Source organism: Qipengyuania citrea (genome assembly GCF_009828015.1).
In the GTDB taxonomy this organism is placed as follows: domain Bacteria; phylum Pseudomonadota; class Alphaproteobacteria; order Sphingomonadales; family Sphingomonadaceae; genus Qipengyuania; species Qipengyuania citrea.
Genome location: NZ_WTYG01000001.1, coordinates 287,055 through 515,776 on the forward strand (window position 1 = coordinate 287,055; position 228,722 = coordinate 515,776).

General features: G+C 64.7%; 201 protein-coding genes, 3 tRNA genes, 1 pseudogene and 1 riboswitch (1 of these 206 only partly in view). Of the genes and pseudogenes, 104 read left to right on the forward strand and 101 right to left on the reverse strand.

The genetic code is table 11. The features are described 5' to 3' along the window. From GRI55_RS01315 to GRI55_RS01350, 8 genes are all read left to right on the forward strand, one after another. Positions 1-1,974, forward strand: the 3' portion of a protein-coding gene (locus GRI55_RS01315; protein ID WP_160765939.1) for a chemotaxis protein CheA. Its footprint begins 414 nt before the window's first position; 1,974 of the gene's 2,388 nt are visible here — the last part of the coding sequence; its start codon lies off the left edge, out of view; its stop codon occupies positions 1,972-1,974. Beyond that, entirely contained in the window at positions 1,971-2,405 is a 435-nt protein-coding gene (locus GRI55_RS01320) for a chemotaxis protein CheW (protein ID WP_050600898.1), read from the forward strand. Before GRI55_RS01315 ends, GRI55_RS01320 begins: the two co-directional genes overlap by 4 nt. A gap of 56 nt (positions 2,406-2,461) precedes the next feature. After that, positions 2,462-2,827, forward strand: coding sequence for a response regulator (locus GRI55_RS01325; protein WP_050600899.1), 366 nt, complete (start codon positions 2,462-2,464; stop codon positions 2,825-2,827). 10 nt (positions 2,828-2,837) lie between these two features. Beyond that, positions 2,838-3,944: a chemotaxis-specific protein-glutamate methyltransferase CheB gene (gene cheB, locus GRI55_RS01330; protein ID WP_228135280.1), complete on the forward strand. Its 1,107-nt coding sequence runs from the start codon at positions 2,838-2,840 to the stop codon at positions 3,942-3,944. Further along, positions 3,935-4,801 (forward strand): CheR family methyltransferase, encoded by an 867-nt coding sequence (locus tag GRI55_RS01335; protein ID WP_160765940.1) that lies wholly within the window; start codon positions 3,935-3,937, stop codon positions 4,799-4,801. The genes cheB and GRI55_RS01335 overlap by 10 nt, the downstream gene beginning before the upstream one ends. A gap of 103 nt (positions 4,802-4,904) precedes the next feature. Further along, on the forward strand, positions 4,905-6,443 hold the full coding sequence (locus tag GRI55_RS01340) for a putative bifunctional diguanylate cyclase/phosphodiesterase (protein ID WP_237452367.1): 1,539 nt from the start codon (positions 4,905-4,907) through the stop codon (positions 6,441-6,443). Continuing rightward, positions 6,440-8,245 (forward strand): methyl-accepting chemotaxis protein, encoded by a 1,806-nt coding sequence (locus GRI55_RS01345; RefSeq protein WP_237452368.1) that lies wholly within the window; start codon positions 6,440-6,442, stop codon positions 8,243-8,245. The genes GRI55_RS01340 and GRI55_RS01345 overlap by 4 nt, the downstream gene beginning before the upstream one ends. Before the next feature lie 59 nt (positions 8,246-8,304). After that, complete coding sequence (locus tag GRI55_RS01350) at positions 8,305-9,648, forward strand: methyl-accepting chemotaxis protein (RefSeq protein WP_160765941.1); 1,344 nt, start codon at positions 8,305-8,307, stop codon at positions 9,646-9,648. 67 nt (positions 9,649-9,715) lie between these two features. Here the strand turns inward: GRI55_RS01350 and GRI55_RS01355 are convergent, their stop codons facing one another. Next, complete coding sequence (locus tag GRI55_RS01355; protein WP_160765942.1) at positions 9,716-13,039, reverse strand: amidohydrolase family protein; 3,324 nt, start codon at positions 13,037-13,039, stop codon at positions 9,716-9,718. Positions 13,040-13,065: 26 nt separating this feature from the next. Then, entirely contained in the window at positions 13,066-14,094 is a 1,029-nt protein-coding gene (locus GRI55_RS01360; RefSeq protein ID WP_202392312.1) for a LacI family DNA-binding transcriptional regulator, read from the reverse strand. Positions 14,095-14,267: 173 nt separating this feature from the next. On the opposite strand from GRI55_RS01360, the gene GRI55_RS01365 reads away from it, so the two are divergent. The 4 genes from GRI55_RS01365 to GRI55_RS01380 are packed head-to-tail and all read left to right on the forward strand — an operon-like array spanning position 14,268 to position 18,506. Beyond that, positions 14,268-15,776: a flavin-containing monooxygenase gene (locus tag GRI55_RS01365; RefSeq protein WP_160765943.1), complete on the forward strand. Its 1,509-nt coding sequence runs from the start codon at positions 14,268-14,270 to the stop codon at positions 15,774-15,776. Between the two features lie 33 nt (positions 15,777-15,809). After that, positions 15,810-16,568 (forward strand): competence/damage-inducible protein A, encoded by a 759-nt coding sequence (locus GRI55_RS01370; protein WP_160765944.1) that lies wholly within the window; start codon positions 15,810-15,812, stop codon positions 16,566-16,568. A 52-nt stretch (positions 16,569-16,620) separates the two neighbouring features. After that, complete coding sequence (locus tag GRI55_RS01375) at positions 16,621-17,589, forward strand: polysaccharide deacetylase family protein (RefSeq protein WP_160765945.1); 969 nt, start codon at positions 16,621-16,623, stop codon at positions 17,587-17,589. Next, complete coding sequence (locus GRI55_RS01380; protein ID WP_307019739.1) at positions 17,586-18,506, forward strand: GNAT family N-acetyltransferase; 921 nt, start codon at positions 17,586-17,588, stop codon at positions 18,504-18,506. The genes GRI55_RS01375 and GRI55_RS01380 overlap by 4 nt, the downstream gene beginning before the upstream one ends. Here the strand turns inward: GRI55_RS01380 and GRI55_RS01385 are convergent. From GRI55_RS01385 to rplK, 3 genes are all read right to left on the reverse strand, one after another. Continuing rightward, positions 18,503-18,682 (reverse strand): hypothetical protein, encoded by a 180-nt coding sequence (locus GRI55_RS01385; RefSeq protein WP_063505296.1) that lies wholly within the window; start codon positions 18,680-18,682, stop codon positions 18,503-18,505. The genes GRI55_RS01380 and GRI55_RS01385 overlap by 4 nt on opposite strands. A gap of 164 nt (positions 18,683-18,846) precedes the next feature. Further along, positions 18,847-19,539 carry a 50S ribosomal protein L1 gene (gene rplA / locus GRI55_RS01390; protein WP_063505297.1) on the reverse strand — a complete coding sequence of 231 codons (693 nt, stop codon included), beginning with the start codon at positions 19,537-19,539 and terminating at the stop codon, positions 18,847-18,849. A gap of 4 nt (positions 19,540-19,543) precedes the next feature. Beyond that, positions 19,544-19,975, reverse strand: a complete 432-nt coding sequence (rplK, locus tag GRI55_RS01395; protein WP_050600910.1) for a 50S ribosomal protein L11 — start codon at positions 19,973-19,975, stop codon at positions 19,544-19,546. Between the two features lie 236 nt (positions 19,976-20,211). Here rplK and GRI55_RS01400 point away from each other — a divergent pair, with 236 nt between their 5' ends. From GRI55_RS01400 to GRI55_RS01410, 3 genes are all read left to right on the forward strand, one after another. Further along, entirely contained in the window at positions 20,212-21,261 is a 1,050-nt protein-coding gene (locus GRI55_RS01400; protein ID WP_160765946.1) for a retroviral-like aspartic protease family protein, read from the forward strand. 67 nt (positions 21,262-21,328) lie between these two features. Then, positions 21,329-21,703, forward strand: a complete 375-nt coding sequence (locus GRI55_RS01405) for a hypothetical protein (protein ID WP_063505299.1) — start codon at positions 21,329-21,331, stop codon at positions 21,701-21,703. Between the two features lie 69 nt (positions 21,704-21,772). Continuing rightward, complete coding sequence (locus GRI55_RS01410) at positions 21,773-22,894, forward strand: transporter (protein WP_160765947.1); 1,122 nt, start codon at positions 21,773-21,775, stop codon at positions 22,892-22,894. Positions 22,895-22,960: 66 nt separating this feature from the next. Here the strand turns inward: GRI55_RS01410 and nusG are convergent, their stop codons facing one another. Further along, positions 22,961-23,497, reverse strand: a complete 537-nt coding sequence (nusG, locus tag GRI55_RS01415; protein ID WP_050600914.1) for a transcription termination/antitermination protein NusG — start codon at positions 23,495-23,497, stop codon at positions 22,961-22,963. A gap of 43 nt (positions 23,498-23,540) precedes the next feature. Beyond that, a complete protein-coding gene (secE, locus tag GRI55_RS01420) occupies positions 23,541-23,744 on the reverse strand; it encodes a preprotein translocase subunit SecE (protein ID WP_050600915.1) in 204 nt (67 codons plus the stop codon). 254 nt (positions 23,745-23,998) lie between these two features. Between secE and GRI55_RS01425 the strand changes: the two genes are divergently transcribed. Continuing rightward, complete coding sequence (locus GRI55_RS01425) at positions 23,999-25,522, forward strand: alanine/glycine:cation symporter family protein (RefSeq protein ID WP_050600916.1); 1,524 nt, start codon at positions 23,999-24,001, stop codon at positions 25,520-25,522. Between the two features lie 71 nt (positions 25,523-25,593). On the opposite strand, the gene GRI55_RS14820 is transcribed toward GRI55_RS01425, so the two are convergent. The 5 genes from GRI55_RS14820 to GRI55_RS01445 all read right to left on the reverse strand — a co-directional run bounded on the left by GRI55_RS14820 (position 25,594) and on the right by GRI55_RS01445 (position 31,188). Then, on the reverse strand, positions 25,594-25,743 hold the full coding sequence (locus GRI55_RS14820) for a hypothetical protein (RefSeq protein WP_197458082.1): 150 nt from the start codon (positions 25,741-25,743) through the stop codon (positions 25,594-25,596). 39 nt (positions 25,744-25,782) lie between these two features. Beyond that, the gene (locus GRI55_RS01430; protein ID WP_160765948.1) at positions 25,783-26,937 is read right to left on the reverse strand and encodes a glycosyltransferase family 87 protein; all 1,155 of its coding nucleotides are present in this window, start codon (positions 26,935-26,937) and stop codon (positions 25,783-25,785) included. Positions 26,938-27,040: 103 nt separating this feature from the next. After that, positions 27,041-28,864 carry a DUF885 domain-containing protein gene (locus GRI55_RS01435; RefSeq protein ID WP_160765949.1) on the reverse strand — a complete coding sequence of 608 codons (1,824 nt, stop codon included), beginning with the start codon at positions 28,862-28,864 and terminating at the stop codon, positions 27,041-27,043. 141 nt (positions 28,865-29,005) lie between these two features. Continuing rightward, entirely contained in the window at positions 29,006-30,274 is a 1,269-nt protein-coding gene (locus GRI55_RS01440; protein ID WP_160765950.1) for a metal-dependent hydrolase family protein, read from the reverse strand. Between the two features lie 65 nt (positions 30,275-30,339). After that, on the reverse strand, positions 30,340-31,188 hold the full coding sequence (locus tag GRI55_RS01445; RefSeq protein WP_160765951.1) for a MipA/OmpV family protein: 849 nt from the start codon (positions 31,186-31,188) through the stop codon (positions 30,340-30,342). A 138-nt stretch (positions 31,189-31,326) separates the two neighbouring features. On the opposite strand from GRI55_RS01445, the gene crtY reads away from it, so the two are divergent. The 6 genes from crtY (at position 31,327) to GRI55_RS01475 (ending at position 39,264) form a co-directional block, all read left to right on the forward strand. After that, a complete protein-coding gene (gene crtY / locus GRI55_RS01450; RefSeq protein WP_237452369.1) occupies positions 31,327-32,502 on the forward strand; it encodes a lycopene beta-cyclase CrtY in 1,176 nt (391 codons plus the stop codon). Beyond that, entirely contained in the window at positions 32,499-34,049 is a 1,551-nt protein-coding gene (locus GRI55_RS01455; RefSeq protein WP_160765953.1) for a phytoene desaturase, read from the forward strand. The genes crtY and GRI55_RS01455 overlap by 4 nt, the downstream gene beginning before the upstream one ends. 8 nt (positions 34,050-34,057) lie before the next feature. Next, positions 34,058-34,639: an LOG family protein gene (locus tag GRI55_RS01460; protein ID WP_063512261.1), complete on the forward strand. Its 582-nt coding sequence runs from the start codon at positions 34,058-34,060 to the stop codon at positions 34,637-34,639. 104 nt (positions 34,640-34,743) lie between these two features. Then, positions 34,744-35,658 carry a phytoene/squalene synthase family protein gene (locus GRI55_RS01465; protein WP_307020081.1) on the forward strand — a complete coding sequence of 305 codons (915 nt, stop codon included), beginning with the start codon at positions 34,744-34,746 and terminating at the stop codon, positions 35,656-35,658. A 75-nt stretch (positions 35,659-35,733) separates the two neighbouring features. Beyond that, positions 35,734-37,605, forward strand: coding sequence for an acetyl/propionyl/methylcrotonyl-CoA carboxylase subunit alpha (locus GRI55_RS01470; protein WP_160765954.1), 1,872 nt, complete (start codon positions 35,734-35,736; stop codon positions 37,603-37,605). Positions 37,606-37,713: 108 nt separating this feature from the next. Further along, positions 37,714-39,264: an acyl-CoA carboxylase subunit beta gene (locus GRI55_RS01475; protein ID WP_160765955.1), complete on the forward strand. Its 1,551-nt coding sequence runs from the start codon at positions 37,714-37,716 to the stop codon at positions 39,262-39,264. On the opposite strand, the gene GRI55_RS01480 is transcribed toward GRI55_RS01475, so the two are convergent. Continuing rightward, positions 39,261-40,532 carry a multidrug effflux MFS transporter gene (locus tag GRI55_RS01480; RefSeq protein WP_160765956.1) on the reverse strand — a complete coding sequence of 424 codons (1,272 nt, stop codon included), beginning with the start codon at positions 40,530-40,532 and terminating at the stop codon, positions 39,261-39,263. The genes GRI55_RS01475 and GRI55_RS01480 overlap by 4 nt on opposite strands. 65 nt (positions 40,533-40,597) lie before the next feature. On the opposite strand from GRI55_RS01480, the gene dinB reads away from it, so the two are divergent. Next, the gene (dinB, locus tag GRI55_RS01485) at positions 40,598-41,725 is read left to right on the forward strand and encodes a DNA polymerase IV (RefSeq protein ID WP_160765957.1); all 1,128 of its coding nucleotides are present in this window, start codon (positions 40,598-40,600) and stop codon (positions 41,723-41,725) included. Here dinB and GRI55_RS01490 read toward each other — a convergent pair. The 4 genes from GRI55_RS01490 to GRI55_RS01505 all read right to left on the reverse strand — a co-directional run bounded on the left by GRI55_RS01490 (position 41,722) and on the right by GRI55_RS01505 (position 44,020). Beyond that, the gene (locus GRI55_RS01490) at positions 41,722-42,090 is read right to left on the reverse strand and encodes an NUDIX domain-containing protein (protein WP_307019750.1); all 369 of its coding nucleotides are present in this window, start codon (positions 42,088-42,090) and stop codon (positions 41,722-41,724) included. The two genes, dinB and GRI55_RS01490, sit on opposite strands and share 4 nt — an antisense overlap. 89 nt (positions 42,091-42,179) lie before the next feature. Continuing rightward, the gene (locus tag GRI55_RS01495) at positions 42,180-42,800 is read right to left on the reverse strand and encodes a 6-phosphogluconolactonase (RefSeq protein WP_160765959.1); all 621 of its coding nucleotides are present in this window, start codon (positions 42,798-42,800) and stop codon (positions 42,180-42,182) included. Between the two features lie 85 nt (positions 42,801-42,885). Further along, positions 42,886-43,347, reverse strand: coding sequence for a Dps family protein (locus tag GRI55_RS01500; RefSeq protein ID WP_050600927.1), 462 nt, complete (start codon positions 43,345-43,347; stop codon positions 42,886-42,888). 109 nt (positions 43,348-43,456) lie between these two features. After that, the gene (locus GRI55_RS01505; protein WP_228135285.1) at positions 43,457-44,020 is read right to left on the reverse strand and encodes a TMEM165/GDT1 family protein; all 564 of its coding nucleotides are present in this window, start codon (positions 44,018-44,020) and stop codon (positions 43,457-43,459) included. A gap of 79 nt (positions 44,021-44,099) precedes the next feature. Between GRI55_RS01505 and GRI55_RS01510 the strand changes: the two genes are divergently transcribed. Then, positions 44,100-44,894: an SDR family oxidoreductase gene (locus GRI55_RS01510; RefSeq protein ID WP_050600929.1), complete on the forward strand. Its 795-nt coding sequence runs from the start codon at positions 44,100-44,102 to the stop codon at positions 44,892-44,894. Between the two features lie 172 nt (positions 44,895-45,066). On the opposite strand, the gene GRI55_RS01515 is transcribed toward GRI55_RS01510, so the two are convergent. Beyond that, positions 45,067-47,244: a plasmid recombination protein gene (locus tag GRI55_RS01515; protein ID WP_160765960.1), complete on the reverse strand. Its 2,178-nt coding sequence runs from the start codon at positions 47,242-47,244 to the stop codon at positions 45,067-45,069. Positions 47,245-47,426: 182 nt separating this feature from the next. Next, positions 47,427-48,122 (reverse strand): hypothetical protein, encoded by a 696-nt coding sequence (locus GRI55_RS01520; protein WP_160765961.1) that lies wholly within the window; start codon positions 48,120-48,122, stop codon positions 47,427-47,429. Between the two features lie 463 nt (positions 48,123-48,585). On the opposite strand from GRI55_RS01520, the gene GRI55_RS01525 reads away from it, so the two are divergent. Then, positions 48,586-48,879 carry a putative quinol monooxygenase gene (locus GRI55_RS01525; protein WP_160683805.1) on the forward strand — a complete coding sequence of 98 codons (294 nt, stop codon included), beginning with the start codon at positions 48,586-48,588 and terminating at the stop codon, positions 48,877-48,879. A gap of 197 nt (positions 48,880-49,076) precedes the next feature. Here the strand turns inward: GRI55_RS01525 and GRI55_RS01530 are convergent, their stop codons facing one another. Genes GRI55_RS01530 through GRI55_RS01540 form a run of 3 tightly spaced genes read right to left on the reverse strand, consistent with a single transcriptional unit; the run spans position 49,077 to position 55,722 of the window. Beyond that, on the reverse strand, positions 49,077-49,265 hold the full coding sequence (locus GRI55_RS01530) for a hypothetical protein (RefSeq protein ID WP_160765962.1): 189 nt from the start codon (positions 49,263-49,265) through the stop codon (positions 49,077-49,079). After that, positions 49,265-53,473 carry a translocation/assembly module TamB domain-containing protein gene (locus tag GRI55_RS01535; protein WP_160765963.1) on the reverse strand — a complete coding sequence of 1,403 codons (4,209 nt, stop codon included), beginning with the start codon at positions 53,471-53,473 and terminating at the stop codon, positions 49,265-49,267. Before GRI55_RS01535 ends, GRI55_RS01530 begins: the two co-directional genes overlap by 1 nt. Then, positions 53,473-55,722: an autotransporter assembly complex protein TamA gene (locus tag GRI55_RS01540; RefSeq protein WP_237452370.1), complete on the reverse strand. Its 2,250-nt coding sequence runs from the start codon at positions 55,720-55,722 to the stop codon at positions 53,473-53,475. Before GRI55_RS01540 ends, GRI55_RS01535 begins: the two co-directional genes overlap by 1 nt. A 93-nt stretch (positions 55,723-55,815) precedes the next feature. Between GRI55_RS01540 and GRI55_RS01545 the strand changes: the two genes are divergently transcribed. Further along, entirely contained in the window at positions 55,816-56,946 is a 1,131-nt protein-coding gene (locus GRI55_RS01545) for a YihY/virulence factor BrkB family protein (protein ID WP_307019754.1), read from the forward strand. Positions 56,947-57,177: 231 nt separating this feature from the next. Next, entirely contained in the window at positions 57,178-57,633 is a 456-nt protein-coding gene (locus GRI55_RS01550) for a hypothetical protein (RefSeq protein WP_160765965.1), read from the forward strand. Between the two features lie 250 nt (positions 57,634-57,883). On the opposite strand, the gene GRI55_RS01555 is transcribed toward GRI55_RS01550, so the two are convergent. Continuing rightward, entirely contained in the window at positions 57,884-58,429 is a 546-nt protein-coding gene (locus tag GRI55_RS01555) for a hypothetical protein (RefSeq protein ID WP_160765966.1), read from the reverse strand. A 195-nt stretch (positions 58,430-58,624) separates the two neighbouring features. Here GRI55_RS01555 and GRI55_RS01560 point away from each other — a divergent pair, with 195 nt between their 5' ends. The 18 genes from GRI55_RS01560 to GRI55_RS15130 all read left to right on the forward strand — a co-directional run bounded on the left by GRI55_RS01560 (position 58,625) and on the right by GRI55_RS15130 (position 79,180). After that, positions 58,625-60,178, forward strand: a complete 1,554-nt coding sequence (locus GRI55_RS01560) for a hypothetical protein (RefSeq protein ID WP_160765967.1) — start codon at positions 58,625-58,627, stop codon at positions 60,176-60,178. 89 nt (positions 60,179-60,267) lie between these two features. After that, on the forward strand, positions 60,268-60,588 hold the full coding sequence (locus tag GRI55_RS01565; RefSeq protein ID WP_160765968.1) for a hypothetical protein: 321 nt from the start codon (positions 60,268-60,270) through the stop codon (positions 60,586-60,588). Next, positions 60,585-61,961, forward strand: coding sequence for a hypothetical protein (locus GRI55_RS01570; RefSeq protein WP_160765969.1), 1,377 nt, complete (start codon positions 60,585-60,587; stop codon positions 61,959-61,961). The genes GRI55_RS01565 and GRI55_RS01570 overlap by 4 nt, the downstream gene beginning before the upstream one ends. Then, positions 61,958-62,401: a hypothetical protein gene (locus GRI55_RS01575; RefSeq protein WP_160765970.1), complete on the forward strand. Its 444-nt coding sequence runs from the start codon at positions 61,958-61,960 to the stop codon at positions 62,399-62,401. Before GRI55_RS01570 ends, GRI55_RS01575 begins: the two co-directional genes overlap by 4 nt. After that, entirely contained in the window at positions 62,401-63,240 is an 840-nt protein-coding gene (locus tag GRI55_RS01580) for a serpin family protein (protein WP_269149417.1), read from the forward strand. The genes GRI55_RS01575 and GRI55_RS01580 overlap by 1 nt, the downstream gene beginning before the upstream one ends. Next, positions 63,131-63,664 (forward strand): serpin family protein, encoded by a 534-nt coding sequence (locus GRI55_RS15125; RefSeq protein WP_307019757.1) that lies wholly within the window; start codon positions 63,131-63,133, stop codon positions 63,662-63,664. Before GRI55_RS01580 ends, GRI55_RS15125 begins: the two co-directional genes overlap by 110 nt. Next, positions 63,661-66,027 carry a hypothetical protein gene (locus GRI55_RS01585; RefSeq protein WP_160765971.1) on the forward strand — a complete coding sequence of 789 codons (2,367 nt, stop codon included), beginning with the start codon at positions 63,661-63,663 and terminating at the stop codon, positions 66,025-66,027. Before GRI55_RS15125 ends, GRI55_RS01585 begins: the two co-directional genes overlap by 4 nt. Further along, entirely contained in the window at positions 66,024-67,235 is a 1,212-nt protein-coding gene (locus GRI55_RS01590) for a hypothetical protein (RefSeq protein ID WP_160765972.1), read from the forward strand. Before GRI55_RS01585 ends, GRI55_RS01590 begins: the two co-directional genes overlap by 4 nt. Continuing rightward, complete coding sequence (locus tag GRI55_RS01595; protein WP_160765973.1) at positions 67,232-67,957, forward strand: hypothetical protein; 726 nt, start codon at positions 67,232-67,234, stop codon at positions 67,955-67,957. Before GRI55_RS01590 ends, GRI55_RS01595 begins: the two co-directional genes overlap by 4 nt. A 130-nt stretch (positions 67,958-68,087) precedes the next feature. Further along, entirely contained in the window at positions 68,088-69,887 is a 1,800-nt protein-coding gene (locus tag GRI55_RS01600) for a hypothetical protein (RefSeq protein WP_160765974.1), read from the forward strand. Beyond that, positions 69,884-70,720 carry an META domain-containing protein gene (locus tag GRI55_RS01605; RefSeq protein ID WP_160765975.1) on the forward strand — a complete coding sequence of 279 codons (837 nt, stop codon included), beginning with the start codon at positions 69,884-69,886 and terminating at the stop codon, positions 70,718-70,720. The genes GRI55_RS01600 and GRI55_RS01605 overlap by 4 nt, the downstream gene beginning before the upstream one ends. Then, positions 70,717-71,550: a hypothetical protein gene (locus GRI55_RS01610; RefSeq protein ID WP_160765976.1), complete on the forward strand. Its 834-nt coding sequence runs from the start codon at positions 70,717-70,719 to the stop codon at positions 71,548-71,550. Before GRI55_RS01605 ends, GRI55_RS01610 begins: the two co-directional genes overlap by 4 nt. 129 nt (positions 71,551-71,679) lie before the next feature. Continuing rightward, positions 71,680-72,573 (forward strand): hypothetical protein, encoded by an 894-nt coding sequence (locus GRI55_RS01615; protein WP_160765977.1) that lies wholly within the window; start codon positions 71,680-71,682, stop codon positions 72,571-72,573. Between the two features lie 206 nt (positions 72,574-72,779). Continuing rightward, positions 72,780-73,745 (forward strand): exonuclease domain-containing protein, encoded by a 966-nt coding sequence (locus tag GRI55_RS01620; RefSeq protein WP_160765978.1) that lies wholly within the window; start codon positions 72,780-72,782, stop codon positions 73,743-73,745. A gap of 70 nt (positions 73,746-73,815) precedes the next feature. Further along, complete coding sequence (locus tag GRI55_RS01625; protein WP_160765979.1) at positions 73,816-74,367, forward strand: hypothetical protein; 552 nt, start codon at positions 73,816-73,818, stop codon at positions 74,365-74,367. 82 nt (positions 74,368-74,449) lie between these two features. Beyond that, a complete protein-coding gene (locus tag GRI55_RS01630; RefSeq protein WP_160765980.1) occupies positions 74,450-75,043 on the forward strand; it encodes a hypothetical protein in 594 nt (197 codons plus the stop codon). Positions 75,044-75,075: 32 nt separating this feature from the next. Next, complete coding sequence (locus GRI55_RS01635; protein WP_160765981.1) at positions 75,076-75,831, forward strand: 3'-5' exonuclease family protein; 756 nt, start codon at positions 75,076-75,078, stop codon at positions 75,829-75,831. Between the two features lie 331 nt (positions 75,832-76,162). Further along, the gene (locus GRI55_RS15130; RefSeq protein WP_160765982.1) at positions 76,163-79,180 is read left to right on the forward strand and encodes an Eco57I restriction-modification methylase domain-containing protein; all 3,018 of its coding nucleotides are present in this window, start codon (positions 76,163-76,165) and stop codon (positions 79,178-79,180) included. A 555-nt stretch (positions 79,181-79,735) separates the two neighbouring features. Here GRI55_RS15130 and GRI55_RS01645 read toward each other — a convergent pair. From GRI55_RS01645 to GRI55_RS01650, 3 genes and pseudogenes are all read right to left on the reverse strand, one after another. After that, on the reverse strand, positions 79,736-81,634 hold the full coding sequence (locus tag GRI55_RS01645) for a site-specific integrase (protein ID WP_153038119.1): 1,899 nt from the start codon (positions 81,632-81,634) through the stop codon (positions 79,736-79,738). Between the two features lie 3 nt (positions 81,635-81,637). After that, positions 81,638-81,805 (reverse strand): annotated as a pseudogene (locus GRI55_RS15290) (DUF6538 domain-containing protein); the annotation flags it as partial. A 144-nt stretch (positions 81,806-81,949) separates the two neighbouring features. Then, positions 81,950-82,023, reverse strand: a tRNA-Gly gene (locus GRI55_RS01650). Between the two features lie 116 nt (positions 82,024-82,139). On the opposite strand from GRI55_RS01650, the gene GRI55_RS01655 reads away from it, so the two are divergent. The 10 genes from GRI55_RS01655 to mmsB all read left to right on the forward strand — a co-directional run bounded on the left by GRI55_RS01655 (position 82,140) and on the right by mmsB (position 91,329). Then, on the forward strand, positions 82,140-83,210 hold the full coding sequence (locus GRI55_RS01655; protein WP_160765983.1) for a PLP-dependent cysteine synthase family protein: 1,071 nt from the start codon (positions 82,140-82,142) through the stop codon (positions 83,208-83,210). Between the two features lie 35 nt (positions 83,211-83,245). Further along, complete coding sequence (locus GRI55_RS01660) at positions 83,246-84,460, forward strand: DUF819 family protein (RefSeq protein WP_160765984.1); 1,215 nt, start codon at positions 83,246-83,248, stop codon at positions 84,458-84,460. 88 nt (positions 84,461-84,548) lie between these two features. Then, positions 84,549-86,045 carry a CoA-acylating methylmalonate-semialdehyde dehydrogenase gene (locus tag GRI55_RS01665; RefSeq protein WP_160765985.1) on the forward strand — a complete coding sequence of 499 codons (1,497 nt, stop codon included), beginning with the start codon at positions 84,549-84,551 and terminating at the stop codon, positions 86,043-86,045. A 32-nt stretch (positions 86,046-86,077) separates the two neighbouring features. After that, positions 86,078-86,548, forward strand: coding sequence for a hypothetical protein (locus tag GRI55_RS14825; RefSeq protein WP_202392313.1), 471 nt, complete (start codon positions 86,078-86,080; stop codon positions 86,546-86,548). Positions 86,549-86,559: 11 nt separating this feature from the next. Continuing rightward, positions 86,560-86,865 carry an I78 family peptidase inhibitor gene (locus GRI55_RS01670; protein WP_050600934.1) on the forward strand — a complete coding sequence of 102 codons (306 nt, stop codon included), beginning with the start codon at positions 86,560-86,562 and terminating at the stop codon, positions 86,863-86,865. After that, positions 86,862-87,248, forward strand: a complete 387-nt coding sequence (locus GRI55_RS01675) for a RidA family protein (protein ID WP_160765986.1) — start codon at positions 86,862-86,864, stop codon at positions 87,246-87,248. The genes GRI55_RS01670 and GRI55_RS01675 overlap by 4 nt, the downstream gene beginning before the upstream one ends. Before the next feature lie 48 nt (positions 87,249-87,296). After that, positions 87,297-88,442, forward strand: a complete 1,146-nt coding sequence (locus GRI55_RS01680; protein WP_160765987.1) for an acyl-CoA dehydrogenase family protein — start codon at positions 87,297-87,299, stop codon at positions 88,440-88,442. 30 nt (positions 88,443-88,472) lie between these two features. Further along, the gene (locus tag GRI55_RS01685) at positions 88,473-89,525 is read left to right on the forward strand and encodes an enoyl-CoA hydratase/isomerase family protein (RefSeq protein WP_160765988.1); all 1,053 of its coding nucleotides are present in this window, start codon (positions 88,473-88,475) and stop codon (positions 89,523-89,525) included. A gap of 105 nt (positions 89,526-89,630) precedes the next feature. Continuing rightward, positions 89,631-90,413 carry an enoyl-CoA hydratase-related protein gene (locus GRI55_RS01690; protein ID WP_160765989.1) on the forward strand — a complete coding sequence of 261 codons (783 nt, stop codon included), beginning with the start codon at positions 89,631-89,633 and terminating at the stop codon, positions 90,411-90,413. A gap of 49 nt (positions 90,414-90,462) precedes the next feature. Next, complete coding sequence (mmsB, locus tag GRI55_RS01695) at positions 90,463-91,329, forward strand: 3-hydroxyisobutyrate dehydrogenase (RefSeq protein WP_160765990.1); 867 nt, start codon at positions 90,463-90,465, stop codon at positions 91,327-91,329. Here mmsB and GRI55_RS01700 read toward each other — a convergent pair. Then, positions 91,316-92,038: an Nmad3 family putative nucleotide modification protein gene (locus tag GRI55_RS01700; protein ID WP_160765991.1), complete on the reverse strand. Its 723-nt coding sequence runs from the start codon at positions 92,036-92,038 to the stop codon at positions 91,316-91,318. The genes mmsB and GRI55_RS01700 overlap by 14 nt on opposite strands. Before the next feature lie 64 nt (positions 92,039-92,102). On the opposite strand from GRI55_RS01700, the gene GRI55_RS01705 reads away from it, so the two are divergent. Together GRI55_RS01705 and GRI55_RS01710 are read left to right on the forward strand one after the other, a co-directional pair. Further along, positions 92,103-92,912 (forward strand): NTP transferase domain-containing protein, encoded by an 810-nt coding sequence (locus GRI55_RS01705; RefSeq protein WP_063506349.1) that lies wholly within the window; start codon positions 92,103-92,105, stop codon positions 92,910-92,912. 13 nt (positions 92,913-92,925) lie between these two features. Next, complete coding sequence (locus GRI55_RS01710) at positions 92,926-94,194, forward strand: lipopolysaccharide biosynthesis protein (RefSeq protein ID WP_160765992.1); 1,269 nt, start codon at positions 92,926-92,928, stop codon at positions 94,192-94,194. Positions 94,195-94,270: 76 nt separating this feature from the next. Here the strand turns inward: GRI55_RS01710 and gcvPB are convergent, their stop codons facing one another. The 9 genes from gcvPB to GRI55_RS01755 all read right to left on the reverse strand — a co-directional run bounded on the left by gcvPB (position 94,271) and on the right by GRI55_RS01755 (position 105,163). Further along, positions 94,271-95,842 (reverse strand): aminomethyl-transferring glycine dehydrogenase subunit GcvPB, encoded by a 1,572-nt coding sequence (gene gcvPB, locus GRI55_RS01715; RefSeq protein WP_160765993.1) that lies wholly within the window; start codon positions 95,840-95,842, stop codon positions 94,271-94,273. After that, complete coding sequence (gcvPA, locus tag GRI55_RS01720) at positions 95,839-97,206, reverse strand: aminomethyl-transferring glycine dehydrogenase subunit GcvPA (RefSeq protein WP_063510833.1); 1,368 nt, start codon at positions 97,204-97,206, stop codon at positions 95,839-95,841. The genes gcvPB and gcvPA overlap by 4 nt, the downstream gene beginning before the upstream one ends. Positions 97,207-97,241: 35 nt before the next feature. After that, on the reverse strand, positions 97,242-97,613 hold the full coding sequence (gcvH, locus tag GRI55_RS01725; RefSeq protein ID WP_050601021.1) for a glycine cleavage system protein GcvH: 372 nt from the start codon (positions 97,611-97,613) through the stop codon (positions 97,242-97,244). A gap of 5 nt (positions 97,614-97,618) precedes the next feature. Then, positions 97,619-98,794 carry a glycine cleavage system aminomethyltransferase GcvT gene (gene gcvT / locus GRI55_RS01730; RefSeq protein ID WP_160765994.1) on the reverse strand — a complete coding sequence of 392 codons (1,176 nt, stop codon included), beginning with the start codon at positions 98,792-98,794 and terminating at the stop codon, positions 97,619-97,621. Between the two features lie 152 nt (positions 98,795-98,946). After that, positions 98,947-99,043, reverse strand: a riboswitch (glycine riboswitch). A 56-nt stretch (positions 99,044-99,099) separates the two neighbouring features. Then, complete coding sequence (gene metH / locus GRI55_RS01735) at positions 99,100-101,703, reverse strand: methionine synthase (protein WP_160765995.1); 2,604 nt, start codon at positions 101,701-101,703, stop codon at positions 99,100-99,102. Positions 101,704-101,707: 4 nt separating this feature from the next. Beyond that, the gene (locus GRI55_RS01740) at positions 101,708-102,235 is read right to left on the reverse strand and encodes a GNAT family N-acetyltransferase (RefSeq protein WP_160765996.1); all 528 of its coding nucleotides are present in this window, start codon (positions 102,233-102,235) and stop codon (positions 101,708-101,710) included. Further along, positions 102,232-103,272 carry a homocysteine S-methyltransferase family protein gene (locus tag GRI55_RS01745; RefSeq protein ID WP_160765997.1) on the reverse strand — a complete coding sequence of 347 codons (1,041 nt, stop codon included), beginning with the start codon at positions 103,270-103,272 and terminating at the stop codon, positions 102,232-102,234. The genes GRI55_RS01740 and GRI55_RS01745 overlap by 4 nt, the downstream gene beginning before the upstream one ends. Further along, positions 103,269-104,195, reverse strand: a complete 927-nt coding sequence (metF, locus tag GRI55_RS01750) for a methylenetetrahydrofolate reductase [NAD(P)H] (protein WP_160765998.1) — start codon at positions 104,193-104,195, stop codon at positions 103,269-103,271. Before metF ends, GRI55_RS01745 begins: the two co-directional genes overlap by 4 nt. Further along, entirely contained in the window at positions 104,192-105,163 is a 972-nt protein-coding gene (locus tag GRI55_RS01755; protein ID WP_160765999.1) for an ArsR/SmtB family transcription factor, read from the reverse strand. Before GRI55_RS01755 ends, metF begins: the two co-directional genes overlap by 4 nt. 127 nt (positions 105,164-105,290) lie before the next feature. Here GRI55_RS01755 and GRI55_RS01760 point away from each other — a divergent pair, with 127 nt between their 5' ends. The 3 genes from GRI55_RS01760 to GRI55_RS01770 all read left to right on the forward strand — a co-directional run bounded on the left by GRI55_RS01760 (position 105,291) and on the right by GRI55_RS01770 (position 109,262). Continuing rightward, positions 105,291-107,309 (forward strand): glycoside hydrolase family 3 C-terminal domain-containing protein, encoded by a 2,019-nt coding sequence (locus GRI55_RS01760; RefSeq protein ID WP_237452372.1) that lies wholly within the window; start codon positions 105,291-105,293, stop codon positions 107,307-107,309. Between the two features lie 64 nt (positions 107,310-107,373). Next, a complete protein-coding gene (moaA, locus tag GRI55_RS01765; RefSeq protein ID WP_160766001.1) occupies positions 107,374-108,351 on the forward strand; it encodes a GTP 3',8-cyclase MoaA in 978 nt (325 codons plus the stop codon). A 113-nt stretch (positions 108,352-108,464) separates the two neighbouring features. After that, the gene (locus GRI55_RS01770; protein WP_160766002.1) at positions 108,465-109,262 is read left to right on the forward strand and encodes a DUF1499 domain-containing protein; all 798 of its coding nucleotides are present in this window, start codon (positions 108,465-108,467) and stop codon (positions 109,260-109,262) included. Here GRI55_RS01770 and GRI55_RS01775 read toward each other — a convergent pair. From GRI55_RS01775 to GRI55_RS01790, 4 genes are all read right to left on the reverse strand, one after another. Next, complete coding sequence (locus GRI55_RS01775) at positions 109,252-109,857, reverse strand: CDP-alcohol phosphatidyltransferase family protein (protein WP_160766003.1); 606 nt, start codon at positions 109,855-109,857, stop codon at positions 109,252-109,254. The two genes, GRI55_RS01770 and GRI55_RS01775, sit on opposite strands and share 11 nt — an antisense overlap. Positions 109,858-109,874: 17 nt before the next feature. Then, positions 109,875-111,149: a NupC/NupG family nucleoside CNT transporter gene (locus tag GRI55_RS01780; RefSeq protein WP_160766004.1), complete on the reverse strand. Its 1,275-nt coding sequence runs from the start codon at positions 111,147-111,149 to the stop codon at positions 109,875-109,877. A gap of 122 nt (positions 111,150-111,271) precedes the next feature. Then, positions 111,272-113,410: an FAD-dependent oxidoreductase gene (locus GRI55_RS01785; RefSeq protein ID WP_160766005.1), complete on the reverse strand. Its 2,139-nt coding sequence runs from the start codon at positions 113,408-113,410 to the stop codon at positions 111,272-111,274. Positions 113,411-113,455: 45 nt separating this feature from the next. Next, positions 113,456-114,610 (reverse strand): FAD-dependent oxidoreductase, encoded by a 1,155-nt coding sequence (locus GRI55_RS01790; protein WP_237452373.1) that lies wholly within the window; start codon positions 114,608-114,610, stop codon positions 113,456-113,458. Between the two features lie 267 nt (positions 114,611-114,877). On the opposite strand from GRI55_RS01790, the gene GRI55_RS01795 reads away from it, so the two are divergent. Genes GRI55_RS01795 through GRI55_RS01810 form a run of 4 tightly spaced genes read left to right on the forward strand, consistent with a single transcriptional unit; the run spans position 114,878 to position 116,880 of the window. Next, positions 114,878-115,060 carry a hypothetical protein gene (locus GRI55_RS01795; RefSeq protein WP_050601024.1) on the forward strand — a complete coding sequence of 61 codons (183 nt, stop codon included), beginning with the start codon at positions 114,878-114,880 and terminating at the stop codon, positions 115,058-115,060. Next, positions 115,057-115,758: a guanitoxin biosynthesis heme-dependent pre-guanitoxin N-hydroxylase GntA gene (gene gntA / locus GRI55_RS01800; RefSeq protein ID WP_160766006.1), complete on the forward strand. Its 702-nt coding sequence runs from the start codon at positions 115,057-115,059 to the stop codon at positions 115,756-115,758. The genes GRI55_RS01795 and gntA overlap by 4 nt, the downstream gene beginning before the upstream one ends. Further along, positions 115,755-116,333, forward strand: a complete 579-nt coding sequence (locus GRI55_RS01805) for a DUF1989 domain-containing protein (protein WP_160766007.1) — start codon at positions 115,755-115,757, stop codon at positions 116,331-116,333. The genes gntA and GRI55_RS01805 overlap by 4 nt, the downstream gene beginning before the upstream one ends. Before the next feature lie 10 nt (positions 116,334-116,343). Then, on the forward strand, positions 116,344-116,880 hold the full coding sequence (locus tag GRI55_RS01810) for a DUF421 domain-containing protein (protein WP_234000997.1): 537 nt from the start codon (positions 116,344-116,346) through the stop codon (positions 116,878-116,880). Here GRI55_RS01810 and GRI55_RS01815 read toward each other — a convergent pair. Genes GRI55_RS01815 through GRI55_RS01825 form a run of 3 tightly spaced genes read right to left on the reverse strand, consistent with a single transcriptional unit; the run spans position 116,877 to position 119,269 of the window. Next, positions 116,877-117,647 carry a Crp/Fnr family transcriptional regulator gene (locus GRI55_RS01815; RefSeq protein WP_050600958.1) on the reverse strand — a complete coding sequence of 257 codons (771 nt, stop codon included), beginning with the start codon at positions 117,645-117,647 and terminating at the stop codon, positions 116,877-116,879. The genes GRI55_RS01810 and GRI55_RS01815 overlap by 4 nt on opposite strands. Positions 117,648-117,680: 33 nt before the next feature. Beyond that, entirely contained in the window at positions 117,681-118,511 is an 831-nt protein-coding gene (locus tag GRI55_RS01820) for a sulfotransferase family protein (protein ID WP_160766008.1), read from the reverse strand. Beyond that, the gene (locus tag GRI55_RS01825; protein ID WP_160766009.1) at positions 118,508-119,269 is read right to left on the reverse strand and encodes a Crp/Fnr family transcriptional regulator; all 762 of its coding nucleotides are present in this window, start codon (positions 119,267-119,269) and stop codon (positions 118,508-118,510) included. Before GRI55_RS01825 ends, GRI55_RS01820 begins: the two co-directional genes overlap by 4 nt. A gap of 131 nt (positions 119,270-119,400) precedes the next feature. On the opposite strand from GRI55_RS01825, the gene GRI55_RS01830 reads away from it, so the two are divergent. Beyond that, entirely contained in the window at positions 119,401-120,522 is a 1,122-nt protein-coding gene (locus GRI55_RS01830; RefSeq protein WP_160766010.1) for a glycosyltransferase family 4 protein, read from the forward strand. Here GRI55_RS01830 and GRI55_RS01835 read toward each other — a convergent pair. The 11 genes from GRI55_RS01835 to GRI55_RS01885 all read right to left on the reverse strand — a co-directional run bounded on the left by GRI55_RS01835 (position 120,429) and on the right by GRI55_RS01885 (position 133,843). Next, positions 120,429-121,370 (reverse strand): glycosyltransferase family 2 protein, encoded by a 942-nt coding sequence (locus GRI55_RS01835; protein WP_160766011.1) that lies wholly within the window; start codon positions 121,368-121,370, stop codon positions 120,429-120,431. The two genes, GRI55_RS01830 and GRI55_RS01835, sit on opposite strands and share 94 nt — an antisense overlap. Continuing rightward, the gene (locus GRI55_RS01840; RefSeq protein ID WP_063511020.1) at positions 121,367-122,506 is read right to left on the reverse strand and encodes a glycosyltransferase family protein; all 1,140 of its coding nucleotides are present in this window, start codon (positions 122,504-122,506) and stop codon (positions 121,367-121,369) included. The genes GRI55_RS01835 and GRI55_RS01840 overlap by 4 nt, the downstream gene beginning before the upstream one ends. Then, a complete protein-coding gene (locus GRI55_RS01845) occupies positions 122,503-124,566 on the reverse strand; it encodes an HAD-IIB family hydrolase (protein ID WP_160766012.1) in 2,064 nt (687 codons plus the stop codon). Before GRI55_RS01845 ends, GRI55_RS01840 begins: the two co-directional genes overlap by 4 nt. 127 nt (positions 124,567-124,693) lie before the next feature. After that, positions 124,694-125,257 carry a nucleotidyltransferase family protein gene (locus tag GRI55_RS01850; protein ID WP_160766013.1) on the reverse strand — a complete coding sequence of 188 codons (564 nt, stop codon included), beginning with the start codon at positions 125,255-125,257 and terminating at the stop codon, positions 124,694-124,696. Further along, positions 125,244-126,095 carry an XdhC family protein gene (locus tag GRI55_RS01855; RefSeq protein ID WP_082847619.1) on the reverse strand — a complete coding sequence of 284 codons (852 nt, stop codon included), beginning with the start codon at positions 126,093-126,095 and terminating at the stop codon, positions 125,244-125,246. Before GRI55_RS01855 ends, GRI55_RS01850 begins: the two co-directional genes overlap by 14 nt. Continuing rightward, positions 126,095-128,284 (reverse strand): xanthine dehydrogenase family protein molybdopterin-binding subunit, encoded by a 2,190-nt coding sequence (locus GRI55_RS01860; RefSeq protein ID WP_160766014.1) that lies wholly within the window; start codon positions 128,282-128,284, stop codon positions 126,095-126,097. Before GRI55_RS01860 ends, GRI55_RS01855 begins: the two co-directional genes overlap by 1 nt. Further along, complete coding sequence (locus GRI55_RS01865; RefSeq protein ID WP_160766015.1) at positions 128,281-129,267, reverse strand: FAD binding domain-containing protein; 987 nt, start codon at positions 129,265-129,267, stop codon at positions 128,281-128,283. Before GRI55_RS01865 ends, GRI55_RS01860 begins: the two co-directional genes overlap by 4 nt. Continuing rightward, positions 129,264-129,773, reverse strand: a complete 510-nt coding sequence (locus GRI55_RS01870) for a 2Fe-2S iron-sulfur cluster-binding protein (RefSeq protein ID WP_160766016.1) — start codon at positions 129,771-129,773, stop codon at positions 129,264-129,266. Before GRI55_RS01870 ends, GRI55_RS01865 begins: the two co-directional genes overlap by 4 nt. A 76-nt stretch (positions 129,774-129,849) precedes the next feature. After that, entirely contained in the window at positions 129,850-132,366 is a 2,517-nt protein-coding gene (ligD, locus tag GRI55_RS01875) for a DNA ligase D (protein WP_160766017.1), read from the reverse strand. 3 nt (positions 132,367-132,369) lie between these two features. Further along, positions 132,370-133,200, reverse strand: coding sequence for a non-homologous end joining protein Ku (gene ku / locus GRI55_RS01880; protein ID WP_160766018.1), 831 nt, complete (start codon positions 133,198-133,200; stop codon positions 132,370-132,372). A 70-nt stretch (positions 133,201-133,270) separates the two neighbouring features. Further along, positions 133,271-133,843, reverse strand: a complete 573-nt coding sequence (locus GRI55_RS01885) for a TetR/AcrR family transcriptional regulator (protein WP_082835548.1) — start codon at positions 133,841-133,843, stop codon at positions 133,271-133,273. Positions 133,844-133,957: 114 nt separating this feature from the next. Here GRI55_RS01885 and GRI55_RS01890 point away from each other — a divergent pair, with 114 nt between their 5' ends. Genes GRI55_RS01890 through GRI55_RS01900 form a run of 3 tightly spaced genes read left to right on the forward strand, consistent with a single transcriptional unit; the run spans position 133,958 to position 139,733 of the window. Further along, a complete protein-coding gene (locus tag GRI55_RS01890; RefSeq protein WP_160766019.1) occupies positions 133,958-135,121 on the forward strand; it encodes an efflux RND transporter periplasmic adaptor subunit in 1,164 nt (387 codons plus the stop codon). Positions 135,122-135,123: 2 nt separating this feature from the next. Then, the gene (locus GRI55_RS01895; RefSeq protein WP_160766020.1) at positions 135,124-138,333 is read left to right on the forward strand and encodes an efflux RND transporter permease subunit; all 3,210 of its coding nucleotides are present in this window, start codon (positions 135,124-135,126) and stop codon (positions 138,331-138,333) included. Further along, the gene (locus GRI55_RS01900; protein ID WP_370873281.1) at positions 138,333-139,733 is read left to right on the forward strand and encodes an efflux transporter outer membrane subunit; all 1,401 of its coding nucleotides are present in this window, start codon (positions 138,333-138,335) and stop codon (positions 139,731-139,733) included. Before GRI55_RS01895 ends, GRI55_RS01900 begins: the two co-directional genes overlap by 1 nt. Positions 139,734-139,919: 186 nt before the next feature. Here GRI55_RS01900 and GRI55_RS01905 read toward each other — a convergent pair whose 3' ends face one another. From GRI55_RS01905 to GRI55_RS01930, 6 genes are all read right to left on the reverse strand, one after another. Then, complete coding sequence (locus GRI55_RS01905; RefSeq protein WP_050600974.1) at positions 139,920-140,213, reverse strand: PRC-barrel domain-containing protein; 294 nt, start codon at positions 140,211-140,213, stop codon at positions 139,920-139,922. A gap of 18 nt (positions 140,214-140,231) precedes the next feature. Next, entirely contained in the window at positions 140,232-140,741 is a 510-nt protein-coding gene (locus tag GRI55_RS01910) for a hypothetical protein (protein WP_156488964.1), read from the reverse strand. A 171-nt stretch (positions 140,742-140,912) separates the two neighbouring features. Then, positions 140,913-142,259, reverse strand: coding sequence for an efflux transporter outer membrane subunit (locus GRI55_RS01915; RefSeq protein ID WP_160766022.1), 1,347 nt, complete (start codon positions 142,257-142,259; stop codon positions 140,913-140,915). Beyond that, complete coding sequence (locus GRI55_RS01920) at positions 142,256-145,357, reverse strand: efflux RND transporter permease subunit (RefSeq protein WP_160766023.1); 3,102 nt, start codon at positions 145,355-145,357, stop codon at positions 142,256-142,258. Before GRI55_RS01920 ends, GRI55_RS01915 begins: the two co-directional genes overlap by 4 nt. Next, on the reverse strand, positions 145,347-146,420 hold the full coding sequence (locus GRI55_RS01925; RefSeq protein WP_160766024.1) for an efflux RND transporter periplasmic adaptor subunit: 1,074 nt from the start codon (positions 146,418-146,420) through the stop codon (positions 145,347-145,349). The genes GRI55_RS01920 and GRI55_RS01925 overlap by 11 nt, the downstream gene beginning before the upstream one ends. Positions 146,421-146,490: 70 nt before the next feature. Beyond that, positions 146,491-148,365 (reverse strand): ABC-F family ATP-binding cassette domain-containing protein, encoded by a 1,875-nt coding sequence (locus tag GRI55_RS01930; protein ID WP_160766025.1) that lies wholly within the window; start codon positions 148,363-148,365, stop codon positions 146,491-146,493. A 104-nt stretch (positions 148,366-148,469) separates the two neighbouring features. Here GRI55_RS01930 and GRI55_RS01935 point away from each other — a divergent pair, with 104 nt between their 5' ends. Beyond that, a complete protein-coding gene (locus GRI55_RS01935; protein WP_050600979.1) occupies positions 148,470-148,730 on the forward strand; it encodes a hypothetical protein in 261 nt (86 codons plus the stop codon). Positions 148,731-148,810: 80 nt separating this feature from the next. On the opposite strand, the gene GRI55_RS01940 is transcribed toward GRI55_RS01935, so the two are convergent. Then, the gene (locus tag GRI55_RS01940) at positions 148,811-150,514 is read right to left on the reverse strand and encodes a sensor domain-containing diguanylate cyclase (RefSeq protein ID WP_160766026.1); all 1,704 of its coding nucleotides are present in this window, start codon (positions 150,512-150,514) and stop codon (positions 148,811-148,813) included. Between the two features lie 182 nt (positions 150,515-150,696). Next, positions 150,697-150,787: transfer RNA gene (locus tag GRI55_RS01945), tRNA-Ser, on the reverse strand. A gap of 306 nt (positions 150,788-151,093) precedes the next feature. Here GRI55_RS01945 and GRI55_RS01950 point away from each other — a divergent pair. Then, complete coding sequence (locus tag GRI55_RS01950; RefSeq protein ID WP_160766027.1) at positions 151,094-152,098, forward strand: peptidylprolyl isomerase; 1,005 nt, start codon at positions 151,094-151,096, stop codon at positions 152,096-152,098. Continuing rightward, a complete protein-coding gene (locus GRI55_RS01955; protein WP_050600982.1) occupies positions 152,095-152,412 on the forward strand; it encodes a DUF1905 domain-containing protein in 318 nt (105 codons plus the stop codon). The genes GRI55_RS01950 and GRI55_RS01955 overlap by 4 nt, the downstream gene beginning before the upstream one ends. On the opposite strand, the gene GRI55_RS01960 is transcribed toward GRI55_RS01955, so the two are convergent. After that, complete coding sequence (locus GRI55_RS01960) at positions 152,409-152,771, reverse strand: VOC family protein (RefSeq protein ID WP_307019783.1); 363 nt, start codon at positions 152,769-152,771, stop codon at positions 152,409-152,411. The genes GRI55_RS01955 and GRI55_RS01960 overlap by 4 nt on opposite strands. Next, positions 152,768-154,858 carry a RelA/SpoT family protein gene (locus tag GRI55_RS01965; protein ID WP_063512120.1) on the reverse strand — a complete coding sequence of 697 codons (2,091 nt, stop codon included), beginning with the start codon at positions 154,856-154,858 and terminating at the stop codon, positions 152,768-152,770. The genes GRI55_RS01960 and GRI55_RS01965 overlap by 4 nt, the downstream gene beginning before the upstream one ends. Positions 154,859-154,983: 125 nt before the next feature. Between GRI55_RS01965 and fumC the strand changes: the two genes are divergently transcribed. Further along, complete coding sequence (gene fumC / locus GRI55_RS01970; RefSeq protein WP_160766028.1) at positions 154,984-156,369, forward strand: class II fumarate hydratase; 1,386 nt, start codon at positions 154,984-154,986, stop codon at positions 156,367-156,369. A 1-nt stretch (position 156,370) separates the two neighbouring features. Here fumC and GRI55_RS01975 read toward each other — a convergent pair whose 3' ends face one another. Continuing rightward, positions 156,371-158,275 carry a M1 family metallopeptidase gene (locus GRI55_RS01975; RefSeq protein ID WP_160766029.1) on the reverse strand — a complete coding sequence of 635 codons (1,905 nt, stop codon included), beginning with the start codon at positions 158,273-158,275 and terminating at the stop codon, positions 156,371-156,373. Between the two features lie 77 nt (positions 158,276-158,352). Further along, entirely contained in the window at positions 158,353-159,225 is an 873-nt protein-coding gene (hemF, locus tag GRI55_RS01980; protein ID WP_063535018.1) for an oxygen-dependent coproporphyrinogen oxidase, read from the reverse strand. Positions 159,226-159,270: 45 nt separating this feature from the next. Here hemF and pdeM point away from each other — a divergent pair, with 45 nt between their 5' ends. The 5 genes from pdeM (at position 159,271) to GRI55_RS02005 (ending at position 164,697) form a co-directional block, all read left to right on the forward strand. Then, entirely contained in the window at positions 159,271-159,975 is a 705-nt protein-coding gene (gene pdeM, locus GRI55_RS01985) for a ligase-associated DNA damage response endonuclease PdeM (RefSeq protein WP_160766030.1), read from the forward strand. 155 nt (positions 159,976-160,130) lie between these two features. Next, the gene (gene infC, locus GRI55_RS01990; RefSeq protein WP_082835772.1) at positions 160,131-160,649 is read left to right on the forward strand and encodes a translation initiation factor IF-3; all 519 of its coding nucleotides are present in this window, start codon (positions 160,131-160,133) and stop codon (positions 160,647-160,649) included. 135 nt (positions 160,650-160,784) lie between these two features. Beyond that, a complete protein-coding gene (locus GRI55_RS01995; RefSeq protein ID WP_160766031.1) occupies positions 160,785-162,194 on the forward strand; it encodes an SLC13 family permease in 1,410 nt (469 codons plus the stop codon). 302 nt (positions 162,195-162,496) lie between these two features. Beyond that, positions 162,497-163,804, forward strand: coding sequence for a cystathionine gamma-synthase family protein (locus tag GRI55_RS02000; protein ID WP_160766032.1), 1,308 nt, complete (start codon positions 162,497-162,499; stop codon positions 163,802-163,804). A gap of 182 nt (positions 163,805-163,986) precedes the next feature. Next, the gene (locus GRI55_RS02005; RefSeq protein ID WP_160766446.1) at positions 163,987-164,697 is read left to right on the forward strand and encodes an ATP-grasp domain-containing protein; all 711 of its coding nucleotides are present in this window, start codon (positions 163,987-163,989) and stop codon (positions 164,695-164,697) included. Positions 164,698-164,744: 47 nt separating this feature from the next. Here the strand turns inward: GRI55_RS02005 and GRI55_RS02010 are convergent, their stop codons facing one another. Then, entirely contained in the window at positions 164,745-165,278 is a 534-nt protein-coding gene (locus GRI55_RS02010; protein ID WP_050600989.1) for a J domain-containing protein, read from the reverse strand. A gap of 153 nt (positions 165,279-165,431) precedes the next feature. Here GRI55_RS02010 and GRI55_RS02015 point away from each other — a divergent pair, with 153 nt between their 5' ends. Next, on the forward strand, positions 165,432-165,581 hold the full coding sequence (locus tag GRI55_RS02015) for a hypothetical protein (RefSeq protein ID WP_156488666.1): 150 nt from the start codon (positions 165,432-165,434) through the stop codon (positions 165,579-165,581). Between the two features lie 59 nt (positions 165,582-165,640). Here GRI55_RS02015 and pal read toward each other — a convergent pair whose 3' ends face one another. The 7 genes from pal to galE all read right to left on the reverse strand — a co-directional run bounded on the left by pal (position 165,641) and on the right by galE (position 171,171). Further along, positions 165,641-166,147 carry a peptidoglycan-associated lipoprotein Pal gene (pal, locus tag GRI55_RS02020; protein WP_063505004.1) on the reverse strand — a complete coding sequence of 169 codons (507 nt, stop codon included), beginning with the start codon at positions 166,145-166,147 and terminating at the stop codon, positions 165,641-165,643. Between the two features lie 76 nt (positions 166,148-166,223). Beyond that, on the reverse strand, positions 166,224-167,612 hold the full coding sequence (gene tolB / locus GRI55_RS02025) for a Tol-Pal system beta propeller repeat protein TolB (protein ID WP_160766033.1): 1,389 nt from the start codon (positions 167,610-167,612) through the stop codon (positions 166,224-166,226). Beyond that, the gene (locus GRI55_RS02030; protein ID WP_160766034.1) at positions 167,609-168,424 is read right to left on the reverse strand and encodes an energy transducer TonB; all 816 of its coding nucleotides are present in this window, start codon (positions 168,422-168,424) and stop codon (positions 167,609-167,611) included. Before GRI55_RS02030 ends, tolB begins: the two co-directional genes overlap by 4 nt. Positions 168,425-168,433: 9 nt before the next feature. After that, positions 168,434-168,913 carry an ExbD/TolR family protein gene (locus tag GRI55_RS02035; RefSeq protein WP_160766035.1) on the reverse strand — a complete coding sequence of 160 codons (480 nt, stop codon included), beginning with the start codon at positions 168,911-168,913 and terminating at the stop codon, positions 168,434-168,436. After that, positions 168,913-169,611: a protein TolQ gene (gene tolQ, locus GRI55_RS02040; RefSeq protein ID WP_160766036.1), complete on the reverse strand. Its 699-nt coding sequence runs from the start codon at positions 169,609-169,611 to the stop codon at positions 168,913-168,915. The genes GRI55_RS02035 and tolQ overlap by 1 nt, the downstream gene beginning before the upstream one ends. Continuing rightward, the gene (locus tag GRI55_RS02045) at positions 169,608-170,072 is read right to left on the reverse strand and encodes an acyl-CoA thioesterase (RefSeq protein ID WP_050599512.1); all 465 of its coding nucleotides are present in this window, start codon (positions 170,070-170,072) and stop codon (positions 169,608-169,610) included. The genes tolQ and GRI55_RS02045 overlap by 4 nt, the downstream gene beginning before the upstream one ends. Positions 170,073-170,160: 88 nt before the next feature. Next, positions 170,161-171,171 (reverse strand): UDP-glucose 4-epimerase GalE, encoded by a 1,011-nt coding sequence (gene galE, locus GRI55_RS02050; protein WP_160766037.1) that lies wholly within the window; start codon positions 171,169-171,171, stop codon positions 170,161-170,163. Between the two features lie 161 nt (positions 171,172-171,332). Between galE and GRI55_RS02055 the strand changes: the two genes are divergently transcribed. Together GRI55_RS02055 and GRI55_RS02060 are read left to right on the forward strand one after the other, a co-directional pair. Beyond that, complete coding sequence (locus tag GRI55_RS02055) at positions 171,333-171,938, forward strand: DUF4136 domain-containing protein (RefSeq protein WP_160766038.1); 606 nt, start codon at positions 171,333-171,335, stop codon at positions 171,936-171,938. Beyond that, entirely contained in the window at positions 171,935-173,074 is a 1,140-nt protein-coding gene (locus tag GRI55_RS02060) for a M14 family metallopeptidase (RefSeq protein ID WP_050599412.1), read from the forward strand. Before GRI55_RS02055 ends, GRI55_RS02060 begins: the two co-directional genes overlap by 4 nt. A 151-nt stretch (positions 173,075-173,225) precedes the next feature. Here GRI55_RS02060 and GRI55_RS02065 read toward each other — a convergent pair whose 3' ends face one another. The 4 genes from GRI55_RS02065 to GRI55_RS02080 are packed head-to-tail and all read right to left on the reverse strand — an operon-like array spanning position 173,226 to position 175,898. Further along, positions 173,226-174,245 (reverse strand): S66 peptidase family protein, encoded by a 1,020-nt coding sequence (locus tag GRI55_RS02065; protein WP_160766039.1) that lies wholly within the window; start codon positions 174,243-174,245, stop codon positions 173,226-173,228. Continuing rightward, complete coding sequence (locus GRI55_RS02070; RefSeq protein WP_160766040.1) at positions 174,242-174,646, reverse strand: cytidine deaminase; 405 nt, start codon at positions 174,644-174,646, stop codon at positions 174,242-174,244. Before GRI55_RS02070 ends, GRI55_RS02065 begins: the two co-directional genes overlap by 4 nt. 10 nt (positions 174,647-174,656) lie before the next feature. Continuing rightward, positions 174,657-175,391: a glycoside hydrolase family 25 protein gene (locus tag GRI55_RS02075; protein WP_050599415.1), complete on the reverse strand. Its 735-nt coding sequence runs from the start codon at positions 175,389-175,391 to the stop codon at positions 174,657-174,659. Positions 175,392-175,394: 3 nt separating this feature from the next. Beyond that, complete coding sequence (locus tag GRI55_RS02080; protein WP_050599416.1) at positions 175,395-175,898, reverse strand: UPF0262 family protein; 504 nt, start codon at positions 175,896-175,898, stop codon at positions 175,395-175,397. Positions 175,899-176,026: 128 nt separating this feature from the next. Here GRI55_RS02080 and GRI55_RS02085 point away from each other — a divergent pair, with 128 nt between their 5' ends. Further along, positions 176,027-177,547 (forward strand): replicative DNA helicase, encoded by a 1,521-nt coding sequence (locus GRI55_RS02085; RefSeq protein ID WP_160766447.1) that lies wholly within the window; start codon positions 176,027-176,029, stop codon positions 177,545-177,547. 1 nt (position 177,548) lies between these two features. Here GRI55_RS02085 and GRI55_RS02090 read toward each other — a convergent pair whose 3' ends face one another. Continuing rightward, positions 177,549-178,736 carry a phospholipase D-like domain-containing protein gene (locus tag GRI55_RS02090; protein ID WP_063505321.1) on the reverse strand — a complete coding sequence of 396 codons (1,188 nt, stop codon included), beginning with the start codon at positions 178,734-178,736 and terminating at the stop codon, positions 177,549-177,551. A 112-nt stretch (positions 178,737-178,848) separates the two neighbouring features. On the opposite strand from GRI55_RS02090, the gene rpoZ reads away from it, so the two are divergent. After that, positions 178,849-179,193, forward strand: a complete 345-nt coding sequence (gene rpoZ, locus GRI55_RS02095) for a DNA-directed RNA polymerase subunit omega (protein WP_050599418.1) — start codon at positions 178,849-178,851, stop codon at positions 179,191-179,193. 107 nt (positions 179,194-179,300) lie between these two features. Beyond that, positions 179,301-180,482 (forward strand): DUF3667 domain-containing protein, encoded by a 1,182-nt coding sequence (locus GRI55_RS02100; RefSeq protein WP_160766041.1) that lies wholly within the window; start codon positions 179,301-179,303, stop codon positions 180,480-180,482. A 64-nt stretch (positions 180,483-180,546) separates the two neighbouring features. On the opposite strand, the gene ftsH is transcribed toward GRI55_RS02100, so the two are convergent. The 10 genes from ftsH to GRI55_RS02150 form a co-directional block, all read right to left on the reverse strand. Beyond that, a complete protein-coding gene (gene ftsH / locus GRI55_RS02105) occupies positions 180,547-182,505 on the reverse strand; it encodes an ATP-dependent zinc metalloprotease FtsH (RefSeq protein ID WP_050599420.1) in 1,959 nt (652 codons plus the stop codon). A gap of 80 nt (positions 182,506-182,585) precedes the next feature. Beyond that, the gene (locus tag GRI55_RS02110) at positions 182,586-183,557 is read right to left on the reverse strand and encodes a HupE/UreJ family protein (RefSeq protein ID WP_160766042.1); all 972 of its coding nucleotides are present in this window, start codon (positions 183,555-183,557) and stop codon (positions 182,586-182,588) included. Then, positions 183,554-184,339, reverse strand: a complete 786-nt coding sequence (locus tag GRI55_RS02115; RefSeq protein WP_160766043.1) for a peptidyl-prolyl cis-trans isomerase — start codon at positions 184,337-184,339, stop codon at positions 183,554-183,556. Before GRI55_RS02115 ends, GRI55_RS02110 begins: the two co-directional genes overlap by 4 nt. Further along, positions 184,336-186,279, reverse strand: a complete 1,944-nt coding sequence (locus GRI55_RS02120) for a DUF3604 domain-containing protein (protein ID WP_237452375.1) — start codon at positions 186,277-186,279, stop codon at positions 184,336-184,338. Before GRI55_RS02120 ends, GRI55_RS02115 begins: the two co-directional genes overlap by 4 nt. An 85-nt stretch (positions 186,280-186,364) precedes the next feature. Continuing rightward, the gene (locus GRI55_RS02125; RefSeq protein ID WP_063505326.1) at positions 186,365-186,994 is read right to left on the reverse strand and encodes an exopolysaccharide biosynthesis protein; all 630 of its coding nucleotides are present in this window, start codon (positions 186,992-186,994) and stop codon (positions 186,365-186,367) included. 68 nt (positions 186,995-187,062) lie between these two features. Then, positions 187,063-187,515 (reverse strand): MaoC family dehydratase, encoded by a 453-nt coding sequence (locus GRI55_RS02130; RefSeq protein ID WP_160766044.1) that lies wholly within the window; start codon positions 187,513-187,515, stop codon positions 187,063-187,065. Next, entirely contained in the window at positions 187,515-188,933 is a 1,419-nt protein-coding gene (locus GRI55_RS02135) for an aldehyde dehydrogenase family protein (RefSeq protein ID WP_160766045.1), read from the reverse strand. The genes GRI55_RS02130 and GRI55_RS02135 overlap by 1 nt, the downstream gene beginning before the upstream one ends. A gap of 25 nt (positions 188,934-188,958) precedes the next feature. Further along, a complete protein-coding gene (locus tag GRI55_RS02140) occupies positions 188,959-190,035 on the reverse strand; it encodes a CaiB/BaiF CoA transferase family protein (RefSeq protein WP_063505329.1) in 1,077 nt (358 codons plus the stop codon). Between the two features lie 28 nt (positions 190,036-190,063). Then, complete coding sequence (locus GRI55_RS02145; RefSeq protein ID WP_160766046.1) at positions 190,064-191,230, reverse strand: acyl-CoA dehydrogenase family protein; 1,167 nt, start codon at positions 191,228-191,230, stop codon at positions 190,064-190,066. A 51-nt stretch (positions 191,231-191,281) separates the two neighbouring features. Continuing rightward, positions 191,282-191,355 (reverse strand) — tRNA-Gln (locus GRI55_RS02150). A 193-nt stretch (positions 191,356-191,548) separates the two neighbouring features. On the opposite strand from GRI55_RS02150, the gene GRI55_RS02155 reads away from it, so the two are divergent. Both GRI55_RS02155 and GRI55_RS02160 read left to right on the forward strand, forming a co-directional pair. Beyond that, on the forward strand, positions 191,549-192,763 hold the full coding sequence (locus tag GRI55_RS02155) for a Ppx/GppA phosphatase family protein (protein WP_160766047.1): 1,215 nt from the start codon (positions 191,549-191,551) through the stop codon (positions 192,761-192,763). Between the two features lie 69 nt (positions 192,764-192,832). Continuing rightward, entirely contained in the window at positions 192,833-193,492 is a 660-nt protein-coding gene (locus tag GRI55_RS02160) for an RlmE family RNA methyltransferase (protein WP_050599447.1), read from the forward strand. Positions 193,493-193,555: 63 nt separating this feature from the next. Here GRI55_RS02160 and GRI55_RS02165 read toward each other — a convergent pair whose 3' ends face one another. Then, positions 193,556-194,257 (reverse strand): c-type cytochrome, encoded by a 702-nt coding sequence (locus GRI55_RS02165; protein WP_050599448.1) that lies wholly within the window; start codon positions 194,255-194,257, stop codon positions 193,556-193,558. 135 nt (positions 194,258-194,392) lie between these two features. On the opposite strand from GRI55_RS02165, the gene GRI55_RS02170 reads away from it, so the two are divergent. Continuing rightward, positions 194,393-195,286 carry a prephenate dehydratase gene (locus GRI55_RS02170; RefSeq protein ID WP_050599449.1) on the forward strand — a complete coding sequence of 298 codons (894 nt, stop codon included), beginning with the start codon at positions 194,393-194,395 and terminating at the stop codon, positions 195,284-195,286. Positions 195,287-195,328: 42 nt separating this feature from the next. Here GRI55_RS02170 and GRI55_RS02175 read toward each other — a convergent pair whose 3' ends face one another. Next, complete coding sequence (locus GRI55_RS02175) at positions 195,329-196,426, reverse strand: isoaspartyl peptidase/L-asparaginase family protein (RefSeq protein WP_160766048.1); 1,098 nt, start codon at positions 196,424-196,426, stop codon at positions 195,329-195,331. Positions 196,427-196,535: 109 nt separating this feature from the next. Between GRI55_RS02175 and GRI55_RS02180 the strand changes: the two genes are divergently transcribed. From GRI55_RS02180 to GRI55_RS02195, 4 genes are all read left to right on the forward strand, one after another. Beyond that, positions 196,536-197,777 carry a mechanosensitive ion channel gene (locus GRI55_RS02180; RefSeq protein WP_307019800.1) on the forward strand — a complete coding sequence of 414 codons (1,242 nt, stop codon included), beginning with the start codon at positions 196,536-196,538 and terminating at the stop codon, positions 197,775-197,777. A 167-nt stretch (positions 197,778-197,944) separates the two neighbouring features. Next, positions 197,945-199,093: a flavodoxin-dependent (E)-4-hydroxy-3-methylbut-2-enyl-diphosphate synthase gene (gene ispG, locus GRI55_RS02185; RefSeq protein WP_050599451.1), complete on the forward strand. Its 1,149-nt coding sequence runs from the start codon at positions 197,945-197,947 to the stop codon at positions 199,091-199,093. A 43-nt stretch (positions 199,094-199,136) separates the two neighbouring features. Continuing rightward, the gene (locus GRI55_RS02190; protein WP_160766050.1) at positions 199,137-199,673 is read left to right on the forward strand and encodes a retropepsin-like aspartic protease family protein; all 537 of its coding nucleotides are present in this window, start codon (positions 199,137-199,139) and stop codon (positions 199,671-199,673) included. A 61-nt stretch (positions 199,674-199,734) separates the two neighbouring features. Next, positions 199,735-200,442, forward strand: a complete 708-nt coding sequence (locus GRI55_RS02195; RefSeq protein WP_160766051.1) for a murein L,D-transpeptidase catalytic domain-containing protein — start codon at positions 199,735-199,737, stop codon at positions 200,440-200,442. 21 nt (positions 200,443-200,463) lie between these two features. Here the strand turns inward: GRI55_RS02195 and GRI55_RS02200 are convergent, their stop codons facing one another. After that, a complete protein-coding gene (locus tag GRI55_RS02200; protein ID WP_160766052.1) occupies positions 200,464-201,891 on the reverse strand; it encodes a L,D-transpeptidase family protein in 1,428 nt (475 codons plus the stop codon). 142 nt (positions 201,892-202,033) lie between these two features. Here GRI55_RS02200 and GRI55_RS02205 point away from each other — a divergent pair, with 142 nt between their 5' ends. The 4 genes from GRI55_RS02205 to GRI55_RS14830 all read left to right on the forward strand — a co-directional run bounded on the left by GRI55_RS02205 (position 202,034) and on the right by GRI55_RS14830 (position 207,624). Next, positions 202,034-202,924 carry a DMT family transporter gene (locus GRI55_RS02205; protein ID WP_307019803.1) on the forward strand — a complete coding sequence of 297 codons (891 nt, stop codon included), beginning with the start codon at positions 202,034-202,036 and terminating at the stop codon, positions 202,922-202,924. A gap of 202 nt (positions 202,925-203,126) precedes the next feature. Further along, complete coding sequence (acnA, locus tag GRI55_RS02210) at positions 203,127-205,802, forward strand: aconitate hydratase AcnA (RefSeq protein WP_063512958.1); 2,676 nt, start codon at positions 203,127-203,129, stop codon at positions 205,800-205,802. Positions 205,803-205,831: 29 nt separating this feature from the next. Beyond that, positions 205,832-206,551: a 2OG-Fe(II) oxygenase gene (locus GRI55_RS02215; RefSeq protein WP_160766053.1), complete on the forward strand. Its 720-nt coding sequence runs from the start codon at positions 205,832-205,834 to the stop codon at positions 206,549-206,551. Between the two features lie 74 nt (positions 206,552-206,625). Continuing rightward, positions 206,626-207,624, forward strand: a complete 999-nt coding sequence (locus GRI55_RS14830; RefSeq protein WP_202392316.1) for a hypothetical protein — start codon at positions 206,626-206,628, stop codon at positions 207,622-207,624. Positions 207,625-207,766: 142 nt separating this feature from the next. On the opposite strand, the gene ruvB is transcribed toward GRI55_RS14830, so the two are convergent. Then, positions 207,767-208,792, reverse strand: coding sequence for a Holliday junction branch migration DNA helicase RuvB (ruvB, locus tag GRI55_RS02225; RefSeq protein WP_160766054.1), 1,026 nt, complete (start codon positions 208,790-208,792; stop codon positions 207,767-207,769). A 62-nt stretch (positions 208,793-208,854) separates the two neighbouring features. On the opposite strand from ruvB, the gene GRI55_RS02230 reads away from it, so the two are divergent. Continuing rightward, complete coding sequence (locus GRI55_RS02230) at positions 208,855-209,217, forward strand: GIY-YIG nuclease family protein (RefSeq protein WP_160766055.1); 363 nt, start codon at positions 208,855-208,857, stop codon at positions 209,215-209,217. Between the two features lie 14 nt (positions 209,218-209,231). Here GRI55_RS02230 and GRI55_RS02235 read toward each other — a convergent pair whose 3' ends face one another. Further along, entirely contained in the window at positions 209,232-209,756 is a 525-nt protein-coding gene (locus tag GRI55_RS02235) for a DsrE family protein (RefSeq protein WP_156488753.1), read from the reverse strand. Positions 209,757-209,758: 2 nt separating this feature from the next. Beyond that, positions 209,759-210,361, reverse strand: coding sequence for a Holliday junction branch migration protein RuvA (gene ruvA, locus GRI55_RS02240; protein ID WP_160766056.1), 603 nt, complete (start codon positions 210,359-210,361; stop codon positions 209,759-209,761). A 79-nt stretch (positions 210,362-210,440) separates the two neighbouring features. On the opposite strand from ruvA, the gene aroC reads away from it, so the two are divergent. The 5 genes from aroC to GRI55_RS02265 all read left to right on the forward strand — a co-directional run bounded on the left by aroC (position 210,441) and on the right by GRI55_RS02265 (position 218,865). Further along, positions 210,441-211,508, forward strand: coding sequence for a chorismate synthase (gene aroC, locus GRI55_RS02245; protein WP_160766057.1), 1,068 nt, complete (start codon positions 210,441-210,443; stop codon positions 211,506-211,508). A 336-nt stretch (positions 211,509-211,844) separates the two neighbouring features. Beyond that, complete coding sequence (gene ahpC / locus GRI55_RS02250) at positions 211,845-212,411, forward strand: alkyl hydroperoxide reductase subunit C (RefSeq protein ID WP_050599515.1); 567 nt, start codon at positions 211,845-211,847, stop codon at positions 212,409-212,411. A gap of 169 nt (positions 212,412-212,580) precedes the next feature. Then, the gene (gene ahpF, locus GRI55_RS02255; protein WP_160766058.1) at positions 212,581-214,170 is read left to right on the forward strand and encodes an alkyl hydroperoxide reductase subunit F; all 1,590 of its coding nucleotides are present in this window, start codon (positions 212,581-212,583) and stop codon (positions 214,168-214,170) included. A 196-nt stretch (positions 214,171-214,366) separates the two neighbouring features. Next, the gene (katG, locus tag GRI55_RS02260) at positions 214,367-216,583 is read left to right on the forward strand and encodes a catalase/peroxidase HPI (protein WP_160766059.1); all 2,217 of its coding nucleotides are present in this window, start codon (positions 214,367-214,369) and stop codon (positions 216,581-216,583) included. 173 nt (positions 216,584-216,756) lie between these two features. Then, entirely contained in the window at positions 216,757-218,865 is a 2,109-nt protein-coding gene (locus GRI55_RS02265) for a catalase (protein ID WP_414478896.1), read from the forward strand. A 92-nt stretch (positions 218,866-218,957) separates the two neighbouring features. Here GRI55_RS02265 and GRI55_RS02270 read toward each other — a convergent pair whose 3' ends face one another. Genes GRI55_RS02270 through GRI55_RS02285 form a run of 4 tightly spaced genes read right to left on the reverse strand, consistent with a single transcriptional unit; the run spans position 218,958 to position 222,048 of the window. Then, positions 218,958-219,620, reverse strand: a complete 663-nt coding sequence (locus tag GRI55_RS02270) for an HAD family hydrolase (RefSeq protein WP_160766060.1) — start codon at positions 219,618-219,620, stop codon at positions 218,958-218,960. A 2-nt stretch (positions 219,621-219,622) separates the two neighbouring features. Beyond that, positions 219,623-220,186 carry a Smr/MutS family protein gene (locus tag GRI55_RS02275; protein WP_160766061.1) on the reverse strand — a complete coding sequence of 188 codons (564 nt, stop codon included), beginning with the start codon at positions 220,184-220,186 and terminating at the stop codon, positions 219,623-219,625. Continuing rightward, positions 220,183-221,367 carry a murein transglycosylase A gene (mltA, locus tag GRI55_RS02280; RefSeq protein ID WP_370873282.1) on the reverse strand — a complete coding sequence of 395 codons (1,185 nt, stop codon included), beginning with the start codon at positions 221,365-221,367 and terminating at the stop codon, positions 220,183-220,185. The genes GRI55_RS02275 and mltA overlap by 4 nt, the downstream gene beginning before the upstream one ends. Positions 221,368-221,394: 27 nt before the next feature. Beyond that, positions 221,395-222,048 (reverse strand): Tim44/TimA family putative adaptor protein, encoded by a 654-nt coding sequence (locus tag GRI55_RS02285; protein WP_050599470.1) that lies wholly within the window; start codon positions 222,046-222,048, stop codon positions 221,395-221,397. Between the two features lie 256 nt (positions 222,049-222,304). Here GRI55_RS02285 and secB point away from each other — a divergent pair, with 256 nt between their 5' ends. The 4 genes from secB to GRI55_RS02305 all read left to right on the forward strand — a co-directional run bounded on the left by secB (position 222,305) and on the right by GRI55_RS02305 (position 226,357). Further along, positions 222,305-222,838 carry a protein-export chaperone SecB gene (gene secB / locus GRI55_RS02290; RefSeq protein ID WP_050599471.1) on the forward strand — a complete coding sequence of 178 codons (534 nt, stop codon included), beginning with the start codon at positions 222,305-222,307 and terminating at the stop codon, positions 222,836-222,838. Between the two features lie 30 nt (positions 222,839-222,868). Then, positions 222,869-224,434 (forward strand): murein biosynthesis integral membrane protein MurJ, encoded by a 1,566-nt coding sequence (gene murJ / locus GRI55_RS02295; protein WP_050599472.1) that lies wholly within the window; start codon positions 222,869-222,871, stop codon positions 224,432-224,434. Between the two features lie 59 nt (positions 224,435-224,493). After that, a complete protein-coding gene (trpS, locus tag GRI55_RS02300; RefSeq protein ID WP_160766063.1) occupies positions 224,494-225,507 on the forward strand; it encodes a tryptophan--tRNA ligase in 1,014 nt (337 codons plus the stop codon). Between the two features lie 163 nt (positions 225,508-225,670). Further along, positions 225,671-226,357, forward strand: coding sequence for a DUF4136 domain-containing protein (locus GRI55_RS02305; RefSeq protein ID WP_050599474.1), 687 nt, complete (start codon positions 225,671-225,673; stop codon positions 226,355-226,357). A 69-nt stretch (positions 226,358-226,426) separates the two neighbouring features. On the opposite strand, the gene dut is transcribed toward GRI55_RS02305, so the two are convergent. Both dut and GRI55_RS02315 read right to left on the reverse strand, forming a co-directional pair. Next, the gene (gene dut / locus GRI55_RS02310) at positions 226,427-226,888 is read right to left on the reverse strand and encodes a dUTP diphosphatase (protein ID WP_160766064.1); all 462 of its coding nucleotides are present in this window, start codon (positions 226,886-226,888) and stop codon (positions 226,427-226,429) included. Continuing rightward, a complete protein-coding gene (locus GRI55_RS02315) occupies positions 226,881-228,587 on the reverse strand; it encodes a bifunctional phosphopantothenoylcysteine decarboxylase/phosphopantothenate synthase (RefSeq protein ID WP_160766065.1) in 1,707 nt (568 codons plus the stop codon). Before GRI55_RS02315 ends, dut begins: the two co-directional genes overlap by 8 nt. Positions 228,588-228,722 lie beyond the last annotated feature (135 nt).

Below are 228,722 nucleotides of genomic sequence, written 5' to 3' on the forward strand. Positions count from 1 at the left end.
GCGGAACCCGCCGACGGCGAAGACGATGCCGCGCCCAAGGCCGCGCGCAGCAATGGCGTCCAGCGGTCGATCCGCCTGCCGACCGAATTGCTCGACGAGGTTATGAAGGGCGTGTCGGACATGGTCCTGGCGCGCAACGATCTGGCGCGGCGCCTGCGCGAGGCGGGCGAGCAACCGACGATCGACGGCCCCTTCGACCGGCTCAGCGCGATCCTCGCCGATGTTCGCAATGCAATCACCCGCATGCGCATGCAGCGGCTTGAACATCTGTTCGGCTCGCTCCCACGGCTGGTCCGCGATCTCTCGAACGAGCTGGGCAAGCAGGTCATGGTCGATTTCGAAGGCGGCGAAGTGGAGCTCGACCGCGAAATGGTCGAAATGGTCCGCGATCCGCTGACGCACATCATCCGCAACGCGATCGACCACGGGCTCGAAGGGCCGGGCGAACGCATCAAGGCCGACAAGCGCGAGATCGGCCTGCTGAAATTCGCCGCACGCCAGTCGGGCAACCGGATCACGCTGACGATCAGCGACGACGGGCGCGGCATCAATATCGAACGCCTGGCAGCCAAGGCTGTCGCGGCGGGCATCTACAGCCAGGCCGAAGTCGATGCCATGTCGCAGCGGCGCAAGCATTACCTGATCTTCGAACCCGGCCTGTCGACGGCCGACGAGGTCAGTTCGGTGTCGGGCCGGGGCGTGGGAATGGACGTCGTGCGCGCAAACATCGAACGCGTGGGCGGGTCGATCGACGTCGCCAGCAAACCCGGTGAGGGCACGAGCTTCTATCTCAAGCTTCCGCTCACGCTCAGCATCATCGCCGCGCTGACCGTAGGCAGCGACGGGCAACGCTACGCCATCCCGCGCAGCTATGTCGAAGAGATCGTGTTCGGGTCGAGCGACCATATCGACTTCGCCGAAGCGGGCGATCGTCGTCTCATCACCTTCCGCGGGAAACGCGTGCCCTGCCTTTCGCTGGCCGAGATCCTCGGCACCCAGGCCGGCGATGCAATGGACTGGGAAGCCAGCACGCTGGTGCTGGTGCGCCTTGCCAGCGACGATATCTTCGCGCTCGCCGTCGATCGGGTCTACGATCACGAAGACGTGGTGGTCAAACCGATCGCACCCGCGATCATGGACACCGGACTCTACGCTGGCACTACCCTGCTCGACGACGGCCGCCCGATGATGCTGCTCGACCTGCCCAGCATCGCGCAGAAGCACGAGCTCGTGAATGAGATGCGCAGCGCGACCCGCGTGCCCGAGGAAGAGACGGCCGAGCAGCGCAAGGCCCAGCCGATCATGCTCTTCACCGGGCTCGACGGTCGCCGGCGCGCCGTACGGCTCGAACTGGTCCGCCGCATCGACACCATCGCCCGCGAGGCGATCGATATCGAGGGCTCGCGTGTGCAGGCGGTCATCGACGGCGCGATCTACCCGCTTGCCGGCCTCGAACATGGTGAACTCACCGCGGACAGGTGCCGCCTGCTGCGCCTGTCCGATGGCGACAGCGAAATCGTCTACGCGGTCCGCGAGGTTCTCGATGCTGCCGAACTCGAGGGCGAGGTCATCCCATCGGATGCCGATGCCATGATCGAAGGCGTCGCGCTGATCGACGAGCGGCCCGTGCCGGTCATCGACGGCCATGCGCTGTTCGCGCGCCACAGCGGGGGCCAGCGCAAGGCCCCGCCCCTGTCGTGCCGCCTGCCCGCCGACAGCGACTGGGCGCGCACCATACTCGAGCCGCTGGTCGAAGCCGCTGGCTATCGCATTGCCGGTGACGGGGATGAAGAAAGCGACGTCGCGATCGAGCTGGCCGAAGCCCCGGCGGTGGCCGCGGGACCGGCGCGGCGCGTCATCCGCCTGCGCCACGAACCCGATGCACCCGGCGACGGGGCGGACAGTATCTACCGCTATGATCGCGAAGCGCTCTTGAACGCGCTCAAACGAGCCCGGATGGGAGAAACAGCATGAACGACCTGCTGCTCATGTGCATGGTCGCGGGGCGCCGGGCGGCGATCCCCGCGATACGCGTCCAGTCGGTCATCGAGATCGAGGACATCACGCCGATTCCCGGGGCCCCCGCTTTCATCCGCGGCCTGACCGCGCTGCGGAGCCAGGCGTTGACCGTGATCGATTGCTCTGTCGCGCTGGGTTTCGAAACAGCCCAGGCGCCGCCCGACCAGCGGGCCGCGGTCGTCGAGATCGACGGCCATCTCTATGCCCTGCTGGTCGATGCTGCCTACGATGTCGGCGAAGCGCTGAGCGATCCGATCGAGGTGCCCGGCGGGTTCGGCGCCGGGTGGCAGGCGGCAACGCGCGGCATGGTCGAAACCGATGGCGGTCCCACGCTGCTGATCGATGTCGAAGCGCTCGTGTCCGGCCCGGTTTCGCAGGCGGCTTAAGCGATTGGTTACCCTCGGCCGCTACGGATGGCTGGCAAACACCAGAGGTCATTGAAATGAAATCCTGCCTAATCGTCGATGATTCGCGCGTCATCCGCAAGGTTTCGAGGCATATCCTCGAGACGCTCGGCTTCCAGGTCGAGGAAGCCGAAAACGGTCAGGAGGGACTGGACAAGTGTGCCGAGAGCATGCCCGACGTCGTCCTGCTCGATTGGAACATGCCGGTCATGACGGGCATCGAATTCATCACCCAGCTGCGCCAGCGCGAGGGGGGCGACAAGCCCAAGGTCGTGTTCTGCACCACGGAAAACGATGTCGCGCACATTCGCGAGGCGATCAATGCCGGGGCCGACGAATATGTCATGAAACCGTTCGATCACGAGACGCTGCAGATCAAGCTCCAGCTTGTCGGCATGGCCTGAAGGATCTGACATGGGCGCGCCCCTCCGTTCCGAAATACTGAAACCAGCCGGCACCGGGGGATTCTGCCCCGATCCGGTTCGCGTGATGATCGTCGATGATTCGCTGACCGTGCGCACGGTGTTCTCGCGCATGATCAAGCAGGAACGCGACATGTCGATCCTGGCGACTGCGAACAGCGCCGAGAGCGGCCTCGCGGAACTCGCCAAGGCCGCACCCGACGTGATGCTGCTCGATCTGGAAATGCCCGGCATGGGCGGGCTCGAGGCGTTGCCCCGGATCATGCAGGCGGCTCCGCAAACCAAGGTGCTGGTGATCTCTTCGCTGACGGCCGATGGCGCCGAGGCAACCGTCAAGGCGCTGTCGCTGGGCGCGGCGGACACCATGCTCAAGCCCCGCCCGGGCGGGTTCAACGAGGACTACAAGTCGAGCCTGCTTGGCAAGATCCGCGCACTCAAGGGCCCTTCGGCCAGCGACGCAGCGGCTGCCGCGGACGGCGTCGCCGCGCCTGCCGAGGTGCAGCGCGTCGGCAAACCGCCGCAGATCGTCGCCATCGGCGCCTCGACCGGCGGCATCCATGCATTGAACCTGTTCCTGCGGCAGGTCCCGAAGAATTTCGACCTGCCGATCCTGGTTACGCAGCATCTCCCGCCCAGCTTCATTCCCGTATTCGCGCAGCAGCTGGAAATGGCCGCCGAACGCCCGGCGATCCTCGCCGACGAAGGGACGATGATCGAGCGCGGGAAGATCTACATCGCGCCCGGCCACGGACATCTGGTGGTCCGCAAGTCGGGCGGCCGCCGGGTTCTCGGCCTGGCCTATCATCCGGTGAAGAGCGGCTGCATGCCCTCGGTCGATCCGATGTTCGAAACACTGGCCGAAGTGTATGACGGCCATGTCGCCGGGGTCCTGCTTTCGGGGATGGGCCGCGACGGCACCGACGGCGCCCATTCGCTGCTGGCCGCCGGCGGCACCATGTATGCGCAGAACGCGGAAACCTGCGCGGTGTGGGGCATGCCGCGCGCGGTCACCGAAATGGGCCTGGCTGCTGCGGTCCTGCCGCCCGCCGAATTGGCCGACGCCTTGCTGGCCAATGCGGGAGCCGATGCATGGCGGTAGACGATGCTTCGCACCGCATCATCGGCGACCTGCTTGCACAGCGTACGGGACAGCAACTGACGGAAGGACGCCGCTGGCGGGTTTCCAGTGCATTGGCTGGCCTGTTCCGCGAATGCGGGATCGAGAATGTCGACCAGCTGGCGTGCATGCTCGAGCGACCCGGCGAACAGCAGCTGGCAACCCGCGTGGTCGAGGCCCTGCTGAACAACGAAACCTATTTCTTCCGCGACAACGCTTATTTTTCCGTCCTCGCCAACCAGGTCCTGCCCGATCTTGCGCAGAAACGGGCCGCCACCAAACGGCTGTCGATCTGGTCGGCCGGTTGCTCGACCGGCCAGGAAGCGCTGAGCCTGGCAATGATCTTCGCCGAACAGCCGGGGCGGTGGAAGGACTGGACGATCGAAATTCTCGGAACCGACGTTTCGAACAAGGCAATCGCGACGGCGCGCAGCGGGCAGTATACGCAGTTCGAGATCCAGCGCGGGATCAGCGTCGCGCAGATGCTGAACTTCTTCACCGACTGCGACGGCCACTGGCAGGCCGCCGACAGGATCCGTTCGATGACGCGCTTCCAGCAGCACAATATCCTCGATTATCCGCCGTCCCCCGGACGGTTCGATCTGGTGATGTGCCGCAATGTGCTGCTGTATTTCGATCCGGAAACGCGCGCCGCCGCGTTCGACCGGCTCGCGGGCGGGATTGCCCGCGATGGCTGGCTGATGCTCGGTGCGGGCGAGACCGTGGTGGGCCAGACCGAACGGTTCAAGCCCGCCGCTTTCGGCTCGTCGCTTTACAGTCCGGTCCATGAGGACCTGGCCGCGGCCAACCGGCCGCCGCTGCGCGCCGCGGTCTCCTGAGCCGCCGCCGACGCCGCCCCAAAGGGTAAACCGACCATTTACGCTTCCTTAGCGAATACCGCGTAAACCCTTAGGGTAAGGCGAGAAAAGGCGCGATTCAGGGATGATGAGCAGTTCGTACGGGTATCGCGAAAGCGAAAGCGCATGGGCGATCGTCTTTGGTCCCATGGCTGTGCTCGCTACGATTTTCGCGCTGACGTGGTCGACCACGATCGCCAATCGCTATCTCGGCTTTTCCTCGCCCTCCACCATTCTTTCGATGGGTGCGCTGGCCTTCGGCCTGGCCACCGTCGTGTGCGCCTATGTCGGACGGCGGCACCTGCGCCGGGTGGAGCATCTCTCGCGCAGCGACAGCCTGACCCGCCTGCCCAATCGCCGCGCGCTGCACTTCGATATCCAGCGCGAATACCGGCAGGGCCACGAAGTCGCGCTGGCGATGATCGACCTCGACGGCTTCAAGCTGATCAACGACCATTACGGCCATTTCGTCGGCGACGCGGCGATCCGCGAATGCGCCCGCATCTTCGGCGACATCTCGGATGGCGAAGCCGGCATCTACCGGCTGGGCGGTGACGAATACGCCATGATGATCGGCGGTCCGGTGGCCGGGACACTGCTCGAAGGCCTGTGCCGGCGCATCATCGAACGGCTGGCCAAGCCGATCCATGTCGAAGACCGGCGCCTGACCCTGGGCGCGTCCATCGGCTTGGCGCGCAGCACCACGCAGGACTTCGTCCCTTCCTCCGAATTGCTGCGCCGCGCGGATATTGCGATGTATGCGGCGAAGCGCGGCGGCAAGATGCGCTGCACCTGGTTCAGTTCGGCGCTCGACCGCAGCCGCGAAAAACTGCAGGAAATGGACGACGAGTTGCGGCGATCGCTTGCTGAAGGGCAGTTCCGGCTGCACTACCAGCCGCTGGTCGATTCCAGCACCCGGACGATCAATGCGGTCGAATGCCTGCTGCGCTGGGAACGGCCCGATGGCGCATGCATCGGGCCCAGCACCTTCATCCCGGTCGCCGAAGAAAGCGGGCTGATCAATGCGATCGGCCTGTGGGTCTTGCGCCAGGCCTGCCGCGACGCGTTGCAGTGGGGCGATATCGCGCTGTCGGTCAACATCTCGGCGGCGCAGCTGCGCAATCCCGAATTTCCCATCCAGCTTGGCCATATCCTCGAAGAAACCGGCTTCGATCCGGAGCGTCTCGAACTCGAGATTACCGAAACCTGTCTCGTGCTCGATCCGGTGGTGGCGGAGCGCAGCCTGTCGGTCGTGCGCAGCTTCGGGGTCAAGATCTCGCTCGACGATTTCGGTACCGGCTATGCATCGATCGGCTTCCTGCGCCAGTTCCGCTTCGAAAAGCTCAAGCTCGACCGCAGCCTGGTGGTCCAGGCCAGCGAAGACGACGGCAGCCGCGCAATGATGCTGTCGAGCATTACCGTCGCCCGCGCGATAAAAATGAGCGTCGCGGCCGAAGGCGTCGAAACCGAAGAACAAGCAGCCATGGTTCGCGCCGCCGGGTGCGATCAGATCCAGGGCTGGCTCTATTTCAAAGCCATGCCGCCCGAAGAAATCGGCCAGTATCTCGGCAAGCCCGTCGGGCTGCGCCGGTCGAAGGCCAACAGGAAAGAACAGATTGCATGAGTGCGTTGCAGGATATGGTTGGCGGCATGGTTGCCGAGGGCGAGGCTTCGCCCACCCAGCGGCCGCAGGAATATACCGGGGCCCCGCACTACCGCGGCGCCGCTCATGAACAGCCGGACCATACGGATTCGAGCGGTATGAACGGCTGGCTCGCCGACAAGTCGGTCGGGGAGAAACTGCGCGCCATCTCGGCGGCCAATATCGCCGTTGTCCTACTCTGCCTGTTTGCCACGTGCCTGGGCGGCTTCTTCGCTTTGCAGGCGCGCTCCGAACGCATGGCGATTTCCGCCGCTTCCGTAATGGCCGAACGGATGGTCGCCGATATCAACGAGGGCCGGCTGTTCGTCCAGCGTTACGCCATTTCGGGCGACGGCAACGACCTGGTCGCCGCCAAGGCGGCCTTCGACCAGACCGATCGCAATCTTGGCCGCGTCGAAGCCCGTGCAGCCGAAGTCGCGCCGCAGGTACTCCCGCAGATCGAACAGCTCGACACGAGGCTGGCGGCGCTGCGTACGCGCGTGGTTGCCGCACAGAATTCGCGCGGGACGCAGGGCCAGTGGCAAGAATTTTCGGACAGCGTTTATGGCGAAAGCCAGGAGGTCGTCGATCTCGCCATAGCGGCGCGCGAAAGCATTGAAGCCGCAGGCGAGACGTCGGATGCAGCGTCGCAGACGCTGATCGGGTGGCTGTTCGCGTCGTTCTTCGGCGTGGCGGTCATCGGTCTGGGGATTGCCTGGCTGAGCGCGCGTTACATCGGGCGCGACGTATCGGGCACGCTGCGCCGGATGACGCATGTCGCATCGCGGCTCGCCGATGGCGAAAAGGACATTCACATTCCCGCAACCGAGCGCCGCGACGAGATCGGCGACCTTGCCCGCGCCCTCGAAGTCTTCCTGCAGGCTGCTTGGGAAGTCGAGCGGATGGCGCAGGAACGCGAAGCGCTGCGCAACGAGCGCGGCGCGGAAATGGTCCGCTTCGCCGAGCGGTTCGAAACCACCGTGGGCGAAGTGGTCAACGGCGTCGCCACCGCTTCCGCGCAGCTCAAGCTGACCGCTGGTTCGATGGCGGCCGCCGCCGAACAGGCCACCACGCAGACCACGCATGTCACGGCATCGATGGAACAGGCCGCCAGCGGGGTTACCGCGGCTGCGGCCGCGTCGGACGAATTCGCCATGTCGATCGGCGAGATCAGCCGTCAGGCCTCGCATTCGGCCGAACTCGCCCGCAAGGCCACCGCCATGGCCGGCAATGCGGACGATACGATTTCCACGCTTGCCGTTTCGGCCGAACAGGTCGGACAGATCGTCGAGCTTATCCAGTCGATCGCGAAGCGGACAAATCTGCTTGCGCTCAACGCCTCGATCGAGGCGGCCCGCGGGGGCGAGGCCGGCCGCGGCTTCGCGGTCGTGGCAAGCGAAGTGAAGGAACTCGCCGCGCAGACCAGCCGTGCGACCGAGGAAGTCGCCGAACAGATCCGTACCATGCAGAATTCCACCGGCGCCAGCGTCGGCGCGCTGCGCTCGATCGCGGAACAGATCAAGGAACTGGAGGGCGCGGCCATTTCGATTGCCAGCGCGGTGGATCAGCAGTCGGTGGCCGGACAGGATCTCGCCCGCAGCATCGATCTGGCGGCGCGGTCGACCGACGACGTGTCGAGCAATGTCGGCCAGGTCCGCGAAACCAGTCTCGCGACCGGCGCGGCCGCCAGCCAGGTGCTCAATTCCTCGACCGAACTGGAGGCTCAGGCCACCACGCTGAAATCGCATGTCGCGCAGTTCGTGGAGCACGTTCGCGCGGCTTAACGTGATTTCAAGCATTCTCGCTCAGGGTTGATACGGCCTTAAGAGGGGGATGCTTGGGGATGAACGCACATAGCACGATCATCGCGGACGATCTGGCCCGCGAAATCGCGGAAATCGAAATCATCGATGCCGCGGAAGATCATCATCGCGGCGCGGTAGGCGCCTGGTTCATGGCGCGGCCGCTGGCTGCGAAAGCCAGGATCGCGTCGATTTTCTCGCTGGGCGGGCTGACGCTCGTGACTGCGATCGCGCAGGCGGGCTTTCTGTTCCCGTCCTTTGCCGGCACCGCACAGGTACTCACATTGATCGTCCTGGCAGTCGCCCTGCTCGGCGGCCTCGCCAGCCTGCGTTTCGTCCTGCGACACGTCATTGATCCCTATATCAAGCTCAAGGACGACATGGCCCGGCTTGCCCAGGGCGAACGCGACATCCAGGTGACCGATACGCACCGCGTCGATGAAATCGGCGATCTGGCGCGCTCATTTGCCGTTTTCCTGCGCTCGGGGCACAAGCTCGACGAACTGTTTGCCGGGCGCAAGAAAGCGGCCGAGGAACGCAAGGCCGAAATCATCCGCATGGCACGCGATTTCGAAACCGGCGTGGGTGATGTCGTCAGCGGTGTCGCCACTGCGGCCAGCCAGCTCAATTCGACCGCTTCGGGCATGGCTGCCACTGCCGAACAGGCTGCGCGCCAGTCACAAAGCGTTACCGAAACGATGGAGCAGGCCGCGGGCGGCGTGACTGCCGCAGCCGCGGCATCCGACGAATTCGCCATGTCGATCGGCGAGATCAGCCGACAGGCCGCCCACTCCGCCGAACTGGCACGCAAGGCCACCGATGCGGCGAATGGCGCCGACGAAACCATTTCCGCGCTGGCCAATTCGGCCGATCAGGTCGGGCAGATCGTCGAACTGATCCAGTCGATCGCCCAGCGCACCAACCTGCTGGCGCTCAACGCCTCGATCGAAGCCGCCCGCGGCGGCGAGGCAGGCCGCGGCTTCGCGGTCGTAGCGAGCGAGGTGAAGGAACTGGCCGCACAGACGAGCCGGGCGACCGAGGAAGTCGCGGACCAGATCAAGGCCATGCAGAATTCGACCGGGGCCAGCGTCGGCGCGCTGCGGTCGATCGCCGGCCAGATCAAGGAACTCGAATCCACTGCGACCTCGATCGCCAGCGCAGTGGACCAGCAATCGGTCGCCGGACAGGATCTCGCGCGCAGCATCGATCTGGCGGCGCGGTCGACCGACGAGGTTTCCGCCCATATCGACCAGTTCCGCGAAACCAGCATCGCCACCGGTTCGGCGGCCAGCCAGGTTCTCAATTCGGCCAGCGAGCTCGAAGGTCAGGCCGGTGCGCTGAAAAGCAGCGTGGAAGAATTCCTCAACCACATCCGCGGGACCTGAGAGGCCCGCACCGAGGACAATCGGGAGACGGCGGCAGCGGGGCAAATCCCCGCCGCCGCACTCTCCATCATTCCCACCAATAGGGCAGGCGCCGGGCAGAGCCGGTCTCGACCTCGTTCATCGTCCGCGCATCGTACAGCCGGCCGCCCAGCATGACGCGGTCGATCTTGTCCGAATTGCGGATGTTTTCGCTGGGATCGGCCGAAAGGACGAGCAGATCGGCCAGCTTGCCCACTTCGAGACTGCCGATGTCGCGCTCCATCCCCAGCGAACGGGCCGGTTCGATCGTCCCGGCTCGTAGCGCCTCGACCGGGCTCATTCCGCCGCGAGCGAAACTCCACAGTTCCCAGTGCGCGGCGACGCCTGCCTGCTGGCCATGCGCCCCGATACTGACCTTCACCCCGCGGTCGGCGAGTTTCTTCGCCTCGCGCGCGGCTTCGTCATCGACAAAAGCCCAGTCGGGAGCGGTAACGCGGCGTGCGGTTTGCGCGATCAACTGGCGCGGCGGCGTGTGGACCATCAGCGGATTGTCGAACACGTCGGTAGCCTGTCGCCAGTAGGGGTCGGCAGCAAGGCCGCCATAGGTCACGACGAGCGTCGGCGTATAATTCGATTGCGACCCTTCCCAGAACTGCAGCACGTCCTCGTAGAACACTTCGCCCGGGACATTGTGTTCGATGGTCGAATTGCCATCGGCAATCAGGTTCATGTCCATCCCGAACAGCGAACCGCCCTCGGCCACCACCAGCATATCCTCTTCACGGGCGGCCGCGACGACCTGCTGGCGCTGTTCGCGCCGCGGCTGGTTGTAGTTCTTTATCGAGATGCCGCCTTGCGCCTTGATCCGCCGAATGTGCGCCAGCGCATCATCATAGCTGTCGATCCGCGCATAGACGCTGGGCGCCTTGGCCCCGTAGACGATCTCGGCGGTGGAGAAGATCCGCGGCGCCAGCAGGGTGCCGGCGCGCTGACGCTCCGCAGCGGAAAAGATCATGCTCGCCCTCGACGAAGGATCGTGCAGCGTGGTGGTACCCATGGCGAGGTTCTGCACCAGCGACCAGTTCTGCTGCGGGACGAGATCGTCGACGCCCTGCGGCCCGTGGGCATGCGCGTCGACCAGCCCCGGCATGATCGTCTTGCCCGCAGCGTCGATCACCGATGCGCCCTGCGGCACGGCAATTTGATCGGCCGGGCCGATCGCCGCAATGCGATCGCCCGTGATCACGATCGTGCCATTGGGGATTGCGCCGGCACCATCCCCCGCCATCGTCAGGATCTTCGCCCCGGTAATCGCCACCGTACCGCTCGGCTTGGCAGCCGCGACGGTGCGTTCGAGCGAGGTACCGCTGGTCGGCGGCACGAAGGCCGGGGCGTCCTTTTCCTTCGGTGCATCGGCGAACATCGTATCGAGGCTGGCGCGGTACAGCACCGGCCCCATCGTCCAGGTCAGCATGTCGCCGCCCTGGGTCCAGCCGATGTAGTCCGCCCCGCCCTTGGACGCGCGCACCACCGGTAGCGAACTGGCCTTTTCGCCCACCGTCACCGCCTGCCCGCCGGGCATCAGCGGTGTGGCGAAGACCTCGTAATTCTCGCGGAAGGCAACGAAATCGCCGCGCGGGCTGACGTGGTATTCGGTGGCCAGCTCGCCCTCGGCATGGACCTGCCGCGCTTCACCGTCGAGATCGGCCGAGAGCAGCTGCAGCTTGCCGTCCTTGCGCCCGAGCATGAACACCCGGTCGCTATCCGCGCCGAACTGCGGGTTCGACGTGTCGCGTGCCACCAGTTCGGCGGTGCCGCCGGCCGCGCTTACTCGGTAGATGCCTTCGTTCTCCGAATAATCGGGAGAGGTCAGATAGCCGCCCGAACGCTTTTCGAAAACGATCGTATTGCCGTCGGGCGAGAACCGGGGCTGCGCATAATGACCGGGCATGCGGGTGACCGCGCGGGCACCGGAGCCGTTTGCATTGGCGCTCATTACCTGGCCAAGCCCTTCGTCGGTCCAGCGGATATAGGTGAGCCGCCGCCCGTCGCGCGACCACGAGGGCCACAGCTCGAGCGCTTCGTCATTGCCCGAAGTGAGCCGCTGGGCCGTGCCGCCCGCAACCGGCTTGGTGTAAAGCTTGCCGAGACTTTCGAAGACCACGGTGCGGCCATCGGGCGAAACGCTGGCGAAACGCGGTATTTTCGCGGTGAAACTGTCGGGCGAAACCGGGATGACCGGGTGCGGCGCATCGGCGACTCCGCGCGTGTCGTTGACGGTGAAGGGTATCACGCTGTCGCCGCTGCCATCGGCAACCACGCGCCGCAGCTTGCCACCAGCCCACAGCACCAGCGCATTCCCGTCGGGGGTCCAGTCGATCAGCGGGTAGAACCCGTGGACCGCCCAGGTTTCCTGCATGTCCATATCGAGATCGCCATAAATCATCCGCTGCTCGCCACTGGCGAGGTCCTTGATCCACAGCTCGGTCTGGTCCTTGTCGCGGCGGATGAAGGCCAGGCTCCTGCCATCGGGCGAAGGCTGCGGGCGGACCGCACCGCCATAGCCGCTGACCGCGGTGGTGACCTCGCCGGTCGCCAGATCGTAGCGTTCGATGGCAAAGGTGCCCTGCGTTGAATCCTGAGCATATTCGAAGATCGGCCCCGGGGTGACATTACGCGAATAATAGACCGCGCTGCCGTCAGGCGCGTAAACCGGTTCACCCAGCTCCTTCTGCAGTGCTTCGGTGGCGCGCGCGACCAGCTTGACGCCGCCGCCGCCCGAGACGTGATAAAGCCAGATCTCACCGGTACCGAGCGAACGCTGCGTGGTGAAATGCTTCTTGGCGACGATGTAATTGCCATCGGGCGACCAGCTTGCCTGGTTCAGCAGGCGGAACTCCTCCTTGGTGAGCTGGCGCTTGTCCGATCCGTCGGCGTTCATGATCCAGATGTTGTCGCCGCCGCCGCGGTCGCTAGTGAAAGCGATCCGGCGGCCATCGGGCGAGAAGCGCGGCTGCACTTCCCATGCCAGCCCTTCGGCGATCCGCGTCGGCGTGCCGCCGGCGATCGGCATGGTGTAGATGTCGCCCAGCAGCGCGAAAGCCAGCATGCGCCCGTCGGGCGAGACATCCACATCCATCCACGTGCCTTCGTCCGTCCGTATCGGCACCTGCCGGATCGTCGCGCCGCGCGGAGCGGTAACGTCCCATTTCTCCACGCTGTCGGCGGCAGCTGGGTTGGCACTGGCGGGAGCGGCATCGACCGCAATCCCGCTGCCTTCGGCAGGACCCGTTTCCGCCGATGCATCGACCTCCTGTTCCTCCACCGGATTGGGGCTGGGCGGGTTATCCTGCGCGTAAGCCGCCTGGCCGGCGAACAGGACGGCAAGGACGGAAGCGATGCTGGTTTTCATGATGTTCTCCGGTTGGGGAAATGTGGTCAGCGCACGCTGGCGCGTTCGATCAGATGGACGGGGACGCGCCGCGCAGGCCGTTCGCCTTCGGAAGCGAGCGCGGTCTCGACGAGCAATTGCCCGGCGCGCGCGAAATCGGGTTCGACCGTGGTGAGCGGCGGCGCACTGAATTCGCCCGAGCCCAGCCCGTCGAAACCGATCACGCCGACGTCGTCCGGCACGGCGATGCCGCGCGCGGCCAATTCTTCCAGCGCGCCCAGCGCCATGGCGTCGCAGGCGAAAAACAGGCCATCGAACCTGGCATCGGCGTCGGCCAGCTGGGCGATCGCATTGCGGCCTTGCGACACGCGGTCCGCGCCGCTGCTGACCACCGCCTCACCCGCTTTCAGGCCCACCGCTTCCATCGCGGCAAGATAGCCTTCGTAGCGTTCGCGGAACTGGCGCTGCGACGATGCGGGATCCCCGACGAAGACGATATGCTGCGCGCCGCCCTGCACCAGCCGTTCCACCGCCAGCCTGCCGCCATCGCGATTGTCCGAGCGCACCCAGACACTGTCGTCGAAAGGCGATCCCCAGAACGCCATCCTGCCAGCGGTCTTGGCGCAGGCGGTGAAATAGTCCCACGCCGCCTGGTTCGTCGCCGTACCGATCACCACGACGCCATCGGCCTGCCGCCGGGCAACATAGTGGCCGAAGAATTCCTCGGGCTGCGCCTGAAAGGATACCAGCGCCTCGTAGCCGCGCTCGGCCGCCGCTGCGCAGGTGCTGCCGAGCAGGCTGTAATAGAACGGGTTGATCGCCGCCGGCCCCTGCCCGTCGCGGCCGATCACGACAATGGCGATGGTCCCGGTTTCGCCGCGCCGCAGCCCGGCCGCACGCGCATTGACCTGGTAGCCCAGTTCCTCCGCCGCCAGTTCGACGCGGCGGCGGGTGGCTTCGGTGATCGTTTCGGAACCCGACAGGGCGCGGCTGACGGTCGACTGGCTGACGCCCGCGCGTTCGGCCACGTCGATCGAGGTGACCGGGCGCGGCCTGGTCTTGTCACTGCTGGACATGCGCGAAAGGCTCTCCCCTTTCCGCCTGCCCTAACCCAGCGAATTGGCGAAAGCGAGAGGCAAGCGGCGCAAGCGCACGATCTGTTTGAAACCAGCGATTAAGTTGCGCCCTGCAACTGAGACTGGCGCACGGGCCCGGCATCGGGTAGGCTCATACCACTTGGGAGAGACAGATGAAGAATACGGCGACCGATTTCGACGTTCTGATTGTGGGTGCGGGCATCTCCGGCATCGGCATGGCGGCGCATATGAAGGACAAGGCGCCCGGTCACAGTTTCGCGATCGTCGAACGCCGTGACAATCTGGGGGGAACCTGGGACCTCTTCCGCTATCCCGGCATCCGGTCGGACAGCGACATGCATACGCTGGGCTTCGATTTCGAACCCTGGACGCACGAGAAATCGATCGCCGACGGCCCCGCCATCCTCGACTATCTCGACCGCATCGTCGACGAACGCGATATCCGCAAGCACATCCGCTTCGGCCACAAGGTGCTGTCCGCGGACTGGCGCGACAGCGAAGCGCGGTGGCACGTCACGCTCGAAACCGCGCAGGGCGAACGCAAGCATCTGACCGCCAACTGGCTCTATCTCGGCGCGGGCTATTACGATTACGACGAAGCCTATGATCCCGGCTTCGATCTGGGCGAATTCGCAGGCGAAGTCGTGCATCCGCAATTCTGGCCGAAAGACCTGGATTACAGGGGCAAGAACGTGGTCGTCATCGGATCAGGCGCCACTGCGGTCACCATCGTCCCCTCGATGAGCGACAAGGCCGCCAAGGTGACCATGCTGCAGCGCACGCCGACCTGGATGTTCAGCCGGCCGGCCAAGGATGCACTGGCCAATTTCCTGCGCAAAATCCTGCCCGAGAAGACCGCTTACAGGATCACCCGCTGGAAGAACATCACGCTGCAGGATCTGGGTTTCAAGCGGGCCCGCGCCAAGCCGCAGAAGATGGGCGAAGCGCTGCACAAGCGTATCCGCAAGTCGCTGGGCGACGATTGCGATCTTGCGCCGTTCACGCCGCCATACAATCCGTGGGACCAGCGGCTGTGCCTGGTCCCCGACGACGACCTGTTCGAAGCGATGAAGAGCGGCAAGGCGGAAATCGTGACCGGTCATATCAAGGCTTTCGAAAAGGGCGGTGTGCGCTTGACGGACGACCAGTTCATCCCGGCCGATATCGTCGTCACCGCAACCGGGCTCAAACTGGCGATCGCCGGCAAGATCGCGTTGTCGCGCGAAGGCCGGAAGATCGACCTGGCGCAGCACTATTACTACAAGGGCTGCATGTTCTCGAACGTGCCCAATCTGGCGGCAGTGTTCGGCTATCTCAACGCCAGCTGGACGCTGCGCGCCGATATAAACTCGGACTTCATCTGCCGCGTGCTGCAGGAAAGCCGGCAGCGCGGCGCGGACATCGTCGAACCGGTGCTGACCCCCGAAGCGGAAGCGGCTATCGTCGAAGACGACATCTTCGATTTCTCGTCGGGTTATATCCAGCGCGGCAAGGCGATCATGCCCAAGAACGCGGTGGCCTACCCCTGGCGATTGAACCAGGAATATGTCGCCGATCGCAAGCGGATGAAAGAAGACCCGGTCGACGACGGTCTGCTCGACTTCCGACGGCACGGAGCCAATGCGCGCGGCGCTGGCGAACAGCTCGAAGCTGCGGAGTAGCTTTCGCGCGCGGACCGCGTTACGCCAGCACCCATGACCGAACGCATTTACACCGCGGGCCTCGTCGTGATCGGCGACGAAATTCTCTCGGGCCGCACGCATGACAAGAATATCGCGCAAATCGCCAGCTGGCTGCAGGTCCAGGGCATTCGCCTGTCCGAAGTCCGCGTGGTGCCCGATGTCGTCGAACGGATCGTCGAAGCGGTGAATGCGCTGCGCGAAGCGTACGATTACCTGTTCACCACCGGCGGGATCGGCCCGACCCACGACGACATCACCGTCGATGCCGTGGCGGAAGCGCTGGGCGTTCCGGTGATCATCCATCCCGAGGCGAGAGCGATCCTTGAGCGCTATTACGCCAGCATCGGCAAGGAGCTGACCGAGGCGCGGCTTCGCATGGCCCGCGCGCCGGAAGGCGCCGAACTGATCCCCAACCGCATGTCGGGCGCCCCGGGGATCAAGCTTGGCAATATCCACCTTATGGCCGGGGTGCCGCACATCACCGCGGGCATGCTCGATGCGCTGACGGGCACGCTCGAAGGCGGGGCTCCGCTGCAATCCGAAACCGTCGGCTGCTGGACCCCCGAGAGCGAAATCGCCGACATCCTGCGGCAGGTCGAACAAGCGCATGAAACCTGCCAGATAGGCAGCTATCCCTTCTTCCGCGAAGGCCGGGTCGGCGCGAATTTCGTGGTTCGTTCGACCAATAGCGAAGATCTCAGGAGCTGTGTCGACAGCCTGTGCGACGGGCTGGCCACCGCCGGCTTCGATTTCACCCCCGGGGGAATCTGACCGGCGGCCAGGGTAATCGCACTGTTAACCACCGCGTGATACAGTGCCCCCGATGACCGCGGTCTATATCACGATCGACACCGAATATTCGGCGGGTCTTGCCGTCGAGCTGGGCCGCCATGCCCGCGCAGAGGTCTATGCCCGTTCGATCGCCGGCCGCACTGCTGCGGGCGATGTGGGTATCGAATATCAGATGGACATGATGGACGCGCATGGGATTGCGGGCGTCTTCTTCGTGGATCCCATGCCCGCGCTGGTCTGGGGTGTCGAAGCCGTCGCCGCAGTGGTCGAACCGATCCTCGCGCGCGGGCACGAGGTTCAGTTGCACCTGCATCCCGAATGGCTCGAACTCGCAGGCGACTCCAATCCGCTCAAGGGGCGGACCGGGCGCAACCTCAACGCCTTCAGCGAAGACGAGCAGGTCGAACTGATCGAGCTGGCGCGCGCCTTTCTCGTCGAAGCGGGAGCGCCTGCACCCACCGCATTTCGCGCGGGCAATTACGGCGCGGACGACGCCACGCTCCGCGCGCTGCGACGTCTCGACATCCGTTATGACAGCAGCCATGTCCCGGGTATCGCCGGCTCGGACTGCCGGATCTCGCTCGGCGCCGCGGACCGTGCGGTTATTCTGCACGAAGGCACGATAGAGGTGCCGGTAAGCGCAATCCGCAGCTTCGGCGGGCTGCGCCATGCGCAGATCACTGCCCTGTCGCATTGGGAAATGGCCGCGGCGCTGCAGTTCTGCGTGCGCGCAGGCGTCGAGATGCTCAACATCGTCAGCCACAGTTTCGAACTGATGAGCCGCGACCGGTTGCAGATAAATGCAATCGTGCGCGACCGTTTCGCGCGGTTCTGCCAGACGATTGCCGAGACCCAAGGGGCGCGCAGTGCCACCTTCACCAGCCGGCCTCCCGCTATCGGCGATCAGACCGGCGCGGGGACCATGCCGCACAATCCGCTGCGCACCGGCGCACGGATGGCCGAACAGCTGTGGGCCAACCGGCTCTACGGCGGCGGGTGAGAGCCACGGTGGTCGCTACGCCCTATCCCCTGCCCTTCACCATCGGTTCGCGCCGCCTGCTTGCGGTCGAGCGCGAGGTGGCGCCGATAGCCTTTACGCTGGAGGATATTCTGAGCGGCCGTTTGCCAGGTGTCCCCGCCATCGGTCACGGTGAAGGCTACCGCGTGCTGTCGGCGCCCGCTCATGCGGAAAAGCGTCTCCGCGAAGCGATGCCCGGCTTCCTTATCGGCGCACGCGAGGATTACGAGCGCAGCTTTATCGCGATGTCGGGCAGCTACGAGGACTATCTCGCACGTTTCTCGGGAAAGACCCGGTCGACGCTGCGGCGCAAGCGGCGCAAGGTCGAACAGGCCGGGGGCGGCGATCTCGACATGCGGACCTATCTCACGCCGGCCGAGATGGACCAATTCCTGCAGCTGGCGATCCCGCTGTCACGGCGCACCTACCAGGCCCGATTGCTCGACGCGGGCCTGCCCGATGACAAAGACGCCAGGGCCGAGATGCGCGAGCTCGCCGCGGATGACCGGGTGCGGGCCTATATCCTGTTCCTCGACCAGCAACCGATCGCGTATCTCTACCTGCCCGTGGCCGGCCACACGCTGGTTTACGCGCATCTTGGATACGATCCAGATTATGCCGAGCTGTCACCCGGAACGGTGCTCCAGATGGCTGCGCTCGAACGATTGTTCGCCGAGGACCGGTTCCAGTTCTTCGATTTCACCGAAGGCGATGGCGCGCACAAGAAACTGTTCCGCACCGGCAGCGTGCCCTGTGCCAGCTTCCTGATGCTGCGGCCGAGCTGGGCGAACCGGGCGCTCCTGAACGCGCATGGGCTGTTCGAAGCGGGTGTGGCAGGTGCCAAGCAACTGGCCGAGCGGTCCGGGTTCGCCGCGACCCTGCGCAAGCGCCTGCGCTAGAGATCGACGTCCTTCTCTCGCCGTTCCGACAGCTCTTCGCGCAATTCGCGCGCACCGCGTTCGGCCCGCTGATCGGTTCTCTTGCTGGACCGGCGCGTATAGAGCCAGGCGCCGACCAGCAGCGCGAGAAGTACGAAAGGCCCGACGCTGCGGGCGAAAAATAGAATGGTATCCACGAAAGTCTCCTGACTGGGGGTCTCGTGAATGGAACGCGTGCCGGCGGTTATCTTTCCGGTCCTTCCCCGCGCTTCCAGCCAGACATGGCCCAGCCAAACGAAAAGGGCCGGCGGATCTGCATCCGCCGGCCCCTGCTGTTTCGTTGTCGCAATGCGAAAGAAGCTTAGGCTCCTTCCACCTCCGCCAGGTCGACCTTGAGGCCCGGCCCCATCGACGAAGTCAGCGTGATCTTCTGGACATACTTGCCCTTGGCACCCGAAGGCTTCGCCTTGACGATCGCATCGGTCAGCGCCGCGAAGTTCTTCTTCAGGTCGGCGTCGTCGAACGACAGCTTGCCGATGCCGCTGTGGATGATGCCCTGCTTCTCGACGCGGAATTCGACCTGGCCGCCCTTGGCGTCCTTCACGGCCTGTTCCACGTTCGGCGTCACAGTGCCGAGCTTCGGGTTCGGCATCAGGCCCTTGGGGCCCAGCACCTTGCCGAGACGGCCGACGACACCCATCATGTCGGGCGTGGCGATGACGCGGTCATAGTCGAGATTGCCGTTCTGCATGTCTTCCATGAGATCTTCGGCACCGACCACGTCCGCACCAGCGGCCTTGGCCTTCTCGGCGTTGTCGCCCTTGGCGAAGACGGCGACCTTGACTTCCTTGCCGGTTCCGCTGGGGAGCGACACCATGCCGCGGACCATCTGGTCTGCGTGGCGCGGATCGACGCCGAGGTTCATCGCGACTTCGACGGTTTCGTCGAACTTCGCCTTGTGTTCGCGCAGCGTGGCGAGAGCTTCGTCGACGCTGTAGGTCTTTTCGCTGTCGAGCTTGGCGACGAGCTGCTGCTTCTTGGTCTGCTTAGCCATGATCTTAGCCCTCCACCACGTCGAGGCCCATCGAACGCGCGCTGCCTTCGATGATCTTGGTGGCCTGTTCGATGTCGTTTGCGTTCAAATCGGCCATCTTCTGTTCGGCGATTTCGGCAAGTGCCGAACGCTTGATGGATCCGGCCGAAACCTTGCCCGGCTCCTTCGAGCCCGACTTGAGCTTGGCGGCCTTCTTGATCAGGAAGCTGGCCGGCGGGGTCTTGGTCACGAAGGTGAACGAACGGTCCGCATAGACGGTGATCGTCGTCGGAATCGGCATGCCCTTTTCCATGTCGCCGGTGGCGGCATTGAAGGCCTTGCAGAATTCCATGATGTTCACGCCGCGCTGACCCAGCGCAGGGCCGATGGGGGGCGAGGGATTGGCGGTGCCCGCAGGCACCTGCAGCTTGATATAGCCGTCGATCTTCTTGGCCATGAATGGCCTCCTTTCTCACTGTTGCCGCGGTACTTTCGAACCGGGGCTCATGGTAAGCGGTCAAGCGGTCCGCATAAGCGACCTCCCGCACGGGTTCCCCAGGATGTCTTGGGAAGGCGCGCACATAGCGGTTTGGCACCGGATTGCAAGCGATTCGCCCTGCCCCGATCGCGTCGGATGACACCTTCATCGAAGGCCGCTCGCGCGCCACAATTGAAGGGCATAGGCTGCGGACGATGCCCAATCCCCTGCCCCTGCCATTCCGCCACCCGCTTGTCGCGGCCGTGCTGCTATGCGCGGGCGCACCCGCATCGGCGCAGCAGCCCGAAGCCCCCGTCGACACTGTCCGCATGCCCGAATTGCCAGCCGCCGAAATCGACCAGTCGCTGGCAATCGGCGGCGAGGAAATCGCGGCGCACAAGCTGCGCAGCCGGATGACCGTGGGAGTATTGGTCAACGGCGCCGGCCCGTATGATTTCGTGGTCGACAGCGGCGCCGACACTTCGGCGGTCGGCTCGGCGCTGGCGGGAAAGCTGGCGCTGCCCGAAACAGAACCCGCCCTGCTCCACGGCATTACCGAGAGCAAGATCGTGGACCGCGTATGGGTGGACGAAATGCGTCTCGGCAACACCGTGACCATGGGTCTCGAGACCCCCGTGCTCGACGAACGCGACATGGGCGGCGACGGGATGATCGGGCTCGACGCGCTGGTCAACCAGCGATTGATGATGGATTTCGACGAGCGCATCATCACCGTGGACGATGCGCGGGAGAAGGACGAAGCGATGACCGATGGGGTGATCGTTGTGACCGGGCGCCTGCAGCGCGGACAGTTGATCCTGACCGAAGTCGCTGCCGGCCGCGAACGGGTCGAAGCCGTGGTCGACACAGGCTCCGAGATCACCATCGGCAACCTCGCGCTGCGTAACCGCCTGGTTCGCAAGCGTTCGCGCGGTTTCGACACGGTGACCGTCTACGGGGTCACCGGGGCGGCGCTGGAGCTCGAGTTCACGGTGGTCAAGAACCTCCGCCTCGGTTCCATCACGCTGCAGAACGTACCCATGGCCTTTGCCGACATTCCGCCCTTTGCAGTCTTCGGGCTCGATGAAAAGCCGTCTTTGCTGCTGGGCACCGACCTGATGGAAAACTTTCGCCGGGTGTCGCTGGATTTCGCGGATCGCAAGGTCCGCTTCCAGCTGCGCAAATGCCATCACGCAGCGATTACCATGCGAACTTCCACCCGGGCATCGCGTATCCGCACGAGTGACGAGCGGGCCTGTAGCTGACCCGCGCCAGTGGCGCGGCCAGTGCGCGCTTGCGCCTTACGGGGTCGTTTTCTAGACGCGCCGGACGATGGACCGCACGCGCCCCACCCATGCGATCTGGCTGCTGCTTGCGGCAACGCTGTTGCTGCGTGCACTGGTCCCTGCGGGCTGGATGCCCGATGTCGATCGCAGCGACGCGATCGTGGCCAAGATGTGCAATTCGGCGATGACCGTGACCATCCCGCTCGGTCGCGAGCGGGTGCCCGACGACAGCGCTGCCCAGCACAGCGCGCCCTGCCTGTTTGCCGGTTTCGCCAGTGACGCCCCGCTCGGCGGCAGCCCGCTGGTGGTCACCGCGGCGATCCTCGCAGAACAGCGCGGCGTGGCGGTTCTGGCCGCGCTGCAGCTCGCACGCACTGCCTACCTCCTCCCGCCCGGCCGCGCTCCACCTGTCGCTGCCTGACCGGCGTTTCCCGTCATTCCGGGAGACGCCGCAACCATGGCTTTTCCCAATTCATGACAGGAATACACAATGAAACACGGTTTCGTGCGCGCCGCTCTGGCGTTGCTTCCGCTGCTCACCGCCTACCCGGCCCAGGCGCAGGACAATCCCGCAATTTCCGATCCCGCTGGCGACGTTATTGTCGTTACGCCCGTGACGCTGCATCCCGCGGCGGGGCTGATGAACGAACACACGCATGACGGCGGCGAGTTCATGATCGGCCTGCGTTACACCCGCAGCAGCTATTCAGGCGGCAATCGCGCGCGCACCACGACACTAAGCGACGTGGAGGTGTTCGCTGCCGGCTACTCCGTACGCGGGTCCGACATGGTCATGGACATGGTCATGCTCGATGTGATGTATGCTCCCAATGACAAGCTGACGCTGATGGTCATGCCCCACTGGATGCGGCACACGATGACCATGGTCGGGATCGACCCCGGCAATACCGACATGGGCGATATGTCGATGGGCGGCATGCCCATGGGCGATATGGATCACGGCCATAGCGGGATGGCTTTCGGCCAAACCATGACCCATGCGTCCCAGGGGATTGGCGATACGCTGGTATCGGCCAGCTACCGGCTCGCGCACCAGCCGCGGTTCAAGGCGCATGCCACGCTCGGCCTATGGTCACCGACCGGCAAGGTCGACCGCAAGAACAGCGACGGCACCTTCGTCCACTACATGATGCAGTCGGGCAGCGGGACCTGGGACATCGAACCCTCGGTGACCGTGTCCGGCCAGGCGGGCATGTTCGGCTGGGGCGCACAGGCGAGCTACCGCTGGCGGACGGAAGACGCCAACAAGAGCGGCTTCGCCTTTGGCGACAAGGCGCAGGCGACCGGCTGGCTCAGCTATCTCGTGGATAACGGTTTCAGCCTTACAAGCCGTCTCACCTGGGAACACGAAGCGCGGATCGAAGGCCATTACGACGGTCCGCACAAGCATCACACGCCGGCCGACATCCAAGCCAACTATGGCGGTGACAAGGTGCTCGCCGGGCTCGGCGCCAACGTGGCGCTGCCGCTTGCCGGGCCCGATCGCCCGCAATTGGGGATCGAGGCCGGCATCCCCGTGTATCAGAATCTGAACGGCATCCAGCTGCCCGAGGACTGGCGTCTCTCGGTCTCGCTCGGCAAGACCTTCTAAAGCGGAAAGGCCCCGCCCGGATCGTCCGGGCGGGGCCTTTTCAAAAAGCCGGCACGAGGCTGCGGCTTACTTGGCCAGTTCGACCTGCTCGAAATCGAGTTCGACCGGCGTTGCGCGGCCGAAGATCGAGACCGAGACCTTGACCTTCTGCTTGTCGAAATCGAGTTCCTCGACCAGCCCGTTGAAGCTGGCGAAGGGACCGTCGAGCACCTTGACCTGGTCGCCGATCTCGTAATCGACGCTGATTTCGGTCTTGGGCGCCGAACGCGCTTCTTCCACGCCGCCGAAATACCGGGCCGCTTCCTTTTCGGAAATCGGCTGCGGCTTGTTGTTGTTGCCGAGGAAGCCGGTAACCTTGGGGGTGTTCTTGACCAGGTGGTAGACATCGTCGGTCATGTTCAGCTTCGCCAGCACGTAGCCCGGCATGAACTTGCGTTCGACCTGGACCTTCTTGCCGCGCTTGACCTCGGTGATCGTCTCGGTCGGAACCTCGACCTCCTCGACGCCTTCGGACAGGCCCAGACGCTCGGCCTCGGCGATGATTGCATCGCGGACCTTGTTCTCGAAACCCGAATAGGCGTGGATGATGTACCAGCGTGCCATGTGTACTCGTTACCCTGTCGAAATGCGGCTCAGGCCAGGAAAATCAGGCCAGCGTCAGCAGCCAGCGCACCACGGCGCTGAACAGCGAATCGATGCCGAGGAAGAAAAGCGAGAGGATCACCGTGAGGATGAACACGAAGATAGCGGTGCGCACCGTTTCCTCGCGCGTCGGCCATACGACCTTGCGCCCTTCGGTCTGCACCTGCCGGAGGAATTCCGCCGGGCTGGTTTTCTTCTGGTCTGCCATGTTCCACGTCTCTCGCGTAAAAATCGTGCCGCCTTCCGCCACGTCCCTTTCAGGTAGGGTCTTTCGCCGCCCCGGTTCAAGTCCGGGAGGGGCTTTTCTGCGATCCCAATGTCGGAAGACGGCGCTGCATCTACCGCCGCATCGGTCAAAAGGCAAGCGGTGGACGTGCGTCTCTTTCACCCTTTGCAAGTGGCGCCGGCGGCCCTAGCGTGCATGCTTTCAGTTTTCCGGGACGCATGAGGGGAATACTCGCGATGGCACTAGGCCAGACACCAAGTCTGGGCGATCGGCTGGTACAGCCGGTTACCAACATTTCCGATTTCATCTGGGCCGGCCTGTGGAACGGCGAAGCGGTCATCCCCTTCCCCCCGCTGGCCATCATCCTCCTGGGTGTCGGCCTGTGGTTCATGGCCGGCCTGCGGTTCTACCCGATCACCAAGCTCGGGGCCGCGGCCAAGGGACTGTTTGCCGGGCGCAAGGGCGAAGGCGCGGGCGAAATCAGCCCCTTCGCCGCGCTGTCGACCGCGCTTTCGGGTCAGGTCGGCACGGGCAACCTGGCCGGGGTCGCCACCGCGATCGCGCTGGGCGGTCCCGGGGCGATTTTCTGGATGTGGGTCACCGCGCTGTTCGGCATGGCACTGGCCTTTGCCGAAGGGTCGCTGGCGATTCGCTACCGCGAAACCACCAGCGATGGGGTCAAGCGCGGCGGCCCGATGACCTACATCATGATGGGCCTTGGGCCGAAATGGACCTGGCTGGCGGTCGTCTTCTGCCTCGGCACGTTGTTCAGCGCGCTGGTAACGGGCAACTCGATTCAGGCGAACGCCGTTGCCGATGGCCTGAACGAGCTGTTCGGGATCGAGGAATGGCTCGGCGGGCTGATCGTGGCCGTGCTGGTATTCGTGGTCATCATTGGCGGGATCAAGTCGATCGGTCGCGTTGCCGAAAGCGTGGTGCCGTTCATGGCAGCCGCTTACCTGGTGATGGCCGTAATCGCGCTGGCGCTCAATTTCGCCGATCTGGGTGAAACCTTCGCGCTGATTTTCGACGGCGCCTTCAACCCGCAAAGCGCGGTGGGCGGCTTCACCGGCGCGGCGATCATCATGGCGATCCGCGCCGGCGTGGCGCGCGGCCTGTTCTCGAACGAGGCGGGCCAGGGTTCGACCCCGATCGCCCATGCCGTGGCGCAGACCGACGATCCCGAACAGCAGGGCCGCATGGCGATGCTGGGGACGTTCATCGATACGGTCGTCATCTGCACCATGACCGCACTGGTCATCCTGACCGTGCGCGGTGATTTCACCGCGGGCGGCGAAGCGGTGGCGCATGCCTGGCAATCGGACCGCGTCGGTTTCGAAATGACCAGCGGCGCCTTCGCAGCTGCCTTCCCGGTCGAGATCGCCTCGATCCCGATCGGAACGCTGATCGCCAGCATCGCGCTGTTGCTGTTCGTCTTCACCACGCTGCTGACGTGGAGCTATTATGGCGAGCGCGCGATCACCTTCCTCTACGACCGGATGAAAGGCTCGACGCGCGAAGGCGAGCGGCGGCTGCACATGGTGTGGCGCGTGCTGTGGTGCGTGGTGATCTTCATCGGTGCGGCACAGCCGAGCGAGCTGGTCTGGCGGCTTGGCGATATCTCCAATGCCACCATGGTTCTGCCCAACCTCCTGGCGCTCGCGCTGCTCAGCGGCGTGGTGTTCAAGCTGGCCCGCGGCGATCGCACGGCCGGCAAAGAATACCGCGAGGCAACGCCGGAAGAGCCGGAAGAATACTGAGACTTCTGCGACTGAATGGCAAAGGGGCCGGAGAGCGAACGCTTTCCGGCCCCTTTCCTTTCAGCGGGAGATCAGCGGCGTCCGAACAGGCGCGCGAGGAACCCTGGCTCCTCCATCGGCTGGATCTTGCCATGCATACGATAGCGCAGCGAACTGTCGCTGTAGGGCCGGGGCTGTGCCCAACGATCTGGGCGGCTGCTGCGGAAAGACATGCTCGACATGGGGTACCTCCATGAATGCCATTGCTTGCCGATAAACCCTCAGCGGTGCTTTCGGGTTCCCGCAGGGGTGCGCGTCCAGACAAGCCCAAGCAGCGCGAGTGCGGCAAGCGGCATCAAATTGACGCCGAGGGGGAACGCCGCCGCGCGTGTGGCATAGGGAGCGAAATAGAGCAGCGTGAGGCCGAGCTTCTCGTAAGGACGAAACCCGCGCTCGAGCCCCTGAATGACCAGCCAGAGCGTCGGAAACACGAGGAACGGCAGATCGTAACTGAACAGATAGGGCGATGCGAGCGCAGTAGCCGCCAGGATTGCAGCAGAAGCTCCTGAGGCATCGTCGCCGAAACGCTGCGGTGCGAACAGGGCGACTGCAAGGGCCAACACGGCAGAACATGCAGCCCCTGCAAGCGCGACAAAATCGCCGAGGTGTGGCCGCAACTGGGAAAAGATCGTGCTCATCCGCAACATGAAGTCCGGATCAGGCCTCTCGATAAGCTGGCGGCTGGCGCTCCAGCTTCCGGTATAGGCCAGCATAGTATCGCTGCCGAAGATCAGCCATGCCGCCCCCAGCAGCGCCGCGACCACCAGCCCGGCCGCAACGAATGCCCGCCATTTGCCGCCTGCACTGAGCCAGAACGGGGCGAGGAGAGCCAGATGCGGCTTGATAACGAGAGCACCTACCGCCGCACCGGCCACCACCTGCCGCCGCGGCAATTCATGCGCCGCCAGAACCAGGAGCGCGCCAGTGAGCAAACCGGTCTGTGCATGTCCCGCCGCGATCAGCGCTCCCGGATAGGCAAGCACCAGTGGCCACAACCGCGGGAACGCCCGGACGCTGACCCAGGCCCACGCACCCCATGTCGAAGCCACCCAGACAATCCATGCAATCGGCAGCGGCAATAGCCCGAGTGGCACGAGCGCGAACAGGAACGGTGGCGGATTGACGAAAGCGAACCATCCCGGGCTTCCCGTCGAGGTCTGAACCTGCTGCTGCGCCGCCAGATCGTAGGCGGCTGCAGGTTCGCCAGCGGCGGTGACCTGCCCCGCGCCCCAGAAAGCCAGGAAGTCAGTCGTCCCCGGCGGCATAGCGCGCCAGAAAGATATGGCGACAAGCCCCAGGCTCGCCAGCGCCAGCAGCAAGGCGTAACCGCGCACGCGCTCATGGGTGAGCCAGTCGGCCCGGCGCAACCAGTCCATCGCCCTATTCCCCTCTCGCTTGTGTCATGCACGAACGGGATTAGCGTGCCGCGGCTGCGCTAACCAGCGCGAGCGGGGGCAAATCCCCGCCCGCGCCGATCGGTCAGCTTGCCTTGGAAGCGATCCAGCGGTCGATCTTATTCTCCAGCACCGGCATCGGCAGGCTGCCCGTGTCGAGCACCTCGGCGTGGAATTCGCGGATGTCGAAATCCTCGCCCAGCTGATCTTCGGCGCGCTTGCGCAGTTCCTGGATCTTGATGGCCCCGACCTTGTACGCCAGCGCCTGCGAGGGAATGGCGATATAGCGCTCGACCTCGGCGACCACTTCGGTGCGCGTCATGCCCGAATTCTCGAGCATGAAGTCGATCGCCTGCTCGCGCGTCCACCCCTTGGCATGCAGCCCGGTATCGACCACCAGCCGCATCGCGCGCAATTGCTCGTCCTGCAGCGTACCGTAACGGTTCCAGGGATCGTCGAAGAAGCCCATCTCATAGCCCAGCGTCTCCGAATAGAGCGCCCAGCCTTCGACATAGGCCGTGTTGCCGCCGAAGCGCATGAATGCCGGAAGATCGGTGTTTTCCTGCGCGAGGCTGATCTGGAAATGATGCCCCGGTGCGCCTTCGTGCAGGTAGAGCGTCACATTGCCCGTCGTCAGCCGGCTGGGCAGGTCATAGGCGTTGAAATAGAAGGTCCCCGGCCGCGAACCGTCCGGCGCGCCCGAATTGTACGAACCACCCGCTTCGAACTTCTCGCGATACTCCTCGTAGGGCTTGATCTCGAGCGGGGTCTTGGGGACCAGCGAGAAAAATTCGCCGATCTTCTCATCGACCTGTTCGCCGATATCGTAATAGCTCTGCGTCAATGCCTCGCGGCTCTCGGGCTTGAACTGCTCGTCGGTGCGCACGTAGTCGAAGAACTCGTTGAGCGTCCCCTCGAAGCCGACTTCCTGCTTGATCTGCTCGAGGCCATTCTTGATCCGCGCCACTTCGGACAGGCCCAGTTCGTGCAGGTAATCGGGCTCGAGCGGAAGCGTCGTCGTACCTTCCACCATATGCCTGTACAACTCCGCGCCGCCCTTCATCTGTGACAGTCCCACGCTGTCGCGTGCCACGGCCATGTATTCGTCGCGCAGGAAATCTCGCATCCGCTCGTGCGCCGCGTAGATTTCCTCGGTGGCCGCGGTGTATTCAGCCGTCAGCCGCGCCTTCTCTTCGGCGGAAAATTCCTCGGGGAAGTTCTTCACCGGCATGAAGAAGGGCGATTCCTCGACCGGCATCGCCAATTGCGTGTCGAGCTGGCTGACGACGTTGCCGATCGTCAGCTTGGTTTCGTACACGCCGGTTTCCATGCCTTCGCGGAACTTGCCGATCGCGCGGTCGGTGATGGCGATGTAATCCTCGTGCCGCTTGAGGTTGTTCTCGTAGTCCTCGACCGTCTTGAAGGGGGCGGCGCTCTGCCCGCTGGCGAAGTTGGGATAGAACGTGTGGAAGCCTGAGAAATGGTTCACCGGACGCACTTCGCTCGCCGCGAGGATCGCGGGGGCATAGCCCTCCAGCTCACGCTGCTGGTTATAGGCAAAGACATCGTAGGCGAGCTGGTCGGTGGGCGACAGCTTGCTGCGGTCGATTTCGGCCAGCTTCGCGAGGTTTTCGGCATTGTCCGCCTTGCTTGCGGCAAGATGCTCGTCGGTCAGGTAATCGCCCAGGCGGTCCGCGTAGCGCATGTCGCCGCGAAACAGCGCGCCGACCGGATTGAGCTTGAGGCTGCGTTCATCGGCATCCGCGAACAGCGCGAAGAGCTTGTCGTGTTCGCTGATTTCGCTCGCAGCATCGGTTGCTGCATGGTGATCGCGGGCGATGGCCGGGTTCGCTGCCAGAACAAGCGAGAGGGCGGCACCCGAAGCGAGGGCGTGACGGACGAGTTTCATGGAGGTTCCCCTGGTAATTGTAGTGCAGCGATAGGACAGGCATTTGCCCGAGCGCACAAGCACGCCATACGATCGAAGGCATATGTCGCTCGACCGGCGCCATGCAGTGCCCTGTTCCGCATGGCGCCGGCAATGCTGCAGTCAATCGATCACGCGGCCGCGCACCATCACCCAATCGACATTCTCCAGCGTCGACGTATCGTCGAGCGGGTTGGCTTCGACCGCAATCAAATCCGCCGAATAGCCGGGCGCGATCCGGCCGATCTCGTTTTCCAGTCCCAGCACGCGTGCGGCGTGGGTGGTCGCCGCCGCGAAAGCATCCCGGTGGCTCATGCCCTGTTCGACCATCAGCGCGAATTCGCCTGCATTGCGGCCGTGACCGAAGACGCCGGCATCGGTCCCGAAAGCGATCGGCACGCCCCAGCGCAGCGCCTTGCCCATGAAGACGCGCGCGGTTTCGGCTACATCGAGGATCTTGTCCTCGACGACCGGTGTGTAAACGCCCTGTCCAAGCCGTTCGGTAACGCCCTTGAACGCCATCAGCGTGGGCACCAGCACGGTACCGTTGTCCTTCATCGCACGGGCGGCCGCCTCGTCCAGATAGGTCCCGTGCTCGATCGAATCGATGCCGGCACGCGCCGCGGCCTCGATCCCGCGCGCGCCATGCGCATGCGCCATGACCTTCAGACCGAGCGAATGCGCAGTATCGGCAATGCTCTTCATCTCGGCGCTGGTGAAATGCGCTTCGAGCCCCCGCCCTTGCTGGCTGAGCACGCCGCCCGTGGCGGTAATCTTGATGATATCGGCGCCGTTCTGGCTCGCGAGCCGGACTTTTTCGGCGCATTCGACCGCCCCGGTGCAGGTGAACCCGCTGTCGAGCAGTTCGTTGACTTCGGGGCGGAAGCCGCTGACATCGCCGTGCCCGCCCACGATCGCGAGCGAGGGGCCGGCTGCCACGATGCGCGGGCCGTCGATAAAACCTTCCGCGGTTCCGCGGCGCAGCGAGAAGGCGCTGGCGGGGCCGCTGCCCGCTTCGCGCACGGTCGTGAACCCGGCAAGCGCCGTCAGGCGGGCATTCTTGGCGCCGACGACGACATCCCATTCATCGGGCTCGACTGCGCCCTTCCAGAAATCGCCGCCCGGATCGCCGGTCAGGTGGACATGCAGGTCGACCATTCCGGGTACCACGGTCTTGTCTTTCAGATCGACCGTGACCGCCTGTGCAGGGGCTGCAGTGAAGCCGTCGGCAACGCTGACGATCTTCCCGTCGGTGACCGTTATCGTGGATGGCCCACGCGGCTGGCTTTCGGCATCGATGACAAGCGCGCCCGCGTGGATGACAGTGGTATCGGCCAGCGCCGGCGCGGCGCACATCGCCCCCGCCAGCGCGATGAATGCGGCAATCTTCATTCTCTATCCCCTTAGTTGCCCAAGGGGATGCCCGTCAGCGGCCGGCGTATCAAGCAAAAGCGGCGCTAGAAGGTATAGCCGATCCCGAGTGCGCCCATCCACTGGTCTGCATCACCGCGAATGGAGGTGAACGGCGTACGCTTGCCATCGCCGAGCATCCGCGAATATCCGCCCATGGCGATGAGCGCGAGCCCGCCGTTGGCAAGATTGCCGTCGAGATCGACCCCGGTGAGCAGGTTGACACCCACCCGGTCCCAGCCGCCATCCGCCTGGTAGGCCGGCAGTGCGCCGCCGGCCGGTACCGAATAGTAATAATCGGCATAATCGTCGTCGACATACGAACCACTGACCGACAGCGAGATCGCCGCGCCGCGGCTGACGGGTGTGAAATAGGTCACGCCCGGGCTGACCAGCGTACCGTCATGCGCGCCGGCGACATCGAACAGCGTCTCGATGTTGAAGCTCAGGCTGTCATAGGGATTGAGCAGGCCGGGAAGACTGATCCCCACCGAGGGACCGACTTCGAAGGCGGTGTCGAGTTCGCCATAGGACAGCACCACGGGATCCTCGATCTGCGAGGCGCGGTTGCGGTTGAGCCGCGCAGCAACGCCGGCCGAAATCTTGGCGCCATCGCTGTCGTCATTGACGAAATCGAGCGCGGCACCACCCGCCCGGGGGCTGATGCGCACACCGCCGATCTTGCCCTGTACGATAGGGATCGGCGATACGACATAGTCGTCCGACCCATCGTAGCTGGCGGAATAGACCGCGCCCGCACCGATCGAGAACCAGTTGCCATCGAATACGGTCGCTTCGCCGTCAGGTCCGTCGGGCAATGCCTCGACATTCTGGGCCATTGCGGGTGCGGCGCAGGCAAGCGCCAGCGATCCGGTTGCGGCGAGCAGTAACTTCATGCGGATTCCCTCGATATATGTCTTTGCCGTTCAACTCGCACGGGAGTGTGACGTTCCCGTAACCCTGCCCGGCAGGAATTCCAAAGCGATTGCCGCTGGGCCGCTTCGCTTCTAAGCCCACGGGCGATGGACGGGCGCATGATCGATATGGCCGTGGTCGGCGGCGGCCTGGCGGGCGGATTGGCCGCGCTGGCAGTGCGCCGCGCCCATCCCGAGCTGAACGTAGCGATCTTCGAAGCGGGCGACAGCCTGGGCGGCAACCACCGCTGGAGCTGGTTCGCCAGCGATCTCGACGCTCCCGGGACGCAGCTCATGGCTGGCTTTGCCACGACCGAGTGGTCCGGCGGCTACGATGTCGCCTTTCCGGGCCATACGCGCCACTTGTCTTCGCCCTATCGTTCGCTCGCCAGCCGGGATTTCGATGCTGCGCTGCGCAGCGAACTGCCCGCAGCCGCCATCCGCACGCAGGCACGCGCGGCAAAACTGGCCGCCGGCGGCGTCACGCTCGCCAGCGGTGAGCACATCGCCGCGCGCTGCGTGATCGATTGCCGCGATTTCACCCCCTCGGCCCAGCTGCGCGGCGGGTGGCAGGTCTTCGTGGGACGGCATTTGCGGACACGGACCGCGCATGGCGTCGCCGATCCCATCGTCATGGATACGCGCGTGGCCCAGCACGGGGCCTACCGCTTCGTCTACACCCTGCCGCTAGGCCCGAACGAGCTGTTCGTCGAGGACACCTATTACGCCGACGAACCCGCGCTCGATCGCGCGGCGCTGGAGGCGCGCATCGACCGCTATTGTACGGCGATGGGCTGGCACGGCGATCGGCTCGGCGGCGAAACCGGCGTGTTGCCGGTTATTACCGGAGGCGATATCGCAGCCTACCGGGCGGCGCTCGGGGGTGCCGGCGTAGTTCGGTCGGGCGCGCGCGGCGGCTTCGTTCACCCGCTGACCAGCTACACCCTGCCCTTCGCCGTGGCCAATGCCCTCGCCCTGGCCCGCCACGCGCGGCTGCCGGGCGACCAGCTTGCCGCGCTGTTCGAAGACCGGGCGCAGCGGCACTGGCAGGCGACGCGGTTCTATCGCAGCCTCGGCAGGATGCTGTTCGACGCTGCCGAGCCGGAGGAACGCTACCGGGTGTTCGAACGGTTCTATCGCCTGCGCGAACCCCTGATCGAACGATTCTACGCTGGAAATTCGAGCACGGCCGACAAGCTGCGCATCCTCTCGGGCAAGCCGCCCGTATCTGTCCCTGCCGCCATTCGCGCCTTGCTTGGCAAGGGCAGCCCGCTGGTCCATGAGAGGTCGCAATGAACACCGAAACTGCCATTCCCGTTACCCCGAGCGACAGCACCGAGCCGTTCGTCCCCGCCCCTACCGGCCGCACGGCCTGCGTCGTCGGTGCAGGCTTCGGCGGCCTTGCGCTCGCCATTCGCCTGCAATCGGCAGGCATCACCACGACCGTCGTCGAAGCGCGCGACAAGCCCGGAGGGCGGGCCTATTACTGGGAGCGCGACGGTTTCACCTTCGATGCGGGCCCGACCGTCATCACCGATCCCGATTGCCTCAAGGAATTGTGGGCGCTGACCGGTCACGACATCGCTCGGGATGTCGAGCTGATGCCGGTCATGCCCTTCTACCGGCTCGCCTGGCCCGACGGCACGCAGTTCGATTATTCGAACGACGAGGAACAGCTGTTCCGCGAAATAGCCCAGCTCAATCCCGCCGATGTTGCCGGCTACCAGCGGTTCCTCGAATATTCCGAAGCGGTCTACGAGGAAGGCTACGTCAAGCTTGGCCATGTGCCGTTCCTCGATTTCAAGTCCATGCTCAAGGCGGCTCCCGCACTGGCCAAGCAGCAGGCATGGCGCAGCGTCTATTCGATGGTGTCGAGCTATGTCGAAAACGAAAAGCTGCGCGAGGCGCTGAGCTTCCATACGCTGCTGGTCGGCGGCAATCCGATGAAGACCAGCAGCATCTATGCGCTGATCCACAAGCTCGAAAAGGACGGCGGCGTATGGTGGGCCAAGGGCGGCACCAATCGCCTGATCGCCGGCATGGTCGCGCATTTCGAGCGCATCGGCGGCACCGTGCGGCTGGGCGATCCGGTGGCGCAGGTGCACACGCTGGGCAAGCAGGTGACCGAGATCGAGACGCAGTCCGGCTGGCGCCAGCGGTTCGACGCGATCGCGAGCAATGCCGACATCATGCACAGCTACAAGGACCTGCTGGCCGGATCGAAGCGCGGCAAGGATTACGCCAAGAGCCTGTCGCGCAAGAGCTTCAGCCCCAGCCTGTTCGTCGTCCACTTCGGCATCGAGGGAAGCTGGCCGGGTATTCCGCATCACATGATCCTGTTCGGTCCGCGCTACAAAGGCCTGCTCGAGGACATTTACGATCACGGCGTCCTGCCCGAGGATTTCTCGATCTATCTGCACCACCCCAGCGTCAGTGACGACAGCATGGCGCCCGAGGGGATGAGCACTTTCTATGCGCTGGTGCCGGTGGCCCATATGGGCAAGCTGGCCGTCGACTGGGGGGAAATGGGACCGGTACTCGAGAAGCGCATTCTCGACGAACTCGGCCGGCGCCTGATCCCCGACATCCATTCGCGCATCGTGACCAAGTTCCATTACGCCCCGCGCGATTTCGCCGCCGACCTTAACGCCCATATGGGCAGCGCCTTCAGCCTCGAGCCGGTGCTGACGCAAAGCGCGTGGTTCCGCGGGCACAATCGCGACGATGTGCTCGACAATTTCTACCTTGTCGGTGCGGGCACGCATCCCGGGGCGGGAATTCCGGGGGTGGTCGGCAGCGCCAAGGCAACTGCCGGATTGATGCTGGAAGATTTGGCAGTATGACGCGCGGGATGAACCGTCTCGCCATCTATTGCGGCTCCGCCTCGCCCGATGATCCGCGCTATATCCAGCTCGCCTACGATGTGGGCAAGCGCCTCGCCGAACGCGGTATCGGCGTGGTCTATGGCGGCGGCCGGCTCGGCCTGATGGGCGCCACCGCGCGCGGTGCGCTGGAGGCCGGCGGCGAAGTGATTGGCGTCATTCCCGAGGCACTGGCCAGTTCGGAAGTCGCCAATCACGATTGCACCGAACTTTACACCGTGGGCGGCATGCACGAGCGCAAGCAGCGGTTCACCGACCTGTCGGACGGCTTCATCACGATCCCCGGTGGCGTCGGGACGATGGACGAACTGTGGGAGGCGATGAGCTGGGCGCAGCTTGGCTATCACGACAACCCGGTCGGCTTGCTCAATGCCTTCGGCTTTTACGACGAGCTGATCGCCTTCAACCGCAAGATGGCGGAAGTCGGTTTCGTCCGCCCAGTGCACCAGAGCATCCTCGTGCACGACGATACACTGGACGGATTGCTTGGCAGAATGGCAGCCTACGAACCGCACACGCCGATCTTCCAGATGAAGGCCGACGACCTCTGAGCAAACCCCGCACCCTGGTCCAGTCGCGGTACCTGCGGCCCACCCCGACCCGCGCGGGTGGCGGCCGCGATCGCGCGATCCTGGTCGACAAATCGCTCGAATCGATCGAACAGGGTTCGCACAGCTTTGCCGCAGCTTCGAAACTGTTCGACAAGGCAACCCGCGAACGCAGCTGGCTGCTGTACGCCTGGTGCCGCCGGTGCGACGACATCGCGGACAATCAGGACAAGGGCGGGCCACTGGGCGACCAGGGCAACATGAAGGATGCGGAAGACCGCGTGCAGGCCCTGCGCGTGCTGACCAAACGCGCATTCGAGGAACAGCCCACCGCCGATGCCGCTTTCGACGCGTTCGGCCTGGTCGCCGACGAATGCGGCCTGACGCTGGCCGAAGCCAACGACGTGATCGCCGGCTTCGCGCTCGATGCGACACGCTGGACCCCGAACACCGAAGCGGACATGCTGCGATATTGCTACCATGTCGCGGGTGCGGTCGGCATCATGATGGCGCGGATCATGGGGGTGCATCCCGACGATGGCGAAACGCTGGACCGGGCCTGCGACCTCGGCCTCGCTTTCCAGATGGCCAATATCGCGCGCGACATCGTCGAAGATGCAGAAGCCGATCGCTGTTACCTGCCGCAAAAATGGCTTGAGGAAATGGGCTGGCAACAGGGCGAACACGCCCTGCCCGAAAACCGCTTTCGCCTCGCCAGCCTGATGCCGCGCCTGATCGCCCTGATGGAGAAGCACGAGGCGGCGGCCAAGCTCGGCGCGCGGAAATTGCGCTTCCGCCAGCGCTGGGCAGTGCTGTCCGCCGCGCGGATCTACGGCGCGATCGGCCGCAAGGTCCTGAACCGGGGCCAGCTGGCGTGGGATACTCGCACGCGCGTTTCGGCCCCCGAAAAGATGTGGCACATGGTCGCCGCGTTCTTCGAAGCGGTCCGTAACCGCCCGCCCCCGCCCGCGGAGCCGATCACCTGGAGCCGGCACGACTTCAAGCCGCTGGCCGGCTGGTAGAGGCCACCGCTCGTCCTTGCCAATCGGCAGCGACGGGAGTTTCCTTTTCCCCCGGCGGAAGCTAGTCCCCGCCGCATGATTGCAAAGCTCCTCATCGCCAATCGCGGCGAAATCGCCTGCCGCATCATCCGCACCGCGCGCGCAATGGGTATTGCCACGGTTGCGGTCTATTCGGACGCCGACGCCCGCGCACTGCATGTGCGGCAAGCCGATGAGGCGGTGCATATCGGCCCCTCACCTGCCGCCGAAAGCTATCTCGTGGGCGACAAGATCATCGCTGCGGCCAAGCAGACCGGCGCGGACGCGATCCACCCGGGCTACGGCTTCCTGTCCGAAAACGCCGGTTTTGCGCAGGCCGTGATCGACGCGGGGCTGATCTGGGTCGGCCCCAAGCCGGCGAGCATCGAGGCGATGGGGCTCAAGGATGCCGCCAAGACGCTGATGATGGAAGCGGGCGTCCCGGTCACGCCCGGCTATCTCGGCACCGACCAGTCGGCCGAACGGCTGAAGAAGGAAGCCGACGCCATCGGCTATCCCGTGCTGATCAAGGCGGTCGCGGGCGGCGGCGGCAAGGGTATGCGGAAGGTCGACAAGGCCGAAGACTTCGAAGCAGACCTGCAAAGTTGCCGCCGCGAAGCCAAGGCCAGCTTTTCCAACGATGAAGTGCTGCTGGAAAAATGGATCACCTCGCCCCGCCATATCGAGGTGCAGGTGTTCGGCGACAGCCACGGCAATGTCGTCCACCTGTTCGAACGCGACTGCAGCCTCCAACGCCGCCACCAGAAGGTGATCGAGGAAGCCCCGGCCCCGGGCATGGACGAGGCGACGCGCGAGGAAATCTGCGCCGCCGCCGTGCGCGCCGCCAAGGCGGTCGATTACGAAGGCGCGGGCACGATCGAATTCATCGCCGATGCCAGCGAAGGGCTGCGCGCCGACCGCATTTTCTTCATGGAAATGAACACCCGCCTGCAGGTCGAGCATCCGGTGACCGAGGAAATCACCGGGGTCGACCTGGTCGAATGGCAGCTGCGCGTGGCTGCCGGCGAACCGATCCCGCTCCAGCAGGAAGACCTTGCCATCACCGGCCATGCGATCGAGGCCCGGCTCTATGCCGAGGACCCGAGCAGCGGATTCCTGCCCTCGACCGGCCCGCTCGACCATTTCGACCTTGGTAGCGAAGGGCGCATTGAGACCGGGGTGGCCGAAGGCGACATGATCTCACCGCATTACGATCCCATGGTCGCCAAGCTCGTCGTGTGGGAAAAGACCCGGGCGGACGCGATCGAGGCCCTGGCCGATATCGCCGAAAGCGTCGAGGTCTGGCCGGTCAAGACCAACGCCGCCTTCCTCGCCAACGCCCTGCTGGAAGACGATTTCGTCGAAGCCCAGCTCGACACCGGATTCATCGAACGCAAGCTCGACCGGCTGGTCGGCGACGATGCGCCCGATGATGCGATCTGGCAGGCTGCCGCCGACTTTACGGTCCTCGACGCGATCGAGGAGAACGCCCCCCGCCCGATCGGTTTCCGGCTCAATGCGGATCCGCGGGTCGCCGCGACCCTGTTCCACAAGGGCGAAAGCCGCACGGTCGACGTCATCGGCGAACGCGGCGCCGCGCATGCCACAGGTTTCGTCGAAGATGCGCGCACGGTGGTCTTTGCCGATGGTCAGAGTTTCGAGTTCGCGCTGGAAAGCCGCGGCAGCGGCGCGGCGGCGGCCGGTAGCGGTGCTATCCTCGCCCCGATGCCAGGCAAGGTCATCGCGGTCGATGTGGCCGAGGGCGACCGGGTGACTGCGGGACAGCGGCTGATGGTGCTCGAGGCGATGAAGATGGAACACGCGCTGACCGCGCCGTTCGACGGCACCGTGACCGAGCTTTCGGCCGCAACCGGCGGACAGGTGCAGGTCGAGGCCGTGCTGTGCGTGGTGGAGCCTGCAGAGGAATAATCTCCTTCCGTCACCCTGAACTTGTTTCAGGGTCCATTTCGCCGCATGCATCTTCGCACGAAGCCGAAGAATGGATGCTGAAACAAGTTCAGCATGACGGGAGTGGTTTTGAGCTGGGAAGCTGAACTCGAGGAACTGCGCCGGCGCGAGGCGTTGGCCGAGCAGATGGGCGGACCCGACAAGGTCGCTCGCCAGCATGGCCGGGGCAAGATGGATGCCCGCGCCCGGCTCGCCGCGCTCTGTGATGATGGCACCTTCCGCGAAATCGGCAAGATCGCGGGCAAGGCCAGCTACGACGAAGACGGCAATCTCGAAACCGTCCTTCCTGCCCCCTTCCTGTTCGGCAAGGCCCGGATCAACGGCCGCCCGGTCGTTGCCACTGCCGACGATTTCACCATTCGCGGCGGCGCGGCGGATGCCGGGATCAGCCGCAAGATGGTCCAGGCCGAAAAGATGGCTCACGAGCTCAAGCTGCCGATCATCCGCATGATCGACGGCACGGGCGGCGGCGGCAGCATCAAGACGCTCGAACAGATCGGCGCGACCTATATCCCTGCGGTCCCCGGCTGGGGCGACGTGGTGACCAATCTCGACACCGTGCCGGTGGTCGCGCTTGCTCTCGGACCCACCGCGGGTCTGGGTGCGGCGCGCGTGGTGGCGAGCCATTATTCGGTCATGGTCAAGGGCCTCAGCCAGATCTTCGCGGCCGGCCCCGCGGTGGTCGATGGGCTCGGCGAAGGTTACAAGGGATCGGCCGACCACCAGCAGGCCAAGGAGGACCTCGGCGGCAGCGCCATCCATACACGCAACGGCGTGGTCGATGACGAAGTGGCCAGCGAGGCCGAGGCCTTCGCCCGCGCTCAGCATTTCCTCGCCTTCATGCCCGAACATGTCGGCCAGCTTGCCCGCCGGTCCAATTGCACCGATCCGGTCCACCGGCGCGAGGAGGCGCTGCTGGACCTCGTCCCGCGCGATCCGAAGGCGGTCTATTCGATGCGCCGCTGCATGGAGATGGTGTTCGACCAAGGCACCGTGTTCGAAATCGGCCGCATGTGGGGCCGCGCCTGCATCACCGCGCTCGCCCGGCTCGACGGCTGGCCGGTGGCGGTGCTTGCCAGCGACCCGTCCTATCTCGGCGGCTCATGGGATGCGAAATCGAGCGAGAAGGTTGAGCGCTTCGTCAAGCTGGCGGACCAGTTCCGCCTGCCGATCGTCCATCTGGTCGACAATCCCGGCTTCATGATCGGACGCGAAGCGGAAATGGCAGGGACGATCCGCTACGGGGTGCAGGCAATGAACGCGGTCTACAAGGCCAGCGTCCCGCTCGCCTCGGTCGTCCTGCGCCGCGCCTACGGGATTGCGGGCAGCGCCATGTCGAATGCCGAAACCTACCAATACCGGTTCTGTTGGCCGTCGGGTGACTGGGGCAGCCTGCCGATCGCGGGCGGTCTGGAAGTGGCCTACAAGTCCGAACTCGAAGCCGCCGCCGACCCGGAAGCCGAACTTGCAGCGATCCGCGCGCGGCTCGACCAGGTCACCTCGCCCTTCCGCAGCGCCGAACGCTTCAATGTCGAGGACATCATCGACCCGCGCGACACCCGTCCCTTGCTGTGTGAATATGCCGAGCTTGCGTGGCGCAGGCTGGCCAGCGAAGCCTAGGTTTCCTCGACATCCGGATCGGGCGGCCCGAACAGCGCACCGCGTTCGGAAAAGAGCACCAGCAGCAGGCTGACGGTGGCCGTGACCAGCAGCGCCAGCGCCAGCGGACGCGCGGTGCCGTCATAGGCATAGCCGATACCCGCGCCCAGCAGCGCCCCGGTGGTCATGCGCAGGAAGCTCTGTGCACTCGACGCGGCGCCCGCAATGTGCCGGAACGGCTGCATCGCGATCGAACCGAAATTGGCCCCGATGAAACCGAGCAGGCTCATGTTAGCCGCCATCAGCGGGATGAAGGTCCACAGGCTTTCGTTCGGCTGGTAGGCGAACCACAATTGCAGCCCGGCGACGAAGATGAATACGAACAGCGCGGTATGGCTGACGCGGCGCGCGCCAAGCCGTTCGACGATGCGGCTGTTCGACCAGTTCGCCAGCGCCATGCAGCCCGCACACAGCGCGAACAGCAGCGGGAACATGTCACCCGCCCCGAAAGCCTCGCCGATGAGCTGCTGCGAGGAATTGATGAAGCCGAACAACCCGCCGAACACCAGTGCACTTGCCAGCGTGTAGCCCATGGTCGAGCGCAGCGTGACAGCGCTGCGCATGTTGCGCGCGATGACCGCGATATCGATCCGCTGCCGGTCGCTTTCATGCAGCGTTTCGGGCAGGCGGATATAAACCCAGACCGACATCAGCGACCCGAACACCGCCATCGTCACAAAGATCCAGCGCCAGTCGCCCAGCAACAACAGCACGCCCTGCCCGATGCTCGGCGCGACGGCGGGGACCAGCAGGAAGATGACGAAGATCAGGCTCATCATCCGGGCCATCTTGTCGCCGCCCACCCGGTCGCGGATGATGGCCGGCGGCAGCGCGATGATGCCTGCTGCAAAGAAACCCTGCAGCGCACGCAGCACGATCATGGAGGTGAAATCGGTGACCAGCGCGCAGCCGAGCGACAGCACGATGTAGAAGCCCAGCGCGGTAAACAGCACCGGCCGGCGACCGAAGCGATCGGCGAAGGCCCCCGGAATCAGCGTCCCGATGCCGGCCGCGAGCAAATAGACCCCGACGATGAACTGGCGATCGTTGCCCACGGCGCCCAATGACAGGGCGAGATCGTCTAGCGCGGGGAGGATCGCATCGATGCCGAAGGCATTGCAGGCCATCAGTAAGGCCATCATCGCGATAAGTTCACGCTCGCCGATGCGTTTGACCGGGGTCGCCCCGGCTATCGGGCGTTCGCCGCCGGCAAGGGGATCGCTTCGCATCTGCACAAAATGTCAGGTGGCGGACAAGGTTCCGCTTTGCAACCCGCAGGGCTATCTAATCGCGCATGAGCGAAGGCGAAGCGGGTACGGATGACACAGCGGGCGAGGCCGACGGCCTGCGCAAGATCATCCATGTCGACATGGATGCGTTTTTCGCCAGCGTCGAACAGCGCGACAATCCCGAATTGCGCGGCAAGCCGGTAGCAGTGGGCGGTTCCAGCGGCCGCGGCGTGGTTGCTGCCGCCAGTTACGAAGCGCGCCGGTTCGGCGTGCGCAGCGCGATGCCCAGCGTCACCGCCAAACGGCTGTGCCCCGACCTGATCTTCTGCAAGAGCCGCTTCGACGTCTATCGCGAGGTCAGCCAGCAGATCCGCGCGATCTTCCGCCACCACACCGACCTGGTCGAACCGCTCAGCCTCGACGAAGCCTATCTCGACGTGACCGAGGACAAGCTCGGCATCGGCAGCGCGACGCGCATCGCCGACCTGATCCGGCAGGAAATCCGCGCCAAGACCCGGCTGACCGCGAGTGCCGGGGTGAGCTACAACAAGTTTCTCGCCAAGATCGCCAGCGATCAGAACAAGCCCGACGGGCTGTGCGTGATCCGGCCCGGCGAAGGCGCGCGCTTCGTGGCCGAGCTGCCGATCCGACGGTTCCACGGCGTGGGTCCGAAGGGCGCGGAAAAGATGGCCCGGCTGGGTATCGAGACCGGCGGCGATCTGGCCGCCAGGGATATCGCCTGGCTCCGCGCGCATTTCGGCAGCTTTGCCGAATATCTGTTCCGCGCGGCGCGGGGGATCGACCTGCGCCCGGTGCGCTCCAGCCGCATCCGCAAGTCGGTGGGCGGCGAACGGACCTTCAGCCGCGACCTGTCGTCGGGCGGCGAACTGCGCGAAACACTGGAGGACATCATCGACATCGTGTGGACCTCGATCGAACGCGCGGAGGCCCGCGGCCGGACGGTCACGCTCAAGCTGAAATACACCGATTTCCAGATCTTCAGCCGGGCGAAAACGGTCGATGTCGCAATTGCCGAGAAGGCCCAGTTCGCAACGCTTGCGCGCGCGCTGCTGGAAGAGGTTCTGCCGCTGCCCATGCCGATCCGGCTGATGGGGCTGACCTTGTCCAAGCTCGAACAGCGGGGCGGCGAGACGCAGCCCGCCCGTCCCGACGCGCAGCTATCGCTGCTTTAGCATCTGCGCGCCTGCCACAGCGCGAAGCGCGCCCGGGTCCGCTTGCTCAGCGGTTCGGGCAGTGAATGCGTCGGGAAGAAACGCGCCTCGACGATCTCGCGCCCGTCGGGCTGCGGCACGGCATCGACCACTCCGTCGAAAACATGCGCGCGATGAGGCGCACCGGCAAGCTCCTCGTCGATGATCCCGACCGCCATCAGGCCCGACACCGTGCAGCCGGTTTCCTCTTTTATCTCGCGCAAGGCCGCCTGTTCGGGCGTCTCGCTGCGCCGCTTGCCGCCGCCGGGGAAGTACCACCCCTCGGGCCCGTAACTGTGGCGCACCAGCAGCACCCGCCCGTTGAGATCGCGGGCAACGATGCTCACCCCCACTCCCGTCCGTCCGCTGACCCGGCGCCAGTGGTGGCGCAGACGGTGCCCAATTTTCAGCGCCTGCCGGTGTAACGGCTTCGGGATCAGGTAAAGCATGTGACCGGCTGTGTAGCCGCGCGCAGCAGCCGCGCAACCGGAAAATTATGTGTTCCTGCAATAGCTTGGTTAAGAATTTCGCGTTTGTCGTCGCCGCGTATGACGAACACCAGCGCATCGCTGGCAAGCAGTGCTGGCAGCGTCAGGCTGATCCGGTCGAACGGTGCTTCGGGCGGCAGCGGATCGGGGGTCAGCCGGACGACTTGCCGCGGATCGTCCACCTGTGGATCGGTGTTGGGGAACAGCGAGGCGATGTGCCCGTCGGTGCCCATCCCCAGCCATGCGAGCGCGAAATGCGGGACGGCTTCCATCTCGGTCAGCGTGACCACTTCGGCACCTGCCGGTTCGAACAGGTCGCGCAGCTTGCCGGTGTTGGACGCAGCGTGGTCTTCGGGAACCACGCGGTCATCACCCGGCCAGACGACCAGCCGCGTCCAGTCGAGATCGTGTTTCAGCAGCGCGGCCATGATCGGGAACGGGGTCGATCCGCCTGGCACGGTGATCGTCACGGGGCCACCTTGTGCTTCCATCGCCTCGCTCAGCCGCGCTGCAATCCAGTCGGCGATGGCGGCGTCGCTGCGCCCTTCGATGATCGTGGGAGTGTTCATGACCCCCTGATACACCAAGGCCGCCCTTCCCCAACAGGAAAGGCGGCCCGATCATGTGCCCGTTACCGGGTCAACGTTGGCGCGGTTACTTGCTCGTCTGGTTGAGGAACCAGACACGCTCCTCGCACTCGTCGATCCAGTCGTCGACGACACCACTGGTGGCGTTGTCGCCCGCTTCTTCGGCGGCTTCCTTCACTTCGAGCAGACGCCCGTGCAGCGTCTTGTTGTCGTCGCGCAGTTCCTTGACCATCGCATCGGCGGTCAGCGACACATCGTCCTGGTCCTTGATACGGGTCGCCTTGGCAACACTGCCGATCGACGTGAGCGTGTATTCATCGTTCTTGCGCACGCGCTCGCCCAGATCGTCGACCGTGCCGACCAGCTGCGCGGCCTGCTCGTCGAACAGCACGTGGAGATCGCGGAACCGCGGGCCCGCCACATGCCAGTGGAAGTTCTTGGTCTTGAAATAGAGTGCCACGGTGTCGGCAAGCGCCCCGTTGAGTGCGCTGACGAGACCGGCTTTCGAATTGTCGCCTGCTTCGGCCATAAGATTTACCCCTTTTGCTGAGATGATATCGACCCGATTGGGATGTTCACTACACCAACACGCGAGATGCTGTAGGGTTTCTCGATTATAGCCGACCAGACTAATCGCTTCATCCGATTATCCCGCGGGCGCTCAATCCCGTGATCGCCGCCAAGACGAACAGGATGATGGCCAGCGCGATCCGGATACCGCGCAGCGGCAGCCGCTCGTCCAGCTGCGCCCCCAGCATCCAGCCCAGCGCTACCGCAGCCCCGCCGCCCAGCGCGCCGCCCATCCCGGCGAGCGGCCAGGATGCGAAAACCACCGCAAAGGCCGCGACCAGGAACCGCGAGGCATCGGTCAATTGCCGGACGAACAGGACGATGGCGATCGCCCCCAGCGAACGGGTCGGTTCGCGGGGCGTTTTCTCACGATTGGGCCATCCGCATTCGAAACTGGCCAGCAACAGCGCGATGGCCACGAACATGGTCGCGGCGTTCACCGACATCGTCTGCGCCAGTTGCGCGCCGAACCACGCGGCAATGCCTGCGGTCAGCGCGGAACTGGCAAGCGCCACGGCGAGGAGCGCGGGCGAAGCGCCGAGACTGCCCGCCAGCCGTGCGACGAGGATCTGGTCGCGCGCGCCGGTCGCCGCCAGAAAGCTGGCGACCATGGCAAACAGTAGCGGTGTCACGGCGCGGTGCCCTCCCCCTTCCTAAGCTTCGCGGCTTGCGATAGCACGCGCCGCAACGAAACACAGGGGGAGAGCAGACATGGAACTCACGCAGGGTATGGCAGCCGTTGTCACGGGCGGCGCTTCGGGCCTGGGAAAGGCGAGCGCGCAGGCGCTGGCCGACCTCGGCCTCAAGGTCACTATCTTCGACGTCAACGAGGAAGCCGGTGAAGCGCATGCGCAGGCCATCGGCGGGACCTTTGCCCGTGTCGATATCACCGACGAGCAATCGGTCGTCGACGGGTTCGCCGCAGCGCGCGCCGCGCATGGGCAGGAACGCGTGACCGTCCACTGCGCGATGACCAGCCGGCGCGGCAAGACGCTCGGCTGGGACAAGCAGAACAATTGCTACAAGCGGCTGTCGACCGAGGACTACGCCTTCGGGGCCGAGGGCATTCTCGTCTCGTCCTACCGCGTGGCCAGCCTGTCCGCGCTGGGCATGGCCAATGCCCAGCCGGTCAACGAGGATGGCGAACGCGGCTGCATCACGCTGACCGCCAGCGTCGCGGCGCAGGACGGGCAGATCGGCCAGACCATCTACGGCAGTTGCAAGGCCGGGGTGAACGGGCTGGTGCTGCCGATGGCGCGCGACCTGATGGATCTCGGCATCCGGATCAATTCGGTGATGCCCGGTATTTTCGCCACCCCGCTGATGCTCGGGATGAAGGATCGCAACCCGCAGATGTGGGACCAGCTCAACGCCAGCGTGCCCTTCCCCAAGCGGCTCGGCCATCCGGAGGAATTCGCCTCGCTGATCTGCGAGATCGCCCGCAACAGCTATATCAACGCGCACCAGTTCCGGCTCGACGGCGCCATAAGGATGCCACCGCGATAGATGCCGAACATGAGGGTGGAGCGGGTGAAGGGATTCCAACCCTCATTCCCGGCCCCCTGAATAACGCAGAAAACCTAGGGTTTTCGATAACGTGAGAAGCTATGTATCCCACTGTGTGGGAAGGTCAAGAGTCTGCCTTCAAGCCGTCCGCCGAACGCGTTTAATACATCCTTTACATGCCCACTCCATCGACACCGGACGGCTGGCGGAACAGCCTTCTGTCGAGCTCTTTGGTCTCTTCCGCCTGATCCTTGCGCAACTCTTCGGCTCGCTCGGGATAGCGCGCCTCGAGCGAAGCGCGCGTTTTCTTCAACCACTCTTCGACCTCCTCCGTCCGCCCCAACGCGAGAAGGAGACTACGATGCTGGTCCGCGATGCTCATCACCCACGGCTCTAGATCGGTCCTTGCAATCCTTGCCGGGTCGCGCTGCGGCGCCGCGGGCCCCGGATCAATCCGGAGAGCATCGCCGTCGAGTTCGAGAGCCACCTTGTCCGCAAAAAGGTCCTCCACAAGCTGCCTCGACCGATCAGCGCGTGCGGTCGCCTCGGCATGGATATTCTGGTCGCGCTCCAACTGACGACGGCCTTCCTCAAGACGTTTTCCTTCCGATCGCTGATGCCTGATCTCGTTTTCCAGAGTTTCGCGTTCCTTTCGCAAGGTTTCCACACTCGCCGCGATATCCGATCTTTCGGTCCGAAGGGCGGGCAACTCATCGCGAAGCAAGGTCATCTCCCCTTCCACTTTCTCGCGGGAGCGCTTGGCTTCTGCTTCGTCACTCAGCGCGACGTCTCGTGCTCCTTCGGCTAGCTTCAATTCTTCGCGGGCGTTGCTAATGCGCGAAACCGCCGCGGTGGCGGCCTCAACCATGGCGGCTTCATTTTCTTGAGCCATGGCTATGAGCCTCGCGGCGCTGGCCTCTTTCGCCGCAGCCTGAGTGATCCGATTTTCTGCAGCGATCGAAGCGGAGCGCGCTTCCTTCCGCCTCCTCCGCAGTGAAGCGACAATCCTGCGAACCTTACCTGCAATCGCCGATCGCGCCGCTGCCATCTGCGCGGCACGGCGCACGGTCAACTTCAACCATTCCGGCCAGGGCTGCGACAACGCTTCCTTATCATCCTTGCTCAGTTCTCCGGTGATCACATGGGGCCTCTGGCTTCGAGGGTCCCACCGACCGGAGAGCCGCCCGGTGAAGAAGCCGCTGACGACCTGCAGCTGCATCGCGATGGTCATCTGCCGCGCACCCTCTTCCCTTAGCGCTTCATCTTTCACGTCGGCCGCTTTCTCGCGCGTCGCGAGCTCGCCTTCGCGCAGCTGCGCTTGCTGATCGCGTTTTTCCAACCGCTCGCGGTCTGCTTCAATCCGCCGCTGATCTGCGAGGGCGCGCGCTTCGGCTTCCACGAGAGCTTCTGCCCGCAATGCCAGCACACTTTCTTCGAGCTCCCTTTCGCGCTCCTCGAACAATTTTACCCGGGCTTCGAGCTTAGATTCCCGGATGTTGAGTTCATCTTGACGCGCGTCGAGCGCGTCGCGCTTGATCCGGAATTCCTCCTCCTGCCTGAACAGGTCGAGGCGGTCCTCGTGGAACCGGTTATATTTCTCCCGGAGCTCGGCATCGTAATGGTCGAGAACTTGGCGTTCTTCCTGCTGCTCGGCTGCCTCGCGGGCCAGATCTCGATCCATCTGGGTGAGCAGCTTTTTGTAATGCTTAAGCGTCGTGTGTTTGATGCCCACGCCCACTGTGTCCCGGCCACGCGCGAGACCCAGATGTTTTACGTAACCATGATAGGTGGTCTGGAGGTCGGCCAAGCGCTCGGCGCTTCCGCCGAATACCCTGTCATGCGACAGGCGCCAAATCTTCGCAGAACGGGCTTCTTCTTCCGCACGCCGCTGGATGGCCTCCGCAGTCTTGGGCTTCGGGCCAGGCTTGCGCTTTATATCGCGATAGAGTGGCAGACCGACGAACTGTGCATGCGGTGTGCTCTCGTCCACGTGCGGTGTGAACGCGATCAGGCCGGGGCCGAACAGGTCGTTGGCGAACCGTAGCTGCGCTTTCCACCATTCCTTCTTTTCATTGAGGGCAGCCTTTTCCCACCACTCGGGAGAGGCGGTGACAAGAACCTCAACCGCGAGAATCTTACCCTGCTCCCAAGTTGCTCCGGTTTCCGCCAAAACGCGAGCGAACCGCTCACGGTAGGTGCCGCTCATTTCGGCCAGGTCTTCGGGTGGCGGGAGGCCTTCTACCGTCCCTGCGGGTATCTGCCGCGTGTTGTGCCATTCCACTGCATCGAGCGTGGCCAAGCTCTTGATCTTGCCGATCCGCAGGATCGCGTATGAGGGTTTTTCAGTCATAGCGAACGCGTTCGCCAGAAAGGTCGGAACCAGGGGTTCGAATTAGCCCTACACTCACTCCGGGGTAATTCTGCGAATTACCCCCCGTTCGCCGATGCGACAGTGCGCATCGTGCTGGTGCCCCTCTCGCCTCACGGCCCGGGGCAGCGGCGACGGGATAGTCGCCGCATGGCGGCAGGGAGCTAGTCACGACTATTCTCCCGGCCGCCGGTGGTGTCACCCTCGCCCGATCCGGGCTTGTTCGTTCCAGTGGGATGAGTGGCCTGTCGGCCACCCCCGCTGGAACGAGAGGGTGACGCGTGTTCGTTCGACGGAAATGCCCGATCGATCGGATCGGCATTGTCCCGACCGAACGCGTTCGATCGGGGCGTTCCTGTTGACATCGCGCTTGCCGCATCGATGTCGTCATTGTCGGTGAACCGGGCCTCCGATTGCTGGGCAACGGTTCGCACACGTTCAGAAACCCGACGATGGTATTCGCTCGATTCATCCTTTGCGGTGATGTCGCGATCGATGCCTTCGTCGCGATCTTGCGAAGGACCGGCCTCTTCTTCGACATCATCGGCCTCATCATCTGAGATTCCCTTCGCTCCGGGAAACATCTGAAGAAGTCGAGCGAGCCTTCCGTGCAGGACGGTCATGACGCTGGCGTGTGCGTCCCGCTCCATCCTCATCGCCATCAGGACCGCCTCGACCCCCGATCCTGCAAGGCGATCCTCCACCCAGCGGTCCTTGTAGGCTTGGTAAGTGGAGAGGCTTCCGACATTTCCGCATTTCGCTTTCAGTTCGCGAACGCTGGGGAATGTGAGGGTCCTCACGAAAATCTCATCAAGGCGGCGCGCTGCCTCCTCGTAAGGTGGCGCTTTCTTGTCGTTCATGCTGCACCCCTCGCGGGCCCGACCGCGAATATCCTATGCCGTTTCCGCGGGTTACAGAAACGGACCGAACAAGATTTCATCCGGCGATACGCCTTGTAGGACGGCTACAATTGTAAACGACAAGGTTTTATTGCGCGGGTCCATTTTTTTCATACGATGCCCGAGGAGACTCACTGTGCGGGAGCGTGAATTAGAAAGCGTCCTTACCTGGGCCGATTTCGGACTGACCGGTTTTGGCAGCGGAGTGAACTTAGCGGACGTTCATTTGCGGCATCGCGCTGAATGTGATCGCCCTTATGTCCGTGATTGCAGTGACCTCCGCGCCGGTTCTAAGCGCAGTGCGGGTTGCCGACACTGAACGCCCGTTTTCAAAAATGCATGGTCGGCGCGCGGGCCCCTTTCGACCTACTTGTTCGTTATAGCGTTGGCCGACTTACCCGGCCGCACCATCTAGGAGGTGATCATGCCCAAACTAGCTCTTTACGTGCCTTTGAAGGCCAAACCCGGCAGGGAGAGTGACATCGCTGCTTTCCTCAAGTCGGCACTCCCGCTCGTGCAAGACGAGCCCGGCACGCTGACATGGTATGCGATCGAAGAAGGCCCCGGCGCTTACGCCATCTTCGATACCTTTGACACTGAGGAGGATCGACAGGCTCATCTCGACGGTAAAGTGGCTGCTGCACTAATGGAAAAGGCGGAAGATTTGTTCGCCGAGCCGCCTCAGATCCATAAGCTCACGCTTCTAGCCGCGAAATAGGGCGCGCCCGCCGGTCCTGTCATTTCGATTTGATGTCGAAGCAACGGCCGCTTGTGAGTTTAACCGCTTCTGCCGAGTGTAACTGCTGTAAAGGCACGTTGATGGCCAGCCATTTTTGGGCCGTAAGCGGTCGGTCCGCGAATGGCGCTTAGAACGGTAAGTCGGCCATCGGACTTCGCGCGTTAGCCTCCTGCAGATTAATTCTTGGACTTATTTTCCTTTGCTACCTCAGTTTCAGCCACGGAAGGGTTGTCCAAGTCGTGATCCAGTTCTTCTGCTTTGTCCGTGATCTGCTCTTGCGCAGCTTCGTAGCGCTCGTCAAAGGCCGGCTCGCTTTTGCATGCGCAGAGAGCGGAGAGTGCGAGCAGGCCTACTATATTACGCATCAATAGTTCTTCCGGTAGCGGATATTGACATTCGTGGCTCCCGAGCCGCCGGCCTGGCTAAGTATCGAAAGGAATGGCGTCAGGCTCACTTCGAGCTGCGTGGCGGTGAATCCGCGCGCATCGGTGATAAATTCGACATAGATGTCGTCGGTCAGATACTGGCCTGCGGCGAGGGCGGTTCCGCGGCCGCTGGTATCATCGGGACCGAGAATGCGCAGGCGGTCTACTCCCGTCGCGGAACGCAGCTTGCCGAGCGGATTGAGACCTCCGCCGCTGCCGCGCAGCGAGTTGAGCGACGCGGCGAGCTGCACTGCCTGGATCGTCGAGAGGTTGCCGATCGAGCTGCCGAACAGGATGCGCGACAGGATTTCGTCCTGCGGCAGGCCGGGTACGCTCGAAAACGCAATCTGCGGATCGTACGCCCGGCCGGTAATGTTCACGTTGACCGTGACTTCCTCGATATCCTCGGTGGCCGTCAGGCGGATGACCGGATCGATCGAGGCGCCGCCGGTGAAATCCACGCGCCCGTCGCTCAGTTCGAACGAACGACCGGCGAAACCAAGCGTCCCGCGAACCAGTTCGACGTCGCCCGAGATGCGCGGTGCGTTACTGGTGCCGCCAAGGCGCATATCGGCCCGCCATTCGGATTCGAGCCCCATACCCGAAACATAGAGCCTTTCTGGAGCATTGAGCGCGATATCGAGCCGCAGCTGGTCGAACAGGCCGGGTTGCGGTTCGGCTGGCTCGTCGCCCGTTATCCGCTTCGGTCCGCGCGGGGGCTTGAAGCGCACGCCGGTGAGTTCGGGCACCTGCGCCGAACCCTGGCGGATGATTTCGTAGCGCGTTTCGGGCAAGGTGATTTCGCCCGACAGCAGCGCAGTCTGTCCGGCCGCCTTGGCCAGCCGCAGATTACCGGTCGCCGTGGCGGACAGCGCGTCGCTCCGCGCTAGCCGCGCATCGTCCAGTGCGACCTCGACATTCATCGGATAGCCGCTCGCTTCCGCCAGGCTGACATAGCCCTGCGCACTGACGGTGCCGTCGCCTGCGCTCGCGGTCAGCCGTTCGATCTCGAACCGATCGCCGCTGAAGCGCCCGGCAATGGCCATGTTCGACAGCCGCGTGCCATAGGTCTGATTTTCGTAGGTGAGATTGCTGGCACGCACGATGCCGGCCAGTTGCGGACTCTGCACCCGTCCCGAGAAATCCGCCGCCACACCGATCGGACCCGACAGCCGTTGGTCGGGCTGGCCGGAAAAGGAGAACAGCGTATCCGCGGGCCCGTTGTAGCGGATCCCGCCGTCGAGCGGCGCCGCCAGTAGGCGCGTCGTCCAGCTGCCCGAGCCGGGCGGCAGCGGAGTGAGAGAGGCAGTCATTCGCCCGATCACGCTGCCGCGTCGGCGCATAACTGCGCGTGCCTCGCCGCCGTTGGGAAGCAGCTTGCCGACGAAGTTGATATCGACCGGCTGGCTGACCGACACCGCCGTGGTGCGACTGAAATTCGCGATCCGCAAGCGTGCGTCGGCGCGCGGGAAAGCGGAAGAACTGGCTTGGCTGAAATCGAGACTGCCGGTGGCGCGCCCGTTGATGCCGAGCCCAGGCACGAAGGCGTCGATCATCGTCAGATCAAGCGAATCGAGGCGGCTCTGGAGTTCGATGCCCGCGCCGTACGTGCCCGCCAGCCGAATATTGCCACGGCCGAAATCGATCCGCGTGGGCAGCAATTCGTATTCGCCCGAGCGCGGGATGATACGCGCCGGACTGGTGGTCGCAAAGTCGATCCCGCGCACCCGCCCCTTGAGCGCGGCGCGCCACAGGTCGGGCCGGAGTTCGGCATTCGCGGCGACGCGGAACGGCACTCCGCTGACACCTTCCGCGAGCACTTTCGCGGTGCCGCTGCCGTCGCGATAGTCGATCTTGGCGCGCGCGGCGTTGAGGTTGAGACTGCCGAAGACCGTCTGTGCAAGTTGCGCATCGGCCACGACGTAAGGCTGGTCGTAGAGTATTATCCTCGCATCCACGATTGCCGAACCGATCGCGAGGTTGGCGGGGCCGGGCAGCACCGTGTCGCGTGCGCGCAGATTGACCAGCGCTTGCTGATATTGCCCGACCGCGTCGAGACGCACTATCCCCGCCACGCCCCGCCCATTGGCATCGAGCCGGCCAGCGAATGGCCCCGCCGGAGTCTGCGACAGCGAGCCGGAGAAATCTATTCCGGCCAGGTTCGCGCTATTGATATCGAGCGTCAGCTGATTGCCCGTCCCGAGCACGACATCTGCGGTTAGCGGGCCATAATCGGTATCGGCGGTGGCATCGAGCCGGTAGCCGTTCCGTGTACCGGTGATGTCCGCGCGCAAATTGGCGAGGCCGATGCCGAAATCTGGCCGCTCGGCGGTGACCACGGCTTGGGGATCGGTGAGCGTCCCCGCCACCCGCACCCCGACCCGGCCATAGGCATCTGTGATGCCGTCGGCATTGAGCGCGAGCCGTCCGTCTGGCGCGTAGAAGCCATTGCCGCCAGTTATGCGCACGGCGGAAGCACGCAGCGAAAGGTTCGAGAAGCGAATGACCCCGTCCGGTCCATAGCGCACATCGCTTGCGGCAACGGCATTGCCGCCGAGGAAATTGCGCACGCTCTCATTGAACAGGCTGGTCGAGCGAGCGCGGACCCGGCCCGCCAGCGCGAAACCGCCGTCCTGCGATTCGAGATCGACGTTGGTCTCGATGTTGAAGATGCCGACGCTTTCCACCCTGTAATTGTCGATCCTGCCGTCAATCGCGCCCGTGTAGAGACCGGTGGAGATATCGGCGAGCAGGATCAGCCCGGCATCGATCCGGTCCGAACGGATCCGCATGTTGTCCGACAGGATGCGCGAGCCGTCGATTGCGAGGTCGCCCCCGAGGCGGACATCGCGCAAGGTTCCGCCAGCGACGGTGTCGAGACCCTCGATCCGGGAGACGCTGGCTTCGACCGGTATCATGATCCGGTCGGCGTCGACCGTCGCTTCGCCGCTCGCGCGAAGGTTTTCCAGCCCCATGTCGTTCATGACGAGGCGATTTGCGTTGATCGCATACTGCACTCGCGGAGTGGCGAATTCGCCGTTCAGAGTGAGCAGCGCGCGCAGCCCTCTGCCGCGCAGGTTTTCCGCCATTGCCGAGGGTTTCAGCAGCACGAACGCGAGTTTGAGATCTTCGAAGCTGTTGTCCGAAAGATCGACCAGCCCATTGGTGTTGAGGCGGAAGGCGTCGCTGTCGAGATTACCCGCGAGCGTTGCGCGGCGTTCGTCGAGCGTGGCGGTCACGTCAATATTCATCACCGGGCCGAGCAGGGCGGCGGTAGGCCCTTCGAACATCCGCGCAATCCGGGTCGGACCGCGTACGGCGAAAGTTCCCTCGCGCGCGGAGAGCTTCAGTCGGGCGAACTCGCTACCGGCGAGGTTGGCGTCGAGCCGCCCGTTCCACGCTTCCCAGCTGCCATTGCCATTGAGGCGGATGCGGACCGGCTCGGTCAGGCCTACCATTGCCGCGAGCACGCCGTCACCGGGTGCATTCAGGTCGAGGTCGAGATCGAGCTTGTTTTCCTCGGGCAGGGCGTCGAGCAGCAGCGCGATGCGGTCGCCTCCCGCACGGCCTCGGCCCGCTATGGTCGCGGCATCGAATTTGGCCTGCGCGCGACCATCGGCGATATGCGCCTCGCCCGCCAGCGACCCCACCCGGCGCTCGCCGCTGACCGGCGCTTCGGCGACGAAGCTGTCGATCCGGAGCGTGCCGATATCGATGTCGTAATCGGGCAGCAGCGGATCTTCGGATGGCGGCGTCTCGTTGAATTCGGGCAGGCGCTGCAGCGTGACCAGCCGCGATGTCAGTGAACGAATATCGATATGGCTATTGATGAATGCGAACGGGCGCCAGTCCATCCGCATCTCGGGCGAGGTCAGGAAGGTGCCTTTGGGATCGGATAGCGATACGTCGTGCAGGATCATTTCGCCGTAGAGCGAACCCTCGATCCGCCCGACATCGATTTCCATCCCGTTCTCGAACTCCAGCGCGCCGATTTGGTCCGCGACGAACCGTTTGCCCGGACCGGTGTTGAGGCCGATCAGAAGCGCCGCCACCAGGAGCACCAAGCCGCCGATCACGATCGCGCCCCATTTGGCTACGGTCGGCGCGCGGTTGCGGCGGGGCGGTTCGATCTGCGTGTCTTCGGCCATCAGAATGCCTGCCCGATCGAGACGTAGACTGCGAACTTGCTCTCGCCCTCGCGCCGGTCGAGCGGCATCGCGACATCGAGCCGTAGTGGACCGAAATTGGTATAGTAGCGCCCGCCAACGCCGGCACCGAAACGCAAATCGCTGAAATCGGGGACCGTGCTTTCGTAGACCTGCCCGACATCGACGAACCCGACGACGCCGAAATTGCCGAAGCGGTAACGGACTTCGGCAGCCGCTTCGTTGAGGCTGCGCCCGCCGAGAGGCCGGTAGATGAGTGGCGCTTCCTCATCCGGTTCGTCCGGATCGGGCTCGAAATCCGGATCGGGATAAACGACGCGCGGACCCAATTGCTGGTAGCCGAAGCCGCGCACCGATCCGCCACCCCCCGAATAGAAGCGGCGCGATGGCGCTAGGTCGAACCGGTCAATGCCCTGGATTGTGCCGAAGCGCACCCGGCCTGCCAGCGTGATCGCGTCGGTCGGCGAGAAATAGGCCGATCCGTCCACCCGCGCGCGCACATAGGGCGTGAAGCCGTCTTCCAGCGAGCCTTCCGGTTCGACCAGCGCGGTAATGCGGAATCCCTCGCGCGCATCGAGCAGGCTGTCGGTACGATCGATGCCAACCTGGCCGATCAGCCCGCCGATGAAGAAGGTGCGGCGATCAAGTTCTCCGAGAGCTAGGTCGTAATCCTGTTCGTTGGTGCCGATCAGCTGCGCGCCGTAAGCATAGGTGAAGGGCTTCTGCCAGATATTGGTCGAATCGTAGCTCACTAGCGCGGATAGGCGTCCGGTAAACGCCTCGTAGGCATCGTAGTTACTGTGAAGCGCCTCAGCGGACGCCTGAAAGGTGCGATCACGCCTGCCCGCATTGGAGCGACGGAATGTCAAGCCCGCCCCCTGTTCCTGCGTCCCCGCCACCGCGCGGGCGATCAAGGCGCCTTCGGGCGGAAAAAGATTGCGGTGAGTCCAGCTGCCTTCGATCCTGAAGCCTTGCCCGGTCCCAAAGCCAGCGCTTCCGGCCAGGGTGCGCGGCGGACCGGCATCCTGCTCGACGAGGATGGACGCGTATTCGGTGCCGTCGCCCGCCGCTTCTCCGCTCTGTTCGGGCAGGACGGAGACGGTATTGAACAGACCCGTTGCGACCAGCGCCTGCCGCAGATCGTCGACCATTCGGCTGTCGTAGAGCTCGCCGCGCTCAAAGCGCGCCAACACCTCGACATGCTCGGCGTCGAAGGCCAGATTCCCGGTCGTGCGGATTTCGCCAAACCGCGAACGCGGTCCGGTGGTGACCGGCAAGGTATAAACCCCGTCGCCGGTTTCCTGATCGAGCAGAATGTCGCGCTGGCCGATCTCTGCGAAGGGGTAGCCGTTTTGCGGGAGAGTGACCGCCACCTGGGCTTCGGCCCCCTGTACGCGCGTGGCGATAATCGGCTCGCCTATTTTCAGTGCCAGATTGTCACGGATCAGGTTAGCTGGCTCGGTAGGCGGCGCATCAATCAGAATGTCGGAGAAAACATAGCGTGGTCCCGGCAAGACATCGATCACTGCAGTCAATGGCTGTCCGCCCGGCTCATTCGATCGATCAACACGCGTCGTGGCGCGTGCCTCGTACCAACCCTCCGCAGCGAGGATGCGTTGCATCAAGGCGCTGTCTTCGGTCAGCCGGGCCGAAACCTGCGCGACATTTGCTGCCTCGCCGTCGCCGTCCTCGAGCGCAGACAAATCATCGAACTGCCCGCGCAGGCTTGTGTCGGTTTGTTCATCGGCCGCATCGAGTCCGTTCACCTGAACCGAGTAGGCGATCTCGACGACCTCCTCGTCGCTCTCGTCCTGAGCGAACTCGACAGGCTCCACTTCGAACTGTTCAAGCGGTGGAAGGGGAGCCACAAGTTCGGCATCACGGACCGGCGCATCGCCGATTTCTTCCACCGTGTCGCCGTCGGCCAGAGAAGGGTCGTTGAGTGGCGGCGCCTGGCCCGCGGCCGGATTGCCATCAGCCTGCTCTGCGGCGATCCGGCGTTCGAATTCCTCGATCGACTCGATCGGTGCGTCGAGTTCAGGATCGGAAGAGGGGTCCAGTTCCGGTATCGTGTCCTGGAATTCCTCATCGGTTATTACGGGGTCAAGTTCGGGCAGGTCCGCGTCGGCAGGAGGAACTGGGACAGGAAGCTCTGAAGGATCATCACCCGTCGGCTCGACATCCTGTGCCAGCGCCGGATTAGCAACGATAGCGAGCGCGGATGCAAGCATCGAGACAGCATAAGGCCGAACCGGGGCACGATTTTTTCGCGGAGGTGTTTGAACAAGAGGCAAATTATCGACGACCATAGAAAGCGACCCAAGGTGCATAACGAAGGACTAACCGGATCATCGCCAAGCGGTCGGCAAGCCTCAGATGAGGCCGATAATCCCACCCATGGTGCAAGTACATCACCCAAACACGCTCCCGGCGCAACTGCAAAAAGCCCTTGGCAGATGCCAAAAGCTGCTTGGAAACAGATTCTTAGGCGTGTGTGGACTATGTGGGGATTTCACAATCTGTCTCTTTTGGGCGCTGGTGTGGCTTTTTTCACCTTCCTTGCGCTCACGCCGCTCATTGCCGCGACCGTAATGGTCTATGGATTGGTTGGGGACGTCGAAACCGTCCAGAGACAGATGCGGTCCATCATCGAGCTGGTCCCGCGCGAAGCGGCGACGGTCATCGAAAATCAATTGCTCAGCGTCGTCACGGCGAATGCCGGAGTGACCGGGCTAGCACTCGCCATTGCATTGGGTTTCGCAGTATTCGGAGGGATGCGTGCCGCCAACGGGCTGATTGGCGCACTCAACATCATCAACGAAGAACACGAGACAAGAGGCATTATTTCGCTAAATTTTCGTGCGGCGGCGCTCACGTTGGCAGCGATTTTCGTAGCATTGACAGGATTGATCAGCAGCGGAATGTTTGCCTGGTTGCAAATGCAAGCCGGTGATCTGCTCGGCGAAGCAGCTGCATTTGCAATTAAGTGTCTGACCTGGATTGCATCGATCCTGTTCGGGAGCGCTGGTTTTGCTCTCATCATGCGCTTTGGACCGGACCGAGAGCCGGCCCGATGGCTATGGCTCGCTCCCGGCGCGCTCGTCGCAACAATACTCTGGATCGCAATCTCGTTCGGATTTTCGTTCTATGTAGCTTATGTCAGCGATTACAACGCCACGTATGGGTCGTTGTCCGCTATCGTCGTTTTCCTGATGTGGCTTTTTCTGTCCGCATATGGCGTTCTGGGTGGTGCGTTGCTGAACGCCGAGATCGAGCGCCAAACAACGGTCGACACGACGACCGGTCAGGAAATGCCGATTGGAGAACGGGGCGCGGTTCTCGCCGATTTGGCCGAAGGCGGGCTCTCCATTAGCCAGTGGATGGAAAAGGCAGAACGTCGTGCCGTCCGCCGTCACTTGCGATCTCATAAGATCAAGTCCTCGTTGAGGAATTGAGGCGATGGGTGTCTACGCTTTGCGACGTTTGAGTAGGAAGGTTCGCCCGATATGACAATTTAGGGGACGGTTCCTGCCCGTCCGGTTCTGGCATGGGGTTGGGCGGAGCGGACCTTCGGCTTGCGCGCCCAACTGCGGTCATGGGGGTGTCTCCTTCCGCATGCGCGAAAGCAGACGTTAATGCTCAGCATACGAGTTAGGCCTCTAACGCCGACACGGGGGCAGTCATTCGTGCGCCATATTGATCTTTTTATCGCAGCAGCATCGATGACCTTCGTGACCGCATGTGTTGAAGACCACCCTCTCGCCGCGTCGCGTCTTGCTGATTATAAACCATTCGATCTCAAGACGCGGCCGCACTTCTCCAGCTATCAGAACGTTGTTGGCTCATACCTGCGTCGAGAAGCGCTAGGGGAGGACTCACAAGCTTGTGTCGTCGGTCTGACGCGCGGAGGCCGAGACACTGATGTGGTATGGGTCATTTGGCGCGGAGGCGATCGGCTCATTCGATGGTTCCCCGGAGAAAATAACCTCGAATTGTCCTCCCGCAATCTCAGCTTGACCGAGGATGTCGTTCCTACCGATGCAGACATCGGCACAAGCACCTACCTTGAGAGCCGTCCATGGGTGAATGAGCTAGAGCGCTTGTGCGAAAAGCATGGCCGCCGCGTATCCGCAAATCAGTAATTCTGCGCTGACCGAAGGGACTGCTTCTGCAAACATGTGACCAGAAGCCGACGGTCGCAAAACCAACCGCTAACGGCCATTTCCGTGGGCCGGAATGTGATCCTTACGGGCGTCATATTTTCGGCAGAAACCGGGCCGGGAAGAGACAGTCCGGTTCCGGTGGTCAGACGGCAAAAAGCCGCCATTCGGCTTTCTATACTATTCTAGGCTCGGAGCCGTCGAACGGCTTGGGCGCGCCCTTCATGGTCTTTTATCGGATAGCCACGGTAAGCTCGATGGCAACGAGACGCCAACTGAGACCATCCCGCTCGAAGCGATAGCTGTTGCCGCTTGCTTCGTTGCGACCCGACGGCGTGGCGACGATTGTATTCAGTCCAGACCAATCGAACGACCAGCTATCGGCAGTTTCCATCATGCGGGGCATGGGGCCCGCGGATTCTCCATCAGGAAAATCTGCGGGCAGTCCGGCGGCGGCGGCGAACTGCCATTCGCCGTAAGGTTCGTTAACGAACATCCGAACTGCTCGCGGGTCTGACATCGCATCCAGAACGGCGTCCTTCGTGTAGGGCGGTTGGTAAGTATCGACCTGTAGCAACATTTGCCGCTCGAATGCGGCCCGCACACCTTGCCGGTTGTAGAGGGAGAGTAGCTCTTCGGGGTCAGCGTCCCAATTGCTGAGTGCTGCAATCGCCAGTCGCGGCGAGAAAGCATACCAGCTACCTGCAGCCACAATCACGAGTGCGACAAAGGCCGTGGCTAGCCAGAAGAAGCGAGAGTACCTCATTCCCAAACGCATAGCAGTGCAAGGCTTGTTACGCTCTATGGTTTATCATGAGTGCTCATTTCTGTTTTGAGACGGGTCGTCATTTGCTCGTCAGCTATTGAATGCCCGGCATGATCAACATGAGATTATAACGAAAAAAGCGCTTCGTTTCAGTGCCGTTCAGCGAGAATGCTCCATAATACATCGTCACATTTGGGAGGTGGTGTATTGATTAGACTTGCTGTTGCCCTGTGCGCCAGTCTGACTGCTTGCTCTGCTCAAGGCTCAAGCGATGATCGCGGATCCGCGTCTTCAGGCGACTATACCACCATTCTGGAAGCGCCGCCCTATCCACCGATAGAGCGGCTCGGCCCCGAACCCTATACGCCGACGTTGCAGGACCGACGCTCCATCTTCGCCGACCGGATCGAACAACAAAACTTGCCCATGTTGCGTCGCCTCAAGAAAGACGAAATGGGCAATTTTGGCGGGATTGAGTGGCGCTGGAGCGATGGACCTGCGAACGATGGCCTCGGCTCCCTTACCGGAATTGCCTACTTCCTGCGCGCACCCGAACGAAGCCTCAGTCGGTACACATCCGACCCTTTGTTGTCTGCAGCGCAAGGCGATTTCTCACGCGTGGAACAAGACGAGGTAGCACGTGGATGGGCAGACAAGATCGGTCGGGATATCGCCTCGGAAGGCTTTGGCAATATGAGTACGCCGTGGCTCAGCATCGCAATCCCGCGCGACCGGTTCGAGACGCTGCGCGAGGAGGAGGATTGGGACATTCCGGTCAACCTCACCTTGCGTTTCAGCACCTATCTCGAGACCGACCTGCCTCCGATCGTGGATGATGTGAAAGCGGACATCCGCCACTTTCCCGCAGCTGACCGGATGGCCAGGCCGACACCTGACCTTGCTACCTATGATACTATCGTACTTCGCGACGGCTGCTTCTTCATCGATGAGGAGGGTGACGCCGATCCGCTTGTGATGTTCCCTTTCGGCACCGGGGTCTATCGCGATGCCGAAGGCCACATGGCATTCCGATCACGTAATTCCCACTATCAGCCCCGGCTCTCGCGGGTCGGCACCCGGATGCAGCTGGGTCACCGCGCAGAGGTGACCGATCCGCCTGCTGAACTCATCGAGGCCTGCGGCAAGCACCCGGTCGTGCTGGTCAAATCGCTCGATCAGGCGGCAGGATATGGCAATGACTGGTTTGCCGTGCGCGAATATCGGGACCGCGAAGGGATCAGCAGCGCCGAGGCCATGCGCCGAGCAAACGAATGCCTGCTGGCGCAGGAGCAGACCATGGCGGAGAACCGCCTTCGGGGCGGGCGAGAGCATCCGACCCAGTGCGCCCGGAAGTTCGGCATCTGGGGCAACCCGGTCGTCCCGCCTCCGCCGCCGCCCCCGCCGCCCGGAATGCAGTCGCAATCCGCTACCGAACCGCTTTTCCCTCCATCGCCGCCCAAGAAGCTGCTGCCTACGCGCAATGGTGTGTGCCGGTTCGAGGAGCGAGATCCTTCCGAACGGCCAAAGGAGCTCATCGCGACCAATCGCGATTCCAACATGATCTTTTGGGCCGATGAAGGCGCGGCGCTGTGGGATCAGCCCAACCGCTTCATCGACGAAGGCATGGTGATCCCCGGCAAGCGCATCGTCGCGGCGCGCGAAGGGATGAAGGATCTGTGGATATTCCCCAATCGAGACGGCCCTATCTACCTCCATTCCGGCCCGGAGATATTTGCATGCAGCCAGCCCGAAGATTGGTGAGGATTGCGGCGTTCGCCCTGCTCATACCGCTCACCGCCTGCCAGAGTGCGCCTGCCTCGCCTCATCTGATTACCATCGCCAGACCTGCCATGGCTGGCGAAGCCCTGTTTCGCGGCGAAATGGCGGTGGTGCGCGGCTGTGTCGTGATCAAGGGTTCCCGCCGCAATTCGACCGTCCTGTTCGATCCGGGCGTAACCTTGCTGCCGTCTCGGAACGGGCTGCACGATCCACTTTCCGGCAAAGACATTCCCTTTGGCCAGCTCATCAGTGGCGGAGGGGGAGTTTTGCGTAACAACGGAAGAGGCTGGCCGATTTCCGATATCGAGCGTTTCTATGGGGTTACGATCTCTGCGGCTTGTCCGAAAGGCGACATTATACGGCTGCGAAATTTTGAGGTTCTGGAAGGATGACTGAGCGAAAGTTAACCTTCACTGCGCTCGCCGGATTGCTGACCGCCGGTCTTGCCGGTTGCGCTTCGCAAGACACAGCATCGCCGCCATTCTCCGATGGCTTACCGTTTCGCGCGGAAGTCGAGGCGAGTGGATTTGCGACGATCCTGTCCGCCCCGCCAGCCTCTTTCGACCCTGTGGAACCACCTCCGCCGGCGCCGCGCACGGCAGAGCAGGATGCCGCTGACGCGGAATTCATGCGCGTCGGCGACTATCAGAACAGCGTGATGTACGAAGTGCAGACGCTGGCCGAGCAGCTGCGCCGGGATGAACGCGGGAATTTCCAAACCTTGCACTATGACAATGAAGGTGAACTCGGGGTCGTCTTCGAATTTCTGCGTGATGGCCCTGCAACGCTGCGCAAGTACAGCAAGAATCCCACCTTCCGCGGGGAAACCGTGCGCTGGTCACAGGAGGAGCTGAGGGCCGCAGCAGATTTCATGTGGGAGACGTTCCGTGAAGATCGCGTGCTGCAGTCGACGGGCATTGCAACGCAGGTCGTCACCGCCCAGATCAGCGTTTCGGAAGAAGAATTCCGGGCGCTGGTGAAACGCAAGGGCGTGACCATTCCCGAACCGGTTGAGCTGGTCTTCCACGCAGCGCCGGTGGTGCCTCTAGTCAATCCGCCGCGCCCACCCGCACAGGATCGGGCGGTGCCGGAGAACGTTGCGCCCTTTCTGCGTATATTCCCGAGGCACGACCGCCCAGCAGGCGCGCTCAATGCAGTCAACAGCCGTGTGACCGTGGTTCTTAAAGATGGCTGTTTCCGTGCCGCTGATAGGGACGATGCGCTGGTGCTGTTCCCCTTCGGGGCAAACCTGTTTGTCGACAGCAACAATTACCTTGCTTTCGGCAGCGGCGAGCGGCCCGGCTATGCGCGCGTGGGAGAAGCGGTCGAGTTCATGGGATCGATCCAGGAAGTGACTACGCCAGAGCTGGTCGACCCGATCCACGCCGCGTGCGGGCCGGACAAGGTCATTAAGGTGGAAGGAATGCAAAGTGCGGCTGCGAGCGATTCACAAAGGAGGGTGACCGATCGCGCCAATGCCATGCGCAGGTTGCAATCTGCATACGGCCTCGATGCGCGGCAGGCGATGCGAGCGCTGGACTGGCTCGATGCGCGGGGCGAGGCCAATCGACGGACGACGTCGGACGGCATCCTGGAGCCGCCGATAACAGGCGCAATGGTGGCGGATTCTCCGCCACCTCCGGTGATGGATCCGTCCGAATGCCCGCCCGGCAGCAGCCTCGCGGGCGGCCTGTGCCGAACACCGGAAGGCTATCTGCGACCCTTGCCCGACTGGCTGGTCGAATTTCTGGAACAGGATCGATGAAACATGCCGACAAGTCGTCGGCGCGACCATGGCTTGCCCCGCTGGCAGCTGCCCTGTTGGCCGGGTGCAATCAAGAACCACAGGCAATCCAAGCCCGGTCGCTGCCCTTCGACACAAGATCTGCCGCACCGAACGAAGTGCCCTATGCGGAAGGCGTGGGCGGCACGCTCGGTTACAGGGGCGGTTGCCTGTTTGTTACGTCACCGGGGGGTGGAGAAACAGGTCTGGTGATGCCCGACAGGTTCGAACTGAACGCAGATACCCTGTCGAACGGGCATGTTTCCTACAAGCTGGGCGAGCACGTGAGCTTCAGCGCCGGGTTCCTGTCGCGCGAGCAGGCTGCCGCTTTGAACTGCAAGACACCCACCGTCGCGATGGTGGTCAACAGCTTCCCGACCGAACCGCCTCCCGCTCCCTATTCAGAAGAGGAACAGGATTGATGAAACGCATTTTCCTCACACTGGCACCGCTGGCGCTTGCAGCCGGCTGTACGACGGTGCCAGCGCAGACCGGGCCAACGGCATCTTCCGAGGCCATCCCGCACGACATCACGGCAGGACAGGGCCGGCTTGCCGCGCGGCTCTATCCGAAACTCGCCGAGGCCGCAGAGCCGAACGACAATCTGTTCATCTCGCCCCTCTCGCTGAGCGAGGGGCTGGGCCTCGCGCTTCCCGGTGCGCGCGGGCAGACCAAGGCGGAGATGCGCGATCTCCTGGGCTGGGATGCGGCAAGCCGGCCCGAACTGCTGGTGAAGAATTACGACCGTTTTCTGACGCGCACGGGCGATGACAAGGTGGCTCTGTCGGTCGCCAATGCGCTGTGGCTTTCGAACAAGCTGGACTTCACGCCGGACTATCTGCGCGCGGCGAAGGACAGCTTCGGTGCCACCGCCCGGCAGGTCGATTTCGGCGGCGATCCGGCTGCCTCTGCCGACACGGTCAATGGCTCGGTAAGCGAACAGACCCGCGAGCGGATCACGAAGATCGTCGAAGCCAGCGGGTTCAACGATCTGACCGCTGCCGTGCTGACCAATGCGGTGTGGTTCAAGGCCGACTGGTCGGTGCCGTTCGAGGATGGCTCTACGGGCGAATTCACGCGCGGCGATGGCACCAAAATGCCGATCTACATTCGCGCCGATGGCCTATCGCGAAACGCGCGACGGGCAGGCGGTGCAATTGCCCTATGGCAAGGACGGGCGCTTCACGATGGAGGTGTTCCTGCCGAAGGACGGGGCTACCCTGCGCCGGTGGGAACGGGATCTGAATGCCGGATCGTTTGATCTTTCGATGCAGGGCAGCGACGGCAAGTTCGATCTCGGCTCGATTGAAGAACGCAATATCCTGCTGCGCTTGCCGCGTTTCGAGGCGCGCTTCGATGGCAGCGTAAAGACCGCGCTGATTGCGGCGGGAATGACCTGCGCCTTTGACGGAAGCTGCGCCGATTTTAGCGCGATGGCCAATGCTCCGCTCGCGATCGACGATGTGGCCCACGCCACTTTCCTGCGGGTGGACGAGAAAGGTACCGAAGCGGCGGCGGTAACAACGGTAAAGATCGTCGTTACCGGCTCCCGCCGCCTGCCAGACGATCTGCCGCGCATGATCGTCGACCGGCCCTTCCTCCTGACCATCCGCGACCGTGCGAGCGGCGCACTGATCTTCTTCGGCCGCATATCCGACCCGACACCCGTGGAGAAATCCGAATGATCCGAAATCTCTTTGGCGCGAGCGCGATGGCGCTGGCCCTGTCATCGCCCGCCTTCGCGCAAGAGCAAAAACCGCTCACCGAAACCTGCCCTAACCTGACGGCGGAAGAGATCGAGGCCATCGAGAATTACAAAGGCGAGTTCTCCGAGAACGCCTGGTATGCGCGCGCTTATTGCGTCAGCGTGGAAGAGGCAGAGCGGCGGATGGAAATCCAGAACCGCGGCGCCATCGGCCCGCGCACCGAGCCGGGGCCACCGCCTCCGCCACCCGCGCCGGACGATTCCCTCGGTCTGCTGGCGCAAACGCTTCACGAAAAGGAAGGTGACACCTTTGCAGGGCTCTGGATCCAGCATCGCCCGACCTATGGCGTGATGGTCGCCTTCACCCGCGATGCGGCGTCGACACTGGCGAAATACACCAGCGATCCGCTTTATGTCCCGGTCGATCGCCCCGGACCGAGCCTCACCGAACTGCGCGCGGCACAGGACCAGCTGATGCGCGATCTTCAAGCGCTGAGCGTGAACTGGTTCGGCATGGGCGGGAACGAAGCCACCGGCAAGATCGAGGTCAGGCTGGGCCAGAGTGCCGAACCGATCCGGCAGGCGGCGGCACGCGGCGAGATTGAACTGCCCGACTTCGTGGTGTTCGAGGAACCCGATCCGTTTCCGATCGCTGCGCCGCCCGTTCCACCCGGCGATGCGCGGGTTAAGGGTTTCCCTCAGTTCGCCTACCGCACTGACGGGATGGCGCGCACATTGGTCGGCGTTCCAGACGTGCCTGCACGCCTCGAATTGCGCGATGGTTGCCTGTGGCTCTCGCCCGAAGGTGAGGAGCCGAGGATTGCGGTCTGGGAACAGAGCATGGCGCTCGACCTGACCGATTCCGGCAAGGTAGCAGTGATGAACCGTTTTTCCGGCGCAAAGGTCTATGCTGACAGCGATGTGGTGCTGATGGGCCTGCAACCTGGCGAAGTTGCGCCGCCGAATGATGTTGTGGGCGCGGATAGCTGTCCCGGCCCCTATCGCGTCGTGCGCGGCATCGTCCCGCGCGAAGTGTGGGACAAGCAGCGACGCGATGCCGCCATCGCTGGCCGCACGCAGGAACTCGGCAGCCGCGCGGCTGCCGAAGCAGACTATGCCGCCGATATGGCACGGGTGGCCGAACTGAAGGCGTGGCGGGCGCACGCGCTCGCCGAACATGGCGATGTGATCGCCAGCATCTACGTCAACGAGGATCAGGGCGCCGCGCATATGTTCCACACCGATGTGCTGACCAGAGACGAACTGGTGCCGGAGACACTGCGCCCCTTCGTCACCGGGCAGGTCGTGCAGCAAGGCGGAACAGCGCTGGAAGCCGCGCGAGCGGACATTGCCGCGCAGATCGCGGCGGCCGGGCTGGACGCGCGGGTAAGTATCGAGGAAATCGGCGGCTTTGTTGACCTCTATCCCGCAGACCTTGCCGCGCTCTCGCAAGCAGCGGTGGCGGGCAAGATCACCTTTCCGCCATTGGTGCGGATCATGGCGGACAATCAGGGCGTGATCTACCGGCAGGATATCCCGCTGCGCCGCGATCCAGAGGCGATCTGGTATCCGCTGGAAGCGCATCCCGATTTCGCCGCTATCCGCGCGCTGGTGGAAGACACCCCGATCATGCGGCCCGAGCCTTCGCCGACCGATCACAACTCCAGCATCTGGGTGGCACGCAAACCGTCCAGGGCCGGGTCGCTCCAGCAGACACACTGGCTGATCGCCAGCGGCTATACGTTGCGCGAGATACAGGCGCTGCGCGCCGCCGGTTTCGATCCCGTCGAAGCACTGGAAGACATGAACGGGCGCCAGACGATCGAGAAACGCGCGCTCACAGCCACCGATATCGTCGTGGCCGAACCGGTTGCCATCGACCTCGGCGATGCGGGCGGCGATGGTTTTTCCTCCACGGTTCGCTGGCGCGTTGTCGAGGTATTGAAAGGGAATGCCAGGCCGGGCCAAGAACTAGGCCAGCGTCTTGCGTCGGGCGAACGGACCGATGAGGCGGGCGTGACCCGCTATGGGCAAAGCAATGATGAACCGTCGTTGCTGCCCGGCTTGCCGACTTCGCTGGAACCGGGATCGCGCTGGATTCTGCATCTGAGCGACGCGCTTTATCGCCATGTGGCCTATGTTCAGGGCGGCGAAGGCGCGGCGCGCAGCGACAGGGACTGGTACGTTGCGGTCGGCTGGATGGCACCATCGCGGATCGATGCGGAGGGCATGGTGCATCCGATCACGAATTATCCGGAACCGATCCAGCTCGACGAATTGCGGAAAAGGATCGCACCTATCCAGCGTGCCTTGGGTCTGGAACAATCGGGAGAAGAGCAATGATGCGCTCCGTTCTGGTGGCGATCGCGCTTGCCGCTCTGGCGTTGCCGCAAAATGCGCTGGCATGCGTCTACTCGCAGCGCCCTGAAGAGGTCGGCCATGCAAGCGGCCAGTATTTCGCAAAAGAGATGCTGGCCGCCGCGACCTATGCCGATCTGGTTCTGGTCGAAGATGACGGAACCCGGGCAATGGATGCGCGGCCCACCGGCATCATTACCCTTCGCACCATCGCCCGCTTCAAGGGCAACAGCGCCGACCGCTTCACCGTATTCGGAAACCCGCTGACCTTCTCGCCTGACAAACAGCGGATATTCAACGCCCCCTTGCAGCATTTTACCAGCGAGACCGGGCAGGTCACGCCGTTCAGCTATCTGGAAGAGCGTCCGACCCTTCTGTTCCCGCGAGCCACGGGCGATCCGCCGCCGCCACCGATCGGGCTGACGAGTTGCAGCCCGCCTGCGCTTATGGCCGAAACCGGGCGCTTCTACGTTGTTCTGCGCGATGCGGAGGGCCGGGTGCTCAATCGTCTGACGATGAGCAACGGCAAGACAGCTTCGCCCAACCACGCCGCCTTCGGTTATGTGCCGGTGACCTTGTCGGACGATGATTTCTGGCTCTGGTCGGTGCGTATGGCCGCCGCTGCGCCGCAAGAGGCGCAGGAATTGCTCTACCTCACACCGGGGAGCGATCCGGTGCGTGTCGAGCGCGATCTGCGCGCCGCAGGGGCAACGATCCGCGCGGCCTATTATGCGCGCGGCGATTTCATCGAAGAGGTCCGCCCGTCACCGCATGAACAGACCTCGCCGTGGCTGGCCAGGGCAGCTGACTATCTCGCCCAGAGCCAGCGTGGCCGCATCGGCGATCCGCATCACGGCGCAGCGGAGTTCCTTCGGCAGAAGCTCTCGCCGATGCAAAACTACGGCACCGGGCTCGGCTATGAAGTCGCGCAAGCCTTCACCCGCTCGGTGCGCGATGTGCAGCAGGCGACAGGCACGCCGCGCCTCATTGCCCTCGAAGTGGCGGGCGATCCGCACGCCCTGGCCGGCCAGCCCTTCGTGTCGCGTATCGCCCCGCTCGACCGTGAGCTCGATCGGCTGCCACAAGTGAACGGCACAGACGAAGCAGACACATTCGCCACCATGCAGAGGATCGAGCGCGATATCTGGCTGCTCAACGGCGGCGCGGGCAACCGGCAAGGAACGCTGCCGTGAGACGAACAACGGGGGTCTCGATCGTGTTGTGTGCTGTCCTGACCGCATGCGGCGAGCCGAGCGACATTGTCGTTCCAGAGCCGGAAATCACACCGTCCTCAGGCATTTCCCTTGGCGCAATGAGCTTCTTTTTCCCGGTCGGTCTGGAGTTCGAGGGCGACACGGAAACCTGCCCCAACCGTGCCAGCGAATGCCCTTTGGGTGACGATAGCGTGCATGCGGTCTGGCGATCAGGCACCCTGCGTTTCGATTACGTCCTCGATCATTTTGGCAAGGCAATGTGGGACGACGAGTGGGGCGAGCCCATCACCATCAACGGCAGGCCCGCCTTTCGCAAGATGCTGGACGATGGCGGCAGGCGCTATCTCATCACTAACCATTATGGCGGAACGGAAAGTGCGGCAGTGGCGATCTGGCGGGAAGAGGAAGAGCCGATCTTCTGGGGCACTTGCTATTCCGACGATGATTGCGACGCGGTGTTGCAGACCCTCGCCAGTGTGACGATGCGCCAGGCAAGCCAAGAATGCGCGCTGATGTTTCCGCCGCCGCCGCCGGAATTCGTGCAACCGCCCGGCTATCGCCCCGACAGCTCGATCATTCCGCCACCGCCCGCTCCGCTGCCTGGTCCGGAACATTTGCGACCGGCGGCGCCACCCCCTCCACCGGCTCCCAGACCACCCGGGGCGGAGGAGCTCTGCAAGGAATATGCCGATGAGGTATAAAATTGCTTTGCTTGTGTTCTCAGCGCCACTGTTACTGATCGGTTGCGCGACTTCCGCCCCTTCGCGCGAACCGGCAAATATGCCTTTGCCTCCTGCGCCACCTCCATCCGGACAGGAGGCACTCGCACCCATGACCGATGCGGTGAAGGCGCTTTATGGCGAATGGCGGCCGGTGTCCGGCCCGGGTGTCTCGCCGAAAGACCGGCTCACCATCTGGAGCCCGATGTTCTCCTTTGGCAGCGGCTGCGAACTGACACAGGGCCAGCTGCGCGACCTGGGCGACGGGCGATACGCGCTGGACGATTACACACTCCTTGCGGAGCGTTGCCATCCGCAGGCGCGGCTCGCCCCTTTCGATGCAGGCGAAGTGCGCATCGTGGCGGTCGATGACGACACCATCCGGATCGAACGCGGCGGCGAGACATGGGTGTTCGCCAAGGTCGACGTGGCTGCGACTATGCCGCGCGACGATTTCGTGCGCGGGGAATGGTTGCTCGCGGACAGGCGCGGCAGGCCCTATCGCGGTGAGGAGCTAACCCGCGTCACCTTTGGGCCAGAATACAAAGTCGATGCGGAAAATTGCGATTTTGCGGCCAATGGCTGGTTCACCGACCGCGACGGGGAAGTGCGCACGGGTGGCTCATACGATCGGATAAGCGAGCCCTGTCGTGTCCGGACACTGGGCGACGAATTGGCGAAGCTCGGCGGCGAAGTCAGCTACCGCGCCGATCCGGTGGAAACCCGCATGACGGTGAGGATCGGCAGAGAGCGGGCGACGCTCGTGCCTGCCGCGCTTTACCCGGAACTTGCCGTTGATGCCGAGGCGATCGCGCCGCATCCCTGGGCGGCTGAGCTTGCCGGCAAGGCGGCAGCGATGCCTGCCGAACAGCGCGCAGGACTGGCGTTGAGGGCGATCGGGTTCGGCGGCGAGGGCCTGCCCGGCGTGGAGAAGCCCGTCGATCCACGCGCTCTCGCTTTCGCCGGAATGACCACGTGGCACTACGCACAGGCGCAGCAGGCGGGGCTGGTGCCCGAGCCCGGCACAGAGGCGCGCAGTCTTGCCGAGAACTTCGCCATCGCGCCCATCGTCGTGCGCGCGGTGCTCGAAGGCATCCGCCCCGTCGATCGCGGCGATGGCCTCTCGCTCGATTACCTGTACCGCGTGCGCGAAGGCTGGCGAGGCGGTAATCAGACCGGCGACCTGCTGATCGTGCGGATGCCGCCGCTGGAGGGCAAGAGCCGCTCCCCCGTCATCACGCCCGAACCGGGAGACGAGGTGTTGCTGCTGGCGAGCCGTACTGGCTATCTCGCCGGGCGTCTGGTGGAAGGCGATCCTCCTTCCCTCGACACGCGCGTGGTGCAGATGACGCTGCCACTGATGCGGATCGTCGATGGCAGGCTGGCTGAAGCGGTCGAAGGCGCGAATGTGCTGGGCGCGGCAAGCTATGGCGGGACGACAGTCGAAAGCGCGCGCGCTTTGGCAGTGCAGGTCGATCAGCGCATGGTGCAGATCGCGCCACCCCGGCCGACCGACAATTTCGGCAATCCGACAGTGCGTCGCTATTTCGTCACCCGCATCGGCGACCGCGTGCTGGCCGACCCGACACGCCTCTGGATCGACTATGACGGCAGCACCAATTTCGGCTATCCCCAAGGGTATGGCGGTGTAACCGCGTTCTACGATGGCTGTACCCCGGTCGGTCTGATCAGGGAAGGCGGCAGGACCATGGCTTTCGCAAACGCGATTGCCTGCCCCGGCAACTTGCCCGACGGAAATCCGATCACGGAGCGCGCGGTGGACAAAGCAGCCCAGTGGATCAACGCCAACCACTTCCCCGATGTAATTTGTGTGAGCACCTGCCCGACCGACCCGGAGTATACCGTGCCGCTTCCGGAAGGCGACGTGATACTGAAAGCGATGTTGCGATGAGAACGCTGGCCTGTCTGCTGCTGATGGGGCTCGCCGCCTGCAACTCGCAGGCTGACCAACAGACCGGCAATGCCGCTGCAGAAGCTGACAGGGAGACAGTTCCTGCGCTGGAGGATATCACCGGCAGGTGGCGCATCACCAGCATCGATGGCGAAACCATGCCGGTTTCGGGCAGCGAACCCTACCTTGCTTTCTCCGCAGATGCAGCAGGCGGATCGGTGGGCTGCAACAGCTTTGGCGGAACCACGCTCTACGCACAAGGACGCATCGCAGTGCACAGTTGGGGCGGCGATGCGATGGCTTGTATAGAGCCGCTGGGTAAATGGGAAAATACGATTGCCAAACTGTTCCGAACTTATCCGCAGGTCCGGCTTTCCGGTGACAGATTGCGCTTGAGTGCCCGAGATCACGAGATCGAACTGACCCGCGAAGACGGCGCGCAGCCGTTGAATCGCTCGCCCGATCCGATGCGCATCCCGGTTTCCGATCCGGTTTCCCAAGACCTTGCCAACACGGAATGGACCATCCGCGCACTCGATGGCGAGACGGCAAGTTCCAGCCCCGGAGACCGGCATCTGAGATTCTATGCGGACACGTGGCAGGGACTGGCCTCCTGCGCGACCTTGTTCGGAACCTACCGGGCCGACGGTAATCGCTTGTCGGTGGACGATGAGATTTCCGCCACGGAGCAGAACTGCCGCGAAGATCACGCCGCGCTGGACACTGCCTTTGACGAGCTGATGCGCGATGATCCCCACTATCTCATCGGGCCCAATGGCGAACTGATTATTGCAGGCGAGGATCATGTTCTGACGGGAGACAGGGCGCGATGATGCGGGTTGCCTTGTCACTGCCTATCTCCGCGCTGATCGCGGCATGTTCGCCATCCGAGCCGGAGCAACCGCTTTGCACCTTTGACGATCAGGGACGGATCGTCACGCAATCCGGCAATGCTGAGGCGGCCTGCGTCGAGCCTGCGCCGATCCCGACGGGTGCCACGCAGGAGCAAAGTGGCCGCCTCACGATCCTCGAAGCGCCCATGCCGCCGCCGTTTTCGGATCTCGACGGGAAATGGCCGTCCGATCCGGTCAACAGTAAACCTTTGCTTTCACGACCCGCCATTCCGCCCGAACTGTTCTATTATATCCGCGCATTCCCGCAGGCTGCCGAACCCGCCGGCGATGTGCTCGATCTCGGTAGCCAGCACACAGTCGTTCTACGCGACGGATGCTTCTTCCTAGACCGGGAAGGCGATGATGATCCGCTGGTTTTCTTTCCGTACTCCACCGCGCTTGTCGTGGACGAGGAAGGATACCTTGCCTTCGGATCGCGCTTCGAAACCAACACGATGGGCATGGTGCGCGTGGGGCTCACCGCCGAAACAGGCTGGTACAGCGAACCGTCCGATCCGTCACCGGAACTCGTGCAAACCTGCGGGAACCACAAAGTCGTGAGTGTCACGACCGTCAGCAATCCCTTTGCTGTTCCGGAGAGGTTCAATCCTGCCCTGCGTCGTCACGGCGAACGTAGCGGTGCGACCGAAAAACAGATCGTGGAGCGCGCCAACACATGCGCGGTCGAGCAAGCGCAGCGCGAAGCCGACCGCCGCTTGCGCGATCCCGCGCTCGATCCGATCGATTGCAATCGATTTTGTGGATTTTAACCGAGAGGTTCTTGCAAGATGAGACTGCGACCCACTTTGGCAAAACACACGTCAAGACACCCGCGTCAAAGATGCAGTGCCCTCGTCGCATGTGCGCTGCTTGCGGTGGCATCCCTCGCATGCGCTCCGGTGGATGAACCCGACATCGGGGAACAGCCTGGATCGGTAGCACCTCCGCTCCCGGTGATTTTGAAGGATCGCGGTACCATTCGCATGGAGGCGCTTGTTTCCGGGCGGATCACCCGTGCCGGGTCATGCCTTTATCTGGAACAGTCGGCGGGTCAGCGCGCGCTCATCCTCTGGGCGGACGAGGACGTGCAGGTCGCGACCCTCGACGAGAGCGACTGGCTGGTGAACAACTACACCTCTGGTCTGCGCATTCGAGAAGGCGAGATGGTTCGCGGTGGCGGCGGGTTCTATCCTCGCGATGCTGACCTGTTGGCTTTGACCGGCAACGAGGTGCCTGCCGATTGCACCGGGCCTGCGGTACAGCTCTATGAAATCGCGAAATACGATCCGGCTAAACCCGATGGCATCCCCGATCCGCCACCCCCTCCACCGCCTGGTCCATCCACGGACAACATGCTGCTCTCACAGGCATTCGACGAGCATTGGGACGGCCAGCGCGGGCCACGCCGGATAATCAGTGGAATCGCTGACCCGCGCGAGGCGATGTTCGCCTATGTGCTGCAGGATTATGAGGTGCGCGAAGGCGATATGCATGCCCATTTCTGTCTGCGCGGGGCAAACGATGATTTGCGCAACAGGCTCACGCGCCGGTTTGGACAACTCTTCTCTGACTCCGATTGTTCATGGAACGACGGCGGCGTTATCCTTTCTCGGAATGGGGAGAAAGCCATGTTCATCGATGCGCGGATCGATTGTTCGGGCAATCGCGGTTTCTGTGCAGGGTTTGGCGGCACAACCTATGGCAATCTCGGCGCAGAGCATGGTGCCTACCGCGTGCGTAGCAAAGGCGATGGATGGGAAATTGAAAAGCTGGGCCTGAGCGTGGTCTCATGACCGCCGTGGCAGAATTCTCGATACCAGACATTGCGATCGGTTGCTCGGTGTCCGCTTTCGGGAGATCCACGGCAAAACTTCAATGACTGAAATTGGGGCGCGAAGCGGTCGCTCGACAGCTCTCGCATGCATCCGCATTAGGAAAATTTTGGCCAGCCAGGCCTCTGCAAAAACTCGGAAACGACGCCGTCCGCGAGGACAGCGGGGTGAAGGGAAAAAGCCTCCAGCTGTCCTCGTCCATTAACGACGAGGAACAGAAAATGAATGCATCAGCCACTGCGGCAGCCCACGGCGAGGAAGATCAGATCCGCGTTATCAACCGCGTCATACCGTTGTCTAAATGGCAAGTGCCCGCCGATGCGGGGCCACCCTTCATGAAGATTGCCGTAATTGATACGGAGAGCACGGGCTTCGACCCGCAATACGACGAATTAATCGAGATCGCCGTCGCCATGATCCTCATTGACAATGAGAGCCGCGTGGTTGCGGTCGAGGGCTTGCGGAGCGGCATGCAACAGCCTTGCCGTCCGATCGAACCAGATATCAGCCGGATCACTGGGATTACGGACGAAATGGTAGTGGGCAAGCGGTTCGTTCCGCAGCAAATCGCCGAGCATCTTGCCAAAGCGGACGCCTGCTTAGCCTTTCATGCAAAATTCGATCGGCGCCATCTTGAGGAATTAGTGCCGGAAGTCGGCGCCATGCCGTGGATATGCGCCATGGAGGATGTCGATTGGCGTGCCCTCGGTTTCGATGGCCGCGCCCAAAATTACCTGCTGATGCAGGCTGGGCTATTCAATCCAGTCGCGCATCGCGCGGGAGACGATGTCGCCAGCCTCGTCAATCTGCTCGCATATGAATGCGATGACGGACGCACGGTCATGGCCCACGCCCTACAAGGTGCGAAGGCGCCCAGCTGGCGCTTCGAAGCCAGCGATCTTCCGCATCGCCTGCAGAAGGACGCTTATCGGCGTGGCTACCGACGTTCTTACAGGGGGGTGTATCACAAGCTTGTGCGGGAATCGGAGCACGATGCCGAGGTAGCTTGGTATCGCGAACTGGTCGGCCGCGATCCGACCATCGTTCCCGTCGACTGGGTCGAGCGCTACCGCGCCGACTGGACGTGGTCACCGGTGAACCGGAAAGTGGAAGTGGCGCACTGGCGGCGCTGATGGTGGGCCATCCGGTTGAGGGAAAAGGCTCCGGCGAACACGCCGTCACACTGATATAAGGAACAGATTGATGAACAATACCCAAGCTGGTGGGCTCGAAGCCCACCGGGCGAACGCGCTCGCCCTTCGTTTGGAAATGGGTCTGCCGGTCACCGGCACGACCTGCGCCGCAATCACATTCGGCGGTATTCAAAGCGTTACGTGGCCAATCCTCGAGGGGATTGCCCGCAAAGCCGCCGAAGACAGGCAGGACGCCATATTCGCGGTGTACAGCGACGAACGCTATCCAGACGCGCCAGCCTGGTACTTCCTGGTCTATCGCATGCTGGACAGCGTCGCCATGGTGAAGGTCCATCCTGCGCACGTCGCCAAGAACGAACCGCTGGTTCTGGTGACCGACGACGGAACCCGCCAATTCGCGGCTGACGAGCGCGGGGTGCTGCGCGAAATGTCGGTGCAGAAGAAGGCCACGAAGCAGATGGCCCACTCCAAAGCTGCCATCCGAATTAAGGTCACCGCCGACAATCTGGGTGACGTGCTGGAAAGCGGCGCATGGGAGGCGACTACCTTCGCATTCCATGCAGATGGCTCCGCAGTCGAGGTCGACAAAGCCACGGCCTGACCGCCTCCACAATCCTGACGCAACGGGCGGCGCTTCCAACCGGGAGCGCCGTCCTTTCTCGTTCTACAGCAAGGACCATTCCATGGCCGAAATTTTAAGGCGACATCCGCAAATCGTGTGCTCGCTCGCCATCATCCGTGACCGCAACGAATTCACTACCCGCTCGGCGATCCGGGCAACCGCAATCTTCACCATCACCCGCTGTCCTGAAGCGGTGGCCCGGTTCTCGATCGACCACCGTGCTTTCGACAGGACGACCACCCGGGCCGAAATTCTGGATGGTATCGCCAAACGCATCCCAGCGGATGCAACTGTGATCGCGCGCGCGTCGCGCTTTCCGCAGCATTACCTGCGCGAAGTGTTTGCCGCCGGTGGGCCGCTGCCACCGGCCGATCTGCAACTGCTGCAACGGGAGCGCTCGGATCTCGATATAGTGCAGCTGGAATGCGCAAACAGCGTGCTAGAAGAGATCTCCGCTGCCTACCGCATCGAACGCGCCGGCCCCGGTTCGAACATTCTCTCCCGGTCGCGCCGGGCGCCGGACGAATCGCAATGCGTCTGGGCTGCTTTCCTGTGCTCGCAATGCTCGTCGCACGAACGCATTGCGCTCGCCACTGCCTGGGAAGCGTGGCGCGCCCTCGAGCGAGCGCGGCCACTCCCCTTCGGAAAAGCGTGATGGTGCCAACACTTAGAGAAAGGAAAAGCAAAATGGCAAAAACATATATCGCGCTCGACGCGGAATTTCACTGGGATCGAGACCTGCATGAACTGCATCGGTCGATGGATCCCAAATCGCAGCGCCGAGCTATCGCTGTGAAGAAAATTATGGCCGCGGCCGTGTTCCAATTCACTATCGACGAGGATGGCCGGGTAAGTACCGGCGAGATCGGCAGTTGGAGCGAGCGCGACTGGATCGACGAAAAAGGCGTTGTCAGCAAAGTCTTCGATTACCTGCGGGCGCACGACGACAAGCCGATCGTCACCTATGGCGGGCTCGCAACTGACGTGCCGATCCTGCTCCTTGCAGGTATCGCGCATGGGTTGCGCTTGCCGCCGCAGCTCATAGATCAGCCCGGCAGACGAGGCCCGCGACCGCACCTCGACCTTGGATTGCAATTGAAGGGAGGCGGCCGGACGTGGACCCACCTCAGCCAGCTCCTGCTGCGCATGGGCGTGCCGTTCGATCTGGTTGCAGCGAAATCCAGCGTCCCGCGCCCGGCAAGTGATGCCGCATGGCAAAACCTGCGCGATCATGTCGAATTGGATTGTCTCCTGCTCGCTATCGCGAAGATCGGCTGGCTAGTCGTGCAGGGCACGGACGGCCTGCGACTGGAACCCGCAATCGTTGCGCTGATCGAGGGGTTCTTGCGGCGACGGCCGGATCATTCGCTCGCCGGCGAATTGCGGGCCTACGCCGCCAACCTGCACGGCATCATCGCCGTCGGGTTCGACAACGCTGCCTGATCATTACCCCCATGTGCGCCGGACCCGAACAATTCTGCTATTGTCGGTCCGGCGCATCGGACATCGCAGGATCGCGTGATTACGTATTACAGTGGTCAGGACGTGCAAATATTGATCCACGCCGCCTAGCAGGATTGGAGAAATTGAGTAAGCATCCTGCATGACCGAGGCTCTGTTCAACCGCAAAACCTTAAATCGGCAGCTTGCAGCCATTAACGTTCCAAGCGCGGATCAGCTCAGCATTCTTCGCGCGTGGGCTTCCACCATCCGCGACGGCAGCATCCATACACAGTCCGAAACTGAAATCGAAGACCAGTTCAAGGACCGGATCGTGAGTGCGCTTTTGGGCTACCGCCCGTTCAACGAGACCGGTGAATGGACCGTTGCGTCGAAAGCATCGATCGGATCGGGAGTGGTCGACCTCGCTCTGGGCAATTTCACGCCGGAGAAGAAGGCCATCGTTGCCCCTTTCGAACTGAAAGGCGCACGCACTCGCGATCTCGATGCAATCATGCCGGGTCGCGCAAAAAGCCCGGTGCAGCAGGCTTGGGAATACGCCTCCGACAACGTCGGGACGAAATGGGTGCTGGTCTCCAACTACCTCGAAATCCGCCTCTACAGCTATGGCGAGGGCCGGCAATTCGTCGAGACGTTCGACTTAGCCCAAGGCGACGATCCGGAACTGGCCAAGCGCCTGCTTCTACTGCTGTCGGCGGGCAGCCTGCTCGGCGGACGGACCGCGGAAATCCTCGCCCAGAGCCGCCGCGAAGATCGCGACATCACCAACGCGCTTTACCTGCTCTACAGGGATCTGCGCGGCCAGCTGGTCGATGCGGTGCGTGCGGATCAAGCAGAGCTCGACCCGCTCGATGCGATCAGTGCCGCCCAGACCATTCTCGACCGGGTGCTGTTCATCGCCTTTGCCGAAGATAACGGCCTGCTGCCCGACGACAGCCTGCTGCGCGCGTTCGAACATGCAGACCCCTACAACCCGCGTCCCGTCTGGCAGAACTTCCTCGGCCTGTTTCGCGCCATCGACGAGGGGAATACCCAGCTCAACATCCCACGCTACAATGGCGGCCTCTTCTCGCGCGATCCAGTCATCCCCGACCTCAACCTGCCGGACGCCATCTGCGAGGGGTTCAAGCGCCTTGCCGAATACGACTTCGCCAGCGAAGTCTCGGTCACCGTTCTCGGCCATATCTTCGAGCAATCGATTGCCGATGTCGAAGCGCTGCAGGCGCAGGCGCTGGGCGAAGAACCGATCGAAACCAAAGCTAGTGGCACCAGTGGGCGGCGTAAGCGTGACGGCGTGGTCTATACGCCCGATTACGTCGCCCGCTTCATCGTTGACCAGACGCTGGGCGCACATGAGCGGGAGATTTTCACCGAAATCCTCGCTCGCCACGCCAAGCCTGGTGCGCAGGCCGACGACGATCCGATCAAATGGAAATCCGCCAAAGCGGAGCGGACCGCATGGGAGGAGTATCGCGCCCGATTGACCTCCCTTCGCATTGTCGATCCTGCCTGCGGTTCGGGCGTTTTCCTGATCATGGCGTTCGACTGGCTGAAGGCCGCGCTGGAACGCGCCAATACCCGGATCGCGGAACTCTCCGGCACCGGCCATATGGGCGACCTCTACGATCCAGACAGCGAGATCCTGACGAATAATCTGTTCGGGGTGGACGTGAACAGCGAGAGCGTGGAGATCGCCAAGCTCAGCCTGTGGATCAAGACCGCCCGGCGCGGCAAGGTGCTCGACAGCCTCGACGGCAATCTGAAGGTCGGCGACAGCCTGATCGAGGATTCCAGCTACGCCTATCGCGAACACGGCTTCGCTTGGAAGGAGGCATTCCCGCAGGTATTCACAGAAGGCGGCTTCGACGTGGTTCTGGGCAATCCGCCCTATGTGCGGATGGAATTGCTCAAGCCGATGAAGCCTTGGCTGGAGAAACGCTACGAGGTCGTGTCCGACCGGGCCGACCTCTACGCGTATTTCTTCGAACGCGGGGTCACTCTGCTGAAGCCCGGCGGCAGGCTCGGCTACATCAGCAGCTCGACCTTCTTCAAGACGGGTTCGGGGAAGCCGTTGCGCCACTTCCTGCGAACGAAGGCCGCGATCGAAACCGTGGTCGATTTCGGCGACATCCAGATCTTCGAAGGCGTCACGACCTATCCGGTCATCATGACCCTGCGCGCGGGCGCGCCGGAAGCGGACCACGCGCTGGATTTCTGGAAAGTGGACGCGCTGCCCGAAGCCGATTTCGCCGGGGCGTTCGAAGATGCGCGCAAACCTTATCCGCAGGACGCGCTGGGCGATGGATCGTGGGAACTGGAAAGGCCGGCACTGCGCCGCCTGCGGGAGAAGATCGTCGCCGGGCGTCCGACGCTGAAGGACGCTTATGGCTCACCGCTCTATGGCATCAAGACTGGGCTGAACGAGGCGTTCGTCATCGACACGCCGACCAAAGAACGGCTGTGCCGCGAGGATGGGAAATCGGCGGAACTGCTGAAGCCCTGGCTGGAGGGCAAGGATCTCAAACGCTGGCGGGCCGAACCGCGCGGCCTATGGATCATCTACATTCCCAAAAACCGCATCGCCATCGACGACTACCCCGCCATCCGCGACTGGCTGCTGCCGTTCAGGGAGCGGCTGGAGAAGCGCGCGACCAAGCAGGAATGGTTCGAATTGCAGCAGGCGCAAGAGGCGTATTCAGACTCCTTCAGCAGCCCAAAAATCATCTATTCGCGCTTTCTGAAACGCGCCGAGTTCATGTTCGATGAGCTTTTCAACTATCCGAACAATGCACTCTTCGCCATTCCAGGTGCAGGACACTTTCTCCTCGCCATCCTAAATTCTCCGGTCTGCTGGCAGCACCTCCGCTCACAGAGCACCGATTTAAGCGGCGGTTTTTCGCAGGCCGATGCTGCAGACCTCGAGACCTTGCCGATCCCCACCGCCACCGACGAGCAGAAAGCCGAACTCGCTAGCCTGGCCGAAACCGCGCAAGCCGCGGCGGAGGAACGCTATGGCCTCCAGCAGGAGGTCACGCGCCGCATTCCCGACCTTGCCGCCGACCCCACCTCGGCGAAGTTGACCAAAAAACTCAAGGAATGGTGGACCCTGCCCGACTTCCCGGCCTTCCAAAAGGAAGTGAAGAAGGCGTTGAAGGCCGACATTCCGCTCAAGGAAAGAAACGACTGGGACACCTGGCTCAGCGAAAACCGTGCCGAAATCGACCGCCTGACCGACCGCATCCGCACTTGCGAGCGGGAGATCAACGCCAAGGTCTACGCCCTGTTCGACCTCGATGCCGATGACATCGCCTTACTGGAAGGGAAAATCTAGCCAGCGCCGCTCTTGCGAAACCGGTCGTCGGTGTCATGCATCATCGCTTCGACGTGTCGCAGCAGTGAACCATGTGGCTCTCGGCACCAGCGTCCTGCTGCGCCAAAACCCTCCATGCATATGTTCAATAGAACTCGGCGAATTGGCAATTTCGCCAGATAGAAATTGACTTAGCTGGAATAAAGGAACGTCCTAAACCCCCGCGGCGGCGCCGCCTTAGTTTTCGATCTCGGCCCAATGCTCGGAATGGGTTTCTCTTCAACTAATGTCACACGCGAACTCGACCATGCGTGACCCTCCAGTTCCGCAATCTGGATCACGGCTGTAATAGCCCGGCCTTTCAAACTCAGCATGATACTTTCGGGAATTCTAGTCTCGATCCTTGTTATGAATTCGCCTCTAGCTTGCGAGCGGAAGACGATAACCCTTGGATTGCTCCCATGTCTTGGGGTCGCAAAGACGATTTCGCACGGCAAGAAGTTGCTGGCCAAGCCGTGCCTCAGATGGTGCATGGTTGGCGATCTCGATATGACAGTCATCACGCAAACTTCCGAACTATTGACAGAACTTACGCTGCGCATCCCGGCCAGGAGCAGATCCCACGCGCGAGCGCAGTCGAAGGGGTAGCAAATTGATCGTCGTTTGCCGGGGTATATGCGACGTGACGTTGGGCATTTCGCGCACCATTACGTCAAGCCGTTCGCGCAGCTCCTTGACCTCTCCCAGCGCCAGAGCGCGCCGGTTGTATTTCTTCTGCCCGGTCCCTTGAGACGCATGCCCCATATGCATATCGAGGATCTTCTGCGCGACAGTCGGCGAGGCAAGGACACTGAGATTGTAGGTTCGCTGCGAGTGGAAATCGGCCTTCTTGCCATCGCTCGTTTCGGGCAGCGGCATCACGCCATGAGTAGCGTCCGCCATATACCGCCATGCAATGGCATAGAACCGGCGACCGCCGATTGCAGGCACCTTCTTGCCGTCGCCGCGATACTTTGCCTCTTTGCACCAGAGCTCAGGGAAAACTGGGGTGCATGTCCCAGCCTGATGGTCCTGCTCCTTCGCGATTGCCTCGACATACCTCTGTAATCCCAGTTCGAGAAGCTGAGGGTGCAGCGGCATGACACGGTCACGAGCCTTGTTCTTCAGGCGGCGAAGCTTGTTTTTCTTGACCACGAGGTAGGGCACCTCGCTGTCGAAATTGAAGTCATCGACTTCGAGCCCTGCCCCTTCTTCGCGACACACGCCCGTGTAGGTTGCGATAACTGGAAGCCAGTAAGCCGCATCCATATATACTCGAGGCCGATTATTCGGCCTCAGGCGCTCAACGCTACCGCCGCCACCCTGCCAGAGAGGCAGGGAATAGAGGGTGGTCAAATGCTCCGGCGTCCACGGCATGCGGTCAGGGTCTCCGGGATCGTCTTCGACCCGGAGAGTGTATTCGAGGAAATCGACTTCGAGCCTGTCACCGTATTTCAAGCGCCAGTGGGTTTTGGCGAGACGCCTCGACACGTTCTGGAGAATGCTGAGGTCGCGATTAATCGTTCTCGGGCTCCGCTCCATCCCCCTATTAGACGGAATGGCGTTCTCGTCGAACGGGACAGCCATCGCCCCGGATTTGTTCAGCTTGCCCCATGAGAATTTGTTGGGGAATTTGGCAACGGTTTTGGCAAAGTATTTTGCATCGGCCGCGCTCCAATCCCGCAGCGGCTTATCGCCACATATCCATGCAGCGCGTTCACATACCGCTTCTCGTTGACCGTTGTCTTTTTCCCAGCCCTTTTCGTCCTCCAACTCCGCCAAGACCTCCTTCATCACCTCGCTGAAGCGCAGATCGCTCGGGAATGCGTAAATGCTTTCGTCGACAGTTTGAGACGCAGGCGAGGCAGTTGCCAGGTCTCCTGCGACAGATATTGAGGAGATTCGAGATTGATGCCGACCCGCCCACACCTTCCCGATGATTTCGTCATCGAGAAGGGCCATAGCCCCCCGCCCTGATGATCTCACCTCGTCGCTGTCGACCATAGCCGCACGGTGGTGCGCCTCGGCATATCCACGAAGCAGATGCGCACGCGCTTCGCTCACTGTGCCATCGTTGAGCGGGCAGTCGAACTCACCCAACGCCTGCAAGGCTTCATCGCGGCTTACACTGCCTGGCGTAACGAACAGATGCAGCGTCTTCCACAAGAGCAGGATTTCATCGCTTGTCCAGCTCTCGTCGACCTCAGCTTCGAAGGTCTCGAGATCGATGGTTGCGGCATCGTGCGGCACACGTGCCACGATCCGATAGGCCGCTTCCATTATCTTGTGCGTCGCCGCGTGAGGGTGTGTGGCACCAATGGGGGCCGTGAAAGATGCTGTCGCGCGCGCGAGCTCGTCTTTCAGCCCTTTCCGGAACAGCACCTCCTGCTCTTCGATCGTAAGATGGCCGCGCTGTCTTTCCTGCGTGAGCAACATGATTAAGTCGTCCCATTTCGCGGCCAGCCGACGGGCGAGGCGACGTGCCTCGCTTGGGTCGGATGTGCCGAGCGCTATGCTTATAGGACGCCTACAGTTGTAGTCAGAAGGCATTCTTCGCCGGAAATGATAACGCGCACCGCGGCGCACGAGATAGCTGTGCTGCCGCATGTCAGCGAACGCGTTCGGCGAATAGGTCCGCCAGACTGACGGCTATCACTATGATACTGTGAGAAGCCGTGTGAGAAGCTATGGGTGAAGGTGTGCGCACTACCGCCTCCGGAATGGCGGTTTTCTGCGGCTAATTCAGGATTGTGGAGCGGGTGAAGGGAATCGAACCCTCGTCGTCAGCTTGGGAAGCTGCTGCTCTACCATTGAGCTACACCCGCGAGGCGGCGCGGCGCTTGCCACGGAACGCGCGTGGCGGTCAATACAAACCGGCGGCCACGGCGGAAAACGGCGTGCGCGCCCTTCCCCCGCGGGCAGCACGCCCTACAAGGCCCGCATGACGAACAAGCGCGCATGGGTGAACTGGGCGATCGGCCGGATAGAGGCCGACTTCAACCGTTCGGCCGACACGCATCTGATCCCGCTGCCGGTCCCCGCGCTGCCTGATATCGCGATCTATCTGAAGGACGAATCGAGCCATCCGACCGGCAGCCTCAAGCACCGGCTGGCGCGATCGCTGTTTCTCTATGGCCTGTGCAACGGCTGGATCTGCGAGAACACCCCAGTGGTCGAGGCATCGAGCGGATCGACCGCGGTTTCCGAAGCCTATTTCGCGCGCATGCTGGGGCTGCGGTTCATCGCCGTGGTGCCGCGCAGCACCGCGCAGGCCAAGATCGATGCCATCGCATTCTACGGCGGCGAATGCCATTTCGTCGGCGCGCCCGGCGAAGTCTACGCAGCGGCGCAGTCGCTCGCCGACGAATTGGGCGGCCATTATATCGACCAGTTCACCTATGCCGAACGCGCGACCGACTGGCGCAGCAACAACAATATCGCCGAATCGATTTTCGCGCAGATGGCGCGCGAGCCGCATCCGGTGCCGCGCTGGGTCGTCTGCGGTGCGGGAACGGGCGGCACCTCCGCCACAATCGGCCGCTTTGCACGCTACAATCGCCATGACACCGGGGTCTGCGTCGCCGATCCCGCGGGATCGGTGTTCCACCGCCACTGGGCCGAGCGCAGCGTAGCGCGCGTCGATCATTCGGCCGGATGCATCGAAGGCATCGGCCGGCAGCGGGTCGAACCCAGTTTCCTGCCCGATATCGTCGACCGGATGGAAGTGGTGGCAGACGCCGCCTCGATCGCCGCCGCCCATGAAGTCAGCGCCCGCCTGGGGCGGCGCTGCGGGGGTTCGACCGGGACCAATGTGTGGGCCTGCGCGCGCATCGCCGCCGAAATGGCCGCGCGCGGCGAAACGGGCTCGATCGTGTCGATCCTGTGCGACGACGGCGCGCGGTATGCCGACACAATCTTCGACGCGGAGTGGCTGGCGGCGCGCGACCTCAACGTCGCGGCGCCGCGACAGGCGATCTCCGACTTCTTCGAAACCGGTCGCTTCGCCGGCTAGACACTGCATCTCCAGAACAAGGGCTGCCGCATCACATGATCAGCGACGACAGGATTATTCTCGGGCTGCTGGCCCTCGTACTGGGTTTCGTATTCGCCACGCGCGACCGCCCCGGCTGGCAGCGTTTCTACGTCTTCGTGCCGATCATCCTGGTCTGCTATCTCGTCCCCAGCCTGATGACGACTTTCGGGCTGATCGACGTATCCGAAAGCAATCTGTGGCCGGTAGCGAAGGATTATTTCCTGCCCGCCGCGCTGTTCCTGATGACACTGTCGATCGACATCAAGGGGATCCTCGGTCTCGGCAGCAAGGCGATCGTCATGTTCCTGACCGCCACGGTGGGCATCGTCCTCGGCGGGCCGCTGGCACTGTGGATCGTGGCGCAGTTCGAACCTTCGATCATCGGTTCGGGCGATACCGCCGCATGGCGCGGGCTGGCGACGCTGGCGGGAAGCTGGATCGGCGGCGGCGCCAACCAGACCGCGATGCTCGAAGTCTATGGCTATCCGCTCGAGGGTTTTGCCGCGCTGCTGGCGGTCGACATCATCGTCGCCGAGATCTGGATGGTGTTCCTGCTCTATGGCGCGGGCGCGCACGAGCGCGTCGACAAATGGCTGGGCGCGGACAGTTCATCGATTGCCCGGCTGCGCGACACGATGGCCGATTACACTGCAAGCATCGAACGCGTCGCCAAGGCCAATGACTATGTCCTGCTGTTCGGTGTGACCTTCGCCATCGTCGGTCTCGCGCACCTGCTTGGCGGCTGGCTGGGCGGCTGGTTCGCCGCGATGCAGGGCGAGGACGCCACGCTGGCGAGCGAGTTCTTCTGGGTCGTGGTCATCGCCACCACTGCGGGGCTGGCCGCCAGCTTCACCCGTGCACGCGAGCTAGAAGGTATCGGCGCCAGCAAGTTCGGCGTGTTGTTCATCTTCCTGCTGGTGGCGGTGATCGGCACGCGGATGGACGTGACCAAGATCGCCGATGCGCCCGCTTTCATGGCGATCGGCTTCATTTGGATGCTGTTCCACGTCATCCTGCTGCTGAGCGTGGCCAAGATCATCAAGGCGCCGTTCTTCTTCGTCGCGGTGGGCAGCAAGGCGAATATCGGCGGCGCGGCATCGGCCCCGGTGGTGGCGGCGGCCTTCCACCCCGCACTGGCCCCGGTCGGCGTGTTGCTGGCTGTGCTGGGCTATGCGCTGGGGACCTATGGCGCGATCCTGTGCGCGCAGATGATGGCCGGTATCGGCTAGCCGCGCGCGGCAAAGGTTTCACCCGATACCGGTTGCTTTCGGACCTTGCGCGCGTATGGGCCGTTGCAAAGAAAAGAGAGGAACTTTCATGCGTCAGCTTGACCATTTCATCGTCGGCGGAGCGAGCGCTCCCGCGGCCCGCACCCACCAGATCTGGAACCCCTCGACGGGCGAAGTCCAGGCCGAGGTTCCGCTGGGCGACGCCGCCTTGCTCGACCGCGCGGTCGCCGCCGCCAAGAAGGTCCAGCCCGAATGGGCGGCCACCAACCCGCAGCGCCGCGCGCGGGTAATGTTCGAATTCAAACGGCTGGTCGAAGCCAACAAGCAGGAACTGGCCGAACTGCTCGCCAGCGAACACGGCAAGGTCGTGGACGATGCGCATGGCGATGTGCAGCGCGGGCTCGAGGTCATCGAATATGCCTGCGGCATCCCGCAGGCCCTGAAGGGCGAATATTCGCAAGGCGCGGGCCCCGGCATCGATGTCTATTCGATGCGCCAACCGCTGGGTATCGGCGCGGGCATCACCCCGTTCAACTTCCCCGCCATGATCCCGATGTGGATGTTCGGCATGGCGATCGCGGTGGGCAACGCCTTTATCCTCAAGCCGTCCGAACGCGATCCCAGCGTGCCGATCCGGCTGGCCGAACTGTTCGTCGAGGCCGGCGCGCCCGAGGGGCTGCTGCAGGTGGTCCACGGCGACAAGGAAATGGTCGATGCGATCCTCGATCACGAGGACATCGCCGCGGTCAGCTTCGTCGGGTCGAGCGATATCGCGCATTACGTCTACAAGCGCGGCGTCGCTGCGGGCAAGCGCGTCCAGGCGATGGGCGGCGCGAAGAACCACGGCATCGTCATGCCCGATGCCGATCTCGACCAGGTGGTGGGCGATCTCGCCGGGGCCGCCTTCGGCTCCGCGGGTGAACGCTGCATGGCGCTGCCGGTGGTCGTGCCCGTGGGCGAGGACACCGCCGACAGGCTGCGCGAAAAGCTGATCCCCGCGATCAATGCGCTGCGCATCGGCGTTTCGACCGATCCCGACGCGCATTACGGCCCCGTCGTCACGCCCGAGCACAAGGCGCGGATCGAACAGTGGATCGACACTGCCGAACAGGAAGGCGCCGAAGTCGTCATCGATGGCCGCGGTTTCACGCTGCAGGGGCACGAGAAGGGCTTCTTCGTCGGCCCGACGCTGCTCGACCGCGTCACCCCCGACATGGAAAGCTACCGCGAGGAGATTTTCGGACCCGTCCTGCAGATCGTGCGCGCCGACGATTTCGAGCATGCACTGCGGCTGCCGAGCGAGCACCAATACGGAAACGGTGTCGCCATCTTCACGCGCAACGGCCATGCGGCGCGCGAATTCGCCCACCGCGTGAATGTCGGTATGGTCGGGATCAACGTTCCGATTCCCGTCCCCGTCAGCTATCACAGCTTCGGCGGGTGGAAGCGTTCGGGCTTCGGCGACACCGACCAGTACGGCCAGGAAGGCCTGAAGTTCTGGACCAAGGCCAAGAAGGTCACCCAGCGCTGGCCCGATGGTGGCGGCGACGGATCGAACGCCTTCGTCATCCCCACGATGGGTTGAATGCCGCGGCAGGCGGTAGGGAGAGAGACACGATGAAACGATCACTGCTTACCGCCGCCCTGCCGCTGGCACTGCTGGCTGCCGCCTGTTCGGACGGGCCGGACGAGGCGGCTGCGCCCGAGCCGGCCGAAACGATGATGCCGGTCGAACCCGATGGCGGGATTGGTGACGGCGCCGGACCGCCGGGCCCCGTCACTGCCGAAACCATTCCCGCCGCGTTCCGGGGCGTTTGGGACTATGTCGAGGGCAGCTGCGATCCGGCTTCCGACCTGCGCGTCGAGATCGGGCCCGAGACCATGCAGTTCTACGAATCGTTCGGCGAAGTGACACGGATCGAAGTCGCAGGCCCACAGGACATCGTCGTTTCGCTGGCGATGGAAGGTGAAGGCGAGACATGGGAGATGGTGCGCCGCTTCACGCTGTCCGACGACGGGCGCAGGCTGACCCCGGCGGCGGTTGGCGACGACCAGTTCGAGCCCATGCCGCTTAAGAAATGCGAATAGGAGTGTTGCCCATGCGTATCCTGGCCCTTCCCGTCCTGGCGCTGCCGCTGGCCGCCTGCGCGGGGTATTCCGAACCCGCGCCCTCCCCGTCGAATCCCGGCGATGCGATGCGCGGCAGCTGCAATGCCGAACCGGCACAGGCCCATGTCGGCCAGCAGGCGACCGAGCGGACCGGCGCAGCCATCCTTGCCGAAAGCGGCGCCGAGGTGCTCCGCTGGGGGCCGCCGAACTCGGCCTGGACGATGGACTACCGCACCGACCGCGTGAACGTGCGCTATGACGAGGCGCGGCAGATCACCGAGATCACCTGCGGGTGAAGCGCCGCCACGCCTCCAGCGGATCGCCCTTCGAAGCGCAGTTCGGCTTCGCCCGCGCGGTCCGCCAAGGCGATCGCATCCTGGTCGCCGGCACCGGCCCGATCGAGGTTGACGGCACCTCGACACCGGGCGATGCCGCGGCTCAGGCCGAACGCTGCTTCACGCTGATCCTGCGCGCCGTCGAAGACCTTGGCGGCAGCGCGAAGGATGTCGTGCGCACGCGCATGCTGCTGACTGATCCGGCCGACCAGCAGGCGATCGGCGAAGTCCACGCGCGGTTCTTCGGCGAGGCCCGCCCCGCCGCAACGATGGCAGGCGTGGCTTGGCTCTGCCGACCGGAATGGAAAGTCGAGATCGAGGCCGAAGCAATCATCGAAGGCTGACCGCCGCAGCCCTTTTCACCTCCCCCCACCACCGCTAGGTCACCCGCCATGACAGGACAATTTCAGCTTACCGAAGAGCAGCTCGCGATCCAGGAAGTGGCGCAGCGCTTCACCGCCGACAACATCACTCCGCATGCGGGCGAATGGGACGAGAAATCGCATTTCCCGCGCGACGTGATCAAGAGCACGGCCGAACTCGGTTTCGGCGCGATCTACGTTTCGGAAGAAAGCGGCGGGATCGGGCTCGGCCGGCTGGAGGCTGCGCTCATCATGGAGGCGATGGCCTATGGCTGCCCCACCACCAGCGCCTTCATCTCGATCCACAACATGGCTAGCTGGATGATCGACAGTTTCGGCAGCCAGGACGTGAAGGACCGTTATCTTCCCGACCTCGTCAGCATGGACAAGATCGCCAGCTACTGCCTGACCGAACCAGGCAGCGGTTCGGATGCCGCAGGCCTCAAGGCCAACGCGGTGCGCGACGGCGATCACTACGTTCTCAACGGGACCAAGCAGTTCATTTCGGGCGGGGGCGTCAACGATGTCTACGTCACCATGGTCCGCACGGGAGAACACAAGACCAAGGGCATCACCTGCCTCGTCATCGACAAGGACACGCCGGGCGTTTCCTTCGGCAAGCCGGAGAAGAAGCTCGGCTGGAACGCCTCCCCCACCGCGCAGGTCATTTTCGAGGATGCGCGCGTACCGGTTGCCAATCGCGTTGGCGACGAAGGCGAGGGGTTCCGCTTTGCGATGATGGGCCTCGACGGCGGCCGGCTCAACATCGGGGCCTGTTCACTGGGCGGGGCGCAGCGCTGCCTCGACGAAGCGGTGGCCTACACCAAGGACCGCAAGCAGTTCGACACACCCATTGCGGATTTCCAGAACACACAGTTCATGCTTGCCGACATGGCAACCGACCTCGAAGCGGCCCGCGCGCTGCTGTATCTCGCAGCGGCCAAGGTGACCGACAACGCACCCGACAAGTCGCGTTATTCCGCGATGGCCAAACGGCTCGCGACCGACAATGGCAGCAAGATCGTCAACGATGCGCTGCAGCTGTTCGGCGGCTATGACTATCTCAGGGAATATCCGATCGAACGCTTCTGGCGCGATCTGCGCGTGCATTCGATCCTCGAAGGCACCAACCAGGTCATGCGCATGATCGTGGGCCGCGATTTGCTGCGCCAGTGACCGCGACCGGCGGCAGAATGAGAAGACCCCATGACTGAGAACCTCAACATCCACGCGCATGGCCGCACCGGCCATATCTCGCTCAACCGCCCCAAGGCGCTGCATGCCCTGACGCTCGACATGTGCCATGGCATAAGCGCCGCGCTGGCAGGCTGGGCCGAAGATGACGCAGTCGAGGCCGTCATCCTCGACCACGCCGAAGGGCGCGGCTTCTGCGCGGGGGGCGACATCAATCTCCTGCGCCATTCCGCGCTCAACGATGGCGGGAAAAGCGGGCGCGAATTCTTCCACGACGAATACCGGCTCAACCACCAGATGTTCGAATACGGCAAGCCCATCGTCGCCTTCATGGACGGCATCACCATGGGCGGCGGCGTCGGTATCGCGCTGCCGTGCAAATATCGCGTCGCGACCGAGAACACGCGCTTCGCCATGCCCGAAAGCGGGATTGGCCTGTTCCCCGACGTCGGTGGCGGCTGGCACTTGTCGCGGCTGGGCGGGCGGCTCGGCCAGTTCCTCGCGCTGACCGGTGCGCGGCTCGACGGTGCGGAATGCGTCTGGGCGGGTATCGCCACGCATTACCTGCCGGCTGAGAAACTCGCCGAAGCCAAGGCCCGGATTATCGAACATCCCGACCGGATCGGCGGGATCCTGTCCGAACTTTCCACCACCCCGCCGCCCGCGCGGCTGGAAGAGAATGCCGCGCTGATCAAGAAACACTTCGCCTCGGATCGCTATGAGGACATCCTCCGCAGCCTCGAGGCAGACGACAGCGAATGGGCGGCGAAGGAGCTCGCCACGCTGCGCGGCAAGAGCCCGCAGACCTGCAAGGTCGCGCTGCGCCAGCTGAGCGAGAGCGAACATCTCGGCAGCTTCGCCGACAACATGCGCATGGAATATCGCATCGCCAGCCGCGTGCTGACCCGGCCCGATTTCGCCGAGGGCGTGCGCGCGGTGATCGTCGACAAGACGAACGACCCGCAATGGGACCCCGCAGCGCCCGAGGACGTCAGCGAAGAACTGATCGACAGCATCTTCGCCCCGCTTCCCGAGGGCGCGGAATGGACGCCGCTTGAACGGTGATATCCGTCGCCCCTGCGCAGGCAGGGGCCCATACGCCGTTGCAGTTCCGCGCGGCCGACAAGTCATCTAGGCTCCTGACTTCGCAGGAGCGACGTGGAGAGAACATTGGCTTACGAAACCATCACCGTCGAAAAACGTGACGCGGTCACGCTGATCACGCTCAACCGTCCCAAGGCGCTCAACGCGCTCAACAGCACGATCCTTGCGGAATTGACCGAGGCCTTCGCCGCCTATGAAGCGGACAAGAGCCAGCTTTGTGCAGTCCTGACCGGTTCGGGCGACAAGGCTTTCGCCGCGGGCGCGGACATCAAGGAAATGAGCGAGAAGGCCGCGGCCGATTTCTACCTCGAGGATTTCTTCAGCCCCTGGACGAGCGAGATCGTCAAGAAGACGCGCAAGCCGTGGATCGCGGCGGTCAACGGCTTCGCGCTGGGTGGCGGCTGCGAGCTCGCCATGATGGCCGATTTCATCATCGCGAGCGAAAACGCCAAGTTCGGCCAGCCCGAGATCAAGCTGGGCGTCGCGCCGGGCATGGGCGGATCGCAGCGTCTGACCAGGGCGGTCGGCAAGTCGAAGGCGATGGAGATGTGCCTGACCGGCCGGATGATGGATGCCACGGAAGCCGAGCGCAGCAATCTGGTCGCGCGCGTCGTGCCGCATGACACGCTGCTCGACGAAGCGCTGAAGACCGCGGCGCAGATCGCCAGCATGCCGCCGATGGCCGCGATCGCAAACAAGGAAATGGTCAATGCGGCCTTCGAAACCAGCCTCGACCAGGGCCTGATCATCGAACGGCGCATCTTCCAGATCCTCGCCGCGAGCGAGGACAAGGCTGAGGGCATGGCCGCCTTCGTCGAGAAGCGCGAGGGCAAGTGGAAGGGGAAATAATCCCTCCTGTCACGAGAAAAGAATACGCGGAGAGAGAGAGAGAGAGAACATGAAAATCGCCTTCATCGGCCTTGGCAATATGGGTGGCGGGATGGCCGCCAACCTCGTGAAGGCCGGGCATGCCGTGAATGCCTTCGACCTTTCGGAAGGAGCACTCGCGACAGCCAAGGACAACGGTTGCACGCCCTTCACCGATGCTTCCGAGGCCGTGCAAGACGTCGATGCGGTGGTTTCAATGCTGCCCAATGGCGGGATCGTGAAGTCGGTCTATGAAGGCAGCGTGATCGGCAAGGCGCTCGCAGGCGCGGTGCTGCTTGATTGCTCGACCATCGATGTCGCCACCGCCAAGGAGGTTATCGCCAAGGCCGAGTCCGCCGGTTACGACATGGTCGACGCCCCCGTTTCGGGCGGGATCGCGGCCGCGAATGGCGGCACGCTGACCTTCATGGTCGGTGGCACCGAAAAGGCGTTCGCCCGCGCCGAGGAGGTGCTGCAGGCCATGGGCAAGGCCGTGATCCAGGCGGGCGACGCAGGCGCCGGCCAGACCGCCAAGATCTGCAACAACATGCTGCTCGCCATCTCGATGATCGGCACCGCCGAGGCAATGAAGATGGCCGAGAAGCTCGGGCTCGATCCGCAGAAGTTCTACGAGATCAGTTCGCAGTCCTCGGGCTATTGCTGGTCCTTGAATGCCTACACACCCCTGCCCGGCGTCGGCGTCGAAAGCCCGGCGGACAAGGATTACCAGGGCGGTTTCGCCACCGGCCTGATGCTCAAGGATCTCAAGCTGGCGATGGAAGCCGCCGAGACCGCCGATGCCTCGACCCCGCTCGGTCGCCACGCGAAGGAGCTTTACGAGCAATTCGCCGAGGACAATGCCGGGCTCGATTTCAGCGCGATCATCAAAACGCTCTGATCTCCTCCAGCACCCGCCCGAGCCATTCACGCGGGGCCGTGCGGCGGCCGATATCGGCGACGAATTCCTGCCCGCGCGCCACGCTCTTGAGCCGTCCGTCACGCAACCAGCGGTCGGCGCGGTCGTGATAGCTCAGCCCCCCGCGCTTCAACCATGCGGGGCGCTGCCATAGCGAAGGCGGCCCCCCGGGCACGGTGAGACGCAGCGCATCGCTCGCTTGCCGGGCTTCCACGCCGGGGCCTGCATAGATCACGTCGTTGCGCGCATGGAGCGCCAGCGCATGCGGATGGCCGCGCTCGACCAGATAGTCGGGTGCGCCACGTGTAAGATCGACGATCTCCGCGACTTCGAGATAGCCGAAAATCCGGTGGTGGAGATCGCCGCCTTCCTCGCGGAAGAGGCCGAAGAACAGGAACACGTCCCCCAGCCCCACGCCCCGGTTCGCCAGATGCGTCTGCGCCGCACCGCATTGGCCGAACAGGCAGGTGCCATCGGCGAGGAACATCGGGTCGTGGTGGCACAGCGTGCCCGCATCGACCCGCCCCCGGCTGGCACGCGCGGCATGTTCGCCCAGCCCGAGATCGCCATAGGTCGTGCGCGAGGCGGTACCGGCCGGGATCGGCAGGCTGACCGGCCGACTCTCCACGATCGGCGACGCGCCGCCGCCAGAAGCGCTGTCGAACCCCTTGCGAGAGAAGATAATTCGCACGCCAACCCCGTGCCTTAAGCGCGCGGCAGTGACAACCGCGCCATTCGGCCCTATTTGCGCGCCCATGACACACGACAACAATGGCAAGGTCACCGCGCTCATCATGGCAGGCAAGCGTTCGGGCGTGCTCGACCCGCTCGCCGAGCGCGCTGGTGTCGCGCAGAAATGCGTCGTTCCCGTCGGCGGCATGCCGATGATCGAACGCGTTGTGATGAATGTCGCCGCCAGCCCGCGCATCGGCGAGATCCGCGTCGTGGCGCATGAAGCCGACGAGATCGCCGCCATTCCCTCGATCGCCAAGCTCCAGGCCGAGGGCCGGCTGGTGTTCAAGCCCGGCGCGTTCAATCTGGTCGACAGCGTCTTTGCCGGGGCAGAGGGCGCGGACTATCCGCTGCTGATCACCACCGCGGACAACTGCCTGTGGCTGCCCGAGGACTTCACCGAGTTTGCCGATAAGGCAATTGCCAGCAAGGCAGGCGCTGCGGCTGCACTGGCGCATAAGGAAGACGTCCGTGCCGCCGATCCGCAGGGCCAGTCGCGGTTCTACGAATTTTCCGATGGCGGATATTCAAACTGCAATGCCTATTGGATCGGTACCCCGCAGGCGCTCGCGGCAGCCGAGATCATGCGCGGCGGCGGGCAGTTCGTGAAATTCCCGCGCCGGATTGCCAAGGCGTTCGGCGTGATCAACCTGATCCGCTTCTTCCTCGGCTGGGGAACGAAGGAAAAGCTCTTCGCGCAGGTTTCGCGCCGCTTCGGGTTCTCGATGGTGCCGATCGAGATGAGCCATGGCCACTGCGCCATCGACGTCGACAACGAGCGCACGTTCCAGGTTACCGAAAAGCTGCTGGCGAAGCGGCTCGCAGCCGCCTGACACCGGCCGCACGATGCATCGTCTGCTGCGCAATATCGGCTGGCTCCTGACGGGGCGCGGTCTCAACGCCCTGCTGAGCCTCGTCTACCTCGCGCTCGCCACGCGCACGCTCGGACTCGACAATTTCGGCTATTTCGCGATCATCCTCGCGCTGGGCCAGACGGTCACCGGCATAGCCAACTTCCAGACCTGGCAATTCGTCGTGCGGTGGGGCGCCGATGGCGACGGGCCGGCCGATGCGACCGGTTTCGCCATCGCGCTCGACTTGCTGTCGATTGCGCTCGGCCTGGTGCTGGCCGCCGTGCTGGTCGGAACCGCGCCGCTGTGGCTCCCGCTGCCCGACGAGCTGCTGCCCGTCGCCTTCGGCTATTGCGTCGTTTCGCTGCTCGCCATCAGGACCACGCCGACCGGCCTGCTGCGCCTTCGGTTTGCCTATGCCCGCACGACCGCCGCCGAAGCGGTGCAGCCGGTGGTCCGGGCGGCAGGTGCCGCAGCAGCCGCCATTGCCATGCCGACGGTGACCGGCTTCATCCTCGCCTGGGCGGCGGCGGAAGTAGCGGTCGCCGCCGCGCTGTGGATTGCCGCCGGACGGCTGGAACGCATCAACCTGTCGCGGATCAGCCTGCGCCATATTCCGCGGGCGCACCCAGGTGCCTGGCGCTTCGTCTGGTCGACCAATCTGTCGGGCAGCCTCAATGTCGGATCCAAGCAGGTGCTGATCCTGCTGATCGGCGCCATCGGGGGCGAAACCGCCGCGGGCGGCTATCGCGTCGCGAGCCAGCTGGGGCAGGCGCTCGTCAGCCTTGCACAAACCGTGTCCAAGGCGATCTATCCCGAACTGGTCCACGCCAAGGAAACGGCCCACGCCATGGCCCGGCGAATGGCAAATATCGCGCTGATCGCCGGCGTCCTGGCCGTGCTCGGCACGCTGTTCCTGGGGCGGCCGGCGCTGGCATTGATCGCGGGCCCCGAATTCCGGGTGTTCTGGACGATGGTGATCCTGGCGATTGCCGGGGCGATAGAGCTGGTCGGGGCCAGCCTCGAATCCCTACTGGTCAGCGCGGGCCGTGCGGGCACCGCCTTTTTGATCCGCGCGATCCCGACCGTGATCGGGCTCTCGCTGCTCGAAGTGGCGATGGGCTGGAACGGGCTGAAGGGCGCAGCCTTCACGGTCATGGGCGCATCCGCCCTGTCGGTGCTGGGCTTCTGGGTCGCGATCATCTCGCTGTCGCAGATCACGATCACGGTCAAACCCAAACCCGAGGTACCGCCCGAACGCTAGCGCGGGCACCGGACCGCAGGTCCGACCCGGCGAGGCGCTGGTGCACCCCGGCCGGGTCGGCAGACAGCATGCCGGATCAGGTCAGATTGGCGTCGTTCCACGCCAGCACGGGCTTGCGCGCGGCCTGCGTTTCGTCGAGCCGCTGGCGCGGCGCGTAATAGGGCGCGGCCTTGAGTGTCTCGTCGCCCGCAATCGCCCGCTCGGCCACGCTGCGCAGCGCGAGGATGAACTGGTCGAGCGCCGCCTTGCTTTCGGTCTCGGTCGGTTCGACCAGCATCGCGCCGTGCACAACCAGCGGGAAATACATCGTCATCGGGTGATAGCCCTCGTCGATCAGCGCCTTGGCCAGATCGAGCGTCGAGACATCGTCGGCGAAGCCTTTGTCGCTGAACAGCGCTTCATGCATGCACGGCCCGCTGTGGCCGAAGGGTGCATCGAGCACGTCTTCGAGGCTGCGCAGGATGTAATTGGCATTAAGCACGGCGTCTTCGGACACTTGCTTGAGGCCATCGGCACCGTGGCTGAGGATATAGGCCAGCGCGCGGGTGAACATGCCCATCTGACCGTGGAACGCGGTCATCCGGCCGAAGGCCTTGGTGTGGTCGAATTCGGCAGCGTTCTCTTCCTCGACCAGGTGGACCACGCCATCCTTGGTCCGCGCGGTAAACGGCAGCGGGCCATAGGGGCAGAGCGCTTCGGACAGCACGACCGGGCCCGAACCCGGGCCGCCGCCGCCATGCGGGGTGGAGAAGGTCTTGTGCAGGTTGATATGCATCGCGTCGACGCCGAGGTCGCCGGGGCGCACCTTGCCGACGATGGCGTTGAAATTCGCGCCGTCGCAATAGACGAAGCCGCCGGCCTCGTGGACCGCGTCGGAAATCGCCTTCATGTCGCGTTCGAACAGGCCGCAGGTGTTGGGATTGGTGATCATCACCCCCGCGACATCGGGGCCGAGACGTGCTTTCAGCGCTTCGAGATCGACCCTCCCGTCGGAATTGGCCGGAATGTCTTCGACCCGGTAGCCGGCGAAGGCCGCGGTGGCTGGGTTGGTGCCATGCGCGCTTTCGGGGACGAGGATGACCTCGCGCGCATCGCCGCGCGCTTCGAGCGCGGCGCGGATGCACAGGATGCCGCATAACTCGCCATGCGCCCCGGCCTTGGGGCTCATGGCAACGCCCTGCATGCCGGTAAGCTCGATCAGCCAGTGCGCCAGTTCGTTTATCACTTCCAGCGCGCCGCGCACCGTATCGACCGGCTGCAGCGGATGGACATCGGCGAAGCCGGGCATGCGCGCGACCTTTTCGTTGAGCCGCGGATTATGCTTCATCGTGCACGAACCGAGCGGGAACAGCCCGAGATCGATCGCGTAGTTCTGCCGGCTCAGGCGCGTGTAGTGGCGCACGGTCTCAGGCTCGGACAGGCCGGGCAAGCCGATCGGATCCTTGCGGTCGAACCCGCCGAGGCGATTGGCGCCCGCTTGCGGTTCGGGCAGGTCCACCCCGGTGGTTTCGGCATGGCCGATCTCGAACAGCAGCGGTTCCTCGAGCATCAGCGCGCGGTTGCCGGTGGCGGTATCGGGGCCGCTCATCGCGTTGTGTCCTTCGACGGGGGTGCCGGGCTTCCAGCCCGAAGCGTTGGGAGCGTTCATGCCAGCACCTCCTCGAGTGCGGAGGCGAGCGTTTCCACGTCCTCCTCGGTAGTGGTTTCGGTAACCGCGACGAGCAGCCCGTTGGACAGCGCATCATGGCCGGGGAACAGCCGTGCGAGCGATACGCCCGCGAGGATATCCTGCTGCGTCAGTTCACGCACGATACTGCGCGCATCGCCATCGAGCAGCAGCGTGAATTCATTGAAGAACGCGTCGTTGAGCAGCTTCACGCCCGGCACCTTGGCCAAGCGGTCGGCGGCAAAGCAGGCGAGCCGGTGGTTCTCCATCGCCAGCCGGCGCAGCCCTTTCTCGCCGAGCAGCGTCATATGGACATTGAACGCCAGCGCGCAGAGACCCGAATTGGTGCAGATGTTCGAGGTCGCCTTTTCGCGGCGGATATGCTGTTCGCGCGTCGACAGCGTCAGCACGAAGCCGCGCTTGCCCCCGGCATCGACCGTCTCGCCGCACAGGCGGCCCGGCATCATGCGTACGTGCTTTTCATCGCGTACGGCGAACAGGCCGAGATAGGGACCGCCAAATTGCAGGCCGACGCCGATCGACTGGCCTTCGCCGACGACGATGTCCGCCCCCAGCTCTCCCGGCGATGCGATCGCGCCCAGCGCTACGGGTTCGGTATTGACCGCGATCAGCAGCGCGCCCTTGTCATGCGCGGCCTCGGCGATTTTCGCGAGGTCGGGCAGGCGGCCGAGGATATCGGGATATTGCACCACGACGCAGCTGGTGTCCCCGTCGATCCGCGCAATCAGCCCGTCATCGTCAGGCCTGGCGGTCAGGCTGGGCGGCGCACCGGCGATCTCGTCGTCGGTGAACTTGGCCATCGTCCGCACCACTTCGGCATAATGCGGGTGCAGCGCGCCCGAGAGCACGACCTTGCGCTTCTTCCCACGGGCGACCCGGCCCGCCATGGCCACCGCTTCCCAGCACGCGGTCGAGCCGTCGTACATCGACGCATTGGCGACCGCGCAGCCATAGAGCCGCGCGACCTGCGTCTGGAATTCGAACAGCATCTGGAGCGTGCCCTGCGCGATTTCGGGCTGGTAGGGCGTATAGGCGGTCAGGAACTCGCCGCGCTGGATGATGTGATCGACGCTGGCCGGGATATGGTGCTTGTATGCCCCTGCCCCAAGAAAGAACGCCGCGTCGGATGCGGCAAGGTTCTTCTTGCTCAGCCGCCGCATATGCTTTTCGACCGCCATTTCGCTGGCGTGCATCGGCAGGCCTTCAATCGGGCCGGAAAGCCGCGCTGCCTCGGGTACATCGGCGAACAGCGCATCGATATCGGGCGCGCCGATCGTATCAAGCATGTCCGAACGGTCGGTATCGGTCAGGGGTAGGTAACGCATCTTGGTTCCTTCAAGCCCCGCAGGGCGTCAGAAAATCAAAGCCCGTCGCAGAAGCTCTTGTAAGCGGCCTGGTCCATCAGACCGTCGAACTGCGACTTGTCGCCGATGGTCATCTTGAAGAACCAGCCGTCTTCTTCGGGCGAGGTGTTCACCAGCGCCGGGTCGTCTTCCAGCGCCTCGTTGGTTTCCATGATCTCGCCGCTGATCGGCGCGTAGACGTCGCTCGCCGCCTTCACGCTTTCGACCACGGCAGCGTCCTTGCCCTTGTCGATCACGCTGCCGACATCGGGCAGCTCGACGAAGACGATGTCGCCCAGCTGGCCTTGTGCGAAATCGGTGATCCCGACGGTGGCGGTGTCGCCCTCGACGTCGATCCATTCATGTTCATCGGTAAAATAGCGGGCCATTTCTATCATTTCCCTCTGTGGTAGCGATGGGGGACGAAGGGGAGCGAGGCGACCGTCGCGGGCAGCCTTTTCTTCCGCACCTCGACCTCGAGTTCGGTGCCTTCGGCGGCAAGCGCTGTGTCGACATAGCCCATGGCGATGGGCCGTTCGAGCGTGGGCGAGAAGCCGCCGCTGGTGATGCGGCCGACCTGCGTATCACCCGAATAGACCAGCGCGCCTTCGCGGGCGGGCATCCGGCCGTCGATGGCGAGGCCGACGCGTTTCTGCGCGGGTCCCTCGGCGAACGCCTGCATTACCGGCGCATGGCCCATCCAGCCGCCTTCCTCGCGCCGCCGCTTGGTCAGCGCAAAGCCGAGATCGGCAGACACCGGATCGGTTTCGGTGGTGATGTCGTGGCCGTAGAGCGGCAGGCCCGCTTCGAGCCGCAGGCTGTCGCGTGCCCCCAAGCCGACGGGACGCACTTCGATTTCGGCGCACAGGCGGTCGGCAAAGCTTTCCGCGAATTCGGCCGGCAGCGAGATTTCGAACCCGTCTTCGCCGGTATAGCCGGCGCGGGTGATGCGCAGCGGCCATTCGCCGAAGTCATGGACCACGCTTTCCATGAAGACCATGTCGTCGATGACGTTGCGCATCACGCGGTTGAGCGCGGTCGCCGCGCTGGGGCCCTGCAGCGCGATCAGCGCGTGTTCGTCCATATGCGTAAGCGTGACATCATCGTCGAGATGCTCGCGCAGATGGGCGATATCGTCCCATTTCATCGCACCGTTGACGACGAGGTAATAGGCCGGTTCGCCCCAGCGTCCCTCGGTGCCGGCTTCCTCGTCGCCCTCGATCCACGGCGTGGCATTGGTGACCATCAGATCGTCGAGGATACCGCCGTCATCGTCGAGCAGCAGCGAATAGCGCACCTTGCCCGGCTTGAGCGAAGCGATCGCCCCGGGGAGCAGTTTCTCAAGCTCGGCCGCAGCCTTGTCGCCGGTGACCATGAGCTGGCCCATATGGCTGACATCGAACAGGCCCGCCTGGTTGCGGGTCCAGTTGTGTTCGGTGACGATGCCTTCGTACTGGATCGGCATGTGGTACCCCGCAAAGGGCACCATCCGCGCGCCCTTGCGGCGATGCCACGCATCGAGCGGCAGCGTTTCGGTTTCGGCAATCGTGTCTTCGGTGTCGTCGCTCAAGTCCCGTCCTTCGCAAGCATGGGGGCGCCCCTTCGCGGTGCGCCGAAAACCCATGCCCCCTCTGTCGGGAAACCTGAGAGACTGGCGCACGGATGGGTGCGCTTACCCCTTCGGTGGCCACGCGCAGGCGCGCGACGCTTTCCAGAGTGCCGATGGAGCGCACGGTCCGTTTAGCCTGAGAGTTTCCGGGGCGGTTGCTCCTTCGGCGCCGGGTGGACGCCGCCACCCGAACTCTCCCGTGCGCGCCTGCCGCAGAATCGCTTCCGCAGCCGACGTGAGTGCCCTGCGCGATAAGGGCCGCCCGGTCAATCCAGGTTCGGGCGCAGCCAGCGTTCGGCAGTGGCAATATCCACATTGCGACGCGTGGCATAATCCTCGAGCTGGTCGCGTCCGACACGCGCCACGCCGAAATACTCCGCCTGCGGGTGGCCGAAATAGAACCCGCTCACGGCAGCGGTGGGATACATGGCGAAGCTTTCGGTCAGCGTGATCCCGGTGTTGGCTTCGGCGTCGAGCAGGTCGAACAGGATCGGCTTGAGGCTGTGGTCGGGACAGGCGGGGTAGCCGGGCGCGGGACGGATGCCGCGGTATTCTTCCTTAATCAGCGCGGCATTCGTCAGCTGTTCCTGCGGCGCGTAGCCCCACAGATCGGTGCGCACGTGCTGGTGCAGCCGTTCGGCAAATGCCTCGGCGAAGCGGTCCGCTAGCGCCTTGAGCAGGATGTCCGAATAATCGTCCTTGTCGGCGAGGAAGCGTTGCGAATGTTCCTCGATGCCGTGGATGCCCACGGCGAAGCCGCCCAGCCAGTCGCCCGCCGGATCGATGAAATCGGCCAGGCACATATTGGGACGGCTGCGCGACTTCTTCACCTGCTGGCGCAGGAACGCCATCACCGTAGGCGATGCGCCCGCCGGATCGGCGATCACGACATCGTCGCCGTCGCGCGTGCAGGGCCACAGCCCGGCGACTCCGCGCGCGGTGAACCATTGTTCGGTGACGATCCGGTCGAGCATGGCGTCGGCATCCGCCTTGAGGCTGCGGGCGCTTTCGCCGACGACCTCGTCATCGAGGATCTTGGGATAGGTGCCGTGCAGTTCCCATGCCCGGAAGAACGGGGTCCAGTCGATATATTCGCGAAGTTCCGCGAGGTCCCAGCCATCGAACACATGCAGCCCGGGCTGCAGCGGCGCGGCGGGCTTTTCGGCCATGCTGGCTACGAAACCGTTCGCGCGCGCATCGGCCAGCGGCATCAGTTCGCTCTGCCTCTTGCCAGCGCGCGTGTCGCGGACCTGGACATATTCCGCCGCGGTCCGGTCGACGAATTCATCGCGCTGCGTGTCGGACAGCAGGCGGCTGGCGACGCCCACCGCCCGGCTGGCATCGAGCACGTGGATAACCGGCCCGTCATAGGCAGGGTCGATCCGCAGCGCGGTATGGACCTTGCTGGTCGTAGCCCCGCCGATCAGCAGCGGCATGGTCATCCCGGCGGTTTTCATCTCTTCGGCAACGGTGACCATTTCATCGAGCGAGGGCGTGATCAGGCCCGACAGGCCGATGATGTCGGCATCGTTCTCGTTCGCGGCTTCGAGGATTTTCGACCACGGCACCATGACCCCGAGGTCGATCACCTCGTAGCCATTGCATTGCAGCACCACCCCGACGATGTTCTTGCCGATGTCGTGGACGTCGCCCTTCACGGTGGCCATCACGATCTTGCCCTTCGCGCGGGCGCCCGCTTCCTTCTGCGCCTCGATGTAGGGGATCAGGTGGGCGACCGCCTTTTTCATGACGCGCGCGGACTTGACCACCTGCGGCAGGAACATCTTGCCGCTGCCGAATAGGTCGCCGACAACGTTCATGCCATCCATCAGCGGGCCTTCAATGACCTCGATCGGGCGGTCGAACTGCTGGCGCGCCTCTTCGGTATCGGCAACGACATGCGCGTCGATCCCCTTGACCAGCGCATGCTCGAGCCGGCGTCGCACCTCCCAGCCGCGCCACTCCTCGGCCGCCTTCTCGTCGGCGGCGCTCTTGCCCTTGTAGCTCTCGGCAAGGTCGATCAGCCGCTCGGTCGCATCGGGGCGGCGCATGAGGATGACATCCTCGCAGGCTTCGCGCAGTTCGGGATCGATCTGGTCGTAGACATCGAGCTGGCCGGCATTGACGATCGCCATGTCGAGCCCAGCCGGGATGGCGTGATAGAGGAAGATCGAATGCATCGCGCGGCGCACGGTTTCATTGCCGCGGAAGCTGAAGCTGAGGTTGGACAGGCCGCCGCTGGTCTTCGCTTGCGGACACGCCGCCTTGATCTCCGCCACGGCTTCGATGAAATCGAGACCATAGCGATCGTGTTCCTCGATCCCCGTCGCCACCGCGAAGATATTGGGGTCGAAGATGATATCCTCGGGCGGGAAGCCGATCCCGGTCAGCAATGCATAGGCACGCTTGCAGATTTCGACCTTGCGCTCCTTGGTGTCCGCCTGCCCGGTCTCGTCGAACGCCATGACCACCACCGCGGCGCCGTAATCCATGCATTTGCGCGCATGATCGAGAAAGGCGTCCTCGCCTTCCTTCATGCTGATCGAATTGACGATCGGCTTGCCCGAAACGCATTTGAGGCCGGCCTCGATCACCTCCCATTTGGAACTGTCGATCATCACCGGGACACGCGCGATGTCGGGTTCGGCCGCGATCAGCTTGAGGAAAGTGGTCATGGCATGCTCGGCATCGAGCAGGCCTTCGTCCATGTTGACGTCGATCACCTGCGCGCCGTTTTCGACCTGCTGGCGCGCGACTTCGACCGCGGTGTCGTAATCGTCCGCCATGATCAGTTTCTTGAACCGCGCCGAGCCGGTCACATTGGTGCGCTCGCCGATATTGACGAAGCGGGCGGTGGTCAGATTGCTCATGAATTCAATTCCGGTCGAGGTCGCGCGCCAGCACGACATCGTCATAAAGGGTTCCGCCGACATCGAAGCGGCGGGTGGCGATCTGCCGGAAACCCTGTTTGGTATAGAAGGCGATGGCGCGGTGGTTGTCGTCTTTCACGCCCAGCAGCAGCCGGCGATGGCTCTGCGCCCGGCACAATACGGCATCGAACAGCGCGGCGGCGATACCGCTGCCGTGGAAGCGTGACAGCAGGTAGATCTTCTTGAGCTCGATATCGCCGTCCTGCGCGGCATCGAGTTCGGGCCGGGTGAGCAGCGCGTAGCCGATCGGCGCCCGGTCGATTTCGGCCAGCCAGGCACGGGCACCTTTAGCCAGCAGACCGGCGAGATGATCGGGTGCATGCTTGGCCGCACAATGCGCGACGAGCGCCTCGCCGCTGATCATCCCGGCGAAGGTCTCGAGGAAAGTGGCATCCGACACCAGCGCGAGCGCGCGCACGTCCGCTGCCCCCGCCTCGCGGATTACCGCCCCATGGAGGCCCCCGCCGCTCATGCCGCGATCGTGAACGGTTCGAGCCCCGCCAGATGCATGTCCGGGTCAGGCTTGGGCAGCACGCGCGGCGCGCAGTTTTCGACCGCCTTGGCCATCGCGGCGATATGCGCGGGCGTCGAGCCGCAGCAGCCGCCCAGCGCGTTGATCCGGCCATTCTGCGCCCAGACCTGCGTCAGCGACGCAGTCGTTTCCGGCTGTTCGTCATACTCGCCGAGATCGTTGGGCAGGCCGGCATTGGGATAGGCCATCAGCCAGGTATCGGCGATATCGGACAGCAATTGCACATGCGGACGCAGCTGTTCGGCACCGAAGCTGCAGTTGAGGCCGATCGTCAGCGGCTTGGCATGGCGCACGGTGTACCAGAACGCTTCCACCGTATGGCCCGACAGATTGCGGCCCGACAGGTCGGTCAGCGTCAGCGAGATCATCAGCGGTATGTCGCGGTCAAGTTCGCGCGCCAGCTGCTTCACCGCCATGATAGCAGCCTTGCAGTTGAGCGTGTCGAATACCGTCTCGACCAGGATGAAATCGGCCCCGCCAGCGACAAGCGCGCGGCATTGTTCGACATAGACGGCGACGATTTCGTCGAATGTCACTTCGCGAAACCCGGGGTCTTCGACATCGGGCGAAAGCGACAGCGTCTTGTTGGTCGGCCCGACAGCGCCCGCCACGAACCGCGCAATGCCGTCGTTCCGCGCATCGACCGCTTCACGGATGATTCGCGCCGCGGCGACATTGATCTCATGAACCAGGTGTTCGGCACCATAATCGGCCTGACTGATGCGATTGGCGTTGAAGGTGTTGGTGGCGAGGATATGCGCGCCCGCATCGATGTAGCTGTCACAGATCCGGCGGATAACCTGCGGCTGCGTCAGATTGACGAGGTCGTTATTGCCCTTCTGCTCCTGCGCGAGATCGGTGCCCGCGGCATAGTCTTCGGGCGTTAGCCCGGCCTGCTGGATCGCGGTACCGTAGGGACCGTCCTTGATCAGGATCCGCTGGGCTGCGGCGGCTTCGAATTCTTCGCGCTTGGTCATCGGCCTGCCTTCGCGCGCAGCCCGAGCATATGGCAGATTGCATAGCTCAGTTCGGCGCGGTTGAGAGTGTAGAAATGGAATTGCCGTACCCCGCCCGCATATAGCCGGCGACACAGTTCGGCCGCGATGGTCGCGCTGACGAGCTGACGCGCGGCGGGGCGATCGTCGAGCCCGTCGAACAGACCTTCCATCCACGGCGGGATGGCTGTGCCGCACAGCCCCGACATCCGGCGCACCGCCGCGAAGCTGAGCACGGGCATGATCCCGGGCACGATCTCGCCGTCAATTCCCGCCGCTGCGGCCCGGTCGCGAAAGTCGAAGAAACATTGCGGATCGAAGAAGAACTGCGTGATCGCCCGGGTCGCCCCGGCGTCGAACTTGGCCTTGAGATTGTCCAGATCGGCCTGGCGATCGGGCGAATCGGGATGGACCTCGGGATAGGCGGCGACCGATATCTCGAAATCGGCGACCCTCTTCAGTCCCGCGATCAGCTCGACTGCGTTGGCATAGCCGCCCGGATGCGGCGCATATTGCGATTGCCCGTCGGGCGCGTCGCCGCGCAGGGCCACGATATGGCGGATGCCCTCATCCCAGTAATGGCGCGCCACCTCGTCGACCTCTTCGCGGGTCGCCTCGACGCAGGTCAGGTGCGCGGCAGCAGGAATGCGCGCTTCGTTCTGGATGCGGACGACCTGCTGGTGCGTCCGCTCGCGGGTCGACCCGCCCGCGCCATATGTGACGCTGGCAAAACGCGGCCCGAGCGGGGCCAGCGTCTCGACGCTTTGCCACAGCGTCTCGTTCATGGCCGCATTCTTCGGCGGGAAGAATTCGAAGCTGACGTCGATGTCGCCCGGCAGCCCTGAAAACAGCGGCGCTTCGAGTGCGCGCTGCGCTTCGCGCATCTGATCCATCGTCGGGCTCATGACGCCGCCTTCCGGTCATCGACGCGCCGCGGCGCGATCCAGATCTTCACCACCAGTTCTCCATCTTCGAGTGCCGTCGGCGCGGCCGGGTCGAACCCCGCATCGCTGAGCAGGCCCATCATCTGTGCATCGTCGAAGCCCAGCCGGGCATGCGCATGGCGATTGCGCAGTTCCTCGCGCTGATGCGCCGCGAAATCGACGATTGCGATCCGCCCGCCCGGACGCAGCACGCGGGCGGCCTCCGCCAGCGCGGCACCGGGCATCTGCGCGAAATGCAGCACCTGGTGAAACAGCACGCTGTCGAAGCTCGCCGCGGCAAACGGCAGCGCCCCGAAGTCGCCCTGCACCAGTTCCACTCGCTCGGTCGGGAGGTGCTGCAGCTTGGCGCGTGCGACCCGCAGCATCGCCAGGCTCTTGTCGAGTGCAACGATCCGCTCTGCCCGCTCGGCAAACAGTTCGGCCATGCGCCCCGTGCCCGTGCCGATATCGAGCAGGCGCCCGAGCGGTTCGGGCCCCAGCGCACGCGCCAGTTCGGCCTCCACGGCCTCGTCTGAGGAATGCAGCCGGCGCAATTCGTCCCAATCGTCCGCATGCGCCGAGAAATAGGCCTGTGCCTCGCTTTCCCGGTGCTGGCGGATAGAGGCCAGCTTGCGCCGGTCCTGATCGCACTGTTCCGCGAACGCGGCGTCGGCAGCCTCCGCATCGACCAGCAGATCGCCGATAGCCGCGCAAAGCGGCGGCGCCTCGCTCGAATCGGCGCAAGCGCGCAGGAATACCCAGCTGCCTTCGCGCCGTCGTTCGGCCAGACCCGCGTCGCACAGGATGCCGATGTGCCGCGACACGCGCGGTTGGCTCTGCCCCAGCACCTGCGCGACTTCACCCACCGCCAGCTCCATCGAGCCGAGCAGGCGCATGATCCTGAGCCGGGTCGGATCGGCAAGGGCGCGGAAGAGATGTTCGGTTCGCATTGTGAAGGGGATATAAAGATATTTTTATATCTGTAAATCCGCCTTGCGGTGCAGTTCGGCAACAGCGCCGGACCAATCGGCGCATCCACACCGGATGTTTACCTCTAAGGACCACGCTGCCGCCCAAATGGTCCGCCATCCGCCCGATCACGCCGCCGAACGCGAGCGTTTCGTCGAAGACCTGCTCGCCATCATGTCGGTGGCGGAGAAGGCCGGGCAGCTTGTCCTGTTGCCCATTCCGGAAGCCGGCGGCGATAGCGAAGATGCCGCGCTGCGCGCAGAAATGTTGCAGGGCCGTGTAGGCGGACTTCTCGGTTCGGGCCCCGCAGACCAGCTGGCTGCCTTGCAACGCCTGGCCGTCGAGGAAACGCGGCTCGGCATTCCGCTACTGATGGCCAATGTTCCCGGCCGGGGCACCTCGGTCACCATGCCCGCCCCGCTTGCACTGGCCGCGACATGGTCGCCGCACATCGTGGAAAGCGCTGCCCAGATCGTGGCGGGGGAAGCGCGAGCGCACGGGATGAACTGGCTCATGGGGCCCCAGGTCGTCCTGACGAGCGATACCGAAACGGAGGAACTGGCTGAAAGCTGGGGCACTTCAGTACATCTGGCGCGCGCCTTGGCCGCGGCCACCGTGCGCGGCCTGCAATTCGAGGGGCAGGATGGCGACGGCGTGCTGGCTTGCCTGCGCACCGACGCGCCTGGCTGGATCGAGCGGCGCGATCCCGACATACTGACCAACAAGCTCCGGCTGGTGGCCGGCGTGCTGCGCGAATCGCCCCCGGCGAGCATCGCGCTGGGTCTACTCGCGCAGACAGTGCATGACCGCGGCGAGACTGCGGATGGCGCCCCGTCGATCGGCGGCCCCGCCAGCTTCGACGGGATCGACCTGGCCGAATGGGTCGCGATCGGCCGGTCTGCGGGACAGGAGGCCGGTGAAACGCCTTACCAAATGCTGGCAGTGGACAGCATCGTGAAAGTGGTGGGCGACGGGCGGGTCGGCATGCGCCAGCTCGACGACGCGGTGCGCAAGGTACTCGGCGCGAAATACGATCTGGGTCTGTTCCGCGCCGATCTGCGCGATATCGCCCCCGCCACCGACTGGTCGGCGGATCACGCGCGAACCGTCGCGCTGGACACTGCCCGCCACGCGATCGTCCTGCTGCGCAACGATCCCGCGCTGCTGCCGCTCGATATCGCATCGGGCGAAATCCTCGTTGTCGGGCATGCCGCAACCGACCGGGCGCTTCCGACTGGCGGAGCGCATGGTGACGCCGCCAACCTGCTCGACGGGTTCGACGCACTGGGCCTCGCGCACAGTTTCGTCCCCGGCCTGGCGGTCCGCGCCGATGCCAGACCCGCCGGACTGCTCGACGCCGATCACATGGCAATCGGCATGGCCTGCAATGCCGCGCGGCGGGTGGGCACGGTGATCGTCACGCTCGGCGACTGCGAGCGTGTGGGAGAAGCGGAACAAACGCTCCTTGATTCGCTCCATGCGGTCAATCCGAACATCGTCCTGATCAGCCTCGGCTCGCAGCCGCTCGACCCCGACGCGCGCGGGACCAAGCTGCCTTGCGTGCTGCATGCCGGCCAACTCGGCACCATGTCGGGCCATGCTCTGGCCGAAGTGCTGACCGGCGAATTCGCGCCGCGGGGCCGCCTGCCGCTGCCGTTGACGGAGAAGGGGCAAGCGGGTTTCACCTCGGGACACGGGCTGGGCTATTCGGACTTCGGCCTCGGCGAAACCGCGGTCGAACTGAGCCACGACCGGATTATCGTCAGCGCCACGCTGTACAATGTCGGCAAGCGCGAAGGCACCGAGACGGTGCAGCTCTATGTGCGCAGCCCGGGACAGAACGGTGCGCAGGCGCGCAGATTGGCCGACTTCCAGCGCGTCTCGCTCATGGCAGGCGAAACGCGCAGCCTGCTGTTCGAAGTCGGCGGCAACCAGCTGGGCCACTTCAGATCCGACGGGAGTTTCGTGATCGAAGCAGGCACTTACGAGATCGCGGTCGGCCTCAGCGACGATCGCGCGCATGTTTCGAAGATCACCGTATCGACCACGCTTGCCCGGACCATGGAGCGGGCGCTTTCTTCCGAACCCCTGCCCGCGCTGTTCGGCCGCTTGCGCAACGCGGGCTGACCGCCTGCCGGCACGACGCCCGATTTCGGTTTGGGCCTCGCCCCGCCTCGTGTAGGGGGCCCGCATGCGCGACGCCCACGGCCGTCAGATTGACTATATCCGCCTCTCGGTCACCGACCGCTGCAACCTTCGCTGCACCTATTGCATGGCCGAGGAGATGGAATTCCTCCCGCGCCGCGACCTTCTGACATTCGAGGAAATCGAAACGCTGGCGCGTCATCTGGTGGTCCGCGGCGTTCGCCGGATCCGCCTGACCGGCGGCGAACCGCTGGTGCGCAAGGGTGTGCTCGAACTTGTCGAGCGGCTGGCACGGTTGCGCACGCACGGGCTCGACGAACTCACGCTCACCACCAATGGGACGCGCCTGCCCGAAATGGCGCAGGACCTGTTCGATGTCGGGGTGCGGCGTATAAACATCAGTCTCGACACGCTCAGGCGCGACCGGTTTGCCGAGCTCACCCGCCGCGACGAGTTCGAGCGGGTGGTTAGCGGCATCGACGCAGCGCGCGATGCCGGCCTGGCAGTGCGCATCAACGCCGTGGCGATGCGCGGTACGAATGACGACGAGATGCGCGACTTGCTTGCATGGTGCGGCGCGCGCGGGCTCGACCTCGCGCTCATCGAAGCCATGCCGCTGGGCGAGGTCTCGGTCGATCGTCCCGCCGCGCACCTGCCGCTCGACGCTGTGCGCGAGGAACTCGAGCGCCATTTCACGCTCGTCCCCTCACTCCACCGCACCGGCGGGCCCGCACGCTACTTCGACGTCGCAGAGACGGGCACGCGGATCGGGCTCATCACTCCGCTCAGCAACAATTTCTGCGCCGGGTGCAATCGCATCCGTATTTCCGCGACCGGGACGGTCTATGGCTGCCTGGGCCATGACCAGAAGGTCGAACTGCGCGATATCGTGCGCGCAGGTGGCGAAGCCGCGCTCGACGAGGCGCTCGAACGCCTGCTCGCGGGCAAGCCGCTGCGCCATGCCTTCGATGCCGCGCAAAGCGAACCTGCCCTGGCGCGCCACATGAGCGTGACCGGCGGCTGACGCGACCCCGCCCTACGGCGGCCCGCGCCTTCCATGACGCCATTGCCGCGGTGCTGTTGCCTATCCAGCGATTAGCATGATTGCAGCGCCGCGACTTGGCGCTACGATGCGGCATGATCAAAACGCCCTGGCACAGCCGCCTCGCCTTCGCCCTTGCACTCGCGCTACCAGTGTATTTCGCCATCGCCGCGCTGGGGACCAAGTTCGGCCTGTGGGATTGGCGGACCGGCCTGCTTACCCTGACGATCAAGGCCGGGCCGATCCTGCTGGGCATCGTGGCGCTTATCGGCCTGATCTCGCTGATCGTCGTCCTGCTGCGCAAGCCCCGCAAGGGCTGGCTGCTGTCGCTGATCGCGCTGCTGGTCCCGGTCGGCATCTTTGCCGTTCTGGGCGCCATTCGCAGCCAGGCGGCCGACATCCCGCCGATCCACGACATTGCGACCGATACCGCCAACCCGCCTGTCTTCTCGCAAACCGTGCTCGATCAACGTGCCGCTGCGGGTGCCAATCCACTGAATGACTACACCACGCCGCTGGGCGAGCTCGAAATGTGGTCGGAATCCGAGCCGCCGCTGGCCGATCGGTCGCATGCGCAGGTTATTGCCGCCGCCTATCCCGATCTCGCGCCGCTGCCCCTGGGTTCGACCAGCCCAGCCGCAGCCGCGGAACTGGTGGTATCCGCGATGGAGGAAATGGGGTTCGACCAGGTGACCGCCGATGCCGAAACCGGCCGGATCGAAGGGGTCGCGGAAACATTCTGGTTCGGCTTCAAGGACGATATGGTCGTGCGGATTGCCGATGGTGCGATCGATTTTCGCTCGGTTTCTCGCGTGGGCGTGAGCGATCTGGGTGCGAATGCGGCGCGCATTGCCGCCTTGCGCGATGCCATTGCCGAACGGCTCAATCGCTGAATTGGACGATCGCCAGCGCGCTACGCTGGAACACGGTCAGCACGCATAGCGCGGCATATGCGTAGGCCAGCTGGACGAACCACGCCGGAAACAGCGCGAAGGCGATGAAGACGGCGATCGTTTCGCCGCCTTCGGCCAGCCCGGTCGAATAAAAAAAGCTCTTCCTGCCATGCGCGTCGGTCCGCGCGCCGCGTTCCGCGGCGATCACGGCGTAGGCGAGGAAGCTGACGCCGGTCAGGACGAAGCTGGCGACCAGCACCAGTGCAGCCTGCGTGTTGGCCGGATCGACCAGCCCGAAGCCGAGCGGCACCGACACGTAGAAGGCGAAATCGGCGACGATATCGAAATAACCGCCCAGCACGGTCGGGCCGTTCGCCCGTGCGACCGCGCCGTCGAGCCCGTCGAGCAGGCGGTTGGCGAGGATGAGACCCAATCCGGCGCCGAAGTAGCCGACGGAAATCGCCGCCGCGCCGGCCAGCCCCAGTGCAAGGCCGAGAAAGGTGATCGCGTTGGCAGTCACTCCCCGCCGCGCCAGCGCGCTGCCCAACCGGTTGAGCGGCGGGTCGATCAGCGGGCGCAGTTTCGCATCGAACATGGCCGTATCCTATCCGCTCAAACCCAGGTGATCAGCCCGATCCATGCGCCAGTCATCGCCGTCGCCATATTGCCGGCGATCCAGCTGCGCACACCCAGTCCCGCGACTTCGGCGCGCCGCTCGGGACACAGCGTGCCGATGGTCGACACCAGCAGCCCGATGCTGGCCAGGTTCGCGACCCCGCACAGCGCATAGGTGACGATCAGCAGGCTTCGCGGCGCGAATGTGCTGGGCGGCAGTGCGGCAAGCTCGAGATAGGCGACATATTCGTTGAGGATCGCCTTGGTGCCCATCAGGCTTCCGGCAGCCTGCGCTTCGGCCCAGGGTACGCCGATCAGCCACATCAGCGGCGAAAACAGCCAGCCGAAGGCCCGCTTCAGGCTCAGCGGCTCGCCATCGACCATGGGCAGCAGCGCCAGCAGTTGGTCGGCAAGCGACACCAGCGCAAACACCACGATGATCACTGCGATCACGGCAAGGAACAGCTGCATGCCGTCCATCGTCCCCTTGATGATCGCATCGATGCTCGATTCGAACTTGAGGCCCTGGCTGCGGGCATCGGGCTCCTCGCCTTCCGCGCTCGCTTCGCCGGGCACCATCAGCTTGGCGATCAGCAGGGCTGCGGGAAGCGATATCAGCGAAGCGGAAATCATGTGCCCCACCGCATCGGGCACGGTGCGCGACAGGGTGGTGGCGTAGAGGATCAGGATCGCACCGCTGATCGTCGCCATGGCCAGCACCATCACCTGGAACAGGTCAGCCCGGCTCATCCGCGCAAAATAGGCGCGCACCACCAGCGGGCTTTCCACCACGCCGAGAAACATGTTCGCCCCGCCCGACAGACCGACCACGCCGCTGACCCTGAGCGTGCGCCGCAGCAGGAAGGACAGGCCATCGACCAGCCAGCGCAGCACCCCCCAGTGCCACAGCAGCGCGGCCAGCGCCGAAAAGACGATGACCAGCGGGAGAATCTGGAAGGCGATGATCACCGGCGCCTCCGCGCCCTGCGCCAATTCGAAGGGCAGCGGCGCACCCCCGAGATAGCCGAACATGTAGGACGACCCGTCGAGCGTTGCGCGTTCGATCGCGGCGACCGCCTCGTTGGCCAGCGTCACGGCATCCCAGACGAACGGCACGCGGACGATCAGCAGTGCGAGGCCTGCCTGCAGTGCCAGCGCGCCCGCGATCCAGCGCCATGTCGGCCTTGCGCTGCGGTCTTCCGAAATGGCCCAGGCGAGCAGAACCATCAGCGCAATGCCCAGCAGCCCGCGAAACTGGTCGAAAAACTCCATGCGCTTCCCCGTTGGGCCTCAGCCCGTGCGGCCCGGCAGCGAGCCCAGCATCCGCCCGTCATGTTCGCGAAAGGTCGGCAGCGCAAGAGCGCCGCAGCTGGCAGCGGGAACCCGCCCCGGCGCTAGCCACGACGCCAGGTGTGATACCTTTCCACCAGCGATAGCAGCGTTTCGGGCTTGTGCTTCTTCTTCCATTCGCCCGCGGCGAATTTGTTCGCTTCCGCCAGCGTCGGATAGGAGTGGATCGTGCCGAGGATCTTGTTGAGCCCGAGCTTGTGCTTCATCGCTAGGACGTATTCGGCAAGCAGTTCGCCGGCATGCGCACCGACGATCGTCGCGCCGAGAATGGTGTCCTTGCCCGGCGGGGTCAGCACCTTGACGAAGCCCTGCGTCTCGCTCTCGGCGATAGCGCGGTCCAGCCCGCCAAGCTCGTAGCGCGTGACCTCGTAGGCCACGCCCTGCGCTTCCGCCTCGGCTTCGTTCAAGCCCACCCGGGCAATTTCGGGATCGAGGAACGTCACGGCGGGGATCACGCGGTAATCCGCCTTGAACCGCTTGAACTGGCCGAACAGGGCATTCACGCTGGCAAACCAGGCCTGGTGACTGGCCGTATGCGTGAATTGGAACGGGCCGGCGACATCCCCCGCGGCGTAAATGTTCGGAAATTTGGTCGCGAGGAATTCATCGGTCACCACGGTCTTGGCCGTGTCGATCCCGATATCCTCCAGTCCGTAGCCCGAGAGGCGCGCCGCACGGCCCACGGCGACGATCAGCGTATCGAAGGCGATCTCGACTTCCGCGCCACCATGCTCGGCGATCAGCTTGCCAGTCTCGACCCGCAGCGCGCGGTGAGCGGTCAGCACGTTCACTCCCGAGCTTTCGAGCGCCGCCTGCGCCTCGAGCGACACGTCGGGATCCTCGCGCCCGAGAACACGATCGGCCATTTCGACCTGCGTCACCTGCGAACCGAGCCGGGCAAGCGCCTGCGACAGTTCGCACCCGATCGGCCCGCCGCCCAGCACCGCGACGCGCGCCGGGGCACGGTCCATTGTCGCAAGCGCGTCCCACATCGTGTCGCTGGTCAGATAGCCGCTGGCTTCCAGCCCCGGGATCGACGGGATCAGCGGACCGGCACCCGCGGCGATCACGATCGCGCGCGTGGTCAGCCGCTGCACGCCGCCATCCTTGCGCGCGATTTCGACGGTCCATGGATCGACCACCCGGCCGTAGCCTTCGACCACATCGACACCAAGCCCGGTGTAGCGTTCGACGCTGTCATGCGGCTCGATTGTCCGGATCGCGCCCATCACGCGTTCGATCGTCTCGCTAAACGGCACTTCGGGTTCGACCGGTTTCAAACCATATCTATCGGCATGGCGCATCTGCTCGGCAACCTTGGCGCTCTTGATCAGCGCCTTGGACGGCACGCAGCCGGTGTTGAGGCAATCGCCCCCCATCTTGTTCGCTTCGACCAGCGTGACCTTGGCCTTCACCGTCGCCGCGATCAGTGCGGACACCAGCCCGGCCGATCCCGCCCCGATCACCACCAGGTTGCGGTCGAAGGATTTGGGCCGGGTGAACCCGGAATAGACCTTGCGCCGCTTGATCCAGCCGATGATCGCCTTGGCGATCCACGGTGCGATTCCGAGCAGTGCGAAGGACACCAGCACGGCCGGCGACGCGATCCCCGCCAGGCTGTCGATCTGCGCCAGCTGCGTTCCCGCATTCACATAGACGATCGTCCCCAGCAGCATGCCCACCTGGCTGACCCAGGCGTAGGTCCACAGCCTGATCCGCGTCAGTCCCATCACCAGATTGACCACGAAGAAAGGGAACAGCGGGATCATGCGGATGGTGAAAAGGTAGAACGCCCCGTCGCGTTCGAGCCCGGCATTGACCGTGCGCAGCCGTTCGCCGAAGCGCGTTTCGATCGCGTCGCGCAGGACGTAGCGCGAGGCAAGAAACGCCAGCGTGGCACCCAGCGTCGAGGCGAAGGACACCACGACGGTTCCGAGCAGCACGCCGAACAGCGCGCCCGCCGCAACCGTCATCACCGCGGCACCGGGCAGCGAGGCCGCAGTCACCGCGACATAGGTCAGGAAGAACAGCCCGACGACCTGGACGGGATGACGCTGGTAATAGCCATCGACCTCGCCCGCGACGCGCTTGATCCCGTCGACGGTCAGATAGTCTCCGACCCCGAAGAACACATAGGCTGCGATCAGGGCCGCCAGCGCCAGTATGATGAGAAGCTTTTTCATGTTGTCCCTCTGTCGTGCGCCGGATCGCCTCCTGTCCGCAGCCGGTTACACCGACTGCGCCAGCTTTGCGAAGCTTTCGACCCAGCGCCGGTCGATCCAGCGCTTGAGTGTACCCGGCCATCGCCCGCGCAAGGCGATCGGACCATAGATAGCGATGGCCGTGCGGGGGCCGGTCGACAACAGGTAAAGACTCGCGGGCCGCGGACGATAGGAGCGCAATCGCCCCCGCCCCGTCGCCAGATGGCGCAGATTGGCCGCCAGAGCCTTCCCGCTGTGCACGGCATGGACCCCCGAACGCGCGACCGGCATGTCCTGCCGCGCGGCCACATCGCCTGCCGCGAGCACATGCGGGTGCGACAAGGATCGCTGGTGGCGATCGACCGCAATAAAGCCGTCTGGATCGACCGCCAGCCCGCCTTGCGCAGGCCATTCGGGCGCAGCAGCGCCAAGCGAAGTAATCACGATGTCGAGCGGTTCGAGGGACTGGCCGCCGGCGTAGAACGTGCCCGCTTCGACCCGCGCATTGTCCGCCAGTGCGCCGATAGCATGTCGTGCAAGCTCGCGTTCCAGCAACGCACGGGCACGGTTGCCGAAACCGGGCAAGGCGCCATCTGCGCCGGTCACCAGCGTAATCCGCGGCGCGCTGCCGAAGCGCCGTCTCAGCGCGAAAGCGAGCTCGACCCCTCCCGCGCCGCCACCGACGACCGCCAGATGGCGCGGGCGCTGTGCCGCACCGGCGATCCGTTCGTCAATTCGCGCCAGGAACGTGCCGATCGGTCGCACATCGACAATCCGCGGGTCTTCGCCGATGGTGCCGGTCGCCTGCCCCACGCCGCCGGTGTCGATCGAGCAGTAATCGAATGCGATGCGCTGCCCCGACGCGGTGGCGAGAGTGCGCCCGGCGGGATCTATCGCGATGCATCGGTCCTCGACGAATTCAGCCCCGGCGCGCCCTGCCAACGCCGCGACATCGATCAATCCTTCTTCCCGGCCATATTCACCCGCGAGGGTGCCGGGGATCATCCCCGAATACCGCGTCTGGCGCTGGAGAGAGAGCATGATCGTCCGCGCTTCCGGCGACCCGCGCCGTATCCAGTCCGCCAGCACCCCGAGGTGCGCGTGCCCGCCCCCGACGAGCACTATGGTGGGCGAGGTTTTCGGCATGATGCAGGCGATGTCGCGCAGCGGAAGCGATGTCAATCAGGGGCCGCGCAAGCCGTCCGCAAGCCCCGCAACCGAGCCGCGCCGCATGCGCCAAGCTAACCGATGTCAGTCGGGAAACCATCGTATCGGCTCCGCGTTCTCTCCCCGACCGGCGCCTGCAGCTTCGACTGCGTGCGTCGTTCATTGCACAGCCGACCATGACGGTCCGCATTGCAATCCGTTTCGGCCCTATCGCGAGGTTTCTCTGTGTTCACGCAACTCAATCCTCCGCTCCCGGTTCTGGTGACCGACAAGGGCACCGGCATGGCTTTCGCAGTCATCGACTATGGCGCGGAACACAATCTGCTCTGGGTCACCGCGCTCGACCAGTCGGGCGAGATATGGTGTGCGCCAAACCCGAAGGTCCGCATGCAGGCGAACTGGTCGATGGGCCGCGTACCCGACAGCGCTCTCGTCTGCAGCGCCGAGAGGGGGGCGACGCAATGAAACCGGGTCTCCTCGCCGTCGACGAAGCGAAGTCGGCAGACATCACCGAGCAATTCCGGGCGCATGTCGCGCATGCGGATTTCCCCTGCGTGGGCGCCAAGTCAGCACAGGCCCGCAATATGCTCGACGTGGTCATCGCCCACGACATGCGCAGCGGATGGGACGATTTGCGGATTCACGACCGCCTGCTTGAATGGGCCGATCGCTATCGCAACGACCCTGAAGGGCTGCGCAGCTTGGCGGTGATTTTCCAGCAGCCAGACGAGATCGACGAGCCGACCTTCGAACGGCTGCTATGGCAACGCCTGCAATCCTTTGCCGAGAAGGACAACTGGCTGGGCCAGTCCTACGATACCAGCGTCAGCGCGGATCCGACCGACCCGCATTTCTCGTTGAGCTTCGGCGGCGAAGCCTATTTCGTGGTCGGGCTCAACCCGTCGGCTTCTCGGCCGGCCCGCCGTTTTGCCTATCCCACGATGGTCTTCAACCTGCACGACCAGTTCGAAACGTTGCGCGAGGATGGGCGCTACGAACGCATGCGCGATGCCATTCTCGAGCGCGACCGCGACCTTGCCGGCGACATCAACCCCATGCTCGCGCGCCATGGCGAAAGCAGCGAAGCGCGGCAGTACAGTGGCCGCGCGGTCGACGAGGGCTGGGAATGCCCCTTCCGCGATCCCCGACTGGAGGAAAAATGAACCGTATAGAACCGCGCAGCGGCGTGGCTTTCGAGCTGCCCAGGGGCGCCGAACTGACCGTCTGCGATCCCGAGGGCCGTCAGGTTTCGGACCTGCTGGCGTACAATGCGCAGGACGTACGCGAAGTGATCTCGAACGGCCGCACCTTCGATTACGAGGAAACCTTGCGGCTGGGCAAGGGCAACCGGCTGTGGTCCAACCGGTCGACCCCGATGCTGACGATCATCGAGGATACGGTGAAGCAGCACGACTTCCTGCTGACCCCGTGTTCCGAAGACACATTCCGCCATTTCTACGCCGACAAGCCCGTGCACCGCGGGTGTTTCGGCAATCTGGCCGAAGCGCTGAAGCCTTTCGGCATCGAACCCGATGCCATTCCCACGGCGTTCAACATCTTCATGAACGTGCCCGTTGATGGCGACAGCGGGCTGATCGCGGTGAAGCCGCCGGAAAGCCGGCCGGGCGACCGGATCGTGCTGCGCGCCGAAATGGATCTGGTGATCGGGCTGACCGCCTGTTCCGCCTACGATTCGAACGGTGGAACCTTCAAGCCGATCGATTACGAGGTGAATTGAGTTGGCCGAGGTGCTGAATATCTGGTCCGGATGGCCGCGGATCGTCGAAATCGCGGGCAATGCTTTCCTGTTCTACGCGCTGATCATTGTCATGGTCCGGATGGTGGGCAAACGCACCACTAGCGAGCTCAACAATTTCGACTGGATCATCAACGTGATGATCGGCAGCCTGGCGGCCAGCGGCGTTCTGCTGCGCAATGTCGCCACCGCCGATGCGATCGCCGCGATCGTGGTCCTCGCAGCCTGCCAGTACATCACGACCAAGCTCGTCCAGCGCAGCCGGACCATCGCCAATATCGTCAAGGCCGAACCCACCTTGCTGACGCACAAGGGGGAGTATCTGCGCGATGCCATGTTGCGCACACGTATTTCCGAAGAAGAGATCAAGACCGCGCTGCGGCAGAACGGGATCACGCATAACGCCGATGCCAACTGGGTCGTGCTGGAGACCAATGGCCAGCTGTCGGTCATCCCGCGGCAGGACGTCGCGTGGGCCGAAGCCGAGGCGCTGTCCGATGTCCACGCTCCGAAAGAACTGAACGGCTAGTCCCAGTCCTCTTCGACTTTCAGCGGACCGTCACCGTAGAGGTAGTCCGGATCAAATTGCGCATAGCGCTTCAACGCCGCCCAGTCGGCAGTGTAGAGATCGCCGCGGCGGATTTCGGCAATTCCCAGCTCGCGCAGCTTGCCCACCGCCCGGTTGGCATGGATCGCACTGACACCGCACATGTCGGCCATGTCAAACTGCGTGAAGGGCGTGCGCAGGGCGCGCGTGACATTGCGGCCCACCAGTTCCAGCCGCGTGTGCAGTTCGGCATAGAGATGCGCGATCCGCCGCGGCGCGTCGAGCTGTTCGAGCATCTGGATCCACTTGCGGTGAATTGCCGCGTCGAGCAGCGTCGCAAACCACATGGCCCGTGCGACGCCGGGGCGGTCGCGCATGACCTTGCGCAGCGTGTCGTGGCTGACCGAACCCACCGTTACCCGGCCCGCGGCATCGATATTGTGATCGAGCCGCTTCAGTGCGAACCCGTGCAGATCGACGAAATCCCCGGGGACGTGGATCCCGGTTATGAACCGCTTGCCCGCGCTTTCGATCGTGCGGAAGATATAGCCTTCGATCAGGATCGTGCTGCGGTCGGTTTTCGTACCCCGCGCAAGCAGGCGCGCGGTATCGCCATATTCGGCGACCGTATCGACCAGCCCTTCGATATATTTCAGATCATCGAGGCTGAGGTTCTGCCGCAGTCGCCCGGCAAGAAAATCGCCGGTCAGGGGGAACGCTGGAGCCTCCGAACTTGCAGTCAGAGTCATGGCCGACAGTTAAGCAAGCCGATCAGAACGCGTCTATTGACGGATGTTAGCTTTCTGTTCTTTCTGTTCGCTTTGCAATTCTTGCTCCAGCGCAGCCGATACCGCATCGCGCACGCTGCGCAGCGGGTGCGCAATGCGCGGCGCGAAATCGTGCACCTCCCCGCCCGGTGCATACCCCCAGCGCGCCATGCGGCGGACTGCGTCTTCCTCCGCCGGTTGGCCGACCCGGTAGTCGCGATTGCCGTCACGCAGTTCGATTTGCGGATCGTGGTCTTCCAACGAAAGGAAAGCGAACACCGCCCGGCGCACCGCGTCGGGGCGCGACACCAGATCCTCGTAGCGCAGGACCAGCGACGCATGCAGTATGGGCAGGTCCTGCGCCACCGTGTCGTAGGCGTCGATGCCGTACCGCAGGAGCGCTGCGGGTTCGTCCGTGACCCATTTGCCGAGTGCTGCGGCCATCAACTGCGGGTGGCGCAGAATGACGATGAACTGCGCGGTCGGGAAGAGTTGCTGGTACAGGCGCATGCGGGTGAGGTTAATCGGCGACTTTTCGAGCCACCAGGGCTTGTCCGGGTCGAACCATCCGCCCCAGTCCGACAGGAGGCGGCGCTGCGTCTCGAGCGTGTTCCACGGCGACTGTTCGGTGTGGTGCTGCAGGGGATCGGTGGCATAGTGTGCCGGCCGGCCGTCCAGCGCGGTGTGCGGGATCGCACCCTGGAGATAGCAGCCCTCGTTCTCCGGCACGGGAGCGTTCTCTATCGCGCTGACGGCGGGATGCGCGGCGATGATGCGGGCGAGCAGGCTGGTGCCGGTCCGATGCAGCCCGGCAACGAATACGAAACGGCTGCGCGGCGGGCTCATGCCGTTTTTCTCAACGCCAGCGCGCCATCGGAATAGAGGTAGGCAGGATCGAAATCGGCGTAGGCTTCGAGCTTCCTACGATCCGCGATGCGGACCTTGCCGCGCTGGAAATCGGCGAGGCCGTTGCGCCGCAGGTCCGCCAGCGCGCGATTGGTGTGAATGGCAGTGGCGCCGCACATTTCCGCGATGTCGGTCTGCCGCAGCGGCGTTTCGAAGCCGTCGGGGTAACCCAGGCCGACCATGTCGAGCCTTCGCCAGATTTCGGCGAAGACATGCGCAATGCGCTTGGGCGCGGTCAGTTGTTCAAGCTTCATGATCCATTCGCGGTGCATCGCCGCATCCAGGAGGGTGGAGAACCAGAACAGGCGTGCGAGATGCGGCCGTTCGGCCATCACCCGCGTGATCGCCGAATGCGGAACCTGGCCGATCGTGGCCCGGCCGACGCAATCGATATTGTGATCGAGCCGCTTCAGCGCGAAACAATGCAGATCGACGAAATCGCCCGGCACGTGGAAACTGACCGCATAGCGCCGCTCGCCACTGTCGAGCGTCCGCAGGACGAAACCGTCGATCAGGATGGTCGACCACTCGCAGGCATCGCCGCGCGCGATCAGCCGTTCGCCATCCTCCAGCGTGCTGGTCCGCACGACCAGCTGCTCCAGTTCGGTCTTCTCGGCATCGGTCAGGTCATGCCGTAGCCGTCCGGCGAGAAACCGCCCCGTCAGGGGATAGCGATCGAACTCTGCGCTGAACGCCATCACGTCCTCCTGCGAAAACAAATGCAATTCGCAACCAGGCGTTCCGGCCATGCTTTGCATTAATGTTAGCTTTCGGGAACAGGCCCGCACCCGCGCGTTTCTCGAGGATATATCTCCAGGGTCCCCCACTCATGAAAATCGCCGTTCTCGCCCATATTCGCCATGCCATCGCCGAACCCTTCGGAGGTGGAATGGAAGCGCATTGCGACATGCTGTGCCGGGGGCTGCGGGCCGCGGGCCACCAGGTCGACCTTTTTGCCGCCGATGGTTCGCAGGACGAAAGCCTCGTGCCGATCTGTGCCGCCCCTTATGACGAAGTACTCCCATGGCGCGTGTTCCGCGGGACCAGCGAACTGGCCGCCTATCAACGCGACGCCTTCGAGCGCGTCCTGCTCGCCGTCGGCGCGGGCGCCTATGACGTGGTGCACAACAATTCGCTGTTTCCGGAAATCATCGAATGGTGCGCGCGGGCGGGGATCCCCTGCGTGACGTCGCAGCATGTCCCCCCGTTCGGGGCGATGTTCGACGCGGTCGCCGCCACGCGCGAACGGCCGAATATCGGGTTCACCGTAACCTCGCAGGACCAGCAGGCGCTGTGGGCCGATCGCGGCTGCGCGGGGCTCGACGTCGTCCCGAACGGGATCGACACGGATCGCTGGGTGCCCCTTGGCGAGTCGCAGGATTATCTGACCTGGGTGGGCCGCATCGTGCCGAACAAGGGGCTGGCCGAAGCGATCCAGGCCGCGCGCAAGGCGCGCGTCAGGCTGAGGATCTTCGGACCGGTCGAAGATGCCGGCTATTTCACCGAAAAGGTCGAGCCCTTCCTTAGCGAGGGAATCGAATTTCACGGGCACCGTTCGGGCGATCGCCTGCGCGCCGAAGTGGCCGGGGCGCAAGCAGCGCTGGTAACCCCGCTGTGGGACGAGCCCTTCGGACTGGTCGCGGCCGAGGCGCTGGCCTGCGGCACGCCGATCGCCGGTTTCGATCGCGGTGCGCTATCCGAAGTGGTCGGCGACTGCGGCGTTCTGGTGCCCGGCGGCGATATCGGCGCGCTGGCGCACGCTATCCGCAAGGTACGCAGGATCGACCGCGCGGCCTGCCGTGCACGCGCGGTCGAGAAGCTGTCGATTGCGGCGATGATCGCGGGCTACGAGCGCTGCTATGCAGGCGCCATCGCCGGAGCCCGGCTGGCGTCGCTTCCGCGCCTAGCCTGGGATTCAAGCTGCTCGAGGACCAGCGAGCTGCTAGCATAGGGTTGATGTTCCTGCTGGCGGGTCAGCGCTAGGTGGCTTTCATCGGGATCCTGCAGCTTGGTCCAGCCGCCCGCCGGATCCGGCTCGATCAGTCCCATCAGGCGGAACGCGCGCAGCCAGTGCTGCATCGTCGGCTCACCCCATTTGTCGGCGAAGACCTGCGCATTGGCGAGGACGCTGTCGAGGTGATGGACCGGGGGCATGTGGTGCTTGTGATACTGGTGATAGGCCTTCGCGCCGCGCACCCACCACAGCGGCAAGCCTTGGGCGGCGACCGTCCGACCGAAATCGGTATCTTCGCCGCCATAGCCGACATAGCGCGGGTCGAACCCGCCCACCTCTTGGAAGGTCCGGGCCGAAAGCGCGAAATTGAGCGACCAGAAGCAACGGTAATCGCCGCAGCGCCCGACCATGTCGCGCGGCGGCCCGGCCCGGTCGGCGTGTTTGACGGCAAGCCGTTCGAACGCTTCGTAATCGATGCCTGACGCGGTTGCGCCTCTTGGCAGATAGCCGACTTCTCCCATCAGCACGCCGTCGTTCGCCTCGGCAGCTGCCGCGTAATCCTCGATCAGCGAAGGCGCGGGGATGCAGTCGACATCGAGGAACACCAGCAGTTCGCCGCTTGCATGCTCGGCAGCAGTGTTCCGCGCCTCTGCCAGGCAGATGTCGCCGCTGCCCAGCATCACCTGCCGAACGGGAAACCCCGTTTCGGGCAGTTCGTATCGCTGGTCCTGCATTACCGCGACCACCAGTTCGCAAGGCGGGCGATGGGACCGGTTGAGACCGCGAACGAGGTTGCACAAATGGTCTTCGCGCCCATGCGCGAGCGTACAAACGGAAATCTTCATGCCACTATCTCCAGCGCGGGGCGGTTTTCAGTGCCCTGCCACAGCTCGCGAACGAGCCCGTCGAGCCATTCGGCCGCTTCCTCGGAAGGGTTGGTAGCGATGATCGAGCGCTGGTTTTCGACATCGATCATGCGCGCCGCGGCCCAGAGGCGCTCCCATGCAGCGGGATGCGAGGGCCAGTGGCGCGAAACCGCCGCCAGCCCTTCGCGGTCGAGCACTTCCGCCTTGCAGAACTGTTCGTCGAAATACCGCCACTCGGGAATGACGACCCATGGTTTGCCGGCAGCCAGGACCATTTGCACCGTGGTGTTCCCGCAGGACGACACGACGCGGTCGGCAGCTGCGATCCAGTCGCGCGGATTGTCGACCCAGCCGCGATGATCGAGATTGCCGGGCGGCGTCTCATGCCATTCGCTGCGCACCTGGCCGATGCTGATCCAGCGGCTCCCCGGCTCGGCGCGCGCGCCGAGCGTCAGCGGTGCAGAAGGTGTGCCCTCCCCGCCGCCGCCGGCAAGCACGAGCACGAGATCCTCCTGCAGATCGATGCCCAGTTTCGCGCGCGCCTCCGCCCGATCGGGAAAACCGGAACAATCGATCCCCACTCCCGAAGCATAATGCGTCTTGCGGCGCATGGCCGCCGGACGATCATGCTGCTCGAGCCGCTCCGAATAAGGTGCCAACAGGCCGACGGCACTGTCATAAGCCGCCATGTGCCCGGGATCGCTGCGCTCGCCATGCTGCAGAACCGCGACATGCGGGACCGAGCACAATCGCGCGAGCTGGCCGAGTTCGGCAGACACGTCAGTAATGAACAGCGCCGGCTGAGCTTCCGCGAACCATTGCGCGATTGCGGCGAAGGCCTGCGTTATCGATGGCCAGCCGAGCGGCGCGCAGTGGACGGTATCGGGAGCCGGCAGTGCGGCCATGGCCGGTGCCTCCTGCCCGGTGGGTTCGAACAGCGATGGAATGGTTTGCACCACTATACGCTCGTCGAGCGCGGCGAAGATGTCGTCCCGGGCGCAGAACAAAGTCACGCCGCGCGTTTCGATCAACGCGTTGGCAATCGCGGCCGCGCGTTCGGCGTGGCCCCGCCCCTGATGGTGAACGAAATATCCGATCGGGCCGTGCTCGCTCATGCCGGCACCCTCCCCGCCTGGCGTCCACGGACGCGCTGCGCCCGGTGATGCGCGAGTATCCCTTCCAGCGTCCCCGACGCGTGGCTTCGCCGCGCAAGGTAGACATTGGGCCGCGATGCGAGCGCCGCGACTTCCTCGGCATGATTGCCGACGAGGATGGCGTTGCGGCACGCGGTCAGCATATCGGCATCATTGCCGCTGTCGCCGGCAGCGAAGACACGGTCGAGCGGAATGCCCAGCATCGCCGCGACATGGCGCATGGCTGCCGCCTTGCCCGCCTGCCGAGGCATGATGTCGAGCAGACGGTCATGGCTGAACACCACCCGCGCCGGGATGTCGCATTGCCGCAGCCGTTCCTCGACCCGTTTGGCGAGGCCCGGACACTCGGCATAATAGCTGCGCTTGTATACCCGCTGGTCATAATCGGGCTGGGGCACGAGGCCCGGCAGCTCGGCCAGCGCGCGTTCGATCGCGCCGGGATGCCATTGGTGCCGGATCCGCTCGGCGAAACCCTGGTCGAGCGCCAGTTCGCCATCGCGTTCGACATAGATCTCGGTGCCGACCGCGGTGATCCATGCCAGCGGCAGCGGCAGTTTCCAATCGCGCACCAGCCGCCGCGCTTCCACGATCGAACGCCCGGTGGCAATCACGAAACCGAAGTCCCGTTGCCGCCGGAAAAACTGCCCGATCCGGGTCACCCCGTGATCGCAACCGGTCAGAGTGTTGTCGAGATCGCTGACCAGCAGGCTGGCCGGCGCGATGCAGCGGGCGGGCGTCGCTGCGACGATATCGCGCGCAATCGCGAGAAAACCCGCGGCATAGGCATCCCAGTTTACGCCGAGACTGTTGGTCCGCGCGTTGCGAGCGCAGCGCTTCCACAGTGCGGTGTCGGTGACCAGTCGCTCGATCGCTCCTCCGATCGCCGTCTCGTCCTGCGGGTCGACCAGCAGTCCATGCTCGAGTTCGCCGATGATATCCTGTGGGCCGCCGATCTTGGTCGCCACGACCGGAAGGCCATGCGCCGCAGCTTCCACCAGCGTAAGCCCATAGGGCTCCATCAGCGCCGGATTGACGAAGACCCCGCCCGTCCGCGCGGCGAGTTCGTAAAGCGCGCCGACCTGTTCGCGCGTATGGGCTTTGGGGTAGGCGACCCGTCCGTACAGATCGTGCCGGTCGACCGCGTCGACAAGACCCTGCAGCACCTGCTGCTGCTCGACCTCGCCCGATGACAGGTCGTCGCGTAGGCCCGCGAGGACCACCAGGTTGCAGCGCTCACGCAGCACCGCATTGGTACCGAAGGAATCGATCAGCCGGACGAGGTTCTTCTTGTGCACCGGGCGCGCGATCGCCAGCACGATCGGCTTGGACGGATCGCGCAGGAACGGCGAGACGAGTTCGCGCGCCGGGAAATCGTCATAGCCGCCGCGTCGCGAGACGCCGGGAACCAGCCGATGGATCTTGCCGATGCGGGTAGAGGGATAGGCGGTCAGCTGCCGTTCGCATTCATCGCGCGACGAACCGATGACCGCACGCGCATGCGCGATTGCACGGTCTTCCTCCTCGATCCTCGCATTGATCGCAGCGCTTGGGCTGGCAAGAGCGCGGCGCTTGTCCATGCCGAGCGAATGCGCCGTGTAGACGAACGGTATGCCCAAGGCATCTTCCACTCGCCGCGCGACATCGGCAGCGTCAGCGAAATGCGCATGGATGAGGTCGGGAAGCCGCTCGCGCTGCGCAAGTTCGGCAATCAGCGCTTCGGCAAAAGCGTCGCGGTCCGCGCTGAGCGCTTCCTTGGCGAGGTACCGGCGGTCGCCGCTGTCGATTCGCCGGATGACGAGCTTGGCACCCAGCCATTCTTCCGGCTGCGCATGCGCTGTCCCCAGACGAGGATCGTCGAACCGCCGCGTGACGATTTCGGCCATTTCGACATCGTCGCGGCGCGCTAGCGCTTCCATCTCGCCGAGGATGTAGGTGATATGTCCACCAGTATCCTCTGTGACCCCATAACGGACGGGTTCACCCTTCAGGCAGCCACCAAGCGCGACCGATACAATATGCACAACACGTTCCTTAATGACCCTGCGTGCCTAACGGTCGCGGTGCAGTCCGGGTCCCCCAACCAACCAATGTTTATGCTGGATACGCAGCGGCGGCCGGGTGTTTGCCGATGCCGCGAACGGCGCGTGGCTATCGGGAAAGCGCGTCGAGTGCAGCAGGCGTGTCGACATCGGCCAGCATGTGACCATTTGCAGGTATCAGCGTGTCGGTTTCGCCCAAGTCGAGATGCCTGGCACCGCGTTCGCCGGTAAGCGTCTGCAGCGCGGCGAATGCTTTCTTGGGGAATGCCGCCGGAGGCCCTTCCGCCCCGTCGTCATAACGCGTGAACACGGTTTCCCTAAGCCGGGCAAGATCACGAAAGTGACCGGGTTCGACCAGCGGCATGTCTGCAAGGGCAATCACCAAGCGTTCGCACTTCGGTGCTGCAGCGGCGACACCGGCCGCGATCGAACTGCCCATGCCTTCATCGGCATGGTGGTTGATCACTACCTCCCACCCCGCGCGCGGGCACAGCGACGAATCCGGCCGGCACACGAGATAACGCTGAGAGAAACCCGCCTTTTCGGCCGCCCGGGCCGCCCAATTCCACAGCGGCTTGCCGCGCAGGTCCCGGGAGAGCTTGTCGCCGCCGAAACGCGTACCGCGCCCGGCAGCGAGCAGGATGATGCCGATCCCTCGATCAAGCGGCGGCACGCAACTGCTCGTACTCACCGACGATTTCCGCAAGCGCCGAAAGCGCGAGCGCAGTGGGATTCTTGCAGCCGGGAATGAGTCCGATCGGGCTGCGGATGCGGGCACGGTCTTCTTCGCTCACGCCCCTTGCCGCCAGAGCCATGGCGCGTTCGACCCGGGCATTCTCGCCCCCCTGCGCGCCAATGTAGAACATTTGCGAAGCAAGTGCCTGCTCGAGCAGCGCCGCTTCCCATTCGTGGTCGTGGAATAGCAGCAAACCCGCGGTCCAGCGGTCGCCCGTCAGTCCGCGCGCAGCTTGCCCAATGACCAGATCGGCGCGGCTGAACGGCCGGCACCGCACGCCCATCGCAGCGCAGAGCCCCGTGACGGCGGCAAGTTCCGGGCCTTCACCCAGTACGTTGAGCTGCATGCGCGGAATATAGGTACGGCGTGCCAGCGGCGATGTTGCGGGCAGGACCAGGGAGGCGGGGTCGCGCTGCTCCAGAGCATCCACCGCGGCACGGATGGCGTTCCGGTCGGGCGCGGGATCGAGCAATATATCGAGCCCCCCGCCGCACGGCAGGCGGAAATCGATCTTCGGCGATCCGCGTCCATAGCGGACCACTTCGGGGGAATGCAGCGCGGATACATCCGTCGCCAGCTGCGCTTCGAGACATCCGTCCGAAAGGCTTCCGACAGTGGAACCATCGGCGCGAATTGCCAGCTGCGCCCCCACGCGCCGCGAAAAACTGCCTTCGATCCCTACGATCGTACACAAGGCTGTTCCCGGTTCGCACGCGGCGTAAAGCGCGGCATGGTCCTCGTCGGCGGAAAGATGGAGAGCCGGGTCGGCCAGCATCAATCGGGCATGCACGCCAGCACGCGGTCGGGCGTCATCGGGTAATCGAAAAGCCGCGCACCGCAGGCGTTGTAGATCGCATTGCCGATCGCCGCGGCGCCGCCGCACATCCCCAATTCGCCGATCCCCTTGGCCTGGATCGGGCTGGCCGCAGGATCGCGTTCCTCGACCATGATCACTTCCAGATCGGGCACGTCGCGGTGCACGGGGACATGGTATTCGGCAAGATCGCAGTTCACCAGATGCCCGTCGCGCGGATCGAATTCGAGCGCCTCGGTCAGCGCGGCGCCGATGCTCCAGGTAATCCCGCCGAGGCACTGCGAACGCGCCGTCTTGCGGTTGAGCACGCGGCCGAAGCCGAATGCGCCCAGCATCCGGTCGACCCGGCTCTCGCCAGTGAAGTGGTTGACGCGGACCTGGGCAAAGAATGCCCCGAAGCCCGCTGCGGTGAAATCGTCGGCGATGGCGCCGGGCTCGTAATGCCCTTCGCGCGCCAGCGGTTCACCCGCCAGCACCTGCGCCAGCGAATGTCCGCCCGCGACCTTGCCATCGGCAAGATCGAGCTTGGTTTCGGTAACGCCGACCCGATCGGCCAGCTCTTCACGCAGCGCCTTGCACGCGACGTAAACCGCCGAGCCGCTGGACGATGCGCCCCAGCTACCGCCCGAACCGGGACCACGCGGATGGCGCGTGTCACCCAGATCGACCAGCACGTTTTCGGGATCGAGTCCGAGCATTTCGCCCGCGATCTGTGCGAGGATCGTATAGGTCCCGGTGCCGATATCGGTCATGTCGGTTTCGACCAGTGCGGTGCCATCGGGCTTGAGCGTAACGCGCGCCTTGGCTTCGCCGACATTGTGAACCCGGGCAGCGCTGGCCATCCCGGTCCCGACCCACCATTCGCCTTTGCGCTTCTGCCGCGGTTTGCGCGGGCCGCTATCCCAGCCGAACGCCTCCGCCCCTTCGCGCAGGCATTCGGCCAGCTTGTGCGAGGAGAACGGCAGGCCTTCTTCGGGGTTTTCCTTGGGTATGTTGCGCAGGCGCAATTCGACCGGATCAATGCCAGCCCGTTCGGCGAGGACATCCATGGCGCCTTCGAGCGCGGGCATGCCCACCGCTTCACCCGGCGCACGGACCGAGCCCGCGGTCATACGGTGGATCCGTGCGACTTCGAGCATCAGCTTGCGGTTTTGCGCTGCATACAGGAAGTGCGAGGACTGCAGCACCGGTTCGGCGAAGGTTTCGCCGGGCAGATTCGAGACCAGCGCCTCGTGGCCGAAACCGGTAAGCCGGCCTTTCTGATCGGCGGCGAGACGCAGCCGCTGCGTGGTTTCGGAGCGGCGCATGATGCACTGGAATACCTGCTGGCGCGACATCACCACGCGCACCGGTCGTTCAAGCTGCATGGCGGCGATGGCCGCGGCGACCGTTTCCTCGCTCACACCCAGCTTCGATCCGAAGCCGCCGCCGACGAAACGCGAGACCAGCCGCACCTTTTCTTCCGGAAGGTCGATCGCATCGGCCAGCTCCGAAATATTGTAATTGAGCATTTGCAGCGACGCATGAACCGTCAGCTGATCGCCGTCCCACTGCGCGATCGCGGCATGCGGCTCCATCGCCGCCGAGGCGTGGCCCTTGGTCGTGAAAGTGACATCGACGCTGTGCGCAGCTTCGCTCATTGCATGGACGAGATCGCCCTGCCGGACGGTTTCGTCTTCCTGTTCCTCGGGCTCGACTGCGTCCGGTGACAGCGGCGCGCCATCGTGGGGGCGGTATTCCACTGCCAGGTGCTTGGCCGCATCGCGCGCCTGTTCGAAAGTTTCCGCGACCACGAGTGCGATCGGCTGCCCCCAGTAGCAAACCGTGCGCGGCGACTGCTGCGGGGCTTCGTTGGCAGTGCCCTGCGCCGCGCGCGTAGTCAGCCGCGGATCGTCTATGACCGCGATGACCCCGGGCATGCCGAGGACGCTGTCCTTGTCGATTTTCAGGATTTCGCCGCGCGTGATCGTCGCTGTGGCGAGGACGCCTTCGACGCAGCCTTCGATCGGGTATTCGGCCGCATAGGGCGCCGTACCGGTAACCTTGGCGAGGCCTTCGACACGCGAAATCGGCTGCCCGATCACGCCCTGCTTCATCCCGTCGAGGCGGTTCGAGGTGTCGGGTTCGTCCTGCTTGAGATGCACCGTCATGCCGCGTCCTCCACCGCCTGGGCCAGTACCGCGTGGAGCGTGCGGCGCGCCAGCGGAATCTTGAAATCGTTCTCGCCATAACCGCGGGCATCTTCGAGCAGCAGATCGGCGGCCGCGTCGTAAAGCTGTGCCGACGGGGCGGCACCTTCGAGCAAATCGCTGATCCGCAGATCGTGCCAAGGCTTGTGCGCCAGACCGCCGAAGGAAAGGTCCGCGCGGGCAATCACCCCGTCACGCATTTCGACGATCGCTGCAATCGATACGAGCGCAAAGGCATAGGACGAGCGTTCGCGCACCTTGCGATAGAGCTGCACGCCCGCGACCGGAGCCGGCAGCGTGACTGCAGTGATGACTTCACCGTCCTCGAGCACGTTCTCGCGCCACGGGGTATCGCCCGGCAGGCAATGGAAATCGCGGACGGGGACCGAACGTTCGGCGCCATCGACCGAAGCGATCTGCACTGTCGCATCGAGCGCACTGAGCGCGACCGCCATATCCCCGGGATAGGTGGCAATGCATTCATCGCTGGTGCCGAGCACGGCGTGCAGCTTGGCCACCCCGTCGATCGCGCCGCAACCGCTGCCCGGTTCGCGCTTGTTGCACGGCTGGTCGATATTCATGAAATAGAAGCAGCGGGTGCGCTGGCACAGATTGCCGCCGGTGGTCGCCTTGTTCCGCAATTGCTGCGTCGCGCCGGCAAGGATCGCCCGCGCCAGCACCGGATAGTCGGACCGCACGCGCGGGTGAACCGCAGTCGCAGTGTTGGTGGCAAGTGCGCCGATCCGTAGGCCGCCATCGTCGGCATCTTCGATTTCGGCAAAACCGGCGCGGTTGATATCGACGAGTTCGCCGGGGGTTTCGACCTGCAGCTTCATCAGGTCGAGCAAGTTGCTGCCGCCCGCAATCGCCATCGCATCCGCACCGGCGACCAGCCGGGCGGCATCGCCCAAGGTGCGGGCACGTTCGTACTGGAAGGGCCTCATGCGCTCGTCTCCGTCGCCGCGTCGCGGATCGCAGCGACGATGTTGGCATAGGCACCGCAGCGGCACAGATTGCCGCTCATCCGCTCGCGGATTTCCTCGCCCGATATCTCGATTTTTCCTTCGAGATCGTTGCTCGCATCGCTCGGCCAGTCATTGGCGAGTTCTTCGAGCATGGCGGTGGCGGAACAGATCTGACCGGGCGTGCAATAACCGCATTGGAAGCCGTCTTGGTCCACAAAGGCACGCTGCAACGGCGATGGATCCTCGGGCGTGCCAAGCCCTTCGATCGTCGTCACGCTATCGCCTTCGTGCATCGCCGCCAGCGTCAGGCAGCTGTTGATGCGGATGCCGTTGACGATCACCGTACAGGCCCCGCACTGCCCATGGTCGCAGCCCTTTTTCGAGCCGGTCAGGCCGAGATCGCGGCGCAGGAAATCGAGCAGGGTGATCCGCGGATCGTCGGGAAGGGAACGCTGGGTTCCGTTTACGGAAATGGTCTCGCCCAAGAAGGCCTCCTTTTATCCGACAAAGCCCCAAACTGCGAAAGGTGCCCGCATTTCTGCCGCGCACAAAGCACTGCAACTAAAGATCGGGCAGCCGCTGCTCGGCAAAACCCCATCCCTGCAATGATTTAGAAGCTGCCCGGTCGAGCAGGGTCTTGGCATCGTCGATCGAATAGGGATGTGCGTTCTCCATCGTCTTGAGCTCGTTCCAGGCCAGCGGAATGGCCACCGGCGCACCCGAGCGCGCCCGCGCCGAATAGGGCACCACTGCCGTCGCCCCGCGCTGGTTGCGCAGCCAGTCGATGAAGATCCGCCCCTTGCGCTTGGCCTTGCTCATGGCGGCGGTGAAGCGGTCGGGCTCGGCCATGCTCAGCGCCTCGGCGAACCGGCGCGAGAAATCCTTGTGCGCCTCCCAGTCATGGCCGGGCGTCAGCGGCACCACCACATGCACGCCCTTGCCGCCGGTCAGCATGGCAAAGCTGGTCAGGCCGAGATCGGCCAGCTGGGCGCGGATGTCGCGCGCCGCCTGTTTGACCTCGTCGAACCCCAGCCCCTCGTCGGGATCGAGATCGAAGATCATCCGGTCGGGCCATTCGACCGCATCGGAACGCGCGCACCAGGCGTGAAATTCGATCGTCCCCATCTGCACGCATTGCAGCAGCCCGCGCGCATCGTCGATGAACAGGTAATCCTCGTGCCCGCCGTCCTTCTCGCGGATCGGCACGGGGTGCACCGCATCGCCGAAGCTGCCGCTGTCATGCTTCTGGAAGAAACACTTCTTCGCCCGGCCCGAAGGGCAGCGCACCAGGCTGATCGGGCGCCGCGCGGCGAAGGGCAGCATGATCGCCGCCACGGCCTCGTAATAGTCCGCCAGCGCGCCCTTCGTCTGGCCGCTGTCGGGAAAGATCACCCGGTCGCGGCTGGAAATCTTGATCGCGTCGCTGGTCTCGGCCGGTTTGGCCGGCGTTTCCGGCTGCACGCTGCTCGCATCCTTGTCGCCGCGCAGACCCACATAGCTGCCGTGGCGGACATTCCCGTCGGCGGTAAACTCGGCAAAAGCGATTTCCGCGACCAGCTTGGGCGTGACCCAAGTGACCCCGCGCGACGAGGTCCGGTCGACTTCCGCCGGCGGGGTCTTGCGCGCCAACCGCTTCATCTTGCCCGCGAGTTCGTCGAGATCGTCGGCGGAAAATCCGGTGCCGACATTGCCTTTGTAGACGAGGTCGTCGCCCTCGTGCTGCGCGACCAGCAGCGAAGCGAACGGCCGCCCCTTCGCGCTCGACTTCTTCCATCCGATGATCACGAATTCCTGTCGCCGCGTGCATTTGACCTTCACCCAGGCCTTGCTGCGGCGCCCGGCATATTTGCCATCGACGGTCTTGGAGATGATGCCTTCCTGCCCCGCATCGCACATCGCGCGATAGAGGTGTTCGCCCGCGCCCAACACGTGTTCGGCGACATGGATCGGCGGATCGGCGGAATCGAGCAGCGCTTCGAGCCGCTCCTTGCGTTCGATATTGGGCAGGCCGGTCAGATCCTCGCCATCGAGTTCGAGCAGGTCGAAGGCATGCAGGGCGAGCTTGTCCTCCTTGCCCTGCGATCCGTGCCCGCGCTTGAGCACTTGTTGCAGGGTGGAGAAATCGGGATTGCCCTTGCCGTCGTAAGCGACGACTTCGCCGTCGATCAGACACGAGGGCAGGTCGAGCGCGGCAATCGCCTCGACCAGCGGGCCGAACTTGTCGGTCCAGTCCTTGCCGTTGCGGGTGAACACGCGGACGGTATCGCCCTTGACCGCCACCAGCGTGCGATAGCCGTCGAACTTGATCTCGTGCATCCAGCGATTGCCGGCGGGCACGTCGTCGACCAGCGTCGCGAGCTGCGGCTTGCGGTAATCGGGCAGCGGGGCGGCCTTGCGGCGTTTGGGCCTCGATTTGCCGGCGTTGCGCGCGGAGGCCTTCTGCATCTGCGCAAGGAAGGCATCGTCCTTCTTTCCTGCCAGCGGGTATTCGCCCTGCTTGTCGCTGGCGATCTCGGCCATCGAACGCCCGGTCAGCACGCTGGTCAATTCGCGCTGGACCAGCCCGTCGCCCGCTTCGGCATTGTCGTCCTGCAATTTGCGCAGCAGCCAGTTCTCACGTTTCTCGCCGGGCTTTTGCTTCAGCCGGATCAGCAGCCATTCGCCCTTCATCCGCTCGCCTTCGAGACAGAAGTGCAAATGCCCTTCCTCCAGGTCGCTCGCGCTCTTGCCCTCGATCGGCTGCCACGTCCCGCGGTCCCACAGCATCACCGTGCCGCCGCCATATTCGCCCCTGGGGATCACGCCTTCGAAATCGGCATAGGACATAGGGTGATCTTCGGTCCGCACCGCCAGCCGCTTGATATCGGGATCGGGCGACGGCCCCCTGGTCACCGCCCAGCTCTTGAGCACGCCATCGACCTCGAGCCGCAAGTCCCAGTGCAGGCGGGTCGCATCATGTTTCTGGACGATGAAGCGGTTGCCGGTCTCGCTGGCGAGCGGCTCGCCCGCCGGTTCGGGGGTCAGCGAAAAATCCCGCTTGGCGTTGTATTCGGCGAGGGGGTCCTTGCGCGCAGCCATAGCCTAGGCGGACTTCTTACGCCGCGAGGTCTTCTTGGGCTTCTCCTCCCCGACCGACTTCTTGAGCGCTGCCATCAGGTCGATGACGTTGGAGCCGCCACCAGTATCGGGATCGTCGACATCCTCGATCACCGCGGTCTTGCTCTTCGACTTCGCCTTCTTGTCGATCAGCTTGCGCAGCGCCTGACCATAGCGATCCTCGAATTCACTCGCATCGAAGGGCGCGCTCTTCTGCTCGATCAGCGTGTTCGCCAGCTCGAGCAGTTCCTTCTTCGGCTTGGCATCGTCGATATCGTCGAAGAACGCCTGCCCTGCGCGCACTTCGTCGGCATAACGCAGCGTTTCGAGCAGCAGTCCCTTGCCGCATGGTTTCACCGCGACCAGTTTCTCGCTGCCGCGCACCGACAGCTGGCCCAGCGCGACCTTCTTCGCCTTGCGCAGGGCCTCGCGCAGCACGATGAAGGCTTCTTCGGCAAGTTCGTCCTGCGGCGCGACGTAATAGGGCTTCTCGAAATAGAGCGGGTCGATTTCGCACGCATCGACGAACTGCACCAGTTCCAGCGTCCGCTTGCTCTCGATCCTGACCGCGTCCATCTCGTCCTCGTTGAGCAGGACGTAATTGCCCTTCGAAACCTCGTAGCCCTTGATGATCTCGTCGCGGTCGACGGGGCCGATCCCGGGCACGACCTTCTCGTAGGAGATGCGTTTGCCGCTGGGTTCGTGGATCTGGTTGAACCGGATCTTCGCCCCCGATTTGGTCGCCGAGTAGATTTCGACCGGGATCGAAACCAGCGCCAGCCTGATCTGCCCCTGCCAATATGCGCGTGCTGCCATGTGCCTTCCCTTCAGGCGAAACAGCGCTCCATTCCCCTATGCGTTCCGGAGCGCAGCCCGCTGGACGAGGTCACGCAGGCTGAACGGGGGCGGTCAAGGCCATCAGACAGGCATGCATCGTGGCGACGACGGATTCAATTTCCGCGCGCGTCGTCGTACTGAGTTTCAGGCCCACGATCGAATGGTGCAGCATCTCGCCAAGGCCGCGCGGGGTGATCGAACGGCGCTCGAGATCGGCCTCGTAAGGCAGCAGGAATTCACACAGATTGCGCCGCGCGCCGAGGTGGACCTCGGTCAGTTCCTGCTTGAGCGTCGTGGCCAGTTCGAGCTCGAGCTCATCGGCATGCGGCATCGCCTGGATCGATTCCCACGATTCCAGAACCAGCTTCTCGAGCAAGAGCCGGAACCGGGCATCGCGGGGCGCGTCGTCGTCGCAGCCTTCCCGGATCGCGTTCCATTTCGATGCGAAGTGATACCGCGACACCGCGACCAGCAACGCCTCGCGGTTGGGGAAGATATTGTATATTGTCTGGCGCGAAACCCCCGCCGCTGCGGCGATGTCGCTCATTGTCGCACGGCGGACACCATATTGGCTTATGACCGCGTATCCCGCCGCCGCGATTTTGCAGGCTCTCTCTTCCATGCAGGTTATTTCGACATCCAATGCAAAAATGTCAATTTACAGTTGTACCGAAAATGTAAAAACGCGCCAGTAGCCGAACGCCGTCGCAGGGTGATTCGCATGTAAGGAATTCCAATGACGCACCTTCGCACTCTGCTCCTGTTCGTTCTCGGTCTGGCCGCCGCCGCATGCTCGTCACCCGATCAGTCGCCGCAGGGCCAGGCAATCCCGGTCCGCACCATCACCGTCGCGCAGGCGGATATCGACAATGTCCTCGAACTGCCTGGCCGGGTGGAACCGGTCCGCGTCGCCGAAGTGCGTGCGCGCGTCACCGGCATCGTCCAGCAGCGCCTGTATGAAGAAGGCACCGACGTCGGACAGGGACAGCCACTGTTCCGCATCGATCCGGCCGAATTGCGCGCCAGCTACGCGCAGACGCAGGCCAGCCTCGAACGTGCGAAGGCCACGGCGGCCAATGCCAATGCCGTGGTGCAGCGCTATCGCCCGCTGGTCGAGGAAAACGCCATCAGCGGCCAGGAATTCGACGCGGCACAGGCCGCCGCGCGCGAGGCGAATGCCAATGTCGCGCAGATCCAGGCCCAGTTGAAATCGGCATCGCTCCAACTGGGCTACACCACCGTTCGCGCGCCGATCGCCGGACGCGCGGGGCGTGCCGCAGTGACCGAAGGCGCGCTCGTCTCGCAGCCCGAAGGCACGCTGATGACGCGGATCGAGCAGGTTTCGCCGATCTACGTATCCTTTTCGCAGTCCGCTACCGAAGTGCTGCAGATCCGCCGCGCGATTGCCGCTGGCGAGCTGGCACTGTCGGCCGATGACGCCGTCGAGGTCCGGCTGGTGTTCCCCGACGGGACCGAATACGAGATTCCCGGGCTGATCGAATTCCTCGACTTTACTGTCGACGAAGCCACCGGCACCATCGAATTGCGCGCCGAATTTCCCAATCCCGACGGGCTGCTGCTGTCGGGTGAATTCGTCAACGCGCGCATTTATGCGGGCAAGGCGACCGACGTCATCGCGATCCCGCAGGCAGCGGTGACCGTGGCCGATTCCGGTGGTACGGTGATGATCGTCGACAAGGACGGCAAGGCCGCGCTGCGGCCGATCAAGCTGGGCCGGCTGGTGGGTGACAAATGGGTCGTGGAAAGCGGCCTTCAGCCGGGCGACAGGGTCATCGTGTCGAACCTGCAAAAGTTGCAGCCGGGCATGCCGGTGCAGATCGCCAACACTCCCAATGGCCGCGCCGCCGCTCCTGCCGCACCCGCCGCGAAGGCTGACTGATCATGGCTCGCTTTTTCATCGATCGGCCCATCTTCGCATGGGTCGTCTCGCTCGGCATCCTGCTCGCCGGTTTCATCTCGCTGCGCGCGCTGCCGATCGAGCAATATCCGGAAGTCGCGCCGCCTTCGCTGGCGATCAGCGTCGTCTATCCCGGCGCCGACGCCGCCACGCTCGAGACCAATGTCACGCAGGTGATCGAGCAGCAGCTCAACGGGGTCGAGGGCTTTCTTTACATGTCCTCCTCCAGCCTCTCCAACGGCACGGCGTCGATCACGCTGACCTTCGAGGCCGGGACCGATATCGATATCGCGCAGACCGAAGTGCAGAACCGGCTGAGCACGGTCGAAGCCCGCCTGCCCGAGGAAGTCAGACGCCAGGGCATCACCGTCCGGCAGGCCAATGCCGGCTTCCTGATGATCGTAGCGCTGACGTCGAAATCGGGCGCGCTGGATTCGACCGACCTCGGCAATATCGCCTCGACGCAGGTGATCGATGAATTGCGCCGCGTGGCGGGTGTGGGCGACGTCACGCTGTTCGGTTCGGAATACGCCATGCGTATCTGGCTCGATCCGGACAAGCTGGCCTCCTACAACCTTTCCCCCAGCGCCGTCGTCGCCGCGATCCGCGAACAGAATGCGCAGACTGCAGGCGGTTCGCTGGGCGCCCTTCCGCTGCAGGAAGGCCAGCAGATCACGGCCACCATCACCACCGCCAACCGCTTCGAGACCGAGGAGGAATTCCGGCGGGTGATCCTGCGCGCGGACGAAGGCGGGGCAAGCGTCCGGCTGGGCGATGTCGCCCGCGTCGAGATCGGCGCGCAGACCTATGCCACCTCGACCACGCTCGATGGCCAGCCGATGGCCGGCATGGCGGTCCAGCTCGCCACCGGCGCCAACGCGCTGGCGACGGCCGAAGGGATCGAGCTGCAGATGGAGGAACTCGGTGCCGGCCTGCCGCAGGATGTCGCCTGGTCGATCCCCTACGACACCACTCCCTTCGTCGAGGTTTCGGTCGAGGAAGTGGTCAAGACGCTGGTCGAAGCCATGGCGCTGGTCTTCCTCGTCATGTTCCTGTTCCTGCAGAACTGGCGCGCGACGCTGATCCCGACGCTGGTCGTGCCGATCGCGCTGGCGGGGGCGTGCCTCGGCCTGTGGCTGTTCGGCTTCTCGATCAACGTGCTGTCGCTGTTCGGCATGGTCCTCGCAATCGGGATCCTCGTCGACGACGCCATTGTCGTGATCGAGAATGTCGAGCGGATCATGCGCGAGGAAGGGCTCGGTCCGCTCGAGGCGACCCGCAAGGCAATGGACCAGATCACCGGCGCGATCGTGGGAATCACGCTGGTGCTGATCGCGGTGTTCGTGCCGATGGCCTTCTTCCCCGGATCGACCGGCGGGATCTATCGCCAGTTCTCGGTCACGCTGGCCATTTCGATCTTCTTCTCCGCCGTGCTGGCCCTGTCGCTGACCCCGGCGCTGTGCGCCACCTTCCTGCGGAAGGAAGACGTCCAGGATCACGACGGTGCAGCCGCGCCCGACGATGCCGATCGACCGCTGCGCGATGGCTGGCGCGGACAGCTGGATCGGGCCCGCGCGGTATCGGGGCGGTTCTTCCACCGCTTCAATCAGTGGTTTGCGCGGATGACCGAGAAGTACGGTCGCACCAACGAGGCGATCCTTGCCCGGCCGATCCGCGGGTTGGCGGTGTTCCTCCTGCTGGCCGCGATCACCGGCCTGCTGTTCGCGCGCCTGCCGGGCGGGTTCCTGCCCACCGAGGACCAGGGTTATGTCATCACCGTGGTCCAGTCGCCCGCCGGGTCGACCCGCGAACGGCTGGAAGAGGCAATCGAACCCGTCGAAGGCTTCTGGCAGTCGCGCGAAGAGGTCGCGCGGACAGTGGTCGTGCGCGGCTTCAGCTTCTTCGGCCAGGGTCAGAACAACGCGATGATGTTCACCCCGCTCGAGGACTGGAGCGAACGCAGCGCCCCGGAAAGTTCGGCCGGTGCCCTGGTCGGACAGGCCATGGGCACTTTCATGGGGCTGGACAATGCGCTGGCCTTTGCCATCCAGCCGCCTGCCATCCAGTCGCTCGGCCAGGCCAGTGGTTTCACGATGAAACTGCAGGACCGCGGCGGCGTGGGCCGCGACGCGCTGGTCGATGCACGCAACCAATTGCTCGGCATGGCGTCGCAAAGCCCGCTGCTGGCCAATTTGCGGCCCGAGGACCAGCCGCCGGCCCCGCAATTGCATGTCGAGGTCGATCGCGTCCAGGCGCGTGCGATGGGCTTGTCGATGGACGATGTGAACAACGCACTGTCGATCAATTTCGGCTCTGCCTATGCCAACGACTTCAACCGCCAGGGCCGCGTGCTGCAGGTCCTCGTCCAGGCCGACGCGCCCCACCGGATGGAGCCGGAGGACGTGCTGTCGCTGCGGATCCCCAATGCGCAGGGCGGCCTGGTTCCGTTCAGTTCCTTCGCCACTGCCGAATGGACCGCGGGTCCGCCCAGCCTGTCGCGCTACAATGGCTATCCGGCGATGACCTTGTCGGGCACTGCGGCTCCGGGCGAATCCTCCGGCGCCGCGCTCGAAGAAATGGAACGGTTCGCCAGCCAGCTGCCGGACGGCATCGGCTTCGAATGGACCGGCATCAGCTACGAAGAAAAACAGGCCGGCGGCCAGATTGGGCTGCTGCTCGGGCTGTCGGTGGTGATCGTCTTCCTCGTGCTTGCTGCCTTGTACGAAAGCTGGTCGGTGCCGCTGTCGGTGCTGCTGATCGTGCCGATGGGCGTGCTGGGAGCCGTGCTCTTCACTATGCTGCGCGGCCTGTCCGCCGACATCTACTTCAACGTCGGGCTGATCACGATCATCGGCCTGGCAGCGAAGAACGCCATCCTCATCGTCGAATTCGCGATCGAGCAGGAGGCCGAAGGCAAGAGCCCGCTCGAGGCGGTAAAGGCCGCCGCGCGCCTGCGGTTGCGGCCGATCATCATGACCTCGCTCGCCTTCATTCTGGGCATGGTTCCGCTGGTTCTGTCCTCGGGCGCCGGCGCCGCCAGCCGCATCGCGGTCGGCACGGGCGTGATGGGCGGCATGATCGCGGCCACGGCAATCGGCATCTTCGCCATCCCGCTGCTTTACCTGCTGGTCCGCACCCGACTGGCGAAGGGCAAGCCCACCCCGCCCGGCGAAGCCGAAGGAGAACCCGCATGATGCGTCCGCTATCCGCCAGCATGCTGGCGCTGGCCCTTGCCGGCTGCGTGAACATGGCACCCGCGCACGAGCGTCCGTCGCTGGCGAGCGCTCCTGCCTATGACGGCGAGTACCGTCCCGATGGGACTGTGGTCGCCACCACGCTGTCTTACGGCGAATGGTTCGACGACGCCCGGCTGGTCGCGCTGATCGATACTGCGGTTGCCAACAATCGCGACCTGGTGGCGGCGACCGCGCGCATCGAACAGGCGCGCGCCCAATACCGGGTCCAGGATAGCCGCAGGCTGCCCGCCCCCGTGGCCAGTGCCGCTGCCGGACGCAGCCGCACCCCGACCGGGGCGGCAATAGCCGGCGCGGCGCCGGCCGTGACGGCGGACCGTTTCGAAGTCGGCGTGGGCGTGACCTCGTTCGAACTCGATTTCTGGGGCCGGGTGGCCAATCTTTCCGAAGCTGCGCGCGCCCGTTATCTTGCGACCGAAGCGAACCAGCGGGCGTTTTATCTTTCGCTCGTCGCCGATGTCGCCTCGACCTATTTCGAAATCCTCGAAACCGATGCGCAGATAGACCTAGCACAGGCGACGCTGGAGAGCCGCCAGGAAGGGCTGCGGATCGCGCGGTTGCGGCTCGATGCCGGGGTCACCTCGGCCCTGCCCTACCGTCAGGCCGAAACGCTGCTGACGACAGCGGAACAGCAGCTGGCAGCGCAGCGTCTCGACCGGGCACGGCTGAACAACCAGCTTGCCGTGCTGGTGGGCGGCGCCGTTCCCGCAAACCTGCCGCAGCCGCTTGCGATGCAGGCGCAGGACGATGCCATGATGCTCGACGCCGGGCTGCCGTCGGACCTGCTGCTGGTTCGCCCCGACATTACCGCCGCCGAAGAACAGCTGCGTGCCGCGCGCGCCGACATCGGTGCCGCGCGGGCGGCCTTTTTCCCGACGATCTCTCTCACCGGCAACGCGGGTTTCGCCTCCAGCGACCTGGCTAACCTGTTCGGTTCGGACGGGTTCACATGGTCTTTCGGCCCATCGCTTTCGCTACCCATCTTCGATTGGGGAGCGCGCGAGGCAGATCTCGATCTGGCCCGGGCGCGGGAGACCGAACAGGTCGCACTGTACGAAAAAGCGGTCCAGACGGCATTCCGCGAAGTGTCCGACGGCCTCGCCGGGCGGCGCTGGCTGGCCCAGCAGGTCGCCGCGCAGGAGCAGGGTGTCGCCGCGCAGGAACGCATCGCGCGGCTCGCCCGGCTGCGCTACCGCGAGGGCGTGGCCGATTATCTCGAAGTGCTCGATGCCGAGCGCAATCTGTTCTCCGCCCAGCAGCAATTGCTCACCACGCAGCGGGCCTATCTGCAGAACGGCGCAACGCTGTTCGTCGCGCTGGGCGGCGGCCTCCCGCGCTGAGCGGGGCCGCGCACAAGGCAGATATCTTTCGGGCAGTCTGTTCTCCGCAAAGCCTGAACGCGAAGACCCCCATCCTGACGGACGGGGGTCTTCAAGCGTGCCGAGCAATCGGGATGGCTCGACCTTCTGGCGGGTCCGGGAACGGGGGAACCGCGCATCGCGATCCCCCGCTATGCGGCCTGAAAATCAGACGGCCGGCCGGCGTACCTTGGTGTAATTCACCCGGGACGCGGCGAGGTCGTCGTGATAGATCACGTCCCGGCCCCTGATTTCGAGATTGTCGGCGGCAACGATCCGGCCATCGTCGAGCCGTACGGCTGCGACGTGTTCCTTTTCCTTGTCCACCAGCATATCCTCGATAGTTCCGTAATGCGTCCCCGTGACCGAGGCCACGGTGCAACCACGGATGTCCTGCTCGTCATGGACGAGTTGCCAGGAATCGAGGGCTTCGAGTTCGCCGAAGCGATCATCGTTCTTCATAATAGGTCCTTTCTAGTCTTACGGACGTTCGAGGATCTCGACATTGTCCTCGTCGACAATCAGGAACACGTCCTGATCGGCGAGAACCGCGAGAGTGTCGTCATCGAGCGGAACACCTTCGACATCGGAGACTTCGCCGCCTTCGCGGATCATGCCGTCCGAAATGCGCAGTTCCTGTCCGGGATTGATGTCGATCTCGACTTCGCGGGGTTCGTCGATGATCAACGCGAACATCCGCGCGCCGTCGTTCTCAACCCAGAAGCCCCGGTCGGTCAGCGGTCCGGCAACGCTCACCTCGCCTGCGAATTCCTGTCCGATATACGACTGGGGATTGGCCAGGATGGCAGCCAGCGTCATCGGCATCGAATCGGCACCTGCGTCGGCTTCGATGGCGGTCTCGGCGAGCACGGGATCGGCATCGTCTTCGTCGGCGGTGATCCACCAGATCAGCAACGCTGCGAGTATTGCTGCGAGTAGCAGCCAGAGCCACGTCATCGATGATTTCTTCTCGACTGGAATTTCAGCCATAAGTTTCCTCCTGTTGCCTGCGCGGGATGAGCGCAGTCTATCAGCGAGCAGCCAAGCCGTTCGTTCCGAAAGAGAATTTCTTCACCGGATACGGCGGCTCCATGCCGGTGTTTTGAAGGACGCGAACGATTTAGAATACGGCAGCCGCAGCGCGAGTAATGCGGGCGGCGTTTACTGCGATCCGATAGCCGAATGAAAAGCGACGAAGGAACTGGCCAGTGCCGCCTCGCTGTCGATCAGCGCCTGCCTGCTGGCGATCAGCTGGCGCTGCGCATCGAGCACATCGAACAGGGAGGCCAGGCCTTCGCGGTACAGCGCGTTCGACTGTGCGAGCGCGGTCTCGCTCTGGTCGATCGCTTCGGTGAGCGCGGCGTTGCGCTGGCGATAGGCCTCGATCGATACCAGCGCATTCTCGACCTGGCCCAGAGCGTTGAGGAACGTGGCGCGATATTCGGCCACGCGCGCCTCGGCCACGGCCTCGGCCGCAGCGACTTCGGCGCGGCGGCGTCCGCCGTCGAAGATCGGAATGTCGATCGCGGCGGCTATCCCGACCAGGAAATCGCCGAACAGCCCGCTCAGCAGCCCGTCGCCGATGCCGATTTCACCGGGTATCGTCAGCGACGGGCGCAGATCCGCCTGTTCGATTCCGATCTCGGCGGCCGCCCGCGCGAGCCGCGCTTCGGCAGCGAGGATATCGGTCCGCCGGCGAAGCAGGTCGGCGGGCACGCCCGCTGGCGGCCCCGCGCCATATCCGGGTATCCGGAATCCATCGGCGAGCGGCTCGATCGCGAAGGCCCCGGGGGGCTCTGCCAGCAGGATCGCGAGCGCGCTGAGCGCGTTGGCGCGGGCAATCTCGACCAATCCCCGGCGAGCCCGGGTCTGGGCGAGGTCCGCTGCCGCGCGGCGCACGTCCAGATTGGCAGCCAGTCCGGCCTCGAACCGCAGGGTGACGATGCGCAGCGTCTGGTCCTGCAGGTCGGTCGATTGTTCGAGCAGGTCGAGTTGCGTCTGCGTCCGGCGGTATTCGATATACTGGCTGGCGATCGCAGCAGCGACCAGCCGGCGCTGCTCGGCCAGCAGATAGTTCGTCTCGGCGTAATCGGCCACGGCGGCGCGCACCTCGGCTGCCAGCCGCCCATTCAGATCGGGTTCGAACAGGGCGAACAGGCCGGCCGCCGCCGTATCCTCTCCCTCGCCCACCAGCGTGGTTCCGATTTCGGCCGATCCGTCGAGCCCCGGCAGCCGGTCCGCCCGTTCCGCGCGCAACAGGGCGGCCGCGGCGGCGAGCCGTCCGGACGCGGCATCGATATCGAGATTGGCTTCCAGACCGCGCCGGATCAGCCGGTCGAGCACCGGGTCACCGAAGCCGAGCCACCATTCTTCCTGCAACCCGGCAGCGGGCAGATCGGTCGCATAGACAGCCGGGGCAGCGATGGGCGGCGCGATTGCGACCGGTTCGCTACCGGCGCAGCCGGACATCGCCAGCGCGACGGGCAGAATTGCACCGGGGTGCTTCATACCTGCGCCACGGAAAGATCCTCGTCGACCTCGTCGATTTCCTTGTGCAGGCGGGCGAGGTCGACATTGCGCGGGTTCCCGTAGCGCGCGATGGCGAGATAGATGACCGGGGTCAGGAACAGGGTGAAGATGCCCGCGATACCCAGCCCGCCGAAAATCACCCAGCCGATCGACTGGCGCGCTTCGGAACCCGCGCCGCTGGCGAGGATCAACGGCAGGGCGCCCAACACGGTCGAGATCAGCGTCATCACGATGGGCCGCAGGCGGATCGCGGCGGCTTCCTCCACCGCTTCGCGGACGCTGCGCCCCTGGTGCCGCAACTGGTCGGCGAATTCGACGATCAGGATGCCGTTCTTCGCCATCAGCCCGATCAGCATCACCAGCCCGATCTGCGAATAGATGTTCAGCGAGACCCCCGACAGGAACAGCGCGAATACTGCCGCGGCAAGCGCGAAGGGAATGGTCAGCAGTACCACCAATGCGCTGGTCACGCTTTCGAATTGCGCTACCAGCACCAGGAACACGATCACCAGCGCGAAGATATAGGTCAGCAGCAGATCGCTCGACGCTTCCTCGAGGCTCGCCGCATCGCCCTGCAGCAGCATGTCGATCCCCGGTCCCAGAGCCTCCTCGCCCAACCGCTCGATCTCGTCGACCGCATCGCGCAGCGGCGTACCGGCTGCAATATCCGCGGAGACCTCGATTGCACGCCGTTGTTCGGTGCGGTCGAGTTCGGCGGCGATGCCCTGCTCTTCGATCACGGTGACGCTGGACAGCGGGATCAACGCCCCGCCCGACCCGCGGACGTAGAGATTGCGCAGGTCCGACGGATTGGTGACACTCACGGCCTGGGCGGTGAGGAAGATCGGGACCGCCTGGTCGCCGACGTTGAGATCCACCAGATCGTCGCCGCCGACCATCGCGCGCAGCGTCTGCGCCAGGTCGTCCAGCTCGACGCCGAGATCCGAAGCGCGCTGGCGATCGATCTGTACCGAGAGCTGCGGCTGTGTCGGCTGGTAGGAAATGTCGGGATTGGAGAGGATTTCGGAGCGGGTGTCGATCGCCGTGGCAAGCGCCTGCGCGGACGCGTAGATCGTCGGGTATTCGGCGCCGGTCAGCGCCACCTCGATACCGTCGCCCCCACCGCCGAAACTCAGCGTGCCGCGGCCCCGGGCATTGGTGCGCGATCCGGGAATTTCCTGCAGCGGCGGGTTGAGTTCCTCGACAATCTCGGTCTGGCTGCGGTCGCGCTCGCTCCAATCGGCGAGTTGTGCAGTCACCCGGACGCGATTGGGATCGTAGCGGCCGACGATCGAGAAGGTGCTCTCGATCTCGCCGCTGGCAAGATACGGCGCGATGACCTGCTCCACCTCGTCGAGCTCGCCATCCATGAAATCGATGCCGACCCCGTCGGGGCCCGTTGCATCGATCGTGATGACGCCGCGATCCTCGTCGGGGACCAGTTCGTTATCGAGCTGGGTGTAAAGCAGCGCTGCCAGCACCGCGAGCGCGACCGACACCGCACCCACCAGCTTGGGCCGGTCGAGACACCGCCGCAGCGCGCTTTCATAGCGGTGGTTCGCCGCATGACCCCAGCCCGCCAGCCGGCCCGGCGCGCTGTCGTCGGTCGCCAGGTCGAATTTCGCCGCCAGTGCCGGGACCAGCGACAGCGCGACGAAACTGGAAATGATCACCGACACGGCCAGCACGAAGCCGAATTCGCGAAACAGCCGCCCCGCTTCGGACGGCAGGAAGCTGATCGGGACGAACACCGAAACCAGCACCGCCGTGGTCGCCACGACGGCGAAGAAGACCTGCCGCGTACCCAGCACCGCCGCCGCGCGCCGGCCCAGCCCCTTGTTCTGCAACCGCTGCGCGTTTTCCAGTACCACGATGGCATCGTCGACGATCAGCCCGGTCGCCAGCACTAGCGCCAGCAGCGTGAGCAAGTTGATCGAAAAGCCCATCAGCCAGATGCCCGCGATCACCCCGACCAGCGCGACCGGGATGGTGGCGCTGGGCACGACGGTGGGTCGCCAGGCGCGGAAGAACACCAGCATGGTGCCAATGACCACAGCGATGGTAAAGGCCAGCGTGATCAGCACTTCGCGGACCGAAATGCGGATGAATTGGGCATCGTCCGACACCACGTCGATCCGGACATCGTCGAACCGCGCGTTCAGGCGTTCGACATCCGCGCGAATGGCGCTGGATATCTCGATCGTGTTCGAGCTGGCCTGCCGCACCACGCCCAGCCCGACGATCGGCTGTCCGTCGAGGCGGACGAAGTTGGTCGCATTGGCTGGGGCGAAATCCGCCTGCGCGACATCGCCGACGCGAGTGGTACCGGAAATGACGACATTCTCGATCTGCGCGGGATCGACTGCGCTGGCTTCGGCGCGCACCACCAGTTCCTGCGCGTCCGACCGGAACGAGCCGACCGGCACGTCGAAGGGGGCCCCCCGCAGTGCCGCGGCGACATCGGTCATTGTCAGCCCGAAGCGGTTGAGCCGTGCCGGGTCGACCGACACGCGCATCTGCCGGGCGCGGGTGCCGAACTGTTCGATGCTGGCGACCCCTTCGGCGGCGAGCAGTTCGGGCACGATGTCGTTTTCCACCAGCCGCGTCAGCGAGGCCTGGTCGTAGCTGTCCGACAGCACGGCCAGCGTCATGATCGGCTGCGCGTCCTGGTCCGCCTTGACCACCGTCACCTGCTCGACGCGCTCGGGCAGGTCGCGGGTCGTCCGGCTGACCGCCTCGCGCACGTCGGAGGCAGCGGTATCGAGATCGGTGCCGGGATTGAATTCGACACGGATGCGGCTGTTGTTCTCCTCGCTCGACGCGCGGATCTGGCGCACGCCCGAAACCCGCGCGACGGCATCTTCGAGAAGGCTCGTGACCTCGGAATCCATGGTCTCGGGTGCAGCGCCGGGCAGGCTGGCGGTGACCGACACGACCGGCCGGTCGACATTGGGGAGCTCGCGAACCTCGACGCCCATCAGCGCAGCGATACCGGCAATCACGATCAGCAGGTTGAGCACGCCGATCAGCAACGGCCGCTTCACCGCCAGCATGGGGAGGTCGGCCCTATCCTTCATCGGCGGCTACAGCAGCGCCCGATCGGGGCTGGCGGACCTCGACATCCTGCCGGTCCGCATTCCCGCTGCCCACCACGCGGATGGCCTGCCCGTCGCGCACCTTCTGCACCCCTTCAACAATCACCCGGTCGGTCCGCTCGAATTCGCCATCCACGAAGACCTCGCCTTCGCGCCGCGAGGTGATCGTCACCGGGACCCGCCTGGCTGCGCCTTCGCGAATGACGAACAGGTGCGATCCATCCCCGCCCCATACGATGGCCTCCTCGGGGACCACCGGACGTGCTTCGCCATTGCGGGTGAAGACCACGCGGAAGCTCATCCCGGGGCGCAGGCGGTCGCCCTCGTTGGGGATGGCGGTGCGCACGATGAAATCGCGGCTGTCCTGCGATATCCGGTTGTCGGTCGCCACCACGCGGGCGTCGATGGTCCGCGTCGTATCGGAAAAAGGCACGACCTGGACGACCTGACCGGGACGCAGCGCATCGAAGACCGATTCAGGCGCGGGGAAATCGACATAGAGCGTGCCGCGCTGGTCGATCTGCGTGATCGGCGTGGAATCGTTGACGCGGTCACCGGGATCGACTTCGGTCAGGCCGACGTGGCCCGAGAACGGCGCGCGCACTGTCCGGTCGGCCAGCGCCGTCTGCGCCTGTTCCAGCGCCACGCGCGCCGAAGCGAGCGCGGTCACGCCGGCTTCGATCTGGCTTTCGGAAAGCGCACCGGTATCCTCGATGCGGCGATACCGGCCCAGCAACTGGTCGGCTTCCTGTACCTGCACCTGTGCCGCTTCGACCGCGAGGCGTTCCTGCCGCGCGTCGAGCCGGACCAGCGCTTCGCCCTTGCGCACGAAATCGCCCGCCGCGAACAGCACAGCGGTCACTCGGCCCGCCGTTTCGGCAAAAATCTCCGCCGATGTTGCCGCACGGGCCGAGCCGATGGCTTCGATCTCGATCTGTTCGGGAAGCACGCTGATGTCCTGCGCAACGACCGGCACCGCCTCGCGCGCAGGATCACGTTCTGCTTCACCGCAGGCGGTGACAAGCAGCAGTGCGGCGCAAGCCATTGTACGGAAAGACGCGGCGGACACGCTGCGCAGGTAACGAATAAGGCCTCGGGGGGGAAGCGCTTCTGTGTCAGCCCTGTTCGATGGCTTCCAGTTCGGTCCCGGCGGCCAGCCATGCCGCTTCGGCTTCGGCGAGAGCATCGGCCGCTTCCGCGCGCTGGGCGAGGAGGCTTTCGATGCTCGCCCCGCCGCTCGGTCTCGCCCTGGCCGTCCCCTGTTCGAGGATGGCACTGTCGAGCCGCTCGACATCGGCGGTCAGCCGCGCCATCGCCTGTTCGGCCTTCGCCAGTTCCGCCTTGGCCATGCGCGTCCGGGCAATGATATTGGTGCCATTGCTGCCGCGCGCCTTGCTGGCCGCATCGCCGCGGCCGTTCTTCGCCGGTTTGCGGCCCAGCACCAGATCGATGTAATCTTCCATGCTGCCGGAATATTCGCGCGCGGTGCCGTCATCCACCAGCACCAGACGGTCCGCCGTCAGTTCGACCATGTGGCGATCATGGCTGATGAGGATGACCGCGCCCGAGTAATCGTTCAGCGCCTGGATCAAGGCTTCGCGCGCATCGACATCGAGGTGATTGGTCGGCTCGTCCAGGATCAGCAGATGCGGCGCATCGCGGGTGATCAGGGCCAGTGCCAGACGCGCCCGTTCGCCGCCCGACAGCTTGTCGACCCGCGTCTGCGCCCGCGCGCCCGAAAATCCGAACCGCCCCAGCTGCGCGCGAACGGCGCCCTGCGCCGCGCCCTCCATTGCGCGGTTCATCAGGTCGAGCGGCGTGTCCTCACCGGCCAGTTCCTCGACCTGGTACTGGGTGAAATAGCCTACCTTCAGCCGCCCCGGGGCGTTCACTTCGCCTTCCACCGGGTCGAGCTGCGAAGCCAGCAGCCGGGCCAGCGTGGTCTTGCCGTTGCCGTTGCGGCCTAGCAACGCGATGCGATCGTCGGCATCGATCCGGAAATTCAGTCGCTTCAGGATCGGCGGGGCATCGCCATAGCCCACGGCCGCCTGTTCAAGCGTGATCATGGGGGATTTGAGTTCCGCCGGATCGGGAAATCCGAAAGTGAGCGTGGGGTCTTCCATCATCGCGGCGACGGGCTGCATCTTGGCCAGCATCTTGGCACGCGACTGCGCCTGTTTGGCAGTCGATGCCCGCGCGCTGTTGCGGGCGACGTAATCCTGCAATCGCGCGCGCTGTGCATCCTGCGAAGCCTTGGCCGCCGCCAGCTGGGCCGCCCGCTCGGCGCGCTGCTTTTCGAACGCGTCGTATCCGCCATTGTATAGCGTCAGCGCCCCGCCCTGCAGATGCAGGATATGGTCGACCACCTTGTTCAGCAGGTCGCGTTCGTGGCTGATCACCAGCAGCGTGGCAGGATAGGATTTGAGGAAGTTCTCGAGCCACAAGGTCGCTTCGAGATCGAGGTGGTTCGACGGTTCGTCGAGCAGCAGGATATCGGGTTCGGAAAACAGCAGCGCGCCCAGCGCGATGCGCATCTTCCAGCCGCCGGAAAAGCTTCCCACCGGACGTTGCTGCATCTCCTCGTCGAAGCCCAGCCCGTTGAGGATCTTCGCTGCGCGCGCCGGCGCGCTGTAGGCATCGATGGCGAGCAGGCGATCATGGACATCGCCCATCCGGTACATATCGGTGCAGGTTTCCAGTTCGGCTAGCAGCTCGGCGCGTTCGGTGGCCGAAGCCAGTACCACTTCCTCGGGCGTCATCGTCCCGCTGGGGGCTTCCTGCGCGATATAGCCGATCCGCGCGCGCGACGGTTTGGCGATCTCGCCCTCGTCGGGTTCGATTTCGCCGATCAGCGCTTTCATCAGCGTCGACTTGCCGGCGCCGTTGCGCCCGATCAGCCCGACGCGCGCGCCCACCGGCACGGCAGCGCTGGCGCGATCGAGAATGGTCCGGCCGCCAAGCCGCACTGTGACACCGTCGATGGTAAGCATGCGCGGCCCCTAACAGCCTATTGCCGTTCCCCAAAGCAATTCTGCCGCCGTGCAGCGGGGTGCAAGCGCCTTGCACGATCCGCCCGGTCCGCTAGCGCGGTGGAATGAAGATGGAAGACCTGCTGCAGCGCTATTTTGGCACCCAGGACCTGGCCGAGGTCGATCCGGCCGCGCTCCCCGCCGGGGTCGAGCGAATGCGCGTCGATTTCGGGCTCGAACGCGATCGCGGCCACCGCTTCGCGCTGTGGACCCTGCTCTACATGCTCGATGCCGCACCCGATCTGGACGTCGCCTTCGAAGATCCCGCAGACCGCGATGCCGCGCGCACCATGATGGATATGCTCGCCGCGCAGGCTCCCGAGTAGCGCAGAGGCCGTAGCGGTTTGGACGTCGCCGCAGCACTACCACACGCTTGAGCCAGTGCAGCCAAGCGCTGAAAAACCAGTCAGGACACCTGCTGCAACACCGGTGCCTGGTCGCTCTCGATATCGCGATCGGCGCAGACCACCCGGTTGCGGCCTTCGCGCTTGGCGGCATAGAGTGCTTCGTCGGCTTTCCGGTACAGCGCCTGGAACGGCCGGTCGGCCGCGCCCTGCGCCACGCCGATGCTGACGCTGATCCGATGCCCCGGCGCGGTTGCGCCGAAATCGCATTCGGCCAGTTCGGACCGCACCGTTTCCGCAAGCTCGACCAGCCCGCCATCGGCAACCCCGCTCACCCCCAGAACGAATTCCTCGCCGCCCAGCCTGCCCACGCGGCAGCCGAAACGCTCCTCGAACGATGCCAGCCGGCGCCCGAGCGTCACGAGCACCTCGTCGCCCGCCTGATGCCCGAACTCGTCGTTGACGGCCTTGAACTTGTCCACGTCGATAAGCAGCAGGCCGACTGGCCTGCTCGCCCCGCCGCCGAATGCCTCGGCGTATTTGCCGAGGAAGCCCCTGCGGTTCAGCAGGCCGGTAAGCGGATCGCGTTCGGCAAGTTCGGCCAGGGCCTTGCCGATCTCCACCGCCCGGTCGCGCTGCATCCGCAGCGCGCGCAGCCGCACGGTCGCGAAACCGGTCAGGCACACGACCTGCAGCGCCGAAGCATACAGCATCAGGACCTTGTCGCCCCCGCCCCACAGGATCGCGTCGAGATCGACGATCTGGGTCATCGCCAGCGTCACCATGGGGATCGCCCAGCTGATCGCCAGGTCGCGGGCGGCGCCGTGGCCCTTCCTCCACCCCGCGGCAATACAGGCGGTGGCCAGAGCAAGCGATGACAATGTGCCGATCATCAGCACCGGCGCGAATTGGCCGATATCGACGCCGGGCAGACCGCTGGCGACGCCTGCCGCGAGGACAAGCACCCCGAGCGCACCCAGCAGACGCAGCGGCCAGCGGGGCAGCGCGTCGCGCAAGGCGGATGCGGTGGCGAAGGTCGCGAACATGATCGCCAGGCAGGCAAGCACCGTCGCCAGCCGCGCCGACGCCGTGCCCGCGGCTGCAGGAAAGACCGCCAGTCCGGCCTGGGACCAGACCAGGCCCCAGACCATCACGGTCGCAGCCCAGCCGCCATGCCACAGGAAGAAGCTGCGCCGCATGCTGGCTGCGAGGCCCATGTTGAACAGGGCGGCTATGCCCAGCAGCGCCAACGCTGCGCCGATGGCAAATGCCGTCAGCTCGAACTGACGCTGGGCAGCCTGCGCGGACACTATGCGCAGCGACAGCAGGTTGTAATCCTCCAGCCCCGCGATCCGCAGCCAGACCGCCGTTGCGGGCTGGTCGCCGCGCGCGCGAAAAGCGACCTGCCCGCCAATATGCCAGCTGTCGGCGAAATCCCCCCGGCCGATCGTATGCCGCGGGCCGAGCGTATCGGCATATTCGAACATTACGCTCATTCGCTCGAACCGCGTGGTGTGCATCGCCAGCGACGCATCGCGGGACTGGCTGGCGGGAACCGGCAGCCGCAGCCACAGGACGCTGCCGCGATAGCCGGTCGGTGCACCGGCGCACTGCAGATCGGACCGATCGGGCGCGGCGACCGAAGAAGTGACGGCGAAGCAGGTGCCGGCCGGCGGTTGGGCAGCCAGATGGGGTCCCGAGATCAGGGCACAGGCCACCGCCATGACCCATAGCATGCGCCGCAGACTGCCCAGCCCTGCCTTCATTCCGCCCCCCGAACCAAAGCCATCGCGGCGATCCAGACGCCGAACGACACGCAGCGACCCCGCACCGTTTCTAGTTAACAGATACGGAGCGAATGCAATCACCGAGGCGGAATTTCCCCGATTGTCCCGCCGAACTGCGCCTGATCGGCACCACTGGGCGCCATTCCGCTCGAAAAAGTGGGTGGCGGAGCAGGAGGGATTCGAACCCTCGATACGGGGTTACCGTATACACACTTTCCAGGCGTGCGCCTTCGACCACTCGGCCACTGCTCCGCATTCTCCTTGGCTACCCTACCGCTTCGCTGCTTGAGGGCGATGGGCAAAACCCGATCGGCGCTCAAGCGCACAGCGCGGTAGCGCCGCAAAAGAGCCGCGCGTCTAGCGGCGCCCGATGCGAATCGCAAGCCAATGCGCGGGCAGTATGGCGCCGAGGCCCGATTTCGTGCTATGATCCATTTGCGCGACGGTGCTGCGCGGATCAGGCATCCCCTGCGAACACCGCCACGAGGCCCCCTCCCGTCCGTACAATGCGCGAGAGGGGGCTTTCGTTTTGCCGGAGCGGGTGGCACTCCCCTGCAGATGACCAAATCGCTTTTTCCGTTCGCCGCGCTGCTCGCGCTTGCTGCTCCCGCGCAGGCGCAGGACGAGGCCGCGCCGCCTTCGCCGGGCGAAATCGTCGCGCAGGCACCTGCGGCGGAATGGACCACCATTGCCCCGGAGGACTTGCTGGTAATGACGCTGGCCTCCGCGCCAGATGGCACCGCGCGCGAGGTGGTGATCCAGCTTATGCCCGCGCCTTTCAGCCAAGGCTGGGTCGGGAACATCCGCACGCTCGCCCGCACCGAATGGTACGACGGCACAGCGGTCAACCGCGTGCAGGACAATTATGTCGTCCAGTGGGGCGATCCGAACTACGACAATCCCGAGGCCGGGGGCGAGGCGAAAGCTGTGCCGGCCAACCTCGCCGCCGTGCCCGAAAACGAGTATTCGGCGAGGCTGGACGAACCCGCGATCGCTAAGATCCGCACCTATTTCGAAACCACTGCTTCCCGCGTGGCACCCAGCGACCCCACCACCCTCTACCGGGCCGATCCCTATGCGAGGGCACATGCCTTTTTCGACGGCTGGCCGATCGCGATGACGGATGACGAACCGGTCGCCTGGCCGGTCCATTGCTATGGCATGGTCGGCGTCGGGCGTGGCTATTCGCCAGATACGGGCAGCGGCGCAGAGCTTTATACCGTTATCGGCCATGCACCGCGCCACCTCGACCGCAACATCGCGCTGGTCGGGCGCGTGGTGGAAGGGATGGAGCACTTGTCTTCGCTGCCGCGCGGTTCGGGCGCGCTGGGCTTCTACACTGCCGGGGAAGCGGACAAGCGCACGCCCATCGTCTCGGTGCGCGTCGCCAGCGACCTGCCCGATAGTGAGCGGCCTGCGTTCGAATATCTGTCCACCGAAGGCGAAACCTTCGCGCGCTATGCCGATGCGCGCGCGAACCGCCGCGACCCGTTCTTCATCTATCCCGCAGGCGGCGCGGATATCTGCAATATCCCGGTGCCCGTGCGCCGGGTGGCCGATTGAGCGAGAGCGTATCCGTCACCGCGCCGCTCTGGCGCTGGACCGCGAAGAACGGCGTCAGCTGGTTCTTCGTGACAATCGAAGGCGAAGCGGGCGAGAGCCTGTCGGCAACCGAAGCGATGTGGCGGCTCGAACTGGGCGGCAAACGCGGGTTCCGCTCGCTCAAGGTCGAGGCATGCATCGGTGAAACCGTCTGGCAGACATCCTGCTTTCCACGCGACGAGGGCGGCTGGATGCTGCCGGTCAAGGCACCGGTGCGCAAGGCCGAGAAACTCGCCGAGGGCGACCCGGTCGCGGTCACGCTGCGACCCGTCTAGAGCTTCTGCATCAACTCGATACGGTTGCCGAAAGGGTCTTCGGTAAAGCAGCGATGATACCCCGCAATCGGCTTGTCTTCCCTGACGATTGCTCCCGCTTGCGCAAGCCTGGCGCGAAACTCTGCCAGATCGCCGACCAGCAACGCCGGATGCGCCTTGCACGCCGGTCGGAAATCGGGGTCGACCCCCAGGTGCAGCTGCAGCGCGCCGCATTCGAACCAGCACCCGGCCGTGGAAAGGTTGGACGGCTTGGCCACTTCACGCATGCCGAGCAGATCGGTGTAGAAGGCGCGGGCCCGGTCTTCGCCGCCCTCCGGCATCGCCAGCTGGACATGGTCGATGCCCAGCGGCGCGCTCACACCCGTTCGGCCTGGGCGATCGAATCGCTGGCCCGCAGGGCGCTGAGGATGCGCGACAGATGGGGCACGTCCTGTACTTCCAGGTCGATCTCGTAAGTGGTGAACGGGTGATCGAGCTGGGTCTGGTCGAGGCTCGTCACATTCACGTGGTTCTGCGCGAAGATGCCTGCCATTTCCGCGAGCGTCCCGGGCCGGTCGTAGAGCGTGACGCGCATGCGGCCGACTGCCCCGCGCGAACGCTTGCCCCAAGACAGATCCAGCCAGTCGCTGTCGATCCCGTTGGCAAGGTGTGCGCAGTCGATCGTGTGCACTTCGACCCCTTCGTTGGGCCGCCGCACGCCGACGATCCGGTCGCCCGGAACCGGGTGGCAGCAATGGGCCAGCTGAAAGCCCATGCCGGGCGTCAGGCCGCGGATCGACAGCGCCTTGCCGCTCTTGGCCCAGTCGGGCTCGTTCTCAAGCTCTGCGGTGCAGCCGGGGACCAGTGCCTCCATCACCGCGCGGTCCTCGATCTTGGCCGATCCGATTGCGTAATAGAGGTCTTCCTCGTCCTCCATCTCGAGCCGCTTGATCGCTTCGCGCAGCGCCTTCTTGCCGATCTTCGCAGGCACGCGCAGCGCAATCTCGTCGAACAGCTTCTGCCCGATTTCCGCCACTTCGGCGCGTTCCTTGAGCCGCACCGCGCGGCGGATCGAAGCGCGCGCCTTGCCGGTCACGACAAAGCCCAGCCACGACAGCTGCGGATCGGCATTGTCGCTTTTAATGATCTCGACCACGTCGCCATTGTTGAGCTGTGTGCGCAGCGGCATGTGCCGCCCGTTGATCTTGGCCCCCACCGTCTGCGCCCCCAGATCGGTGTGCACGGCAAAGGCGAAATCGACCGGGGTCGCCCCCTTGGGCAGCTGGAACAGCGCCCCCTTGGGAGTAAAGGCAAAGATGCGATCCTGGTAGATCGCCATCCGCGTGTGCTCGAGCAGCTCTTCGGGATCGTGGCTGGCATCGACGATCTCGATCAGGTCGCGCAGCCAGCCGACCTGCCCGTCGGGCCGGCCATCCTGCTTGTAGGCCCAGTGCGCGGCGAAGCCGAATTCGTTCACCCGGTGCATCTCGCGCGTGCGGATCTGCACTTCGACGCGCATCGACTTGCCGTAGATCAGCGAAGTGTGGAGCGAGCGGTAACCGTTGTTCTTCGGAGTGGAGATGTAATCCTTGAACTTGCCCGGGAGAAACTGCCACGTCGTGTGCAGCACCCCCAGCGCGCGGTAGCAGTCGGCCACGTCCTCGCAGATGATGCGAAAGGCCATGATGTCGGTGACCTGTTCGAACGAGACATGGCGTTCGGCCATCTTGCGCCAGATCGAATAGGGGTGCTTTTCGCGGCCCGAAACCTCGGTGGTTATCCCGGCTTCGAGCAAGGCGTGTTTCATGTCGAGCGCGATCGCATCGACCTGCCCGCCATCCTCGCTGCGGATCTGGTCGAGCCGCTGGGTGATGGTGGCGAAGGCTTCGGGCTCGATCTGCTCGAAGGCGAGCATCTGCATCTCGCGCATATATTCATACAGCCCGATGCGCTCGGCCAGCGGGGCGTAGATATCCATCGTCTCGCGCGCGATCCGCTGACGCTTCTCGGGCTTCTTGATGAAATGCAGCGTCCGCATGTTGTGCAGCCGGTCGCCCAGCTTGACCAGCAGCACGCGGATGTCCTCGCTCATCGCCAGCAGGAACTTGCGCAGGTTTTCCGCCGCGCGCTCGTTCTCGGGCATCTGCTCGATCTTCGACAGCTTGGTCACCCCGTCGACCAGCCGCGCGACATCCTTGCCGAAATGCTGCTCGATATCGTCGATCGTCGCCAGCGTGTCTTCGACCGTGTCGTGCAGCAGCGCGGTGGCGATGGTTTCCTGGTCGAGCTTGAGATCGGTCATCAGGCCGGCGACTTCGACCGGGTGGCTGAAATAGGGATCGCCACTGGCGCGGGTCTGCGTGCCGTGCTTCTGCACGGTATAGACATAGGCGCGGTTGAGCATCGCCTCGTCGGCGTCGGGATCGTATTCCTTGACCCGTTCAACGAGTTCGTACTGGCGCAGCATGTGTTCGAGATAGGTGCGCTTCACCCGCCTGAACAGATGGAATCTTCACGCAGGGCCGCTGCGGGTGGCATGCGCCGTACAGCGATCCTACCTGTGGCATCGCATCATCCGGAGAGAGACAGGCCATGACCCAGACGCGCACCGAAACCGATTCCATCGGCCCCATCGAAGTCCCTGCCGACGCCTATTGGGGCGCGCAGACGCAGCGCAGCCTGACCAACTTCCCCTTCCCCGCGCACCAGCGCATGCCGATCCAGATCGTCCACGCGCAGGCGGCGGTCAAGCAGGCCGCGGCACGGATCAACCGCCAGCACGGACTGGAGGCACCGCTCGCCGAGGCGATCGAATGTGCCGCCACCGCGATCCGGGCAGGCGAATATGACGACCAGTTCCCGCTGACCATCTTCCAGACGGGCAGCGGCACGCAGACCAATATGAACGTCAACGAAGTGATCGCCGGAATCGCCAATGAAGCGCTGGCGGGCACGCGCGGCGGCAAGGAGCCGGTCCATCCCAACGACCATGTAAACCGCTCGCAAAGCTCGAACGACAGCTTCCCCACCGCGCTGCATGTCGCCGCCGCGCTGGCGTCGCGCGATGCGCTGCTGCCCGCACTCGACCGACTGGTGGCAGCGCTTGACGCGAAGGCGCGGGCCTTTGCCGATATCGTCAAGATCGGCCGCACGCATACGCAGGACGCCACCCCGCTGACGCTGGGCCAGGAATTTTCCGGCTATGTCGGGCAGCTGAAGAGCTGCCGGGCGCGGATCGAAAGCGCATTGGAGAACGACATCCGCAAGCTCGCGATCGGCGGCACCGCGGTCGGCACCGGGCTCAATGCGCCCGATGGCTGGCCCGCGGATATGGCCCGCGCGATCAGCGATATCACCGACTTTGCTTTCGAGCCTGCGCCCAACACCTTCGAACAGCTCGCTGCGAAGGACGGGCTGGTGTCCTTCTCGGGCGCGCTCAACACGCTTGCAGTGGCGCTCAACAAGATCGCCAACGATATCCGCTTCCTCGCATCGGGTCCGCGCTCGGGCCTTGGCGAACTGTCGCTACCCGCGAACGAACCGGGCAGCTCGATCATGCCGGGCAAGGTCAACCCGACCCAGTGCGAGATGCTGACGATGGTCGCGGGCCAGGTGATCGGCAATCACCAGGCAGTGACGGTGGGCGGAATGCAGGGCCATTTCGAGCTCAATGTGTTCATGCCGCTGATCGGGTCGAACGTGCTCCGCTCGGTCGAATTGCTCGCAATCGGGATGGAAGGTTTTGCCACCCGCTGCGTCGAGGGGATCGAGGCGAACACTGAACAGATCGCCGCGCTGGTCGAACGGTCCTTGATGCTGGTGACGGCATTGGCGCCCGAGATCGGCTACGACAATGCCGCCAAGATTGCCAAGCATGCACACCAGACCGGCCAGACGCTCAAGCAGGCGGGCCTCGAGCTGGGGCTGGTGGACGAGCCGACCTTCGACCGCCTCGTCCGCCCCGCCGATATGGTGTGACCTAGCCCTCGGTCCCGAGAATGCGGTCGACCCCGCCGCGCGTTACCGCGTGGTAGCTATCGCGGGTCTCGGCATAGATGCGCTGCGCGATCGGCCGGCCCCATTCGTCCTGGTCCCACAGCACCTGGAACAGCGGGCGCACGAATTTCGCGCGGCCGACCTCGGCGAGGAATTCCTCCGCCTGCGGCACCGCGGGTTCGTAGCGATTGGCGAGCGCCAGTTCGAGCCACAGGAACAGCTCCTCGTTATTGCCCGTGCCCGACAGGCCCAGCGCCTCGTTCAGCGCGGCGAGTTGCTCGGCAGTGCGCTGCTTGGGAATATTGTCGAGGAAGCGCTGGCGCTCGGCGCTGCTCCACTGCGCATAGCCCGCCGGGATCGTGCCCTCGGCGGCATAGGCCGACACCGCGGCATCGACCGCGGCGAATGCCGCCGGGTCGGGCTTGGCCACATTCGCGGGCAAGCCCGGCTCGAAGATCCATTCGCGCAGCATCAGCGCATCGGCCTCGGCCTCGCCCTGCACCAGGTTTTCCATCATGTCCGCGAGGAACAGCTCGCTGGTGGCGGGCTGGAAGGCATGGTTGTCGAACCACTGGCGCAGCCAGGAGTCGAAACGCTCGCGGCCGACCACGCTTTCGACCGTGCGCAGGAAAAACGCGCCCTTGTCATAGGCAATCGCGCTGCCGAGCTGGTAACCGCCATCGGTGCTCAGCGCGGTGCCCGGGGCATCCTCGCCGACCTCGGCCAGCGTTTCCCGGATATTGGCGAACATCAGCGCTGCTTCCTGCTCGGCGCGCTGCTTACCATAAACCGCCTCGACGATGCGGTTCTCGAAATAGGTGGTCACGCCCTCGTTGAGCCAGCTGTCGCCCCACACCGCATTGGTGACGAGATTGCCCGACCAGCTGTGCGCCAGTTCGTGCGCCACGAGGCCGTTGTTCGACCGGTCGCCCGCGATGAAGGTCGGGGTGAGGAAGGTCATCACCGGGTTTTCCATCCCGCCATAGGGGAAGGCGGGCGGCAGCACGATCATGTCGTAGCGGCCCCAGCGGTATTCGCCGTAGAGCTCCTCGGCCGCGACGACCATTTCCTCGGTGTCGTTCACTTCGCGCCATGCCCGGTCGAGCGTGGCGGGTTCGGCCCAGACGCCGGTGCGCGGACCGATCGCGCGGAAATCGATATCGCCCGCCGCGATCGCGATGAGATAGGGCGGCACCGGCTTGTCCATCACGAAGGTGAAGGCACGGCGGCCGTTGCCGAGATCCTCGGGCTCACCCTGGCGCACGCCGCTCATCACCACGTCGAGCGGCGCGGGTGCGGTGATGCGCGCTTCCCATGTCTGCCGGATGCCGGGGCTGTCCTGCGTCGGGATCCAGCTGCGATTGAGGATCGCCTGTCCCTGGCTGAAGAGGAAGGGATGCACCCCGCCCTTGGTCTGTTCGGGGCTGAGCCATTGCAGCGCGCTGGCATCGGCGGGCGCGCGATAGGCGATGCGCAGCGTCTCCGCGCCGTCGAGGCGGATCGTCAGCGGCGCGCCCTTGCCGCCTTCGGCCACCGGCTCGCCCACCGTATGGGACAGCGCGCCGCCCTGCCCGTCGGTGACCTGCGCGATCTCGAGCCCGTTGGTGTCGAGCACGATTTCCTCGGCCCCCGGCGCGGCCAGCACGCTCAGTTCCGCCGTCCCGCCGACACGCTTGGCGTCGAAATCGAGGTCGAGATCGAGCGCGACATGCGTGACCCGCGCGACCTGGGGCTGCGCATGGGTCAGCGTGTCGACTGCCTCGGGCGAGGTCAGGATCGGCGAGACCATGCGGTCCGCTGCCGCAGCGACCGGCGCGGGCGCCGCTTCCATCGTGGTACAGGCGGTACTGGTGAGCAACAAGGCGAGCGGTGCGGCGAATCTACGCATGAAAGGTCTCCGTGAAGGGCCGGATACGCGACCCGGCTATCTGTCTGTTATTGCAGCGGCTTGGACGGGTGGCCGGTTCAGCTCCAGACCGCCTCGGGCGGCAGGCTCATCAGGATCGCGTCGATATTGCCGCCGGTCTTGAGGCCGAACAGCGTGCCGCGGTCGTAGACCAGGTTGAACTCGGCATAGCGCCCGCGCCATTCGAGCTGGGTCTGCTTGTCCTGCGCCGTGAACGCGCTGTCCATCCGGCGGCGCACCAGCCGCGGGAAGATATCGAGGAAAGCCTCGCCCACGTCCTTGGTGAAAGCGAGATTGCGGTCGAACGCGGCCCCTTCGTCGACGGCGGGATCCTCGCATTCGAGGTGGTCGTAGAAGATCCCGCCCACCCCGCGGTGCACGCCGCGGTGGGGGATGTAGAAATAGTCGTCGGCCCACTTCTTGAAGCGTTCATAATAGGTCGGGTTGTGCGCCGCGCAGGCCGCGCGGAAACAGGCGTGGAATTCGTCCGTGTCCTCGGCATAGGGGATCGGCGGATTGAGATCGGCCCCGCCGCCGAACCACGCCTTGCCGGTGGTCAGGAACCGCGTGTTCATATGCACGGCGGGCACATGCGGATTGGCCATATGCGCGACCAGGCTGATGCCGGTGGCAGTAAAGCCCGGGCTGTCCGCGCTGGCGCCATTGATCGTGGCGGCGAATTCCTTCGCGAAATTGCCGCGCACGGTCGAAACGTTCACGCCGACCTTTTCGAACACCTTGCCCTTCATCAAGCCGCGCGTCCCGCCGCCGGGATCGGCATTGCCTTCCTCTTCGCGGTTCCAGCTGTCGTACTGGAAGCCGGCATCGCTGCCCGCCTCGCGCTCGATGGCTTCGAATTCGGCGCAGATACGGTCGCGCAGGCTTTCGAACCAGGTGCGGGCGGTCTCGGTCTGCTGGGTCCAGTCGGTCATGGCAAAAGCCTTGCCATCCCCACTTCGCTACGGCAATAGCGAGCCATGGTTCCCCTTTCGTTCGCAGGCGAGGAATGGCTCCTCACCGAAGGCCGCGCGCTGTACTGGCCGCGCGAACGCGCGCTGCTGGTGGCCGACCTGCATCTGGAAAAAGGCAGTTTCTTCGCGCGGCACGGGCAGCTGATTCCGCCCTATGACAGCCGCGAAACGCTGGAACGCATGGCGCTGGCGATCCGCGAAACGGGCGCGCGCCGGGTCATCACGCTGGGCGACAATTTCCACGATTCGGCCGGGTCCACCCGGCTCGAAGAGCATGCCGCGGGGATGCTTCACGCGCTGACCCGCACGGTCGACTGGGTCTGGATCACCGGCAATCACGATCCCGAAATGGAAGCCCGCTGCGGCGGCACGCTGGCGGAAGAACTCGAGCTCGGCGGGCTGATCCTGCGCCACCGCGCGAAGGCAGGCGAAATCCGCCCGGAACTGTCGGGCCACTACCACCCCCGCCTCCAGCTCAAGGTGCGCCAGCGCCATATCCGCCGCCCCTGCGCGGTGGTCAGCGCGAACGATGGCCCCGGCGGCAAGCCGGGCGGACGTATGATCCTGCCCGCCTTCGGCGCCTTTACCGGGGGGATGGATGCGGCCGATCCGGCGATCCTGAAGGCGCTCCAGCCAGCGCAGCGGATCGATGCGGTGGTCCCGGCAAAGGGCCAGCTGGCGCGCTTCAACCTGTGGAACCGCGCTGCCTGAGGGCAACAACAGCGCGCAAATATGCGCCCCATTCGCATAACACACTTCCGAATCCCCGGAACAATGCCTACATGCTGGCTTTCCAATTACCGCAACCAGTTCCGAATACGGCCACCAAAGGAGAGTGCCCCATAGCCCGTCCACCCCGGCGCAGCATGCAAATGCCCGTGAAAAGCGGCCCGCGCTACGATAACATGATCAATGTGCCGAAAGTCCGCGTGATCGACCACGAAGGCGAAAACATCGGCGTTATGTTCACCCGCGAAGCGGTCGAGCAGGCCAATGAACTTGGTCTCAACCTCGTCGAAGTGTCCCCCAATGCGGACCCGCCGGTGTGCAAGTTCCTGGATGTCGGCAAGCACCGCTACGAGGCGCAGAAAAAAGCCAACCTCGCCCGCAAGACGCAGAAGACCCAGGAAATCAAAGAGGTCAAGATGCGCCCGAACATCGACACCCACGATTACGAGGTGAAGATGCGCAATGTCGTCAAGTTCCTCGAGAACGGCGACAAGGTGAAGTGCACGCTGCGGTTCCGCGGCCGCGAAATGGCGCACCAGCAGCTCGGCATGGATCTCCTCAACCGCGTCCGCGACGATGTCGAGGAAATCGCCAAGGTCGAAGCCTTCCCGCGCCTCGAAGGGCGTCAGATGATCATGGTGCTCGCGCCCAAGTAAGGCGCACGCCACACTGCATTGCGAAAGGGCGGCGCTTCGGGGCCGCCCTTTTCGTATCGGGCATCCATGCGCTTGGCGCGTTGCCCCGCCCGCGCGCCGCTGTTAGCAGTTCGCGCCAAGGGGGGATCGCAGCACATGGCGGCCAGACATATCGGATTGCTGGTGGGCGCTGCGGCGCTGCTGGCCAGCATTTTCCTGCCCACGCCCGCGGGCATACAGCGCGAGGCATTCATCGTCGCCGGGCTGGTGGTGCTGATGGCCGCCTGGTGGATGACCGAGGCGCTGCCGCTGACCGCGACCGCGCTGATGCCGTTCATCGTGCTGCCCTTTGCCGGGGTGATGAGCGCCAAGGAAACCGCCAGCGCCTATTATTCCGACATCCTGTTCCTGCTGCTGGGCGGCGGCTTCATCGCGCTGGCGATCGAACGCACCGGTCTGCACCGGCGGCTTGCGCTGGGGATTCTCAGCCTGCTTGGCGGGCGCGGCGGACAGGCCGGCCTGCTGCTGGCCTTCATGATCGCCGCCGCGATCCTGTCGATGCTGATTTCGAACACTTCCACCACCCTCATCATGATGCCCATGGCGGTGGCCGTCCTCGCGGGCGGCGGGGTGCTGGCCGGGGACCGCGACGGGCTGGCGGGCGCCTTGCCCATGGGGATCGCGTTTGCGGCCAGCATCGGCGGGCTCGGCACGCTGGTCGGATCGCCGACCAACGCGATCTCGGTGGGGCTGCTGGACACGATGATCGGTACGCAGATCAGCTTTGCCGAATGGTCGTTCTACGGCTTCCCCATCGTGCTGCTCGGCGTTCCGCTCGCGGCTTTCCTCGTCGCGCGGGTCCAGCGCGTTTCGGCGCACCCCTTCGATGTCGCCGCGGCGCGCGCAGCGGTGGCCAATGAACAGCCGATGGGCCCCGCCGAACGGCGGCTGATGATCGTCGTCGCGCTGACCTTTGCCGCCTGGATGACGCGGCTGGTACTGGGACCCTACCTGCCGGAAGGGTCGTGGACCGATGGCACCATCGCCATCATCGCCAGCCTGGCGCTGTTCCTGCTGCCCGATGGCACCGGGCGGCCGCTGCTGGTGTGGGAAGAGGCCAACCGCGCGCCGTGGGGTGTCATCATGATGTTCGGCGGCGGGCTGGCGCTGGCAGCAGGGATGAGCGCGAGCGGGCTGGCCGACTGGCTGGGCAACGCCCTCCTCCCGCTGGAGGCTTTCCCGCTGCTGCTGGTGGCGCTGGCGGTGGTGGCGATGGTGGTGCTGATCACCGAGTTTGCCAGCAATGTCGCCACCGCCACCGGGATCATCCCGGTGATCGCCGCGCTGGTGGTGGCGCTGGGCGTCGATCCGATCCTGCTCGCCATGCCCGCCGCGCTTGCCGCGAGCTGGGGGTTCATGCTGCCCGCGGGCACCGGCCCCAATGCGATCGCCTGGTCGACCGGGCACATCCGTATCGACCGCATGGTCAAGGCGGGGCTGCTGCTGGACATAGCCGGCATATTCATGATCGTCGCCGTGGTGTGGGGAATGGCCGGGCTGGTCTAGAAGGCAGGCACTCCGCCGCGCGCGGCACGCCGGGACCCGGGCGACGACCGCCGCACCGCAAAACTCGGGCCGCACTGCACCCATTCCGCGTTCTGGTGCATTTTGTCGGTAGGGCCGCGGTCCATGTGTCGCACCTTGCGGGACTCGTCGCAGTTGAAACCAACAGCGGTCCACCATAAGGATTGAGCCGACAGCGGCGGTCGGCGGAGAAGCGTTCCTGCGGAGGTTAGGAACGGGCGCCGCGGACCATCCGCCTTGGCTCCCGCCTTCCTGGGAGCGCTGATCAGGAAGGAGGTTCGCCGATGAGCGACCACGATATCGACCCTACCTCGCCGCGCATGGCGCCCAAGCCCGAAGTCACCAAGATCGACGGGCGCGAACTCAAGCCCAGCACGCTGATGATGGGCTATGGCTATGACCCGGTGCTGTCCGAAGGCAGCCTCAAGCCGCCGATCTTCCTTACCTCGACCTTCGCCTTCCCCAGCGCCGCCGACGGCAAGCGTCATTTCGAAGGCATCACCGGTAAGCGCCCGGGCGGCGCGGACGGTCTCGTCTATTCGCGCTTCAACGCGCCCAACCAGGAGATCCTCGAAGATCGCCTCTCGGTGTGGGACGGCGCCGAAGACGCGCTCAGTTTCTCCAGCGGGATGACCGCGATCTGCGTGCTGATGCTCGCCTATGCCAGCCAGAACGACGTGATCGTCCACTCGGGCCCGCTCTACGCCGCCTCCGAAGGCTTCGTCGCCAAGGTGCTCGCCAAGTTCGGCGTCACCTATGTCGACTTCCCCGCCGGTGCCACCCGCGAGGAGATCGACGCCGTGATCGAGAAGGCGCAGGCGCAGGCCGACGAGCAAGGCGGCAAGGTCTGCATGGTCTATCTCGAAAGCCCGGGTAACCCGACCAATGCGCTGGTCGACATCGAAGCGGTCCGCGCGTCGGTCGATGCGGCGCAGCTCGATTGCCCGATCGCGATCGACAACACCTTCCTCGGCCCGCTGTGGCAGCGCCCGCTCGACCAGGGCGCGGACATTGTCGTCTATTCGCTGACCAAATATGTCGGCGGCCATTCGGACCTCGTCGCGGGCAGCATTGCCGGGGCGAAGAAATGGATGGAACCGGTGCGCATGCTGCGCAACACCATGGGCGGCATTTGCGATCCGAACACCGCGTGGATGCTGATGCGCAGCCTCGAGACGGTCGAACTGCGGATGAACCGTGCGGGCGAGAACGCCGCCAAGGTCTGCGAATTCCTGGCGCAGCATCCCAAGGTCGAAGGGCTCGGCTATCTTGGCATGATCAAGGATGCGCGCCAGCAGGACATCTACGATCGTCACTGCAAGGGCGCGGGCAGCACCTTTTCGCTGCTGCTCAAGGGCGGCGAGGCCGAATGCTTCCGCTTCCTCGACGCGCTCAAGATCGCCAAGCTGGCGGTCAGCCTCGGCGGGACCGAGACGCTGGCGAGCCATCCCGCCTCGATGACGCACCTGTCGGTGGCCGAGGGACGCCGCGCGGAACTGGGCATTTCCGACAATCTGGTGCGCATCTCGATCGGTATCGAGGATCCCGACGATCTGATCGCCGACTTCACGCAAGCACTGGAGACAGTCTGACCCGGATCGGCTTTCTCGCCTGTGCCGACACGCTCCCCGGCGATGGCCCGCGCCGGGGAGACGCGTTCGAACACGATCTCGAAGTCGCCGCGCTGCGACCGGCGCTGGCGGCGCAGGGCCTCGAACTGGAAGAAATCGACTGGCGCGCGCCGATCGCTGCCTTCGACGGCATAGCGCTGGTGATGCTGGGCACGGCGTGGGACTATCAGGACTATCCCGACGAATTCATCGCCAAGCTGGCGGCGATCGAGGAGCGCGGCGTTACCATCTGCAATCCGCCCGCCGTGGTACGGTGGAACGCGGACAAGCGCTATCTCGACGAATTGGCGCAGCAGGGGGCCGCGATCGTCCCGACGCTGTGGCGCAGGGACCTCGGCCGCGCCGGTGTGCAGGACGCGATGGCGCATTTCGCGGCCGATCGCGTAGTGGTGAAACGGCAGGTCGGCGCAGGTGGTATCGGGCAACACAGCTTTGCGCGCGATTCGCTGCCCGATGACAACTGGACCATGGGCTGCCCCTGCATGGTCCAGCCCTTCCTGCCCAGCGTGGTGGAGGAAGGCGAGTTCACCTATGTCTTCATCGACGGCGCCTTCAGCCACGGCGTCTGCAAGCGTGCCGGGCCGGACGATTACCGGATCCAGTCGCTCTACGGCGGATACGAGACCCCCTATACGCCCGACGCGCGCGACCTGGCCGCGGCGCAGGCGGTGGTGGCGGCGCTGCCGTTCGAACCGCTGCTCTACGCCCGGATCGACATGGTGCGGCTGCCATCGGGCACGCTGGCAGTGATGGAAGCCGAGTTGATCGAACCCTATCTCTACCCCGAGCAAGCGGACAATCTGGGCGAATTGGTAGCGCGCGCCGTGCGCGCAAGATTGCCGGGCGGAAGCTAGGGCCGTCCCCTATCGTTCCGGGCGCCCTCGTCCTTCAGCGGGACGCCCTACCCGCGCCATTCGCGCCGGTCTTCGGCGGCCTTGAGCACTTCATAAGCAAGTTGCAGCTTCTGGAACTCGGCTGCGGCTTCCTTGTCGCCCGGCTTGACGTCGGGATGCACCGTCTTGGCCTTGTCGCGCCAGGCCTTCTTGATCGCCGTGAAATCGGCGTCGGCGTCCAGTTCGAGCACTTCCAGCGCGCGCATTTCGTCGGCGCTACGCGAGCCGTCGCCGCTGCCGCTCCAGCCGTAATGCTGCGCCTCTGCGTAACCGGCATTCTCGCTGCGTTCGGCCGACGCGCGGGCTTCCTTCTCGGCCTTGTCGAGCCCTTCGAAATAGTCCCACTTGCGATTGTATTCGGCCGCATGCTTCTGGCAGAACATCCACCGCTCGGGGCTGTTCGGCGCCTTGGGCGCGGGGCATTCGCCGGGCTCTTCGCAGCCGTGCCGGTCGCACAGGCGCACGGTCGTCGCCTCGCGCGAGGAACCGTAGCCACGCCAGCGGGGGAAGCCCCAGTCGTTCGAACGGCGCGCCTTAGCCACGGGGCGAAAAAGTCGATTGTCGGGAAAACATCGCGGTTAATCTAGGCGCGCTGGCAAAAGGTGCAACCGCCGGGAACAGGTTTCAATACGAAATGTTGCATTGCAACGTTCGCTAAACCCTTTGGCCGTAGAGCGCCATGCATGAGACCTGAGATGAGCAAACAGCTGACCTTCTCCGCCTGCGTCGCAGTCCTGACGATGGCGTCGTTCGCGATTGCCGCCGGCCATGGCGGGTTCGATGCCGGGCGCGGCGGGCAGATCAGCCCGGGCATGCCTTTCGCGAGCATCAGCGCCGCGCGCTGATTGTAGTCAATGCCCCATAGGGAAAGGGCCCCCGCCTGGCGGGAGCCCTCTGGTACGGTTCAACCGATAGTCACGGTCGCAGCGCGGCGGTTCTGCGCCCATGCCGCTTCGTTCGAACCCAAGGCGACCGGGCGTTCCTTCCCGTAGCTTACGGTCCGGATCCGGTTGGCCGGAATACCGATCGAGACGAGATAGTTCTTCGCGGCATTGGCGCGGCGTTCGCCCAGCGCGAGGTTATAATCGCGCGTGCCGCGTTCGTCGCAATGCCCTTCGACAGTGAAGGTCACGCCAGAATACTGGTTGAAGTACTGCGCCTGGCGCTGCAGCTTCGCTTGGTCCTCGGCATCAATGTTGAAGCGGTCGGTATCGAAATAGACGACCGTGTTTTCCTGCCCGACGGCGTCGACGAAGTGCTGCTGCGAGCCAACCGTGGGGCCGCTCGGCGCAGGCGCCGGCGCGGGCGTGGCCGTCGGCGGCGGCGGCAGTTCCTCGGGCGCCTTCTTCTGGCACGCGGCAAGCGCAATGGTCGATGCGAGCATCAGGCCGGTAGCAATACGAGTATTCATAGGCTGTCCCCTTATAAACAGCGTGGTGAAGTCGTTTTCGTCGCCGAAAGGCGATCCTTGTTCCTAATCAATGCAGTCAGGGCAGGATCGGTCCCCAGGCTGGGTCCGAGGCATCGACCGGCGTCGGCAGGCGGCGCAGGTTCTCACCCGTCAGGTCGACCTGCCACAGGCCGGTCTTGCCGCTGTTGCGTTCGGTGCGGAAGAACTGGAGGATGCGGCCGTTGGGTGCCCAGGTGGGCGCTTCGTCCTGCCAGCCATTGGTCAGCGTGCGCATGTTGCGGCCGTTGGGACTCATCACTGCGACATTGAAGTCGCCGGCAATATGCGTGAACGCGATCTGGTCGCCGCGCGGGCTCCATTCGGGCGTCGCTGCTCGGCCACCGAAGAAGGACAATCGGCGCTGGCCGGTGCCATCGGCGTTCATGATGTAGATCTGCTGGCTGCCCGAACGGTCGCTCTCGAACACGATCTGGCTGCCATCGGGCGAATAGGATCCGCCGATGTCGATACCGGGCGTATCGGTCAGCCGGATGCTTTCGCCGCCGCTGGCCGATACGCGGTAGATATCGGTGTTGCCGCCCACGGCCATCGAATAGAGAATCCAGCGCCCGTCGGGGCTCCAGCGCGGCGCAAAGGTCGGATTGCTGCTCTGGCTGATCAGCGTCTGCCGGCCGGTACCGATGTCGTAGACATAGATGCGCGGATTGCCGTCGACATAGCTGAGATAGACCAGCTGCTTGTAATCGGGTGAATAGCGCGGCGTCAGCGCGGTCGACCGCCCCGTGGTGATGAACCGGTGATTGGCCCCGTCGCTGTCCATGATCGCGAGCCGCTTGGTCCGGTTATCCTTGGGCCCGGTTTCGGCGATATAGGCGATCCGGCTATCGAAGAACGGGCTTTCGCCGGTCAGCCGCGAATAGACGATATCGGCGCATTTGTGCGCGGCGCGGCGCCAGTCCGCCGGCGGCACGACCCAGCCCTCGCGGACCAGTTCCTGCTGCAGCGCCATGTCGTAGAGGTAGCAGCCGACCGTCAGCCGGTCGTCGCTGCGCGCGCGGACATAGCCGTGAACGAGCATTTCGGCGCCGCGGTTCGACCAGATCGGCCAGTTGGGTGCAGTGATCTCGCCGAAGCTGGGCTGCGGCAATGCGTCGGGGCCGGTCGGCTTGAACAGGCCGTTGTTGCGCAGGTCGGCCGTGATGACCCGGGCAAGTTCCTTGCCCAGCGCGGCAGTGCCCGAGGAGTTGGCCGGCGTTGCGACATCGCGGTCGGTGGCGAAGCCGGGGATGGCGATCCCGAGATCGTCGAGATTGCCGTCGAAACTCACGGTCCCCGAAAGGCCTTCGCCTTCGTCGATCGTCTCGACCTCGCCCCCTTCGGGCACGGGCTGCCCCAAATCCTGGTTCTGGGCCGCGAGCGGCGAGGCGATCATGAGCGCGAGGACGAACAGGGCGGGTTGCTTCATCGGGACAGGTTCCAATCGAAATCGACGGTTACGGTCTTCCACGCCTCGTAATATTCGGGCGGGAGGTCGAAGGGGGCGGCGAGTTGGACCGCCCTGATAGCATTTTCGGCATGCCGCGGCGCCTGCGCGCGGTTGGCTTCGGTCTCGCCCCGCTGGCCGACGAGGCTGGGCGCACCCGCCAGCGTTCCATCGGGATTGAGCCGGAAACGGATTTTCGAAACCAGCTTTTCTCGGTCCGCGCCATCGACGGGCCGCCAGTGCGGTCGCAATTGCCGCGCCACGGCCTGGAACAGCGAGGCCTTGGCGCTTGCGCCGATCTGCGACGCGGGCACCCGCGTTTCATTGGTGCGCGTGCTGTCGCCAGAACCTTCGAGGAAATTGTCGCCGAGGCGCGAGCCCCCGCTGCGCTGACTGGCTTGCGGCTGGCTTTGCGTGCGAGGCGGATCGGGCCGCGTCGTCGGTCGGGGTTCGGGCCGCGCCTGGGGACGCGCAGCCGGCTGCGCGGCCTGCGTGCGCGCGGGCGGAACCGGCCGTTCGACCTGCGGCGGGACCGGCAGTTCCTGCGCCGGCGCGGGCGCAGGATTGATGTCGAGCGTGGGCGCTGCCGATGCCCGGCTCTCGGTAACCGGGTCGGGCGCGGTTGCCTGCATGCCGACATCTTCGGCGAGGCTGACCGTCATGCGCTGCGGCGGATCGATGGTGGGCGCGGGGAACAGCCCCTGGACGAACAGCATGGCGAACAGCGCGAGGTGCAGGATGACCGCGACCGCCAGCCCGGTCCGCTCCTCTGCCCTGATTGCCGTTCTCTCCATGACGTGCGGCTATTCCGCTGCCGATGAACCGGCGTTGACCGGCGCCGGCGCCGCGCTGTTGGTAATCAGCGAGATGCGATTGAGCCCGGCCCGGTTGAGTTCGCCCATGACCGCCATCACGCGGCCGTAATCGAGCGCGCGGTCGGCGCGCAGCGTGATGTCGGGTCCTTCACCGCCGGCGCGCGGAAGGCTTTCCAGCGCCTGCGGCAGGCCGCCCAGCGGGACTTCGACATCGTCGATATAGACATAGCCCGCCTGATCGATGCTGATCGTGATCTGCTGCTGTTCGTTCGGCAGCTGCGCCGCGCGGCTGTCGGGGAGGTCGATCGGCACCCCGGCGGTCATCAGCGGCGCGGTGACCATGAAGATGATCAGCAGCACCAGCATGACATCGACGAAGGGGGTAACGTTGATCTCGCTCATCGGCCGGCGGCGAGAACCGCGGCCGCGCCGCCCGCCGCCACGCGCAGAGGCAAGACCCATCGCCATCAGCGGGTTTCCAGCTGGCGGCTGAAGGTCGCGTTCAGCTTGTCGGCGAAACGCTGCAGCCGCGCTTCGTAGCGATCCACGCGGTGGCCGAAGCGGTTGTAGGCGATAACCGCGGGGATCGCCGCGAACAGGCCGATCGCAGTGGCGAAGAGCGCTTCGGAGATACCCGGTGCGACAACGGCGAGCGAGGAGCTTTCCTGTGCGCCGATCTGGAAGAAGCTGTTCATGATGCCCCAAACGGTACCGAACAGGCCGACGAAGGGCGCCACCGAACCGACCGTAGCAAGGAAGTTGAGGCGTTCGGCGATATCGTCCGCCTCGATCGCGATCTGGCTGTCCATCGCCACCGCGACCCGCCCGCGCAGGGCTTCGGGATCGCGCACTGCGGTCTTGGTCGAACGGCGATATTCGGAGACGGCCGCCTGCGCGACGCGCGCTGCGGGGATGTCCTTGCTGCCGCGCTCGGACGTGAAGCGGTCGAAGCTCTCCGCCTGCCAGAACTCGCTTTCATACTCGATCGTGCGGCTACGCAGCTTGCGCATGCGCAGGCTGAAGCTGACGATGATCATCCACACCCAGATGCTGGCCAGCAGCAGGCCGGCCATGACCAGCTGCACGACGATGTCGGCATCGAGGAACAGGCGGATCGGGTCGAGCCGGGTCGGTGCCGCGGCGGCGAGAAAAGTAAGCGAGCTCATGAGTCCCCTTGCTCGACAAAATGCGCGAAAGCCGCGCGCCATTCTTCGGGCTGGCGCTTGGGCCGGCCCTCGGGTGAAACGAAGCCGACGCGCAAATGTGCCTCGGCCAGAAGTTCGCGCTTTTCATCCGCCAACCTGAACGCAAGCTGGTGCATCCGGCACGATGCCGCTTTGAGTTCGGTGCAGCGCGTTTCTATCAGCACATCGTCGTCGAGCCTGGCGGGCCGCAGATATTTCAGATTGACCTCGGAGACCGCATAGGCGCCGCCCCCGGTTTCGATCGCTGCCCGCTGGTCGATCTTCAGCTGGCGCAGCAGATCGCTGCGCGCGCGTTCGAACCAGCGCAGGTAGTTGGCGTGATACGTGATCCCCGACAGGTCCGTGTCTTCGTAATAGACACGCACCGCATAGAAGTGCCGGCCGGCGTCGAGCGTTCCATCGGGGAAGGAGGGCAAAGTCATGGTCAAGCGCGCCCTTTAGACGAGGCGCCGATGGCCGGGCAATCCAGAACGACGAGCCGACCTTTTCGAGCGACCAGCGGGACGCCTGTCACTCGCCGCGCAGATCGGACAGCTTGCGTTCCCATTGCAATGCATGCGCGATGATCTGCTCCAGGTCGGCATGGCGCGGCTGCCATGGCAGCGTTTCCCTTATCCGCGAGGGATCCGACACCAGCTCCGCCGGGTCGCCCGCGCGGCGCGGTTCGAGCCGGCGCGTGATGGTCTGGTTGGTCACCCGGTCGACCGCGTCGAGCACCTCGGTGACCGAAAAGCCGCGGCCATAGCCGCAGTTCATCGTCAGCGACCGGCCCGGCTGTTCGATCAGCGCCTCGAGCGCGAGCAGGTGCGCCTGTGCCAGATCGCTGACGTGGATGTAGTCGCGCACGCCGGTGCCGTCGGGCGTATCGTAATCGGTGCCGAAAACGGCCACGTCGTCGCGTTTGCCCGTGGCTGCTTCGCAGGCGACCTTGATCAGATGCGTGGCACCCGCGGTCGACTGGCCCGTGCGCGCCTGCGGATCGGCGCCCGCGACATTGAAATAGCGCAGGGCGCAGAAATTGAAGCCGTGCGCCGCGCTGGCGTCGGCCAGCATCTGTTCGGTCATCAGCTTGGACCAGCCATACGGATTGATCGGCTGCTTGGGGCTGTCCTCGGTCACCGGCGAATGTTCGGGCGTGCCGTACGTCGCCGCGGTCGAGCTGAAGATGAAATGCGCGACACCGCCTTCCACCGCCGCCTCGATCAGCGCGCGGCTCTTGACCGTGTTGTTGTCGTAATAGCCCAGCGGGTCCTCGACCGATTCCGGGACGACGATCGATCCGGCAAAATGCATGATCGCTTCGGTGCCCTGCTCGGCGAAGATCTGTTCGAGCAGGATGGAATCGGAAATATCGCCTTCGTACAGCGGAACATCCTCGGGCACGGCGAAGGCAAAGCCGGTCGACAAATTGTCGATCACGGCCACCGGCCACCCGGCATCGCGTAGCGCGAGCACTGCATGACTGCCGATATAGCCTGCCCCCCCGGTGACCAGCACGGGGACCTTCGTCGTCTCGTTCATGGAGCGAAGGACTAGCACACCCGCCGGTTACGGCAACGCCGCAGATTTTCGCGCGCGAAGGGCAAGTTCTGCGGAAATTCGGCAGCGATGGTGCAAATCCGCCGTGCCATGCGTTGCAGCTCCAGTCAGACATACTCGGAAGTCGCAGAGGATCGCACACGATGAAAGCCACCCCCCTAGCCATGGTCATGGCGTCCGCCCTGTCGCTCGCGGCCTGCACCACCCCGTCCGGCCCCGTCGAAGTGACCCGCTTCGTCGCCCCCGACCGCGTGACCGAACTGGGCAGCGGACCGATCTTCGTCGAAAGCGCCCCGGGCGGCGAAAGCGACAGCCTGGCGCTGGCCCCTTACAAGGCTGCGGTTGCCGAGGAACTGCGCCGGCTCGGCTATAGGGAAAGCGACCGCGCGGGCGCCGGCCAGATCGCGCGGGTGTCGCTGGTGCGGTACGTGGTCGGCAGCGGCGGCAAGCGCAGCCCGGTAAGCGTCGGCGTCGGCGGTTCGACGGGCAGCTACGGTTCGGGTGTGGGGCTGGGCATCGGCATCAATCTGGGCGGCGGCGCGAAAGACCGGCTCGGCACCGAACTGTCGGTTGCGATCACCGATGCGGCGAGCGGCACCAGCCTGTGGGAGGGCCGCGCCGATTTCCAGCCGCCCGAGGATTCCCCCCTTGCACGCGGAACGGCGAACGCCCAGACGGTCGCCTCTGCCTTGTTCAGGGAATTCCCCGGCAACAATGGCGAAACGATAGAAGTAGAGGTTACCGAGTGAGCGATATCCGGATCGATTCCGCCTTCGACAGTGGCAATATCGAAGTGCTGTCGGTGAGCGGCGCCAGCGCCATGCTGGCGATCCCGAAGGACACGAACAGCGAATTCAAGCAGTGGTTCCACTTCCGCGTCGCAGGCGCTGCGGGCCGCGAGCTCGAGTTGCGGATCACCGGACTGGAAGACAGCGCCTACCCCGGCGGCTGGCCCGATTACGACGCCTGCGTTTCGGAAGACCGCGATTACTGGGGCCGTGCATCGTCCTCCTATGACAAGGACATCGGCGGCGGCACGCTGACCATTCGCTACACCCCCGCCAGCGATATCGCCTGGTTTGCCTATTTCGCGCCCTATTCGATGGAACGCCATCACGATCTGGTGTCCGAGGCGGCCGCCGCCGAAGGCGTCGATCACGTGCATCTCGGCACCACGCTCGATGGCCAGCCGATCGACTGCCTCGAAATGGGCGAGGGCGACACCAAGGTGTGGTTCTACGCGCGCCAGCACCCGGGCGAAACGCAGGCCGAATGGTGGATGGAAGGCGCGCTCGAAGTGCTGACCGATCCCGCCGACAGCGTCGGCCGCGAACTGCGCAAGCGGTGCCGCCTGCACCTCGTCCCCAACTGCAACCCCGATGGATCGAAGCGGGGCAATCTGCGTGTCAATGCAGCGGGCACCAACCTCAACCGCGAATGGGACAACCCGACCCTCGAAAAGTCGCCCGAAGTGCTCGCCATCCGCAACCGGATGGACGAAACCGGCGTCGATTTCGCGATGGACGTCCATGGCGACGAAGCAATCCCGGTCGCCTTTCTCGCCGGCTACGAGGGCATCCCCAGCTGGACCGATGCGCAGGGCGACCGCTATTATCGCTACGAGGCGATCCTCGACCGGCGCACGCCCGACTTCCAGACCGAGCTGGGTTATACCAAGGCCCCGCGCGGAAAGGCCAATCTGGCGATGAGCACCAACCAGGTCGCCGAACGCTTCGGCGCCACCGCGATGACGCTCGAAATGCCTTACAAGGACAACAAGGCCAATCCCGAACCCGAACAGGGCTGGAGCCCCGAACGGTGCAAGATGCTGGCGCGCGATTGCCTCGCGGCACTGCTCGAATATCTCGACACGCCCGACGCCTGACCAGAATGCTGGACGGCGGGCGCTAGCGAACCTCGCGGCTCGCAATGCGCGGCGCCTGCCGTCATTCCTGCGCGTCGCAACATGCTTCCGGTCTTGAAAATCTCTCTCGGCGCAGGGGCTTAGGCCGCAGCGCCGAGTTAAGCCGAGCGTGTCAGGCCACGGCAGGCTCGAGCATCCGCAGCGTCCGCGCGCTGGCATCCAGTTCGACCGGGACATTGACCGGCAGGCACAGCTGGTTGCGCACGTGACCGCTGTTGAAGCCGGTTACCACCGGGATGCCCAGCGGGGCGAGATGAGCGCCAAGCACGTCGTCCAGCGTGAACGTCCGCGCATCGGCATCGCCCGCGCTGCAGCGGGTGCACTGGCCGAACACGACGCCCGCCAGCCGGTCCAGCACGCCTGCCAGCTGCAATTGCTGAAGCATGCGGTCGATCCGGTAGGGTTCTTCGTTGATATCTTCGAGAAACAGGACCGCCCCGTCGAAGTCAGGCAGCCAGCCGGTACCCATCATGGTCGACAGGATGGTGAGATTGCCGCCGAGCAGCCGGCCCCGGGCGACCCCGGGGACGAGCGAGCGGGCGGGCCGACCCGCGGCATCCTCGGCCACCGCGCCGCCGAGCACGGGCGCCGTGCCCGCAAAGGCGATACGCCACAGGCTCTCCCAGCTTGCGTGGTCCCACCGGCTCGCCGCATTGGGGCCATGGAGCGTCGCAAACCCGGCGCGCGCGGCAATCGCCATGTGCAGCGCCGTCGTGTCGCTATACCCGATCAGCAGTTTCGGATTGGCGCGAATGGTCGCCCAGTCGAGCAGCGGCAGGATCCGCGCCCCGCCCCAGCCGCCGCGCACCGCGAAGATCGCGCGCACCTCCGCGTCGGCGAACATCGTATCGAGATCCGCGGCACGGTCGGCGTCGGTCCCGGCCAGATAGCCATGCTGGTCGCCGACATGGCTGGCGAGTTTGGGAACCAGCCCCATGCCGGAGATCCAGTGAACGGCCCGGTCGAGTTCTGCGGGCAATGTGACCGCGCTAGCCGGGGCGACCAGGCCGACCGTATCCCCCGGCCGCAGCCGGGGCGGCATGGCGCTGGCTCGCGCCGCCAGTCCCGATGGCATCAGTGCCGATCCCGCGAGCCCGCCGAGCAGGCCGAGCGCGCCGCGCCGTCCGATCATGTCAGGCTGGCGGGGCCGAAAGCATGCGGCAGCAGGGCCGACAGTTTCACCCGCACCACCTCGTCGGCGCCCACGCACAGAATGTCGGGGTCGGTCCCGCCCAGCTGCGCCAGTTCGTTGAGCACTTGCCGGCAGCGCCCGCAGGGCGTGATCGGGTCTGCCGCAGGGCCGGTCACCGCGACTGCCTGAAGCCCGCCGCGCAGCCCGTCGGCCATCGCTTTCGATACCGCGATGGTTTCGGCGCACAGCGCCAGGCCATAGCTGGCATTCTCGACATTGGTCCCGGTGACCACGCTGCCATCGGCAAACCGCAGCGCGGCACCCACCGCGAATCCGGAATAGGGGGAATAGGAATGGCGCGCGGCTGCGCGCGCGGCTCCGATCAGGTCGTCGTCGGTCATCTCGTCATCCTCATGGCCGCACGATCACCCAGCGCAGCGGCTGCTGCGCGGCCTCGGTCTTGTACCAGCGGTTGGCCGTCCACATCAGCCACGGTCGCATCGCGTAGTCGGGTTCGAACCAGCTGCGGGTGAGCCACAATTGCCGGTCGAACCGCCGCGAGGGCGCATAGGCCTGCTCGAATTCCTCGTCCGGGCCGAGGATCGCCGGCTTCCCGCTGTGCGCTTCGATCTGGTTGACCAGCGTCGTCAGCTCGCTCTGCACCGCCGCGTCCGAAACGCGCGCCGGACAGTCCTCCGCGGTCGTCTCCAACAGGATCGCGGGAGGCAGCAGGTCGCCGTCGCGCGGCACCATGGTGACGAAATTGGCCGATTGCCCGTCGGCCACGGTACAGGGGTCGAAACGATGCGCCGCGCCGACCGCCAGGCCGGCATTGCGCGCGCGGGCGAAGTTCTGTGCGAAGGCGATATCGCCCCGCCCCGCCCCATCGCTCGCCTCGAGATAGACGAACCGCGCGCCCAGACCCGCCAGAGTGTCGAAATCCACCGCCCCGTCGCCTGCGCTGACCAGCGCACCCTGGTCGGGCCAGGCGCTCTCGTCGGGACGCCAGCTGCGCGCTTCGTACCACGCATAGCCGGCTGCGATTGCCGCGACCAGCAGCGCGACCAGCCACGCCTTGCCAGCAGCGGAAAACCCGCGGGACCTGCGCGGCGAACGGCGCCGGCGCGGGGATTTGCCCACCGCCATCCCTCAGCCCTTGATATGCAGGACGCAGATCAGCGTGAACAACCGCCGCGCGGTGGCGAAATCGGTCTCGATCTTGCCCTCCAGCCGTTCGATCAGCAGTTCTGCGGCGCTGTTGTGGACCCCGCGGCGGGCCATATCGATGGTTTCGATTTCCGCCGGGGTCGCCTTGCGGATCGCCTGGTAATAGCTGTCGCAGATCGCGAAATATTCGCGGATCGGCCGGCGGAAACGGGCGAGGCCAAGCAGCAGCTCCTCCACTAGGCGCTCCTCCTCGTCGGCGATTTCCATCAGCAGGCGGCCGTCGCGCACGGCCAGCTTGAGGCGATAGGGCCCGCTGGCCCCGCGCTCGACCGCGCGCAGCGGCTTGAAGCTGTTTTCCTCGATCAGGTCGAAGATCGCAATCCGGCGTTCCTGCTCGATATCGGCATTGCGCCAGATGATCGTTTCCTCATCGAGCTCGATATGCGCGATGCGATGAGTGTCCGGAGAGGGTGCGGAATCGGTCATGCTTGCGCCCGCTTTCGCAGAGATAGGCGGGGTGCGGCAAGGGGTTGGCGCAGTGTCCCCACTATCCACAGCCGCCGTGACCCCTTTGCAACTTGCCAGCAGGGTGCGCGGCCATGCATCAGGGGGCGATGGCCGAAACCGATCTTCTTTTCCCCGCCGACGATTCGACTGACACGAAACCGGCGAAGGGCCCCGTCCTGCCCGCCAACCTCGAAGCCGAAGCCGCGTTCCTCGGGGCCGTGCTGATCGACAACAAGGTGATCGAGGAACTGACCACGCCGCTCATGGCGGAGCATTTCCACGAACCTGTCCACCAGCGCATCTACGAACGCGTGCTGCGGCTGCTCGATCGCAATTCGGTGGCCACTCCGGTTACGCTCAAGCCCTATTTCGAAAGCGACGAAGCGCTCAAGCAGCTCGGCGGGGTGACCTATCTCGCGCAGCTGACCGCCGACGGGCAGGGCCTGCTGCATCCGCGCGAACTGGCCGAGCAGATCTACGACCTCGCGCTGCTACGGCAATTGGTCAGCGTGGGGCGCAATCTGGTCGAGGGCGCGCTCGATACCTCGGACGAAGTCGAGCCGCTGCGCAAGATCGAGCAGGCCGAAGCCGATCTCTACCGGGTAGCGGAAGGCGCCACCACCGGCAGCGAGGCGCAGTCGTTCCGCAAGGCGGCCTTCGGCGCGCTCGAAGTCGTGCAGGCGGCGATGAATTCGGGCGGACGGTTTTCGGGCAAGACCACCGGGCTCGACACGATCAACGACAAGACCTCGGGCCTGCACAACTCGGACCTCGTGATCCTTGCCGGGCGTCCGGCGATGGGCAAGACCTCGCTCGCCACCAACATCGCCTTTAACGCCGCACGCCGGCTGATGGACGACCAGAAGGCGGGTATCGAGGTGGGCAAGTCGACCGGCGCGGGCGTCGCCTTCTTCAGCCTCGAAATGAGCGCCGACCAGCTGGCGACGCGTATCCTTGCCGAACAGGCCGAGATCTCGAGCGAGAAGCTGCGTTCGGGCAAGCTCAGCCGCGAAGAGTTCCAGCGTCTGAGCTTTGCCAGCCAGGAACTGACCGACCTTCCGCTGTATATCGACGACACCCCCGCGCTGACCATCGGCGCGCTGCGCACGCGCGCCCGGCGGCTCAAACGGCGGCACGACATCGGGCTGGTCATCGTCGACTATCTGCAATTGCTGCAGGGTTCGGGCCGCGCCAGCGACAACCGCGTGAACGAAATCTCGGAAATCAGCCGGGGCCTGAAGACGCTGGCGAAGGAACTGCACGTCCCCGTCATCGCGCTGTCGCAGCTCAGCCGTCAGGTCGAACAGCGCGACGACAAGCGTCCGCAGCTGTCCGATCTGCGCGAGTCGGGATCGATCGAGCAGGATGCCGACATGGTGTGGTTCATCTTCCGTGCCGAATATTATCACAACGCGCTCAAGCCCGACACGCCCGACGAAACATCGTCGGAAGAAGTGCGGATGAAATATGCCGAATGGGAAGCCCGGCACCTGGAACTGGTCAACAAGGCGACGCTGATCGTGGCCAAGCAGCGGCATGGCTCGACCGGGAATGTCCCGCTGCTGTTCCACAGCGAGTTCACCAAGTTCTCCAGCCCCGAGATCCGTCACTACGAGGATTACGAGTAGATCAGATCCCGAGGTTGAGCCGCCGGGTCACGGTATAGTCCAGGACCGACACGAGCACCCAGCCCGCGCCCCAGCGAATGCGGTTGAACAGCGTGCTGCGCTGGGCGTGCAGCGCGGGCGTGATCTCCTCGGAAGCGGCGATCTGGTGCGCTATGAATTCGCGCATCCGTTCGGCCAGCGCGGCGTCTTCGATCCGCAGCATGATTTCCAGATTGAGGTAGAGGCTGCGCATGTCGAAATTGGCGCTGCCGAGGTAAACCGCATCGTCCAGTACCAGCAGCTTGGTGTGCAGCTTGCAGGGGGAAAATTCCCAGATCCGCGCCTTGCGCTTGAGCAGGTAGCGATACAGCGAACGGGTTGCGCCCAGCGTCGCGCCATTGTCGCTCTTGGCCGCCATCAGCAGCCGCGCCCGCCCCGTCTTCGCGACCCGCGCGATCCGCCGCAGCAGCGTGTAGGGCGGCGAGAAATAGGCCATGAAGATGTCCAGCTTCCGCGCCTGAGAAAGGTCGCGGGTGACGCTGCGGGCCCAGCTCGACAGCCCGCGCGTGGGCCCACCGACCAGCCAGCGGACGGCCCCCTCCCCGTCACGCCATTCCCATTGCGAAACCGCCCGGCGAATGGCGCGGAAATGCGGCGCGTCGTCATCGGTCCAGTCGACCAGCCGCGCGAACCAGTCGTTGAGGCCGGCAACCGCGTCCCCTTCGAGCGCGATGGCAAGATCGTTCCACCCGTTCTGTTCGGGGGGGGCGAAATAGTCGTCCTCGATATTGAAACCGCCGAACAGTGCGCGCTCGCCATCAGCGATCACCATCTTCTGATGGTTGCGGATGAGATAGCGCAGCCCGATCCGCGGGCTGAAGCAGAAATAGCGTCCCCCGGCATCGACCAGCGGCTGGAGGAAGCGGTCCGATGCCGACGCGCCGAAGCTGTCGAGGATGAGCGTGACCGCCACCCCGCGCCGCGCCGCCGCACACAGCGCATCGCGCAGCTCGGACGAAACCTCGTCTTCGGCGAAGATGTAGAAGCAGATATCGAGCGTGGTGGTGGCCGAGCCGACGAGATCCATCAGCGCGCGGCGGCGGTCGTCGCCGCCGGGATAGAACACCAGCGAATGTCCCTGCGCCTCGAGCGCAAACGGCTCCGGATCGCGATAGACCGCCGTGGTTTCGGAAACGCTTGCCTCAGCCATTGGGGATGCGCCTTAGCGCGCCCGGCGGTCGGCGCAAATCCTTGACTGCCGGCAGGCAAAAGCCTAAGAGCCGCGCTTTCCCGGAATCACTTGATTTGCATCGGAGTGCCCCATGGCGCGCGTTACTGTCGAAGACTGCGTAGACAAGGTCCCCAACCGTTTCGACCTCGTCCTGCTGGCTGCCCAGCGGGCCCGCGAGATTTCCGGCGGTGCGGAACTGACTGTCGATCGCGATCGCGACAAGAACCCGGTCGTCGCGCTGCGCGAAATCGCCGAACAGACGGTCAAGCCGAAGGAACTGCACGAAGCTGCGGTTACCAATCTGCAGAAGATCCTGCCCGACGACGATGACGAGATGGACGAAGTCGGCTCGCTCAGCCAGTCGGCCGAAGCGCTGCGGATCACCGCTTCGGCGCCGACGCGTTCGACCTCGATCGGGGCCGATTACGAGGGCTGACACGCCGGCAGTATTGGCGAATTGTGGAAAGGCCGCCCCGGGGGCGGCCTTTTTGCGTTGCGGCATGGCTTGTGCCGCCTGTAGCCTGCGCCGCGACAGGAGGCGTGATGAGCGACGTGGTTGAAGGCGTGGGAACCGGGGTCGAAGGGGGTCTGTTCGCCAGGGCGGTATCGCCCCGCACGGGTGGCGAAGCGCCGACCGCCAAGGGCCATTTCGCCGAAGGGGCGTGCCTCAATTGCGGCACGCAGCTGGTGGGCAGCCATTGCCATCAATGCGGCCAGCAGGCCCATCTCCACCGGACGCTGAGCGCCTTCGCCCACGATATCGCGCATGGGGCGATCCATTTCGACGGCAAGACCTGGCGGACGCTGCCGATGCTGGTGTTCAAGCCGGGCGAGCTGACGCGCCGCTATATCGATGGCGAGCGAACCCGATTCGTCAGCCCGATGGCGCTGTTCCTGTTCACCATTTTCCTGATGTTCGCCGTATTCCAGATCGCGGGGATCAGCGCCCCTACCGATCTCACCGGCGACAAGAGCCTGCAGCTGAGCGAGCTTACCGAAGAACAGGCCGAGCGGCTCGAATCCCGGCGCGACACGCTGGCCGAGCGGGCGGCGGACCCGGACGCCACCGAAGCGCAGCGCAATCGCGCCGAAGAGGCGCTGGCCGAAGTCGAAGCGCAGCTCGAAGCGCTGGAGCAGGCCCGCACCGAACTGCCTTTCCTGGCTGACGGGACCGAACGAACCGGCGCCGAGGCGGGTTCGGAGGAAGTTGCGAACAAGACCCCCGGCAGCGAGAGGGACGCGGAAATCGCCGTGGATGCAAGCGACATCCGCAATTGGGAAGGCGATCTGGAGAACACCGACTGGTTCCGGGCGGGGGTCGAAAAGTGGCGCAAGAACCCGGGCCTGATGCTCTACAAGTTGCAGACCAATTTCTACAAGTTCAGCTGGTTGCTGATCCCGCTGTCGATCCCGTTCGTATGGCTCATCTTCGCCTGGAAGCGCGGTTTCCGCGCGTATGACCATGCCATTTTCGTCACCTATTCGCTCAGCTTCATGACGATGCTGATCCTGGCGATCGTGCTTGCCGGCATAGCTGGTCTGTCGCCCGGCTATGTCGCGCTGGCATCGCTGCTGATCCCGCCAATCCATATCTACAAGCACTTGCGCGGCACTTACCCGCTGTCGCGCTTCTCGGCCCTTTGGCGGCTGGGGGTGATGAGCTTCCTGATCGTCGTCATCCTCGGATTGTTCGCCATGTTGCTGATGCTGCTCGGCCTGTCCTGAGAAACGAAAAGGGCCGCCCGGTCATACCGGACGGCCCCTTGTGTGCGGATGGGTTTCGCCTGCGTCAGGCGCCTTGCGGTGCCGGGCCTCCGCCGAGCTTGCGCCCTGCCTTGGGGACAGCGACACCCGACGCGGGCTTGACCGCGACCGGGCCCTTGGGCTCGTCCGGCCGGTCGATCTTGCCGTCCTTCATCAACTGGTTGATTTCTTCACCGGTCAACGTTTCGTATTCGAGCATCGCCTGTGCCAGCAGGTGGAGCTTGTCCTCCTGCTCGCTGAGGATGTCCTGCGCGCGCTTGAGCCCGCCTTCGACCAGTTCCTTGATTTCGGCGTCGATCAGCTTGTTGGTTTCCGCGCCGCCCATGGTGCGCGCGGTCTGACCCATGCCGAGATAGCCTTCCTGGCTTTCCTCGTACTGCAGCGGGCCCAGCTTGTCGCTCATGCCCCATTTGGTGACCATGTTGCGCGCGAGATCGGTGGCATACTGGATATCGCCCGACGCCCCGCTCGAAACCTTGTCGTGCCCGAAGATGATTTCCTCCGCCACGCGCCCGCCCATCGCAACCGCGAGGTTCGCATGCATCTTGTCGCGGTGGTAGGAATAGCTGTCGCGTTCGGGCAGGCGCATCACCATGCCCAGCGCGCGGCCGCGCGGGATGATGGTGGCCTTGTGGATCGGGTCCGACGCCGGCTCGTTGAGGCTAACCAGCGCGTGGCCCGCTTCGTGATAGGCGGTCATCTTCTTCTCGTCCTCGGTCATGACCATGCTGCGCCGTTCGGCACCCATCATGACCTTGTCCTTGGCGTCTTCGAATTCCTGCATCGCGACCAGGCGCTTGTTGCGGCGCGCCGCCAGCAGGGCGGCCTCGTTGCACAGGTTCGCCAGATCCGCGCCCGAGAAGCCCGGCGTGCCGCGCGCGATGGTGCGCGGGTTGACGTCGGGAGCCAGCGGCAGCTTCTTCATGTGCACTGCGAGGATTTTCTCGCGCCCGTCGATGTCGGGCACGGGGACCACAACCTGACGGTCGAACCGGCCCGGACGCAGCAGCGCGGGGTCGAGAACGTCGGGGCGGTTGGTCGCCGCGATGATGATGATGCCTTCATTGGCTTCGAAGCCGTCCATCTCGACCAGCAGCTGGTTGAGCGTCTGCTCGCGCTCGTCGTTCGAATTGCCCAGCCCGTGGCCACGGCTGCGCCCGACGGCATCGATTTCGTCGATAAACAGGATGCACGGCGCGTTCTTCTTCGCCTGTTCGAACATGTCGCGCACGCGGCTGGCGCCGACACCGACGAACATTTCGACGAAGTCCGAACCGGAGATGGTGAAGAAGGGCACGCCCGCTTCGCCGGCGATTGCCCGCGCGAGCAGGGTCTTACCCGTACCGGGCGAACCGACCAGCAGGGCGCCCTTGGGGATCTGGCCGCCAAGCTTGGAGAAGCGCTGCGGGTCCTTGAGGAATTCGACGATTTCCTCGAGCTCTTCGCGCGCTTCGTCGATCCCGGCGACATCGTCGAACGTCACCTTGCCCTGCCGCTCGGTCAGCAGCTTGGCCTTCGACTTGCCGAAGCCCATCGCGCCGCCCGCACCGCCGCCTTTCTGGACCTGCCGCAAGGCGAAGAAGGCGATGCCGAGGATCAGCACGAACGGCAGCATCTGGATCAGCGCATAGAGGAGGATGTTGCCATTGTCGGCTTCCACACCCGAATAACGCACGCCATTGTCTTCGAGCAGCTGCGGCAGAGTGGTGTCGTTGGCAACGGGGATGGTCGAGAACTGCTCGCCATTCTTCATCTCGCCGACGATCGACGATTCGGAAATCTCGACGCTGGCGACCGAGCCTTCGGCAACCTTGTCGCGGAAATCGGAATAGAGGATCTGTGCGCCGGGAGCGCTGGATCCGCCCCCGAACAGCGACACAACCATCAGCAGTGCAAGGAAAATCCCGCCCCAGATCATCAGGCTCTTCACCCAGGGGTTGGGGCCGTTGCCCTCGGGCTCGGGCGGAGAATTCTGGTCGCTCATGCGCGGGTTCCTTTCATCCCGGCCAATGTAGGATGCCGCGGGTGAATGGCAAGTTGACCCGATGCGCGGAATTTCCGCTATCAGGCAGCAATTCGCTCGATCAGCCAATAGGCCCCGACGATGCCGACCGGATAGGCGGCGGCGCGCAGGACCAGCGGTTCGTCCGCCGGCCGGATACGGCGCAGCAGCGCGAGGGCGGCGAGCACCGCCGTGACGACCAGCAATTGTCCGGCTTCCACGCCGATGTTGAAGCTGACCAACGCGGCGGGCACCTCGCCTTCGGGCAGCCCGATTTCGCGCAAGGCGCCTGCGAATCCGAAACCGTGCAGCAGGCCGAAGGCGAATGCCACGAGCCAGGGCAGGCGCTGGGTCAGCGTGCCGCGCGCCCCCCGGGCGATTTCGACCGCGAGGAACACGATCGACAGGGCAATCAACGCCTCCACGACATCCTGCCGGATCCCGGCAAAGCCCAAAGTGACCGCCGCCAGCGTCAGCGAATGCGCGAGCGTGAAGGCCGTGGCGGCCTTGATCACCGGCCACGGCCGCCCGACCAGCAGGACCAGCGCGATGACGAACAGCAGGTGGTCCCATCCGGCCAGGATGTGATCAACCCCGATCGCGAAATAGCTGCGCCACACCTGCGCTGCGCCCGTCCTGGCCGTGATCGTCGCATAGGGCTCTTCCGGCGTGAGGCGGTGGACCTGTACCGGCCGTTCGCGCGGGGCGACGCGCAGGATCGCTTCGCCTTGCCCGGGAAAGGCCGGCCAGCCGAGCCGCTGCCCCGCGACGCTGCCGGTGCAGACCACCGGTGCACGGCCGACCACGGCAAGCGGAGCCATGTCGCGCTCTACCGGCCCCGCCAGCGCACAAGCGGCGGGCAGCTGCGGCACGGCGCTGCGTTCGTCGGCCGCGCTTGCGATCGGCTGCCGCCAGCCGAGCCGCCAGTTCGTCTCGTCGAGCTGCTCGAACTGGATCGCGACGGGACGCATTTCGTCAGCCAGCGCGGGGCTGGCCGCCAGCAGCAGGGCCAGCGCCGCAATCAGCCGGATCATTCGATTGCGACCGTATAGGCCCCGCGCAGCAACGCGTAGGCCCGCTGGCGCCGCTCGGCGATGGTGGCCGCTCGCCAGTCGGCCTCGATCCGGTCGCGGACCGCGCTCAGTTGCGGTGTCTGGCCCGCGTTACGGGTTTCCAAGCGGACGAGGTGCCAGCCATAGCCCGACGCGACCGGTCCCCGCCATTCGCTCGAGGGTTCAAGCTCCGCCAGCCGCGCGGTGAACGCCTCGCCATAGGTGCCGCGTATCTGCGCGAGCGGCATCGCGACCGCCTTGGCGGGCAGGCTGATCGGCTCGCCCACCGGATCGCGCGATGCCAGAGCGCGGGCGGCAGCGGATTCGCTAGAGTAATAGACTTGCCTGAAGGTCAACCTGTCGCCCTCGCGGTATTTATCCGGATGCTTCGCGAGCCAGCGCTCGAGGTCCGCTTCGCTCGGTCGGGCCAAGGCGGCCTCGGCGCCAGCAAGCTCGTCCATCTTGGTGGCCAGACGCCGCCGGACGACCGCGTCGCCTTCATCGAGGCCCAGACGCAGCGCTTCGCGGTAGAGGACCTCTTCGCGCACCCAGCGCTCGATCGCACTGTCCATTTCGGCGTCGGTGGGTGCGCGCCCCATCATCCGCTCGAAACCGAAAGCGATGCCGGCCTGCCGCTCGCGCGAAAGTTCGATCGTCCGGCTGGCCGGGTCGACCGGTTCGCCCACCAGTGCCAGCCCTGCCCAGATCACCGCCCCGGCGATCAGGAAATGCACCAGCGGGTCGCGCAGCCAATGCCGGATCATTCACGCCCCGCCGGAGACGCTGCAGCGCCGGGCGATCGGCCCGGCTTCAGCCAGACCGGAGAGGAATAGGCGCGTTCCTGGATAACATTCGTTTCGACAACCTCTGCCGGCAGGTCGATTCCGAAGCGTTTCGCATCGAACAGGACCCAGCTCGGCGTTGGGATTTCGATCGCGCGGACATAATAGAAGGCGCGCTGGCCCGGACGGTAATCGGGATCGCGCCAGGTCGCTCGCAATTCGGGTGCGCCGATCGTATTGGTGTAGCTCGCCTCGCGCCGTACTACCGTGTCGCCCACGGCGGGTATTGCGCCGCCCACGCGGCGGCGGACGCCAGCCATGTCCGACCATGCGAGATCATAGATACGTTCGCGTGCGACGCCATTCGCATCGACCCAGCCCTTGACCATCTGGATCCGGTCGAGATTGGCGCCTTCGGGATCCTTGAGCGCGGAAACCAGGAACACGGGCGCGCGGCCGCGATCGACCAGATCGCCGCCCATCGGGACACCGCGGGCATAACCGGCGCGTACCCAGTCGCCGTCCCAATCGCTGTCTGCAAAATCATGCCCGGCAAACAGCCGGAGCACCATGCGCGGACCGGTGGTGGCGTAGACTTCGCGCCGCATGAAGGCATCGAAGATCTCGGCGCGCGTATTGCCCCTTGCCCAGGCAGCCGCATAGCCCCCGGCGAGATAGTGCCAGCCGAAGCGCCCCTGGCGCGTACCGAGGTTCTGCGACGCGAGCGCGCGTCCGGCACGCGGTTCGACATTGGTTTGCTTGCCGAAGAAATTGTCCTCGTCCCCCGTCGCCAGCGCGGTGTGGCTGTCGGTGGAGCCGATCAGGCCGAATGCATAGGGATTGACGCCCATCTGCTGTTCGAGCGTCAGGCCGCGCAGCAAGGCGCTGCGGACATAGCTACCGGCATACATGTCGGGCGTTGCTTCTCTCGTCAGCGGCAGATTGCCCAGCTCCCACCCGGCCACGCCGAATTCAGCGAATTCGTCATTCGGCGAGAGGAAGGGGTGGGTCTCGCTGTCGCCCTTGATCTGGGTGGCTTCGACCACCGGCTCGAAGCGCGCTCGCTGGCGGGCGTAATCGGCGCTCATCGCGCCGCCATCGGGCCCGACCAGATCGAACATCATCCCGTTCGACAGGTTCGAATTGTGCGGGATCGCCAGTACGCGTCCCCCGGTGTTGGCCTCGTAGGCGGCCATGTAATCCCACAGCTGCTCGGGCTGTGTATCGATACCCGGAAACGGCACCACCTGACCGGTCTTGACGCTGCCGTCCCGGAACATGACGACCCGGTGCAAATTGTTGCCATCGGGCATCAAGGTCCATTCGAAACCCGCAAAGGCAGTGAATTCACCCGGGCGGTTGTACCGGTCCAGCAGGGCGAGATGGCTGTCCCACAATTCGCGTGTGGCGACAGCCTGCCGCTCGGGGTCCATCAGCGCTTCGGGGATCGTGTCATTGGCCGCCGCAGTGATGAGTTCGGCCACCGCCATGGTCGACTGGTTCGTGCTTTCGTGCATCATGTCGTACCAGCGCCGAAGCGTGGGATCGCGCACCAGGATCCGCGGCGTGTCGTAGAGCCGGCGCGTGGCGCCCATGGCATCCGAATGGTCCGAGATGACGAGGAAATCGAGCGGGCGGTCGAGCTGCGCATCCATCCCCATCGTCGAACGCACCCGGTCGCCGCGTGCGAATTTGAGCGCCTCTTCCGCGCCCAGCCTGACGCCGAAGCCGAAGGCGTCGACCGAAAGGTCGGTGTGCAGATGCGTATCGCCCCAATAGGGCCGGTCGGGAAATTCGGCGAGTTCGATCGTCGCGGTCCCGTCACCGCGCTGGTCTTCGGTCGGCTCGCCCGTATCCATGGAATCGCAGCCCGACAGCGCCAGGGCCGCCAGTGCGACCCAGCACCCCAAGGTCTTCGTCATCGGCTCTCCCCTCCCGATTGCCAATTGCAACCGAATGTCTGCGACATGCCGGGCGGGGTCAAGGCCTCAGGGGATTTGCGATGCGCTAGAGGAAGGGGATCGCGCTGCCTTCGCCCGACGAGCCGAAGTAGGTCGCAAGGCCGAGCGCCGTCGCCAGACCGGCGAACAGCAGTGATCCGAGCAGCAAGGCGCCGTCGCGAACCGTCAGCGCCAGCCCCAGGACAGCGATCGCCAGCATCGGGATGGTACTGGCGAAAGGCAGGAATTCGAGCGGCGGAACCGTGCAGCACAGGGCAATGATGACCGCAGCGACCAGCTTGATCGCAGTGCCCTTGGTCAGCCCTTCGAGCCGGCCCTTGCTGTGCCGGTCGAGGAAATTCGCCATTCCCTTGAGCTTGCCCACCGCCTTGTGCAGCTTTTTCGAACCGACCGCACGCCGCTGGACGAATTGCGGCATCCAGACATGGTCGCGGCCGATGAGCAGCTGGACCGCGATCAGCGCGATGAACAGCGCGAGCACGGTGGGGACGCCCGGGATGCCGCCGACCGGCGTGATTTCGAGCACGGCGGGGATCATGATAAACGGGCCGAAGCTGCGTGCGCCGAAATCGTCGAGCACATCGGCGACACGCACTTCGTCGTGATTGGCCGCAAGCTCGTCGAGTTCGCCGAGGACATCGCCCATGCTGTGGGGTTCATGTGACACTGCAGACATCTCCCTTGGCGGCCAAACGCACGGGGAGCCGAAAGGTTACGCGGCGCGGGATACTGCTCCCGCGCCGGTCACCCCGCCTTCTTCTTGAGCAGCGCCGAGCGTTCGCAGCGGCACACCACTTCGCCGCGCTGGTTCACCGCTTCGTGGAAGAAGGTGACGATCCCTGCATCGGGGCGCGACTTGCTCTCGCGCAGGCCGATTACCTCGCTGGTGGCATGCAGCGTATCGCCGATGAAGACGGGCTTGGGCATGACCAGCTTGTCGTAACCGAGGTTGGCCACAAGGGTACCCAGCGTGGTGTCACCGACACTGAGCCCCACCATCAGCGAGAAGGTGAAGGTCCCGTTGACGAGGATCTGCCCGAACTCGCTCGCCTTGGCCGCTTCCGCGTCGAGATGGAGCGGCTGCGGATTGTGCGTCATGGTGGTGAACAGCAGATTGTCGGTCTCGGTCACCGTCCGGCGGATGTCGTGCGTCAGCGTATCGCCGACCTGCCATTCGTCGAAATACTTCCCCGCCATCAGCCGTGCCCCATGACGGCTTTGACCTCGAGGAAGTCGTGGAAGCCCCATTCGCCCCATTCGCGGCCATTGCCCGACTTCTTGTAGCCACCGAAGGCAGCGCCGAGATCGTAGCCGCCATTGATCGCCACGCGGCCCGCGCGAATGCGCTTGGCAAGGCTGCGGGCGAGTTCGATGTCCTCGCCCGTGATCGCGCTGGCAAGGCCGTATTCGGTGTCATTGGCGATGCGGATGGCGTCGTCGTAATCCTCATAGCCGAGGATACACAGCACCGGGCCGAAGATTTCCTCGCGCGCGATGGTCATGTCGTTGGTGACGTCGGCAAAGACGGTGGGCTTGACGTAGTGACCGGTCTCCAGCCCCTCGGGTTTGCCGGGGCCGCCCGCAACCAGCGTCGCGCCTTCCTCGACGCCCTTCTCGATCAGGCCCTGGATCTTGTCCCACTGCGCGCGGCTGACGACCGGGCCGATCGCCGCATTGCCCTTCGGATCGCCGGGAATGACGCCTTCGGCAGCTTCTTTCGCTGCGGCCTTGGCCTCCGCCATCCGCGCGTGCGGCACCAGCATGCGGCTGGGCGCGGTGCAGGTCTGACCCGAATTGCCCATCATCGCGACCGTGCCCTTGGCAACCGACTTGGTGAATGCGGAATCGTCGAGCACGATATTGGGGCTCTTGCCGCCCAGTTCCTGCGCCATGCGCTTGACGGTATCGGCGGCATTCTTGGCGATCGCTATGCCCGCGCGGGTCGAACCGGTGAAGCTGACCATGTCGATATCGGGATGGCCGCTTATCGCTTCGCCGACGCCCGGCCCGTCGCCATTGAGCAGGTTGAACACGCCCGCGGGGACACCCGCCGCATGCATGATCTCGGCAAAGATACAGGCGTTGAAGGGCGCGATCTCGCTGGGCTTGAGCACCATGGTATTGCCCGTCGCCAGCGCGGGGAAGACCTTGCAGGCGATCTGGTTGAGCGGCCAGTTCCACGGGGTGATCATGCCGACCACGCCGACCGGCTCCCAAACATGCAAAGTGGGACCGTCGAGCCGTTCGAATGCGAAGCCCTCGAGCACTTCTATGGCCTTCTGGCAATGGCCCGCAAGCAGGCCGACATGCGGCCCGTTGGCGAGGCTCAGCGGCGCGCCCAATTCGTCGCTGACCGCAGTTGCGAGCTCTTCCTTGCGGGTCTCGATCTCCGCCTGGATCGCGCGCAGCAGGGTCAGCCGTTCTTCCTTGCTGGTCTGGCTGAAGCTCTCGAAGGCACGGCGCGCGGCGACCACGGCCTTGTCGACATCGGCCGCGGTGCCGAAGCTGATATGGCCGATGGTCTGCTCGGTGGCGGGGTTCTCCACCGCAACGGTGTTTTCCTCGACCGGGTCGACCCATTGGCCGTCGATGTAGAACTGGGTGCAATCGCGCATCGGAAACTCTCCTTTGCGCGCGCCTCTAGCTTTCCTGACGCCAGCGCGCCACCACCTCTTCGCCGTCGCTGGCGCTGTCGCGGATCGTGTTGGGCGTGCGGTCGAACCGCGGTGCGGGGGCGGTGTGCCAGCGCCCGCCGTGTTCGACGAAAGCCCCGCGCGCCTTCATATGCGGATGGTCCTTGGCGTGATCGAGCGGAACGACCGGCGAGAAACAGGCGTCGGTGCCTTCGAGCAATTCGCACCATTCGTCCTGCGTCTTCGTCACGAATAGCGCGGCCAGATCCTCGGCATAGCTGTCCCAATTGGCCGGGTTCATCTGCGCCTCGCGCAAATGCTCGGGCGCATCGGCGCGCTGGAGCAATTCGGCGTAGAATTGCGGTTCGATCGCGCCGACGCTGATTTCCCTGCCATCCTTGCAGGTATAGCAGCGATAGAAATGCGCCGCCCCGCCAAGCAGGCCGGCGCCGCGATCCACCGTGCGCAGCGCGCTGTGCGGCTGGCCGTAGAAGAAGCTCATCAGGCTGGTCACGCCGTCGACGATCGCGGCATCGACTACCTGCCCCTTGCCGCTGCGTTCGCGTTCGAACAGCGCCGCGAGGATGCCCATCGCGCAATACATCGATCCGCCGCCGAAATCGCCGACGAGGTTCTGCGGCGGCACGGGCAGTTCGCCGCGCTTGCCGATCGCGTCGAGCGCGCCGGTGATGGCGATGTAGTTGAGATCGTGGCCGGCCGCCTGCGCCAGCGGGCCGTCCTGTCCCCAACCTGTCATTCGCGCATAGACCAGCCGCGGATTGGCCTCGAGCAATTCCTGCGGGCCCAGCCCCAGCCGCTCCATCACGCCCGGACGAAAGCCTTCGACCAGCACGTCGGCATGCGCCAGCGCCTGCTTGACGAATGCCTGGCCTTCGGCGCTCTTGAGATCGACTTCCGCGCGGTGCCGGGCGCGTTCGACCACCGGGTTCATCGGCTGGTGACCGGCGCGTTCGATGCGCACGACTTCCGCGCCCATATCGGCCAGCATCATGCAGACATGCGGGCCCGGGCCGATGCCCTGGAATTCGACGACCCTGAGGCCGGTCAGCGGACCGTTCGACATTTCTCTCTCCTCGGAAAATTTATATGTTCTAGAAGCTCTTGGGCAGGTCGAGGACATGCGTGGCGACATGGCTCAGGATCAGGTTCGTGCTGATCGGCGCGACCTGATAGAGCCGGGTTTCGCGGAACTTGCGCTCGATGTCGTATTCCTCGGCAAAACCGAATCCGCCGTGCGTCTGGATGCACATGTCGGCGGCCGCCCAGCTGGCTTCGCTGGCCAGCATCTTGGCCATGTTCGCTTCGGTCCCGGCAGTCTCGCCATCATCGAACATGCGCGCTGCCTTGGTCACCATTTCGGCCGCGGCCGACAACTGGACATAGGCGCGCGCGATGGGGAACTGCACGCCCTGGTTCTCGCCGATGGCGCGCCCGAAGACATTGCGCTCGGCGGCATAGGCGGCAGCGCGGTCGATGAAGAAACGTCCGTCGCCGATGCATTCGCTGGCGATCAGGATGCGCTCGGCATTCATCCCCGAAAGGATGTAGCGGAACCCCTTGCCCTCCTCGCCGATCAGCGCGCTGGCGGGCACGCGCAAGTCATCGAAGAACAGTTCGGTGGTCGCATGGTTGAGCATGGTGCGCACCGGCCGGATGGTCAGCCCGTTGCCTACCGCCTCGCGCATGTCGACCAGCAGCACGCTCATCCCGTCGGAGGGCTTGGCGCATTCCTCGCGCGGAGTCGTGCGGCACAACAGCACCATCAGGTCCGAATGTTCGGCGCGGCTGATCCAGATCTTCTGACCGTTGACCACGTAATCGTCGCCGTCGCGGCGCGCGAAGGTGCTGATCCGCGTCGTATCAGTGCCCGCACCGGGTTCGGTCACGCCAAAGGCCTGCAATCGCAGTTCGCCGCTGGCGATCTTGGGCAGGTATTCGCGCTTCTGCTGGTCCGATCCGTGCTTCAGCAGCGTGCCCATGGTGTACATCTGCGCATGGCAGGCACCGCCGTTGGAACCCGACCGGTGAATTTCCTCGAGCACGGCGCAGGCCGCCTCCAGCCCCAGGCCCGAGCCGTCATATTCTTCAGGGATGAGGACCGAGAGGAAGCCAGCCTCGGTCAAAGCGGCGACGAATTCGCTCGGATAGGCGCGCTCGCGATCGAGTTCGCGCCAGTATTCGCCGGGGAAGCGCGCGCACAAACGCCGCACCGCTTCGCGGATTTCCGGAAAGGTCTCGCTCAAATGTCCGTCTCCCATTGCAACCTATTTGCCGCGCATCGCGCGCTTTGGCAACGGGTGTTGGGAGAATGGATGCCCCGTGAGGATTCGAACCTCAATTGACGGAGTCAGAGTCCGCAGTCTTACCATTAGACGACGGGGCATCAGCTGTCCGGGCAGGCGAGAATCGCGGGCTGCGCCGGAAGAGAGGCCGCGCATCTAGTTTCGTGTGGAGGCAAGGTCAACCCCGCAGCTGGCAGCGCCACTTGCCCCGTCTGCGCAACGCGGCTAGCGTTGGCGCCAAGTCCCCGTGCACAACGGTTTGCGCGGGAGGAAGAACAAAAGAAAGCTCCAGTTATGGCGGATCATCCTCCGCCGGACACCAAAAGGGGGCCTGGGAAGAAACGGGGCGGCAAGTCCGGCAAGGTAGCCGATTTCCGCTACAAACGCCCCTCCAGGCCCGATGGCAAGCGCAGCGACCGGCGCAATCCGCCCCGTCGCGACGCAGGCTTCGCGGCGCGCGCGCCAGCGGTTTCCGCGACGCATAGCCCGCAGCCGCACCGGCAGGCCTATGCCGCACTCGATCTCGGCACCAACAATTGCCGCCTGCTGATTGCCCGCCCCTCGGGCGAGAATTTCACTGTCATCGACGCATTCAGCCGCGTGGTCCGCCTTGGCGAAGGGCTGGCGGCAAGCGGGCGCCTGTCCGACGAATCCATGGAACGCACACTGGCAGCGCTGCATGTCTGCGCCGAGAAACTGCGGCGGCGCAACGTCCGGCTGGCGCGATCTGTCGCTACCGAAGCGTGCCGCCGCGCCTGCAACGGCCCGGCCTTTATCGAGCGCGTCCGCCGCGAGACGGGGATCATGCTCGACATCATTTCCGCGCAGGAGGAAGCGCGGCTGGCGGTGCTGGGCTGCCATATTCTGCTCGAAGAGGGCGACGGGCCGGCGATCATCTTCGACATCGGTGGCGGATCGACCGAACTGGTCCTGGTCCAGCCGGGCGACAAGGTCCCGCGGATCGTCGACTGGCTCAGCGTGCCGTGGGGCGTCGTGTCGCTGACCGATACGGTGCAGGGTTCGGACGCCAGCGAGGCCAGCCGGCTCGAACGTTACGCGGCCATGCGACAAACCGTGAGCGCGAGCTTTGCCGAATTCGCCGAGCGGATCCGCAAGCACACGCAGTCGCGCGAACCGATCCGCCTGCTGGGCACCAGCGGCACCGTAACCACGCTGGCCAGCCTGCATCTCGAACTGCCGCAATACGACCGGCGCGCGGTCGACGGGCTGATCGTGCCATCGCAGGCCATGCGCGACATCTCCACCCGCCTGTCGCGGATGTCCGCCGGCGATCGCAAGTGCCTGCCGTGCATCGGTGACGACCGCGCCAACCTGGTGATTGCCGGCTGCGCGATCCTCGAATCGATTCTCGACATCTGGCCCGCGGAACAGCTGGGTGTGGCCGATCGCGGAATCCGCGAAGGCATACTGCGCAGCCTGATCGCTGCGGATGCCGAAGGCGAACGCAGCCGCGCGGCGCTCCAGCGCATGCGAGAACAGGATGTCTGACCAGATCCACGCGTGCGAACGAGGCCCCGGCCCCGTCATTCCGGCACCGAACGCAATGAGGAATAAATAATGTCACGTTCGGGCAAGGATCGCGATACGCGCGTGCGCACGTCGAAGAAGCGGACGGCCAGTTCGACCCGCTGGCTGCAGCGCCAGCTCAACGATCCCTATGTGAAGCAGGCCAAGGCCGATGGATACCGCAGCCGCGCCGCCTACAAGCTGATCGAGCTGGACGAGAAATTCAGCCTGCTCAACGGCGTCACCCGGGTCGTCGACCTCGGCATAGCGCCAGGCGGGTGGAGCCAGGTAGTGCGCAAGCGCAAGCCCAGGGCGCATGTCGTGGGAATCGACCTGCTCGAGGTCGAACCGATCGAAGGCGTCACGATCCTGCAAATGGATTTCATGGCCGACGACGCGCCGCGGGCGCTCGAGGAAGCGCTGGGCGGCAAGGCCGAACTGGTGCTCAGCGACATGGCCGCCAATACGGTCGGTCACAAGCAGACCGACCATCTGCGCACGATGGGTCTAGTGGAAGCAGGCGCCTGGTTCGCCATTGAAAACCTCGCGCCGGGGGGCACCTATCTCGCCAAGGTCCTGGCGGGGGGTACCGACACCGACCTGCTCACGCTGCTCAAGCAGCATTTCCGCACCGTGAAACATGCCAAGCCGCCCGCGAGCCGCAAGGATTCAAGCGAGTGGTACGTGATCGCGCAGGGCTTCAAGGGCTGATCGTCCCACAAAAAAGCCCCGCCGAAGCGGGGCTTTCCTGAAGCAGTCAGCCTGCCGGACCGCTTATTCGTCGACCTTGGTCGCGCCATCGGTGTTGGTGGCGGCATTTGCAGCAGCGACCGGCTGGTCGGCGCTCATGCCAGCGGCCGATTCCGCAGCGCCGGCTTCGGCACCCTCGACCGGGCCGAGGCCGTCGCCGGGGAAGTCTTCGCTGACTTCTTCGGTTTCAGCCGGAGCCGGTTCGGGCTTGGCCGGGGCCCCGCCATAGGTCGACATGAATTCCATCACATTGGCGCGGTCTTCAGGCTTGCTGAGACCGGCAAAGCTCATCTTGGTGCCGCTGGCAAAAGCGCGCGGGCTGGTCAGCCATTCGTCCATCGCTTCCCAGGTCCAGTCGCCGCCCTTCTCGGACAGGGCCGAGCTGTAGGCGAAGCCCGCGGCATGCGCGCCGATCGACGCGCCCATCACGCCATAGAGATTCGGACCGATGCCATTGGCCCCGCCCTGATCGATCGTGTGGCACGCGGTGCACTTGGCGAAGACCTTTTCGCCGGCCGCGGCATCGGCGCTGGCCAGCAGCGTGCCGAGATCCGGACCCTCGTCGGCGCCGCCTTCCTCGGCTGCGCCCTCGATGAAATAACCAGCTTCTTCGGGATGCTCGGCGCTATCGGCATGGAAATACATGCCCGAAACGATGGAGGCGCCCAGCGCCACGATAGCAGCGCCAAGGACCCAGCCAGCAGCGGTGTTGAAACGATCGTCCATTACGTAAAATACCCGGCGAAAATCGGTTGGTCAGATGGTTGCGCGCCGCTCTAGTGCGCAGCGCCGCCTTTCGCAAGGGTGCAGGCCGCAATAGCGCTTGATGCCGCGCGAACGCGACCGTAACGCCCGCAGACCATGCGCCAGTTCGCCAAACCTGCCCTCGCCCTTGTCGATTCGATGCGCGCGGCCGCGGCCGCCGACCCGGCGCGGGCGATCGCGTTCGGCGGCGCCCCCGGATCCAATTCGCACCAGGCGGCGATGCAGTTCGCGCCCGAAGCGCTGCCGCTGCCGTGTTTCAGTTTCGAAGATGCGCTGGCCGCGGTCGAAAGCGGCGCGGCGGGCTGTGCAATGATCCCGATCGAGAACAGCCAGCACGGCCGCGTGGCCGACATCCATTTCCTGCTTCCGGCCAGCGGGCTGTCGATCGTGGCCGAGCATTTCATGCGCATCACGCATTGCCTGATGGCCTTGGGGCCGGGCCCGTTCGAAGCCGCCTACAGCCATCCGCAGGCGCTCGGCCAGTCGCACCGCTTTCTGGGTGAGCGCGGGATCGTGGGGCTGAGCCATGCCGATACCGCAGGCGCCGCCGCCTTCGTCGCGGAAAGCGGCAAGCCCGACATCGCCGCCATCGCGCCGGCGCTGGCCGCGGATCTCTACGGGCTCGAGATCATCGAACGCGAGGTGGAGGACGCGCCCGACAACACCACCCGCTTCGTGGTGCTGGCGAAAGACCCGCTCGACCCTGCGCTGCTCGAAGGGTCGCGGGCTATGACCACCTTCATCTTCGAAGTGAAGAACATTCCCGCCGCGCTGTACAAGGCGCTGGGCTGCTTCGCGACCAATGGCGTGAACATGACCAAGCTGGAAAGCTACCAGAAGGGGGCAAGCTTCGCGGCAACGCAGTTCTTCGCCGATATCGAGGGCGCGCCGGGGGATGCCCGCGTGGACCTGGCGCTGGAGGAGCTGGCCTTCCAGACCAATGGCGTACGGCTGCTCGGCAGCTACGCGCAAGCCCGCCGCCGCGGCTGACCGGATCGGGACCGCGCAACGCCGCCGGCCGGGGGCGCTCGCCTATTCGTCGTCGTAGATCGCGACTTCGTTCATCCCAGCACTGGTTGCACGCCCGCGGTACATGCCGGAGGTGTTCATGCTGAACAATGGATGGCCTTCGCGCGTGACGACGATCACCCCGCCATCGCCGCCGAGACTGCCGACATCCGCGATGACCGCATCGATCTCTTCCTGCGCCTGCGCTGCTTCTAGACCGAATTCGCTGGCATGGACGAGATAGGTCGGAATGCCTTCCTCATCGAGCGGTACGCGCGCCTGGGCAGCGTCGATCTCCGCACGGAAGCGATAGCGCAGCCGGGTGCAGATTTCCTGCGCGACACCGACCCGGATAAAGAATTCTCCCCACCCGGTGGCGGAAACCGCGCAGCTGCGATTGTCGGCATAGGTGCCGGCACCGATGATCGGCGCATCGCCGATCCGGCCCCAGCGCTTGCCCGTCATCCCGCCGGTCGACGTGCCCGCCGCCATGTTCCCATCGGCGTCGAGCGCGACCGCACCGACCGTGCCGAACTTGATGTCGACATCGAGCGCGCTGAGCTGTTCGGCCTTCATCCGCTCCAGCGCTTCCCTGCGGCGCGTGGTTTCGAACCATTCGGGCGGCATCGTTTCAAGCTGGTGGCTGGCGGCAAAAGCTTCAGCCCCGGTGCCGGCCAGCATCACATGCGGACTGTCGGTCATGACCTTGCGCGCCAGATCGATCGGATGGCGGATACCGGTCACGCCGGCCACCGCACCTGCATCGCGCGTCCGCCCGTCCATGATCGATGCGTCGAGTTCGATATCGCCGTCCCAGGTCAGCACGGCACCCCGCCCGGCATTGAACAGCGCGTCGTCTTCCATCGGTTCGATCGCCGCCTGGATCGCATCCATCGCGCTGCCCCCGTCGCGCAGCACTGCCGCACCTGCATCGAGCGCGCGCTGCAGCGCGGCGCGATAGGCGGCATCCTGTTCGGGCGTCATGTTCTCGCGCGCGATCGTACCCGCGCCGCCATGGATGGCGATCGACCAGCCGGGCGTGTCCTGAGCGGTTGCTGGGGCCGCGAACAGCGCGAGAAGCGCAACCGACGCGGCGGCGATGGGGACGAAAAATCCTCTCATGCCAGAGCGGTAGCACGGCTGCTTATCCACTTCACCCGGGAAAGCATTTTGTGGATTCGCGCCATGCATGGTAGCCCTTCCGTAACGTAAACCAATGGGGAGAGGTTTCGTGATTTTCGACCGTTATCGTTTCAACGAACAGGTGGCGATGGAGCTGGGGGAAAAGATCCTTCTGGCAATCGTCGCGCTGATCCTGACATGGCTCATCGCGCGCGCTGCCAAATGGGCCTTCGCCAAACTCGTCGATGCCGTCGACTTCTTCAAGCGGGGTACCGGCAGCGGGCAATCGCTGGGCGAATCGCTGGGCAAGATCGTCAGCTTGCTGATCTGGCTGTTCGGCCTGCTGATCATTCTCAACATTCTCGAACTCGGCGGGGTCGCCGGGCCGATCGACAGCCTGCTCGAAAACGTCGTCGCATTCCTGCCCAATCTGCTGTGGGCGGGACTGATCTTCTTCATTGGCATGATGGTGGCACGGATCGTGCGCGACCTTGTCGTCACCACGCTGCAGACGGTCGATCTGGATAAATGGGCCAATCGCGGCGGGGTCGACAGCGTCACCGGGAACAGCACCATCAGCCGGACCATCGGCACCATCGTCTACGTTCTGATCGCGATCCCGGTGGCGATCGCCGCGCTCGAACAGCTGGGCATCGATTCGATCAGCGCACCGGCCAGCGAAATGCTGCGGATGATCTTTGCCGCGATCCCGAACATCATTGCCGCGGCCGTGCTGCTGGGGATCGGCTATCTCATCAGCCGCTTCGTGGTGCAGATCGTCAAGGAAATCCTGCCCGGCTTGGGCGTCGATCGCGCCATGGCCGAAAGCGGGCTGGTCACCGAAGGCACGACCGTGTCGGGCATCATCGCCCGCGTCGCGCAGGTGGCCATCATCCTGTTCTTCGCGATTGCCGCGACGAGGCTGCTCGGGTTTCCCGAACTGACCGCGATCCTCGACCAATTGCTCGAACTGGGCGGCCGGGTGATCTTCGGCGCGGTGGTGATCGCCTTTGGTTTCCTGATCGCCAACCTGCTCGCGCGGCTGATCGCAGGCGATGCGGGCGGGTCGACCGCGAGCACCATCGTGCGCTGGGCGACGATCATCCTGTTCGTGTTCATGGGCCTGCAGTTCACCGGTATCGGCGGGATGATCCCGGCCAATGCGCTGACGATCCTGATCGCCGGCGTCGCGGTGGCGGGCGCGCTTGCCTTCGGTCTCGGCGGCCGCGACTGGGCGGCACGCAAGCTCGAACAGATGGACAGCGATCTCGGCGGGACCGCAGCGCCCACGCCGAAGCCCAAGCGCGGCGCTGCCGCCAAATCGACCGACCCGCTGCCGCCGGGCGCCTAGGCCCCGCAGCAGGCGAATTCGCCGGAAGGGGCGCGGGGGGCATCCTCCCCGCGCCTTTTTCGTGGGCGATCCGGCTTGCAGGCTCCCGTCCGCTCGTAGAGAAAGCGGATGCCGCCTGCCGCAGCGCGTCATTGCCCCTTCATCCCAAGGGCTCTATATCGCCGGGCATGTCTTCCATCCGTCCCTGGCGCACGATCGAGCGCCGCCCGTCCCGCCAGATCATGGTCGGCAACGTCCCCGTCGGCGGCGATGCGCCGATAACCGTCCAGACCATGACCAACACGCCGACCGAGGATGTCGGTGCGACGATCGACCAGATCCGTCGCTGCGAAGATGCGGGCGCGGACATCATTCGCGTGTCGTGCCCCACCGCCGAGGCGACCGCACATTTCGACCGTATCACCAAGGCAGCGAATGTCCCGATCGTCGCGGACATCCACTTCCATTACAAACGCGCACTCGAAGCGGCGGACAAGGGCGCGGCCTGCCTGCGCATCAACCCAGGCAACATCGGCAGCAGCCAGCGCGTGGCCGAAGTGGTCCGTGCCGCCAAGGCGAACGGCTGCGCGATCCGGATCGGGGTCAATGCGGGCAGTCTCGAGAAGGATCTGCTCGAAAAATACGGCGAGCCCTGCCCCGAGGCGCTGATCGAGAGCGCGCTCGACCATATCAAGCTGCTGCAGGACCACGACTTTCACGAATACAAGGTGGCAGTGAAGGCGAGCGACGTGTTCCTTGCCGTCGCGGCCTATCACGGCCTCGCCGACGCGGTGGACTGCCCACTGCATCTGGGCATCACCGAAGCGGGCGGATTGATCGGCGGTACGGTCAAGAGCTCGATCGGCATGGGCAGCCTGTTGTGGGCCGGTATCGGCGACACCATTCGCGTGTCGCTGTCGGCCGAGCCCGAACAGGAAGTGAAGGTCGGTTACGAGATGCTCAAGGCGCTCGGCCTGCGCACCCGCGGTGTCCGCGTCGTGTCGTGCCCGAGTTGTTCGCGCCAGGGTTTCGACGTCATTCGCACGGTCGAAACGCTCGAGAAACGGCTCGAGCACATCAAGACCCCGATGAGCCTCTCGGTGCTCGGCTGCGTGGTCAATGGCCCTGGCGAGGCGCGCGAGACCGACATCGGCATCACCGGCGGCGGCAATGGCAAGCACATGGTCTATCTGTCGGGGGTGACCGATCACCACGTGCAGAGCGGCGACATGCTCGACCATATCGTTGCGCTGGTCGAAGCCAAGGCCGCCCAGATCGAAGCGGGCGAGGCAGTGGCCTTCGATCCGCATGCCGCTCCTGCGCAGGCCGCCGAATAGCGCCTTTACGCCGTTTTAAGCCAAAGCGGCGCACGGTGCCGCGATGCGCATCGCGGTTCTCCTTGCCATAGCCGTGGCAGCCTTCCTCGGCGCAACGCTGGTGCCCGGCGACGCGCCCGAGCCAGCAACCGGTGATGACGGACTGCATGCCCCGCAGCCGGCGGAGGCAGAGACCTCCGGTGGATCCAGCGACAGCTACGCGGCATGGGTCGCCGGGACCACCGAACTTCCCCGCGCTGCCGACGGGCATTTCTATGCCGAAACGCAGGTCAACGGCGCACAGATCGACATGCTGGTGGACACCGGGGCCAGCGTGGTGGCGCTGACCGGTGCCGATGCGCGCGCAGCAGGGTTGATGTGGTCCGCCGCCGATATCCGGCCGATAGCGCAGGGCGCTTCCGGTCCCGTGGCGGGAATGGCCATCACACTCGACCGGGTTACGCTTGGCGGTCACGAAGCGCGCAACGTTCGCGCGATCATCGTGCCGGAAGGACTCGGCGTATCGCTGCTCGGCCAGAGCTTTCTTGCCTCGGTGCAACCGGTCCGGATCGAGCAGGACCGGATGGTGTTGGGCGAATGAACCGCGCGGTCCGCCGCAATCCCGTTGTCGCCTGCCGCACCGCACTGTTAGGTTCCCGCGCATGAATCGCCGCGATCTTATCAAGGGCTCATTGGCAGCGACCGCTGCCGCCGCCCTGCCCGCCCGCCTGTTCGCGCAGGTCAATCCCACCGCCGCCCGCGAAGCGAAGCTGATGGTGATCGCGCGCGACGAACTGGCCCGGGCGGGTACCAGCATCTGGCGCAAAGACATTGTCGGCATTGCCGATTTCGGCCTGCATTCTTCGCAAAAGCGGTTTCACTTCGTCGATCTCGAGAACGAACGGGTAACCAGCTATCACGTCAGCCATGGTACGGGTTCGGACGGCGAACACGATGGCTGGCTCAAGCGCTATTCGAATATCGAGGGGAGCGAAGCGTCCAGCCGCGGGGCCTTCATGACCCGCAGCTGGTATGTCGGGCGCTATGGCACTTCGCTGCGACTCGACGGGCTCGATTCGACCAATTCCAACGCCCTGCCCCGCGCCATCGTGATGCACCCGGCGAGCTATGCCACGCCCGGACATGTCGATCGCTGGGGCCGGCTCGGCCGCTCGAACGGCTGCTTCGCCATGGGGCCCGAACAATTCGACCGCGCGCTGATCGACCTGTCGGGCGGGCGCCTGCTGGTTTCGGGCAGCTACGGGATCGCGCAGGACGGCAGCGCCGTCAGCCCGCCGATCGCCCAATACGACCTGCTGCGCCGTCCGGACGGAACGACGTTCAGCCGCACCAGCCCGAGCGCTTACTGACGGACGCCCGGTCGGGCGACCTCAGCTCGTCTGCAGATCGTCGACGATCTCGACCGCTTCCTCGCTCGTCTCGCGGGCCCGGTCGTCTTGGCGCGGCGCATCGAGCGCGGCCAGTACGGGAGCGTCGCGGCCATAGATGTCGTCGAACTGGCGCAGCTCGCCGTTCACATCCACACCGTAGGTGAAATAGGTGATGTAGGCGGGCCACTGCTTTTCCATCGGGTAGCGCGTGTACTTGCCCGACGCGGTGATTTCGGAAACCTCCTGCTGGATCGCAGGCAGATCCTCGCGGCTCTCCGCATTGCCGAGCATGGCCATCGTCATCGCCAGTTCGCGGGCACCCTGGACGCGAATGCACCCATGGCTGAGCGCGCGGACGTCACGCGCGAACAGCGACTTCGCGGGCGTGTCGTGGAAGAAGATCGCGTGCGGGTTGGGCATGTCGAGCTTCATCAGGCCGAGCGAATTGCCCGGCCCGGGCTGCTGGACCACGGTGATCCAGCCGTTGGCGCCCTTGGTCGCCGTGTAGTTGTTGGCACGCGCCCAGCCGGGATTGTTGAGCACTTTCGCGCCCAGCCCTTCGCCCTTCACGATCGATTGCGGCACGGTCCAGGTCGGGTTGAAGATCACCGCCTCGACCATTTCGGAAAGCTGCGGCGTCGCGGTGCGGCCGGGCTTGCCCACCACCACGCGGTAGTGCTTGATGATCTTGTCGTTGACCGTCAGCCGCAGCTGGTATTCGGGCACATTGGCAAGCAGATATTGCTTGCCGAGATCCCGGGCGAGCCAGCGCCACCGGTCCATATTGGCGCGGATCAGCTTGCGCTTGGCGGGGTCGCTCGTGCGGGCGAGCTCTTCCTTCAAACGCGCGTAATCGGGCGAAACCGGATTGAGCGCGCGCAGCGTTCCGGCGATGTCGCCCGTCTCGACGGCTGTCTCCAGCAGGCGGTGCGACGGCAGGACGTCGGGGTCGGGATCGACCACGAACCACTGGCGCCGTGCATCCATCGGCGTGCGCCCATCGCGCAGATCCTCGACCAGCCAGATGAAGATCTCGCTCGCCACAGCGTCGAGCGCCGGGCCCCGGCCCTGCGCGATTGCGGCGGCCAGCGCTTCGGCGCGGTAGTCACCGGGGACCAGCCCTTCGTCGGCCACCGTGGGAATGAAGGCGAGCAGCTTCTCCGCCTGCGCGAGCGTCCACTCGCGTTCGAGCACGGGCAATTGCTGGACCACTTCGCCCGACGACATGCGGATATCGTCGAAACTTTCCTCTACGCTGGGCTGCGCGGCGGGTTGAGGCGCGTCACGGGTATAATCGGGCAGTGGCTCGGTAACCCGGGCCGGTTCGGGCGGCAGCAGGTCTTCAGGCGCACTGTCCTGCGCGAAGACCGAGGTCGCGCACAGCGCGGCGCCCATTGCGGAACCGATAATCAGACGAAAACGTGTCATATGTCCTACCAGATGCGCCCACGCACCGATGCGGCGCGTGTGGCTTGATAATTGCCCAATGCCCCAAGCTAATCCAATATCCCGGCTTTCACGAGGCTGAATTGTCCGTGACGGCTCGCTTCCCCCCGGATAGGAATTGGCAGTGCGCACCGATCACGCCCTCTTGCCCATGCTGATGGCAGCGCTGGCCGTCGCCAGCCTGGCCTTGATGGACGCTTACATGAAAAGCGCGGCGCTGGCCGTGGGCGCGCTAAGCGCGGCCTGGCTGCGCTCGCTGATCGCCACGGCAATCGCTCTGCCGCTGTGGCTGGCGCGCGGCGGGCGCTGGCCGCAGCGAGCAGTGCTCACGCTGCATCTGCAACGCTCGGTCGTGGCGACTTTCATGGCACTGACCTTCTTCTATGCGATCACCAAGCTGCCGCTGGCCGAAGCCATCGCCATCAGTTTCGTCGCGCCGCTGATCGCGCTCTATCTCGCGCGGCTGATGCTAGGCGAGATCATTCGCCGCGAGGCGATCGCCGCTTCGCTGCTGGGTTTCGCCGGCACGCTGGTGATCATCGGTGGCAAGGTGGGCCAGGCCGAATTCGACCGCGATACCGCGCTCGGGCTGGCCGCGATCCTGACCTCCGCCATGCTCTACGCCTACAGCTTCATCCTGATCCGGCGGCAATCGCAGGTTGCCGGCCCGGCCGAGATCGCGACCTTCCATTCGGGCGTGTCGGTGCTGCTGCTCGGCATGGCAGCCCCCTTCCTGTTCGAGATGCCGGACAGCGACACGCTGCGCGACCTCGCCGCGGCGGCGGTGCTCACGGTTATCGGGGCGATGGCTTTTGCCTGGGCCTACGCCCGCGCCGAGGCGCAGGTGCTGGTCCCGCTCGAATATTCGGGCTTCCTGTGGGCTTCGGTGTTCGGCTGGCTGTTCTTCGCCGAACGGCTGACCCTGCCGACCCTGGCGGGCACCGCGATCATCGTGGGCGCGTGCTGGCTGGCGGCGCGCGGCAGGCGCCCGGCCCAGCCGCCCGATACGATCTGAACGATCTGTCGAACCGCCAGGCATGCAGGCTGGCGCGGATGCACGAAACCGTAGCGGCAGGCGAAGCCCGCGCCGCCGATCGACGCTTGCCGCAATGCCGCACCCTTGATTTTTTCCCCGTTCCGGCGCAGGGGCGCGGCACATTCTGCTGCCCCGCCCATTGGTCGGGTAACGGCTTACAAACGAAAGGATCAACGCGCGCATGACCCAGGTCGGCAAGGACACGCTCGGAACCCGCTCCACTCTGACAGTGAACGGCAAGGACTACGCCTATTACTCCTTCGCCAAGGCGGCGGAAAAGCTGGGCGATGTTTCGAAGCTGCCTTTCAGCCTCAAGGTGCTGCTGGAGAACATGCTGCGTTTCGAAGACGGTGGTTTCACCGTCAGCACCGACGATGCCCAGGCGATCGTCGACTGGCAGAAGAACCCGGCCACGGGCAAGGAAATCCAGTACCGCCCGGCGCGCGTGCTCCTGCAGGATTTCACCGGCGTGCCCTGCGTGGTCGATCTTGCTGCCATGCGCGATGCGATCAGCAAGCTCGGCGGCGATACCGCCAAGATCAACCCGCAGGTTCCCGTGAACCTCGTGATCGACCACTCGGTCATGGTTGATGAATTCGGCCACCCCAAGGCTTTCGAAAAGAACGTCGAGCTCGAATATGCCCGCAATGCGGAGCGTTACGACTTCCTCAAATGGGGTTCGAAGAGTTTCGAGAACTTCTCCGCCGTGCCTCCGGGCACCGGCATCTGCCACCAGGTGAACCTGGAATATATCGGCAAGGGCGTGTGGTCGACCAATGACCCCGAAGGCGAAGCGGTCGCCTATCCCGACACCTGCGTCGGCACCGACAGCCACACCACCATGATCAACGGCCTCGGCGTGCTTGGCTGGGGTGTCGGCGGGATCGAGGCCGAAGCCGCAATGCTCGGCCAGCCAATCTCGATGCTGATCCCCGAAGTGGTCGGATTCAAGCTGACCGGCGCGATGGCCGAAGGCGTGACCGCCACCGACCTCGTGTTGACCTGCGTGCAGATGCTGCGCGAAGTCGGCGTGGTTGGCCGGTTCGTCGAATTCTACGGCGAAGGCGTTGCGGGGCTGACCCTCGCCGACCGTGCGACCATTGCCAACATGGCGCCCGAATACGGCGCAACCTGCGGCTTCTTCGGCATCGACGACAAGACGCTCGAATACATGCGCCTCACCGGCCGCGACGAAGAAACCATCGCGCTGGTCGAAGCCTATTCGAAAGAACAGGGCATGTGGTTCACCCCCGAGGCCGAGCCCGTCTTCACCAAGACGCTCGAGCTCGACCTGTCGAAGGTCGTCCCGAGCCTCGCCGGTCCCAAGCGTCCGCAGGACCGCGTCGCGCTGCCCGAGGTCGACGAGCTGTTCAACACCGACCTCAAGTCGATCTACGGCAAGGACAAGCCGCTGCGCGTCGACGTCGAAGACACGCATCACGATGTCGGCGACGGCGACGTCGTGATTGCCGCCATCACCAGCTGCACCAACACGTCGAACCCCGATGTGCTGATCGCTGCCGGCCTGGTCGCCAAGAAGGCGCATGAAAAGGGTCTCAAGCCCAAACCGTGGGTCAAGACCAGCCTCGCTCCCGGCAGCCAGGTCGTTACCGACTATCTCGTCAAGTCGGGCCTCCAGGACGATCTCAACGCCATGGGCTTCGATCTCGTCGGCTATGGCTGCACCACCTGCATCGGCAACTCGGGCCCGCTTGCGCCGCCGATTTCCAAGGCCATCAACGGCAATGACATCGTCGCTGCCTCGGTGCTGTCGGGCAACCGCAATTTTGAAGGCCGCGTATCGCCCGATGTGCGCGCCAACTTCCTCGCCAGCCCGCCGCTCGTGGTGGCCTACTCCATCCTTGGCACGGTCACGAAGGACATCACCGAAACCCCGCTCGGCCAGGACCAGCAGGGCAATGACGTGATGCTTGCCGATGTCTGGCCGACCAACGAGGAAATCGCCCAGCACCGCGCGGCCAATATCGACCGCCAGATGTTCGAAACCCGCTACGCCGACGTCTACAAGGGCGATGAGCACTGGCAGGGGATCAAGGTCGAGGCCAGCGACACCTATCGCTGGAACCCGACCAGCACCTATGTCGCCAGCCCGCCCTTCTTCGAAGGCATGGAAATGACTCCCGCCCCGGTGACCGACATCACCGACGCAAAGCCGCTGGCGATCCTCGGCGATTCGGTCACCACCGACCACATCTCGCCCGCCGGTTCGATCAAGGAAGACAGCCCTGCGGGTTCCTATCTGCAGAGCCACCAGGTCGCCAAGCAGGACTTCAACTCCTACGGCTCGCGCCGCGGCAACCACGACGTGATGATGCGCGGCACCTTCGCCAACATCCGCATCAAGAACGAGATGGTCCCCGGCGTCGAAGGCGGCGTGACGACCTACAATGGCGAACAGATGCCGATCTACGATGCGGCAATGAAGCACAAGGAAGACGGCACCCCGCTGGTGGTCGTTGCCGGCAAGGAATATGGCACGGGTTCAAGCCGTGACTGGGCCGCAAAGGGCACCATCCTGCTTGGCGTCAAGGCCGTGATCGTCGAAAGCTACGAGCGTATCCACCGCTCGAACCTGATCGGCATGGGCGTGCTGCCGCTGCAGTTCAAGGATGGCGATACGCGCAACAGCCTCGGCCTGACGGGAAGCGACAGCTTCACGATCAAGGGCCTCGCCGATCTCAGCCCGAGCCAGGACGTCGAAGTCGAGGTGACCCGCGAGGACGGTTCGACCTTCAGCTTCACCGCGCTGTGCCGCATCGATACTGCGAACGAGATGGAATATTACCGCAACGGCGGCATCCTCCACTACGTTCTGCGCAAGCTCGCGGCCGCCTGATTCCGTCCGACCGGAAGCGGTAGGCGCCGATGACGCTCGTCGGTCGCCTGTCGCGGTTTCTGGGGCGAACCCCAACCGAACCTGAAGCCGATCCCGCCGTTCTGCGCGGGATCGGCGACCGCGTCCGCCGGAAGCTGCGGGCCGATCCCCGCATCGAACCGCATGGCGGCAAAAAGGCCGACCTGTTCCTCCTGCGCGGTTTTCTCGACGAAGCGGAGTGCCGCCGGCTGATCGCGATCATCGACAGCCGTATTCAGCCCTCCATACTGTTTACCGACAAGGCTTCACCGCGCGGACGGACGAGTTCGACGCATTTCTTCGCCAAGGAAATGCCCGAGACGCGTGCGCTGGCGGAGCGGATTGCCGCGGTTACGGGGATAGGGCTACCCCATGCCGAACCGCTGCAGGGGCAACGCTATCGCCGGGGCGAGGAATACCGGCACCACCGCGACCATTTCCTGCTTGATCGCCCGCACTGGCAGACCGAACGACATCGCGGTGGCCAGCGAAGCTGGACCGCGATGGTCTATCTTAACACACCTGAGGCCGGCGGTGCGACCGCGTTTCCCGCGCTGGACCTGACCATTGCGCCCGAACCGGGGATGCTGGTTGTGTGGGACAATATGGATCGCAAGGGCCGCCCCAACCGCGCGACACTGCATGCCGCGCTGCCGGTCGAAGCAGGCGTTAAATACGTCGTTACCCAGTGGTACCGGAAGGGCGAATGGAGCCTGCGCGGGCGCGACTGACCGCTGCCCCTATCGGCGCTCAGGCCGCCCGCTTGATCCGGAACTTGCGCCGCCCGAGAATTGCGGCCGCGGCCATGCCGAACAGCGCCATCATCGGCGGGGCGGGCACATCGGTGCCGCTGCTGCTGCCCGAGGTCGACGAGCTGGTCGAGGACGAGGACGAGGTCGAGCTTGATGTTGAAGTTGAGGACGACGTGGAGGTCGAGCTCGACGTGCTCGTCGAGGACGACGAACTGGTGCTGGTGGTGACGTTGCCGCTCGAGGTCGAAACTTCGCCAGTGGAGGTGCTGACCGAACCCGTCGAGGTGGAGACTTCGCCCGTCGAGGTGCTGACCGAACCCGTCGAGGTGCTGACCGAACCGGTGGAAGTGGAGACTTCGCCCGTGCTCGAACTGGAACTCGTCGTCGTCGAGACTTCACCGGTCGAGGTGGAGGTGCCGCCGGTCGAGGTCGAAGTCGAGGATCCACCGGTCGAACTGGTCGTCGACACGTCGACATTCACCACCGGAGGCTCGCCGCCGCTGGTGGTGGTCGAATTGACGATCACGCTGCCGCCGCCGCTCGATCCGGAGAAGAAGCCGCCGAAGAAGCCGCCGCCGAAACCACCACCAAAGCCGCCGCCGCCGCTTCCGCCGGCAATCGACCGCGATGCGCCGCCCCCGCCGACAGGTGCCGATGCGGGCAGCGGCGGAACGGGGACGGGTGCCATCGCCTGGCGATACACCGGCGGGCAGATGTTGTTCGGATTGTTCGCTGCAGCCGCCGAATCGGCGGGAACGCATTCGACCTGCCGCGGGATCGTGCGGGCACGCGGTACGGTCGGCCGCGGCACAGCGCGCGGGGTCGCCTGCTTGACGTATTTGGCCTGCTTGACCGATTTCGACTTGTACTGCGGATTGTCGGTAATCGGGCGCTCGGCGACGTGGACCGCCCCGCCTGCGAGCAGCGCACCACCCGCCGCCGTGGCCGAGAGTTTAGCGAGAGCTGATTTGACCGACATTATAAAACTTCCTGTTGCGACCGAAAAAGGGAAGCAATTTGCGTCCCTTAAGGCGATCCTTGAGTTGTTTTAACGAATCACCCCCCGGCGAATCGCGTGTATTCAGGATCGCAATTACCGCCAGAAAGTAAATTTTTCGCGGAATTGCGAGGCTTTCGCAAGCTTCGTCCCGTTTCGGGACCTTCCGTGCCACGGTTCTTACCGCAGCGCTAACCTCATTCGTCGAACATGTCGCTCTGCGGCCCCGAGGGCGGCGCCAGCCCGAGATGACTCCAGCCGCCATCGTTGAGGCAGCGCCCGCGCGCGGTCCGCGCGATCAGGCCGAGCTGGATGAGATAGGGCTCGATCACCTCCTCGACCGTGTCGCGAGGCTCGCTGAGACCTGCCGCCAGCGTTTCCACCCCGACCGGCCCGCCCTTGTAGGTGGTGGCGATCATGGTGAGATAGCGCCGGTCCATCGCATCGAGACCGAGGCTGTCGACCTCGAGCCGGGTGAGCGCGTCGTCGGCCACGCGGCTGGTCACCACCGCTTCGCCCAGCACGCTGGCGAAATCGCGCACGCGGCGCATCAGCCGCCCCGCCACGCGCGGTGTTCCGCGGCTGCGGCGGGCGATCTCGCGCGCGCCGCCCTCGTCGATCCCCATGCCGAGCAGCCCCGCACCGCGCGTGACCACGCGGAGCAGCTCGTCCTCGGTGTAGAAGTTCAGCCGCACGGGGATACCGAACCGGTCGCGCAGCGGCGTGGTCAGCAAGCCCTGCCGCGTGGTCGCGCCGACCAGCGTGAACGGCGGCAGGTCGATCCGCACGCTGCGCGCGGACGGCCCTTCGCCGATGATGATATCGAGCGCCCGGTCTTCCATCGCGGGATAGAGCACTTCCTCGACCACCGGATTGAGCCGGTGGATCTCGTCTATGAAGAGCACATCGTTGGCCTCGAGATTTGTCAGCAGCGCGGCTAGGTCGCCCGCCTTGGCGATCACCGGCCCGCTGGTAGCGCGAAAGCCGACGCCCAGCTCTTTGGCGACGATCTGCGCCAGCGTGGTCTTGCCGAGCCCAGGCGGGCCGAAGAACAGCACATGGTCCATCGCCTCGCCGCGGCCCTTGGCGGCCTCGACGAAGACGCGCAAATTCTCGCGCGCCGCCTTCTGCCCGACGAATTCGGCGAGCGATTTGGGGCGCAGCGCCGCGTCGGGATCCTCGGCTTGGCGGTCGGGGGAGTGGATGGGGACGGGTTCGGTCACACTGCCCCCATACCGTCATGCTGAACTTGTTTCAGCATCCAACGCGCGGCAATCACCGGAGGATGCCGTTCGAACGCGAACCCTGCGTCTACATCCTCGCGAGTAAGCCGCGTGGAACGCTCTATATCGGGGTCACATCCGACCTTGTGAAGCGGCTCTGGCAACACCGCGAAGGCGTTACCGGCGGCTTCGTCGCACGGTACAAGGTCCATCGCCTCGTGCGCTTCGAAATGTTCGGCGACATGGAGGCGGCGATCCTGCGCGAAAAGCAGCTGAAGCGCTGGCACCGTCAATGGACGATCAATCTGGTCGAGCGAGACAATCCGCATTGGGTCGATTTTGCGATCGACCTTGGGTTTGATCCGCTTGCTTCGAGCAGGGCGAAAGATGGATCCCGAAACGAGTTCAGGATGACGGGGGCTTGAGGTTTCCTCTTTCCTCAAAACGGGTTCACCGTGTAGCCTGCCTGTTGCAATTGCGCATGCGCGGTCATGGCGGACAGCGCGAGTTCGACGCCGGGGATGAAGTCCGCCTTGGCCACGCCATGGGCCGCCGCGCTCTGGCCGCAGACGATGAAGCGCACGCCGTAATCGAGCAATTGCGTGACCATCGCGCGCGAGTGGTTGTCCTCGGCGTCGAGCAAATCCTTGACCGCGCCGCCGTGCACAACCACCGCGATCCGCATGTTCGCCGGGTCGACCGCGTGCGAGGCGTGCATGTTGATGAAGCGTGCGGCGCTTTCGAACCCGCGGTTGCGCGTGCCCGCATCGGCCTGTCCGGCGACGTCGAAGGCAATCGCGAATTCGGTATCGGGAGCGAAGGTGTCGATACCTTCGACCGGGGCATGGGCGCCGAACTCCTCGAAGATCGGACCGGTCCGAAACGCGCTCATGTCCTGTGCGCTGGCCGCGCTTGCGAACAGCGCGCCCGCTGCCGCCAGTATCGTGTAGCGTTTCGCCGTCATCGTCATCCCGCTGCTTTCTTCAAGGCGACGCGGATCAGCTCGCCCTCGCTTGCACTCTCGCCCAGCTCGCCCTGCGCCGAGGCGACCGCGCGCGCGGCGACCGCGGGCTTGAAGCCGAGGTTTTCCAGCGCGCTCACCGCATCGGCGCTGGCCCCGCCCCTTGGCAGTGCGGCTGCGCCCACGCCGGCAGCAACGCTGGGCAGCGCGCCCGCCTTGTCCTTGAGTTCGTTCACGATCCGCGCGGCGAGCTTGGGGCCAACGCCATTGGCGCGTGCAATCATTGCGGCATCGCCCTGCGCACAGGCCGTCTGCACTTCCCCCGTCGACAGCGCCGAGAGGATCGCCAGCGCGACCTTGCTGCCCACCCCCTGGACTTGCGTCAGCAGGCGGAACCAGTCGCGCTCCGCCGCATCGGCAAAGCCGAGCAGGCGCATGTCGGTCTCGCTCACCTGCAGATCGGTATAGACGGTGCAGGCCTCGCCGCGCTCGCCCAGCTGGCTGAGCGTGCGCACCGAACAATGGACCAGATAGCCCACGCCCGCGACATCGATCACCGCCCAGTCGGTGCCGGTTTCTTCGAGCAGGCCCTTCAGCTTCGCAATCATGGTTTGTTCTTGGCCCTCAAGAAGGATTTGGTCCAGCGAGAATGGACAGGCGCCCACAGTTGCGGGCATGAGATGTGGCATGAGCTGGAACACCTTCGGACGGACGCTGCGCTTCACCACCTGGGGCGAGAGCCACGGGCCCGCGATCGGGGCTGTAGTCGACGGGTGCCCGCCGGGGCTGCCGCTGGCCGAGGAAGACATCCAGCCCTTCCTCGATGCGCGCAAGCCGGGGCAGAACAAGTTCACCACCCAGCGCAAGGAACCCGACGCGGTACGTATCCTGTCAGGCGTGTTCGAAGGCACCACCACGGGCACGCCGATTTCGCTGCTGATCGAGAACACCGACCAGCGGTCGAAGGATTATTCCGAGATCGCCAACACCTACCGCCCCGGCCATGCCGATTACGCCTATGATGCCAAATACGGGCTGCGCGACTATCGCGGCGGCGGGCGCAGCAGCGCACGCGAAACCGCGATGCGCGTGGCCGCGGGTGCGGTGGCGAGGCTGGTGATCCCCGAGGTTTCGATCCTCGCCTATGTCGCCGAGATCGGCGGCGACAGGATCGATCCGGCGAATTTCGATACCGAGGAAATTGCGCGCAATCCCTTTTGGTGCCCCGACGCCGCGGCGGCGAAACGCTGGGAGGCAATGATCGACGAAGCGCGCAAGGCCGGCTCTTCGCTCGGAGCGGTGGTCGAATGCGTCGCCACCGGCGTGCCTGCGGGATGGGGCGCACCGATCTATGCCAAGCTCGACTGCGATCTGGCGGCAGGGATGATGAGCATCAATGCGGTCAAGGGTGTCGAGATCGGTGACGGCTTCGATGCCGCCCGACTGACCGGCGAACAGAACGCCGATGCGATGTCGCCGGGCGACGACGGACCCGAATTCGCGGCCAATCACGCGGGCGGCATCGCCGGCGGCATCTCGACCGGCCAGCCGGTCGTCTGCCGGGTGGCGTTCAAGCCGACCAGTTCGATCCTGACCCCGGTCGACAGCATCGACCGCCAGGGGCAGGCCGCGCAGGTCCGCACGAAGGGCCGGCACGACCCCTGCGTGGGCATCCGCGGCACACTGGTGGTAGAAGCGATGATGGCGCTCGTCCTGGCCGACCACAGGCTGCTGCACCGGGCGCAGTGCGGGTAGGCACGGCAGGCCGTCGCATACCTCCCCATTCCAGCGCGCCGAGCACGCTAGCCCTTGACGATCGGTCGCCGATCCGTGGGATATGCCAGCGTCTCGAACCCCGCCGCATGTGCCCCGACGCTACCAAACTTCGGGTAGAGAAAGGGGCGTTGATTGCGCAAAACACAACCAATTCGACCGGGTCGTTGCGCTTTACGAAAGTTCCATCGGATTGATCGATTATTCCGATACGGGCAATCGCATCATATCGCTTTTGTGCATCGCAACAGCGCCTATCTGGGGGTCACGAGTTACCACCCGAACCGTTTCAACCCGAACACACGGAGAACCACCACCATGGGTATCATCGGAAGCCAGATCAAACCGTTCACCGCCACCGCCTTCCAGGCCGGCAAGGACTTCTTCGACGTCACTGACGAAGACGTGAAGGGCAAGTGGGCCGTATTCTTCTTCTATCCGGCCGATTTCACCTTCGTCTGCCCGACCGAGCTCGAAGACCTCGGCGAACAGTATGCCATGCTCCAGAAGATGGACGTCGAAGTCTACGGCGTGTCGACCGACACCCACTTCAGCCACAAGGCATGGCACGACACTTCGGAAAAGATCGGCAAGCTTCAGTTCCCGTTCCTGGGTGACCAGAACCACGTTCTCGCGCGCAACTTCGACGTGCTGCGCGAAGGCGTTGGCCTGGCCGATCGTGCCACCTTCGTGGTCGATCCCGATGGCGTGATCCAGATCATGGAACAGACCTGCGAAGGCGTCGGCCGCAATGCCAACGAACTCGCGCGCAAGATCAAGGCGGCACAGTACGTCCGCGCCAATCCCGGCCAGGTCTGCCCGGCAGCCTGGGAAGAAGGCAGCGACACGCTGGCTCCCTCGCTCGACCTCGTCGGCAAGATCTAAGCGTTCATCCGCTGGAAAGTTCGGGCGCCGTAACGGCGCCCGTACAAAAGCCCGAGCCTGACTCGGGTCGCTGGAAGGCCCGGGGCACCCTCCCCCTCCCCCCCGCCCCGGGCCTTTTCACCCCCCTCGATTTTCTGCACCGTTTCCTCTCGAAACCCGGAGTCCGCCCATGCTCGACGCAACGATGACCCAGCAACTGAAGACCTATCTCGCCAATCTGCGCGAGCCGGTCGAGCTCGTCGCCTCGCTCGGGGATGACGACAAGAGCGCGCAGACGCGCGAACTGCTCGAAGAGATCGCCGCGCTGCACGACCTCGTCAGCGCCAGCTTCGACGGCACCGACAGCCGCAAGCCCAGCTTCGTGATCCGCCGCGCCAGCGATGCGGAAAAGTGGGTCCGCTTTGCCGGACTGCCGATGGGGCATGAGTTCACCTCGCTGGTGCTCGCGCTGCTGTGGGCCGGCGGCCATCCGCCCAAGGTCGATGCCGACCTGCTCGAACAGGTCCGCGGGCTCGAGGACGACTTCAATTTCGAGATGTATTTCTCGCTGTCGTGCCATAACTGCCCCGACGTGGTGCAGGCGCTGACGCTGATGGCGCTCGAAAATCCGCGCATCACCGCCACGTTGATCGAAGGCGGCACCTTCCAGGACGAGGTCGACAGCCGCGACATCATGGCGGTGCCCGCAACCTTCCTCAACGGCGAGCCCTTCTATAACGGCAAGATGGAACTGGCCGAGATTCTCGCCAAGATCGATACCGGCAGCGAAGCCAAGGCGGCCGAGAAGCTTGCCGCGAAGGACCCGTTCGAAGTGCTGGTGGTGGGCGGCGGCCCGGCCGGTGCGGCGACCGCGATCTACACTGCGCGCAAGGGCTTTCGCACCGGCGTCGCAGCCGAACGCTTCGGCGGGCAGCTGCATGACACGCTGGGAATCGAGAACCTGCCCGGCACGCCCTATACCGAAGGACCGAAGCTGGCCGGCGAACTCAAGCGGCATGTCGGCGACTACGATATCGACCTGATGGATCTGGCGCAGGCGGTCAAACTGGTTCCGGCTAGCGAAAAGGGCGGCCTGCACACGGTCGAACTGGGCAACGGGGCCAGCCTCAAGGCCCGCAGCCTGATCCTCGCCACCGGGGCCCGCTGGCGCAACATGGGCGTCCCCGGCGAAGCTGAATACCGCAACAAGGGCGTGGCCTATTGCCCGCATTGCGACGGGCCGCTGTTCAAGGGCAAGCGCATTGCGGTCATCGGCGGCGGCAATTCGGGCGTCGAAGCGGCGATCGACCTGGCCAAGACCGTCGGCCATGTCACACTGATCGAATTCGATACCAAGCTGCGTGCCGACGAAGTGCTGCAGGCCAAGCTCCGCTCGCTGCCCAATGTCGAGATCGTCACCAATGGCCAGACTACCGAGATCACGGGAGCCAACGGCAAGGTCAACGGCCTGCGCGTGAAGGACCGCGCCAGCGGCGATGAGCGCACGATCGAGCTCGAAGGCGTGTTCGTGCAGATCGGCCTGGTGCCCAACACCGAATGGCTCGAGGACAGCGGGCTCACGCTGACCAAGCACGGCGAGATCGCCACCGACGAAGAAGGTCGCACCAATCTCCACGGCGTGTTCGCCGCCGGCGATGTCACCGACGTGCCGTACAAGCAGATCGTGGTGGCAATGGGCGAAGGATCGAAAGCTGGTCTGTCCGCCTTCGACTACCTCATCCGCAACGAGCCTGCACAGGAAGTGGCCCAAGCCGCCTGACCGGAGTCCTCCGCCATTTGCGAGGCGCCGTCATCCTCACCGGATGGCGGCGCTTTTCGCATGTGCTGCACGGCCTGCCGTATCATCGGCAAATCCAATCCGAGAGACGCAATTAATCGATTGGACGAATTACCGGGAAAGGCCCATCCCTTACTCCGAGACATAATTCGAGTCATAATAAGCGGAGAAACGGACAATGGATGCCAAGACCGGTGAAATGAGCGGCTGCCCCTTCCATGGCAATGGCGGCACGCGCGACCTGCTCGGGCGGACCAATCGCGACTGGTGGCCCGACCAGCTGCAGATCGACATCCTCCAGACCGAGGGCCGCAATCCCGACCCGATGGGCGAGGACTTCGATTATTGCGAAGCCTTCAACGCGCTCGATTACGCTGCGCTGAAGGAGGACCTGAAGGCGCTGATGACCGATAGCCAGGAATGGTGGCCGGCCGATTACGGGCATTACGGCCCGTTCTTCATCCGCATGGCGTGGCACGCTGCGGGCACCTATCGCACCGGCGACGGCCGCGGCGGGGCTTCGAGCGGGCAGCAGCGCTTCGCTCCCCTGAACAGCTGGCCCGACAACGGCAATCTCGACAAGGCACGGCGCCTGCTGTGGCCGATCAAGCAGAAATACGGCAAGCACATCAGCTGGGCCGACCTCTTCGTCCTCACCGGCAATGTCGCGATCGAATCGATGGGCGGTCCGGTGTTCGGCTTCGGCGGCGGCCGCAAGGACGTGTTCGAACCCGAGATGGTCTATTGGGGTTCGGAAGAGCAGTGGGTCGACCAGGGCGTCGAAACGCGCATCATCCCCGATGAAGGCAAGGCGCTCGAAAATCCGCTCGCCGCGATCCAGATGGGCCTGATCTACGTCAATCCCGAAGGCCCCGGCGGCAACCCGCACGACGCCGAAGGCATGGCGCGCGACATGCGCGAAACCTTCGCCCGCATGGCGATGAACGACGAGGAAACCGTCGCACTGACTGCGGGCGGTCACGCTTTCGGCAAGTGCCACGGCGCGGCTCCGTCGGACACGTTCGGCACCGGTCCCGAAGGCGAAGGCCTGCACCGCATGGGCTTCGGCTGGCTGACCGATCCCGAGGAAATCGGCAAGGGTCATATCACCACCAGCGGGATCGAGGGCGCGTGGACGCCCAATCCGACGCAGTGGGGCAATGACTATTTCCGCCTGCTGTTCAAATATGATTACGAGCTCACCCAGAGCCCTGCAGGCGCGAACCAGTGGACCCCGATCGATCCCGATCCGGAAGACATGGCACCCGATGCCCGGGACCCGGACAAGAAGGTTCCGACGATCATGACCACGGCCGACATGGCGTTGAAGCGCGACCCCGAATATCGCAAGATTTCGGAGCGTTTCCTCAACGACCAGGCCGCGCTCGACGATGCATTCGCCCGCGCTTGGTTCAAGCTTACGCACCGCGACATGGGTCCCAAGGTCCGGTACCTCGGTTCGGAAGTCCCCGCCGAAGACCTGATCTGGCAGGATCCGATCCCCGCCGGCACCACGCCGTCGGACAGCGCGGTGGCCGACTTCAAGAAAGCGGTCCTCGATAGCGGACTGTCGGTTAGCGAACTGGTCAAGGCGGCCTGGGCCTCGGCCTCGACCTACCGCAATTCGGACCACCGCGGCGGTGCCAATGGCGCGCATATCCGTTTCGATGCGCTGCGCAACTGGGCGGTCAATGATCCGGATGAACTGGGCAAGGTGCTGGCCAAGCTCGACGAGCTGCGCGGCGATATCTCGATGGCCGATGCCATCGTGCTGGGCGGCGCGGCAGCGATCGAGAAGGCGGCCAAGGACGGCGGCTTCGACGTCAGCGTCGATGTCACCACCGGCCGCGGCGATGCGCGCGAAGACCAGTTCGATGCCGAAAGCTGGGAGCCGCTGGAACCGTTTGCCGACGGCTTCCGCAACTACCTCAAGACCAAGGCTTCGGTGAAGACCGAGGATATGCTGGTCGACAAGGCGCATCTGCTCGGCCTTTCGACGCCCGAAATGACTGTGCTGCTGGGCGGGATGCGTGCGCTGGGCGCCGTGTCCAAGCACACCCAGCACGGCAACAGCATCGGTGTTCTCACCGACCGTCCGGGCGTGCTGTCGAACGACTTCTTCGTCAACTTGCTCGAAATGGGCACGGTGTGGGAAGTCATCGACGAGAGCGGCGACGAGGAGTTCGTCGGCAAGTGCCGCCTGAAGGGCGATGTCAAATGGCACGCCACGCGCACCGACCTCGTCTTCGGTTCGAATTCGCAGCTGCGTGCAGTTGCCGAGGTCTATGCCGAAAACGGCCACGAACAGAAGTTCGTCGACGATTTCGTCAGCGCATGGACCAAGGTGATGGACGCCGACCGGTTCGATATCGGTTATGCCAAATACCACGACTGATTAACCGGCGACCCATGGTCGTCCAACGAGAACCCCCGGCGCATGCGCCGGGGGTTTTTTCATGCGCGGCTGATGTTTGTTTGATTGCGTCGCTTTTGCACCGAAATGCGGAACGAAGCGCGCCAGGGTCCGTAGGCCAGTGGGTGGCCGTTTTATGGCGGCCGGGAAACCAGATGGAGCAAGCAGACATGGCCAAGGAATTCGAACTGTCGGAAGGCGGCGCCAACCACCAGAAGCCGCAGGATGACGACCACGTGATGACCACCGCGCAGGGTCACCCCGTCGCCGACGACCAGAACTGGCTGAGCGCGGGTCCGCGCGGGCCGCAGCTGCTCGAAGACCAGATCGCGCGTGAGAAGATCTTCCACTTCGACCACGAACGGATCCCCGAGCGCGTGGTCCATGCGCGCGGCTATGGCGTGCACGGCCATTTCGAGCTCAAGAAGGCGATCCCGCAATATTCGCGCGCGGCGATCTTCAACCAGGAAGGCGTCAAGGTGCCCACCTTCACGCGCTTCTCCACCGTGGCGGGCAACAAGGGTTCGCCCGACCTCGCGCGCGACGTGCGCGGCTTTGCCACCAAGTTCTACACCAGCGAGGGCAATTGGGACCTCGTCGGCAACAATATCCCGGTGTTCTTCATCCAGGACGCGATCAAGTTCCCCGATCTGATCCACGCCGCCAAGCCCGCGCCCGATCGCGGCTTCCCGCAGGCGCAGACAGCGCATGACAATTTCTGGGACTTCATCTCGCTCAGCCCCGAAGCGATGAACATGGTCATGTGGATCATGTCCGACCGCACGATCCCGCGTAGCTTCCGCTTCATGGAAGGCTTCGGCGTGCACACCTTCCGGCTGGTCAATGCCGAGGGCAAGGCGCATTTCGTCAAGTTCCACTGGAAGCCCTCGCTCGGGCTGCAGTCGGTGGTCTGGAACGAGGCGCTCAAGGTCAACGGGATGGACCCCGATTTCCATCGCCGCGACATGTGGGACGCGATCGATGCGGGCGACTATCCGCAGTGGGACCTCGGCATCCAGGTGTTCGACGAGGAGTTTGCCGAAAAGTTCGAATTCGACGTGCTCGACGCGACCAAGATCATTCCGGAAGAACAGGTCCCGGTCGAGATCATCGGCACGCTGACGCTCGACGCCAATGTCGACAATTTCTTCGCCGAGACCGAGCAGGTCGCCTTCTGCACGCAGAACATCGTGCCCGGCATCGACCATTCGGACGATCCGCTGCTGCAGGGACGCAATTTCAGCTATCTCGACACGCAGCTCAAGCGGCTCGGCGGACCCAACTTCACGCACCTGCCGATCAATGCGCCCAAATGCCCGGTGCGGCATTTCCAGCAGGACGGGCACATGGCGATGCACAATCCCAAGGGCCGCGTGAATTACGAACCCAACAGCTGGGGCAGCGGCGACGGCGCAGACGTGGATCCCGGTCCGCGCGCGTCGGCCGAACGCGGCTTCCAGTCCTATCCGGCCGAGATCAGCGGCGCCAAGGTGCGCGAGCGCAGCCCGACCTTTGCCGATCACTACAGCCAGGCGCGGCAGTTTTATATCTCGCAGACCCCGGTCGAGCAGACCCACATGGGCAATGCGCTGACCTTCGAACTGTCGAAAGTGCAGCGGATGGATATCCGCAAGCGCATGGTCGGCCATCTGCGGCATATCGACGAAGGACTGGCGCAGGACGTCGCCGACGGCATCGGCCTGACCGAACTGCCCGACAAGGTGCCCTTCGCGCGCAAGCCGATCACTGACCTGCCCGAAAGCCCCGCGCTGTCGATCCTCAAGAACGGCCCCGACAGCTTCAAGGGCCGCAAGCTGGGTATCTACATCGCCGAGGGCACCGATGCGGATGTCGTGAAGGCGCTGCAGCAGGCGGCCAAGGATGCCGGCGCGATGGCGGAAATCATTGCCCCGCATGTCGCGGGCGCCAAGCTGTCCGACGGCAACATGATGGAAGCCGACGAGAAGATCGATGGCGGCCCCTCGGTGGTCTATGACGCGGTCGCGGTGGTGATGGGCGAGGACAGCGGCAAGCGCTACGCCGAGGACAAGCCGAGCATCGACTTCGTCAACGACGCCTTCGCGCATGCCAAGTTCGTGGCCTATGTCCCCGCGGTCCAGCCGCTGTTCGAGAATGCAGGCGTGTGGAGCCGCCGCGACGACGGCTTCTTCGATGTCTCGTCGGGCAAGGACGCCGCGGCGAGCTTCATCGAAACCTGCGGCAAGCTGCGCTTCTGGGACCGCGAGAGCGTCAAGCTGGACTAGGCGCGATGTGAATCGCCGCGAATGACCCGCGCTTTATGCCGGGCGTCTTACAGGAGGCGCCCGGCATTTCGCGTATTGGAGCGCGGCTGCGCCTAGTCGAGCTGGACGAATCGTTCCGGCACCAGCCGGGTCAAACTGCCGAAATCACCGACTGCCGCGTGCGCACCGGCGGCCAGCAAACGATCGCCATAGGCGGGCGTCAGATGGCTGGCGCCCGTAAAGCCGATCACGTCCATGCCCGCGGCGACGGCTGCCTTGACCCCGTTCACGCTGTCTTCGATCACCAGACATTCCGCCGGGGCGACGCGCATCGCGCAGGCAGCGTAAAGGAAGATATCGGGCGCCGGTTTGCCTGCGGCGACAACATCTGCGCTGAAGACATTGCCGGAAAAGTATGGCGCGAGGCCGGTGGCATCCAGCTTAAACTCGAGCTCGGCCTGCGCACTGCTCGATGCGACACAGCATGGTCCGTGCACACGACGCAGTGCTGCGGCAGCACCGGGCACTGCGTGCAACTCGCGCGCGCCGCGCCTGCGAAGCTCGGCCTTGACTTCGCGGTCGTAGTCATCGGGAAACGGTGCGCCGAGGTCTGCCTCGAGCGCGGCATGCATCGCGCGGTCGGTTACCCCGAGAAAGCGTTCGGTCAGTTCGGCATGCGTGATGTTCAGCCCCAGCTTCCGTAACTGGGTCACGTGCACGTTGGTCAGCAGTACTTCGCTGTCTACCAAAACCCCGTCGCAGTCGAAGATGACCACCGCTATCGTTCGCGCTTGAGCACGATGTAGAGCGCGCCGTCGCCGCCGTGGCGCTGGTGCGCGCGGCGGACGGCGGCAATCGCGGGATGGTGGCTCGAGGCGGCCAGCCAGTCGAGCACCTTGGCGCGAATGGCACCGCGCTGCGTGCCGCGGTCGGCCGCTGCCACCGGGCGCGGCTTGCCGGTCACCAGCAATATGCTGCGCGCGCCTATGGCCCGGGCCTGCGCTACGCCGCTCATCAGCCGGTCATAGGCACCGTCGAGCGTGTGGCCGTGCAGGTCGATCGTCACTTCGGGCTGCAACTGACCGCCCTTGAGCCGCCGATCCCAATGCGAATCGAGCCCGCGATCGGGCGCTGCGATGTTCCGCGGCGGGGGCGCGGGAGTCGGCCGGGGCGGTGCGCGGGACACCTGTTTCTTCGCCTGCTTTTTCGGCGGGGCCGGCGCCTTGGCCTCATGCGCGGGTTGCGGCTGGACGGGGCGCAGCGGATGCAGGGGTTCGACTGTCGCGGCGAGCTTTTCCCACGCAGCGGCTTCTTCGTCGGACAGTCCGCGCGGGGAGCTCACCGCCGCGTTTCGAGACGGTCGAGCGTACCCACCGGCAGCAGGACGAGAGCCGATCCGCTGGCGCTCATGCTGCCAGCGATTTCGCGGGCATCGCCGCCATTGCCCCAGAAGGTGTCGAAGCGATTGGTGCCCTTGATCGCCCCGCCTGTGTCCTGCGCGATCCAGAGCCCGTCGGCCTCGTCGCGTTCCATGTCGAGAAAGACCGGCGCGCCATAGGGGACGAAATTGGGATCGACCGCGACCGATGCCTCGCGCCGGACGGGCACCCCCAGCGACCCGAGCGGGCCGTCACTGTTTAGTTCGCGGAAGAAAATCCAGCTCTTGTTGAGGCGCATGATATCGCGCCCCTGCGCGGGATTGTCGCGAATGAACGCCATAATGCCCTGCATCGAAGTGGCGTAATCGGTGCCTTCGCCGATCAATCCGCGTTCGCGCATCACGCGGCCGATGCCGACATATTCCCGGCCGTTCTGCCCGGCATATCCGATCCGCATCAGCGAGCCATCGGGCAGGCGCAGCAGACCCGAACCCTGGATTTGCAGGAAGAACAGCTCGACCGGATCGGCAGCCCAGGCAATCTCGAGCCCGCGCCCTTCGAGCGCGCCGAGTTCGATCGCAGTGCGATCGTGGAACTGGACGAAGCGCCCGCTGGCGTCATACCGGCCCAGCGGCGGGCGCCCGCTCCGCTCGCTCGCAGGCATATCGTCGGGCCAAGCGCGCACCAGTTCGGGAGGCATGGCATAGACGGGCACGTCATATCCCGGCGCGCGCGTCCGGCTGCCGCGGATCTCGGGCTCGTAATAGCCAGTGGCGAAGGCTGCCCCATCGCCCACGCGGGCGGTTTCGAAATAGCTGGCGAAGAACCGGCGCGCGTCCGAGACCGGCCAGGTGGCGGCGGCCTCGCAGGCAGGGCGCCAGTCGTCGGCAAAGGTCAGACCGCTCTGGTCCTCGCGGCGCAGGATAGCGGGACAGGATTCGAGAAACGAGACGAGCGCGGTACCCGCATCATCGGCGCCGATGCCCAGTTCGGTTACCTTAAGGCCGCGAGAAACGGGTGCGAAGGCGGCGCTTGAGACGGTGCCGGGCGGCATGGCGACCGGTGTTTGCGGGCGCATGTCGGGCACGACGCGGACGCAGGCAGCCAGCACCAGCGTGGCCGCGATTACCAGCAGGTAGCGCATCATCCCTCCCCCGGATCGCGCGGCGCGTCAGCCTTCGTCGGTTTCGTCGAGAACCCAGTTGGGATCGGCGGCATCGACATTGCGGCGGAAGGTCCAGACGTCGCGGCTTTCGATCGCGTCGTCGAGCGAACCGGCCACGACATTGCCTTCTGCGCTACGGGTCACTGCGGCGATATCGGCCACGAAGAGCACGGCAATGCGGGCGATGCGGCCATCGAGATCGGCCGAACGCACGGTCGCGTCCTCGATCCTGATCAGCCGGTTGTCGAGCGTTTCGCCCGCTTCTTCGCGCGCGTCGATGGCCTGCGCAAAGCTTTCGTAGACGTCGCCATCGGTCAGTTCGCGCAGCGTATCCTTGTCGCCTTTCCAGAAGGCCTCCAAGATCATCGCGTAAGCGCCCTTGGCACCTTCGAGGAAACCCAGCAGGTCGAAGCCCGGCGAGGCCGCGGCGATGGCGCGCACGCCTGCCTCGCTGGCCGGAGCCGCATTGTCGCCCCCGCGCAGCACCACCGGCTGGCGGGCGGGACGCGGTGCATTCTCGGCCTGCGCAGGCGTATCCGCGCGCTCGAACCGATGCGGCACCACCTCTTCTTCATGCTCCGACCGACGGCCGAGCACCGAATAGAGCCGCAACCCCAGAAAGGCGGCGATCATGGCGAGGATGACGATCTCGGTGATCACGTGATTAACCTGCTTCCCAACTTCATTCGCGAAGGCAACGCGCCTCCGGCAGTCCAACATCTGTCCTGCCCTAGATAGGAAGGAAATACAAACCGACAATGGTCCTACGGCCCCGGCGCCGCGCCGCGTACCGCCGGGCCGGGTCGCGGATTGCTAGACTCGTCCGACAGTGCTAGGCGCGCGCACCGAAGGCCCGCTGCGCCCGGAAATGGCGCGCGCGGGCGGCATTATTCGGATAAATGGAAAGCGAATGCACATGGCCGACGAAGGCGACGTTCTCACCGACCTGAACAATCCCGCAGCGGGCGCCAACGGGGCCGACAACCAGCCCAGCGCGGGCGTGATCTCGCAATATATCAAGGACCTTTCGGTCGAGAACCCCAGCGCGCCGCAATGCTACCAGTGGAACGAGCAGCCGCAGCTCGACGTGCAGGTCAACATCGCCGCCGACAAGATCGCCGAAGACGTTCACGAAGTGACGCTGAAGGTTACCTGCAGCGCCAAGACTAGCCAGGGTACGCTCTATCTGATCGATCTGGACTATTGCGGGCTGATGGGCATGCGCAATTTGCCCGACGAGCAGGCGCACGCTTTCCTGTTCGCCGAAGCCCCGCGCATTCTGTTCCCCTTCGCGCGCCGCGTCATTGCCGATGCCAGCCGCGATGCAGGCTTCCCGCCGCTGATGCTCGATCCGATGGATTTCGGCGCGCTCTACCAGCAGCAGCTGGCTGCGCGCGCGCAGGAACAGCAGCAGGGCGCCGCGGCGACCCCGCCCGCCGGCGAAGCCTGAGCCGCTGATTCGCCCGGGAGGCTCTGACAGGTGAGCCTGCTCAAGAACGTCGGGACCATCGGCGGGCTGACCGCGGTCAGCCGCGTCTTCGGCTTCGTGCGCGACATCCTGGTAGCGCGCGTGCTTGGCGCAACGCCGATGGGCGACGCGTGGCAGCTGGCCTTCATGCTGCCCAACATCTTCCGCCGCCTGTTCGCCGAAGGCGCCTTTGCCAGCGCCTTCGTGCCGCTATTCAACCGGCGGATGGTCGAAGGGCAGAGCGAGGCCCAGCGCTTCGCCGAAAGCGTATTGTCGCTGCTGCTGCCGATCCTGATCGTCTTCGGCGGGCTGGCAATGGTGGCGATGCCATGGGTGGTCGCCTATTTCGCACCCGACGGCCTCGAAAGCGATCCGGAAGCCTTGCCGATCGCGGTGATGATGGCACGGATTACCTTCCCCTACCTCCTGTTCATGAGCCTTGCGACGCTGGTCGCCGCCGTGCTCAACTCGCTGTCGCGCTTCGCTGCCGCGGCGGCGGCACCGGTGCTGCTCAACCTCTGCCTGATCGCAGCGCTGCTATACGGCGCATCGCTGGGCGAAGGGGTGATGGCGCGCCGCGAAAGTGCGTTCTGGCAATCGGTCGCGCTCAGCGCCTCGGGCCTGCTGCAACTGGTGTGGCTGGCGTTCTGGATGCACCGCGCGGGCTTTCGGATCCGCCTGCTGCTGCCGCGGGTCTCGCCCGGGGTAAAGGAATTGGGCGTGCTGATCGTCCCCGCGGTGTTCGGTGCGGGCATCTACCAGATCAGCCGCTTCGTCGACCTGTTCTTCCTCTCCACGCTGGAGGTCGGCAGCTACACCTATCTCGCAATGGCTGACCGCTGGAACCAGCTGCCGCTGGGGATCATCGGGATCGCGCTGGGCACCGCCATCCTCCCCGCCCTTTCGCGCTACCTCTCGCGCGAGGAGAACGACGAGGCGCAGCGGCTGCAATCGAACGCGATCGAGCTGGCGATGCTGCTGACCGTGCCCGCGGCTGCGGCATTGTTCGTATCGGGCAGCGCCTTCACCCGCGTGTTCTTCGCTGGCGGCGCGTTCAGCGTCGAAGATGCCCTGATTACCGGCACGGTGGTCAGCGGGCTGGTGATCGGCCTGCCCGCCTATGTGCTGATCAAGGTGCTGACGCCCAATTTCTTTGCCCGGAAAGACACGCGCACCCCGGTGTTCACCGCTGCGGCGTCGCTGGTGGTCACGGTGGGGCTGAATATCCTGTTGGTCCCGCGCCTGGGCGTGCTGGCGCTGGCCGTGGCAGGGTCGATCGGCGCGTGGTGCAATGTCATGCTGCTTTACGCGATCCTGGTCAGGCGCGGGTATTTCCGCCTGCCGTCACGGATCGCGGGGCGGATCGTGCGGATCTTCATCGCCGCGCTGGCGATGGCGCTCGCGCTGTGGGCGCTGATGGGTCCGCTGGACCCGTGGTTCGACGGCACGATACTCCAGCGTGCGGGCGGGATCGCCGCGGTAACATTGACGGGCACTGCGGTCTACGGCATCGCGGCGATCCTCCTCGGGGTGCTCGACCGGGCGACGATCGCCCGGCTGCTGCGCCGCCAGACCTGAACCCGACGGGCCGATCCTGGCCGGCCCGAACCTGATTGAGAGAATTCATGCGTCCTGACATGCGGGTAGTTTCCGGCATCCAGCCCACCGGCAATCTCCACCTCGGCAATTACCTCGGGGCGATCCGCAACTGGGTGCGCATGCAGGACGATATGCAGGACGGCGAGCAATGCCTGTTCTTCCTCGCCGACCTGCATGCCATTTCGATGCCGCACGATCCGGCCGAACTGCACCGCGGCACGCTGGAAATGGCCGCGGCCGTGGTCGCCTGCGGGATCGATCCGCACCGGAGCATCCTGTTCAACCAGGCGCAGGTCCCCGCGCATGCGGAAATGCAGTGGCTGCTCAATGGAACCGCACGAATGGGCTGGCTCAACCGCATGACGCAGTGGAAGGACAAGGCGGGCAAGAACCGCGAAGGCCAATCGGTCGCGCTGTTCGCCTATCCGGTGCTGCAGGCCGCCGATGTACTGCTCTACCAGACAACGCATGTTCCTGTCGGCGAAGACCAGAAACAGCATCTCGAACTGGCACGCGACATCGCGCAGAAGTTCAACAACGATTTCGCTGGTGAGGATACGCCGGTCTTCACCCTGCCCGAAGCGATCACACCGCCGCAGGCCGCTCGGATCATGAGCCTGCGCGACGGGTCCAAGAAGATGAGCAAGTCCGACCCGTCCGAGATGAGCCGGATCGAACTGGCCGACGATGCCGATACGGTGATGAAGAAGGTCAAAAAGGCCAAGACCGACCCCGAACCGCTGCCGAGCGAGGCAGGCGGGTTGGTCGGCCGAGCGGAAGCGCTGAACCTCGTCACGATCTATGCTGCGGTTGCCGACACCACGGTCGAGGCCGTGCTGGGCGAATACGGCGGCGAGGGCTTCGGCAAGTTCAAGCCCGCGCTGGGCGAACTGCTGGTCGAAACGCTGCGACCGATCTCCACCCGGTTCAACGAGCTGCTCGACGACCGCGAGGCGCTCGATGCGATTCTGGCGCGCGGCGCCAGCCAGGCCCGCGAACTGGCGCGCCCCACGCTCGACGCGACATATTCGGCGCTGGGGCTGGTGCGTTAAGCGCGCGGCCATCGCATCAAATGTGAATCCGGACATTCAATCCGGGTTAATCGCCATTCGTCCATAGCCATGCACAGCTAATGGCAGTGTGCCTCGGGCAAGCGGTGGGCTGCGCACGATCGCGTTTCCGTGTAAGAAACGCCAACAGTACAAAGGACTGAGCATGACCAACCTGAACCAGGGTTGGGGGCGCAAACTCAAGCTCGCCTCCGTTCCCGTCATCCTTGCAGGCCTCGCAGCCTGTGCCACCCCGTTCAAGGCGGATGTCTCGCGTTTCCAGACGCAGCTGCCCGCCCCGCAGGGGGAAACCTATTTCGTCGTGGCCGATGATCCGGCGCTCGCCGGCGGGCTCGAGTTCGCGCAATATGCCGACCTCGTCGAAGCGCAGATGTCGAGCCTCGGCTATGCCCAGGCTGCATCGCCCGAAGACGCTTCGCTGCTCGTCCGTTTCGACTACGAGGTCGACAAGGGCCGCGAACGCGTGCGGTCGACCGGCTTCAGCGACCCGTTCTATTCGCCGTGGTACGGCTACCGTGCGCGGACCGGCTATTACCGCCCGCGCTATGTCGGCAGCCGCTGGGGCTATGGCTATTACGACCCGTGGTTCGGCGGGCAGGAAGTCCGCAGCTACACCGTCTACACCAGCGAGATCGACATGAAGATCGACCGCGCCGCGACAGGCGAACGCTTGTTCGAAGGCCAGGCGCAGGCGATTTCGACCTCGAACCGGCTGCAGTATCTGGTGCCCAACCTCGTCGAAGCGATGTTTACCGATTTCCCCGGCAATTCGGGCGAAACGCTGCGTATCTCGATCGCGCCCGAAAAAACCACCGTGCGCAAGATCGACTGATCCGCGCGGGCGAAAAATCAGCCAAGCGAAGGGCGGTCCGCGAGCGGGCCGCCTTTTTCCTACCGGCGCTCAGCCCAGTTTCGCGTGGCCGCCTGTCGAGCCGAAGCCGCCTTCACCGCGAACGGTCGCATCGAGCTGGCCCACTTCGTGCCACGCGGCCTGCGTGACCGGGGCCAGCACCAGCTGTGCGATCCGGTCACCCCGGGCGATCGCGAAATCTTCTGTCCCGTGGTTGATCATGATGACCTTGATCTCGCCGCGGTAATCGCTGTCGATCGTTCCCGGCGTATTGGGCACGGTTATCCCGTGCTTGAGCGCGAGCCCCGATCGCGGGCGGACCTGGATTTCGAAACCCTGCGGAATTGCGACCGCGAGACCGGTAGCCACAGCATGCCGCTGTCCCGGGGCCAGCGTCAGGTCTTCGGCGGCAAGCACGTCCATCCCCGCCGCGCCATCGGTGGCATAGACGGGTAGCGCCAGTCCTTCGCCATGCGGCAGCCGCTTGACCTGCACGCCCACCGGATCAGTCATCGGCGTCATCCCCCGGCACCAGCGCTTCGGCGGCACGCAGCACCAGTTCGCGCGCGACGTCTTCCTTGGCCATCTCGGGCAGGCTCTCGACCCCGCGCGCGGTGACGATATGGACCTGGTTGAGGTCGCCCCCCATCACGCTTTCGCCGATATCGCCTGCGACATTGTTGGCCACGATCCAGTCGGCGCCTTTTCGCTTGCGCTTGGACTTGGCGTTTTCGACCACGTTCTCGGTTTCGGCGGCGAAGCCGATCAGCAAGGTCGGGCGCTTGCGACCTGCCGCCGTGCTGGCGAGAATATCGGGGTTTTCCGCGAGGATCAGCGCGGGCGGCGCCGAGCCGCGTTTTTTCATCTTTTCGCCCGCAACATGCCGGCTCTTCCAGTCCGCAACCGCGGCGACCATGAAGGCGATATCCACCGGCAATGCGCGGCGCACTTCCTCGGCCATGTCTTCGGCGGTCTCGACGTCGATGCGGTCGACCCCGACCGGGGTGGGCAGGTGCACAGGTCCGGCGATCAGAGTAACGCGGGCCCCCGCCGCTGCGGCCATCGCGGCGATGGCAAAGCCCTGCTTCCCGCTCGACCGGTTGGCAATATAGCGCACCGGATCAATCGGTTCGCGCGTCGGGCCCGCGGTGATGAGCACATGCTTGCCATAGAGCGGCCGGTGTTCGGGATCGGGATCGAACGCCGCCTGTCCCGCCAGCGGGGAAGCGTCGAAGGCTGCGGCCTGCGTCTGGAAGGCGTCGGCCATGGCCTGCGGCATCGCGTGGCCATCGTCGCCGTAAGCCAACGCCCCGGGATCGGTCGGCGGGGCTGCCGAAGCCTTGCCCTTGGTCGCCAGGATCGGTCCCGCGGCGGGATCGGGTTCGGACGGTTCGGGTAGTTCCGCGCCCTCGAAGCCGGCTTCATCGCCCGCTTCGGGCAGCTCTTCCAGTTCGGCCTCGATTTCCTCGTGGGTGCGGGTTTCCGTCGTCCGCGGAATGATCATCGACAGCAAGCCGCCCAGCCCGCCGCCGCTGGGGGTATCGTCTTCTTCCTCCCCGTCATCCTCGAACATAAGCTCCGAAGGTTCGAGCGTCTCGCCGAGCGGCACGCTTTGCGCGGGCGCGGCAAGCTGCGCAGGCACCGGAGCGCCGAGTTCGGGCAAATCGAGGTCGAGATCGAGCTCCTGCGCTATCCGCGCGAGGATAGACGGCGGTTCGGGCATCCGCCCGGCGCCGAATTCGCCGCAGGCCATCGCGCCCTCGTCGGGGTCCATCACTGCGACACCCGCCTGGCGCAACCAATCGGCGTTGCGCTGGGTCGCCGAATGCTCCCACATGCGCACGTTCATGGCCGGCACGGTCAGCACCGGCTTGTCGGTCGCCAGGATCAGCGTGGTGGCGAGGTCGTCGGCGATCCCGGCGGCCATCTTGGCCAAGAGGTCGGCGGTTGCCGGACACACCACCACCAGGTCGGCTTCGCGGCTCAGCTGGATATGCCCCATCTCGACCTCGTCCTTGAGATCGAACAGCGAGGTATAGACCTTGTTCTCGCTCAGCGCGGCAAGCGCCATGGGCGTGACGAATTGCTGGCCGCCCTTCGTCAGCACGCAGGTCACTTCGCCGCCGGCCTTGCGGATCAGGCGCACGAGTTCGCACGACTTATAGGCCGCTATGCCGCCGCCAATGACGAGGAGAATCTTCGGGCCGCTCACGCCGGGACTGCGCCTTGCAGCGGTGGCTCCGGACGCGCCTGTACGGATCGGCAAATGCATAGCCAGTGTGTCATCGCCGCGCTTGCTAGCGCCCCCCGTTTGGTATTGCCAGCGTGTAGCACTGGCGTTTTACGC

Excerpts from the sequence above, each read along its gene's own strand:
- GRI55_RS01600 (WP_160765974.1), top strand. The coding sequence starts at position 68,088 with ATGACCGATGCGGTGAAGGCGCTTTATGGCGAATGGCGGCCGGTGTCC.
- GRI55_RS01770 (WP_160766002.1), top strand. The coding sequence starts at position 108,465 with ATGATCAAAACGCCCTGGCACAGCCGCCTCGCCTTCGCCCTTGCACTC.
- GRI55_RS01575 (WP_160765970.1), top strand. The coding sequence starts at position 61,958 with ATGAAACATGCCGACAAGTCGTCGGCGCGACCATGGCTTGCCCCGCTG.
- GRI55_RS01525 (WP_160683805.1), top strand. The coding sequence starts at position 48,586 with ATGCCCAAACTAGCTCTTTACGTGCCTTTGAAGGCCAAACCCGGCAGG.
- cheB (WP_228135280.1), top strand. The coding sequence starts at position 2,838 with ATGGGCGCGCCCCTCCGTTCCGAAATACTGAAACCAGCCGGCACCGGG.
- GRI55_RS01370 (WP_160765944.1), top strand. The coding sequence starts at position 15,810 with ATGACCGAACGCATTTACACCGCGGGCCTCGTCGTGATCGGCGACGAA.
- GRI55_RS02005 (WP_160766446.1), top strand. The coding sequence starts at position 163,987 with ATGCTGGGCACGGCGTGGGACTATCAGGACTATCCCGACGAATTCATC.
- GRI55_RS01470 (WP_160765954.1), top strand. The coding sequence starts at position 35,734 with ATGATTGCAAAGCTCCTCATCGCCAATCGCGGCGAAATCGCCTGCCGC.
- GRI55_RS01625 (WP_160765979.1), top strand. The coding sequence starts at position 73,816 with ATGAACAATACCCAAGCTGGTGGGCTCGAAGCCCACCGGGCGAACGCG.
- GRI55_RS01360 (WP_202392312.1), bottom strand. The coding sequence starts at position 14,094 with ATGTCCAGCAGTGACAAGACCAGGCCGCGCCCGGTCACCTCGATCGAC.
- trpS (WP_160766063.1), top strand. The coding sequence starts at position 224,494 with ATGCGGGTAGTTTCCGGCATCCAGCCCACCGGCAATCTCCACCTCGGC.
- GRI55_RS01350 (WP_160765941.1), top strand. The coding sequence starts at position 8,305 with ATGAACGCACATAGCACGATCATCGCGGACGATCTGGCCCGCGAAATC.
- GRI55_RS01410 (WP_160765947.1), top strand. The coding sequence starts at position 21,773 with ATGAAACACGGTTTCGTGCGCGCCGCTCTGGCGTTGCTTCCGCTGCTC.
- GRI55_RS01630 (WP_160765980.1), top strand. The coding sequence starts at position 74,450 with ATGGCCGAAATTTTAAGGCGACATCCGCAAATCGTGTGCTCGCTCGCC.
- crtY (WP_237452369.1), top strand. The coding sequence starts at position 31,327 with ATGATCGATATGGCCGTGGTCGGCGGCGGCCTGGCGGGCGGATTGGCC.
- GRI55_RS01755 (WP_160765999.1), bottom strand. The coding sequence starts at position 105,163 with ATGCGAACCGAACATCTCTTCCGCGCCCTTGCCGATCCGACCCGGCTC.
- GRI55_RS14825 (WP_202392313.1), top strand. The coding sequence starts at position 86,078 with ATGAAACGATCACTGCTTACCGCCGCCCTGCCGCTGGCACTGCTGGCT.
- GRI55_RS01520 (WP_160765961.1), bottom strand. The coding sequence starts at position 48,122 with ATGAACGACAAGAAAGCGCCACCTTACGAGGAGGCAGCGCGCCGCCTT.
- rplA (WP_063505297.1), bottom strand. The coding sequence starts at position 19,539 with ATGGCTAAGCAGACCAAGAAGCAGCAGCTCGTCGCCAAGCTCGACAGC.
- GRI55_RS02235 (WP_156488753.1), bottom strand. The coding sequence starts at position 209,756 with ATGACGGCGAAACGCTACACGATACTGGCGGCAGCGGGCGCGCTGTTC.
- GRI55_RS01670 (WP_050600934.1), top strand. The coding sequence starts at position 86,560 with ATGCGTATCCTGGCCCTTCCCGTCCTGGCGCTGCCGCTGGCCGCCTGC.
- infC (WP_082835772.1), top strand. The coding sequence starts at position 160,131 with ATGCAAATGCCCGTGAAAAGCGGCCCGCGCTACGATAACATGATCAAT.
- GRI55_RS01820 (WP_160766008.1), bottom strand. The coding sequence starts at position 118,511 with ATGAGCCCGCCGCGCAGCCGTTTCGTATTCGTTGCCGGGCTGCATCGG.
- GRI55_RS01710 (WP_160765992.1), top strand. The coding sequence starts at position 92,926 with ATGCATCGTCTGCTGCGCAATATCGGCTGGCTCCTGACGGGGCGCGGT.
- GRI55_RS01320 (WP_050600898.1), top strand. The coding sequence starts at position 1,971 with ATGAACGACCTGCTGCTCATGTGCATGGTCGCGGGGCGCCGGGCGGCG.
- GRI55_RS02145 (WP_160766046.1), bottom strand. The coding sequence starts at position 191,230 with ATGGGAGACGGACATTTGAGCGAGACCTTTCCGGAAATCCGCGAAGCG.
- GRI55_RS01900 (WP_370873281.1), top strand. The coding sequence starts at position 138,333 with ATGCGTCCGCTATCCGCCAGCATGCTGGCGCTGGCCCTTGCCGGCTGC.
- GRI55_RS01660 (WP_160765984.1), top strand. The coding sequence starts at position 83,246 with ATGATCAGCGACGACAGGATTATTCTCGGGCTGCTGGCCCTCGTACTG.
- GRI55_RS01610 (WP_160765976.1), top strand. The coding sequence starts at position 70,717 with ATGATGCGGGTTGCCTTGTCACTGCCTATCTCCGCGCTGATCGCGGCA.
- GRI55_RS01455 (WP_160765953.1), top strand. The coding sequence starts at position 32,499 with ATGAACACCGAAACTGCCATTCCCGTTACCCCGAGCGACAGCACCGAG.
- GRI55_RS01965 (WP_063512120.1), bottom strand. The coding sequence starts at position 154,858 with ATGCTGCGCCAGTACGAACTCGTTGAACGGGTCAAGGAATACGATCCC.
- GRI55_RS01745 (WP_160765997.1), bottom strand. The coding sequence starts at position 103,272 with ATGACCAAGCGCGAAGAATTCGAAGCCGCCGCAGCCCAGCGGATCCTG.
- dinB (WP_160765957.1), top strand. The coding sequence starts at position 40,598 with ATGAGCGAAGGCGAAGCGGGTACGGATGACACAGCGGGCGAGGCCGAC.
- GRI55_RS02135 (WP_160766045.1), bottom strand. The coding sequence starts at position 188,933 with ATGCGCGATTGCACCCAGTTCTACATCGACGGCCAATGGGTCGACCCG.
- GRI55_RS01930 (WP_160766025.1), bottom strand. The coding sequence starts at position 148,365 with ATGCTTACCATCGACGGTGTCACAGTGCGGCTTGGCGGCCGGACCATT.
- moaA (WP_160766001.1), top strand. The coding sequence starts at position 107,374 with ATGCGCGACGCCCACGGCCGTCAGATTGACTATATCCGCCTCTCGGTC.
- GRI55_RS01925 (WP_160766024.1), bottom strand. The coding sequence starts at position 146,420 with ATGGCTTGCGCCGCACTGCTGCTTGTCACCGCCTGCGGTGAAGCAGAA.
- GRI55_RS01815 (WP_050600958.1), bottom strand. The coding sequence starts at position 117,647 with ATGACTCTGACTGCAAGTTCGGAGGCTCCAGCGTTCCCCCTGACCGGC.
- ahpC (WP_050599515.1), top strand. The coding sequence starts at position 211,845 with ATGGGTATCATCGGAAGCCAGATCAAACCGTTCACCGCCACCGCCTTC.
- GRI55_RS02045 (WP_050599512.1), bottom strand. The coding sequence starts at position 170,072 with ATGACTTTGCCCTCCTTCCCCGATGGAACGCTCGACGCCGGCCGGCAC.
- GRI55_RS01340 (WP_237452367.1), top strand. The coding sequence starts at position 4,905 with ATGATGAGCAGTTCGTACGGGTATCGCGAAAGCGAAAGCGCATGGGCG.
- GRI55_RS01325 (WP_050600899.1), top strand. The coding sequence starts at position 2,462 with ATGAAATCCTGCCTAATCGTCGATGATTCGCGCGTCATCCGCAAGGTT.
- GRI55_RS01895 (WP_160766020.1), top strand. The coding sequence starts at position 135,124 with ATGGCTCGCTTTTTCATCGATCGGCCCATCTTCGCATGGGTCGTCTCG.
- GRI55_RS02065 (WP_160766039.1), bottom strand. The coding sequence starts at position 174,245 with ATGATCGGACGGCGCGGCGCGCTCGGCCTGCTCGGCGGGCTCGCGGGA.
- GRI55_RS01915 (WP_160766022.1), bottom strand. The coding sequence starts at position 142,259 with ATGAAGCACCCCGGTGCAATTCTGCCCGTCGCGCTGGCGATGTCCGGC.
- aroC (WP_160766057.1), top strand. The coding sequence starts at position 210,441 with ATGAGCTGGAACACCTTCGGACGGACGCTGCGCTTCACCACCTGGGGC.
- GRI55_RS01775 (WP_160766003.1), bottom strand. The coding sequence starts at position 109,857 with ATGTTCGATGCGAAACTGCGCCCGCTGATCGACCCGCCGCTCAACCGG.
- GRI55_RS01890 (WP_160766019.1), top strand. The coding sequence starts at position 133,958 with ATGACGCACCTTCGCACTCTGCTCCTGTTCGTTCTCGGTCTGGCCGCC.
- GRI55_RS02075 (WP_050599415.1), bottom strand. The coding sequence starts at position 175,391 with ATGGCGGTGGGCAAATCCCCGCGCCGGCGCCGTTCGCCGCGCAGGTCC.
- GRI55_RS02165 (WP_050599448.1), bottom strand. The coding sequence starts at position 194,257 with ATGGACGATCGTTTCAACACCGCTGCTGGCTGGGTCCTTGGCGCTGCT.
- GRI55_RS02195 (WP_160766051.1), top strand. The coding sequence starts at position 199,735 with ATGAATCGCCGCGATCTTATCAAGGGCTCATTGGCAGCGACCGCTGCC.
- acnA (WP_063512958.1), top strand. The coding sequence starts at position 203,127 with ATGACCCAGGTCGGCAAGGACACGCTCGGAACCCGCTCCACTCTGACA.
- GRI55_RS02055 (WP_160766038.1), top strand. The coding sequence starts at position 171,333 with ATGAAAGCCACCCCCCTAGCCATGGTCATGGCGTCCGCCCTGTCGCTC.
- GRI55_RS02080 (WP_050599416.1), bottom strand. The coding sequence starts at position 175,898 with ATGACCGATTCCGCACCCTCTCCGGACACTCATCGCATCGCGCATATC.
- tolQ (WP_160766036.1), bottom strand. The coding sequence starts at position 169,611 with ATGAGCTCGCTTACTTTTCTCGCCGCCGCGGCACCGACCCGGCTCGAC.
- tolB (WP_160766033.1), bottom strand. The coding sequence starts at position 167,612 with ATGAAGCAACCCGCCCTGTTCGTCCTCGCGCTCATGATCGCCTCGCCG.
- mmsB (WP_160765990.1), top strand. The coding sequence starts at position 90,463 with ATGAAAATCGCCTTCATCGGCCTTGGCAATATGGGTGGCGGGATGGCC.
- gntA (WP_160766006.1), top strand. The coding sequence starts at position 115,057 with ATGAAACCGGGTCTCCTCGCCGTCGACGAAGCGAAGTCGGCAGACATC.
- GRI55_RS01435 (WP_160765949.1), bottom strand. The coding sequence starts at position 28,864 with ATGAAACTCGTCCGTCACGCCCTCGCTTCGGGTGCCGCCCTCTCGCTT.
- GRI55_RS01665 (WP_160765985.1), top strand. The coding sequence starts at position 84,549 with ATGCGTCAGCTTGACCATTTCATCGTCGGCGGAGCGAGCGCTCCCGCG.
- GRI55_RS02155 (WP_160766047.1), top strand. The coding sequence starts at position 191,549 with ATGGCGGATCATCCTCCGCCGGACACCAAAAGGGGGCCTGGGAAGAAA.
- GRI55_RS01740 (WP_160765996.1), bottom strand. The coding sequence starts at position 102,235 with ATGAGCGGCGGGGGCCTCCATGGGGCGGTAATCCGCGAGGCGGGGGCA.
- hemF (WP_063535018.1), bottom strand. The coding sequence starts at position 159,225 with ATGACCGACTGGACCCAGCAGACCGAGACCGCCCGCACCTGGTTCGAA.
- GRI55_RS02100 (WP_160766041.1), top strand. The coding sequence starts at position 179,301 with ATGAGCGACGTGGTTGAAGGCGTGGGAACCGGGGTCGAAGGGGGTCTG.
- rplK (WP_050600910.1), bottom strand. The coding sequence starts at position 19,975 with ATGGCCAAGAAGATCGACGGCTATATCAAGCTGCAGGTGCCTGCGGGC.
- GRI55_RS01585 (WP_160765971.1), top strand. The coding sequence starts at position 63,661 with ATGATCCGAAATCTCTTTGGCGCGAGCGCGATGGCGCTGGCCCTGTCA.
- katG (WP_160766059.1), top strand. The coding sequence starts at position 214,367 with ATGGATGCCAAGACCGGTGAAATGAGCGGCTGCCCCTTCCATGGCAAT.
- GRI55_RS01910 (WP_156488964.1), bottom strand. The coding sequence starts at position 140,741 with ATGGCTGAAATTCCAGTCGAGAAGAAATCATCGATGACGTGGCTCTGG.
- GRI55_RS01355 (WP_160765942.1), bottom strand. The coding sequence starts at position 13,039 with ATGAAAACCAGCATCGCTTCCGTCCTTGCCGTCCTGTTCGCCGGCCAG.
- GRI55_RS02090 (WP_063505321.1), bottom strand. The coding sequence starts at position 178,736 with ATGGCTGAGGCAAGCGTTTCCGAAACCACGGCGGTCTATCGCGATCCG.
- GRI55_RS02265 (WP_414478896.1), top strand. The coding sequence starts at position 216,757 with ATGGAGCAAGCAGACATGGCCAAGGAATTCGAACTGTCGGAAGGCGGC.
- GRI55_RS01590 (WP_160765972.1), top strand. The coding sequence starts at position 66,024 with ATGATGCGCTCCGTTCTGGTGGCGATCGCGCTTGCCGCTCTGGCGTTG.
- GRI55_RS14820 (WP_197458082.1), bottom strand. The coding sequence starts at position 25,743 with ATGTCGAGCATGTCTTTCCGCAGCAGCCGCCCAGATCGTTGGGCACAG.
- GRI55_RS01515 (WP_160765960.1), bottom strand. The coding sequence starts at position 47,244 with ATGACTGAAAAACCCTCATACGCGATCCTGCGGATCGGCAAGATCAAG.
- GRI55_RS01655 (WP_160765983.1), top strand. The coding sequence starts at position 82,140 with ATGACGAACAAGCGCGCATGGGTGAACTGGGCGATCGGCCGGATAGAG.
- GRI55_RS01950 (WP_160766027.1), top strand. The coding sequence starts at position 151,094 with ATGACCAAATCGCTTTTTCCGTTCGCCGCGCTGCTCGCGCTTGCTGCT.
- GRI55_RS01365 (WP_160765943.1), top strand. The coding sequence starts at position 14,268 with ATGAAGAATACGGCGACCGATTTCGACGTTCTGATTGTGGGTGCGGGC.
- GRI55_RS02160 (WP_050599447.1), top strand. The coding sequence starts at position 192,833 with ATGTCACGTTCGGGCAAGGATCGCGATACGCGCGTGCGCACGTCGAAG.
- GRI55_RS01840 (WP_063511020.1), bottom strand. The coding sequence starts at position 122,506 with ATGAGCGAGCACGGCCCGATCGGATATTTCGTTCACCATCAGGGGCGG.
- GRI55_RS01995 (WP_160766031.1), top strand. The coding sequence starts at position 160,785 with ATGGCGGCCAGACATATCGGATTGCTGGTGGGCGCTGCGGCGCTGCTG.
- GRI55_RS01905 (WP_050600974.1), bottom strand. The coding sequence starts at position 140,213 with ATGAAGAACGATGATCGCTTCGGCGAACTCGAAGCCCTCGATTCCTGG.
- GRI55_RS01635 (WP_160765981.1), top strand. The coding sequence starts at position 75,076 with ATGGCAAAAACATATATCGCGCTCGACGCGGAATTTCACTGGGATCGA.
- GRI55_RS01920 (WP_160766023.1), bottom strand. The coding sequence starts at position 145,357 with ATGAAGGATAGGGCCGACCTCCCCATGCTGGCGGTGAAGCGGCCGTTG.
- GRI55_RS01795 (WP_050601024.1), top strand. The coding sequence starts at position 114,878 with ATGGCTTTCGCAGTCATCGACTATGGCGCGGAACACAATCTGCTCTGG.
- GRI55_RS01645 (WP_153038119.1), bottom strand. The coding sequence starts at position 81,634 with ATGTTGCTCACGCAGGAAAGACAGCGCGGCCATCTTACGATCGAAGAG.
- metH (WP_160765995.1), bottom strand. The coding sequence starts at position 101,703 with ATGAGCAATCTGACCACCGCCCGCTTCGTCAATATCGGCGAGCGCACC.
- GRI55_RS01705 (WP_063506349.1), top strand. The coding sequence starts at position 92,103 with ATGACACACGACAACAATGGCAAGGTCACCGCGCTCATCATGGCAGGC.
- ku (WP_160766018.1), bottom strand. The coding sequence starts at position 133,200 with ATGGCAGCACGCGCATATTGGCAGGGGCAGATCAGGCTGGCGCTGGTT.
- GRI55_RS01425 (WP_050600916.1), top strand. The coding sequence starts at position 23,999 with ATGGCACTAGGCCAGACACCAAGTCTGGGCGATCGGCTGGTACAGCCG.
- GRI55_RS01760 (WP_237452372.1), top strand. The coding sequence starts at position 105,291 with ATGGTCCGCCATCCGCCCGATCACGCCGCCGAACGCGAGCGTTTCGTC.
- GRI55_RS01495 (WP_160765959.1), bottom strand. The coding sequence starts at position 42,800 with ATGAACACTCCCACGATCATCGAAGGGCGCAGCGACGCCGCCATCGCC.
- ligD (WP_160766017.1), bottom strand. The coding sequence starts at position 132,366 with ATGGCTGCGCGCAAGGACCCCCTCGCCGAATACAACGCCAAGCGGGAT.
- GRI55_RS02085 (WP_160766447.1), top strand. The coding sequence starts at position 176,027 with ATGGCCGAAACCGATCTTCTTTTCCCCGCCGACGATTCGACTGACACG.
- GRI55_RS14830 (WP_202392316.1), top strand. The coding sequence starts at position 206,626 with ATGCCGAACAGCGCCATCATCGGCGGGGCGGGCACATCGGTGCCGCTG.
- GRI55_RS01825 (WP_160766009.1), bottom strand. The coding sequence starts at position 119,269 with ATGGCGTTCAGCGCAGAGTTCGATCGCTATCCCCTGACGGGGCGGTTT.
- GRI55_RS02030 (WP_160766034.1), bottom strand. The coding sequence starts at position 168,424 with ATGGAGAGAACGGCAATCAGGGCAGAGGAGCGGACCGGGCTGGCGGTC.
- dut (WP_160766064.1), bottom strand. The coding sequence starts at position 226,888 with ATGACTGATCCGGTGGGCGTGCAGGTCAAGCGGCTGCCGCATGGCGAA.
- GRI55_RS01535 (WP_160765963.1), bottom strand. The coding sequence starts at position 53,473 with ATGGCCGAAGACACGCAGATCGAACCGCCCCGCCGCAACCGCGCGCCG.
- ftsH (WP_050599420.1), bottom strand. The coding sequence starts at position 182,505 with ATGAGCGACCAGAATTCTCCGCCCGAGCCCGAGGGCAACGGCCCCAAC.
- GRI55_RS01565 (WP_160765968.1), top strand. The coding sequence starts at position 60,268 with ATGGCTGGCGAAGCCCTGTTTCGCGGCGAAATGGCGGTGGTGCGCGGC.
- GRI55_RS01855 (WP_082847619.1), bottom strand. The coding sequence starts at position 126,095 with ATGCTGGCCGACCCGGCTCTCCATCTTTCCGCCGACGAGGACCATGCC.
- GRI55_RS01940 (WP_160766026.1), bottom strand. The coding sequence starts at position 150,514 with ATGAAGGCAGGGCTGGGCAGTCTGCGGCGCATGCTATGGGTCATGGCG.
- ispG (WP_050599451.1), top strand. The coding sequence starts at position 197,945 with ATGTCTTCCATCCGTCCCTGGCGCACGATCGAGCGCCGCCCGTCCCGC.
- metF (WP_160765998.1), bottom strand. The coding sequence starts at position 104,195 with ATGAGCCCGACGATGGATCAGATGCGCGAAGCGCAGCGCGCACTCGAA.
- GRI55_RS01885 (WP_082835548.1), bottom strand. The coding sequence starts at position 133,843 with ATGGAAGAGAGAGCCTGCAAAATCGCGGCGGCGGGATACGCGGTCATA.
- GRI55_RS01830 (WP_160766010.1), top strand. The coding sequence starts at position 119,401 with ATGAAAATCGCCGTTCTCGCCCATATTCGCCATGCCATCGCCGAACCC.
- mltA (WP_370873282.1), bottom strand. The coding sequence starts at position 221,367 with ATGCGCTACCTGCTGGTAATCGCGGCCACGCTGGTGCTGGCTGCCTGC.
- GRI55_RS01685 (WP_160765988.1), top strand. The coding sequence starts at position 88,473 with ATGACTGAGAACCTCAACATCCACGCGCATGGCCGCACCGGCCATATC.
- GRI55_RS01440 (WP_160765950.1), bottom strand. The coding sequence starts at position 30,274 with ATGAAGATTGCCGCATTCATCGCGCTGGCGGGGGCGATGTGCGCCGCG.
- GRI55_RS01605 (WP_160765975.1), top strand. The coding sequence starts at position 69,884 with ATGAGAACGCTGGCCTGTCTGCTGCTGATGGGGCTCGCCGCCTGCAAC.
- GRI55_RS01500 (WP_050600927.1), bottom strand. The coding sequence starts at position 43,347 with ATGGCCGAAGCAGGCGACAATTCGAAAGCCGGTCTCGTCAGCGCACTC.
- GRI55_RS02130 (WP_160766044.1), bottom strand. The coding sequence starts at position 187,515 with ATGGCGGGGAAGTATTTCGACGAATGGCAGGTCGGCGATACGCTGACG.
- GRI55_RS02125 (WP_063505326.1), bottom strand. The coding sequence starts at position 186,994 with ATGTCTGCAGTGTCACATGAACCCCACAGCATGGGCGATGTCCTCGGC.
- gcvPA (WP_063510833.1), bottom strand. The coding sequence starts at position 97,206 with ATGCGTTACCTACCCCTGACCGATACCGACCGTTCGGACATGCTTGAT.
- GRI55_RS02070 (WP_160766040.1), bottom strand. The coding sequence starts at position 174,646 with ATGACCGACGACGACCTGATCGGAGCCGCGCGCGCAGCCGCGCGCCAT.
- GRI55_RS02230 (WP_160766055.1), top strand. The coding sequence starts at position 208,855 with ATGCCGTTCGAACGCGAACCCTGCGTCTACATCCTCGCGAGTAAGCCG.
- gcvPB (WP_160765993.1), bottom strand. The coding sequence starts at position 95,842 with ATGAACGCTCCCAACGCTTCGGGCTGGAAGCCCGGCACCCCCGTCGAA.
- GRI55_RS01865 (WP_160766015.1), bottom strand. The coding sequence starts at position 129,267 with ATGAGGCCCTTCCAGTACGAACGTGCCCGCACCTTGGGCGATGCCGCC.
- rpoZ (WP_050599418.1), top strand. The coding sequence starts at position 178,849 with ATGGCGCGCGTTACTGTCGAAGACTGCGTAGACAAGGTCCCCAACCGT.
- galE (WP_160766037.1), bottom strand. The coding sequence starts at position 171,171 with ATGAACGAGACGACGAAGGTCCCCGTGCTGGTCACCGGGGGGGCAGGC.
- secB (WP_050599471.1), top strand. The coding sequence starts at position 222,305 with ATGGCCGACGAAGGCGACGTTCTCACCGACCTGAACAATCCCGCAGCG.
- pal (WP_063505004.1), bottom strand. The coding sequence starts at position 166,147 with ATGAATACTCGTATTGCTACCGGCCTGATGCTCGCATCGACCATTGCG.
- GRI55_RS01570 (WP_160765969.1), top strand. The coding sequence starts at position 60,585 with ATGACTGAGCGAAAGTTAACCTTCACTGCGCTCGCCGGATTGCTGACC.
- GRI55_RS02200 (WP_160766052.1), bottom strand. The coding sequence starts at position 201,891 with ATGACACGTTTTCGTCTGATTATCGGTTCCGCAATGGGCGCCGCGCTG.
- GRI55_RS01780 (WP_160766004.1), bottom strand. The coding sequence starts at position 111,149 with ATGGAGTTTTTCGACCAGTTTCGCGGGCTGCTGGGCATTGCGCTGATG.
- GRI55_RS02115 (WP_160766043.1), bottom strand. The coding sequence starts at position 184,339 with ATGATCCGGCATTGGCTGCGCGACCCGCTGGTGCATTTCCTGATCGCC.
- GRI55_RS01860 (WP_160766014.1), bottom strand. The coding sequence starts at position 128,284 with ATGACGGTGCATCTCAAGCAGGACGAACCCGACACCTCGAACCGCCTC.
- pdeM (WP_160766030.1), top strand. The coding sequence starts at position 159,271 with ATGGTTCCCCTTTCGTTCGCAGGCGAGGAATGGCTCCTCACCGAAGGC.
- GRI55_RS01345 (WP_237452368.1), top strand. The coding sequence starts at position 6,440 with ATGAGTGCGTTGCAGGATATGGTTGGCGGCATGGTTGCCGAGGGCGAG.
- GRI55_RS02120 (WP_237452375.1), bottom strand. The coding sequence starts at position 186,279 with ATGACGAAGACCTTGGGGTGCTGGGTCGCACTGGCGGCCCTGGCGCTG.
- GRI55_RS01335 (WP_160765940.1), top strand. The coding sequence starts at position 3,935 with ATGGCGGTAGACGATGCTTCGCACCGCATCATCGGCGACCTGCTTGCA.
- GRI55_RS01530 (WP_160765962.1), bottom strand. The coding sequence starts at position 49,265 with ATGCGTAATATAGTAGGCCTGCTCGCACTCTCCGCTCTCTGCGCATGC.
- GRI55_RS01835 (WP_160766011.1), bottom strand. The coding sequence starts at position 121,370 with ATGAAGATTTCCGTTTGTACGCTCGCGCATGGGCGCGAAGACCATTTG.
- GRI55_RS02305 (WP_050599474.1), top strand. The coding sequence starts at position 225,671 with ATGACCAACCTGAACCAGGGTTGGGGGCGCAAACTCAAGCTCGCCTCC.
- GRI55_RS01975 (WP_160766029.1), bottom strand. The coding sequence starts at position 158,275 with ATGCGTAGATTCGCCGCACCGCTCGCCTTGTTGCTCACCAGTACCGCC.
- GRI55_RS01540 (WP_237452370.1), bottom strand. The coding sequence starts at position 55,722 with ATGCTTGCATCCGCGCTCGCTATCGTTGCTAATCCGGCGCTGGCACAG.
- GRI55_RS02000 (WP_160766032.1), top strand. The coding sequence starts at position 162,497 with ATGAGCGACCACGATATCGACCCTACCTCGCCGCGCATGGCGCCCAAG.
- GRI55_RS01460 (WP_063512261.1), top strand. The coding sequence starts at position 34,058 with ATGAACCGTCTCGCCATCTATTGCGGCTCCGCCTCGCCCGATGATCCG.
- GRI55_RS01445 (WP_160765951.1), bottom strand. The coding sequence starts at position 31,188 with ATGAAGTTACTGCTCGCCGCAACCGGATCGCTGGCGCTTGCCTGCGCC.
- GRI55_RS02190 (WP_160766050.1), top strand. The coding sequence starts at position 199,137 with ATGCGCATCGCGGTTCTCCTTGCCATAGCCGTGGCAGCCTTCCTCGGC.
- GRI55_RS01375 (WP_160765945.1), top strand. The coding sequence starts at position 16,621 with ATGACCGCGGTCTATATCACGATCGACACCGAATATTCGGCGGGTCTT.
- GRI55_RS01935 (WP_050600979.1), top strand. The coding sequence starts at position 148,470 with ATGAAGATGGAAGACCTGCTGCAGCGCTATTTTGGCACCCAGGACCTG.
- GRI55_RS01785 (WP_160766005.1), bottom strand. The coding sequence starts at position 113,410 with ATGAAAAAGCTTCTCATCATACTGGCGCTGGCGGCCCTGATCGCAGCC.
- GRI55_RS02035 (WP_160766035.1), bottom strand. The coding sequence starts at position 168,913 with ATGGCGATGGGTCTTGCCTCTGCGCGTGGCGGCGGGCGGCGCGGCCGC.
- GRI55_RS01680 (WP_160765987.1), top strand. The coding sequence starts at position 87,297 with ATGACAGGACAATTTCAGCTTACCGAAGAGCAGCTCGCGATCCAGGAA.
- GRI55_RS02015 (WP_156488666.1), top strand. The coding sequence starts at position 165,432 with ATGAGCAAACAGCTGACCTTCTCCGCCTGCGTCGCAGTCCTGACGATG.
- GRI55_RS02175 (WP_160766048.1), bottom strand. The coding sequence starts at position 196,426 with ATGAGAGGATTTTTCGTCCCCATCGCCGCCGCGTCGGTTGCGCTTCTC.
- gcvH (WP_050601021.1), bottom strand. The coding sequence starts at position 97,613 with ATGGCCCGCTATTTTACCGATGAACATGAATGGATCGACGTCGAGGGC.
- GRI55_RS02110 (WP_160766042.1), bottom strand. The coding sequence starts at position 183,557 with ATGATCCGGCTGATTGCGGCGCTGGCCCTGCTGCTGGCGGCCAGCCCC.
- ahpF (WP_160766058.1), top strand. The coding sequence starts at position 212,581 with ATGCTCGACGCAACGATGACCCAGCAACTGAAGACCTATCTCGCCAAT.
- GRI55_RS01430 (WP_160765948.1), bottom strand. The coding sequence starts at position 26,937 with ATGGACTGGTTGCGCCGGGCCGACTGGCTCACCCATGAGCGCGTGCGC.
- GRI55_RS01555 (WP_160765966.1), bottom strand. The coding sequence starts at position 58,429 with ATGCGTTTGGGAATGAGGTACTCTCGCTTCTTCTGGCTAGCCACGGCC.
- GRI55_RS01805 (WP_160766007.1), top strand. The coding sequence starts at position 115,755 with ATGAACCGTATAGAACCGCGCAGCGGCGTGGCTTTCGAGCTGCCCAGG.
- GRI55_RS01480 (WP_160765956.1), bottom strand. The coding sequence starts at position 40,532 with ATGCGAAGCGATCCCCTTGCCGGCGGCGAACGCCCGATAGCCGGGGCG.
- GRI55_RS01405 (WP_063505299.1), top strand. The coding sequence starts at position 21,329 with ATGGACCGCACGCGCCCCACCCATGCGATCTGGCTGCTGCTTGCGGCA.
- GRI55_RS02170 (WP_050599449.1), top strand. The coding sequence starts at position 194,393 with ATGCGCCAGTTCGCCAAACCTGCCCTCGCCCTTGTCGATTCGATGCGC.
- GRI55_RS01400 (WP_160765946.1), top strand. The coding sequence starts at position 20,212 with ATGCCCAATCCCCTGCCCCTGCCATTCCGCCACCCGCTTGTCGCGGCC.
- ruvA (WP_160766056.1), bottom strand. The coding sequence starts at position 210,361 with ATGATTGCGAAGCTGAAGGGCCTGCTCGAAGAAACCGGCACCGACTGG.
- GRI55_RS01510 (WP_050600929.1), top strand. The coding sequence starts at position 44,100 with ATGGAACTCACGCAGGGTATGGCAGCCGTTGTCACGGGCGGCGCTTCG.
- GRI55_RS02215 (WP_160766053.1), top strand. The coding sequence starts at position 205,832 with ATGACGCTCGTCGGTCGCCTGTCGCGGTTTCTGGGGCGAACCCCAACC.
- fumC (WP_160766028.1), top strand. The coding sequence starts at position 154,984 with ATGACCCAGACGCGCACCGAAACCGATTCCATCGGCCCCATCGAAGTC.
- GRI55_RS01580 (WP_269149417.1), top strand. The coding sequence starts at position 62,401 with ATGAAACGCATTTTCCTCACACTGGCACCGCTGGCGCTTGCAGCCGGC.
- GRI55_RS02140 (WP_063505329.1), bottom strand. The coding sequence starts at position 190,035 with ATGTCGAACGGTCCGCTGACCGGCCTCAGGGTCGTCGAATTCCAGGGC.
- nusG (WP_050600914.1), bottom strand. The coding sequence starts at position 23,497 with ATGGCACGCTGGTACATCATCCACGCCTATTCGGGTTTCGAGAACAAG.
- secE (WP_050600915.1), bottom strand. The coding sequence starts at position 23,744 with ATGGCAGACCAGAAGAAAACCAGCCCGGCGGAATTCCTCCGGCAGGTG.